Origin of the sequence: Sphingomonas faeni (assembly GCF_040407565.1) — a bacterium.
Lineage (GTDB): Bacteria > Pseudomonadota > Alphaproteobacteria > Sphingomonadales > Sphingomonadaceae > Sphingomonas > Sphingomonas faeni_F.
Genome location: NZ_JAPZPR010000003.1, coordinates 57672 through 288357, shown reverse-complemented (window position 1 = coordinate 288357; position 230686 = coordinate 57672). Strand labels below are relative to the sequence as shown.

Here is a 230686-nt window from a genome sequence, read left to right as displayed (position 1 = left end):
ACCGATCTCGCCGAGGTCCACAGCGTGCTCGAAAAGATCGAGGGGCAGCTGACCATCACGCTGCAGATCGACGAGGGCGATCATGCGGATGCAGCTGCGCTGCTGCCGACGCTCGAACGCAAGGCAGGTCGCATTCTCGCGAACGGCTGGCCGACCGGTGTCGAGGTCGCGCCGGCGATGGTCCACGGCGGCCCCTTCCCGGCGACGTCCGACCCACGCACGACCTCGGTCGGCACCGCGGCGATCGAGCGCTTCCTGCGCCCGGTCTGCTATCAGGACCTGCCCGATGCGCTGCTGCCGAAGGCAGTCAAGCACGGCAACCCGCTCGTCCTGCCGCGCACCGAGGGCTGATGCGTCCGGGAGTTGCTTGACGGCAACTCCCTCTTCCTTGTTCTCCCGCGAAGGCGGGAGCCCAGTCTGTATCCCCGCCTTCGCGGGGAAACATGCTTGAGGTCGAAGGTTACCCGTCGCCACGATAATCCTCCCCCGCCAGGGGGAGGTGGCGCCAACGGCGACGGAGGGGGAGGACACGGAGCGGCGGGTGCCCCTACCTCCCCCTTCGTCTGGCAAGAGCCAGCCACCTCCCCCTGGCGGGGGAGGATCGTTCGCCCCTCCCCCAATCATTGACTTGCGCGCGCCGCATACCCACTAGTCCGGCATGACAACGCCTGACTCGTCGCGCACCATTTCCCTGCCCGCAGACCTCGGCAGCTACATCGACGAATTGACCGACGGAGGGTATGGCGACGCCGCCGCGATCGTCCGTACCGCGCTTGAGCAGATGCGCGACCGAAACGCCTCCCAGAAGCCAACCGAAACCCTGATCGGTGGCGGCGAATGCGGTATGCTCGTCCGCCAGCGCGACTGGTCCGCGACGTCGCTCGGCCCGGTCGACACATGGCCGGCCGAACTGCGCGTGACGCTCGCCAACGTCCTCAATTCGCCGGTCGCCAAGGTCCTGATGTGGGGCCCCGATCACGTCATGCTGTATAACGACAGCTACCGTGCAGTCGCCGGCGACCGTCATCCCGCCGCGCTCGGCAGCCCGGTCGCGACCGCGTTTCCCGAGGTCTGGGACTGGAACCGCACCGTCCTCGAGGCCGGCTCGCGCGGCGAGACGATCGCCTACCGTGACCAGCCGATCCTGTTCCAGCGCCCCGACGGTCCCGAGATGCTGACGCTCGATCTGTTCTACACGCCGGTCTATTGCGCGGGCGGCAGCGTCGGCGGCGTCCTCTGCACGATGGTCGACAATAGTGGCCGCGTCGAAGCCGAGCACCGGCTCGCGGCCAGCGAAGCCGAATTGCGTCGCGTCACGGACGCCGTGCCGATGCTGATCTCGTACGTCGACCGCGACCATGTCTATCGCCTCGCCAATGCGCAGTACGAGGAGTGGCTCGGCGTCGCGCCCGAGGCGATGATCGGCAAGCCCGTTCGGGACGTGCTCGGCGATACGGTCTATCAGGATCGCCGCCCGTCGTTCGATCGTGCGCTGGCGGGCGAAAGCTTCATCGCCCAGACCGTCTTTCCGCACCGCGACGGGCGACCGCGCCGCGCCGAATTCCGGTATGTTCCGCACACCGCCCCGGACGGTTCGATCCCTGGCATCTATGTGCTCGGCATCGACGTCGAGGAGCGCGCCGAACGCGAGGCCGAACTCGGCATCAGCAACGGCCGCTTCCGTACCGCGATGGACGCGGTCCACGGCGTGCTCTGGACCAACAGCCCGGACGGCCGGATGATCGGCGAACAGCCCGGCTGGGCGACGCTCACCGGCCAGTCGATCGACGCATACCAGAATTTCGGCTGGGCCGACGCGATCCACCCCGACGACGTCGCCTCGACGATCAAGGCATGGACCGCCGCCGTCGTCAGCAAGTCGATGTTCGTGTTCGAACATCGCGTCCGGCGACATTGCGGCACATGGCGCACCTTCGCCGTGCGCAGCCTACCGATCCTCGATGCGGTCGGGGAGATCGTCGAATGGGTCGGCGTCCACACCGACATCACCCACCAGCGGGCCGCCGAGGCCGCGTTGCGCGAGCAGGCGGAGGCACTCGCCCGCCAGGTCCGCCACCGCGAGCGCGCCGAGGATCAACTCCGCCAGCTCAACGAGACGCTTGAGGCACGCGTCATCCGCGAAATCGATGAGCGTCGCCAGGCCGAAGCCAAGCTCGCCCAGTCGCAGAAGATGGAGACCGTCGGCAAGCTCACCGGCGGCGTCGCGCATGATTTCAACAATCTGCTGCAGGTCGTCTCGGGCAATCTCCAGCTGCTCGGCAAAAATCTCGCCGGCAACGCGCGTGCTGAGCGCTGGGTCGAGAATGCGATGGCCGGCGTGTCGCGCGGGTCGAAGCTGGCGGCGCAGTTGCTCGCGTTCGGCCGTCGCCAGGCGCTCGAGCCCAAGGTCGTCAACGTCACGCGGTTCGTGCGCGGGATGGACGATATGCTGCGCCGCGCGATCGGCGAAGGCATCGAGATCGAGACGGTGGTCGGCGGTGGCCTGTGGAACACCTTCATCGATCCCGCGCAGATCGAGAACGCGCTACTCAACCTCGCGATCAACGCGCGCGACGCGATGGAGGGCCAGGGCAAGCTGACGATCGAGCTCGGCAACGCGCATCTCGACGACGCCTATGCGCTCGGTCACGATGAGGTCCAGGCGGGCCAGTACGTCATGCTCGCCGTGTCCGACACCGGCAGCGGCATGAGCCCCGAGATTATCGAAAAGGTGTTCGAGCCGTTCTTCTCGACCAAGAGCGAGGGCAAGGGTTCAGGTCTGGGCCTGTCGATGGTCTACGGCTTCGTAAAACAGTCCGGCGGCCATGTGAAGATCTATTCCGAGGTCGGCGAAGGCACCACGATCAAGCTGTACTTGCCGCGTGCCATGGAAGCCGAGGACGTCGAAGTCGTCGCGGACGCCAGCCCGATTTCCGGTGGTACCGAGACCGTGCTGGTGGTCGAGGACGACGACGAGGTCCGCGGCACCGTCGTCGAGCTGCTGACGGATCTCGGCTATAGCGTGTTGAAGGCGGTCGACGCGGCCAGCGCGCTCAACGTGGTCGAGAGCGGCGTGCCGATCGATATCCTGTTCACCGATGTCGTGATGCCCGGCACGCTGAAAAGCCCCGAGCTCGCGCGGAAGGCGAAGGAACGCCTGCCCGATCTCGCGGTACTGTTCACCTCGGGCTATACCGAGAACTCGATCGTCCACGGGGGCAAGCTTGACGCGGGGATCGACCTGTTGTCGAAGCCGTACACACGCGAGGCGCTCGCGCGGAAATTCCGCCAGGTGCTCGCCAATCGCCAGCGTCCGGTCGGTACTGAAAAGCTCGCGCGCGACGCCAGGATCGAGGCCGATCGCCGCCTCGACACCCCCGCCCGCCGTACCGTGCTACTGGTTGAGGACGATGCGCTGATCCGTGCCAACACCGCCGAGATGCTCCAGGGCAGCGGCTTCGTCGTGGTCGACGCGGCGAGCGCGGAGGACGCGATGACCGCGCTCCAGACCGTGCCGATCGACGCGCTGGTGACCGACGTGAACCTGCCCGGCGTGTCCGGGCCGAACTTTGCACGGACCGCGCGGGCGTTGCGCCCGGGCGTCGGCATCGTCTTCGCGACCGGGGATACCGCATCGGTCGCGGACGAAACCGACGCGATCATGCTGGAGAAGCCGTACGGGCTCGACGCACTGGCCGCGGCTGTGCTGGCGTCGTTGGGCGATACGGCATCGGCGGATCAACTCACGGCACCGGCCGCTGCCGCCCCCGTGAGGGAAGCGGACTGACGCCCGCTCTCCTCACCGGTAGTAAAGCGGACGTCGAACACTCCTCGTCATTCCCGCGAAGGCGGGAACCCATGCTGGCAGGCCCCGCGATATAATCGCTAACGTTCGAGCATATGGGTCCTCGCCTCCGCGAGGATGACGAAGGTAAATGACCGGTGCTCACCAGCCCTCCCGGTGTAATCTTCTTCACAAAACGACATTCCGATTATCCACCCGACAGACACCAACACCCGCTGGCGCGCCGCAATTCGCGCAGAAATCCTGTCAACAACCCTACACGACGATCAACGCAGCAGTGAAGGATCGCCCGTGACCTACCAGACCCACATCGCCCAGTTGACCAACCTGATCGCCGACCAGAACGGCACGTGGGACGCGATCTCGCCTGAATCAGTCGCGCGGATGCGGCTCCAGAACCGGTTCACTACCGGCCTCGACATCGCGCGCTACACTGCAGCGATCATGCGCAAGGACATTGCCGCCTATGACGCGGACCCGGCGCACTACACGCAGTCGCTCGGCTGCTGGCACGGGTTCATCGCGCAGCAGAAGATGATCAGCGTCAAGAAGCATTTCGGCACCACCGACCGCCGGTATCTGTACCTCTCGGGCTGGATGGTCGCCGCGATGCGGAGCGAATTCGGTCCGCTGCCCGACCAGTCGATGCACGAGAAGACCAGCGTCCCCGCGCTGATCGAGGAACTCTACACTTTCCTCCGCCAGGCCGACGCGCGCGAGCTCGGCATGATGTTCCGCGAGGTCGACGCCGCGCGGGCCGCTGGCAATGCGATCGAGGAACAGCGCTTGCTTAACGCCATCGAGAACCACCAGACGCACGTCGTCCCGATCATCGCCGATATCGATGCCGGCTTCGGCAACGCGGAGGCGACATACCTGTTGGCGCGGAAGATGATCGAGGCGGGCGCCTGCGCGCTCCAGATCGAGAACCAGGTCAGCGACGAGAAGCAGTGCGGCCACCAGGACGGCAAGGTCACCGTGCCGCACGAGGACTTCCTCGCGAAGGTCCGCGCGTGCCGCTACGCGTTCCTCGAACTCGGCGTCGAGGACGGCATCATCGTCACGCGGACCGACTCGCTCGGCGCCGGCCTCACCAAGCAGATCGCGGTCAGCAAGGAGTCGGGTGATCTCGGCGACCAGTATAACTCGTACCTCGATTGCGATGAGATCGACCCGGCGACGGCGCAGAACGGCGACGTCATCCTCAACCGCGACGGCAAGCTGCTCCGCCCGAAGCGTCTGCCCTCGAACCTCTTCCAGTTCCGCGCCGGCTCGGGCGAAGATCGCTGCGTGATGGACTGCATCGCGTCGCTACAGAACGGCGCGGACCTGCTCTGGATCGAGACGGAGAAGCCGCATATCGAACAGATCGCAGGCATGGTCGACCGGATCCGCGCAGTCGTGCCGAACGCCAAGCTCGTCTACAACAACTCCCCGAGCTTTAACTGGACGCTGAACTTCCGCCAGCAGGTGTTCGACGCTTGGTCCGCTGAGAGCAAGGACGTCTCGGCCTACGATCGCGCCCGCCTGATGAGCGTCGATTACGACGGCACGGCGCTTGCCGACGAAGCCGACGAGCGGATCCGCACCTTCCAGGCGGATTCGGCCAAGCGCGCGGGCATCTTCCACCACCTGATCACGCTGCCGACCTATCACACGGCCGCGCTCTCGACGGACAATCTCGCCAAGGAGTATTTCGGCGATGCCGGCATGCTCGGCTATGTGAAGGGTGTCCAACGCAAGGAGATCCGCGAGGGCATCGCCTGCGTGAAGCACCAGAACATGTCCGGCTCGGATCTGGGCGACGATCACAAGGAGTATTTCGCGGGCGAGGCGGCGCTGAAGGCGGGCGGCGCACACAACACGATGAACCAGTTCGCGGCGTGATGCAGCAGGCGGAGCGCAAGCTCCGCCGCGCCGGCATCATGCCCGGCCGGCGGGGCCAAAAGCCCCGTCCGACGACGCGGCTTAGCCGCGGCGCGCCTCCAGCCCCTCCGTCACACCGACTAATCAGGCAACGATCATCTTCTAACAGATGACGACCTTCCCCCCTCCCTGAAAGGGAGGGGCTTTAGACCAGAGAAAGCGTCTGGAAACCCGCCCCCTCCCCCGCTACGCACGCCGCCATGGACACCGATATCGCCATCGCCCGCAGCGCCGCGCTGCGCCCCATCGCCACCATCGCGGACGGCCTCGGCATCCCCGACGCGGCGATCGAGCCCTACGGCCGCTACAAGGCGAAGATCGCGCTAGACTGGCTCGAAACCCGTAAATCAGCCGCGAAAGGCCGCCTGATCCTCGTCACCGCGATCAACCCGACCCCGGCAGGCGAAGGCAAGACCACCACCTCGATCGGCCTCGCCGACGCGCTCCGCCACACCGGCCGCAAAGCCGTGCTCGCATTGCGCGAACCGTCGCTCGGGCCGTGCTTCGGCACCAAGGGCGGCGCGACTGGCGGCGGCCGTGCGCAGGTCGCGCCGATGGAGGACATCAACCTCCACTTCACCGGCGATTTCCACGCCATCACCGCCGCGCACAACCTGCTGGCCGCGATGATCGACAACCACATCCACTGGGGCAACGCGCTTCAGATCGACATCCGTCGCGTAGTCTGGCGCCGCGTCCTCGACATGAACGACCGTGCGCTGCGCGACATCGTCCAATCGATCGGCGGCGTCGCCAACGGCTACCCGCGCGAGTCTGGCTTCGACATCACCGTCGCGTCCGAAGTGATGGCGATCCTGTGCCTAGCCGATGACCTCGCCGACATGGAACGCCGGCTCGGCGATATCGTCGTTGCCTACACGCGCGACCGGACGCCCATTACCGCGCGCGACCTAAAGGCCGACGGCGCGATGGCGGTGCTGCTGGCAGAGGCGATCAAGCCCAACCTCGTCCAGTCGCTCGAAGGCACGCCCGCGTTCCTTCACGGCGGCCCGTTCGCCAACATCGCGCACGGCTGCAACTCCGTGATCGCGACACGCGCCGCGCTGTGGCTGGGCGATTACGTCGTCACGGAAGCCGGCTTCGGTGCTGATCTCGGTGCGGAAAAGTTCTTCAACATCAAGTGCCGTCAGGCAGGGCTCGCCCCCGACGCGGTCGTGATCGTCGCGACCGCGCGCGCGCTGAAGATGAATGGCGGCATCGCGAAGGCCGACCTTGCGCAGGAGAATGTCGACGCGGTCCGCAAGGGTGCGGTCAACCTCGTCCGCCACATCGAGAACATCCGCCAGTTCGGCGTCCCCGCGATCGTCGCGATCAACCATTTCTACACCGACAGCGATGCCGAGATCGCCGCCATTCAGGAGGCCGCCGCACAGCACGGCTCGCGCGCGATCCTGTGCCGGCATTGGGCCGAGGGTGGCGCGGGCGCGGTGGAACTGGCCGACACGGTCGCCGAAATCTGCGAGACGCATGGCGGTGGGTTCGCGCCGATCTATGGCGACGAACTGTCGCTGTTCGACAAGATCGATACGGTCGCGCGGCGGATCTATCGTGCGGAGCATGCGGTCGCGGAGCCGAGCGTGTTCGCGCAACTCAAGCGTTGGGAGGATGCGGGGTACGGGCATCTGCCCGTGTGCCTCGCCAAGACGCAGTATAGTTTCTCGACCGACCCCGCTCTGTTGGGCGCGCCCACCGGCCACATCGTGCCAGTCCGCGAAGTCCGTCTCGCGGCGGGAGCGGGGTTCGTCGTCGCGATCTGCGGGGAGATCATGACGATGCCGGGCCTGCCCCGCGTGCCGGCGGCAGAGGCGATCCACCTGAACGACGAAGGGCTGATCGAGGGACTGTTCTGAGAGCAGGTTGGACGCTCGCCCACGCTCGTCATCCTGACGAAAGTCAGGACCCAGAGCCACGATGGGCGGCATCTGGTATCCTGGGTCCTGACTTTCGTCAGGATGACGAGCGGGGGTGTATCAGTCTTGCGTGAGGGCAAGCCCGTCCGCACGCGCCACCACCGATAGCCCGATATAATCGGCCACCGTCGGATGCGACGTCTTAACCCCCTGCGAGTGCGTGGCGGTGATGACCAGCACATCCGCCCCCGCCGCTTCACCCGCTGCGATCCCAGCGGCGGCGTCCTCGAACACCAGGCAATCGCCAGCGGCCACGCCGAGCCGTTCGGCGGCGACCAGAAAGCAGTCCGGTGCGGGTTTGCCGTTTGGGATGTCATCGGCTGCGATCATGGTGGCAGGCATCGGCAAGCCGGCAGCCTTCAACCGCACTTCGGCCAATGCGCGCGGCGCCGAGGTGACGATCGTCCAGCGTTCGGGCGGCAGGCTGGCCAGGAACGCGGCTGCGCCGGCGATCGGTTCGATGTCGCCAACGTCCAGCATCTCGGCCGCGGTGATCGCGGCCGCTTCGGCGACCGGATCGACGCCGGGCAGGTTCAGCCGTCGGACCGTCTCGACCGACTGCACGCCGTGGATCGTCGGCACGAACGTCGCAGCGTCGAGGCCATGTGCGATCGCCCATTTGGTCCAGGTGCGCTCGGCCGACGCGATCGAGGTGAGGATCGTGCCGTCCATGTCGAACAGGAAGGCGGCGTAGCTTCGGGTTGGGAGGGTCATGCGGCTGCTCGTGGGGGAGGTTGGCGGGTTGGGCAAGGATGTTTGGTTCGGCTCTCTGCACCACCCCGGCGAAGGCCGGGGCCCAATTGGCATGTCCGAGGTAACGGCGCGCCGCCCTTAATCAGAATCGTCCCCCTCTTGGGCCCCGGCCTTCGCCGGAGTGGTCGTGGGTAGCGGTGCAGCCTCAACCAAACACCCAAAGAAAAGGCCGCTCCGGTTTCCCGAAGCGGCCTGTATTCCTACACTAAGCTAAAGCTTAGATGTCGTCGCCGAGTGCGCCCTTGACGCTGCCCTTGACGTTCTGCGCGGTGCCCTTGGCCTGCTGCGCTTCGCCTTCGGCTACCAGCTTCTCGTTGTCGGTCGCCTTGCCGACGGCTTCCTTGACGTTGCCTGCAACCTTGTTGCCTGCTGCTGCGACCTTGTCGGTGAACTCGCCCATCAGAGCCTCCACTTGCTTTGCAGACCCGCCAACCGGGCCGCTTGAACTTGCTAAGGTATAACGGCCGTCTTTACCGTGGGTTCCGTGACGTTTGCGTCATGACCTGCTTTGCGATCAGGCGGGTCAGATCAGCCCCGCCAGCGGACTCGACGGATCGGCATAGCGACGCTGCCCCATCCGCCCGGCACGGTAGGCGAGCCGCCCCGATTCGACCGCGGCCTTCATCGCCGCCGCCATCATCAGCGGGTCCTTCGCCTCGGCGATCGCGGTGTTCATCAGTACGCCGTCGCAGCCAAGCTCCATCGCCACCGCCGCATCGGACGCGGTGCCGACGCCGGCGTCGACCAGCACGGGCACCCCTGCCCCCTCGACGATCAGCCGGATCGTCACGCGGTTCTGGATGCCGAGGCCTGAGCCGATCGGCGCGCCCAGCGGCATGATCGCGACCGCGCCGGCGTTCTCCAGCCGCTTGGTGGCGATCGGATCGTCGACGCAATAGACCATCGGCTTGAAGCCCTCGTTAGCGAGAATCTCGGTCGCGCGCAGCGTCTCGACCATGTCCGGATAGAGCGTCTTCGCCTCGCCGAGGACTTCGAGCTTCACCAGCTCCCAGCCGCCCGCTTCACGCGCCAGCCGGAGCGTGCGAATCGCCGATTCGGCATCGAAGCAGCCCGCGGTGTTGGGGAGGTAGGTGATCTTCTTCGGGTCGATGAAGTCGGTCAGCATTGGCGCGTTGCGGTCCGACACGTTGACGCGGCGGACGGCGACCGTGACGATCTCCGCACCCGATGCCTCGACCGCTGCGGCGTTCTGCGCGAAGTCCTTGTACTTGCCGGTGCCGACGATCAGCCGTGACTTGAAGGTCTGGCCTGCGACGGTCCAGCTGTCCTCATGGTCGCCACCGCCGACGAAATGGACGATCTCGAGATCGTCGCCGTCCTCGACCATCACGTCCGCCAAGGTCGAGCGCGGCACGACTTCCATGTTGCGCTCGACCGCGATCTTCTCGGGCACGAGGCCCAGTTCGGTCGCGAGGCCAGCGAGCGAGAGCCCGGCGGAGACGCGCTTGTGTTCGCCGTTGACGGTGATCGAGACGGTGCCATCGGAATGGGGCATGCAAAACTTTCCGTTCGTTTCGAGCGAAGTCAAAAACCACCCGTCCGCTGCTTGTCTCATGTCTCGACTTCGCTCGACACGAACGGGTAAGGGTGGGACGACGCATATAGGGGGTCGTTTGCAGCCCCCGCAACCAGGAGCTGCCCTTGCCAGATACCGTCACTGCGACAGTGTTCGTCCTGAACGGCCCCAACCTCAATTTGCTGGGAACGCGCGAGCCGGAAATCTATGGCGACGAGACGCTCGACGATATCGCCGGGATGCTGGAGGACCGCGCCCGCGAGCTCGACCTGGAGATCGACATGCGCCAGTCGAATCACGAGGGTCACCTCGTCGACTGGATCCAGGAGGCGCAGGCGCGCGGTGCCAAGGCCGTGATCCTCAACGCGGGTGCGTTCACGCATACCTCGGTCGCGGTGCACGATGCGATCAAGGGCGTGAAGACGCCGGTGATCGAAGTGCATCTTTCCAATCCCCATACGCGTGAATTGTTCAGGCATGTGAGCCTGGTCGGTCAGGCGGCGAAGGGCACGATCGCGGGTTTCGGCGCGCTTTCGTATCTGCTCGCGCTTGAAGCCGTCGCACGGTTCTGACAGGAGGCCCCGCCATGAACGATACAACCGAAAACACCGGTGCGATGCAGGTCGATGTGACCCTGGTGCGCCAGCTCGCCGAACTGCTCGACACCACGCAGCTGACCGAGATCGAAGTCGAGGACGGCTCACGCCGGATCCGCGTTGCACGAAAGGCTGCGCAGGCAGCACCCGTCGCACACTACGCGCAGGCGCCCGCCCCGGCCCCCGTCTCGGCACCGCTGTCGATCCCGCAGGCCGAGGTCGGCGCGTCCGCTCCCGCGATCAGCGCTAGCGCGGTCAAGTCGCCGATGGTCGGCACCGTCTATCTCGCCGCCAACCCCGAGGCGAAGCCGTTCTCCACGGTCGGCCAGAAGGTCAATGCTGGCGACACGCTGCTGATCATCGAGGCGATGAAGGTTATGAACACGATCGTCGCGCCATCGGCCGGCACCGTGACCGCGATCCTGGTCGAGAACGGCCAGCCGGTCGAGTTCGACCAGCCGCTGGTCGTGGTGGAATAATGCCGCAAATCAAGAAGCTGCTCATTGCGAATCGCGGCGAGATCGCGCTGCGGATCCACCGTGCCTGCCATGAGATGGGCATCAAGACGGTGGCCGTGCACTCGACCGCCGACGCCGACGCGATGCACGTCCGGCTCGCGGACGAGGCGATCTGCATCGGACCGCCGTCTGCCGCGGACAGCTATCTGAATATCCCGAACATCATCTCGGCGGCCGAGATCTCGGGCGCGGACGCGATCCATCCCGGCTACGGCTTCCTCAGCGAGAACGCGCAGTTCGCCGAGATCGTCGAGCTGCACAACATCCTGTTCGTCGGGCCCAAGCCCGAGCACATCCGCACGATGGGCGACAAGGTCCAGGCGAAGCGCACCGCGGGCGCACTCGGGCTGCCGCTCGTCCCCGGTTCGGACGGCGCGATCAGCGACATCGCCGAGGCCAAGCGGATCGCCGAGTCGATCGGCTACCCGGTGATCATCAAGGCGGCGTCCGGCGGCGGTGGTCGTGGGATGAAGGTCGTCAACGACCCCGACGATCTCGAAACGCAGATGCAGCAGGCCGGCAGCGAGGCGAAGGCCGCGTTCGGCGACGCCACCGTCTACATGGAAAAATACCTCGGCAATCCGCGGCATATCGAATTCCAGATCTTCGGCGACGGTGAGGGTAACGCGATCCACCTGGGCGAGCGCGACTGCTCGCTCCAGCGTCGCCACCAGAAGGTGCTCGAGGAAGCGCCCTCGCCGATCATCACCGCCGAAGAGCGCGAGCGGATGGGCGGGATCGTCGCCAAGGCGATGGCCGACATGGGCTATCGCGGCGCGGGGACGATCGAGTTCCTGTGGGAAGCGGGCGAATTCTACTTCATCGAGATGAACACCCGGCTCCAGGTCGAGCATCCGGTGACCGAGATGATCACCGGGCTGGACCTGGTGCGCGAGCAGATCCGCGTGGCCGAAGGTCATCCGCTGACGCTCCGCCAGGAAGACGTCCAGTTCCGCGGTCATGCGATCGAGTGCCGCATCAACGCCGAGGACCCGCGCACGTTCGCGCCGTCGCCGGGGCTGGTGAAGGTGTATCACGCGCCGGGCGGGATGCATGTGCGCGTCGATAGCGGGCTGTATGCGGGCTATCGCGTGCCGCCTTACTACGACTCGATGATCGCAAAACTGATCGTCTACGGGACGACTCGGCAGGGTGCGCTGCGCCGGTTGCGGCGTGCGCTCGAGGAGATGGTGATCGAGGGCGTCACGACGACGATCCCGCTGCACCGTGCGCTGCTCGACGATCCTGAGTTCCAAGAGGGCGCGTACACGATCAAGTGGCTGGAAGAGTGGTTGGCCAAGCAGGGGGCGTGAACGCCTGACTCCACCCCTCCCTGAAAGGGAGGGGCCGGGGGTGGGTCGGCTCGGGGCGGGCCGGACGTTCCCTCGCAACCGACCCACCCCCTACCCCTCCCTTCCAGGGAGGGGAGTTTTAACGGAGCATTCGTGAAGGCGACGATCTACCACAACCCGCGCTGCTCGAAGTCCCGCGAGGCTCTCGTCCTGCTGCAAGAGGCAGGGGCGGATGTCACGATCGTCGAATATCTGAAGACCCCACTCTCCCGCTCAGAACTCGTCCGCCTCTACGACCGCGCCGGCATGACGCCGCGCCAAGGCCTGCGCATGGCCGAGGACGGCGCCAAGGCGGTCAAGCATGGCGACGCCGAGGCGATCCTCGATGCGATGATGATCGATCCGCTGCTGATCGAGCGCCCGCTGGTCGAGACCGATAAGGGCGTCCGGCTCGGCCGCCCGATCGCGCGGCTGCACGACATCCTGTGATCGGCTCCCCTGCCCTTGGATTGCGCACGCACCGCCCAGGTGCCGCAATTTCGGGCAGTGAAATCAACGATATTCCGCGGTTGCCCGAGGGCGCTGGGGCTGGCACGCTTGGTGCAAGGCGCCCTTCAGGGCGGACGGCTCGCTCGCAAGGGCGAGGGTTTCAACGACAATCGGGGGCGTACCTGTGAAAAAGATCGAAGCCATCATCAAGCCGTTCAAGCTGGATGAGGTGAAGGAAGCGCTGCACGAGATCGGCGTGAGCGGCATCACCGTGACCGAGGCCAAGGGGTTCGGCCGGCAGAAGGGCCATACCGAACTGTACCGCGGCGCGGAATATGTCGTCGACTTCCTGCCCAAGGTGAAGCTCGAGGTCGTCGTCGAAGACGGGCTCGCGCAACGCGTCGTCGAGGCGATCGCCGCGGCCGCACAGACCGGCCGGATCGGCGACGGCAAGATCTTCGTCATCCCGGTAGAGAGCGCGCTCCGCATTCGCACCGGCGAGCGCGACGACGACGCAATCTAGTTCCAGACCACGCATATTGCGTTGACGACGAGTGACGACATCGTCATTTGACGCGACGCAACATTGTGTGGAAATTCTGTTTCATACCGCAATTAGATTCCCCGCATGATGCGGCGGAAGTCTCAAAAACGAAGGGCAAGCATCATGGCGAATTCGGCCTCCGACGTTCTCAATATGATCAAGGACCAGGAGATCGAGTGGGTCGATCTGCGGTTCACCGATCCCAAGGGCAAGTGGCAGCATCTGACGATGGTCGCGAGCCTGATCGGCGAAGACGAGCTGACCGACGGCCTGATGTTCGACGGCTCGTCGATCGAGGGCTGGAAGGCGATCAACGAGAGCGACATGACGCTCAAGCCCGATCTCGACGCGGTCTATGTCGATCCGTTCTCGGCGACGCCCATGATGATCCTGATCTGCGACATCAGCGATCCGTCGACCGGCGAGCTGTACGCGCGCGATCCGCGCTCGACCGCCAAGCGCGCCGAGGCGTATCTGCTGACCACCGGCGTCGGCGACACCGTGTATGTCGGCCCCGAAGCCGAATTCTTCATGTTCGACGACGTCCGTTTCGAGAACAGCTATTCGACCAGCTATTACAAGATCGACGACATCGAGCTGCCGGGCAATTCGGGTCGCGAATATGAGGGCGGCAACCTCGGTCACCGTCCGCGCGCCAAGGGCGGTTACTTCCCGGTCGCGCCGGTCGACAGCGCCGTCGACATCCGCGGCGAGATGGTCTCGACGATGATCGAGATGGGCCTGCCCTGCGACAAGCATCACCACGAAGTCGCGGCCGCGCAGCATGAGCTGGGCCTGACGTTCGGCACGCTGACGCAGACCGCGGATCGCATGCAGATCTACAAGTACGTCGTCCACCAGGTCGCGCATGCGTACGGCAAGACGGCGACGTTCATGCCGAAGCCGATCAAGGAGGACAACGGTTCGGGGATGCATACGCATTTCTCGATCTGGGAAGGCAAGACCCCGCTGTTCGCCGGCAACGGCTATGCGGGTCTGAGCGACATGTGCCTGTATTTCATCGGTGGCATCATCAAGCATGCCAAGGCCGTCAACGCGTTCACCAACCCGTCGACCAACAGCTACAAGCGCCTCGTCCCTGGCTACGAAGCGCCGGTGTTGCTCGCGTATTCGGCACGCAACCGCTCGGCATCGTGCCGCATTCCGTACGGCACCGGCCCCAAGGCGAAGCGCGTCGAAGTGCGTTTCCCGGACGCGCTGGCCAATCCGTATCTCGCCTATGCGGCGCTGATGATGGCCGGCATGGACGGCATCCTCAACAAGATCCATCCGGGCGAGGCGATGGACAAGAACCTGTACGACCTGCCGCCGGCAGAGCTCGCCCAGGTCCCGACCGTCGCCGGTTCGCTCCGCGAGGCGCTCGAATGCCTGCTCGCCGATCACGACTTCCTGCTGAAGGGCGACGTGTTCTCGAAGGACCAGATCGAGAGCTATGTCGAGATCAAGTACGCCGAGGTTGCGCGTTGGGAGATGACGCCTAGCCCGGTCGAGTATGACATGTACTACAGCGGATAAGGCGCGACCACGCTCGCGCCATTCCGCGCAGCGGATATCCGCTGTCGGCCGGCGTCGTGTAGCGACGACCGACGGCGTGGCTTTGCCACGTCGCTGAATTGGAGAGGGCGCGCGGAGCAATCCGGGCGCCCTTTTTCTGTCAGGCCAAACGAACCCTCTTCCCGGCGCGTTCAATGGGAGGAGAGATCAGGCCGGCGCCCCCTTCCGTCATTCCCGCGGAGGCGGGAACCCATACTGGCTGACGGCGCGATCGAAGCGCGAGCGGTCGAGTTTATGGATCCCCGCCTGCGCGGGGATGACGACGGGGTCGGGGATGACGAAAAGGTATGGCGCAGGGTGCCCGCCCCAAGATTGTTTCCCCGCGAAGGCGGGGATCCAGACTGGGCTCCCGCCTTCGCGGGAGAACAAGAAGGGGTAGCCTTAGTTAACTTCGCGCGTTCGGTTCGATTGATCGACCGCTAGAGCCACCCATATCTCCTCCGAGACGCCCCGCCCCCAAAACCCAAGGAACACCCGTGACCGAAGACAGCGGCAACAGCGCCGGACGCGCGATCCCCAGCGGCCGTCTTGCCCGCCTTGGCGTCTTCGGTAAACTCGCGGGCGGTGTCGCCGGCGGAGTCGTCGCCGAAGGCGCGCGCCGCCTCGCCAACGGAGAACGCCCGAAGATCGGCGACCTCCTCCTCACCCCCGCCAACGCCACCCGCGTCGCAGACCAGCTCTCCCACCTCCGCGGCGCCGCGATGAAACTGGGGCAGATGATCTCGATGGACGCGGGCGACATGCTCCCGCCCGAACTCGCGACCATCCTCGCCCGCCTGCGTAACAACGCGAACCACATGCCGCCGCAGCAGCTCGACCGCGTGCTCGCCGCCGAATGGGGCAAGGACTGGCGCCGCCGGTTCGCGCATTTCCAGGCGCACCCGGTCGCCGCCGCCTCGATCGGCCAGGTCCACCGCGCGCGCCTGCCAGACGGCACCGAACTGGCGATCAAGGTCCAGTATCCTGGCGTGAAGGAGAGCATCGACGCCGACGTCGACAACGTCGCGACGCTACTGCGGGTGTCGGGCATGCTCCCCAAGTCGCTCGACATCGCGCCGTTGCTCGACGAGGCGAAGAAGCAGCTGCACGAGGAAGCCGATTACCTCCGCGAGGCGCAGATGCTCGCGCGCTACGGCGAATTGCTCGCCGACCAGCCGCAGTTCGTTGTGCCCAAGCTCTATGCCGAGCTCACGACGCCACGCGTTCTCGCGATGAGCTTCGTCACCGGCGTGCCCGTCGAAACGCTGGAGACCGCGCCGCAGGACGTCCGCGACCGGGTGATGCACGACCTGATCTCGCTGGTGCTCCGTGAACTGTTCGATTGGCGGCTGATGCAGACCGATCCGAACTTCGCCAACTACCGCTGGCAGCCCGAGACGGAAAAGCTCGTCCTGCTCGATTTTGGTGCTGCCCGCCCCCTCCCCGCCGAAACCGGCGAAGGCTATCGCCGCCTGCTCACCGCGGCACTCGCCGGCGACCGTGACGCGGTGCGCGAGGCCGCTATCGCCGCCGGTTTCCTCGGCGAGGCGGCCGTGCTCCAGCACCGCGCGCTCGTCGACCGCATGATCGACGTGATCCTCGCCGAGCTCGCCAAGCCCGGCCCGTTCGACTTCGGCGACCGCGCGTTCGTCGGCGTGCTGCGCGAACAGGGCACCGAGATCGCGCGCGACCGCGATACCTGGCACCTGCCCCCGATCGACACGCTGTTCGTCCAGCGCAAGATCAGCGGCACCGCGCTGCTCGCCGCTCGGTTGAAGGCACGCGTCGATATCCGCGCTATGATCGAGGAGGCCTTTGGCGAGCTCACCGCGTGATACCCGGTCAACGGTCCGCCCCATCATTAAACCAACATTAAAATCACCGGTCACGGGATTCTTAAATCCGTAACGAGCGCGCCACGTGCGCCGCTTATCGCCCCCCTTGAAGGCAAAGGTGCCTGAAAAGGGAAATCTCGATGTTGAATGCAGCAAGCCTGCGCGTGCGGTTGCTCGCCGGCGCCGCGCTGACCCTGGCGATCGCGTCGCCAGTCCTGGCATACGCTGATCCGGTGGCCGCGAAGTCGCCGGATGCCGTCGCCGCCACAACGCCTGCCGACCCCGCCCCTGTCGATCCCGCCCCTGTCGATCCCGCAGCCGCTGCGCCCGTCGCCGATCCTGCAGACCAGACCGGGCTTGGCGAGATCGTCGTCACCGCGACCAAGCGCGAGACCAATCTCCAGAAGACCCCGATCGCGATCAACGTGCTCAGCAGCCAGGCGCTGACCGATCGTCACGTCCAGAGCCTGTACGATCTCGCCGACGGCGCCGTGCCGAGCTTGCGCGTCGCGACGTTCGAGGCGCGCCAGTCCGCGCTGACGATCGGTATTCGCGGCATCGTGCCGCTCGACGCCAACCAGCCTGCCCGCGAGCAGGGCGTCGGCATCTATATCGATGGCGTTTACCTCGGCCGCCAGCACGGTCTGAACGCGGCGCTGTTCGACGTCGACCGGATCGAAGTCCTGAAGGGCCCGCAGGGGACATTGTTCGGCCGCAACACCGAGGGCGGCGCGCTGAGCATCGTCACGAAGGGCCCGAGCGGCAAATGGGGCGGCAGCGCCACCGCGGGCATTGCCAATTATGGCGGCTATAACGGCGCGCTGCGGCTCGACCTGCCCGAAGTCTATGGCGTGTCGCTCAAGCTGGACGGCGTCGTCCAGTATCAGGGTGCGACCACCAAGAACCCGCTCGCCGGACAGACCGGCTGGAATTACTTCGATCGCCGCGGCTTCAAGGCGACCGCCCGCGTTCACCCGGTTTCGGGCATGACCGCCGATTTCAGCTATGACAACGGTTACGACTCGAACAGCCCATTCTACAGCCAGCTGCTCAACGTGAACCCCAATGGGTGCGCGGCCGGCACACAGGCCGCGTCGCCGAACTGCAAGCTGCCAGGCACCAACTTCACCAATATCGGCTTTACCGGCACGCAGACCGCGATCCGTCCGGTGCCGAGCCAGGTCGTCGTCAACGGCCGCAGCCGGATGAAGGTCGCCGACATCGGCGTGCCGCAGCAGCCGAGCATCGACAAGACCCACGGGTTCACCTCGAACATCCGCTGGGATGTCGCGCCCGAAGTCGAACTCCGCTCGATCACCGCATGGCGCGGCGTGAACGCGACGCAGTGGGACAATAGCGGCGGCTATCACCGCGTGCCCGTGGTCGCGCCGAACTGCACCGGCAGCGCGTGCAACTTCAGCCGCTACAGCCTCGCCGATCTTCACCAGAACCAGTTCAGCCAGGAATTCCAGGCGGTCGGCACGGTCGGCCAGTTCGACTACGTCGCCGGTCTCTATTATTTCAACGAACACATCAGCGACGATGCCGCCACCCCGAACTCGGTCGCGTTCGTATCGAACGGTACGGCGCTGACCGGTGTCACCGTCCTCGACCCCTGCATCGGGTCGGGCGGGTTCGGCTCGCAAGTCGGCTGCCGCTCGATCGACCGCGCATCGGAAGTCTTCTCGAAGAGCTATGCCGGTTACGGCCAAGTCACCTGGAACGCGACCGACGCGATCCACCTGACTGCCGGGGGCCGCTACACGCGTGACGAGAAGCAGGGTGTGCTGCACTTCTCGCGTAATCTGAACTACGACACCGCCACCGCCGCACAGCTGACCGCAGCGGGCTACAAGCCGCTCGACGCCAGCTGGAACCGGTTCAATCCGATGGCGACGCTCGCCTACGACGCCAGCGACTCGCTCCATCTCTATGCGAAATACGCGACCGGCTACCGTGCCGGCGGTGCCAGCTCGCGCACCGCCAACTACCAGACCTTCAACCCCGAGGACGTGAAGTCGTACGAGATCGGTGCAAAGACCGATTTCTGGGATCACCGTGCGCGCCTGAACCTCGCTGGCTACATCATGGATCGCAAGAACAGCCAGGTCGACATCAGCTCGATCCAGACCACTGCGACCGGCAGCTTCAACAACCTCGTCACGATCAATGCCCCCGGCATCACCAAGATCCGCGGGATCGAGGCAGATCTGACGGTGCAGCCGGTCACCGGCCTGACGCTGACCGCGGGTTATGCGTACACCTACACGAAGATCCCGCCCGTGCTGATCGCGTCGACCGGCGTGTACCAGAACTTCTACATCGTCTTCACGCCGCGTAACGCCGCCAACGGATCGATCGACTACACGATGCCGCTCGGCGACATGGACCTGAAGTTCCACATCGACGGCAACTATTCGCAGGCGACGCAGACCTTCGATCAGTTCGCGACCAAGAACGATCCGGCGTTCATCGCCAACGCCCGCATCGCGCTGGCCAACATCGCGGTCAGCGACACCAACAAGGTGACGATCTCCGCGTGGGTCCGCAACATGTTCGACAAGCAGTACGTGTTCCGCCGCGATCCGTCGAACAGCCTGCCGGCCGCACCGACATCGGGCACCTCGACGACGGGCAGCATCAACAACATCCTCGGCGATTACGGCAATTTCAACGCGCCGCGGACGTACGGCATGGAGGCATCGGTCAAGTTCTGATCGACGTCCAGGTCCGAGGCACCGAACCCGAGCAGGCCCATCGCCTGTTCGGGTTTTGGCGTTTCAGCCAGCCGGCAAGGTGACCACGACGCGCAGGCCGGGCGCGGCGTCTTCCAGCGAGATTGCGCCACGGTGAAGACGGGCGATCGCGGCGACCAGTGGCAGCCCCAGGCCGTGACCCGCGTCATGACGGCTGGCGTCCAGCCGGCCGAACCGCCGCAGTGCCAGCGCGCGGCGGTCAATCGGAATACCCGGGCCGTTGTCGCTGACGGTCAGAATGGCCGTGGCGGCGGTCGCCGTGACTTCGATCGCGATCCGCGCGCCGGCCGGCGTATGCCGGATCGCATTCTCGAGCAGGTTCACGAGCATCTGGCCGAGGAGGTGCCGGTCGCCGACGACGCGGATCGATCGGGACGCATCGACCTCCAGTATCCGCCCGCTGTCGGCGACGACCGGTTGCATCATCGTGGCGATCTCGTCGGCCACGGCGGCCAGGTCGAGGGGTGCGAACGCGGCGCGCCGATCGCCACCCTCGACCTCGGCGATCCGCAGCATCGCCGCGAACATGTCGAGCAACTCGTCGCTCATCGCGATCGCGGTTGCCAGGTCATCGCGCTGCGCTTCGGTTTCGGCTTGTCGCTGCACGAGCGCGAGATGGCTTCGCAAGCGGGCCAGCGGCGTGCGGAGATCGTGCGCGATGTCGTTGGAGACGTTGCTGATGCTCGCCATCAACTCCGAGATCCGATCGAGCATGCGGTTGAACGCGCGCGCCTGTTGCGCGAACTCGCCGCCCGAGCCGTCGACGGGCACGCGGCGCGCCATGTCGCCATCGATGATCGCGTCGACCGTCCGTCGCGTCTCGCCGATCCGCCGCCCGATCGTGACGACGAAATATACGAGACCGCCGACGACGATCAGCAGGATCGACCCGAACCCGATCAGGTAGATGCGGACCCGCGCCGCGCCGTAATCGTCGAACGGCTCGGTCTCTGCGACCGTGGTCAGCGTCATCCCGCCGCCGACGTCGCGGACGAGCGCCCGTCCCGCGGACAGGCCGGCGATCCGGTCGTCCGCCTCGATCGTTGAGAACCCGAGCGGCAGGCGACGGGGCAGCACGATGTTGCCGCCAAGGCTCCGACCCTGCGCATTAAGCAACAGGAAGCCGATATCGCCGGTGTCGCGCTGCCGGGTCGCCGCATCGATCCGACGAAAGATATCCGCGGGTCGTCGATCCCCGCGCGCGCCGCCGACCTCATGGTTGACCGTCAGGATACGACGATCGACCAGCCGTTCGATCGTCCGCAGCGTCGCCGAATAGATGGCGATTCCGGTGCCGAGCGTCGCGACCAGAAACACCAGCAGGAACGCGGCGGTCAGCGCGCGCAGCGAGCGAAACCGCATCACCCGCGCAACGTGTAGCCGACGCCGCGTACCGTCAGGATCGGGTCCTCGCCACCGGCTGCGGTCAGCTTGACGCGCAGGTGGCGGACATAGACGTCGACGATGTTGGTGGTCGGGGCGAAGTCGTACCCCCAGACTCGCTCGACCAGCATCGCCCGGGTCAGCACCGCATCGGCATTGGCGACGAACTCGGCGAGCAATTTGAACTCGAGCTTGCCGAGATCGAGCGCGATGCCGTCGCGCCACGCGCGGAACTTGGTCGGGCTGACGACGATATCGCCGGCGTGGATCGTGTCACCGGCGCTACCGGTCCAGCCGCGCCCGCGCATCAAGGCGAGCAGGCGTGCGTTCAGTTCGACCGCCGCGACCGGCTTGACCACATAGTCGTCCGCGCCGGCCTCCAGCCCCTCGACCTTCTCGACCGAGCGGCCGAGCGCGCTGAGCATGATGAACGGCATCGTGATATTCGCGCCCCGCAACCGTTCCAGCACGGAGATGCCGTCGATCTTCGGCAGCATCCGGTCGAGGATCACCGCGTCGAACGCCTGGCTGTCCACCGCGGCGAGCGCGTCTCGGCCATCGGCGGCGATCGCCACCTCGTGATCGAACCCGCGCAGTTCCTCCGCCATCGCCTGCGCGAACACGGCATCGTCCTCGACCAGCAGAATGTTCAGGCTCATCACGGTCTCACTCGGGCAAGCATCTGTCCTATCGTGGATCGTCGCGCGTACAAGCGTCTTGCGGGCTCAGGCGGAGGCCACAACGCCGTCCGTCGCCTAGCGAAAGCGTCGTATTGGTTCACGCGAAGGCGCGAAGGCGCGAAGAGATGAGAAGAATGGGTTCACGCGGAGACGCGGAGACGCGGAGAGTTCTCCGGGACCAACGGCCCCCTATCAGCGCCGCAAGATGATGAACGAGACGGCCATACCGCCCGCAACACCTCCGCGTCTCCGCGTCTCCGCGCGAATAAATCTTCTTCGCGCCTTCGCGCCTTCGCGTGAACACACCTTCTGGCACACAGTTACGGTAGCAGGATCGTGCTCCCCGAAGTCTCACCCGCCTCGATTGCGCGATGGGCGGCGGCAGCTTCCTCAAGCGGAAAGGTCCGACCGATCTCCGGCGTGATCGCGCCGTTGTCGAGCATCGCGAACAGCCGGGCGATGCCGGCCTGCCTTTCCTCTGGCGTGACGTAATAATCGAACAGCGTCGGCCGCGTTACGAACAGCGAGCCTTTCCGCGCGAGGACGCCGATGTTGACACCATCGACCACCCCGCCAGCATTGCCGTAGCTGACGATCAGGCCACGCTTGGCCGCGCTATCCAGCGACGCGTCCCACGTCGCGCGACCGACACCGTCGAGAACAACCGGCACGCCCTTGCCGTCCGTGATCTCGCGGACTCGCGCGGCGATGTCCTCGGACTTGTGTAGGATGACGTGATCGGCCCCGGCTTTCCGCGTCCGCGCCGCCTTGTCCTCGCTGCCGACGCTGGCAATGACGGTCGCGCCGATCGCCTTAAGCCAGCCGACCAGGATGTGGCCGACTCCGCCCGCGGCCGCGTGGACGAGGACGGTCTGGCCTGCCTGCACCTCGGCGCAGCGCTCGACTAGGAACTCGGCGGTGCAGCCCTTGAGCAGGATCGCCGCGGCGGTCTGGTCGTCGAGTGTGTCGGACAGTTTGAACAGCTGGCTCGCGGACACGTTGCGCTCGGTCGCGTAGGCGCCGCGCGACGGGCCGAAGGTACCGACGCGGTCGCCAGGCGCGAAATCGGTGACGCCCTCGCCGACCGCCATCACCACGCCCGCAGCCTCGCTGCCGAGCCCCGAGGGTAGGTCGATCGGGTACACGCCGCTGCGGTGGTAGGTGTCGATATAGTTCAGCCCGACCGCGGTGTTGCGCATCCACACCTCGCCCTTGCCCGGCGGGGGCAGTTCGACGTCGTGCCACTGGATGACATCGGGACCGCCGGTCTTCTCGATGAATGCCACTCTCGCCATGCCGGCCTCCTGATGAATCTCCCGGTCACCCTACGGCATGCGTTTCGGGTTGCAACCGATCTCCGGCGAGCCCATTCCTGCGCAAGACAAGATGCGGAGAGGCACGATGAAAAGCTATTTGCAGCAGTATATCGACGGCGCGTGGGTCGAGAGCGAGGGCGGCACCGTCTATCAGGTGATCGACCCGTCGACCGAGCAGCCGTGCACCGAGATCACGCTGGGCACCGCCGCCGACGTCGACAAGGCCGTGGCAGCGGCCCGCTCGGCGTTCGAGAGCTGGAGCCAGACCAGCGTCCAGGAGCGCCTCGATGTGCTCGGCCGGATCATGACCGAATACAAGGCGCGGATGCCCGATCTGGCGAAGGCGATGTCGCAGGAGATGGGCGCACCGATGGCGCTCGCCTCGATGGCGCAGGCGCCGACCGGGCTCGCGCATTTCTCCGCGACCGCGAAGGCGCTGGCGGCGTTCGAATTCTCCGAAACGATCGGCAAGGCGACCGTCGTGCACGAGCCGCTCGGCGTCGTCGCGATGATCACCCCGTGGAACTGGCCGCTGAACCAGATCTGCGCGAAGGTCGCGCCTGCGCTGGCCGCGGGCGACACGATGATCCTGAAGCCGTCCGAGGAAGCGCCCTCGTGCGCGGTCATCCTTGCGGAGATCATGCACGCGGCGGGCGTTCCGGCGGGCGTGTTCAACCTTGTCAATGGTGACGGTCCAGGCGTCGGCGCAGCATTGTGCGCGCACCGCGACGTCGACATGGTGAGCTTCACCGGCTCGACGCGGGCCGGCATCGCCGTGGCGCTGGCCGCAGCACCGACCGTGAAGCGCGTGCATCAGGAGCTTGGCGGCAAGGCTGCAAACCTCGTGCTCAAAGGCTCCGACCTCGCGACCGTCCTGCCGCCGACTGTCGCGGGTGTGCTCGCCAATTCCGGCCAGAGCTGCATCGCGCCGACCCGGCTGCTGGTGCATGCGAGCCAGGTCGCCGAGGCGACGGCGATCGTGAAGTCGATGATGGAGCAGACCAAGGTCGGCGACCCCGCCGAGATGGGCCAGCACATCGGCCCGGTCGTCAACAAGGCGCAGTTCGACAAGATCCAGGGGCTGATCCAGTCGGCGATCGACGAAGGCGCGACGCTGGTGACGGGCGGTGTCGGGCGTCCGGACGGGCGCAATGCGGGGTATTACATCCAGCCGACGCTGTTCACCGACGTGCGTCCGGACATGCGGATCGCGCAGGAGGAAACGTTCGGCCCTGTTGCGACGATCACGTCGTACGCGGATCAGGACGAAGGCATCCGCATCGCCAACGCGACCGAATACGGGCTGTCGGCGACGATCTCGGGCGATCCGGCGGCGGCGGCGAAGGTCGCACCCAGGTTGCGCGCGGGGCTGGTGACGATCAACTCGTGGAGCCCGGACATCGGCGCGCCGTTCGGGGGGTACAAGCAGTCGGGCAATGGTCGCGAGAACGGGCGGTACGGGCTGACCGACTTCATGGAGGTGAAGACGATCACCGGCCTTCCCGGTGACACGCGTCAAGGAAAGCCGGCCGAAGCGGGCGCTTAAGGTTTACGCCAGATCCTTAGGGGGGCTCATCAGTCAAGAACTCCTCCCCGTCAGGATGACGGACGGGGTGACGGGTGAGCCAACCTAGTCAAGGTTCGGCCGCAACCAACGTTCGGCGGTCTTGAGGTCCGCGCCACGTCGTGCGGCGTAATCCTCGAGCTGGTCGCGACCGACGCGAGCCACACCGAAATACTCCGCTTGCGGGTGGCCAAAATAGAAGCCCGAGACGGCCGCGGTCGGGAACATCGCGAAGCTCTCGGTGAGTTCCAGCCCGGTCGCGGTCTCGGCGTCGAGCAGGTCGAACAGGATCGGCTTGAGGCTGTGATCCGGGCACGCGGGATACCCCGGCGCCGGGCGGATGCCGCGATACTGCTCCTTGATCATCGCTTCGTTGGTGAGTTGCTCGTCGGGCGCATAGCCCCAGAGATCGGTGCGGACATGCTTGTGCAACCGCTCGGCGAAGGCTTCGGCAAAGCGGTCGGCGAGCGCCTTCAGCAGGATGTCGTTATAGTCGTCGTTGTCCGCCTTGAAGCGGGCGATGTGATCGTCGATCCCGTGGATACCGACCGCGAAGCCGCCGAACCAGTCGTCCTGCGTGTCGACGAAATCGGCGAGGCACATGTTCGCGCGGCCTTCGCGCTTGGCGATCTGCTGGCGGAGCATCGGGAGCCTTATTTCTTCTTCTACTCCCTTCCCGCTTGCGGGAAGGGTCGGGGAAGGGCCTTCTTGTGCGGCACGCCCCTCCCCTGACCCCTCCCGCAAGCGGGAGGGGGAAAGAACCACATCATCACCGTCTCGGCGCGCGGGCCACAGCCCCGCTACCCCGCGCGGGGTCAGCCACTTCTCCGCGACGATCGTGTCGAGCATCGCCTGCGCATCCGCGTACAGCGAGCTCGCGCTCTCGCCGACCACTTCATCCGTCAGGATCGCCGGGAAATTCCCCGCCAGCTCCCACGCGCGGAAGAACGGCGTCCAGTCGATATAGTCGCGCAGGTCCGACAGGTCCCAGTCCGCGAACACATGCACGCCCGGCTTTACCGGTGCAGGCGGCTTCATCGCGAAGTCGGCCACGAACCCGCGCGCGCGCGCTGTCTCCAGCGGCAAAAGCTCGCTCTGCCCCTTGTTCGCGCGCGAGATCCGCACCGCCTCATACTCGTCGGCAGTCTTCGTCACGAACTCGTCGCGGATCGTGTCCGACACCAGCGTCGACGCCACACCCACCGCGCGGCTCGCATCGAGCACATGCACCACCGGCCCGTCATACGCCGGAGCGATCCTGAGCGCGGTATGCACCTTCGACGTCGTCGCGCCGCCGATCAGCAGCGGCATCGTCATCCCAGCGCGCTTCATCTCCTCGGCAACCGTCACCATCTCGTCGAGGCTCGGCGTGATCAGCCCCGAGAGCCCGATCATGTCCGCATCGTTCTCGTTCGCCGATTCGAGGATCTTCGACCACGGCACCATCACGCCGAGATCGACCACGTCGAAGCCGTTGCACTGGAGCACGACGCCGACGATGTTCTTGCCGATATCGTGCACGTCGCCCTTGACGGTCGCCATGACGATCTTGCCCTTGCCGCGCGCACCGGGCTCCTTCATCGCCTCGATATACGGCAGCAGATGCGCGACCGCCTTCTTCATCACGCGCGCCGACTTCACGACCTGCGGCAGGAACATCTTGCCCGATCCGAACAGGTCGCCGACGACGTTCATGCCGTCCATCAGCGGCCCTTCGATGACCTCGATCGGGCGCCCGCCATTGCCGGCGATGATCAGCCGCGCTTCCTCGGTATCCTCGACGACATGCAGGTCGATGCCCTTGACCAGCGCATATTCGAGCCGCTTGTTGACGCCCAGCGAGCGCCATTCCGCCGCCGCCTTCTCCGCAACCACGTCGGTGCCGCGATAGCGTTCGGCGAGCGCGACCAGCCGGTCGCCAGCCTCGGGATCGGTGTTGAGCACGACGTCCTCGACCGCCTGGCGCAGCTCGGGATCGATGTCATCATAGATGTCGAGCTGGCCGGCGTTGACGATCGCCATGTCCATGCCCGCGGGGATCGCGTAATACAGGAACACGCTGTGCATCGCGCGGCGCACCGGTTCGTTGCCGCGAAACGAGAAGCTAAAGTTCGAGAGCCCGCCCGAGATATGGACGTGCGGGCAGCGTGCCTTGATCTCCTTGCACGCCTCGATGAAGTCGACGCCGTAGTTGTTGTGCTCCTCGATCCCCGTCGCGACCGCGAACACGTTGGGATCGAAGATGATGTCCTCGGGCGGAAAGCCGATCCCGACGAGCAGCTTGTACGCGCGCTCGCAGATCTCGACCTTGCGGTCCTTGGTGTCCGCCTGCCCGACCTCGTCGAACGCCATCACGACGACGGCCGCACCGTACGCCATGCACTTGCGCGCCTGCGCCAGGAACTGCTCCTCGCCCTCCTTCATGCTGATCGAATTGACGATCGGCTTGCCGCTGACGCACTTCAGCCCGGCCTCGATCACGCTCCATTTCGAGCTGTCGACCATGAACGGAATGCGCGCGATGTCGGGCTCGGCGGCGATCAGCTTCAGGAACGTCGTCATCGCGTGATGCGCGTCGAGCAGCCCCTCGTCCATGTTGACGTCGAGCACCTGCGCGCCGCTCTCGACCTGCTGGCGCGCGACCTCGACCGCGGCGGGGTAGTCGCCGGCCATGATCAGCTTCTTGAAGCGCGCCGATCCGGTGACGTTGGTGCGCTCGCCGATGTTGACGAAAGAGGTGGAGGAGGAGGTGGTCATGATCTTCTTTCCTCCCCTCCCGCTTGCGGGAGGGGTCGGGGGAGGGAAGTGCCGCAAGCGAGGTGGTCGGGTTGGGCCAGCGCCTCCCCTAACCCCTCCCGCAAGCGGAAGGGGAACTAAGCCGCCATCGTGAATGGTTCGAGGCCGGCGAGCTTGGTGCGCACTTCTGGGCTCGCCACGACCCGCGGCTCGAGCCCGCGCACACCGTCGGCCATCGCCTTAATATGCGCCGGGGTCGACCCGCAGCAGCCGCCGAGCACGTTGACCTGCTTGGCCACCGCCCACTCGCCGACCAGCCCGGCCGTTGTCGCCGGCTGCTCATCATATTCGCCGAGTTCGTTGGGGAGGCCGGCATTCGGGTAGATCATGATCAGCGTGTCCGCGATCGCCGACAACGTCTTCACATGCGGCCGCAGCTGCTCCGCGCCGAACGAGCAGTTGAGCCCGATCGTGATCGGCTTGGCGTGGCGCACCGCATGCCAGAACGCCTCGACCGTATGCCCCGACAGGTTGCGCCCGCTGAGGTCGGTCAACGTCATCGACATCATGATCGGCACGTCGCGCCCGAGCGCATCGCCCGCCTCGATCGCCGCCATGATCCCGGCCTTGGCGTTGAGCGTGTCGAACACCGTCTCGATCAGGATGAAGTCGACGCCGACCCCCTCGCCGCCTTCGAGCAGCGCGTCGATCTGCTCGCGGTACACGCTCTTGAGGTAATCGAAGTCGATCTCGCGGAAGCCCGGATCGTTGACGTCGGGCGACAGCGACAGCGTCTTGTTGGTCGGCCCGATCGCGCCGGCGACGAAGCGCGGACGGCCGTCCTTGGCCTCGTATTCGGTGGCGAGCGCGCGGGCGATCCGCGCGGACTCGACGTTGATCTCGCGCACAAGATGCTCGGCGCCATAATCGGCCTGCGAGATCACGTTGGCGCTGAACGTGTTGGTCGAGACGATGTCCGACCCTGCCTCCAGATATTCGCGTGTGATCGTCTCGGGGACTTCCGGCCGCGTGATCGCCAGGATGTCGTTGTTGCCCTTCTGGTCGTGCGACAACCCCAGCAACCCCGCATAGGCAGCCTCGTCGAGCTTCCAGTTCTGGATCTCGGTACCGAACGCGCCGTCGGTGATCAGGATACGCTTGGCGGCTTCCGCGTTGAAACGTTCACGTGGTGTCATCGTCAATCTCCTCCCCTCCCGCTGGCGGGAGGGGTCGGGGGAGGGAAGTGCCGCAAACGAGACGGTCGGATCGGGCCAGCCCCTCCCCTAACCCCTCCCGCAGGCGGGAGGGGAATTATGCCGCGGCGACCTTTGTCGCAGGCTTCGCACGCACACCGAGCATGTGGCAGATCGCGTAGGCCAGCTCCGCGCGGTTGAGCGTGTAGAAGTGGAAATCCTTCACGCCGCCCGCATAGAGCCGCCGGCACATCTCGGCCGCGATCGTCGCCGCCACGAGCTGCCGTGCCGAAGGGTGATCGTCGAGCCCCTCGAACAGCCGGTCCATCCACGCAGGGATCTCCGCGCCGCAAAGCCCCGCGAATTTCCGCGTCTGCGCCACGTTCGACACCGGCAGGATACCCGGTAGGATCTGCGCGGTGATCCCGGCCGCCGCGACCCGGTCGCGAAACCGGAAATATGCCTCGGGCGAGAAGAAGAACTGCGTGATCGCGCGGGTGGCGCCGGCATCGATCTTGCGCTTGAGATTGTCGATATCGGCGTCGTGGCCGCCCGACTCCGGATGGCATTCCGGATACGCCGCGACCGATATCTCGAACGGATGCAGCTTCCGCAAACCCGCGACCAGGGCCGCCGCGTTCTCATAACCGCCAGGATGCGCCTGATACGGCTGGCCCAGCGTCGGCATGTCGCCGCGTAGCGCGACGATGTGCCGCACGCCCGCCGCCCAATATTCCTCGGCGACCTGGTCGATCTCCGCCTTGGTCGCCTCGACGCAGGTCAGGTGCGCGGCGGCGTTCATCGACGTCTCGCGCTGGATCCGCGCCACCGTCGCGTGCGTCCGCTCGCGCGTGGACCCACCCGCGCCGTACGTCACCGAAACGAAGTCCGGCTGGAGAGGCTCCAGCGTGCGGATCGCTTCCCAGAGCTGCGCATCCATCTTCTCGCTCTTCGGCGGGAAGAACTCGAAGCTGATGCCGACATCGCCCGCGAGATCCGCGAACAGCGGTTCTTCGAGCGCGCGGCGCGCTTCGGCCAGTTGGGGGATCGAAATGTTCGTCATGCCGCCTTCACCTCACGCAAGCTCGCGCCGATCTTCCGGCCGAGCCATAATTTCACCGTCAACTCGCCGCCTTCGAGCGTCTCGACCCGCGCCGTCTGCAAGCCCGCCGTCTCGAACCACGCCGCCATCTGCTCGTCCGCAAACCCGAGCCGCGTATGCGCATCGCGCACCCGCAATTCCTCACGGTCGTGGCTGGCGAAGTCAGCGATCAGCAATCGTCCGCCCGGCGCGAGTACCCGCGCCGCCTCACTCACCGCAGCCCCCGGCTGCTGCGCGAAGTGCAACACGTGATGCAGGATCGCGACGTCCGCAGCAGCATCCGCCATCGGCAGCGCATACAGGTCCGCCTGGCGCAGTTCGGCATGCGTCATATCGTGCAGCTTGGCGCGTGCGAGCCGCAGCATCTCCGAACTGCGATCGATCCCGAGAGCGACCGTCGCGCGCCCGCCGAACAGTTCGAGCATCCGCCCGGTGCCCGTACCGATATCGATAAGCGTGCCGACCGGCGCATCGCCAAGCACCGCCGCCATAGCCGCCTCGACCTCGCTGTCGGCGACGTGCAGCGACCGGATCGCGTCCCATTCGTCGGCATGCCCCTCGAACCACGCCGCGGCACTCGCCGCCCGGTCCGCACGCACCGCCGCAAGCCGTGCCGCATCCGCGACCGCCCAATGGTCCGGCTCGGCCTTCGCCCACACGTCGAGTGCGCCCGCAACCGGTTCGACCACGTCCGGAGACCCGAGCGCAACGAACACCCAGCTGCCTTCCTTGCGACGTTCGGCAAGCCCGGCATCGCACAGGATCTTCACATGGCGCGAAACGCGTGGCTGGCTCTGGCCGAGCACCTGCGCGAGCTCGCCGACCGACAGCTCCATCCGCCGCAACAGCGCGAGGATCCGCAACCGGGTCGCGTCCGCCAGAGCACGGAAGATTTCGAGCGCCATCGTCATGCGAGGACATATAAAGAATTCTTTATATGAGGTCAACGCAGGCGTGCGCGTCCTTGATATTGGCATATGTGCCCGCGACTTATCGCATCGCGCGAGATCGTGACGGATCGGAAACGCTTTGTCCGCGTTCGATTGCGCTATGGGCTGGGCATTCCTCGGTCCACAAGACGACATCCACGGGAGTAGATACCTATGAAGAAGTTCCTGATCCCCGCCCTGACGCTTACCGCCGGTCTCGCCGCCTGCAGCAACAACGCGCAGGACCAGACCGCACAGGCTGCCAATGCGATCGCCGCCGATGCCAGCGCAACCACTGCCAACGCCGTCGACGACGTCAGTGCCGCCAGCGATCGCGCGCTGGGCTCGGCTGAGAACTCGCTCGACCGCGCCGGTGCGCATCTCGACAACGCTGCCGATCATGCCGACGAAAAGGCAGACCACGCCGGCGACAAGATCGAGAACAGCGCGCACCGCGCCGGCGCCGCGATCAGCAACAGTGCGGATCGCGCCGCAGACGCCACCGGCAACGCGCTCACCCGCGCCGGCAATGCGATCAAGGACTAACCCTTGACCACACGCCCCCACCTCTGCGCAGTCATGGCGAAAACTCTGGTGGGGGCGTTTCTTGGTGCGGCGACCCTCGCCGCGTGTTCGCCATCGAGTGAACCCGGCGCGGTCACCGCCGACGAAGCGCACCAGTTGAACGAAGCCGCCGCGATGCTCGATGCGAACAGCGTCGACCTGAACGCAGTCGCCGCCGATCTTGACGAGACTGAAATCCCCTCGAATCAAAGCGACCAGACCCGATGACCCTCCGCCGCCTCGGCTCGACCGATCTGAAGATCGCCCCGCTCGTCCTCGGCGGCAACGTGTTCGGCTGGACCGCCGACCGCACCGCCAGCTTCGCCGTGCTCGATGCGTTCGTCGCGGGCGGCGGCACGATGATCGACACCGCCGACGTCTATTCGGCCTGGGTCGACGGCCATCAGGGCGGCGAATCCGAGAGCATGATCGGCGAATGGTTGAAGGCGAGCGGCAAGCGCGACGACGTGCTGATCGCGACCAAGGTCGGCATGCTCCCCGGCGAAGGCGGCCAGAAGCTAGCCCCCGCGCGCATCGCCGCCGCTGCCGAAGCCTCGCTGAAGCGCCTCGGTACCGATCGCATCGATCTGTATTACGCGCACCAGGACGACGACTCGCAGACGCAGGACGCGGCCCTCGAGGCGTTCGGCAAGCTGGTCGATGCGGGGAAAGTCCGCGTGATCGGCGCCTCGAACTTCCACGCCGGGCGGCTGAAGTCCGCGGTCGAGGCTGCGAAGACATCGGACTTGCCGCGCTATCATGTGCTCCAGCCCGAATATAATCTCGTCAGCCGCACCAAGTTCGAGGGCGAATTGCAGGATTACTGCGTCACCGAGAACATCGGCGTGCTGCCCTATTACGGCCTCGCCTCGGGTTTCCTCACCGGCAAGTACCGGGCGAAGGACGATCTGAACCAGAGCGTTCGCGGTGGTCGGATGGGCGAATTGCTCGAAGGTACCGGCAAAGCGGTTCTCGACGCGATGGACTCGGTGGTCGAAGCTACCGGCGCGACCCACGCACAGGTTGCGCTGGCGTGGCTGATCGCGCAGCCGGGCGTGACGGCGCCGATCGCGAGCGCCACGAGCGTGAAGCAGGTCGAAGACCTGCTGCCGGCAATGACGCTGGAGTTGAGCAAGGATCAGATCGACGCACTGACGACAGCCGGCGCCTGACCCTTAATCCTCCCCCGCCAGGGGGAGGTGGCTGGCACTTGCCAGACGGAGGGGGCGGCACGCGCGAACCTCTGTTCCGCTGCCTCCCCCTCCGTCACCTTCGGCGACACCTCCCCCTGGCGGGGGAGGATCGAGAGGGCGCCCCCCTCAGTCGCCTGCAAACGTCAGTGCAGACGTCTTGCGCTCGCGCTCGTTGATCAGAAGCGCCCGCCCAGCCGGCGCGACCGACCGCTGCGGGCAATCGTTGCGGAAACAGGCGCGACAGCCGAGCCCGATCGGCATCGCCCTGCCCGCCAGGTCAAAGCCACTCGCCGCCGCCAGCACACCCGCCTGCGCTGCCGCGACGCCGAGACCGATCGCGAACTCGGCGTGCACCGCGCCGAAGCGGCTGCCCTGCGGCGTCACGGTGCGCGCCATCGTCAGCCAGCGCGCTCCGTCCTCCAATTCGACCAGCTGCACCATCAGGCTGCCCGGCCGGTCGAAGGCATGATGCAACCGCCACAGCGGACAGCGCCCGTCGGCTTCGACCAGCGCCGCGCCGCTGGCGCCGGGATAGCGCTTCGACGCCTGCCCTGCGCGGTCGATCCGGATCATGAAGAACGGCAGGCCGCGCGCGCCGACCCGTTGCAACGTCGTCAGCCGGTGCGCCACCTGTTCGAAGCCCGCGCCGAACCGGCGTTGCAACAGCTCGATGTCGTACCCCGTCGTCTCGCACCCACGGAGGAACCGCGCATAGGGCATCATCAACGCGGCGGCGAAATACCCGAGCAGGTGGCGGCGATAGAGCCGCTCCGCGGCGCGATCGGTGAACGCGGCGCCTTTCGCCAGCGCATCGATCTCCGCCTTCGCCTCGATCTGGCCGAGCTGGAACGCGACCGCGAATGTTCGGGAGGCCGGGTCGAGCATCTCGCTCAACTGCAACTGGCGCGCGTGCAGGTCGAGGCGGCGGAGCGTATCGGGCAGCACGTCGGCGGGCAGCACGCGGATCGTCAGGCCGTGCTTAGCACGCAGCCGCTCGGCGATCGCGCCATAGAGATCGCCTGCGCCGAGCCGCAATTCGTCGGCCAGTGCTTCGGCCACGGCATCGAGATCAGCGAAGTGATTGCGCCAACGCTCGATCTCGCGACGGACGAGCGTGACCGGATCGTCGCCCGCCTCGACCACCGCGCCGCCGCCGATCCGATCGAACACGCGGGCGAACGCCGCCGCGCCGCCGGGCGCACTGGCGAGCCATTCCTCAACTTCGTTGCGGTCGATCTCTAGGTCGGCGAACATCGGGTCGGCCAGCCGTCGCCGGATCGCATCCGCACCGCCACCCGGTTCGCCCGCCGCGAGCGAACGCGGATCGAAATCGAAGCTCTCGGCGAGCTTGATCAGCAGCGTCGCGGAGATCGGCCTCTGGTTACGCTCGACGAGGTTGAGATAGCTCGGGCTGATCGCAAGCATGTCGGCCATCGCCGCCTGCGTCAGCCCCGCCCCGCGCCGCAACCGACGGATCGCGTGCCCCGCGAGCAATTTCCTTTCCGCCATCGCAAACCCTCCTGTCACGATATTTACAGAACGACACGGGTTGCACAAGCTGGGCGGACACCGCGACGTTGCGGCGGCGCGGGACCGTCTTCCAACTCGCCGGCCTCGAACGCTATTGCTTGTGCATCGCATCTCTCGACACACGCTCGGTGTAAAGAGAGAGACAAGACGATCATCGAAGGAGGCAAGCCATGCAGACGACCACCGAACAACCCCGCGCCCGCGCCGTCTTCTCGACCAACGATTTCGCGCTGATGAAGGAAGTGCTCGGCGAGATGATCAGCAAGACCTCGATCGACGACGAGCGGCTGACGCGGATGAGTGCGCTGTACCACCGCCTCGGTCGGCTCGGCTAACCCCGTTCAAGAGTTTCCTGGGGAGGAAAGGATCCCGCCGATGGTTCGTCCATCGGCGGGTATTCCTGTGTCTGCTGATCCTCCCCCGCTAGGGGGAGGTGGCGCCGTAGGCGACGGAGGGGGAGGTTAGAGGTCACCTATGTCGCGTGTCCTCCCCCTCCGTCTGGCAATGGCCAGCCACCTCCCCCTGGCGGGGGAGGATCGGAAAGTCTTTCGCCATCCCATTGCGAAGGCCGCCCTTTCCAACCCCGCCCCCTCGTGTAGGACGGCGATATGGCCAAGACACTGACCGCTCGCATCAAGGACGACATCGTCCTCTACGGCGCCCTCGCCGCCAATCTCGGGATCGGCGTGGCGAAATTCGTCGCCGCCGGGATGACCGGATCGTCGTCGATGCTGACCGAGGGCTTCCACTCGGTGGTCGACAGCGGCAACCAGGTGTTGCTGCTCTACGGTCAGAAAAAGGCCAAGCGCCCCGCCGACGAGGCGCACCCGTTCGGCTATGGCCGCGAACTGTATTTCTGGGCGTTCGTCGTCGCGATCCTGATCTTCGCGATCGGCGCGGGCGTCTCGATCTTCGAGGGCTGGCGGCACATCCAGGAGCCAGAGCCGCTCACCAGCCCGACAATCAACTATGTCGTGCTGGCGATCTCGTTCGCGCTCGAGGGCAGCAGCTGGACGATCGCGGTGCGTGAGTTTTCCAAGGCCAAGGGCGACATGGGCTGGTGGGACGCGATCCACCGGTCGAAGGATCCGGCGGGGTTCATCGTCCTGTTCGAGGATTCGGCGGCGCTGGCCGGGCTGGTCATCGCCGCGATCGGTGTGTGGGCGAGCCATGCGTTCAACGACCCGCGAATCGACGGCGTCGCCTCGATCGCGATCGGCGTGATCCTCGCGCTCGTGGCCGTCCTGCTCGCGCGCGAGTCGAAGGGACTGCTGATCGGCGAGCGTGCCGACCCCGCGGTGATCGCGACGATCCGCAAGATCGTCGCGGCGCACCCCGCGATAGTCTCGGTCAACCACGTCCGCACGATCCACACCGCGCCCGAAAGCATCTTCGCGGCGATCAGCGCGGACTTCGACGATTCGATCACGATGGGCGCCGGCGAGACGATGATCGAGGCGATGGAAACGGAACTGCGCGCGGCGGTGCCGACCCTGTCGTCGATCTATATCCGGCCTGAAAAGCGCGAGAACGCGACCCTCACTGCTACTGCGTCAACGCCCTGAACCCGCCGGAGGGTTAACCCAGATTACGTCTATCCCACTGGTAAGGCTCGACATTCTCGAATAATGACGCGGCATGAGAGCCGTGTTCCGCTTGTTCGCCCTGTTGTCGATGTGCCTTGGTTTCGCGATCCCCGCCCAAGCCGCCGTCACCATCACCTTTTGGAGTCATGAGCTGGGCAACAGCTTCCCGCATGCCTTCTTCACGTTGCGCGGCGTACCCGACTCAGGCGGCGCCCCTGTCGACGCGAACTTCGGTTTCACCGCGAAGACGGTGTCGCCGGCGCTGTTGATGGGGCCGGTCGCGGGCAAGCTCGACATCGCCAAGCCGACCTATATCGCGGGCAGCGACGCGCAATTCTCGGTTGTCATGACCGACGCGCAATATAATGCCGTGCTGAAACTGGTCGACGCCTGGAGCGAGGGCAAGCCGGGCAGCATCTACCGCCTCGGCGACCATAATTGCGTCCACTTCGTCAAGGAAGCCGCACGGCTGGTCGGCCTGTCCGACCTGGACCAGCCCAAACTCATGAAGAAACCGCGGTCGTACCTGAAGGCCGTTCTCGCGGGGAACGCCGGGCACGTGATCCCGGTCGGGCTGCACGGCAAGGCCTATCTCGCCAGCCTGCCGCCGATCCAGTCGGTGCCGATGAGAGCCAACATCACGACCGCATCCCAGCCGCGCCGCTAGGCCGCCGGCACCAGCTCGACCACGTCGAGCACCGATTCGAACCGCGGGAACGGCAGCACCACCCGCCAGCGCCTGGGCCCGATCCGCTCGATCAGCCCCGCCATGTCGCGATTCGCATCGTGGCCGTAGCGCATCGGTCGCATCTCATCGCCGAACTCCATTGTCCCAAGGAACACCGCGCGCGAGTTGGTATCCGCGAAGATCGTCCCGACCGGGCGCTGCGATCCGTCGAGCTTGACGAGGCTGACCACAGAGTCGCCGTCACCGCCGCCGATCCGGCAGGCGAACCAGCCGGTCGTGGCAAAGGTCGGCCCGACCCCGCCGCGCGCGCCGAGCTTGAACGTGCGGCAGCGATACGCGCCGGCAGGCGGCAGCGGATCGACCAGCGCTCGATCGGGATCGAACAGCAACGGCTCGCGCGCGAGTTCCCGCGGATCGACCTGCGCCAACGCGTCTACCCAAGCGCCCCGCCACCCGCGTAGGCGCCCGCGGTCCGCTTCCGTCGCGACGCGGCGCCAGTCCGTCCGGCCGCTCTCGCGATCTGCATTCTTCCGATTCGGCGCAGGATCGCCACCCGGTGTCTTGACGCCGTCGGCATGCGACCCACAGGCAGCGACCATCACGCACGCGGCAGTTCCGAACCAAGCCCGCATCGTCCCGTGCCCCTTCTTCTTGCGCCAAGTTACGCACGTATCACGTTGAACGAAGATGCTTTTTTTGGCGAGTGGGACGGCATCGCTCATGCCGCGGTCCAGCCGCCATCCATCGAAAGGTTCGCGCCGGTGATCGCGTTGGCCTCGTCGCGACACAGATACAGCGCGAACGCGGCGACCTGTTCGGGGGTGACGAACGCCTTGGTCGGCTGCGCGGCCAGCAGGACGTCGTTCATCACCTGCTCCCGGGTAAGCCCCCGTGCCGCCATCGTGTCGGGAATCTGGTTCTCGACCAGCGGCGTCCAGACATAGCCGGGGGAAATGCAATTGACGGTGATGCCGTCGGTCGCCGTCTCCAGCGCGATCGTCTTGGTCAGCCCGGCGATCGCGTGCTTGGCCATCACGTATGCCGACTTGTTGGGGCTCGCGACCAGCGAGTGCGCGGACGCGGTCGAGATGATCCGGCCCCAACCCTTCGCCCGCATCAGCGGTACGGCGGCGCGCATCATATGCCACGCCGACGACAGGTTGATCGCGATGATCGCGTCGAATTTGTCGATCGGAAAGTCTGCGATCCCCGCAACGTGCTGGATACCGGCATTGTTTACCACGATATCGACGCTGCCGGTCTCGGCCGCCGTGCGCGCGACCATCGTGGCGATCTGATCGGGCTGGGTCATGTCGGCCGGATCGTACAGCGCCGCGGCGCCACTGGTCTGCGCCAGGGCCGCGCGCTCGCGCTCGATGTCGGCCAGGTCGCCGAAGCCGTTGAGGACGACCGCCGCGCCTTCGGCCGCGAACGCCTTGGCATAGGCGAGCCCGATGCCCGACGTCGATCCGGTAATGACCGCGGTCTTGCCCTTGAGGAACATGCGCACTCCTACTCTCTTGCGTTGGTCGTGTCTTTGCGTCCGACCGATACGACGGCCTTGCAACCCTAGCGCCACCTTGCGCATTTCGTTCCCAAGCAGAAACGAAAAGGGGCATATCATGCGGCTCGACGACTTCGATCCGAACATCAACGTCGAGGACCAGCGCGGCTCGGGCGGCGGTGGTGGCGGCTTTGGCGGTGGCGGCGGCCTGCTCATGGGGCTGTTGCCGATGATCGGCAGCCGCTTCGGCTGTGGCGGTATCGTCGTAGTGCTGATCCTGATGGCGGTGTTCGGTGGCATGGGTGGGCTCGGCGGGCTGCTCGGTGGCGGGCAAACCTCCGCCCCGACCACGCAGAACGGCGCGCCGCGGGCCGGTACAGACACGACCTCGAGCTGTACCCTGACCCCAGAGAGCAAGGCGGCGTGCAACGCCTTCAGCTCGGCCGACAACACCTGGGAAGCGATCTTCGCCAAGAACGGCCAGAAGTTCGAAGCACCCAAGCTCGTGTTCTTCGACGGCAACGGCCGATCGGGCTGCGGCGCGGCGCAGTCGGCGATGGGGCCGTTCTATTGCCCGACCGACCAGGGCATCTATCTCGACACGAGCTTTTTCAACGAGCTTTCGACCCGCTTCAAGGCGCAGGGCGACTTCGCGCAGGATTACGTGATCGCGCACGAATTCGGCCATCACATCCAGAAGCTGCTCGGCACCAATGCGCAGGTCCAGCAGGCGCAGCGCCAAGCAAGCGAGACCGAGGGCAATGCGCTGTCGGTGCGGCTCGAACTGCAGGCGGATTGCTATGCGGGCGTATGGGCGGCGGCGAACCGGTCACGGCTCGAGGACGGCGATATCCAGGAAGGCATGACCGCGGCGCAGGCGATCGGCGACGACACGCTGCAAAAGGAAACGCAGGGCCGCGTCGTCCCGGACAGCTTCACGCACGGCACGTCGGCGCAGCGCCAGTCCTGGTTGAAGCGTGGTCTCGACAGCGGCGATCCGGCGCAGTGCGACACCTTCTCGGGCACGATCTGAGCGAACTCACTGATCCCCCCCCGCCAGGGGGAGGTGGCTGGCACTCGCCAGACAGAGGGGGAGGTAAGAGCAGCGGTCGTTGCGTGTTCCTCCCCCTCCGTCACCTGCGGTGCCACCTCCCCCTGGCGGGAGAGGGCTCAACGTCGGCCGCGCCGTCCGACCCGACCGTCACACCCTTCCAGAACGCATACCGTCCCTCGATCTCCGCCGCCGCGGACTTCGGCTCCGGATAATACCAGACCGCATCGACGTTGCGTTTCCCGTCGACGACCAGCGTCTTGTAGCTGGCCACACCCTTCCACGGGCAGTTCGACTGCGTCGCGCTATCCTCCAGCAAGGCCGGATCGACGCTGTCCGCGGGAAAATAATGATTGCCCTCGACGACGACGGTATCGTCGGACCGGGCAATCTCGTGGCCATTCCAAGTTGCTACAGGCATGCAAATCTCCTTCAGACGCTCCCCAGCCCCGCCGCCTCATACCGCTCGGGCCTGAACCCGACCAGCAGCGTCTCGCCGGTATCCAGCACCGGTCGCTTGATCACGGACGGTTGCGCCAGCATCAGCGTTACGGCCTTGTCGGCATCGAGATCGGTGCGCTCGGCCTCGGGCAGCTTGCGGAACGTCGTGCCGGCGCGGTTCAGCAGCACCTCCCAGCCGACGCGACCGATCCAGTCGTGCAGATGCGCGGCATCGATCCCCGCCGTCTTGTAGTCGTGAAACGCATAGGCGACGTCGCGCTCGTCCAGCCACGTCCGCGCCTTCTTGATCGTGTCGCAATTCCTGATCCCGAACATCGTGCTCGTCAAAATGGCCTCCCGCGTGATGACCTGTCCGTTTGCGGCCTTAGCCGCGCGCAACGGGAACCGCGAGAGTGGCGATCCGCCGGTATGAAGAGGGCGTTCAGCGCCCCCTGCCTTCCATCCAACGCACCGAGTATTATTTACTTGACATATATCCGATTAAGATATTAGTTAGTCGCGTCCTGCATATATGGGTGTCGCATGAGCGAAATTGAATTCCTCCAAGCCTATGATCCTTCGGCGTATGAACGACCGTCGGTTGCGGTCGACCTCGTGCTGATGAGCGTGATCGATGCGGCGCCCGCCGCCCTGCTGGTGCGGCGCGAGGATCATCCGCATCTTGGGCGATGGGCGCTGCCCGGCGGCTTCGTCGCGATCGACGAGAGCCTTGACGACGCCGCGCACCGGCTGCTCGGGGACAAGGCGCGGATGGGGCATGCGTATATCGAGCAACTCTACACGTTCGGCGCAATCGATCGCGATCCCCGTACCCGGATCATCAGCGTCGCGTATTTCGCGTTGCTGCCACAGGCGGAGTTCGCGACAGCCTTGAAGGCCGCGCCGGACCTCACGCTGGCGGAGCTCGTCGTGCCGTGGAGCGGCGAACGCGGCGGTCCGGTGGAAGCGTGTTCGGCCGATGGCGAAACACTGCCGCTGGCGTTCGACCACGCCGACATGCTCGGGCTCGCGATGCTGCGGCTGCGCGGCAAGCTCGATTATTCCACCGTGGCGTTCGCGCTGCTGCCCGAGCGCTTCACCTTGCGCGCGCTTCAGGACGTGCACGAGGCCATCCTGGGCACGAAGCTCAACAAGCCGGCCTTTCGCCGCCGGATGCTTGACCGCGGCTGGCTCGAACCGACCGGCGAGCGCGAGAGCGGCGCCTCGTTCCGCCCCGCCGAACTCTATCGCCACCGCACCCGCGGCTGACCAAACAGCAGAAGGAGAACGATCATGGCATCGATCAAGAACATCGGCTTCATCGCACAATTGCGCAGCGACGCCAGCAACCACGTCATCCGCTATCGCAGCGGCAAGGTGCGGCAGAGCGGGCGCGGGCTGGTCTTCTGGTTTCGCCCCGAAACCGCCAGCATCGCCGAGCTGCCGATGGACGACCGCGAGATGGCGCTGTTCGTCAAAGGCCGCAGCCAGGATTTCCAGACGGTCGCGGTTCAGGGCACGCTGACCTGGCACGTCATCGATCCCGAGCTGCTCGCCGCCCGCGTCGACTTCAGCCTCGGCCTCGTCACCGGCGCCTACAAGAGCGAGCCGATCCAACGGATCGAGACGCGGCTTGCCGGCCTCGTCAACCAGGCGGCGCTGCAATATCTGGCGCTGGCGCCGGTGCGCGCGCTGCTCGATGGCGGGCCGGAGCCGCTGCGCCACCAGCTCGAGACGATCCTGGCGGGCGATCCCGCGCTCGCCGAGATCGGCATCGCGGTGACGACGATCCGCCTTACCAATCTCGCACCGTCGAGCGAACTGGAGCGCGCACTCCAGACGCCGACCTTCGAGGGGTTGCAGCAAAAGGCCGACCAGGCGACCTTCGAGCGGCGCGCGCTGGCGGTGGAGAAGGAGCGCGCGATCGCCGAGAACGAGCTCGCCAACAAGACCGAACTCGCCCGCCGCGAGATGCTGCTGATCACGCAGGAGGCGGAGAATGCCCGGAACCGCGCCACCGGTCTTGCAGAGGCGCAGCAGATCGAAGCCGCCGCCGAGGCGGAGCGGATCCGCACGGTCGAGAGCGCCAAGGCCGAGACCGAGCAGGCGCGGATGACGATCTATCGCGACCTGCCGCCGTCGGTGATGATGGGCCTGGCGGCGCGCGAGCTGGCGGGCAAGCTCGACACGATCGAGCATCTCAACATCACGCCCGACCTGCTGGCCACCGTGCTCGGCGAGTTCCGCCGCGATACGCCCGCGCTGCCGAGAGGCTGATCGGATGTCGAGCAATGCCCCACGCGCGGTATTCGTTACCCGCGAGACCGATTACGAGCTGCTGCTCGCGCGCCATGCCACGCGCGGGCAGGCCAAGTTCTTCCTGGAAACGCGCGGGCAGGACATCGTGGTGCTGGAGGATCGCCACCGCCAGTTGCATGCCACGCTGCGTGCCGGGCGCGCCGTCGTACCAGGCGATTGGCGGCAGGCCGAGGTGAAGCGCGCCGACCTCGACCGGTTCCTGTTCGGGCCCGAGGACGTGATCGTCGTCGTCGGCCAGGACGGGCTCGTCGCCAACGTCGCCAAATATCTCGACGGCCAGCCGGTGCTCGGGCTCAACCCCGCGCCCGACCTGTACGACGGCGTGCTGGTGCGCGTGCCGCTCGCCCGTCTCGCCGGGCTGCTGCCGGCGAGCGTCGCGGGCGCCGCGCCGGCCGAGCGGCGGACGATGGTCGAGGCGCGGCTCGACAGCGGCGAGCGCCTGCTCGCGCTCAACGAGGTGTTCGTCGGCCATCACAGTCACCAGTCCGCGCGCTATCGCATCGCCTGCGACGACCGTGCCGAGGACCATTCGTCGAGCGGGCTGATCGTCGCGTCGGGCACCGGCGCGACCGGCTGGGCGCGGTCGATCATGGAGGCGACGCACTACGCGCTGCCGCTCGATCCGCAGGAGCGCGCGGTCGCGTTCTTCGTGCGCGAGCCGTTCCCCAGCATCGCCACCGGCACGAGCCTGCGCGCCGGCAAGCTCGCGGCCACGCCGCTCGCGGTGACGTCGCGGATGAACGACGGCGGCGTGATCTTCGCCGACGGCATCGAACAGGATTTCCTCGCCTTCGACTGGGGCCGAAACGTCACGCTCGGCCCCGCCGCGCAGACGCTCCACCTCGTTACCGGTTGAGCTACATTACCCGCTGACAGATCGGGATCAGCGATAGCGCTCCAGCCACATCGTCCGGACGATCGTCTCGTGCAGCAGGCATGACCGCTGTTCGAGTTCGGAGGCCTGGCCGCCGCCCGCATCGTCCCACGCGCGCTGGCAGGTCGCGTCGCGCGCCGGAATCCATTTGCGCTGGCTGGCGCGCAGGGCGGATCGGCGCGCCGCGGGCAACCTTGTCATGACCATGCGGTACGCCTGGTTCAGTTTCGCGTCCTGCTTGTCGAGTTCGACGTCGGCGCAGGCGAACATCGCCGGCATGTTGCCTCCCGATGCATCGCCGCACTGGTCGTAGGTTCGGCTCAGGCGCTTCTCCTGCGCCGGGGTCCAGCCTTGTGCCGAGGCACCCATCGGCAGTGCGAACAAAAAGGCCGTGAACATCAGGCTTGCCGTCTTCATGACTGGTCTCCCATCCGTCGGTTGATGCGTCGTCGCTGGCAAGCAACGCCGAGAGGATCGTGGCTGCGGCGGGCGGCTCGTAGAGCCCGGCGATCCACACGCCGACCGGATAGGCAACGCGCAATAAAGCCGGACGCTGGCACCATGACCTCCCCTGTATCTGTGACGGAGGCTAGAAACCGCCATATTACGGGACGGTGAACGACATTTCTCTCGTCCTGCCAGGCTTGTGGGTCGATGCGATCATGTCCGAGCAGTCCACGTGCTATTCGGTATAAGGCGCTTGCGGGCATGGAGAATGGTTGACGCATCCAAGCGGCAAGCCGGTGGCGCGACCGGCGCTTGGCGTTTATCGGTGCGGGATGACGCATCCATTCTACGCCATCCATCGTCACGGGTTGATCCGGGTTGCCGCCGCGACTCCGCGGGCATCGGTGGGGGATACCAGCGCCAATGCGGCCGCGGCGATCGCGCTGGCGCACGAGGCGGATGCCAAGGGCGTCGACCTAGTGGTGTTCCCGGAACTGAACCTCAGCTCCTACGCGATCGACGATCTGCACCTGCAGACCGCGCAGCAGCGCGCGACGCTGGCGGCGATCGCGACTGTGGTAGCGGCCAGCACGGAACTGCGCCCGGTGTTGCTGGTCGGCGCGGCGCTGGTGCGAAACGGACGGCTTTACAACTGCGCGTTGGCGATCGCTCGGGGCAAGATCCTCGGTGTCGTGCCAAAGACGTTCCTGCCCAACTATCGCGAATTCTACGAGAAGCGCTGGTTCGCGAGCGGCGCCGGCCTGACCGGGCTGACGATCGACCTCGGCGGCGAGGAGGTGCCGTTCGGGACCGACCTGATCTTCGGTGCGGACGACCTGCCCGGTTTCGTCTTCCACGCCGAGATCTGCGAGGATTACTGGGCGCCTACCCCGCCCTCGACCGCTGGCGCGCTGGCCGGCGCGTTGATCTGCTGCAACCTGTCCGCGTCGAACATCGTCATCGGCAAGGCACGCGAGCGGGCGATGCTGGCGGCGTCGCAGTCGGCACGCGCGGTCTGCGCGTACGTCTATTCCGCCGCGGGGCCCGGCGAGAGCACGACCGAAGTCGCGTGGGACGGCCAAGGGCTGATCCACGAACTCGGCGAGCAGATCGCGGAGTCGAAGCGGTTCTCGACCGAGCCGGAACTGGTGATCGCCGACATCGACTGCGAGCGCATTGCCCAGGAGCGCCTGCGCAACGGCACGTTCAACGACGCGGTGGTGTTCGCGGGCAATCCTGAGACACGCTTCCGCAGGGTCGCGTTCGATCATGTCGCGATTTGTGAAGCCGAAATCGACGTTCAAGCCAACGATCCTCCCCCTGGCGGGGGAGGATCGGACAGTCTGCAACGCGCGATCCGCCGGTTCCCGTTCGTGCCCAACGACCCGGCGCGACGCGACGACGATTGCTACGAGGCATTCAACATCCAGGTCGAGGCGCTGTCGAAGCGCCTCGTCGCCGCGCACGCCGAGACGATCGTAATCGGCGTATCGGGCGGGCTCGACTCGACGCACGCATTGATCGTCGCGGCGAAGGCGATGGACCGCCTCGGCCGTCCCCGCAGCGCGATCCTTGGCTTCACCATGCCCGGCTTCGCGACCGGCGAAGGCACCAAGGCGAACGCGTGGGCGCTGATGCGCGCGCTCGGCATCACCGCCGAGGAGATCGACATCCGCCCCGCCGCCACACGCATGTTGGAGGATATCGGCCACCCCTTCAGCGATGGCGAACCGGTCTACGACATCACCTTCGAGAACGTGCAGGCAGGTCTGCGCACCGACTACCTCTTCCGCCTCGCCAACCAGCGCCGCGGGATCGTGCTCGGCACCGGCGATCTCAGCGAGCTGGCGCTTGGCTGGTGCACCTACGGCGTCGGCGACCAGATGAGCCATTATGCCGTCAATAGCGGCGTGCCCAAGACGCTGATCCAGTTCCTGATCCGCTGGTGTATCCGCACCGACCAGTATGACGCGGCGACCGACGCGATCCTCTCGACCATCCTCGCGCAGGAGATTTCGCCCGAGCTCGTGCCGGCGGATGCGGACGGCGCGTTGCAGAGCACCGAGTCGATGATCGGCCCGTATGCGCTGAACGACTTTTTCGCGCACTACGTGATCCGTCACGGCTTAGCCCCCTCGAAGATCGCATTCCTTGCCTGGCATGCGTGGCGCGATTCAAGCGTCGGCGCATGGCCGGAGGATCTGCCCGCCGATGCGCGCGTCGCCTACGACCTGCCGACGATCCGCCATTGGCTGGAGAAATTCCTGTTCCGCTTCTTCACGACCAGCCAGTTCAAACGGTCGGCGATGCCCAACGGGCCGAAGGTCTCGGCGGGCGGCGCGCTGTCGCCGCGCGGGGATTGGCGGGCGCCGTCGGACGGGATCGCGACGACCTGGATCGAAGAATTGCGGTCAAGCGTTCCATAGGGTTAGCCGCGCTACCTTGCATAAACCGCCCGCGCGGCGCATTATGAAAATCCTATGACAGTGGCTCCACCGGATGGATCGCGCGATCGCCGGATCGAGATCCCATCTAACCTTTGGCTGATTCACCCGGCGGGTCGCGCATTGCTTCCGCTTGCGCTGGCGCGTGGGATTTCCGCCAATTCGGTGTCGGTGTCTGGGCTTTGCCTCGGTGGAGCAGCCGCGCTCGCCTATACCCAATGGGGTAATTGGGCGCTGGCGCTGGTCGGTCTCGTGCTGTCGATCGGCTGGCTGGTCGCCGACGGACTCGACGGCATGGTCGCGCGCGCGACCAAGACCGCGAGCCCGCTTGGCCGGATGCTCGACGGGCTGTGCGATCACGGCGTGTTCGCGCTGATCTACGTCTCGCTCGCGCTGACGATCGACACGCCCGAGGGCTGGATCCTCGCCTTTGCCGCCGGTGGCGCGCATGCGGTGCAGTCGAACATGTACGAAGGCGAGCGTTCGCGCTTCCATCGTCGCATCAGGGGCGTGGCGCTCGAAGCCCCCCCCGTGCCGACCGGCAACGCGCTCGTCCGCTTCTACGACGGGGTCGCGAGCAGCATCGATCGGATCGCGATGCCGTTCGAACGCACGCTCGGCCAGGCGAGCGATCCGGTCGCACTCGGCGCCAGTTATGGAGCACGCGCCGTCGCGCCATTGCGTTTCATGGCCTTGCTTACCGCGAATGTGCGAGTATGGGCGATCTTCGTCGCCTGCTTCGCGGGCAACCCACGCATCTTCTGGTGGTTCGAGATCGTCCCTCTGACGCTCGTCGCCATCGTCGGGCTCGTCTGGCACCGTCGTGTCGAGCGGGCTTTCGTCCATAGCACAACGCCGCGACCAAAGACCGCGTCGCGCATGCATCTTTCGTAAGGAACAGGGTTAGTAATGAACAGCATTCGGATCGCCGTGGTCGGCATCGGCAACTGCGCGAGCTCGCTCGTGCAAGGTCTCGAGCATTATCGCGAGGGCGCCAACGACCAGGTCGGCCTGATGCATTTCGACATGGGCGGCTACAAGCCGAGCGACATCAAGGTCGTCGCGGCCTGGGACGTTGATCGTCGGAAAGTCGGCAAGGACGTCGCCGAGGCGATCTTCGCCAAGCCGAACTGCACCGCGGTGTTCGCACCCAACGTCGGCAACACCGGCACGATCGTGAAGATGGGCAAGAAGCTGGACGGCGTCGCCGACCACATGGCCGACTTCAAGGACGACCGTACGTTCCTCGTCTCCGACGCCGCCGAGCCGACGCGTGAAGAGGTCATCGCCGAACTGAAGGCATCGGGCGCCGACGTGCTGATGAACTACCTGCCGGTCGGTTCGCAGGAAGCGACCGAATTCTACGCCGAATGCGCGATCGAGGCTGGCGTGGCGTTCGTCAACAACATCCCCGTCTTCATCGCATCGAACCCGGTCTGGGCGAAGAAGTTCGAAGACGCCGGCGTCGCGATTATCGGCGACGACATCAAGGCGCAGCTCGGCGCGACGATCGTCCACCGCGTGCTGACCGACCTGTTCGCCAAGCGCGGCGTGAAGCTGGATCGTACGTACCAGCTCAACACTGGCGGCAACACCGACTTCCTCAACATGTCGAACCATCGCCGTCTTGAGTCGAAGAAGATCTCGAAGACCGAAGCGGTCCAGTCGGTCGCGGCCGAGCGCATGGACGACGACAACGTCCATATCGGTCCGTCCGATTATGTGCCTTGGCAGAACGACAACAAGGTCTGCTTCCTGCGCATGGAAGGCCAGCTGTTCGGCGGCGTGCCGATGAACATCGAGCTGCGTCTCTCGGTCGAGGACAGCCCCAACTCAGCAGGCGTCGCGATCGACATGATCCGCTGTGCCAAGATCGCCAAGGATCGCGGCATCGCCGGCGTGATCGATCCCGCCTCGGCGTATTTCTGCAAGCACCCGCGCACGCAGATGACCGACGATCTTGCGCAGATCGAAGTCGAGCGGTTCATCAAGGCCGCCTGACATGATCGAGACACCCCGGATTAAAACGGCGATCATCCTCGCCGCCGGGGAAGGCAGCCGCCTTCGCACCTCCGCCCCGTACAAGCCGCTCTGCGCGGTCGCGGGGCGGCCGTTGATCGCACACGCGCTTGAGGGGCTGGCCGAGGCTGGTTTCATGCGGGCGATCGTGACGGTGAGTTACGGACGTGAGGCGATCGAAGCGTATCTCGGTAGCCGTCGCTGGCCGCTGAAGGTCGAGACGGTTCTTGCGGACCACCGCGAACCCAACGGCGTTTCGGTACTGGCAGCGCGCGATGCGCTGGCGGGCAGCGACGCGATCCTCGCGATGTGCGACCACCTCGTCAGCCCCGAACTCTACGCGCGCATGGCGAAGGCCGGCGCTGGCGGCGGTCTGCGCCTCGGCATCGACCGACGGCTCGGTCATGACTGGGTCGACCCCGAGGACGTCACCTGCGTCGCCACCGAAGGCGACCGCATCGTCGCGATCGGCAAGGGCCTCGAACCGCACGACTGCTACGACACCGGCGTCTTCGCGATCGGCCCTGCGCTGTCGGACGCGTTGGCCACGCTAGCCAGCCCTTCGCTTACCGAGGGCGTACGCCTGCTGGCCGCGCAAGGTCTCGCCCGGATCGTCGATTGCAGCGACATCGACTGGATCGACGTCGACGACGCCCCCGCGCTGGCGAAAGCCGAAGCATGGATGGCGACTAAAGCCGACGCGGTCGCGGCCTAGCTTTTTTCGCGATCCTCCCCCGCCAGGGGGAGGTGGCGCCGAAGGTGACGGAGGGGGAGGATACGCAACGTCCGCTGCACGTTCCTCCCCCTCCGTCTCGCTACGCGATCCACCTCCCCCTGGCGGGGGAGGATCGCATTCCCACTATCGGCAAACCTACTCCGCTTCCTCAACCCTCGGATCGGGCACGTCCAGCGTCGCGCATGTCCCGACCGCCGCATTCTCGATCGTCACCGCCCCACGCAACTGCCGCGCGAGGCTGCCGATCATCCGCATCCCGAGGCTTTTCCGCGACGCGGTCTTCAGGTCGAAGTCCGCTGGCAACCCGCCGCCCTCGTCCGACACCGTCAGCACGATCCGCCCGTCCGCGCTCCGCACCGTGACCCAAATCACGCCGCCATCGTCGCCATACGCATATTTGATCGCGTTGGTGACCAGCTCGGTAACCAGCAAGCCCATCGGAATCGCGACGTCCGCGCTGATCAGGATCGCCTCGATATCGCATTCGATCCGGTGGTTGTGCGACTGCTCGCCCAGCCCTGTCGCAATCCCGCAAACCAGATCGTTGAGCGCGACGATCCCCACCTGATCGCCCCGCCACAACTGGTCGTGCGTCTGCGCGATCGCCGTGATCCGTGCCTGCGCATCGCCGAGCAGCCGCCGGATCCGCGGATCGTCGTCCTCCTGCATCTGGAGGTTGAGCATCGCCGACACCAAAGCGAGGCTGTTCTTCACCCGGTGGCTGGCCTCGCGCGTGAGCAACTCCTGATGCTCCATCGCCTCGCTCAGCCGCTGCTCCGCCTGCTGCCGCTCGATCGCCACGCCGATAAGGTTGGCAAACCCCTGCATAAACGCGAAGTCGGCTGGCTCGAACTTGCCTTCGTCCGGGCTGTCGACCTCGAGCACGCCGAAGCGCTTGCCCGATGTCTCCACCAATACGTTGATCGCACGCCGGATGTTGTGGCGCGCCATGAATTCGGGCGTACGGAAGCGCTGCTCGTTCTCGAGATGGTTCGAGATCACCGGCTGCCCTGTCTCCAGGGCAAACCCCGCGGGCGAGCCAAGGTCGGTCCGCATCTCGGTCGACCCGACCACGCCCACCTCCCAGCCGATGCCGGCGCGCACCAGCAGCGTATCCTGCTCGGGGCGATATTCGAGGAACTTGCAGTATTTCGAGCGCATCCCCTCGCCGCACAGCTCGGTCGCGCGCTGCAACATCGGCTGCAAGTCCCGCGCGCGCAGAGCCTCGATCCCGAAATCGGCCAGGATCGATTGCTGACGCAGGCGATACTCAAGCTCGCCCGCACCGGCAGGCGCGTCACCGCCCGGGGAAGTTTCGATGACTGCCACGCATACTCCGTTCGTCGATACCAAGCGCCTCTCCTACCGACCTTCGCGAAAGGATCAACATGGCGCTCGCATGACGGCCGTTGGGTGCGACGATCGGCCGTGATACAAGGTGGGCGTGAACGTCCATGCGCCCATCCTGCATCGCGACCCCGTTCCGCTGACGGTCGATGATTTCGTCCTGCTAAAGCGGGCGGGCAGCTTTACCGGCTATGGCAAAGTCGAGCTTCTCGACGGTGAATTGTCGGGCGTCCGACTTCAGGATGACGATGAGCCGGAATATGACGGGTCAGAGCCGGTCAGGCTCGACGGTCACGCATATCGGCTGCTCGCAGACGCGGGATCTTTGCAAAATCATGGCAAAACGGAGCTGCTCGATGGCGCGATCTACGCGATGAGTCCGCAATATCGTCCGCACGGCTTCGTGAAGGACGAGATCGCCTATCGATTGCGACGCGCCTTGGAAGCGCTGGGATCGTCGCTCGACGTGGCGACCGAGCAATCCGCGGCGCTGTCTTCGTTCGACGAGCCGCAGCCGGATATCATGCTGACTCGCGAACCGCGTGGAGAGGGCCCAATACCGGGCGCGTCGATCGCTCTGATCTGCGAGGTATCGGCGAACACGCTGGCGTTCGACCTCCGCGAGAAAGCACGTATTTATGCGCAGGCCAGCATTCCGGAATATTGGGTGGCCGATGTCGGGGCGAAGCTGGTCCACCAGATGTGGATGCCTGTCGGTGATCGCTTTACCCAGTCGCGCGATGTTTCGTTCGACGCGGGGATGAAGTCGACCACAATACCAGGGCTGATGATACTCACGGCCGCGCTTTGATTATCGCATCGCTTGCCTGACGAAGGGTTCGGCACGCGATCGATCGAGCAACGCCAACGTGCCGCCCTGAAAGTCCGGATCATACGTGACCTCGGACCGAGCCCATTCGGGTGGATGCACGGCCGCCAGCGACGCGGCGTCGGGCTGCTCTATCTCGGCTAGCTCGAGCCCGGCGAGCGCCCCTTCGAACGAATCGATGCCGAACTCGGCCGACCCGCTCGAAACCGCATGCCGCCGCTTGCGGAGCCAGTGCCCCGGCAACGCCGCGAACAGCGCGTATTCCTCCGGCGTCAGATACGTCGTCACCAGCGGCCGCGCGAGCGGATCGGGGACGTCGTATTTCTTCGACAGCTTGAGCACCACACGCCCGCCGACGCTGTCGGTCATTCGCCGCAGCCGACACCGGGTGTCCGTGATGTAGAGATCCTCGATCAGGATCGACCGGCAACCGTCCAGCGATGGCCGCTTCAGAGGATCGACGAGGAACCGCCGCTCACGCTCGACATGCGAGTATTTGTGAGCCGCCAGTTCCTCGTCGAGGCCTCTCAGCACGCCATGATCAGCGCGTCAGCTTCTTGTAGGACAGCGCGGTCGGACGATCCGCCGCATCGCCCAGACGGCGGCGCTTGTCCTCTTCGTAGGATTCGAAATTGCCTTCGAACCATTCGACATGGCTGTTGCCCTCGAACGCCAGGATGTGCGTGGCGAGACGATCGAGGAAGAAGCGGTCATGGCTGATCACCACCGCGCACCCGGCGAAGTTCTCGATCGCTTCCTCGAGCGCGCCCAGGGTCTCGACATCGAGATCGTTGGTCGGTTCGTCGAGTAGCAGCACGTTGCCGCCGCGCTTCAACATCTTGGCGATGTTGACGCGGTTGCGCTCGCCGCCCGACAGCTTGCCGACGTTCTTCTGCTGGTCCTGGCCCTTGAAGTTGAACGCCCCGACATAGGCGCGCGTCGACTGGTCGAACCCGTTGACCTTCATCGAATCGAGACCGTCGGAAATCTCCTCCCAGACGTTCTTCTTGTCGTCGAGATGGTCGCGGCTCTGGTCGACATAGCCGAGCCGCACGGTCGATCCCTTGTCGATCGTGCCGCTGTCCGGTGTCTCCTGCCCGGTGATCAGCTTGAACAGCGTCGACTTGCCGGCGCCGTTGGGACCGATGACGCCGACGATGCCGCCCGCGGGCAGCGTGAACGAGAGGTTCTCGAACAACAGCTTGTCGCCGTAAGCCTTGGAGACGTTGTCGAGCTCGATGACCTTGCCGCCGAGACGCTCGGGCACCTGGATGACGATCTGCGCCTTGCCCGGCGAGCGGTTCTCCTGTGCGGAGACGAGGCGTTCGAAGTTGGCGATACGCGCCTTGGACTTGGTCTGCCGCGCCTTGGCACCTTGGCGAATCCATTCGAGCTCGTTCTTGATCGCGGTCTGACGACCGGATTCCTCGCGATCCTCCTGCTCGAGACGCTTGGCCTTCTTCTCGAGATAGGTGGAGTAATTGCCCTCGTACGGGAAATACTTGCCACGATCGAGCTCCAGGACCCAGCCAACGACGTTATCGAGGAAATAGCGGTCATGGGTGATCATCAGCACCGCGCCGGCATAATCCTTCAGGTGGTTCTCCAGCCACTGGACGCTTTCGGCGTCGAGATGGTTGGTGGGCTCGTCGAGCAGCAGGATCCCCGGCTTCTGGATCAGCAGGCGGGTCAGCGCGACGCGGCGCTTCTCACCACCCGACAGCTTGTCGACCGGCCAGTCGCCCGGCGGGCAACGCAGCGCCTCCATCGCGACCTCGAGCTGGTTGTCGAGCGTCCAGCCGTCGATCGCGTCGATCTTTTCCTGGAGCGTGCCCATCTCTTCGAGCAGCGCGTCGAAATCGGTGTCGTCCTGGGGATCGCCCATCTCCGCGGAGATCGCGTTGAAGCGGTCGACCATGTCCGCAACGCCGCGCGCGCCGTCCTTGACGTTCTCCAGCACGGTCTTCGAGGCGTCGAGCTGCGGCTCCTGCTCCAGATAGCCGACCGTGACGTTCTCGCCCGGCCATGCCTCGCCGGTATAGTCCTTGTCGATGCCGGCCATGATCTTGATCAGCGTCGACTTGCCCGCACCGTTGGGGCCGACGATGCCGATCTTGGCGCCATGATAGAATTGCAGGTTGATGTTCGACAGCACCGGCTTGGGCGCGCCGGGGAAGGTCTTCGTCATGTCCTTCATGACATAGGCGTATTGGCCGGCCACGGGGGTCTCCGTTCGGGTGTTCGTGAGGGCGGGATTGATCTGCGCATGTAAGGGCAGGCGCGAAGGTTGGCAACGCGCGCGCTCCGACCTAACGGTGGGTCGACACCAAGGGGAATAGCCGATGACGCGTATCGCACCATTTCTGGCGGCCTGTGCCGTCATCACCGCCGTTCCCGTCGTGGCGCAGCGTACCGCCGCCCCGGCGACCGCAGTCGACGCAAAGGTCGCCGCGCTGCGCGACAAGGCGCTGACCGACGACACCGCGTACAAGATCGTCGAGGGGATCACGACCGAGGTCGGCCCGCGGATGACGGGAACCGAGGCGGCGCCTCGGGCGCGCGCCTGGTCGGTCGCCAAGCTGAAGGCGCTGGGGTTCAAGAACGTGCGGGTCGAGCCATACCAGCTGCCGGTCTGGTCGCGCGGCACGGAGAGTGGTGAGCTGATCGCACCCTATGCGCAGACGCTGCATCTGGTCGGCCTCGGCAATTCGGGCGCGACACCGCCGGGCGGGCTGACCCTGCCAATCGTGTATTTCCCGACGTATAACGACTTGGCGCTCGCCGCCGACGGCAGCCTGAAAGGCAAGATCGCCTTCGTGTCGAACGCGATGCAGCCGACCCAGGACGGATCGAGCTATGGATCGCAAGGCACCGCGCGCTTCGTCGGACCGAACGTCGCCGCAAAGAAGGGTGCCGCGGCGATCGTGATCCGGTCGATCGGCACCGATCACGGCCGCGGGCCGCACGCGGGCAACACCAATTTCGACGCGGGCGTGACGCCGATCCCCGCCGCCGCGCTGTCGGTCGCGGACGCTGAGCATGTCGAGCGGCTCGTGAAGCTCGGCAAGCCCGTGACGCTGAAACTGGTGCTCGAAGACAAGCAGGTCGGCATGCGCGAATCGGGCAACGTCGTCGCCGAAGTCCCCGGCACCGACCCCAAGGCGGGGATCGTCCTGGTCGGCGGCCATCTGGACAGCTGGGATCTCGGCACCGGCGCGATCGATGACGGCGCGGGCATCGCGATCACCGCGGCGGCTGCCAAGATCGTCATGGACGGCGGCCAGCGCCCACGCCGCACCATCCGCGTCGTCTGGTTCGGCGACGAGGAGAGCGGCGGCTTTGGCGGAGCCGCCTACGCCAAGGCGCATGCCGGCGAACGTCACGCGACCGCCGCCGAATCGGATTTCGGCGCCGATCGCGTCTGGCGGTTCGAGAGCAGCCTGCCCGACGCCGCCAAGCCCATCGAGGATCGCCTGGCCGTCGCGCTCGCCCCGCTCGGGATCGTTCGCGGCGCCGATGCCCCCCATGGCGGCACCGATGTCGGTCCGGTGATCGCCACCGGGATCGCCGGAATCGATCTCAACCAGTCGGGCCTGCGCTACTTCGACTACCACCACACGCCCGAAGACACGCTGGATCTGATCGACCCCGAACAGCTCCGTCAGAACGTCGCGGCCTGGACGACGGTGATTGCGACACTGGCCAATGCGCCCGAGGAAATCGGGTCAATCGTGCCCCAGAAGTGACGAATTGCATGAACCAATCTGTCATCGTTCTGCCGCAAACCTTGCGGACAGATGAATTTAGCGGATTGACCGCCCGCCGGGGGCCGCTATTTGACGTGACTTCGCGACGGCAATCGGGTCGGCCGCGAGTGAAACTATGCTTGGGAGCATTCGAATGAAGAAGATCGTTCTGATCGCTGCTGCCGCCGGCCTGATGTCCGTCGCAGCCTGCAGCAAGTCGCCAGAAGCCGCCGCCGTTGAGAACAACGCGGACATGCTGGCTGACAACATGGAAATGCAGGCTGACAACATGGACGCGATGGCGGACAACACCTCGAACGCAGTCGCTACCGACGTGCTCGAGAACGCTGCCGACAACATGAACGCAGCTGCCGACAACGTCCGTGACGCTGCCGACGAGAAGACCGACAACATGAACTAATATTCCATCGGGCGTTCGCGCCGGATAGGATTTAGTGTCGGAAAGGGCGTTCCTTCGGGAGCGCCCTTTTTCTTTGTGCCTTTTGCTTTCGAAATGCTTGCGCTAACGCAGGCGCCGGTGGGGCCTGTAGCTCAACGGTTAGAGCTGGCCGCTCATAACGGCTAGGTTGCGGGTTCGATTCCTGCCGGGCCCACCAATTTTCGTGTACGCACGGAACCGCGACCTAGTAGGTACGCAGGTGATCCGCCCGTCAACGGCGCGGACGGTAGAGGGCGCTCATGATTGATGCAGTGATAGTGCGTGCCGGGGACAGCGTCGCGACGATGTTGCGCGACGGATATGCCGGCGACGTCATCGCGATGGATGGCACGCACGTCACGCTGACGCAGGACGTCCCGCGCGGCCACAAGGTCGCACTGGACCACATCCCCGCCGGGTCGGCCGTAACCAAATACGGCTATTCGATCGGCCGGACGACGCGCGCCGTTGCCGGCGGCGATCGCGTCCATAGCGACAACCTGTCGACCGGCCTTGCCGGCACGCTCGACTATCGATTCGATCCGGACCCGACCCGAACGGCCGACGACGCCACCGCGGCGACGACGCCGACCTTCAAGGGTTTCGTCCGCGGCGACGGGCGGGTCGGAACGCGTAACGAGATCTGGATCCTACCGACCGTCGGTTGCGTCGCGCGCACCGCCGAACGGATCGCCGCAAAGGCTGGCGCTCGGCTGACCGGCAGGATCGACGGCGTCCACGCATTCGGCCACCCCCATGGCTGTTCGCAGCTCGGCCACGATCTCGACGGCACGCGCCAGATTCTCGCCAGCCTCGCCTGCCATCCGAACGCGGGCGGCGTGCTGATCGTTGGGCTCGGCTGCGAGGAGAATCAGGTCAAGGCGCTGATCGAAGCGATCCCGGCCTGGCGACAGCCGATGATCCGCACGCTGACGGCGCAGTTGAGCGCCGACGAGGTCGAGGAAGGCATCGCGCTCGTCGAGGAACTGGCGGAGCTAGCCGCTTGCGACCGGCAGGATGTCGGGATCGAGCGGCTGGTGCTGGGGGTCAAATGCGGCGGGTCGGACGGACTGTCCGGACTGACCGCGAACCCGCTGGTCGGCCGGATGAGCGACACCGTGGTCGGCGCGGGAGGGCGCGTGGTGTTCACCGAAATTCCCGAGATCTTCGGCGCCGAACAGACGCTGATGAACCGCGCCGCGGACCGAACCGTGTTCGAGGCGATCGTCGGCGTGGTGAACGGGTTCAAGCAATATTTCATCGATCACGGCGAGCCGGTGTCGGAGAACCCCTCCCCCGGCAACGTCGCGGGCGGGATCACGACGCTGGAGGAAAAGTCGCTCGGTGCGGTACAGAAGGCGGGCCGATCGCCGATCGTCGACGTCATTCCCTATGCCGCTCGCGCACGGATGGACGGGCTGACGCTGCTCGAGGCGCCCGGCAACGATGCGGTGTCGTCGACCGCGCTGGCCGCGGCGGGGGCGACGGTGATCCTGTTCACCACCGGACGCGGTACGCCGCTCGGCTTTCCAGTGCCGACGATCAAGATCGCTTCGAACACCGACCTGGCGCAGCGCAAGCCCGGCTGGATCGATTTCGATGCGGGACAGGTGCTCGATCAGGGCTTTGCGGTCGCCGAATCCGCCCTGCTCGACCGGATCTGCGCGATCGCGTCGGGCGAGGAGACCGCTGCCGAGCGCAACGGCGAGCGCGAGATCGCCATCTGGAAAAATGGGGTGACGCTTTGACACGCCTGAACGACGCGACGCTCGATCGGCTGCCCGCCGGCATTCCCAGCCCGCGCGGCCGGCCACGGCCCGGCATCGGTATCGTCCATTTCGGCCCCGGTGCGTTCCACCGTGCGCATCAGGCCGCCTATATCGATTCGCTGCTCGCAGACGATCCGCGCTGGGGAATCGCTGCCGTCTCGATGCGCAGCAAGGCCACGGTCGCCGCACTTGCCGAGCAGGACGGGCTCTACACGCTGGCCATCCGCGACACGGAGTCGTCGGATCGGGTGATCGGCGCACATCGGCGCTTCCTCGGCCCCGATGATGCTGCGGAGACGCATGCGCTACTGCGCGATCCTGCGGTTCGACTGGTGACCTCGACGGTCACGGAAAAGGGCTATTGTCTTGGTAGCGACGGGGTCCTCGACATGGCGCATGCCGATATTGTCGCCGATCTCGCGGCCTCGAACGCGGCGGATGCCACGCCGCGCAGCCTGATCGGCTGGCTCGTCAGCGGGCTTGCCGCGCGCCGGGACGCAGGGACCGCACCGTTCGTGCCGATGCCGTGCGACAATCTGGCCGCCAACGGCGCCAAGCTCCACGCCGCGCTCGTTGCCTTCGCGCGCGCGCGCGACGCGGGGCTTGGCGACTGGATCGCGGGCGAAGTCCGCGTGCCCTCGACGATGGTGGATTCGATCACCCCGGCTTCGGACGCGGCGCTCTATGCAGACGTCGCGGCAACGCTCGGCGTCGAAGACCGCGCCGCCGTCCAGCGCGAATCGTTCGCGCAGTGGGTGATCGAGGATATCTGCGTGCCGCTCGGTCCCGATCTGGCCGCGGCCGGCGCGACCGTCACCAGCGATGTCGGCAGTTACGAAAAGGCCAAGCTGCGCATCCTCAACGGCGCGCATTCGACGCTCGCCTATATCGGCCTGCTGCGCGGTTCGGCGAGCGTGGCGGACGCGATGCGCGACCCGGCGCTGGCACAATTTGTCGATGCGATGATCCGCGACGATATCATGCCGATGCTGCCGCGCTTCGCCGGGTTCGATCTCGACGCCTATCGCGCCGCGGTGCTGCAGCGGTTCCGCAATCCCGTCATCCTCCACCGGCTCGACCAGATCGCGGGCGACGGGTCGCAGAAACTGCCCTACCGGCTCGGCGACACGCTGATCGCCAACCGGCGTGCCGGCCGGATGCCGACCGGTGTCGTGACCGCGTTCGGTGCCTGGGTAGCGTTCGTCATCCAGCGGTCACGCGCCGGCATACCGATCGTCGACCCCGCCGGCACGGCGCTGAGCGCGGCAGCGCGCGAGGGAACCCCGTCCGAGGTGGTCGCGAAGCTGATCGCCGCGGGGTTGGGCGTTCCCCCGGAAATCCGTGCGGATCCCGAAGCGTCCGCGGCGGTGGCGGTGGCAGCCGAGCGTATCGTAGGCGGCGATTGGGCGATGCTGTGACAGCCGAGGGCCGGTAAAATCTCGGGCCGATATTGTGCGATCGGCTGCATCACGCTAGCCGCCGGCGCGATGTCGATCATGCCCACACCGCCGCGCAAGTCGTTGAACTGGCTCAACCCCGTCACCGGGTTGCGAATTCTCAAACGCGGCGACGTGCCGATCACCCGCGTGCAGATCTACGGCCAGCGGTGCAGCGGCACCAATCTCGTCACGCGGGCGATCGAGGCGAACCTGCCGTCGGTGACGATTACCGAGGCGTTCGGGTTCAAGCACTGGTTCGTGCCGCCGCAGACGCTGTTCGTGAAGGATACGCTGGTGCTGGTCGTCGCGCGCGACGCGTTCGACTGGGCGCGCAGCCTGCATCGCCAGCCCTGGCACGCGCACCCCGATCTCAAGGCCAAGCCGTTCGACGCGTTCATTCGCAGCGACTGGCACAGCTATTGGGACGATCATTTCGGGCATATCGAACCCGGGCATCCGATGCACGGCGACGAGATGCTGCACGAGCGCGATCCCGAAACCGGCGCGCGCTTTGCCAACTGCATCGCCAAGCGCACCGCCAAGCTGCGGCACTGGTCGTCGCTGACCGATCGCGCGCACAATGTGGCGCTGCTCGGCTACGACGCGTTCGCGCGCGATCCGGCTGCGTTTATCGCGGCGCTCGCCCACGCGACCGGGATTGAGAGCCGCGCCCCGTTCGTGCCCATCACCAGCTACAAGGGCCAGGGCCATGCGCCCTATGTACCGACCCCCTACCCGCCGCTTGCAGCCGACGACGCCGACCACATCGCAGCGTGGCTCGATCCCGACGTCGAGGCGGCGTTCGGATTGCCGGCGCGATACGGGCATGCGCACTGATCCCCGATACTGATCGACGTCCATCGCGTTTCGAGCGCGCGCGCGGTAGTAGGATCGGTATGTCCAAGCCGATCACCTTCTTCATCCATCATCAGGGCCGCGGCCACGCCAATCGGGCGATGGCGATCATCCGCGAGCTTCCCGCCGAGCGCGCGGTAACCATCCTCACCGCTAAACCGTCTTTGTTCGACGGGTTCGAGCGGCCGATCACGATCGCCGCCCTGCCCGACATGATCGGGGCGCCGGTGCCGACTCCCGGACTATTCGCGCAGGCGACTCCCGAGGTGATGCACTGCGTCCCGCTCGGCGTGGCGAAGACGCGGGCGACGATGCGGACGATCGTCGACCATCTCGACGACGTCGATCCGGCGCTGTTCGTGGTCGACGTCTCCGCCGAGATCGCGTTGCTCGCGCGGATCGCCAGCGTCCCCGCGATCAGCATCCGGATGCACGGCGACCGGCTCGATCCCGGCCATCTGGGAGCGTATCAAGCCAGTGTAGGCTTGCTCGCCCCGTTTGGAGAGGCACTCGAACAGGACGATACGCCAGACTGGGTGCGCGCGAGGACGTGCTATGCCGGCGGCCTCTGCACCACACTGGATCCGATCCTCTCGAAGGCGGACGCCCGCGCGAAACTGGGGCTCGATCCGGACCAGGAGATCATCGTCGTGCTCACCGGCGGCGGTGGCGCGGGCACCCCCTATGCGCCGCTGACGATGGCCGCGCGGGCGGTGCCGGACGCACTGTGGCTGGTACTCGGGCCGGTCCACCGCGAGGGTCACGAAACCGATTTCGGCAATCTCGTCGAACTCGGCTGGGTGCCGGGGGTGACCGATCATATCGCCGCCGCCGACGTCGTCATCGCCTCGGCGGGGGACAACACGGTGCACGAGATCGCCCGCGTCGGGCGGCCCTACGTCTGCGCCCCCGAGTGGCGGTATTTCGGCGAGCAGACGCGCAAGGCCGAACGGCTGGCGGAACTCGGCGCCGCGGTCGCGCTGCCGGCATGGCCCGGCGCGCTGGCACCTTGGCGCGGGATCCTCGATGCGGCCAAGGCGCTCGGCCCGGCGGCACTTGCCGACCTGTACGACGACGACGCGGCCAAGGTAGCGGCCGACTATCTTGAGGGGCTGGCGACCTCGCTGTGGGCGCCGGCGCTCAGCTGAAGAGCGTTTCGGGCGGCATCCGCGAGCCGGCGATGTCGTCGACGGTCGGATGCCGCAACACGGTGATCGCAGCATCGTCCCACGCGATCAGCCCGCGGTCCGCGAACTGTCCGAGCCAATAGTCCATGCACCACCGCCCCCAGGCCTGGCGGAACAGCCGGGCGTTGCGGAGGATCGCGTCGAAATGCTGATAGGGCGGCGTGTGAACGATGTGATGCTGGTGATAGGCCCGTGCGCCGCCGACCCACCACATCGCTACGTCTGCACGCTCCAGCCGCGCGGCGAAGTCGGTTTCCTCTGCGCCATAGCCGACATAGCGTTCGTCCATGCCCCCTGCCCGCGCCCAGTCCTTGGCGGCGATCGCGAACGACAGTCCCCAGAGTTCGCCGTGGGTCGGTGTCGGCCGAATTTCGTCTAGTGCGATCGGCGGCTTGGCGGGATGCCGGACGCCGATCCGGTCGAGCCGGTCGAAGTCGACGCCGCCGTCGAGCGCACCCTCGGGCAGATACAGCACATCGCCCAGCCGGATACCGCCCGGCCATTCCGCGGTTTCCGCATAGCGTTCGACCAATGTGGGGGACGGTATGCAATCCACGTCGAGGAAGATCAGTTGATCGCCGGTCGCTTCGTGCGCCGCGCGGTTACGCGCCGCCGCCAGCGGCATGGCATCGCCCTCGACGAATACCGCGCGGATGGGGAAGTTGGTCTCGGGCAAATCTAGGTGCGGTTCCGCCTGCATATAGGCGATGACGAGTTCGTCGGGTTTGCGAGTGGCCGCGTTCAATCCCGCGATCAGGTTCACCAGATGCGCGCGGCGCCCGCGCACCAGGGTCAGAACGCTGACGGTGTTCGCGACGCTCACGAGGCCCGCTTGATCCCGTCGTTAGCCGCACGGAAATAGCTGACGCCTTCGATCACGCCGCGTGCATGATGCCCGACAGTGACATAGCCATGCGCAAGATCGGGACGCGTGCCGAGCCCATCCGAATAATTGCCGACGATGATCGCGTGGCGCGCCGAACGCAGCATCTCGATATCGTTGCCGCTGTCCCCGGCGACGATCACCTGTCGTGGATCGAGCCCGAGCCGGCGGCGGACATGCTCGACCGCGGTGCCTTTCGAGGCCGCGTGCGGCAGGATATCGAGATAGCGGCCATGGCTCTGGATGATCGAGCAGCTGTGGCCGTGCTCCGCCAGCAACGCACGGACGCGTTCCGCCGCCGCCATGTCGCCGTCGGCGAAATAGCTGAGCTTAAAACGGCGCTGCTCCAACGGGCTTTGCGGGGTCAGTCCGGCATATCGCCCGATCAACTCGGCGACCGCCTCGCGGTCCCAGCCGGCGGCGATGATTCCGTCCCATTCGGTATCGCGGTCGTACACCGCGCCGCGCATCGCCCGGTAATAGATTTCGGAGCCGACCGAGGTGATCAGGATTTCCGGCTGCGGCGCGTCATGCTGGCCGAGTACCGCCATCGCGCTATGGAAGCTCCGGCCAGTGGCGATGGCGAAGGCGACGTCGGACTGCGCCTCGTGCCACGCCGCGAAATCCTCGACCCCGTCCGCGCAACCGATCAGCGTCCCGTCGATATCCGACACCAGCAACAGATCGGGTTTGCGCTCGACCGGGGCGCGTGCGGCGATAACCTCGCCGAGCAGTCCGGCATAAAGCTGTACGTGGCGATCCCAGTCATAGGCGCGGATCGCAACCGACCCGGCAGCCGAATACCGCGACCACAAGGCGTCGTCCGACAGGATCTTTACGATCGCATCGGTGATCGCCGAGCCAGAGCGCGGATCGACGAGGATGCCGTTGCCGCACGTCTCGACGATATCGTTGGGTCCACCACTGTCGGTGGCGACCACCGGCAAGCCGCTGGCCGCGGCCTCGAGCAGGGTAAGCCCGAACGGTTCGTTGAGCGCTGGGTTGACGAAGATGCCGCGCCGGTTGCGCGCATGGGCATAGATTGCGGCAACGTCGTCGGGCCGGTGGTGCTTGGGATAGGCCACTTTCCCGTACAGGTCGTATCGATCGATCAGGAGCAGTAGTTCGGCAAGATTATCGCGGATTTCGGGTTCGAGCGTCGCGATATCGTCGCGCGTACCGGCAAGGATCACGAGGTTTGCCGCCGCCTGCAGTGCCGGCGACTGGCCATAGGCATGGACCAGGGCGGCGAGGTTCTTCTTGGTCACCGGCCGTGCGATCGCCAGGATGACGGGCTTGGCCGGGTCGACCAGGAACCGGTTTATCAGCGCGTCGACGCGCGGGTCGCTTCGGCAATCGGCGAACTGCTTGAGATCGCTGCCGGGCGCGAAGACGCGGATCCGGCCGGGATCATAGGCGGCGTAGTCGGCATATTGCACCTCGGCCTCGTCGCGCGACGACGCGATGATCGCGGCGGCACCGGCGATCGCTTCCTCTTCGATCGCGATCCGGCGATCGAGCCCCGCGGTCTCGGCGCAATCGCGATCGAAGGCAGCACGCTTCACGCGCCCCAGCGAATGCGCGGTGAAGACATAGGGGATGCCGGTACGGGCGGACACGCGGGCGGCAATCAGGCCGGCGTCGGCGTAGTGCGCGTGCATCACGTCGGGTGCTCGGTCGAGCGTGGCGATATGCGCGACCAACGCTTCGACGAGGCTGTCATGCTCGGTCCAGAGGTCTTCCTTGACGAGATAGGCGTCGGAGTCCGTCAGCAGGCGGACGATCCGCGTAGTGCCATCGATCGTTTCGATGGGTTCGGCATAGCATTCCGCATAGACCGCGTGGTGGAATGCGCGCGTCACGATCTCCATCCGATCGATGGCGGCGTGACGGCCGCTGGCTGCGACCAGATCGAGCAGATACCGGATATGCCCCCCGGTATCGGCGGTAATTCCGTATTCGACATCAGTGCCGCGCAGGCATCCCTGTAACGCGATATGTAATACGAACACCCTTCCCCCGTTCATCCGTGATTCATCGAAGGAACCGCCCGAGGGGTTGCCGAGTTCCGGCAAAATGCTCAATAAAACTCCGACATTAACGTACGTTATGACGTTCCCCGCGGACAGGTTCGGGGCGATATGAGGATCGCCCTGCTCACCTGGGCGTATCCCCCTGAAAAGAGCGGACTTACCCGCGCAGCCCGAGAAATTGCGCAATCGCTGGCCGATACGGGACACGATGTCACCGTCTTCACGATGGATCGCCGCGAGACCAGCCGCGACGGCCGGGTCTCCGTGATCGGGTGCGGCCTGCGCGAAGGATCGCTCGCCGACCGTATCCGCAAGCTGGCGGCGATCGGTCATCTCGTCGCGCCGCTCGCTTTCCGCCGCGCGGTGATCCGCGAACATCGGCGCGATCCGTTCGATATCGTCGAAGCGACCAACTGGTATGCCCCCGGTCTCGCCATCGCGCTTGCCGGCCCCGCGCCGCTGGTGACGCGCAACTCCACCCCGGCGGCGACGTCGGCGGCCACGGCCACCGGCGCGCGCGACCGGTTCGATCGGCGCGCGGCGATGCTGGCCGAGCAGCTGGCGGCACGGTGCAGCAAGGCGCTGATCTCGAACACGCAGATCCACGGCGAAAAGATCGCCGCGCTGTACGGCGTCGCGCCGCCTGCGGCGGACAGTCGGCACGCGGTGATCGGCCTCAGCCTGCCGCCCGAAATCGTCGCACGTGGTCAGGCCGCCGCCTATCCGACGGGTGATCCGGTCGAACTGCTGTTCGTCGGCCGCGACGAGCACCGTAAGGGGTTCGACGCGCTGATCATGGCGTTGAAGATCCTTTCGCGCCGGGCCGATGCCGGGATGCGCGATTTCCGCCTGACGATCGTCGGTGTCCATGCCGACGATGTGAAGGCCCTGCCCTCCTCCGCCCGCGCGCGGCTGCGCTGCCATCACCGGGTCGACGAGGCGATGTTGCACGACCTGATGGAGGCGGCGCACGTCATCGTCGCGCCGTCCCGTTACGAAAGCTTCGGGCTGGTCTATCAGGAAGCGATGATGTTCGGCCGCCCAGTGGTCGCCTGCGCGGAGGATCCGAGCGCGCGACTGTTCATCGGCGAGAGCGGGGCCGGATTACTGGCCAAGACCTGCACCGGCGACGACCTGGCCACGCAGGTCCAGCGGCTGATCGAGGACCCGACGCTCCGCGCGCAATTCGCTGCGGCAAGCAGGCGGGCATCGGGCATGTTCACGCGTGAGACGCTCGCGACCCAGACGCTCGCTGTCTATCGCACCGCGACGGGATCGAACGGTGCGAGCAACAACGCCTCGTCCTCCACGCGACCTGCGCCGGTCGACATGGCCTCGTAAATCCGGGTTCGCTCGCGGACTCGCTTGCCGTCGAGGCGGTGGACCAGCGCACCGGCCAGCGCGAGCGAGCTTTCGACGAACGGCACGACCGGGCGCTCATGCACGCGTCCGGCAAAGCGGATGTCGTCGCGATTGAGCCGGTACTGGATATCCGGGTAGGAGGCCGACTGGACCCCGTCGACCATGTTTCGGCGTGGCAACCCAAGCGAGCGCAAGCCGTCGCGATCCGCCGCTGCGACCAGCCAGCCGATCGCCTGCAGCAACGCGGGATCGGGCAGTTCATCGGTATCGATCTGCAGAACCCAGCGCGTGCCCATCATGGCCTGGAGTCGATTGCGCTGGCCGGCGAAATCACCGTCGAGCGGGTGGTGGGCGATCTCGACCCACGGTATCCGCCCAGCCAGGTCGCTCGCATCGTCCACCGTGCCGTCGAGCAGCACGACGATCCGCGTGAAGACTTCGCGCAGGTCTGTCGTAAGTGACACGATCGCCTCTGCATCGGCAGGACGCGCCATGATGCCCAATCCGACCGCGTGCGGTTTGGGAACGGCGGGCAAGGAGCGCGCGCGCGCGGGACGGTAATCGTGCGGGAAACGGACTTCGCCTGGACCGACCGCGATCGGTTCCACCTCGTAGCCGAACCGCCACGCCGCGTTACGCAGACCCGCTGGATCGATAATCCACCCCGCTGCCGGGTCGCGTTCGAGATCGACGAGACCGGTTTCGAGCCGCGCGACGATCCGCTCGGCAACAGCGTCGACATCGGCGACGTCGCGAACCATCAGGCGACAATGGCTGCACTCCGCCCAGGCGTCGCGCCTCAGCCAGTCCCAGTTTCCACAGATCGAACATCGCAGCTGCATCGTCCGGCCAACCCGCCGGGGCGCAGGCGGTTCCCGATTAATAACCCAGCGCGTGCGCCAGCATCAGCAGCAACCAGTACAGCACGCCCGACAACAGCATCGCCACCGGCAGCGTCATGATCCAGGCCAGCGCCATGTTCATCACCGTACGGCGCTGCAACCCGGCGCCATTCGCAACGCTCGCGCCCGCCACACCCGACGACAGGATATGCGTGGTCGACACCGGCATGCCGTATCGCACCGCGAGCAAGATCGTCGCCGCCGCGACCAGTTCGGCCGACGCGCCCATGCCGTAGGTCAAATGCGTCTTGCCAATCCGCTCGCCCACGGTGACGACGATCCGCTTCCACCCGACCATCGTCCCAAGACCAAGCGCCAGCGCGACGGTCACCTTCACCCAAGTCGGGATGTAGCGCGTACCCTGCTCGAGCCCGCTATTGTAGCTCTTGAGCGTCGTGATCTCCTGCGCGGTGAAGCGGCTCTGCGCAGACTTGTCCTCGGCGATCAGCTTGGTCGTATCGAGCACGAGGTACATGTCGTTGCGCAGGTTCGGCGTCGCCGCGGCGGGCACCTTGCCCAGCGACCCATAGCTTTCGATCCGGCTCGACACGTCGTCCGACAATGTCGCCAGCGCACCGTAGATGACCGGGTCGGCGACATGCTTGCTCTTCAGTGCCTTGGTGACCTGCGCGCGCGAAGTCGCGACGTCGGCGGGTGCGCCGTCGGCATGCGCGCGGTACGCGGCCGATGCAGCCTGCGCCGACTGCACGAATGCGGGCATCGCGCTCTCGGGCATAGTCCGGTTCAGCGCATAGGCGGTCGGCGCGCAACCGATCAGGATGAGCATGATCAGGCCCATGCCCTTTTGACCGTCATTGCTGCCATGCGCGAAACTGACCGCGGTGCAGGTGCCGATCAGCAATGCCCGGATGCCGCGCGGTGGCGGCGTCTGGCCCTCGGGCGCCTCGTATAGCTTCTTGTCGCGCAGGAAGCGCTTCATCACGAGCAGCAGCAAGAGCGCGCCGACGAAGCCGACGATCGGGCTAAATGCGAGCGCAGAGAGAACCTTCCAGACCTGCACCATGTCGACGCCCGACGTTCCGTCCGCGCCGCCGCCGTTGATGAGCTGGTTGGCGAGCCCGACGCCGAGGATCGAACCGATTAGCGCATGGCTCGACGAATTGGGCAGCCCGACCGCCCAGGTCGCGAGGTTCCACAGGATCGCAGCAAGCAACAGCGCGAAGATCATCGCAAACCCGCCGACGCTGCCGACGTTAAGGATCAGATCGACCGGCAGCAGCGTGACGATCGAATACGCCACCGCACCCGACGACAGCATCACCCCGAGGAAGTTGAAGAATCCCGACCAGACGACCGCGAGCGGCGCGGGCATCGAATGCGTGTAGATGACCGTGGCGACCGCGTTGGCGGTGTCGTGGAACCCGTTCACGAATTCGAACCCGAGCGCGATCAACAGCGCGAGCGCAAGGAACGCGAACGCTCCGCCCGCTAGGCTCTCGCCGACCTGCGCTGTGTCGAAGGCGATGCTGAACCCGGCATAGGCAAGGCCGCCGATCAGCACGGCGAGGAAGATCCACCGCCCCGCGGGGTGCAGCGAATGATCGAGCTTGGGACCAGCGTGCGGCGCCGGCGCCGCGGCGCTCGAATCAGCCGTCAGCGCGTCGGGTGCAAATGTGGAGGTTGCCATGATAATGTGCAGTCGACCCTAACGATGACAATCTTATGACAGATGTAAATCAAGCGGCGATGAAGCCTGATTTGGAACGCGCTCTCTGAAGTCCTCCCCCGCCAGGGGGGGGGTGGCTGGCGCTTGCCAGACGGAGGGGGAGGAAAGGCATAACCGCTGTTCCGTGTCCTCCCCCTCCGTCGCCTTCGGCGCCACCTCCCCCTTGCGGGGGAGGATTTTTAGGGACCGACGTCCTGGAACTTAAGTACGGTAGCTCACCGAACAGTATCGATGCTGGCAAGCTGCGTGCCATCGCGCCCGAATATCTTGGCCATCTGCAAGTCCGCATCGGCGGTCATTTCCTTGCGGCACTGTTGCGCGTCGGCGAGCGCCGCGAGGCCGGCACCGTGCGACTGGCAAGCGCTCGTGATCGCCGAATGTAGCCGGCGCTGGAACGCGGTGCGCCCGACGTCGCTGGTCAGGTCGAGCCCGGCGCGCGACACGCGCACCGATACCGGCTCGCGCCCGGAACTCGCGGAAGCACCCGTGGAAAACAGGCAAGCGCCGACGATCGCCGCCGAAGCGACGTTGATGAAAAGCTTCATGATGATGTTCCTCAAATCGTCCTGCGGTCCGCAAGGCTATGCCCGCGGGCGACGGCGCCAGCGCGTCGGGACACCTTTCTGGGTGCGGCATCTCCGACCACGAACCACGTCGCTGCGCATCCCCTAGGCGCGCTTCGTGACGTCTGCGCGACGGTTCGGCGACGTTTCAAAGGTTGCTCCATCGGCCCCCGTTCCCTACCTGTTCACCGGTGAACCAGATCGCCCAAACGTCCGCGCCGCACGCCGAGCCTCCCTATCTCCGCGGCCTCAATCCGCCGCAGCGCGAGGCGGTGCTGACCACCGACGGCCCGGTGCTGATCATCGCCGGCGCCGGCACCGGCAAGACCGCGGCGCTGACCGCACGGCTCGCGCATTTGATCTTCACCAAGAAGGCGTGGCCGTCGGAGATCCTCAGCGTCACCTTCACCAACAAGGCCGCGCGCGAGATGCGCGAGCGGGTCGGTCGGCTGGTCGGCGACGCGGTAGAGGGCATGCCGTGGCTCGGCACCTTCCACGCGATCGCTGCGAAGATGCTGCGACGTCATGCCGAACTGGTCGGGCTGCAATCGAACTTCACCATCCTCGATACCGACGACCAGTTGCGGTTGTTGAAGCAGCTGATCCTCGCCGCGGACATCGACGAGAAGCGCTTCCCGACGCGCAGCCTCGCCGGGCTGATCGACCAGTGGAAGAACAAGGGTCTCGTCCCCGCCGATATCGATGCGGGCGAGTCTGAGCGTTACGCCAACGGCCGCGGCGGTGAGTTGTACCAGCAATACCAGGCGCGGCTGATCGCGCTGAACGCCTGCGATTTCGGCGACCTGCTGCTCCACATGCTCGTCATCCTGAAGACGCATCGCGACGTGCTGGCGCAGTATCAGCAGCGCTTCAAATACATCATGGTCGACGAGTATCAGGACACCAATTCGTCGCAATATCTCTGGCTACGGCTGCTCGCACAGGAGCGCAAGAACATCGCCTGCGTCGGCGACGACGACCAGTCGATCTATTCATGGCGCGGCGCGCAGGTCGAGAACATCCTGAAGTTCGAACGCGACTTTCCGGGCGCGAAGGTCATCCGCCTCGAACAGAATTACCGCAGCACGCCGCACATCCTCGGCGCGGCGTCGGGCGTGATCGCCAACAATGGCGGGCGGCTCGGCAAGCAGCTGTGGACCGAGCGCGATGTCGGCGAGAAGGTCAAGGTCATCGGCGTCTGGGATGGCCCGGAGGAAGCGCGCCGCGTCGGCGAGGAGATCGACATCGTCCGTCGCTCGGGCAAGAGCCTCGACGAAGTGGCGATCCTGGTCCGCGCGCAGCACCAGACGCGCGAGTTCGAGGATCGCTTCATCGCGATCGGCATGCCGTACAAGATCGTCGGCGGCTTCCGCTTCTACGAACGCGCCGAGATCCGCGACGCGCTGGCGTACCTCCGCGTCGTCAACCAGCCGGCCGACGACCTCGCCTTCGAACGCATCGTCAACGTCCCCAAACGCGGCCTCGGCGACAAGGCGGTCGCGCGCATCCATCAGCTCGCCCGCGCCACCGGCACACCGCTGACCACCGCCGCCGCGCGCATCCTCGACACCGACGAACTGACCGGCGCGGCGAAGAAGTCGCTCGGGCGGCTGGTCGGCGACATCGCCCGCTGGCGCGACATGGCGACCAGCCTGCCGCACGCCGAACTCGCGCGGCAGTTGCTCGACGAGAGCGGCTACACCGCGATGTACCAGGCCGAGAAGTCGGTCGAGGCCACCGGTCGCTTGGAGAACCTCAGCGAGCTCGTCCGCGCGATGGAGGAATACGACTCGCTCGGCGCGTTCCTCGAACACGTGTCGCTCGTAATGGACAATGAGGGCGGCGCGCAGGACCCACAGGTCACGATCATGACGATCCACGCCGCCAAGGGCCTCGAATACGACACGGTATTCCTGGTCGGCTGGGAGGAAGGCCTGTTCCCGTCGCAGCGCTCGCTCGACGAAGGCGGCGTGAAGAGCCTCGAAGAGGAACGCCGCCTCGCTTATGTCGCGATCACGCGCGCACGCCGGCTTGCGGTCATCATCCACGCCGCCAACCGCCGCATCTATGGCCAGTGGAACTCGTCGATCCCCTCACGCTTCGTCGCCGAACTTCCGCCTGAGCATATCGACACGGAAACGACGATGTCCGGCGGGGCGAGCCTCTGGCAGGCCAACTGGTCCGACCGCGCCGATCCGTTCGCCGACGTCGCCCGCGGCACCGGCCGCGGCCCCGGCTGGCAGCGCGCATCGGGAAGCGCCGCCGGCACGGGCAGCACCTTCTCCGTCAAACCCGCGCGCGTCGTCGAAAGCCGGTCGAGCGCGATCAGCCTCGGCAACAAGGGCCGCGACGATCTCTCGCTAGGCCTGCGCGTCTTCCACCAGAAGTTCGGCTACGGCACGATCGCGGAGATCGAGGGCAACAAGCTCGAGATCGACTTCGAACAGTCGGGCCGCAAGCGCGTCATGGACAGCTTCGTCACGCTCACGCCGTAACGCCGGACCTAAAAAAAGGGGCTCGCCATCGCTGACGAGCCTCCAGTTCGGGGAGGGACGGTGAAATCAGAACCGGACGGTCGCGCCGATCGCAAGGTTGCGGCCGAGCGGGTCGTAGCGCGCGGGGATCGTGTTGCTGCGCGCCAGGCTGATGTCGTACGAATTGGCGAGGATCGGCGGGGTCTTGTCGAGCAGGTTGTTCGCGATGAACCGCAGCGAGAAGTTCCTGGCGACCGCGAAGGTCAGTGCCAGATCGAAATAGCTCACCGGCGCGATCCGGTAGAACGTCGTCCGCGCGCGGTCCGGTGTGCCGCCGATCGCCGGATCGCCCGAATTGTCGGCGCTGGTCAGCGATCCGACATAGCGCCAGTTGAACGACGTGCTGAACACTCCGTCACCCGTCGTGTAGGTCGTACGCAGGCCGTGCGACCATTTCGGCAGCAACTGGCTGCACCCGTTGCCGTAATAGCCGGCGCAATTGCGCTTGGCGAGCAGTGGCGAATCCTGGCTGCCGGCAAAGGTCGTCAGCGAGCCGTTGAAGTTCCAGTCGAGCTTGCCCGCACCACCGAGCCCAAGCGTGTATTGCGCCTGGAAATCGATCCCGCGCGAGATCGACTTGTAATAGTTCGTGGTGCCCTGGCGGATGAAACCGCTGGTCGGGTTGCTGGCCGCCGGTGCGTAGAGGATGCCGGTTCCCGGCTGGCGGACGATGCCCGAGCAGAAGAACGGATCGCCGTTCGAGCGCTGGCAGCCATCGGTGTAATAGGTATAATCGTTGTATCCCAACGAGTTGTCTATCTTGATCTGATAGCGATCGACCGAGAAGACGAGGCCGCGGATGAATCGGGGCTTCACGACCAGACCGTAGGTGAGCGTGTACGCGGTCTCGGGATCGGCGGTGAAGCCACCCGAGCGGACCGTGCACTGGTTGCCGTCGCCCTGCGCGCAGAGCAAGGTCGGGCTTCCGTACAGCGCGTCGGACAGGCCTGTCGCACGGCAGACGTCGCGCGAGGCGACCGGCGTGCCATAAGTGATCTTGCCGTCCGCACCGGTCGTGACCGTCGGCGCACAGAAATCATTCTGCGAGCCGCCCTGCAGGCCATAGCTAATGTTCTTCGCCTGGCCGATCTCGATCACGGTCGGCGCGCGTTGCGCCTTGTTGTACGATCCACGGAACGTCAGGTCGCTCACCGGAGCGTAGATACCCTCGATCTTCCACGTGTTGAACGTGCTCGGGTTGCTGCTGTATTTGGAGACGCGGTAGCCGCCGTTCGCCTGCAACAGGTGCGCGAACGGCCGATCCTCGATGAGCGGCGCCTGGACTTCGATGTTCGATTCCCAGACGTGCTGCGAGATATCGAGATCGCTGCCGCCGTTGAGGTCGCGATAGGCGGCATCGGCGGTCGAGGTATAGTTGTCGTTGCGGTATTCCGCACCGAGCGCGATCGCCACGCCCTGGTTGGCGAGTGGCGAGGTGATGCCGTATTTGCCGAGATCGCCAGTGACCGAGATCAGCCCGTCCCACAGCGTGCCGACCCCCTTGGTCTTGCCGCCGGGTGTCGTGAACAGCCAGTCGACGAGCGGCTGGCCCGGCGTGTTTGCGGTGAAGGCGTTGAACGGAACGCACCCGGCGGCACCACTCGCGCAGGTCGGTACGCCGTTCACGTTGACGATGTTGAGCGACTGGTTGACGCGGTCGTAGTTCGGCAGGACGCCGGGCTTCACGACCTGCTGGTTGCGCGCGTAGACGCCGCCGACATCCCAGGTCCACGCATCGCCGACCTTGCCGCGGAACCCGCCGGTCGCGCGCACGCCGCTGTTGATATAGACGTCTGGAACGTCCGCGACGTCGTTAAAGCGATAGCGTAGTTCGAGCGGCGCGTTCGTGGCCGTGCCAGCGGCAGCGCCGCAGATCGCGGTCGCCTGCGAGCCCGACAGATACGGGTTGTTGCAATTCACCTGGTAGGGCTGATCGCCGTAGACGGTGTAGCTGTAGATCCGCGCGGGATAGACGTTGACGGACTTGTCGCGGAACCAGATGCCCGATCCATAGACCTCGATATCCGGCGTGATGTCGGCGCTGACGAAGCCGCCGGCGTTCCAGCGCTCGGACGCGCGCTGATAGGAATAGCCGTCATATGGGTTGGCCGCGTTGCCTGCGCCCGCGCCGTAGGGCACGAAATTGCGCGAGCCGTTGGGATTGTTGACGTAGGCGGCGCCGTTGTTCGCGCCCGAGCGCGGCGAGATATAGCCGCTGCGCGAATAGGTCGACAGCGTGCACGACAACGGACCGTCCTTGCCGGTCTGGACCAGTTGGCAGGCGGAGCTGGAGCGCGCGTCGTACGGCACGATATCGGTGTGCCGATAATTCACGAAGCCGGACACGCGCAGCGCACCGTCGAACAGCTTCTTGCCGGCGGTCACCGTGATGTCGGCCCGGCCGCCGTCATTGGCCAATCCGCGCGGGCTGCCGAAGCTGTTCGCGCGCGCCAGCGGCGAGACGATCGTGTCCTTGTTGTCGTGGTTGTAGAAATTGTAATTGCCGTCGATCTGGAGCCCTTCGAAATCCTTCTTCAGGATGAAGTTCACCACGCCCGCGACCGCGTCCGAGCCATAGACCGACGACGCGCCGCCGGTCAGCACGTCGACCCGTTCGAGCAGCGATGGCGGGATGATACCCGCATCCTGCCCGTTCTGCGTGCCGAGCCGCTTGCCGTCGATGAGCGTTAGAGTCCGCTCGAACCCGAGGCTGCGCAGCTTGATGCGCTGGCGCCCGTCCGAATCCTGATAGGTCTGCTGCGAATCCGGTGAGATCTGCGGAAGCCGGTTCAGCACGTCCTCGATATTGGTCGGCGCCTGCGCGCGAATATCCTGCGAGGTGATCGATGTGATCGGCGCGGCCGAGGTCATGTTCGGACGCTGGATGCGCGATCCGGTGACCACGATCGATGCGTCCGACTGGCTGTCGCGATCGACCGCTGCGGTCGCGGTGGTCGCGTCGGCCTGCACCTTGGCCTGGTCGGGCGTGGTCGCTTCGGCCTGTGTCGGCGTCGCAGCACTGGCAGGCATATCCTGCGCCGCCGCGGGGACCGCACCCGCGATGAGCGCACCGAACAAAGCGATCTGCGACACCGAAATATTGAAGTTCATGGCGACCCCTGTTCCCCGTCGACGCAATGACGCCTGATCGGATGCGGCGATGCTCCTTCAGTTGCGGCATGCCGTCAATACCCGAACAATACCTCTAGAGACCATTTTGTATGATATGTTGCATTTTGACGTCACCACTGGCGAACCGCGAAACCCTGCGATACGCTTGCGCAAGGATCGATCAATCGAGGAAACGATGGTGACCACACGACGCGCAGTGCTCGCAGGCCTCGGAGCGACCGGCACCATGACGCTGGCCGGGAGCGTCGCGGCGGCCGAAGCCGTGCGGTCGGGGCCTGGCGCTGGCGCAGTCGTCCTTTCGACTTGGGATTTCGGTGCCGCCGCCAATGCCGCGGCGTTTGCGCGACTGAGGGCTGGCGGGACGCTGATCGACGCGGTCGAGGCCGGCGCGATGGTACCGGAAGCGGACCCGACCAATCACAGCGTCGGCTATTCGGGCTATCCCGACCGCGACGGGCATGTGACGCTCGATGCCGTCATCATGGACGATGCCGGCGGCGTCGGTGCGGTCGCTGCGCTGGAGAACACGATGCACGCGATCTCGGTCGCGCGGCGGGTAATGGAGCGAACGCCGCACACGTTCTTGGTCGGCGAAGGCGCGACCCGCTTCGCGCGCGACCAGGGCTTTACGCAACAGTCGCTGCTGACGCCCGAGTCCGAGAAAGCCTGGCGGGAATGGCTCAAGACCGCCAACTACAAACCGGAGGCCAATAGCGAAAACCGGATCACGCGCACGCCGGGCGGCGCGCTGGATCACGATACGATCGGGTTGCTCGCGCGCACTGCCGATGGTCGCATGGCCGGGGCGTGCACCACGTCGGGCATGGCGTTCAAGATGCGCGGCCGGGTTGGCGATTCGCCGCAGGTCGGGTCGGGGCTGTACGTCGAGGCGGGCGTTGGCGGTGCAACCTCGACCGGTCTCGGCGAAGAGGTGACGCGCGTGGCGGGGTCTGCGCGCGTGGTTGCCTCGATGCGCGGCGGTGCGACACCACAACGGGCATGCGAAGAAGTCGTCCGCCACATCGCCCGCCTCCGCGGCGATGCGATCCGCGGGGTACAGGTCGGTTTCCTGGCGCTTGATCCCAATGGCAATGTCGGGGCGTTCTGCCTGCTGCCTGGCTTCACCTATGCGGTGACCAACGCGGCCGGCAAGACGATGGTCCTGAAGGCCGCGTCCTTGTTCAAGGCATGACCAGCGCGTGAAGGCGCGGTCGCGCCGGCAATACCAATCCTATCGCGACAAGACCGATCAGTCTGGTTCGTCCCGCTGATCGTCGAGGGAGAAGAGCCGTGTCATCGACAGCCATTTCTCGCCGGTCGGTTCGATCGGCTGCTGGTAGCGATCCATCTCCGCTTCCCATGCCGCCACCCGATGCTGAACGGCAGGATCGGCCGGTCGGGGAAAATCGTCCTCGACGTCCGCGATCATCACCAGCCGATCGGCGACGTGCCAGATCTCCATGTCGCGATAGCCACGGTCGCGAATGTCGCGGACGATCTCGGGCCACACCGCGCCGGGGGCATGTCGATCGCGGTAGGCGGCGATCAACGCTTCGTCATCGACCAGGTCGAGTGCGCTGACGATCCGGTATGCCATGCTCGTGTCCTTTCCGACCTCTCCTGGTCTTCGCGGAGCCTCGTCCGAGCCTGTCGCGGCACCCGGCTACCGCCCCATCATATCGCAGCCCTTCACAAAAGCCACTTTGACTAATAAAACTAACTGAAATCACAACGACGCGCAGGAGATGGAATGAGACTGTCGGGCAAGACCGCGGTGGTGACCGCCGCGGCGCAGGGCATCGGCCGCGCAACCGCTGAACGCTTCCGAGACGAAGGCGCGCGCGTCTTCGCGCTCGACCGTGACGGCGACGCGCTGAAGGCGATCGAAGGCGTCGAACATCACGTCGTCGACCTGCTCGACGCCAGCGCGATCGCCGCGTTACCGGGCGTGATCGGCGACATCGACATTCTCGCGAACGTCGCCGGCTTCGTTGCGGCAGGCGACATCCTGCAAGGCAGCGACGACGACTGGATGCTATCGTTCGACCTCAACGTCCACGCGATGCACCGCATGACCCGCGCGTTCCTGCCCGGCATGCTGACGCGCGGCGGTGGTGCGATCGTCAACATGAGCAGCATCGCGTCGAGCGTGAAGGGCATCCCCAACCGCTACGCCTACGGCGCATCGAAGGCGGCGGTGGTCGGGCTGACCAAGGCCGTGGCGGCCGATTTCGTCGGCCGCGGGATCCGCTGCAACTGCGTGTGCCCGGGCACGATCGAGACCCCGTCCTTGCGCGAACGCATCGTCTCGCAAGCAGGGACTCAGGGCATTTCGGTCAGCGAAGCGGACGCCGCGTTCGTCGCGCGCCAGCCGATGGGCCGGCTGGGCCGCGCCGAAGAGATCGCCGCGCTGTTCCTGTATCTCGCCAGCGACGAATCGAGCTTCACCACCGGCGCGGTCCACGTGATCGACGGCGGCTGGGTCAACTAAAGGAATTCCGGATGAAATTATTGCGTTACGGCCCGCGCGGCCAGGAAAAGCCCGGCATCCTCGATCAGGACGGCGCGATCCGCGCGCTGCCCGCGGACCTCGGCGATCTCGCCGGTGACCTGCTGTCGCCCGAGGGGCTCGCGAAGATCGCCGCGCTCGACGTATCGACCTTGCCCAGGGTCGACGGCGCGCCACGGATCGGGCCGTGCGTCACGCGGACCGGCAAGTTCATCTGCATCGGCCTGAACTATTCGGACCACGCCGCAGAGAGCAACATGGCCCTCCCCACCGAGCCGGTCGTGTTCGGCAAGTGGACCAGCGCGATCCAGGGCCCGAACGACGACGTCGAGATCCCGCGCGGCTCGGAGAAGACCGACTGGGAGGTCGAACTCGGCGTCGTCATCGGTACGCCCGGCCGCCACATCGCCAAGGAAGACGCGCTGTCGCACGTGGCCGGCTATTGCGTCGTCCACGACGTGTCCGAGCGCGCGTTCCAGCTCGAGCGTGGCGGTACGTGGGACAAGGGCAAGGGCTGCGATACGTTCGGCCCGATCGGTCCCTGGCTCGTCACCGCGGACGAGGTCGGCGATCCCCAAAAGCTGGGCCTGTGGCTCGAAGTAGACGGCCATCGCTATCAGGACGGCACGACTGCCAACATGATCTTCGACGTCGCGACGATCGTGTCCTACCTCAGCGACTTCTGCACGCTCGAAGCCGGCGACATCATCTCGACCGGCACCCCCGCAGGCGTCGGTCTCGGCCAGAAGCCGTCGGTCTATCTGCGTGCGGGTCAGACGGTGCGGCTCGGCATCGATGGGCTCGGCGAGCAGACTCAGACGATGGTCGCCGCCGCGTGACAACCATCACCGGCCTACGAACGATCGACCTTCGTTTCCCGACCAGCGCGGGGCTCGACGGGTCGGACGCGATGAACCCCGATCCGGACTACTCGGCTGCCTATGTCGTGCTGGACACGGATACGGACGGGCTCGAAGGCCACGGCCTGACCTTCACGATCGGCCGCGGCAACGACATTTGCGTCGCCGCGATAGAGGCGATGCGGCATCTCGTGATCGGGCTCGACCTCGACTGGATCATCGAGAATCCAGGGCGCATGTGGCGGCACCTGACCGGCGACAGCCAGTTGCGCTGGATCGGCCCCGACAAGGGCGCGATCCATCTCGCGACCGGCGCGGTGGTGAACGCGATCTGGGACCTTTGGGCGAAGGCGGTCGGCAAGCCGGTCTGGCGCCTCGTCGCGGAGATGACCCCGGAGGAACTGGTCCGGACGATCGACTTCCGGTACCTGACCGACGCGATCACGCCGGAAGACGCGCTCACGCTGCTGACGAACCGCGCTGCGGGCAAGGCCGAGCGGATCGCCGATCTCGAGGCGACCGGTTTCCCCTGCTACACGACGTCGGCGGGGTGGCTCGGCTATCCCGACGAGAAGCTGCGCCGGCTCGCGCAGGAAGCTGTCGACGCCGGGTTCGACTATATCAAGCTGAAGGTCGGTCGCGATCTCGAGGACGATATCCGTCGCCTCACGATCGCGCGCGAAGTGCTCGGGCCCGACCGCAAGCTGATGATCGACGCGAACCAGGTGTGGGACGTGCCGCAGGCGATCGAATGGGTCAACGCGCTCGCCTTCGCCAAACCGTGGTTCATCGAGGAGCCGACCAGCCCCGACGATATCCTCGGCCACCAGGCGATCCGCAACGCGATCGGCGAGGTGAAGGTCGCGACCGGCGAGATGTGCCAGAACCGGATCATGTTCAAACAGTTCATGGCGGCGGGCGCGATCGACGTCGTGCAGATCGACAGCTGCCGTCTGGGCGGCGTCAACGAGGTGCTGGCGGTGCTGTTGCTCGCGGCCCGGTACGACCTGCCGGTGTGTCCGCATGCGGGCGGGGTCGGGCTGTGCGAATATGTCCAGCATCTGTCGATGATCGACTATCTCTGCTTCTCCGGGACCAAGGAGGGGCGCGTGATCGAGTATGTCGACCATCTCCACGAGCATTTCGTCGACCCCTGCGTGATCCGCGACGCGGCCTACATGCCGCCGACGCTGCCGGGCTATTCGATCGAGATGAAGCCGCAGTCGCTGATCGACTATCGGTTCGCCGGATGAAGCTCGGGCTCGACGGCAAGGTCGTGATCGTCACGGGTGGCGGGGCCGGGATCGGCCTCGCCATCTCGCGCGAACTGGCCGAGGAAGGCGCGATCCCCGTGATCGTGTCGCGGAACGCGCCGGAGGACTTCGCGGCCGAGCATCTGTTCGTCGCGACCGAATTGTCCGACGACGCTGCGTGCGCGGCGGCGGTCGAAGCGGCGGTCGCACATTATGGCCGGCTCGACGGGCTGGTGAACAACGCCGGCGCCAACGACAATATCGGGCTCGGCCGGACGCCGGCGGAGTTTCGCGCATCGCTCGATCAGAACCTCGTCCATTATTTCGCGATGGCGCATCACGCGGTGCCGCATCTGCGCAAGACCGGCGGCGCGATCGTCAACATCTCGTCGAAGACCGCGGTTACCGGGCAAGGCGACACCAGCGCCTACGCCGCCGCCAAGGGGGCGCAACTCGCGCTGACCCGCGAATGGGCGGTGGCGCTGCGTGGCGACGGGATCCGCGTCAACGCGGTGATCCCCGCCGAGGTGATGACGCCGCTCTACCAGCGCTGGATCGACAGTTTCGACGATCCGCAGGCAAAGCTCGACGGCATCGTATCGCGCATCCCGCTAGGCACCCGCATGACAGAGGATCGCGAGATCGCAGACACGGTGGTGTTCCTGCTCTCCGACCGGGCAAGCCACACGACCGGCCAGTGGCTCTACGTCGATGGCGGCTATACCCATCTCGATCGCGCGATAGACTGACGAACGAAAACATAATTAGGAGTGGATCAATGCGCGGAACGACCGCCGACAGGAAATATGTGCCGGCGATCGTGCTGACGGTCGCGCTGTTCTTCCTCTGGGGGATGGCGAACAACCTCAACGACATCCTGATCGCGCAGTTCAAGAAGGCGTTCACGCTCACCGACTTCCAGACCAGCTTCGTCCAGCAGGCCTTCTACATGGGCTATTTCCTGCTCGCGGTGCCGGCCGCGCTGGTGACGCGCGCGAAGGGCTACAAGACCGCGATCGTCACCGGGCTCGTGCTGTATGCGGCGGGGGCGCTGCTGTTCTATCCGGCCGCGCATTACGGGGAGTATCTGTATTTCCTCGCCGCGCTGTTCGTGATCGCGTGCGGGCTGGCATTCCTGGAGACGTCGGCGAACCCGCTGATGACCGAACTCGGCGACCCGACGACCGCGGCCAAGCGGCTCAACTGGGCTCAGGCCGCGAACCCGGTCGGTACCGTCGCGGGCGTGCTGATCGGCAAGTATTTCATCCTCTCGGCGATCGTCCATGACGAGAGCGCCGTCGCGGCGATGAGCCCGGCGGCGCGCGAGGCCTTCTATCGCAGCGAAGTCGTCGCGGTGCAGACGCCCTATCTCGTGATCGGCCTGGTCGTGCTGCTGTTCGCGGTCGCCGCCGCCGTGATCCGCTTTCCCGAGCACCGCGCGGAAGAAACCGTCGGTGCCCCCTCGCGGTTCGTCGACGTTTTCCGCCACCCGCGGCTGATCTTCGCGACGGTGACACAGTTCTTCTACGTCGGCGCGCAGGTCGGGATGTGGAGCTATACGATCCGCTATGCGCAAGCGAACGTCCCCGGCATGGCCGAGCACGATGCCGCGGACTACCTGTTCGCCAGCCTCGTACTGTTCGGGATCGGCCGCTTCGCCGGCACCGCACTGATGGGCAAGATCGCGCCCCCTCGCCTACTCGCGATCTTCGCGATGGTCAGTGCGGTGCTCGCCGCCGTCGCGGGTCTCGTCGGTGGGCAGGTCGGGTTGTACGCGCTGGTGCTCGCCAGCCTGTTCATGTCGATCCAGTTCCCGACGATCTTCGCGCTCGGCATGGACGGACTCGGCCCGCTCCGTCGCGCGGGCGCTTCGCTGATCATCATGGCGATCATCGGCGGCGCGGTGCTGACCGGGCTGATGGGGCATATCTCCGACTTCGCCGGGATCGACACCGCGATGCTGGTGCCGGCGGTGTGCTTCCTGGTGGTGCTGGCGTTCGCGGTGAAGGCCGGGCGGACGCTGTCGGGTGAAAAGCTACAGCCGACGATCCACTAAGCTCTATATCGAGGCACTGGGGAGCTCGCAGGACCTCCCGATGTTGCCACCACCCCGGCGAAGGCCGGGGCCCAGTTGGGGGACGGAGGTAACTAGGGACCGTCCTACGTTATGACGACCTTTCCAACTGGGCCCCGGCCTTCGCCGGGGTGGTTAACTTAAGCAGCGTGCGTGAGCGTGAAGCGAATTTTAGGAAGTTTCCCCTCAAACCAGAATACTCCGGTCGATCTCCGCAATCGACCGCACCCCCGTCAGCGCCATCGCCACCCGCATCTCCCGCTCGATCAGCGTCAGCAACTGGGTCACGCCCGCCTCGCCCCGCGCCGCCAGCGCATACAGCCACGACCGGCCGAGCAACACGCCATCCGCCCCCAGCGCCAGCATCCGCACCACGTCGAGCCCCGACCGCACGCCCGAATCGGCCAGCACGGTAAGCTGCCCCTTCACCGCCTCCGCGATCGCCGGCAGCGCCGCTGCGCTCGACAACACGCCGTCGAGCTGCCGGCCGCCATGGTTCGACACGACGATCCCGTCCGCACCGATCGCCGCCGCCTCGCGCGCGTCATCCGGGTCGAGGATGCCCTTGATGATCAGCGGCCCATCCCAGCCTTCGCGGATCCACTCCAGGTCCTTCCACGCGATCGACGGATCGAAATTGCTGCCGAGCCAGCCCATATAGTCGTTCAGCCCGCTCGCCTTGCCCAGCACCGGCTCCAGATTACCCAGTTGGTGCGGCCGGCCGTGCAGCCCGACGTCCCACGCCCAGCCTGGACGCCCCATCGCCTGCAACATCCGGCGCAGCGGCGCGCGCGGCCCCGACATTCCCGAATGCTGATCGCGGTAGCGCGCGCCCGGGACCGGCATGTCGACCGTGAACACCAGCGCCTTCGCACCTTTAGCCTTCGCCGTGGCGAGCAGATCGCGCATGAACGCGCGGTCGCGAATAACGTAAAGCTGGAACCAGGTCGGCCCGGTCGGTGCCGCCTTCACCACCTCGCCGAGCGAACAGAGCGACACCGTCGACAGGCAGAACGGCACCCCCGCGGCATGCGCAGCCCGCGCCGCCTGAGTCTCGCCGCGGCGATGGTACATGCCTGCGATCCCGACCGGTCCAAGCCCGACCGGCAGCGCCTGATGCTGGCCGAACAGCGTCGTCGACAGATCGATATCGGACACGTCGCGCAACACGCGCTGGCGCAGCGCGATCCCCGACAGGTCGCTGACGTTACGCGCGAGCGTCGCCTCCGCATAGGAGCCGCCATCCGCATAGTCGAACAGGAACCGCGGCAGTCGCTTGCGCGCGGCCTCGCGAAAATCGAGCGTCGAGGCGATCGTCATGCGGAAGCTCCCATATTATGCGCATCCATCCCGAATCGCGACGTTCGAGCCTCTAGCAAGGCCGGGGACCTGCCAGCAACGGTCAGATCGGAATGAGCGATGGAACGGCGCGGTGGTTGCGGCTTAAGAGTATGGTCCATGACGACAGCTTCCGCCGCGGCCCCGACCGCGCCATCCCCTCCCTCGAGTACCAACCCCGGCGGACAACGCGTCTATTCGGCGCCCGCGCTCGAAAAGGCGATCGACATCGTCGAATTGCTCGCCACCGAGCCCGGCGGCCTGACGATCACCGAGATCGCGAACCGGCTGTCGCGATCGATCAGCGAGCTCTTCCGCGTGATCGTCGTGCTCGATCGCCGGGGATGGCTGCACAAGGATGCGGCGAGCGATCGGTACCGGGTGACCTACAAGCTGCTCGAAACCGCGCACCGCGCGACCCCCGCGCAGGCGCTGACCCTCGTCGCCGCGCCGCCGATGCAGGCTTTGTCGGCGGTCGCGATGCAATCCTGTCATCTCGTCGTGCTGAGCGATACGCACGGACTGATCGTGCATCGGCAGGAAAGCCCCGGGCCGACCGGGTTCGCGGTCCGCCTCGGCACCAGTATCGCGCTGGCGACGAACTGCTCTGGCCACGTCCTGCTCGCGTTCCTGGCCGATAGCGCGCGATCGGCGATCCTCGACACGGTCATCGCGCCGGCGACTGACACCGCGACACGCATCGACTTCGACGCACATCTCGCCGCAATCCGCGAACGCGGCCATGAATCGATCCAGAGCACGCGGATGGCGGGCGTCTCCGACATGAGCTGCCCGATCTTCGGGTATGACGGGCAGGTCGTGGCGGCACTCACGATCCCGTTCCTCGAGGTGATCGACGAGACTCCGCACATCTCGGCGGACGAAGCACTGGCGGCATTGAAGCATACCGCCGGCCAGATCTCGGAGGCGCTGGGCTGGCACGGTTCGCCCGCCCGCGAGGCCCTGAAAGCGGGACGATCGTAGCCGCGGCGGACAGCTGAACCCAATTTCGAGACTGACGGACTTGCGCGCTAAGCTCGCTGATTGCCGATCGGTCTAGTTTGCGTGTCGTGATATGGAGCGGGTGAAGGGAATCGAACCCTCGTCACTTGCTTGGGAAGCAAAAGCTCTACCATTGAGCTACACCCGCATGGCCTTGAGATTACCGCGTAATGTCAGGCATCGGCGGTTGCTGTGCAGCACGCCGATGGTAGGCCTCTATCCGCTGCCCGTGGCCGACGCAAGAGTCTGGCCGGCGCAACCGTCCCTTTTGCCGCTGCGCATTCCTGTTATGGTGCAAACATGGACGAACTGACGCTCAGCGTGGTCGGCATCGACTTTCCCAATGCGGACCGAAGCCGGAGCAACCGGCGGATGGAACTGCTGCTCTGCGCGCCAGGCGACCCGGTCGACCTCCGCCGCGAGCCGAAGAACCCGCACGACGCCAATGCGGTGGCGGTGTTCAGTGCGCGCGGCGTGCAGGTCGGCTATCTCTCCGCCGAGCGCGCGCCGCTGATCGGCCGCCGGTTGCAGCAGGAAGAGCATGTCGCGATCTTCCAGGCTCTGGTCGGCAGCCTTGGCTATGTCCGCATCCGGTTCGGCGGCGGCGCGCCGACCTTACCGGACCCGGTGGAGGGAGAATTGGAAATCCGGTCCCGCGGCCGCGCTGCACCGTTCGATCCGGACGCGTTCTATCCCGATCCCGAAGGCCCAGAATGGGGCGCCTAAACGCCTGATCCTCCCCCGCCAGGGGGAGGTGGCCGGCGCTTGCCGGACGGAGGGGGCGGACACACACCAGAGGTCGTCGCCCCCTCCCCCTCCGTCGCTACGCGCCACCTCCCCCTTGCGGGGAAGGATACTCGAATAGCCTTAGATCCCCTGCGCAGTTACCGCACGCCCGGTGGCTTCGAGATCACGAGTCAGGTCCGCCAGGCAGCGATCGACCAGCGCCTCGTCCGAGCTCCGCACCACGAAGTTCGCACCCGTCCTACCATCGCGGAAAAACGGATAGCTGCCGATCGCGACGCCCTCGTGCGTCTTCTCGGCATCGCGCAGGATGTCCGCGACCTCACTCTCGGCCACCCAGCAACCGATCGTCTTCGACACCACCGGACGCCCGCCTTCCAGCGTCCCCGTCAACGCGTCGAGCATCCCCGCGGTGATGTGCGGGACGCCCGCCATGATGAAGATGTTGCCGATCCGGATCCCCGGCGCGCCCGACACCTTGTTGTCGATCAGGTCCGCCCCGACCGGTACCCGCGCCATCCGCGCCCGCGCTTCGGTCAGCCCGCCGCGCGTCGCATAATACGCCTCCAGCACCGCCATCGCGCGCGGATGATGCTCGACCGCGACGCCCAGCGCCTCGGCGATCGCGTCCACCGTGATGTCGTCGTGAGTCGGCCCGATCCCGCCGGTCGTGAACAGGTAATCGTTACGCGCGCGCAGGATGTTGACCGCCTCGACGATCGCCTCGGTCTTGTCGGCGACCACGCGCACTTCGGCGAGGCGGATGCCCTGCACGTTGAGCCAGGCCGCGATCTGCGCGACGTTCTTGTCCTGCGTTCGGCCCGACAGGATCTCGTCGCCGATGATCGTCAGCGCGGCCGTCCAGATGCGTTCCTCTGTCATGCCCCTCGCATAGCCTCGCAAAACCGCGCCCGCCACGCTATATCGCGCGGCATGACCGAATATGTAACCGTCACCTCGGACCAGCCCGACGCGCGCACCGGCGCCATCAAGCTCCACGGCCCCGCCGCGTTCGAAGGCATGATGAAGGCGGGTCGCCTCGCTGCCGAGACACTCGACATGATCGTTCCGCACATGGTGCCGGGCGTCACCACCGCCGAGATCGACCGGCTGATCTACGACTTCATCGTCGCTGGCGGCGGCGTCCCCGCGACGCTCGGCTATCGCGGCTACACGCACAGCGTCTGTATCTCGATCAACCATGTCGTCTGCCACGGCATCCCGAGCGAGAAGACGCTGAAATCGGGCGATATCGTCAACGTCGACGTGACGCCCCTGCTCGACGGCTGGCACGGCGACACCAGCCGGATGTACCTGATCGGCGACGTGCCGATCAAGGCACGCCGCCTCGTCGAAGTCACCTACGAATGCCTGATGATCGGCATCGAGCACGCCAAGCCCGGCAACCGCATGGGCGACGTCGCCAACGCGATCCAACGCCACGCCGAAAAGCATCGCTACGGGGTGGTCCGCGATTTCTGCGGCCACGGCGTCGGCCGCCTGTTCCACGACGCCCCCGAAGTCGTCCATGTCGGCAAGCCCGGCACCGGCCCCGAGCTGCGCCCCGGCATGATCTTCACGATCGAGCCGATGATCAACATCGGCCGCCCCGACGTGAAGCTGCTCGACGACGGCTGGACGGCAGTCACGCGCGATCGCTCGCTATCCGCGCAGTTCGAACATTCGATCGGGATCACCGAAACCGGCTGCGAAATCTTCACGCTCAGCCCCAAGGGCTACACTCAGCCGCCTTACGTTTGAATCATTAGGGCTGGTCGGAGATCAGCCCATATAGCCGATCAAACCGGAAACGCCTGCCCCCGCCTGTGCCCCGACATTCAAACCGGCAAATACGACTGCACCGTTGGCATCACTGATCGCGCGAGACGTCAGAAACGACAAAGCCGGATTGCTGATGCCCATACCTAGCATGACCGGGTTGATGCCGAACATCATTGCCGTGCCCGCTGCGCCGCCGATCAAACCAAATCCTCCTTCGGCGAATACCACTGCGCCTCGAATATCTGGGGCAGTGAGTTCACGGCGCCCGAGTTTGGCGGATTTAACCACAAGACCGCCGCTCCTGAAATCCTTGGTGGACGCAGCCCCGGCAATGCCTTTTCCACGAATTGCCAGTTTTGGCACTTTGGGAATTTTAACGCCGAAAGACAGTCCAGCACCCAATCCACCAAAACCGAAACGCTGAATACTGCCACTCGGATCAGTCAGATAAATCGCCCCGCCGGACACGGCGACAAAAGCGATACCGACGGATCCGGTCGCTCCAGTCTTGTATTCCCACGCGCTCGGCTCAAAAAAAATCTGTCAGCCCTTTCGGTTTGTCAGCACTGCAATCACCCCGAAAAGGGTAAAAAAACCGCCGAGAAGGCACAAGAATATTGGAAAGAAATATAGCGCACCAAAACGATCGAGCGACCGCGATATCTTGGGATTGGCTTCATCATATAGCACCCGAACCTTGTCCCCGACCGCATAGCCCCCAATCCAGCCTCCTTGCGGATAGCTAATGGCCGTTCCGTCTCGTGTTACGAAGGCAATTTCCGGGTGGCTGCCACCAGCGTTCAATTTAACGACCCGCCCGTCGGCGGCCACGCTGCCACGAACGAAGCGCGCCGTACTGACCGTCGTGATGATCGCGACGCCCAGCAGCAACAGGCCGACGACCAGAAAGAAGATGCCTTTTACCTTTTCCATGCGTTTTTCTATCACGCCCTTTTTGAACGGCAATCGTCAAGTCAAACGGCCGATGCAGAGCGACCGCCGTTCATTCGATCTCGCTCGCGAGGGAACATCCGCTGGCAACGCCGCGCTACCCCCGCTAAAGCCCGCCCCATGACCGAGATCACACCGCAGATCGTCGCCGACCACGGCCTGTCCCCCGAAGAATATGAGCGCGTCCTGCGCGCCATCGGCCGCGAGCCGAACATGGTCGAGCTCGGCATCTTCTCGGTTATGTGGTCCGAGCATTGCAGCTACAAATCCAGCAAGATCCACCTGATGAAGCTGCCCACCAAGGGCCCCCGCGTCATCTGCGGCCCGGGTGAGAATGCCGGCGTGGTCGATATCGGCGACAACCAGGCGGCGATCTTCAAGATGGAGAGCCACAACCATCCGTCCTACATCGAGCCCTACCAGGGCGCTGCGACCGGCGTCGGTGGCATCCTGCGCGACGTCTTCACGATGGGCGCGCGGCCGATCGCCAACCTCAACGCGCTACGCTTCGGCCGCCCCGATCACCCCAAGATGCGCCACCTGATCTCGGGCGTCGTCCACGGCATCGGCGGCTACGGCAATTGCGTCGGCGTCCCGACCGTCGGCGGCGAAGTGAACTTCCACAGCGCGTATGACGGCAACATCCTCGTCAACGCGATGACCGTCGGGATCGCCGATCAAGACAAGATCTTCTACTCGGCAGCCAGCGGTATCGGCAATCCGATCGTCTACGTCGGCAGCAAGACCGGCCGCGACGGCATCCACGGCGCGACGATGGCGTCGGCCGATTTCGGCGAGGATTCGGACGCCAAGCGCCCCACCGTCCAGGTCGGCGATCCGTTCACCGAGAAGCTGCTGATCGAAGCCTGCCTCGAACTGATGGCGACCGACGTGATCGTCGCGATCCAGGACATGGGCGCTGCGGGCCTCACGTCTTCGGCCGTGGAAATGGCGTCGAAGGGCGGCGTCGGCATCGAGCTGACGATGGACGACGTGCCGCAGCGCGAGACCGGCATGACGCCGTACGAGATGATGCTCTCGGAATCGCAGGAGCGCATGCTGATGGTTCTTAAGCCCGGCCGCGAAGCTGAGGCCGAGGCGATCTTCAAGAAATGGGAGCTCGATTTCGCGGTGATCGGCCGCGTCACCGACACCGGCCGCATGGTGCTGAATTTCAAGGGCGAGATTGTCTGCGACATCCCGCTCGGGCCGCTCGCCGACGAAGCGCCGCTCTACGACCGCCCGCACGTTCCGACGCCGAAGCCCGCGCCGCTCGCCAACGCGCCGCACAGCAGCGACATCGCCGCCGACCTGCTGACGCTGATGGGCTCGCCGGACGTTGCCTCGCGCCGCTGGATCTGGGAGCAGTACGATCACATGGTCGGCGCCGACACGGTGCAGCGCCCCGGTGGCGACGCCGCAGTCGTCCGCGTCCACGGCACGCAGAAGGCGCTGGCGATGACCACCGACTGCACGCCGCGTTACTGTTTCGCTGACCCGGTCGAGGGCGGCAAGCAGGCGGTCGCCGAAGCCTGGCGCAACCTGACCGCGGTCGGCGCGCTGCCGCTCGCCGTGACCAACTGCCTCAATTTCGCCAACCCCCAGCGTCCCGAGATCATGGGGCAAATCGTGGGCTGCCTCGAAGGGATGAGCGATGCCTGCATCGCGCTCGACTTCCCGATCGTCTCGGGCAACGTCTCGCTTTACAATGAATCGAAGGCAACCGGCGGCGGCTCGGCGATCCTGCCGACCCCGGCGATCGGCGCGATCGGCTTGCTCGCCGACTGGCAAAAGAATGCGACGATCGCGTTCAAGGGCTCGGGAGACATCATCCTCGCGGTCGGCACGCGGGGCGGCCATCTCGGCCAGTCGCTATGGCTGCGCGAATGCCACGGCCGCGAACAGCTCGACGCCGGCCCGCCGCCACCCGTCGACCTCGCCGCCGAGCGCCGCGTCGGCGACCTGATCCGCGAAGCGATCGCGCTGGGCCAGCTGACCGCGGTGCATGACGTCTCCGACGGCGGCATTGCGGTGACGCTCGCCGAGATGGCACTGGCCGGCGGGATCGGCGCGATGATCGATCGGAAACAGCCATTCGACTGCGCGCGCTCCTTCTTCGCCGAAGACCAAGGCGTCTACATCGTGACGGTCGACGACCATTCGCTGCTCGACTTCCTCGGCGCGGCACACGCCGCCGACGTCGAAGCCGAGCCGCTCGGCCGCACCGGCGGCAAGCGCCTGATCTTCGAACGCCCCGACCGCGACGACGTCATCGCGCTGGATACGCTCCGCACGGCGCACGAGGGGTTTTTCCCGAAGCTGATGGGGGTGGATGCCGCACTGGCTTAAGGCAACGCGGCGGCGGGCAAGCTGAAACGCAGTCCGCTGCTGCCTGCCACTGCCTGCCACTCCCTGCCACCACGAGCGCCACCCCGGCGAAGGCCGGGGCCCAGTTGGGAAGGCCGAGGTAACGGAGCACGGCGCTCATCATCGCCGTTCCCCAACTGGGCCCCGGCCTCCGCCGGGGTAGCAACACTGAAAAGCCACCGCGCTTCCACCATGTTTCCCCGCGAAGGCGGGGACCCAGTCTGGGCTCCCGCCTTCGCGGGAGAACAACAAGCCAAGAATGTCGTCCGATCGAGCTAAAGCAGAGCTCGCCGACCTCCCCCTCTCCGTCATTCCAGCGAAAGCTAGGATCTTCCGCATCTGGCCACAGCGCCCGCCAACAGGCGATACCCAAGCTTCCGCTAGGGTAACGGGAGAGGCGGAGCGGCTCGGAGAACGACAGGCGAGGTGAGGCGAGGCATCGCGCAGAAACGCCTGGCGGCGCAGTTCACCGACCGGATAGCGGATCCACCAAAACGACACGCCGCGCTACCCCAAGATACCCGTCAAACCGCCCTGTCCTACACCACCCCAATATGCCAGCGTCGAACCATGACCGAAGCATTACAATCCTACCGCGCTACCAAGACGCCGAGCCCGAACCCGAACGTCGATCGAGCACTGCTGAGGTCCGTCCGACCCACCCAGCACCAACCACTCTTACAGTGCAGCCAAACGCGACCACGTCATGGCTCAACCCCTATAACGCCCCGCAAAATGCTGCACCAGCGTCTGCACCTCGTGCACTTCCGGCATTCCGCATGACCCCCGCCCCCACCAGGATCGCCACGCTAGACCTCATCCGAGGCGTCGCCGTCATGGGCATCCTGGCCGCCAACATTGCCGCGTTCGGCTTCCCCGAATTCGCCTACATGACCCCCGCTTCGATGGGCTGGCCGAGCACGCCCGACCTGATCGCCTGGACCACCACCTTCATCGTCATAGACGGCAAGATGCGCGGGCTGTTCTCGTTACTGTTCGGCGCGTCGATGCTGCTGGTCATCGACCGTGCGGAGGCGAGCGGCGAAGACCCGGCGACCGTCCACCTGCGCCGCATGGCGTGGCTGTTCGTGTTCGGCATCGCGCATCTGTACCTGCTGTGGTGGGGCGACATCCTCGCGCACTACGCGCTGGTCGGCGCGCTCGCGTACATGTTCGCCCGGTTGCCGGTCCGCTGGCTGATCGGCGTCGGGCTCGCCTGCATCGCGCTCCAGACGGTCGAGCTGACGACGCTCGTCGCCTACGCGTTCGACCTTCACGCCGCCGCGCACCGGCCCGGCGCAACGGCGCGGATCATCGCCAACTGGCAATCGCTGGCGGATCAGTTCGGCCAGCCCTCCCCCGCCGGTGTCGAGCGCGAACTGGCCATCGGGCGCGGCGGATGGAGCGATATGGTCGCGTGGCGCTGGCGACACGCGGTCGGGCCTATCACGTCGCTGACCGCCACCGGCCCGGAAACGCTCGGCTTCATGCTGCTCGGCATGGCCGGGTTGCGATCCGGCTTCCTGACCGGCGAATGGTCCCGGAAGCGCTATGCCGTCGTAGCCGCCGCCGGCATCACGATCGGCTGGGCCGCCTACGCCGCCATCGCGACCTTCGACATCGCCCACGGGTTCGACGCACGGTACGTCGCCCTGTCGTGGTTGACGCTTGCCACCCCGCTGAGGCCGCTCACGATCATTGGCTATGCGGCCGCGATCATCCTGCTCGCACGACCCGGCGGCTGGCTGACGACTCGCGTCTCCGCGGCGGGTCGGATGGCGTTCTCCAACTATCTCGGCACGACGCTGATCTGCACCACCATCTTCTACGGCTACGGCTTCGGACTGTACGGCGACCTCTCCCGCGCCCAGCTATACCTCGTCGTCGTGCCGATCTGGTTGCTGATGCTCGCCTGGTCGAAGCCGTGGCTCGACCGCTTCCGCTACGGTCCGCTCGAATGGCTATGGCGCAGCCTCTCCCGCTTCGCGTGGCAGCCGATGCGCGGTTCGGCGTTCACGGCCAACCGATGACGCTATTTGCGAATAAGACGCAAAACAGCTTGCGAGTGGTTCGCATTATCCGTATCCCATGCTTACAGCTAGGGAGTTCCCATGGTCGTCTGCGTTTGCAATGCCATACGAGAATCCGACGTTCGCAACTGCGCACGCGGCGGTTGCACTACACCGTGCCAGGCCTTTCGTTCGATGGGTCGGAAACCGAAATGCGGCCAGTGCACGTCGATAGCGCGAGCTATTATCGACGAGGAACGCGCCGCTGCATAAGCGTCGCAACAGCTAAGAAAGCCCGGAAAACCGCCATTTTTGGGGGTTGTGCTAATCTGTGTCAGCCCGCTACATGCTCCTCAGAGGTGACGGAGATATGGCCATGCGCGGCGACCCACAAGTAATCGAATTCCTGAACGAGGCGCTCAAGAACGAGCTGACCGCGGTCAACCAATATTGGCTCCATTACCGGATGCTCGAGCATTGGGGCGTCTACAAGCTCGCCCAGTATGAGCGGATGGAATCGATCGACGAGATGAAGCACGCCGACTGGCTGTCGGAGCGCATCCTGTTCCTCGATGGCCTGCCGAACTTCCAGCTGCTTGGCCGCCTCCGCATCGGCGAGACCGTCGAGGAGGTCCTGAAGTCGGATCTGGCACTCGAAGTCGAGGCTACCGTCCAGCTCAAGGGCGCGATCTCGTACTGCGAAGAGGTCAAGGATTACATCAGCCGCGATCTGTTCGCGCGCATCCTCGCCAGCGAGGAAGAGCATGTCGACACGCTCGAGCGCCAGTTCGAGATGATCGCGCGGATGGGTATCCACAACTATATCCAGCTTAACTCGATCTCGGAACATGATTCGCCAAAGGCTGGCGCGGCTCCGTATCTGAAGGGCTGAACTGCAGGCGATGCCGGTGATCCGGTGTCGCCTGCCTTACGGAGACGCTCGATCCTCCCCCGCCAGGGGGAGGTGGCGCCGAAGGTGACGGAGGGGGAGGACGCGCAACAGCGGCGATCCCTTACCGCCCCCTCCATCAGGCTGATGCCTGCCACCTACCCCCGGCGGGGGAGGATCGAGTCTTCCTAGTCTTCGCCGAACCCGGTCGGGACGGCACGACGCCCAAACCCGCCCGCAACGGGCTTCCGCGCGACGAGCGGATTGGCTTCCCGTTCCAGCAACGTGAGCGTCTCTTCGAACAGCGGCCGCAGCTGGACGATATGCTCCAGCGCCTCCTCCGGCGTATCCTGCATTTCCACGCAGTCCCGTGCGATCGACTCGATCGCCTCGGCGCGGTCGGCCAACGGTTCCGCGCCGAACTGCCGCGCCTCGCCCTTCAGCGTGTGTGCGGGGATTACCATCGCCGCCGCATTGCGTGCGCGCATTGCCGCTTCGATCGCCGCGACCGACTTCACGCCGTCCTCGCGAAAATACCCGAGGATACGGCCAAATCCCGCGCCAAGATCGCTCCGCGCCTGCGCGAATGCCGGCCAGTCGATCAGGGTGCTTCCTTCGAACGACACTTTCGCCTTCTCCCATTGGGCAAACAGCGCCGTGAAGGTCAGACCTGACCAATACACCGTTTGGGTAAACACAGTGTTGTCATACTAAAGACAAGTTACGACGAAGGACGGTGAATTTTGATCCAAAACGATCTTCATTTCCGCGCCAGACGCCGCGGCGACGGCCGCCAACTCGGTCGGAGCTTGCGGATCATCCGCCAGTATCTCGACGATCGTCGCACCATCTCGAAGCGCGCGTGCGAGCCGCACCGCAGGCCAGGGGCAGCGCATGCCCCTGGCATCGATACGGACGACGCCGGGCACTGCCTAGTGGCCGCCGCCGCCCTTGCCGTCGTCGTACGGATTCTTAGGTGCGCGGAACATCAGCCGCACCGGGACCGCGCCGAAGCCCAGATCCTTGCGCATTGAATTGACCAGATACCGCTCATAGCTTGCCGGCAGTTGATCGACGCGCGTGCCGAAGATGACGAAGCTCGGCGGACGTGTTTTGACCTGCGTGACGTAGCGCATCTTGATCCGCTTGCCGCCCGGCGCCGGCGGTGGCGTCGCCTCGATCGCGCGCTCGAACCAGCGGTTGAGCTCGCCGGTGCCGACGCGCTTCGACCATGCGTCGCGCGTGTCGAAACAGGCTTGTAGCAACTGGTCGATGCCCTTGCCGGTCGCGCCGGACACGGTCATCACGGTGACGCCCTTGACCTGGGACAGGCCGTCTTCGAGCGCACGCTTGACGCCATTGAACAGCGACGACGCGCTCTCGGCGATGTCCCATTTGTTGAGCGCGATGACGAGTGCACGCCCCTCCTGCAGCACCTTGTCGGCAATGCGGAGATCCTGCGCCTCAAGGCCCAGCGTGGCATCGAGCAGCAGCACGACGACCTCGGCGAAGTCGACCGCGTGGAGCGCGTCCTCGACCGACATCTTCTCGAGCTTGTCCTGCACCTTGGCCCGCTTGCGCATGCCGGCGGTGTCGATCAGCCGGACTTTCCGCGCTTCGCCACCGGTCGGGTGCCAATCGTAGTCGACGCTGATCGAATCGCGCGTGATGCCGGCTTCGGGGCCGGTGATCATGCGGTCTTCGCCGAGGATGCGGTTGACGAGCGTCGACTTGCCCGCGTTCGGACGACCGACGATCGCGAGCTTCAGCGGGCCTTCGTATTCGTTGTCGGGCTGTTCCTCGGGGGGTTCTTCCTTGCCTTCGAGCAAGGGCAGCAGGCCTTCGAACAGGTCGCCCATGCCTTCGCCGTGCTCGGCCGACAGTTGGACCGGGTCGCCGAAACCTAGTGCGAGCGATTCGAGGATGCCGTCTTCGCCGGCGCGGCCTTCGGCCTTGTTGGCAACGAGAAGGACGGGGACATCGGCGGTGCGGAGCCAGCGCGCGATTTCTTCGTCCAAGGGCACGATCCCGGCGCGGGCGTCGAACAGGAACAGCGCGACGTCGGCCTGCTCGACAGCCGCCTCGGTCTGCTGGCGCATCCGGCCGGGCAGCGTCTGCGCGTCGTGGTCTTCGTAACCCGCGGTATCGATGATGCGGAATTCGAGGCCGATCAGCGACGCATCGCCTTCGCGGCGGTCGCGCGTGACGCCGGGCCGGTCATCGACCAGCGCGAGCTTCTTGCCGACGAGGCGGTTGAACAGGGTCGACTTGCCGACATTGGGGCGGCCGACGATTGCGACCACGGGGAGTTTGGACATGGCAGGGCCCTTAGCGCGGGAACGCGCTGGCGTCACCTACGCTGGGTCGACATTAGAATCTTACGATCCTCCCCCGCCAGGGGGAGGTGTCACCGCAGGTGACGGAGGGGGAGGATACGGAACGTCGGTCGGCGCATACCTCCCCCTTCGTCTGGCGAGTGCCAGCCACCTCCCCCTGGCGGGGGAGGATTTCGCGCACCCGCGTTCGGGTCACCGGTACGCGGTGACCTTGCCCTTCTGGTCGAGCGTGTAGAGCGTCGAGTTGGCGACGATCGGCGGCAGCGAGAACGGCGTCTTCGTCTCGATCGTCGAGCTTACCGTGCCATCGCTCGGCGAGACGAAATTGATCTCACCGCGTGAGTTCGTCAGCACGAGGCGGTTGCCCGCCAGGATCGGCCCGAACCACGTGACCGCGTTGCTGCGCTTCTTCTCGTTCTGGAACCGCTTCAACTGCGCGATCCAGCGCGCCTTGCCGTTCGAACGCGACAGGCAGACGAGCTTGGCGTCGTCGGTGACCACGAACAGCCATTCGCCCGCGATCCACGGCGTCGAGATGCCCGCAAAATTCTGCTCCCACAGACGCTGGCCCGTCGACAGTTCGAGCGCGACCATGCGGCCGCCCTGCCCGACCGCATAGACGCGGCCGCCATCGATCACCGGTGCGGCGTCGATGTCGGACAGGCTCGACACCGAGGTGGTGACCGATGTCCGCGACAACGCGTCCTGCCAGAGGATGCGGCCGTTCTCGTAGCGATACGCGCTGAGTTCGCCGCTCGAGAAGCCGGCGACGACGGTGCCCTGACTGACCGCGGGGGCCGCGACGCCGAACACGCCCTGCGTTTCGAGCGTACCCGACTGGACCCACTGGACCTTGCCGTCGGTCTGGTTGAGCGAGAAGACCTGATTGTCCTGCGTCAGGACATAGACGGCGCCATTGGCGACGGTCGGCGAGCCCCGCAGCGGCGCGCCCGGCTTGGCACGCCACAGGATCTTTCCGTCCGCGGCACTCATCGCGACCACATCGCCGACGCCGTCGGTGGCGTACAGCTTGCCATCGTCATAGCTGACACCGCCGCCGAAACGCGCGGCACGGTTGATCTTGCCCTCGGTAATCCCCGCGCTCCACAGCGCCGCACCGGTATCGGCGGCAAACGCGTGGATCGTCGCGGTGACGTCGGTTACGAAGAGCTTCCCGTCGGCGACGACCGGGGCCGCACCGAGGCGCTCGCGGTTCGATCCGCCGTCGATCCCGGACTGCCAGAGGCGCTTGGGCTGGTCCGCGAGCGCAAGCTGGCCCATCGACTTGGCGGGGTTGCCGCCGGGCTGTGCCCACGCGTCGTTGACCGCGGGCGCGGGCAGCAGGACCTGGACGTCGGCGATCGTCTTGTCGGTCTCGACCTCGTTCTCGGACACGAGGATCGACACGCGGTCACCAACCGTCGGCGTCTTCTTGACGCCACCCTTGAATATCCCACAACCGCTGAGCGCCATCAGCGCGGCGACGGCGACCGTCACCCGATATGTCTTCATCATTGCGCCTTGGTATCCTCGTTTGATGCAGTCGGGATGTTCGCGCCCGTCGTCGCGACGGCATCCACACCCAGTACGCCCGCCATCTGAACCGCGCGTTGACGGATCGTTTCGGGCACGCCGCTGTCGCGGGCGATCTGGCCGAAGAGCGTTCCGGCCTGCTGCCGCTGGTTCATGCGGACATAGGCGATCGCGACCATCTCGCCGGCGCTGCCGAACCATGCCCCGCCGGGAACGGCGAGCGGACGGAGGCGCTCGACGACGACCTGCGGCTTGAGCGTATCGTATTCGGCCGAGGTCTGGCGGACCAGCGCGAGATCGCGGAACGGTTTCGCCAGCGACGTATCCGCGGCAATCGCGCCCAACCTCGCGGCGGCACCCTTCAGATCGTCCTTCTGAAGCAGGATGTCGGCCTGCGTGAACATCGCCAGCGCCCGGTACCCGTCGCGGTTCGACTTGGCGAGTTCGGCCAGCGGCTTCGACGCGGCAACGGCGTTGTTCGCACCGAGCGAGTCGTACGCGGCCTGAAGCTGTTCGCCCTCGACGCCGGCAGCCTCGGCATTGTGATGCTGCCAGTAGAGGAAACCGGCGAGTGCCGCGAGCGCGGCGACGACGCCGATCGCGACCCAGACGCCCCAGTTCGTCCAGAACCCGGCGAGTTTGTCACGACGGAGTTCTTCGTCGACCTCGCGCAGAAATGCTTCATCGGTTTTCGGCGGGAGGGCCAAGGACAGCTCCGGAATAAGTGAGGGGGTGAACGGCGCGGACCTTAGCCGCGCCGGGACCGAAACGGAAGCGGGTCAATCCTTGGGCGCGTAGACCTGCTCCGGCCCCGGAAATACGCGGGTTCGGACGTCCTCGGCATAGGTCTGCGCCGCGGACGAGATAGTATCGGCGATATCCGCGAACCGCTTCACGAACTTTGCGGTGCGATCGAACAGTCCGAGCATATCCTCTGCGACCAGCACCTGTCCGTCGCACTGCGCCGATGCACCGATACCGATCGTCGGGCACGCGATACTGTTGGTGATCTCTATCGCGATCGGTTCGACCACGCCTTCGATCACGAGCGCGAACGCCCCAGCCTCGGCGATGTCGACGGCATCGGTGACGATCTTGGCGGCTTCCTCGGGCGTGCGACCGCGCGCGCCGTAGCCGCCGAGCACGTTCACGGCTTGCGGGGTCAACCCGACATGACCCATCACCGGGATGCCGCGTTCGGTCAGGAACTTGACGGTCGGCGCCATCGCGGTGCCGCCTTCGAGCTTCACCGCCGCCGCGCCGGTCTGTTTCAGCAGATACGCAGCGCTCTCGAACGCCTTTTCGGGCGATGCCTCATAGCTGCCGAACGGCATGTCGATCACCACGACGGCGTGGTAGCTGCCGCGCACGACGGCGGCGCCATGTGCAGCCATCATCTCGAGCGTCACCGGCACGGTCGACGGCAGGCCGTATATGACCTGCCCCAGGCTGTCGCCGACCAGCAGCAAGTCGCAATGCGGATCGAGCAACTGCGCGTTGCGCACGGTGTAGGCGGTCAGCATGACGAGCGGCGTCTTGCCCTTCTGGCGGCGGATCGCTGGGATCGTCAGGCGCTTGAGCGGGGCCGGCATGGGATTGGCGCGACTCGTCGCGGTGTCGAGGGTGTAAGTCGTGGACATGGCGGCACTAGTAGCGTGCGGCTCGGCGCTCGCCCAGTGTCGTACGTGTCATACTGCCCACCCCTTCAGCCGGGCATGACCGACCAGCCAGAGGGTGAAGGCCGCGACCGCGATGATGACGAAGGGCAAGCCCAGCGTCTCGCTAGCGCCCTTGTGCGCGACGATGTCGGTCGAGGCGAACAGCCAGCCGAACTGTGCGATCGTCGCCACCAGCGAGGCGATCAGGAACGGACGCGCGTTGGCGCGCCGCATGAACAACAGCACCGCACCGACGAGGCCGGTCAGCACCGCGATGGCAAACAGCGGATCGTACCAGTTGGGCAACGCGGCATAGAGCGCGCGATCATAGGCGGTCGCATGGCCCATCGCGTCGGCCCCGAGCCGGAACTGTTGCAGGCACATGAAACAGCCGACGAGCCCCCAAAGCACGAGGACACCGGTCGTCAATCGAAACCACAAGGGTCCCTGTCGCACGAAGAACATACCGCCGCCCCTGTCTATTTCAGGGCACCAGACTGCGCCCCGCCGCAGCTGGACGCAATAGGCTGCCAATTGGCGGCAAGATGTCGTTGTTTCGGAACCGGAGAGACATCGGGAGCTTCCGACTGCGATGTCTCTCCGGGCCGTGATTACCGTGTAGTCCGTTCAATCTGAACGCCCCGTGACGAACAGGGCCGCCGATCAGAACGAGCGCGAGACGGTCAGGCCATAGGTGCGGGGATCGCCGGGCTGGCCGACGACCAGACCGGTGCTGCCGGACTGGAGCGCGAGCACTTCGTAATATTTCTCGTCGAACGCGTTGCGCAGCCAGCCGAACACGTTCCAGCTGTCCTTCGCCTTGAATCCCAGGCGGAAGTTGCTGATCGCATAGCCGTTGATATCGGTGTAGAGCGAGCGCGATGGGTTCGACGAGAAGGTCGAGCGGTAGCTGCCGTCATAGCCGAGATACACCTGGCCATCGAGCCCGCCGATCGTGGCTGGCAGGTCGTATTCCGCACCGTACGAGAACGCCCATTTCGACACGCCAGGCAGGCGCTGGCCGGAGATGTCGCAGTTCTGCGGGCTGATCCCGCCGGGGGTACCGGGCGCGCTCGGCGTCTGGCCGGTGGTCGCGGTGGTGCCCCCCGACAGTTCGGGCGGGCACGGCGCATCGACGAACTTGACGTATTTCGCGTCGGTATAGGCACCGTTGGCGTAGACATTGAAGCGGTCGGTCGGACGAAAGGCCGAATCGAACTCGAGCCCGCGGGTGCGGACCTTGCCCGCGTTGGCGAGATAGCCGCGGAGCACGCCGAGCTGGCCGTTGGTGACGGTCGCCTGATAGTCGGAGATCTCGGTCCAGAACCCGGCGATGTTAAGGGTCACGCGGCGATCGAGAAGCTGCGTCTTGAGGCCGAGTTCGTAATGGTTGACCTTTTCCGGCTTGACCGTCGCGGCGGACAGGATCGGGGTGTTGCTGCCATCGAGCGGCAGGCCCGAGAGGTTGATACCGCCCGATTTGTAGCTGCGCGCGTATGTCGCGTAGGCGTGAATGTCGGACGTGACCGTGTAGGCGGCGGTGATGTCGCCCGACAGGTTCCAGTTGTCGAACTTCGGCTGATAGCTCTGCGGGGCCAGCACGCCGCGCTGATCCGCAGTCAGCGCGGTACCCGTGCCGTTGGTCACCAGCGAGACATAGTCGCCCTTCTTCTTGTCGTAGTTGAGCCGAAGGCCAGGCGAAATCTGGAACCGGTCGCTGACGTTCCAGGTCAGCTTGCCGAACAGCGCCGCGCTGGTGTTGGTGAAGCCGATCGTGTTGCGCGAAGTCAGCCCGTTCAAGGCCGCCGGGTTGCAGGCCGCAGTCGTCGCTGTCGCGCACCCGGTGGCGCCGGGTAGCACGCTGGCGCCCGGATTGAGCAGGAAGCGGCTCGCCGCCGGTCCCTGGACCTGCAGGCCCTGCGTATCGATCGTCTGGTAGAAATAGAATGCGCCGAGCACGTAATCGAGCGTGTGCTTGCCGTTCGAGGCGATCCGCAGCTCCTGGCTGTACTGCGTCTGCTGCGACGGGTTGGCGGACACGGTGGTGATCGGCAGGCCGATGAAATCGCGATCGTTCGATGGATCCCAGTGCCAGAACCGCCACGCGCTGACCGAGGTGATCGTCGCCGCGCCCAGATCCAGATTGCCGAGCAGCGATACCCCGCCCAGTTCCTGCTTCGCACGCAACGGCGTATCGATGTCGGTCACCCGATCGAACGCGTTGGTCGACGGCAAGACATAGCCCTGCGCGGCAGCAAGTGCGGCATATTGGCGGTTGAGCGGGCGCTGCGTTGCGCCGGTACGCGCGTAATATTGCACGCAGCAATTCGGATTCTGCTGGCCGTAATCGCCCGACAAGGCCAGATCGAGCGTGTCGGTCGGCTTCCAGTAGAGCTGCCCGCGGACGCTCTTGTTGTCCTGCGCGTTGAGGTTCTTGCCGGTAACGACGTTGCGGATCGTGCCGTCGCGCTCGGTTACTGCCGCCGACAGACGGATTGCGAGCTTGTCAGGGATCAGCGGGCCGGACACCGAGGCCTTGGCTTGAATGAATTGATAATTGCCGGTGGTGAGCTCGATCCGCGCCTCGGGCGTGAAGCTGGGTTTCCGCGTCGTGATGTTGATCGCGCCGGCGGTGGTGTTCTTGCCGTAGAGCGTGCCCTGGGGCCCGCGCAGGACCTCGATCCGCTCGGTGTCGGTGAAGTCGAACGTCGCAGACGCGATACGGCTGTAATAGACCTGGTCGACATAGATGCCGACGCCCTGTTCGATCCCGTCATTGGTCAGGCCGAACGGCGCGCCGAGCCCGCGGATGTTGGCGGCGGAATTGCGCGGGTTGGTGGAATAGAATTGCAGCGTCGGCTGAAGCTGCGTGAGACGGCTGACATTGTACGCGCCGGTTTCCGCCAGCGCGGTGCCGCCGATCACGGACATCGCGATGGGGACGGTTTGGATGGTTTCGGCACGGCGTCGCGCGGTGACGACGATATCGCCGCCGCCGCCCTGTTGCTGGTTGCCCAGGCGACCGGCAGACTGGTCGCCAGCGGGCGCCTGCGGAACGGTCGACTGGTCGGACGGCGTTGGTACGGTAGCGACCTGACCGGCCAGCAGCAGCGCAAGCGTAAGCGACATGAATTTTTCCCCTGAACCTCAGCGCGCAAAGTCTAGTAATTCGGGGGATGTTCAATGCGGGCTTGTCTTGGGGGGTGGAAAGCCGGGCTTCGCGGCGCGGCTTACAGGGGATGCCGGTGCCGTAACCGCGGACGCTGCGTCACCCCGGGCGTTTTCCAGGGACCACGGTTCCGCGGACTTACGGCCCTCAAGTGCGGCGCCGTGGATGCCGGAATGAGCCTGGCATCACGAAGGGCTCTGGCGAATTGCCAGCTACCGTCGCTCGATCTGATCCTCCCCCGCCAGGGGGAGGTGGCACCGAAGGTGACGGAGGGGGAGGACCACGAAACAGAGGTTTCCCTTGCCTCCCCCTCCGTCTGGCAAGCGCCAGCCACCTCCCCCTGGCGGGGGAGGATTCGAGTCAGACCAGGCGGCTCTGCTTGACCGCGGCTTCGATGAAGCTGGCGAAAAGCGGATGCGGGTCGAAGGGTTTGGACTTCAATTCCGGATGGAACTGAACGCCGACGAACCAGGGGTGGTCGGGACGTTCGACGATCTCCGGCAGCGTGCCGTCCGGGGACATGCCAGAGAACACGAGGCCACCCTGCTCCAAGGCTTCCTTGTACCCGGTGTTGACCTCGTAGCGGTGACGATGGCGCTCAGAGATCTCGGTGCCGCCGTAGATCGAGGCCACCACGCTGTTGCCGGTGAGCTTGGCATCATACGCGCCGAGCCGCATCGTGCCGCCCATGTCGCCTTCCGCCGCGCGCGTTTCGAGGCCTTCGCGGCCCATCCATTCGGTGATCATGCCGACCACAGGCTCGTCGGTCGGGCCGAACTCGGTCGACGACGCATTGGGGATCCCCGCGAGATCGCGCGCGCCCTCGACGCAAGCCATCTGCATGCCGAAGCAGATCCCGAAATACGGAATCTTCCGCTCGCGCGCGAACTTCACGGACGCAATCTTGCCCTCAGCGCCGCGCTCACCGAACGCGCCGGGGACGAGGATCGCGTCGCACGGCTCGAGTTGTCCGGCGATGTCGCTCTCGGCGTTCTCGAACAGCTCGGCGTCGATCCAGCGAACGTTGACCTTGACGCGATTCGCGATGCCGCCGTGGACCAAGGCTTCGTTGAGCGACTTGTATGCATCCTGGAGCCCGACATATTTGCCGACCACGCCGATCGTGACTTCTCCCTGCGGGTTGGTCAGCCGGTCCATGATCTCGGTCCAGCGCGACAGGTCGGGCGCCTCGGCGGGTTCGATCCCGAACGCGCGGAGCACTTCGATGTCGAGGCCTTCGCCGTGATACTGGAGTGGCACCGCGTAGATGCTCTTCGCGTCGAGCGCGGGGATGACCGCGCTGGCGGGGACGTTGCAGAACAACGCGATCTTGGCGCGCTCCGACGGCGGCAGCGGGTGCTCGCAGCGGCAGACGAGCACGTCGGGCTGCACGCCGAGCGCGGCGAGTTCGCGAACCGAATGCTGCGTCGGCTTGGTCTTCAGTTCGCCGGCGGCGGCGATGTACGGCACCAGCGTGACGTGGATGCTGATCGCGTTGCCGCGGCCTTCCTCGTTCTTGAGTTGGCGAATCGCCTCGATGAACGGCAGCGATTCGATATCGCCGACGGTGCCGCCGATCTCGCAGAGCACGAAGTCGATATCGTCGGTTTCGGCCCGCGCGAATGCCTTGATCGCGTCGGTGACGTGCGGAATGACCTGCACGGTCGCGCCGAGATAATCGCCGCGACGTTCACGCGTGATGATCTGCTGATAGATGCGGCCCGAGGTGACGTTGTCCGACTGGCGCGAGGGAACGCCGGTGAAGCGCTCGTAATGGCCGAGATCGAGGTCGGTCTCGGCTCCGTCGTCGGTGACGTAGACCTCGCCGTGCTGATACGGCGACATCGTGCCGGGATCGACGTTCAGATACGGATCGAACTTCCGAATCCTGACGGTATACCCGCGTGCCTGGAGGAGGGCGGCAAGCGATGCCGCCATGAGACCTTTACCGAGCGACGAGACCACGCCCCCGGTGATGAAAATGTACCGAGCCATGGGAAGAGTCTCGTAGCGTGTGTTGGGGACGAACGACAAGAGCCCCGCGGATCACGCAGGGGCCTTTTATCGGCGAATGGAGTGTTTAGCGGGCGAGTGGGACCGCGGAATTATCGGCCGGCGTGGTGGTCCCGGCGGGGACACCCGCGTTTTCAGCGCCACCGGCGAACGGCGCCGCATCACCCTTGGGCTGCGCGGTCGGAACGGCCGTCGCCGCTGCCGGGGTGCGGGCGAGCGACGTGTCGATCGTGGTCGTCCGGTGATTCGCCGCGAGGACCGCGAGCAAGATCGAGAACAGCACGAACATCGTCGCGAGAACGCCGGTCGCGCGGGTCAGGAAATCGGCCGCGCCGCGTGCCGACATCAGGCCCGACGGACTGCCGCCCATACCCAGACCGCCGCCTTCCGAGCGCTGCATGAGGATCACCGTGACGAGGGCGGCCGCGATGATCGCGTGGATGACGAGCAGAAAGGCGAACATTGCGCGGAAAACCCCGGAACTTTTGCGAAGGCGCGCACATAGGCGACGTCGCGGTTTCGATCAACCGGGCGATCGACCGCGGCGCTGCCTCCGCATATCGCAAGCCAATCGCAAAACTACGGAAACATGACGTCCGGGCGGCGTTGTGAACCCGTAATGACGCTCATGACTGGGTATCGTGCATATAAATTCAGATGGCGGATCAACGCTGTGGCATCAATGGCAGCCAATACCTTATCGACCTGGATGACCGCTCTGGTGGATTATGTCCGCTCGGGTGAACCCGATCTGACCAATCGTCAGATGGCGCTTCTTCTGCTCGTTTATCTGAAACCGGGGCCACATACGGTGCGCGGCCTGGCCCGTGCGCTCAACGTATCGAAGCCGGTCGTCACGCGCGCCTTGAACAGATTGGGTGCCCTCGGCTATCTGCGCCGGCAACGCGACGATAGCGACAAGCGCAACATCTTCGTCGCGCGCACGACCGAAGGGGCAGATTTTCTTGAAGAGTTCGGGCAATTCATCGGCGACGGCCCCGCCCCTGCTGGTTCCAACGGGCGCGCAGCCGCTCACGCTTGAGCCGTTCGACGACCAGGCCCGCACGAGCTTTTCGCTGACGGGCCGCTCGGTCGACCTCGACCCGCGCACCCACGCGGTCCGCCGCGATATCGCCGACATTCGCCTCGCCGAATACGTATTCGCTCCACACTATGCCGTGCCGATGATACGGCCCGTCGCGCGCACAGCTTTGTTGCGCAGCGGACGAGACGAAGCGAGCGATACGATGGTTGACCTCAAGCCCGGCGACAGTTTCGAAGTGCTGGAAATCGCGGGCGTTTCCGCGTGGGGCGTTGCGCGTCCGAGCGGGCTGGTCGGCTATGTCGAAGCCGCTGCGCTCGACCTTTCGACGACGGACGCGGCATGACGACGGTCTTCATCGATGGGGCTGTCGGAACCACCGGGCTCGAGATCCGCGAACGGCTCGCCGGGCGGACCGACATCACGCTGGCGCTGCTGCCTGGGGATCGTCGCAAGGATCCGGCGGCACGGCGCGAGGCGCTGAACGATGCCGATTTCGTCATCCTCTGCCTGCCGGACGACGCATCGCGCGAAGCCGTCACGCTGATCGACAATGCGCGCACCCGCGTCATCGACGCATCGAGCGCACACCGGGTCGCCACTGGCTGGACCTACGGCTTCCCCGAGTTGCCGGGCCAGGCCGAGAAGATCTCGACCGCGATGCGCGTGTCGAACCCCGGCTGCTATCCCACCGGTTTCCTCGCGCTCGTCGCGCCTCTGGTCGCGGCCGGTCTCATCCCCGCCGACCTCCCGCTGAGCGTCAATGCGACCTCGGGTTACTCCGGTGGCGGCAAGGCGATGATCGCAGCGTTCGAGAATGGCGAGCCGGCGACGGCCTTCCGCGCCTACGCGCTAGGCCTCGCGCACAAGCATATCGCCGAGATGACGCAGCATGCAGGCCTAACGCACGCGCCTATCTTCGCGCCTGCGGTAGCAAACACGTATCGCGGCATGGTCGTCGAAGTGCCGTTGCACCTCCACGCCCTGCCCGGCCGCCCCACGCTCGCGGCGATCGAAGACGTGTTGCGCGCCGCATTCGATGGCTCAAAGCTCGTCTCGGTTGCCCCCGGCGATATCGGCTCGGTCGATATCGAGGAGAATGCAGGGACCGATCGGCTGACGCTGCGGGTCTGCGGCAACGATGCGGTCGGCCACGCACGACTGGTCGCGACGCTCGACAATCTGGGCAAGGGTGCCGGCGGTGCCGCGGTCCAGAACCTCAACATCATGGCCGGGGTCGATCCCGTAGCCGGCCTCGTTTTCTAGGACCGGCGTTTTCCGCCCGGTTCATCGCCACATCCAGGAGCTTCCATGCACCGTAATCCCGTAGCCAAGCTGCTCCTGTTCGGCGCGACCGGCGATCTCGCACAGCGCATGCTGCTGCCGTCGCTCTATGGCCTGCACGCCGATGGTCTGCTGCCCGAGGAACTGACGATCACCGGCGCCGCGCGTCACGAGCATGACGACAAGGATTACCGCAAGTTCGCCAAGAAGGCGCTCGACGAGTTCCTGCCCGAGGATCGGAAGGACGAAGGCGCGATCGGGACGTTCCTCGACCGGATCTTCTATCAGCCGACCGACCTGTCGGACCCTGCGAGCTTCCAGCCGCTGGCGGACAAGATCGGCGATATCTCCGGCGGTCTGGCGATCTACCTGTCGACCGCGCCGTCGCTGTTCGAATCGGCGATCGAGGGGCTGCACAAGGTCGGGCTTGCTGGCGAGACAGTCCGCGTCGGCCTCGAGAAGCCGCTCGGTTACGACCTGGAGACGAGCCGCGAGATCAACGATGCGGTGGCGAAGGCTTTCCCCGAGGACCGGACCTACCGGATCGATCATTATCTCGGCAAGGAAACCGTCCAGAACATCCTCGCGCTGCGCTTCGGCAACTCGTTCTTCGAGCCGGTGTGGAATGCGCAGGGGATCGACAACGTCCAGATCACGATCTCCGAGACGGTCGGGCTGGAAGAGCGGGCAGGCTATTACGAGACCGCGGGTGCGTTGCGCGACATGGTCGCCAACCACATGCTCCAGCTGCTCGCGCTGATCGCCATGGAGCCGCCTGCGCGCTTCGAGGGCACCGACGTCCGCGACGAGAAGTCGAAGGTTTTCCGCTCGTTGCGACTGATCAAGCCCGAGGAAGTGCCGCACGTTACCGTCACCGGCCAGTACGGCGAAGGCGCGGTAAAGGGGAAGTTCGTCAAGAGCTACTCCGACGAACTCGGTCAGCCTTCGACGACCGAGACGTTCGTCGCGATCAAGGCGCATGTCGACAACTGGCGCTGGCAGGGCGTGCCGTTCTACCTGCGCACCGGCAAGCGCATGGCGACGCGTCGCAGCGAGATCGCGATCCAGTTCAAGGCGGTGCCGCATTCGATGTTCGCCGGGCGTGGCGGGTTGCTCCAGCCTAACATGCTGATCATCCGCCTTCAGCCGGAGGAGTATATTCAGCTGCTGGTGATGGCGAAGGAGCCGGGTCTCGACCGCGAGGGCGTCCGCCTGCGCGAAGTGCCGCTGAACCTCAGCATGGATGCCGAGTTCGCAGGGTCGCGTCGGCGGATCGCGTATGAGCGGCTGCTGCTCGACCTGATCGAGGGCGACCAGACGCTGTTCGTGCGGCGTGACGAGGTCGAGGCGCAGTGGACCTGGATCGACGCGATCCGCGAGGGCTGGAAGGCCAACGCGATGAAGCCCAAGAGCTATGCCTCGGGTAGCTGGGGTCCGTCGGCGGCGATCGCGCTGACCGAGCGCGACGGCGTGACCTGGCAGGACGACTGAGTTTCAGAGGGGGAATAATATCCCCTGCCCGTTCGCCCTGAGCGAAGTCGAAGGGTCCGCCCGTTTGGGGTAATGTCCTTCGACTTCGCTCAGGACGAACGGAAAAGTTTTCAAGGAAAGATCGAATGACCGAAATCGAATGGTGGGAATATGACGACGCGGGCGAGCTCGCCAACGCGGTCGCAGGCGATATCCAGTTCGTCATCGAGAGCGCACTCGACGCGCGCGGGTCGGCGGTGATCGCGCTGGCGGGCGGCAAGACGCCGTTCGCCGCGTATGAGAAGCTCGCCCAGGCAAAGCTCGACTGGAAGAAGGTCACGATCATTCCCGGCGACGAACGGATCGTGAAGCTCGGCGATCCGCTGTCGAACGTCACTGCGCTGGCGAAGATCTTCCTCCCCAAGGGCGCGCGCGTGAAGCCGATCGTTCCCGAGGCGATGTCGGACTACAAGGCTGCCGGGCGCTCGGCGGATGCGCTGATGCAGGACCTGCACTGGCCGCTCGACTTCTGCCTGCTCGGCATGGGCGGCGACGGACATACCGCGTCGATCTTCCCCGGCCCCGATTACGACGAGGCGCTGAGCGGTCCGAAGGAACGCCGCGCGCTCGGCGTGATGCCCGATCCGCTGCCGCCCGAGGCTCCGCTGGCGCGCGTCACGCTCTCGGCGGCGGCGATCGCTTCGTCGAAGGCGCTGATGATCATGATCACCGGCGACGCGAAGAAGAAGGTCCTCGAGCAGGCGATCGAACAGGGGCCGTCGTCGTCCTATCCGATCGGCCGCGTGCTGGCTGAGGTCGAGCTGCCGGTCGACGTGCACTGGGCACCGTGACGATGCTGAACGCCGTCGTCTCCGCGGTTACCGACCGGATCATCGAGCGGTCTCGCGAGAGCCGCGCCGCCTATCTCGCGCTGATCGAACGCGAGGCCGCAGCGCAGGTCCGACGTCCCGGTCTTGGCTGCGCGAACCTCGCGCACGCCTATGCCGGGACCGAAGAAGACCGCGACGCGATGAAGGCCGATGCCGGCATGAACATCGGCATCGTCACCGCATATAACGACATGCTGTCGGCCCACGCGGTCTATTATCGCTACCCGGAACTGATGAAGATCTGGGCGCGCGAAGCGGGGGCGACGGCGCAGGTCGCGGGCGGCGTGCCGGCGATGTGTGACGGCGTGACGCAGGGCTATCCAGGCATGGAGCTGTCGCTGTTCAGCCGCGATACGATCGCGCTGAGCACCGCGATTGCCTTGTCGCACGGCACCTTCGAAGGTGCGGCTTTGCTCGGCATCTGCGACAAGATCGTCCCTGGGCTGCTGATGGGCGCGCTGCGCTTTGGGCATCTGCCGATGGTGCTGATCCCCGGCGGTCCGATGCCGACCGGCTTGCCCAACAAGGCGAAGGCGGCGGTCCGCGAGAAATTCGCCGAGGGGCTGGTCGGGCGTGACGAGCTGCTCGAAGCCGAGATCGGCGCCTATCATTCGAAGGGCACGTGCACCTTCTACGGCACCGCGAACACCAACCAGATGATGATGGAGGTGATGGGCCTCCACATGCCGGGTGCGGCGTTCGTCAATCCGGGCACCAAGCTGCGCCAGGAACTGACGCGGGCGGCGGTGCACCGGCTGGCGAAGATCGGCGCGCGCGGCGATTCGTACCGGCCGCTCGGGCATTGCGTCGACGAGAAGGCGATCGTGAACGCCGCGGTCGGCCTGCTCGCGACGGGGGGCTCGACCAACCATCTGCTCCATGTGCCGGCGATTGCTCGCGCGGCGGGGATCATCATCGACTGGGAGGATTTCGACCGCCTCTCCTGCGCGGTGCCGCTGATCGCGCGGGTGTATCCCAACGGCTCGGCCGACGTGAACGCGTTCGAGGCTGCCGGGGGCATGCCCTATGTGATCCGCGAGTTGCTCGGCGAAGGGTTGTTGCACGGCGACATCATGACGATCGGTGGCGACGACCTGTCGGCCTATGCGAAGACCGCGGTCGTCGAGGGCGACACGCTCGGCTGGCGCGATACGCCTGATAGCGGCGACGAGACGATCCTGCGTCCTGCGACGGCGCCGTTCTCGCCGGATGGCGGGATGCGGATCCTCGCGGGCAATATCGGCCGTGCGTGCATCAAGGTGTCGGCGGTCGAGCGCGAACGCTGGATCGTCGAGGCGCCTGCGATGGTGTTCGACGACCAGCTCGACGTGATCGAGGCGTTCAAGCGGGGCGAGCTGGAGAAGGACGTCGTTGTCGTCGTCCGCTTCCAAGGGCCGCGCGCGAACGGGATGCCGGAGCTGCACAAGCTGACGCCACCGTTGGGCGTTTTGCAGAATCGTGGGTTCAAGGTGGCTCTGGTCACCGACGGGCGGATGTCGGGGGCAAGTGGCAAGGTGCCGTGCGCGATCCATTGCTCGCCCGAGGCGCTGCTCGACGGCGCGATCGGGTTGATCCGCGATGGCGACATGATCCGGGTGGACGCTGTGAATGGCACGCTCGAGGCACTGGTCGATGCCGACGTGTGGGCAACGCGCGAGATGGTCGCGGTACCGCCGCCAGTGAGCGGCATGGGTCGCGAGCTGTTCGGGATGTTCCGCGGGCTGGCCGACGAGGCCGAGAAGGGTGCGTCGGCGATGCTGGCGGGCGCTGGGCTTTAGAACGTCACACACGCCGCCGTCACCTCGGCCACACCCCGTCATCCCGGCGAAAGCCGGGACCTCGCACCACGGGGACGGACTATGCGGCCTGAGATCCCAGCTTTCGCTGGGATGACGGGGGGACAATAATAATAGACGGAGGATGACATGGAAATCGTAGCGGCAGATATCGGCGGGACGCATGCGCGCTTCGCGATCGCCGAGGTCGAGAATGGCCGCGTCGTGTCGCTCGGTGAGCCGGCGACGCTGAAGACTGCGGACCACGCGTCGCTGCAGACCGCGTATCAGGCGTTCGAGGCAGGGCTCGGCCGCCCCCTCCCCCGTGCACTGGCGATCGCGGTCGCGTCGCCGGTCGCCAACGACGTCATCCGGCTGACCAACAACCCGTGGATCATCCGCAAGTCGCTGATCACCGAGCGTCTGAAGGCCGACCAGTGGGTGGTCGTCAACGATTTCGGCGCGGTCGGTCATGCCGTCGCGCAGGTGCCGAGCAGCGATTTCATCCATCTCTGCGGGCCCGATACGCCGCTGCCCTCCGAGGGCATCACGACGATCTGTGGCCCCGGCACCGGGCTCGGCGTCGCGCAGCTGCTGCGGCGAAGGAACGGCTACCAGGTCCTGGAGACCGAGGGTGGCCACATGGACTTCGCCCCGCTCGATGGGATCGAGGATGCGTTGCTGAGCCGCCTGCGCAAGACGTTCACGCGCGTCTCCGCCGAGCGCGTCGTTGCCGGCCCCGGCATCGTCGCGATCTACGAGACGCTTGCCGCGCTGGAGGGCCGCGCGGTTCCCAGCCATGACGACAAGACGATCTGGACCGAGGCGATCGACGGCACCGATTCGATCGCGCTGGCCGCGCTCGACCGGTTCTGCCTCGCGCTCGGTGCGGTCGCGGGCGATCTGGCGCTCGCACAGGGCGCCAAGGCGGTCGTGATCGCGGGCGGTCTCGGCTTCCGGATCAAGGATCGCCTGATCCGCTCGGGCTTCGACCAGCGCTTCGTCGCCAAGGGCCGCTTCCAGGGCATGATGGCGGCGATGCCCGTCAAGCTCATCACCCATCCCCAGCCCGGCCTGTTCGGCGCCGCGGCCGCCTTCGCACAGGAACACACCCAATGACCGCCAACTCGACCGTCACCATCGCAGACATCATGCAGACCAGCGCCGTCATCCCGGTGCTGGTGATCGAGGATGCGGCGCTCGCACGTCCGCTCGCCGAGGCGCTGGTCGCAGGTGGCTTGCGCGTGCTCGAGGTGACGTTGCGCACCGGCGCCGCGCTCGAGGCGATCGCCGAGATGAAGAAGGTGCCGGGCGCGATCGTCGGCGCGGGTACCGTCGTCAACACCCAGCAGTTCGCGCGGGTCCGGGACGCTGGCGCGGAATTCATCGTCTCGCCGGGGCTGACCGAACGCCTTGCCACGCCGATCATCGAGAGCGGCGTTCCGTTCCTGCCGGGGATCGCCAACGCGGCGGACATCATGACCGGGCTCGACCTGGGGCTGACGCACTTCAAGTTCTTTCCGGCCGAAGCGAATGGCGGGTTGAAGGCGCTCAAGGCTCTGGCCGCGCCGTTCTATCAGTGCAGCTTCTGCCCGACCGGCGGCATCACCGAGGCGAGCGCGCCCGACTGGCTGGCGTTCAAGCCGGTGCTCTGCGTCGGCGGGAGCTGGGTGACCGGCGGGACGATGGCCGAGATCGAGATCAAGGCACGCGCGGCCAACGCGTTGCGGGGGTAAATCCTCCCCGGTACGGGGAGGGGGACCGCGACGCGTAGCGGCGGGGTGGAGGGGGAGCGCCAAGAGCGTACCGCCTGCCGTAGTCGCCGCTGCTGGTACGCTCGCGGTAAGCCCCCTCCACCATCCTGCGGATGGTCCCCCTCCCCGTTCCGGGGAGGATTACATCTCGCCGCGGGCTTTGCGGATCGCGTACCATTTCTTCACGTTGGCGTTGTGTTCGGCCAGCGTGTTCGCGAACACGTGGCCGCCGGTCCCATCCGCGACGAAATACAGCGCCTGGGTCTGCGCCGGGTCGAGCACTGCGTCGATCGAGGCGCGGCCGGGATTGGCGATCGGGCCGACCGGCAGGCCGGCTTCGGCATAGGTGTTGTAGCCGTTCTTCGCATGCAGTTCCGACCGCAGGATGCGTCGGCCCAGCGGGCGGCCCTTGGTAATCGGGTAGATCACGGTAGGGTCGGCCTGGAGCGGCATGCCGCCCCGCAGGCGGTTGCCGTACACCGCGGCGACGGTGCGGCGTTCGGACGGCTTGCCGGTTTCCTTCTCGACGATCGAGGCGAGGATGATCGCCTGTTCGGGCGTCGTCACCGCGATGCCGGGCTGGCGCGCAGCCCAGGCGGTGGCGAGGTAGGTCTTCATCGCCGCCTGCATCCGCATGACGACCGAGGCGCGGGTGTCGCCGGCCTGGAAGGCGTAGCTGTCGGGGAGGATCGAGCCTTCCGCCGGAACCGGCACGGTGCCGGTCAGGCCGTCGGCTTTCATCAGCGCGTCGTGGACGAGGACCGAGGGGTAGCCTTCGGGGACGACGACGAGGCGCTGGACGACCTTGCCGCCTTGCATCAGCTTGAGAATGTCGGACTGGCTGGTGTGTGGCGCGATGCGGTATTCACCGGCCTTGATCGGGTCGCCCGAGCCGAACACGCGTGCATACAAACGGAAGCGGCGGGCCGAGGGGATCGCGCCGGCCTTTTCGAGTTCGCTGGCAGCACCGGCCAGCGTGCTGCCTTCTCCGATCTGCACGGTCAGCGTGCGGGGCGCTGGACCGGCGCCGCCCCAGCCCTGGACGACGAGGAACAGCGCTACGACTGCCGCCAAGCCGATGATCAATCCGAGACAACCGACCTTACGCATTGGTACTCCTTGGATCCCCGCGAAGGCGGGGACCCAGTCTGGGCCCCGCCTTGGGCCCCATCGAAGTATTACTTCGATGGGTTACCCTTCGCGGGGGAACAGGATTACTGGACCTTCGTCATCACCAGCGACGCATTCGTTCCGCCGAAGCCGAACGAGTTGTTCAGCACCGCGCGGACTTCACGCTTCTTGGCCACGTGCGGGACGAGATCGACCCCCACGCAGCTGTCGCTCGGATTGTCGAGGTTCAGCGTCGGCGGGACGATCTGGTCGCGCAGCGCGAGGATGCAGAAGATGCTCTCGACCGCACCGGCACCACCAAGCAGATGGCCGATCGCCGACTTGGTCGACGACATCGACAGACCCGAGATCGCATCGCCGAACAGGCGACGCACCGCGCCCAGCTCAAGCTCGTCGCCAAGCGGAGTCGAGGTGCCGTGCGCGTTGATGTAGTCGATGTCCTCGAGCGCGAGGCCCGACTTCCGAATCGCCATCTGCATCGAGCGGAACGCGCCGTCGCCTTCCGGATGCGGCGCGGTCACATGGTACGCGTCGCCCGACAGACCGTAGCCGATCACCTCGGCATACATCTTCGCGCCGCGTGCCTTCGCGTGCTCATACTCCTCGAGCACCAGCACACCTGCGCCCTCGCCCATCACGAAGCCGTCGCGGTCCTTGTCGTACGGACGCGAGGCCTTCTCGGGCGAGTCGTTGAAGTTGGTCGACAGCGCGCGGGCCTGTGCGAACCCGGCGATGCCGAGCGGGCAGACGGTACCCTCCGCGCCGCCCGCGAGCATCACGTCGGCGTCGTCCATCGCGATCATCCGCGCTGCATCGCCAATCGCGTGCGCGCCGGTCGAGCAGGCGGTGACGACCGCGTGATTCGGACCGCGCAGGCCGTATTTGATCGAGACCTGACCTGAGATCAGGTTGATCAGACGACCATGGACGAAGTGCGGCGAGACACGGCGCGGGCCCTTGGTGTGGAGCACGATCGATTCGCTCTCGATACCCGGCAGGCCGCCGATGCCCGAGCCGATCGAGACGCCGGCACGCCAGCTCTCTTCAAGCGTCATTTCGGTCAGCCCGGCGTCTTCCAGAGCCTGGCCAGCGGCGTCGATGCCGTAGATGATGAACGGATCGACCTGGCGCTGGACCTTGTGATCCACCCGCTTGCCGGGGTCGAAGCCATATTCGTGGTCGGCCGGTTTCACCTCGCAAGCGATGCGGCACACCTGATCCGACGCGTCGAAGCGCGTGATCGGGCCCGCACCTGATTTGCCGGCGAGGATATTCGCCCAGGCCGTTTCAACATCCGCCCCAAGGGGGGTGACCAGGCCTAGCCCGGTTACGACGACACGCCGCATGGCTTCAAACTCCGTCTGCTCTCAAAACGAAACGGCTCCCCGCCCTCTTTGCCCAAGGACGGGGAGCCGCTCAAATCACACCCTTCAGGGCAGGTCCAAAGGTTTGAACCCTAGACCCTGATCAGGCCTTGTGCTCGTCGATATAGGTGATCGCGTCCTTGACGGTCGCGATCTTCTCGGCGGCATCATCGGGGATCTCGACACCGAATTCTTCCTCGAACGCCATGACGAGTTCGACGATGTCGAGGCTGTCTGCGCCCAGGTCGTCGATGAAGCTCGCGTCCTCGGTCACCTTGTCGGCTTCGACGCCGAGATGCTCGACGACGATCTTCTTCACGCGGTCAGCTGTCTCGCTCATGGTAGTTCCCTCTTCAAATCTGGGGGTTTTCGGTATTTCCTGAACGCACCTAGAACGCGGCAGTTCAGCGCGCAAGTTCAGATCATCGCCATCCCGCCGTTCACGTGCACGGTTTGTCCCGTGACGTAGCCGGCTTCACGGCTAGCGAGGTACACGATCGCCGCGCCGATGTCTGCGCCTTCGCCGAGGCGACCGGCCGGAATCTTCGCGGTGAGCGCGGTCTTCTGCGCGTCGGGCAGCGCGTCGGTCATCGGCGAGGTGATGAAACCGGGCGCGACGCAGTTGACGGTGATGCCGCGGCTGGCGAGTTCCTGCGCCATCGATTTCGACATGCCGATCAGGCCGGCCTTCGACGCGGCGTAGTTGGCCTGACCGGGATTGCCGGTGACGCCGACGATCGACGTGACCGAGATCATCCGGCCGAAGCGTGCCTTCATCATCGGCTTGGCGGCGGCGCGCATGAGGCGGAACGCGGCTTCGAGATTGACGCGGATGACGCTGTCCCACTCGTCGTCCTTCATCCGCATCGCGAGATTGTCGCGGGTGACGCCGGCGTTGTTGACAAGGATGTCGAGCTTGCCGAGCTTTTCCACGGCCTGGGGAACGAGCGCATCCACCGCGGCGCCATCGGACAGGTTGCAGGGGAGCGCGACGTGGTCACCACCGAGGCTGGCGCGGAAGGCTTCGAGCTTGTCGGCGTTGGAGCCGGATACGGCTAGGCGCGCGCCTTGGGCGGCGAGTGCCTTGGCGATCTCGGACCCGATCCCGCCGGATGCCCCGGTGACGAGAGCGGTCATGCCTGTGAGGTCGAACATTTTGGTCTCCATCAGATTTTGTTCACGCGAAGGCGCGATGGCGCGAAGGGGGTGTAGCCGTTGACGATCCGACGGAGCCCCTCCTTCAGCGTCTCGCCTCCGAAGTTGATCAGCAGCCCCAATGGCTGTTTGGTTAGTCGCAGATAAGTCAGCAGTTGCTTTGCGTGAGCGGCATTCAGCTGCTCGACCGATTTAATTTCGACGAGCAACCGATTGCCGACAATGAGATCGATGCGGAACGCAGCGTCGAAGTGCAGTCCCTCGAAATCGATCGATACTGATCGCTGCCGCTCGACCTCATATCCCAGGCTGGCGAGCTTGCTCGCCAACACAGTCTCGTAGACGCTTTCAAGCAATCCGGGCCCAAGCTTCCGGTGAAGGCGAAGCGACACATCAATGACGTCGGAAGCGGCAGCCTCAAGATCCATCATCTTCGCGCCTTTGCGCCTTCGCGTGAATCACATCTTCTTCACGAATTCCTCAATGTCGTCCATCGTGATGACGCTCGTAGTTTCGGCGTCGGGGGCGATGCGCTTGACCATCGGGCTGAGCACCTTGCCACCGAATTCGACGAAATGTTCGACGCCCGCCGCATGCATAGCCAACACCGATTCGCGCCATCGGACCATGCCGGTGACCTGCTGGACCAACAGGTGACGGATTGCGCCTGGGTCGGCGACTGCGGTGGCATCTACGTTGGCGAAGACGGGAACGAGGGGCGCGCGGAGGTCGGCATCCAGGAGGGCAGCTTCCATCGCTTCGGCGGCGGGTTGCATCAACGGGCAGTGGAAAGGCGCGGAGACGGGCAACAATACCGCGCGCTTGGCGCCGAGGTCCTTGGCCAGCGCGATCGCCTTTTCGATGGCGAGGCGGTGGCCGGAGATGACGACCTGCGACGGGTCGTTGTCGTTGGCGACGGTGCAGATCATCTCGGGGCCGCCCTCCGCGAGGATCGCGTCGACCGCGGCGCCGGCGATGACCTGCGCCTTTTCGAGGTCGGTGCCGAGCAATGCGGCCATTGCCCCCTCGCCTACCGGTACCGCCGCCTGCATGGCGCGGCCGCGAAGCTTCAACAGGCGCGCGGTGGTCGACAGGTCGAGCGCACCGGCTGCGCACAAGGCGGTATATTCGCCTAGGCTATGGCCGGCGACATAGTCCGCCTTGTCGGCGAGGCGGATGCCGCCTTCCTTCTCGGCGACGCGCAAGGTGGCGATCGCGTTCGCCATGATCGCGGGCTGGGCGTTCTCGGTGAGGAGCAGGTCGTCCGCCGGACCTTCGCTCATCAGGCGGAACAGGTGCTGGCCGAGCGCCTCGTTGACTTCGGCGAAGACCTCGCGGGCGGTGGCACTGGCGTCGGCGAGCGCCTTGCCCATGCCGACAGACTGGCTCCCCTGGCCGGGGAAGATGAACGCGCGCATGGCCTCTCCTCTGTGTTGGGTCTTCGTTTGAGCGCGGGGCCTATAAAGGTGCGCGTCGAGTTGCAACCTGAACGAACCTTGCGGCCTTGCGACAATATGCGACCATTTCGCCGGCCTTGCGACAATCGCCTGCGACAATCGGCTCCCAGATTATGGAGGACGCCGCAGCAACGGCGCCGTGTTTCAAACGGGAGATTATCATGAAGACGTTCATCCTCAGCGCACTTGCCGCTACCCTCGTCGCCAGCCCACTGCTCGCCGCAGCGCCTGCCGAAGCGCAGCAGCGTCGCGAAGTCACCACCGTGCGCCACAACGATAACAACGGCCGCACCGTCGTCACCAAGCGCACTGTCGTCCGCACGCCGCAGTATCGCAACTGGCGCACCGGCCAGCGCTTCGATCGTCGCCAGGCTCAGAACTACCGGGTGATCACGACGTACCGCAACTATCGCCTCGCACCCCCGCCCCGCGCGCATCAGTGGGTCCGCTCGGGTCGCGACGCGATCCTGATCGACGGTCGCGGCAATGTGGTCCAGGTTCGTGGCGGCGCGTTCCGGTAAACGGGCCGGTAAACCTGAACACCTTGCCTTTTCCCGATAAACGGGTAAGGCCCTCTGCAACCGGGGTGAGAGATTCGCGTCTCTCGCCCCTGTTTGCATTCTAGACGCCGTTTTCTAAGACGACAGCCGGAGGGGTGCACGCATGGGGCGTGTATCAGCGATCGGCCAAGACGAAGGACAAGACATGGCTCTTTACGAGCACGTGTTCCTTGCGCGCCAGGATCTGGCACAAGCGCAGGTGGACGCACTGGCGGAAATCGCCACCAAGATCGTGAACGACAACGAAGGTCGGGTCGTAAAGACCGAGAACTGGGGCCTGCGTTCGCTGGCGTACAAGATCGCCAAGAACCGCAAGGCGCACTATGTCATGCTCGAGATCGATGCCCCGGGCAGCGTGATCGCAGAGCTGGAGCGCCAGACCCAGATCAACGAAGACATCATCCGTTACATGACGGTCAAGGTCGACACCCTCGAAGAGGGCCCGACCGTGATGATGCGCAAGCAGGATCGTGACCGCGAGCGTCGTGGCGACCGTGAAGGTGGCCGTGAGGGCCGTCCCGATCGTGGCGATCGTCCGGACCGTGGTCCCCGTCGTGACCGCGAAGAGGGAGCTGAATAATCATGGCACGTCCATTCTTCCGCCGCCGCAAGAGCTGCCCGTTCTCCGCCAAAGACGCTCCCCGGATCGACTATAAGGACGTCCGGTTGCTGCAGGGCTTCGTGTCCGAGCGTGGCAAGATCGTCCCGTCGCGTATCACTTCGGTGGCCGCAAAGAAGCAGCGCGAACTGGCCCAGGCCATCAAGCGCGCGCGTCATCTGGGCTTGCTGCCCTACATCGTTAAGTAAGGACACGCCCACATGGACGTCATTCTGCTTGAGCGCGTCGAAAAGCTTGGTGCTATCGGCGACGTGGTGAAGGTCAAGGACGGTTACGCACGTAACTTCCTGCTTCCCAACAAGAAGGCGCTTCGTTCGAACGAAGCCAACCGCAAGGTGTTCGAGTCGAACCGTGCGAAGATCGAATCGGACAACGCATCGCGTCGCAGCGATGCCGAGACCGAAGCGAAGACCTTCAACGACGCGACCGTGACCCTGATCCGTCAGGCGTCGAACACCGGTCAGCTCTACGGTTCGGTGGCGGTTCGCGATCTGGTCGATGCGCTGGTGGCCGACGGTCACAAGGTCGGCAAGTCGGCGATCGTGCTCGACAAGCCGATCAAGGCGATCGGTGTCTACACCGTCAAGGTCTCGCTGCACCCCGAGGTGTCGGTGGCCGTCAAGGTCAACGTCGCCCGCTCGCCTGAAGAGGCCGAGATGCAGGCTTCGGGCGTCGACGTGATGTCGTCGATGTTCGAGCGCGACGAGGCTGGCTTCGTCGAGGATTACGATCCGAACGCAGAGCCCGGCGCGACCGCCGAAGCTCCTCGCGACCAGGAGGAAGAGGCGCAGGGTTGATCCCTTCGCTTCTCTTCTAGCCGATACTAAAAGGCCTGCCCGGAGCGATCCGGGCGGGCCTTTTCTGTTGTGCTTTTGCGACGGGTGTCAGGGGCAGGTTACGCAGGCGCCGATCATGGCTGCGAAGGGGATCAGGGCGCAGAGGATGGGGACTAGGTGTTTCATGACCGGGTGACTCTTGGGGGTGTTATCCGGTTAATGCGCAGGGTCGGGAAAGGTTGCCGAGAGGTGAACGAATTTTGTACCGATCGGTTTCCGGTGTGAAGTTTTAACGCCATCGACCGCCCATTACCTGCTTCCCCGCCACCCCGGACCTGTTTTGAGGTCCACGGTTCCGCAATCTCTCAAGCCACTGAGCTCGCGGAACGGTGGATGCTGGAACGAGCCCGGCATAACGGAATGGTGCAGTACCTCCGCCCCCAACCGTTCCCCCGCGAACGCGGGGGTCCAGGATAATAGAACGCAGCACTGCTTGATCCTGGGCTCCCGCTTTCGCGAGAGAACATTAAGTGGTGGCGTCTTCTGGCTTCTCGATCAGCGCGGGCCCCTCGCCTAGCGCCAGCGCGTCTACCGAAGACACGTCTTCGAGATCGCGTGCGCCGGTCTCGATGTTGAGATCCCGGAACTTGCGCCCCGTCACCATCAGGCGGCCGTTGAACGAGTTGGTGAAGCCGTTGAAGTTCTTCACCGCGCTGTTGAGGCCGACGCCGACCTTCCGCAGGTCGTCCGCGACCTTGGCAAGGCGATCGTGCATCTCTTTGCCGAGTTCGCCGATCTTCCGTGCTTCGTTAGCGAGCTTTTCTTGCCGCCAGACTGCTGCGACGGTGCGCGCAATCGCGATCAGGTTGGTGGGCGTTGCCAGCAGCACGCGCTTCTCGAACGCGAAATCCCAGAGCGTCGGGTCGTGTTCGAGCGCGGCGGAGAGGAAGTGTTCGCCGGGGACGAACATGATGACGTAGTCGGGCGTATCGGCAAACTGGCTCCAATAGGCCTTGTTGCCGAGGCCGTTGACGTGGGCGCGCATCGACGCCGCGTGGGCAGCGAGGCCGATCAGGCGCTCGGCGTCGTCGACCGCGCCGAAGGCGTCCTGGTACGCGTTGAGCGAAACCTTCGCGTCGATCACCAAAGCGCGGCCGCCGGGGACGCGGATGATTGCGTCGGGGCGGAGGCGGGCGCCGTCGTCGCCTACCGCGACCGAGACCTCGGTCTGGAAGTCGGTGTGCTCGCTGAGCCCGCAGGTTTCGAGGACGTTCTTCAGCTGCTGCTCGCCCCAGCGGCCGCGCGACTTGGGGGCGTTGCGGAGAGAGTTGACGAGTTTGGCGGCTTCGGTCGAGACCTTTTCCTGGCCGAGGCGCATCTGTTCGATTTGCCCCTTGAGGTCGCCGAATGCGTCGCGGCGCTCGGCCTCGACCTTCGCGACGCCTTCTTCATAGCGTTGCAGGCGGTCGCTGACGGGTTGGAGCATCGACTTCAGGTTGAGGCCGGCGGACTCTTCCGACTGGCGGAAGCGGGCGTCGGCGCGTTCGAGGAAAGTCTTCTGCGCGTCGCTGAGCAACTTGTTGGCGACGTCGCCGAACTGCGCGGCCATGACGTCCTTGGCTTCGCGGAGTTCCAGCAGACGTGCTTCGAAGGCCTCGCCCTGCGCCTTGAGCGTGGCGATTTCGGTGCGGGCGGCGTCGCGGTCGGTGCGGATCGTTGCGAGGTCGAGGCGCATGCGATCGGTGTCGGTGGCGCGCTCGGCGTTCTGCGCGCGGAGCGTGGCGAGATCCTGCATCGCAGCGTTGCGTTCGCGTTCGACGGCGTCGCGCGCGGTGCGGATGAGGTCGGCGTCTGCGACCTTGGTCTGCGCGACGGCGAGTTCGCTGGCTAGGGTGGCGGCTCGGCGGGAGGCCAGGAGCCAGCCGAGGAGGATGCCGGCGGCTAGCGCGAGGACGGCGATGATGGCGAACTCAGCCATTTTGCACCCGCGAATTTAGCTGGAAGTGCACAAAGTGCAGACGCTGGCGCAGCATTTTCTCAGGGGACAATGTGCGCACCGGCGAGCGGGTTTGGGCGGGGGATGGAGACGTCATGGGTGGAACATACGTCGAACGATTGATGTAGGACAATCGGAATATGTTGTTCTCCCGCGGAAGCGGGAGTCCAGGGTTACAAGCGGTAGCGCTCGTGGTCCTGGGCCCCCGCCTTCGCGGGGGAACTATGGGGCGGGTGGCAACTCCGATAGTCGGCACCCTCTCAAATACTACCACCCCGGCGGAGGCCGGGGCCCAATTGGAAAGGTTTCAATAACGAGGGACTGCGCTCAGTTGGCGACGTTCCCCAATTGGGCCCCGGCCTTCGCCGGGGTGGTTGCGTGTTGGGCGAGTAAGCCGCGCTCTCAGGGACGCACTCTCAGCACAGAGAGCACGGACACCCCCCGCCCCTCACCCCAGCTTGCGCTGCTTCGCCAACTTCTTCAGCACCATATCGCGCTTCAATCGGCTGATGTGGTCGATGAACAGCACCCCGTCGAGATGGTCGATCTCGTGCTGCATGCAGGTCGACAGCAGCCCGTCGAGGTCTTCTTCGAACGCCGCGCCGGTCTCGTCGAGCCACTTCACGCGGCACCGCGCCGGGCGCGCGACTTCGGCATACTGCTCCGGGATCGAGAGGCAGCCCTCGTTGTAGGTGGAGACTTCGTCGCTGACCGACAGGATCTCGGCGTTGATGTACGCCTTGGGGTTCTTGATCGGCTTGTCGTCCTCGTCCTTCTCCTCCTGGAGATCGATGACGAGGACGCGCTGCTGGACGCCGACCTGGGTCGCGGCGAGGCCGATGCCGTTGAAGTCGTACATCGTCTCGATCATGTCGGCGACGAGCGTGCGGGTGGAGTCGTCGACCGTCTCCACCGGCTCGGCGACGAGGCGCAGGCGGGGATCGGGGACTTCGAGAACGGTCATGACGGTCATCCTGCGCAGCTAGGTTCCGCGCGTTGAACCGTCAAGCCATTGGCCGCCTTGCCCTTAACGCCTGCGCCAGCGTGCCCTCGTCGAGATAGTCGAGTTCGCCGCCGACCGGCAGGCCATGTGCGAGCTGAGTGACGCGGACGGGGAAGCGTTCGATGCGCTCAGCGATGTAGTGCGCGGTGGTCTGGCCTTCGAGCGTGGCGTTCATCGCGAGGACGACTTCGTCGATGCCGCCGGCTTCGATACGGCGGACGAGGCTGTCGATGCTGAGGTCCTCGGGGCGGATGCCTTCGAGCGCGGACAGCCGACCGCCAAGAACGTGGAAGCGGCCGGGGAACAGGCGCGAGCGGTCGAGCGCCCAAAGGTCGGCGACTTCCTCGACGACGCACAGCGAGCGCTGGTCGCGGCGCGGGTCGGCGCAGATCGCGCAGGGGTTGGTGGTGTCGACGTTGCCGCAGGTGCTGCAGTTCTCCAGCCGCTCGTCGACGGCGGTCAGCGCCTCGCGTAACGGCCCCAGCGCCGCATCGCGCTTCTTGAGCAGATGCAGCACGGCGCGACGTGCGGACCGGGGGCCGAGGCCGGGGAGCCGGGCCAGCGCCTGCGTCAGCGCCTCGATCTCGGGGGATGCCATAGGGAACAGATAGGGGGTTGCGCGGCTCCCCGCCAGCGTGTTCGAGAGGGGCATGCGGATCATCTTCATGGGAACGCCGGACTTCGCGGTGCCGGTGCTGGAGGCTCTCGTCGCGGCGGGGCATGAATTGGTGGCGGCGTATTGCCAGCCTGCCCGGCCAGGGGGGCGGCGCGGGCGCGAGCTGGTGCCGTCGCCGGTACAGGTCCGGGCGGAGGCGCTGGGGATCGAGGTGCGGACGCCGGTGTCGTTCAAGGCGTCTCTGCCGGAGGGGCTGGAAGCTCGCGAGGCGTTTGCGGCCTTGGACGCGGATGTTGCGGTGGTCGCGGCCTATGGTCTTATTCTGCCGCGCGCCGTGCTGGAGGCGCCTCGGTTCGGGTGCCTAAACGTGCATGGATCGCTGTTGCCGCGGTGGCGCGGGGCGGCGCCGGTGCAGCGGGCTATCCTCGCGGGCGATGCCGAGACGGGTGTCGGGATCATGCAGATGGAGGCGGGTCTGGATACCGGCCCGGTCCGGCTCGAGGGGCGGACGCCGATCGTCGGCAAGACCGCGGGGGACCTGACGTCCGAGCTGTCGGCGATGGGGGCCCGGTTGATGGTCGAGGTGCTGGGCGATCTGGACGCCTACCCTGCCCGGCCGCAGCCCAAGGAAGGCGTTACCTACGCCGCCAAGATCGACAAGGCGGAGGCGCGGATCGATTTCGAGCGGTCGGCGGTCGAGGTCGAGCGACTGGTGCGGGCGATGAACCCGGCGCCGGGGGCGTGGTTCGAGCATGCGGGCGAGCGGGTGAAGGTGCTCGCGGCGGACGTGCTGCCGTTCTCGTTTCTTGGATGCGAGGGGCTGACGGTCAACGCCGAGCTGACGATCGGGTGTGGCGACGGGGCGATCCGGCCGACCTTGGTGCAGCGGGCGGGGCGCGGCGTCACCTCGGCCACGGAATTGCTGCGTGGGTTTGCGATTCCGTCGGGGACGCAGCTTTGACGCGGTTCGCGTTGACGGTGGAGTTCGATGGCCGCCCGTTCATGGGCTGGCAGCGGCAGAAGCATGGACCGAGCGTGCAGGCGGCGCTGGAGGCGGCCGTGCTCAAGATGACCGGCGAAACCGCATCGGTGCAGGCGGCGGGGCGGACCGATGCGGGCGTGCACGGGATGGCGATGCGCGCGCATGTCGATATCGCGAAACCGCTCGCGGCGTTTCGGTTGATGGAGGGGCTGAATGCGCTGGTGAAGCCCGCGCCGGTGTCCGTACTGGCGTGCGAGGTGGTCGACGACGATTGGCATGCGCGGTTTTCGTGCGTCGGGCGGTCGTACGAGTACCGGATCGTCAACCGGCGCTCGCCGCTGACGTTCGAGGCGGGGCTGGCCTGGCAGGTGCCGCAGTTGCTTGATGCCGGAGCGATGGCGGAGGCGGCGGGGGCGCTGGTCGGGCGGCATGACTTCACGACGTTTCGGTCGGCGCATTGCCAGGCGGATAGTCCGGTGCGGACTTTGGACCGGCTCGAGGTGGTGCGCGAAGGGGAGCGGTTGTTTGTCTATGCGGCGGCGCGATCGTTCCTGCATCATCAGGTGCGGTCGATGGTCGGGTGTCTGGCGCTGGTCGGGATGGGCCGTTGGGCGGTTGGCGATGTTGCGGCCGCGCTTGAGGCGAAGGATCGCGCGATGCTGGGGCTGAATGCGCCGCCCGATGGGTTGTTCTTCGTGAGTGCCGTTTACCCCTGACAAGCCTGTTCCCCCGCGAAGGCGGGGGTCCAGTCTGGGCCCCCGCCTTCGCGGGGGAACAAATTTCCTCGGTTACCGAACGAACTTGGCAGCCAACTCGACGTGCGTCGACCAGCGGAACTGGCCGACGGGCTGGACCCAGTCGATCCGCCAGCCGGCGTCGCACAACTCCTTGGCATCCCGCGCGAAGCTGGTCGGGTTGCACGAGACATAGGCGATCACCGGCGTCTTGCACTCCGCCAGCGCGGTCGCCTGCTCGCGCGCGCCAGAGCGGGGCGGATCGATCACCACCGCATCGAAGCGATCGAGTTCGGCCACCGTCATCGGCCGGCGGTAAAGATCGCGGTGCTCTGGGTACACCGGACGTTGCGTGCGGTGAGCGGCGGACTTCAGCGAGCCGAGCGCATCTCGCGCGCCTTCGGCCGCGTAAACCTTGGCGGGGATCGCGAGTGTGAAGGTGCCGAGGCCGGCGAACAGGTCGGCGACCGTCCCGGGCTTGCCGATCGCCTCCAGGACGGCGGCGGTGAGTGCGGCCTCGCCGTCGGGCGTGGCCTGGAGGAACGACGCGGGCGGGAGCGGCACGGGGACGCCGCCGAGCGTGATCGTGACCGCGTCGGGCTCCCAGCGCGTCTCGGGTCCGAGACCGTCGTCGAACGCCACGCGGGCGATCTTGTGGTCTTCGCAGAATTTGGTCAGCGCTTCGGCGGCGGGGAGGCCTTCGGGGGCGAACCCGGTGATCAGGATGTCGGCGCCCTGGTCGGCGAGCGTCAGGTGGATGTCGGCGCGGCGGCGGAAGTTGAGGCGCTTGAGCAGCTGACGGAGCGGCTGGACGAGCGCGAACAGGCGCGGATCGAGGATCCAGCATTCCTTGATGTCGACGATCGTGTGCGCCTTCTCCGCAGTGAAGCCGAGCGTGATCTTGCCGCCCTTGGCCTCGGCGTGGAGCGTCGCGCGGCGGCGACTTCGCTCGGGCGAGATGTGGGGGGTGCGGATCGGCGCGGACAGGTCCTGGCCGTCGAGCGCGGAGGCGATGCGGTCGGTGACGAACTCGGCATAGGCCTGATCGTCGAGATGCTGGAGCTGGCACCCACCGCAGGTCGGAAAATGCACGCAGGGGGGAGTCTGGTGGTGCGGGCCGGGGATCACGGTGCCGTCGGCGGCGAGCGTGTCGCCGGGCGCCGAGAAGGCGGCGTGGCGTCCGTCGGCGGTCATGCCGTCGCCGCGCGCCGCGACGCGGACGATGGTATCGATCTTCGTTTCAGAGGTCATAGCGATGCTCTGGCGGACCGGAGCGCTTCCGCCAAGTCGTCGGCGATGAATGCGGGCCCCAATCGGCGGGCAGCGTCACCGTGGAGCCACACTCCGGCGCAGGCAGCGTCGAGCGGATCGATCTTTGCGGCGAGCATCGCGCCGATCGCCCCGGCAAGGACGTCGCCGGTGCCGGCGGTGGACAGCCAGTCACTGGCGCCCTGCCCAATGCGGACGCGGCCATCGGGCGCGGCGATAACGGTGTCGGCGCCCTTGAAGACGACGATGGCGTTGGCGCGGGTGGCGGCGTCGCGGGCTCGGGTGATCTTGTCCGCCTCGGATTTGCCGAAGAGCGCGTCGAACTCGCCAGCGTGCGGCGTGAGGATGACGGGGACGTCCAACGTCTTGATCCGGTCGGGGTCCAGCAGGCGGAGGGCGTCGCCGTCGATAATCAGCGGGTGGCCTGCGTTTAGCGCCGCTTCGAGGCGAGCCTTGGCGGTATCGTCGCGACCGAGGCCGGGACCGATCACGAGTGCGCCGATACGGTCGTTGGCCAGCGCATGATCGGAGAACGGTGCGCGGACGAGCGCATGCGGGGGGCCTTGGCTTTCGCCGAGCAGGGTCACGTAGCCGGCGCCGGCGCGCATCGCGGCCAGGGCTGCAAGATCGGAAGCGCCGGACATGGTGCCAGCGATGATCGCGACCATTCCTCGGGTGTATTTGTGCGAGTCGGGGCCGGGGGATGGGAGCGACGGGACCTTGAGGACTTCGGCTTGGCTGGCAGTGGGAACGCCGATGTCGAGCAGGCGAAGCTCGCCGCAATAGCGCGCGGCGGGTTGGAGGAGGTGCGCGGGTTTTACAGCGCCGAGCGCAAGGGTGAGGTTGAAGACGGGCGGCGTGATGAGCGCCTCGCCTGTGTCGGTGGCAAGGCCACTGGGCAAATCGACAGCGATGCTGAGTTGAGCGGCGTTCGCGAGGGAGTGTAGACACTCGACCACAGACCGTTCCCCCGCGGACGCGGGGGCCCAGGATAGGCCGCTAGGTGAGCCCTCGGGATTTAGCTGCGCCCCCGCGTCCGCGGGGGAACGGTTGGGTGTCGGTGTTGTACTGGCGTCGAGCGGTCGCGTCAGGCCGGTGCCGAACAACGCGTCTACGAGGATCGGCGCGGGTTTTGCCATCGCCAGCGTTTCGACCGGGCCTAGCCACCCTGCCCTCGCCGACTTCGCCGCATCCGTCTTGGGCTCCGACAACGCCGCGACGCGAACTGGCACACCCAGTTTCGCCAGCAGGCGGGCCGCGACATAGCCATCGCCGCCGTTGTTGCCGGGGCCGCAGAGGATCAGGACTTCGTTCGCGCCCGCCAACCGGCGGACGGCGCCCGCGATGGCCGTGCCGGCGCGCTCCATCAGCGCATCCACCGAGACGCCGGTGGTGATCAGCGCATTTTCCGCTGCGCGCATTTCGGCGGCTGTGAGGACCGGCTGGCCTTCGATGCCGATCATGACGGCTTCGTCGCGCCCTTGACGGTCGCCGGGAGGCGATAGCGGTTGCCGCCCAGCGCGACCTCGATGCCGCCCCCACCCAAGATCGTGACCTTCGCCACCTCGGCGCCGTCCGCCGCGATCACGCCGCGGCCGTCCTGCGTTACCAGCAACCGACGGAAGGCTCCGTCTGGATGGCGGATCGTTAGGATCAGGCCATCCTTGCCTTGCGCCTGTTCGATCGTGCAGGTCGACGCGAACGCGGCTTCACCCTGCGCACAGGCGATACGGCTGTCCCCGGCAGTTTCGGTGCGCTGCTGCGCCTCGACCTGTTCGCTACTCGGCTGCCCTCGCCCACACGCTGAGAGCGGGAGCGAGAGAAGCGCGGCAACCGCCAGTATTCGTTTAGATATCCGCGTAGACATGGGTTTCGGCTGCGGCTCCAGGGTGCGTGACGGCACCCTTGTACGCGGGGCCGACGGTCTTCGCATAGCGCCACAATGCACCCGACCCGTAATCGTTGGTGCGCGGCACCCACGCGGCGCGCCGCTCCGCCATCACGTCCTCGGGAACGTCGAGGTCGATCGTGCCGGCCTCGGCGTCGATGTGGATGATGTCGCCGTTCTCGACCAGCGCGATCGGGCCGCCGTCCGCTGCTTCGGGCCCGACATGGCCGATGCAGAAGCCGCGCGTGCCGCCCGAGAAGCGCCCGTCGGTGATCAGCGCGACGCTCTCGCCCATACCGAGGCCGTAGAGTGCGGCGGTGGTCGACAGCATCTCACGCATGCCGGGGCCGCCCTTGGGGCCTTCGTAGCGGATGACGATGACTTCGCCTTCGTTGATCTGGCGGTTCTCGACCGCGGCGAAGGTATCCTCCTCGCAATTGAACACGCGCGCCGGCCCCGAGAACTGGAGCCGGTGCATGCCAGCGACCTTCACGATCGCGCCGTCGGGCGCGAGGCTGCCGCGCAATCCGACGACGCCGCCGGTCGGCGTCAGTGGGGTCTTGATGTCGTAGATGACCTTCTGGTCGGGGTTCCACGTCACCTGGTCGATGTTTTCGCCGAGCGTCTTGCCGGTCACCGTCATGCAACTGCCGTCGAGGAACCCGCCCGCGAGCATCGTCTTCATCAGCATGTAGACGCCGCCCGCCTCGTACATGTCCTTGGCTACGTACTTACCACCGGGTTTGAGGTCCGCGATGTACGGCGTTGTCTTGAAGATCTCGGCGACGTCGAACAGGTCGAATTCGATCCCGGCTTCTGACGCCATCGCGGGGAGATGCAGCGCGGCGTTGGTCGAGCCGCCAGTCGCCGCGACGACGCGTGCGGCGTTGATGAACGCCTCACGCGTGCAGATGTCGCGGGGACGGATTTTGTCGGCGAGGCACTCCATGACCTGCGCACCGGCCGCCACGGCAATCTGTTCGCGCGTGGTGTAAGGTGCGGGCACCATGTTGCTGTTCGGGATCGACAAACCGATCGCCTCGGCGACGCAGGCCATCGTGTTCGCGGTGTACTGGCCACCGCATGCGCCGTGGCCGGGGCACGCGACCTTCTCGATCGCGTGGACTTCGGAGAGCGGGCACGCGCCGGCAGCGTATTTGCCGACGATCTCGAACACGTCGACGACGGTGACGTCGCGATCCTGATAGCGACCGGGCAGGATCGAGCCGCCATAGACGAACACGCTCGGGATATTAAGGCGGAGCATCGCCATCATCATCCCGGGGAGCGACTTGTCGCAGCCGGCGAACCCGACCAGCGCGTCATAGCAATGGCCACGGACCGAGAGCTCGACCGAGTCGGCGATGACTTCGCGGCTCACCAGCGAGGCCTTCATGCCCTGATGACCCATCGCGATGCCGTCGGTGACGGTGATCGTGTTGAACCGGCGCGGCATGCCGCCGCCCTGGATGACGCCGGCCTGCGCGGCATCCGCCTGCGCGTCGAGCGTGGTGTTGCAGGGCGCGGAGTTGTTGCCAGCGGACGCGAGCGCGACGAACGGACGCGCGATCTGCTCCTCGTCTAGGCCCATCGCGTAGTAATAGCTGCGGTGCGGGGCGCGCTCCGGGCCGACGGAGACGTGGCGGCTCGGTAGGCGCGATTTATCGAATGTGCGGGTCATGGCGAACGCCTATGTCGCGGGAGGGGGTATTTGCGCAAGAGAGTTGCGTCGTTTTTTGGAGGAGAGCCTAGCTCCCTCCTGCGTCATCCCCGTGGAGGCGGGGATCCAGATCGGCAGCCGTTGAGGATTTTCACACCGGGGTCTGCCAATATGGGTTCCCGCCTTCGCGGGAATGACGGGGTGTAGTGGAACTGCTCCCCTCCCTGGAAGGGAGGGGTTGGGGGTGGGTCGGCCTGTTGGTTGACGTTGACCCGCCCAAGCGGCCTACCCACCCCCGCCCCCTCCCTTTCAGGGAGGGGGGCAGAAGTGTAGCGTTTAGCGCTCGATCAGTTAGTATCAGAGGCCTTCGAGGGCCTTCGCGACGCCGTCCATCGTGAAGGGCTTCTGCAACCGCGGACGGTCGCGGAATTCCGGGGCCACGCCATCATCGCCACCGCCGGTGGCGAAGACGAACGGGACGCCCTTGGCCGCCAATGCCTCGGCGACCGCGGTGCTTTTCTCGCCGCCACGCAGGTTCACGTCGAGGATCGCGCCATCGACGCCGCCCTCTTCGATCCGCTTGAGCGCGTCTGCGACCGTGTCGACGGAGCCCGCCACACCCTTGTCCAGCACTTCGAGAAAATCCTCGAGCATCATGGCGATCAACGGTTCGTCTTCGACGATCAGAATCTGCTGGGAAGCGGTCATGTCATGCGCATAGTCGGGATTGTTACGACTTGCCAACATCTTGTTCGGGTCAGCCCGGTTTAGGCTCGGCGCGTCGCCAGCACGTCTCGTGCCGCTTCGGCCAGTTCCTGGACCGAGAAGGGTTTCGGCAGGAACGCAACGTTGTCGAGGTCGATCGACTTGCGCAACTGCTCCTCGGCATAGCCCGACATGAACAGGATCGGCAGGTCGGGAAATTTCTCGCGCGCATGGCGGACCATCGTCGGGCCGTCCATCTGCGGCATGACGACGTCGCTGATGAGCAGGTCGGGCCGGCCGTGTTTCTCCAGCACTTCCAACGCGATCTCGCCGTTTTCTGCGGTCAAAACTGTGTATCCCTGCCGCGTGAGCGCGCGCTCGGCGACGGCGCGGACCATGTCCTCGTCCTCGACCAGCAGGATCGTGCCGGTGCCCCACAGGTCGACCGGCTTCGGCGTCGGCTTGATCACCACCGGACGAGTCGCGGCGGGGGCCGAATGGACCGGCAAGTACATCGAGAAGGTCGCACCCTGCCCTGGCTTGCTGTCGGCGAAGATGTAGCCGCCGGACTGCTTGACGATGCCGTAGACCGTCGAGAGGCCGAGCCCGGTGCCCTTGCCGAATTCCTTGGTGGTAAAGAACGGCTCGAAGATCTTGGGGAGTACGTCGGGCGGGATGCCGGTGCCGGTGTCCTGGACGATCAGCGCGGTATAGTCGGCGACGGGCAGGATGTCGGATGCCATCTCGCGCACTTCGGACGCGGGAACGGCGCGCGTGGTGATCGTCAGCACGCCGCCGCCGCGCGCGTTCGCCGAGACGATCGCGTCGCGCGCGTTGACCGCGAGGTTGACGACGACCTGCTCGAGCTGGCCGGGATCGGCGCGGACGGGCCCCAGATTGCGGCCGTGCGTCATGTCGAGGCGGACGTTCTCGCCCATCAGGCGCTTGAGCAGGTTGGAGACTTCGGAGACGACGTCGGGGAGCTGGAGGATCTGCGGGCGGAGAGTCTGCTGGCGCGAGAAGGCGAGCAGTTGACGGGTCAGGCTGGCGGCGCGGTTCGAGTTGGTGCGAACCTGCTGGATATCGTCGTAATCGCTGTCGCCGGGCGAATGGCGCATCAGCATCAGGTCGCAGTGGCCGATGATCGCGGTCAGGATGTTGTTGAAATCATGCGCGACGCCGCCGGCGAGTTGGCCGACCGCCTGCATCTTGGTGGCCTGCGCGACCTCGCGCTTGAGGCGGCTTTCCTCGCTGTTGTCCTTGAGGCTGAGCAGCACGGCCGCGTCGCCGAGCCCGCGCGCGCCGGCGATGGTGAGCGCGACCGGCTCGTCCGGGTGATCCTTGAGGCGGACGGCCATGTCGGCGGAGTGCGTCGCGCCGTTCGCGAACTTGCGGATCGCATCGGCGACCGCGGCCTTGTCCTCGCGGACGACGAGGTCGCCTGGATAGAGCGGTGGCGCGACCGCATTGACGCCCGCCGCGCGCAGGAACGAGTCGTTCATCTGCAGGAAGCGACCGTCGCGGTCGACCAGCGCCATGCCGAACGGCATCATGCTGACGAGGCTGCGGACGTGCGCGGAGGCGCTGGCGCCGAGCGCGGGGGCGTTCTCCTCCTCGTCGAGCAGTGCGACCAGCACGGGCGCGTCCTCGCCGTCGAGGAACGGGATCTGGAGGACGCGGAGCGGCGTGCCTTCGAGGCCTTCGCGTTCGAACCGGACGAGACCGCGGCTGTCGGTGATGAGGAACCGGGCAAAGTCGCGGCCTGCTATCGTATCGTATTCGTCGCCGCACGCCCTCGCGCGGAGGACACGGTTGGCGGTGCGGACGCGGCCGTCGGGCGAGAGCAACGCGGCCATGATGCCGCTGCCGCCGAGCCGGTCTCCGGTCGGGCCGGTCAACAGCGCGGCAAGCGTCTCGGCGAGGTCGTGTTCCTGCGCGGTGACGAAGCGCCAGACGAGCATGTCGGCGTCGTCACCGGCGCGCGCGATCTGCGCGGACAGACAGACGTTGCGGGCGTTGAGACGGTCGACCTGCGCGGTGCCGTCGCGCCAGGCGGAGCGGCCGGCGTCGGCGAGCGCTGCGTTGCCGGCTTCGTCGAGCGGCAGGCCGGGGGGCGTCGGGAAGCCTTCGAACAGCGCTTCGTAGGCGTCGTTGGCGCAGACGAGGCGCCCGGCGCGGTCGGTGATCGCGAGCGCGTCGGTGCCGGCTTCGGCGACGGTGCGCGTGAGGTCCCAGTCGACCGGGCGCGGCGCGTCCCGGGCGACGGGGTTGAGCAGGCGCCACGCGATCAGCGCGCCGACGACGATGATCGCCGCGGCGAAGAATCCGGCGGCGGCGATCCAGCTGCCGACGAGCAACAACACGATCGCGGCGGCGGCGACGCCAGAGGCTATGGCGACGAATGCTGCGTTGCGGGCGGGGGTGGGTAAAGCGAGCGATGCCATCGCGGGGAGTCATCCGCTGTTGCGGGGTTAGGCGTCAAGCTGGTTGCGGTGGTGTTGGGGGGTTACTCGTATTGCAGGCGACGTTCCCAAAAGGGAATCGCCACCCCGGCGTAGGCCGGGGCCCAGTTGGAAAGGTGGTAATAAAGATGCACGGACCGTCGTCAGCAACGTCCCCCAACTGGGCCCCGGCCTTCGCCGGGGTGGTTGTTGTGGCTAGGGTAAGGTTGATCCTGCTCCCCTCCCTGGAAGGGAGGGGTTGGGGGTGGGTCGGCCTGTTGGCGGACGCTGTGCTCTCCAAGCGGCCTACCCACCCCCTGCCCCTCCCTTTCAGGGAGGGGGGACCGTTGGGGATTGGGCGGGCTTGGGCGCTTTCCTATGCAGGAAACGTATTAGGTTTTGCTCCCCCGCTATCGCAAGGGAGCCAGCCCTTACCAGATCCGAACGCGCTGCTCCGGCGTCAAATACAGCTTCTGCCCGGGCGTCGGCTTGTATGCCGCATACCAGGGGTCGAGGTTGCGCACGACCCACGCACGCTGCTGCGACGGCGAGTGTGGATCGGTCAGCAAGCGGTTGCGAAGGTTGGCTTCCCGGTAGTTGCGGCGCCAGACCTGCGCCCAGCCAAGGTAGAAGCGCTGATCGCCGGTGTACCCGTCGAGGACGGGCGCGGTCTTGCCGCCGAGTGCCGTGTGGTACGCATCGTACGCCACCGTCAGACCCGCGAGATCGGCGATGTTCTCACCCATCGTCAGCTGGCCCTTCACGTGCATGCCGGGCAGCGGTTCGTACGCGTCATATTGCGCGCCGAGCTTGCCGGTGAGCGCCTTGAAGCCGGCGATGTCCTTCGGCGTCCACCAGTCGGTGAGCTGGCCCTTCGCATCGTATTTCGAGCCCTGGTCGTCGAAATGATGGCTTAACTCATGGCCGATCACCGCGCCGATGCCACCGTAATTGACCGCATCGTCGGCCTTCGGATCGAAGAACGGCGGTTGCAGGATCGCGGCCGGGAAGACGATCTCGACCATGCCGAAATTGGCGTAGGCGTTCACCGTCATCGGCGTCATGCCCCATTCCCAGCGCTGCAACGGCTTGCCGAGCTTGGCGATATTGTCCTGGTGCTGCCATTCGTTCGCGCGCCACTCGTTGCCGAACGCATCGCCCGAGGTGATCGTCAGCCCCGAGAAATCCTTCCACTGGCTCGGATAGCCGATCTTGGGGGTGAACGCGGCGAGCTTGGCGTGCGCCTTGACCTTGGTCTCGGGCGCCATCCATTCGAGCTTGTCGATCCGGCGGCCCATCGCGGCGAGCACGTTCTTGACGAGCTTGTCGGCTGCGGCCTTGGTCTCGGGCGGGAAATACTGCGCGACGTAGAGCTTGCTGACCTCGTCATCGAGCGCGCCGGAGGTGAACTGCACGCCACGCTTCCAGCGGGCTTCCTGCTCGGGGGTGCCGCCGAGGACGGTGCCGTAGAACGCGAACTGCTCCGCGTCGAACGCCTTGGGGAGGACGTCGGCATAGCCGTCGAGCGAGCGCAGGATCAGCTGGTCCTTGAGCACGCCGATCGGCGCGGTCGAGACGAGCTTGGCGATGCCGGTGATCGCCGAGGGCTGCGCGACGATGACGGTCGGAACGGGCGTGCCGATACCTTTGAAATACGCGGCAAAATCGAAGCCGGGGGCGCGCTTGGCGAGATCGGCGACGGTCATCTTGTTGTAGGTTTTGGTGGCGTCGCGGCTGTCGACGCGGGTCCAGCTGACCTTGGCGATCTCGGTTTCGAACGCGAGCAAGGCGGTGGCGCGGGCTTCGGCGTTGGGTTCGCCGGCGAGCGTGAGCATCTTGACGATGTGCGCGCGGTAGGCGTTGCGCGCCTCGACGAGCTTGGCGTCGGTGCTGAGGTAATAGTCGCGGTCGGGGAGGCCGAGGCCGGACTGGCCGAGCGAAAGCGCGTATTGCTCGGGCAGCTTGTCGTCCTGACCGACACCGCCGCCGAACGGGCCACCTATGCCGGCGCGATCGGCTTCGGCGAGGAGGGCGGGATAGCCCGCGCGGTCGTTCAGCGCGGCGATCTTGGACAGCCAGGGCTTGATCGGGGCGAGGCCCTTGCCTTCGATCGTGCCGGTGTCGAGATAGGTGGCGTAGGCGCGGCCGATCTTCGAGTTGGGGTCCTTCGCGGCGGTGTCGAGGATGCCGCGGGTGCGCGTCTCGGACAGGTCGGAGAGGAGGTTGAACGAGCCGTAGTTCGACTTGTCGGCGGGGATCGGGGTGGTCTTGGACCAGTTGCCGTTGGCGAAGGTGTAGAAATCGTCGCCGGGCTGGACGGTCTTGTCCATGCCCTTCTCGTCGAAGCCGAACGTCCCGTATTGCGCGCCGGTGGAAGCGGCGGTTGGCGGGCTCGGCTCAGCCGTTTGCGAGATGGCGGCGGTGACGCCGGTGATGGCGGTTGCGGCGAGCAGGCCGGCGACGATGAAGGACTTCATGGGGTTCTCCTAATCTCGTCATCCTGACGAAAGTCAGGATCCAGAGTTGCAGGCGGATGCGTGCGTGGCTCTAGATCCTGGGTCGAGCCCAGGATGACGGGGCTCTTTGGGACGGGGCTCTATCGGGCGGGTCGGCTAAGCCGATCGTTTACCAGATACGGACGCGGTTGGCGGGGGCGAGGTAGCTCTTCTCGCCGGGCTTCGCGCCGAACGCCGCGTACCAGGGGTCGAGGTTGCGGACCGTCAGGACGCGCTGGTGGCCCGGCGAATGCGGGTCGGACAACAGCGCCTGCTGGAGCGCGGCGTCGCGGAACTTGGTGCGCCAGACGCCCGCCCAGCCGTAGTAGAAGCGCTGGTCGCCGGTCGTGCCGTCGATGATCGGCGCCTGCTTGCCGCCGAGCGACTTGTGGTACGCGTCGTAGGCGACCGTCAGGCCCGCCAAGTCGGCGATGTTCTCACCGAGCGTCAGGCCGCCCTGGATGTGCTGGCCGGGGAGCGGTTCGTACGCGTCATACTGCTTCACGAGCGCATCGGTGAAGACCTTGAAGCGCGCGACATCCTGCGGCGTCCACCAGTCGGTGAGCTTGCCGTTGAGGTCGTATTTGCGGCCCTGGTCGTCGAAGTGGTGGCTGATCTCGTGACCGATCACCGCGCCGATACCGCCGTAATTGACCGCCGGGTCCGCCTTCGGATCGAAGAACGGCGGCTGCAGGATCGCGGCCGGGAAGACGACCTCGTTCATCGTCGGGTTGGCGTACGCGTTGATCGTCATCGGCGTCATGAACCACTCAGCCCGATCGATCGGCTGGCCGAGCTTCTTCAGGTCACGATCATATTCGAACGCGTTGGCGCGCGACACGTTACCGACGAGATCGCCGCGCTGGATCTGGAGCGCCGAGTAATCGCGCCACTTGTCCGGATAGCCGATCTTCGGGGTGAAGGCGGCAAGCTTGGCAAGCGCCTTGGTCTTGGTCTCGGGCGCCATCCATTCGAGATTCCGGAGACGCTCGCCCATCGCCGCGATGACGTTCTTGACGAGGTCGTCAGCCGCAGCCTTCGACGCGGGCGGAAAATACTTGGCCACGTACTGCTGGCCGATCGCCTCGCCCATCGCGCCAGACACGGTCGAGACGCCGCGCTTCCAGCGGACCTGCTGCTCGGGCGTGCCGGACAGCGTGGTGCCGTAGAACGCGAAGTTGGTCTTGTCGAAATCGCTCGACAGATACGGCGCGTAGGCGCGCAGCACCTTGAGCATCGCATAGTCCTGCAGGACGTTGATCGGCGTGTCGGCGAAGACCTTCGCCTCGCCCGTCACTGCGCTCGGCTGTGCGACGAGATAGAACGGACGGCCGGTGACGCCCATCGCGGTCATGTACTGCGCCCAGGGGAAGCCGGGCGCCTTCGCGGCGAAGTCGGCGGCGGTCCATTTGTTGTAGGTCTTGTCGGCGTCACGGCTCTCGATCCGCGTCCAGTGCGCGGTCGCGAGGCCCTTCTCCATGTTGAAGACGGCGGCAGCGCGAGCGGCGGCGTTGGGCTCGCCGGCTAGCGTCAGCATCCGCGTCAGATACGCCTGGTACGCGGTGCGGATGGTCGCGAGCTTCGCGTCGTCCTTGAGGTAATAGTCGCGGTCGGGGAGGCCGATGCCGCTCTGGCCGAGGCTGACGACATAGGTGGTCGGATCCTTGTCGTCCTGCTGCACGCCGACGCCGACGAGGCCACCGACGCCCATGCGCTGGAGCTTGGCGATCTCGGTGACGAGCGCGGTCTTGTCCCTGGTCGCCTTGAGCGCGGCGAGCATCGGCTTGACGGGCGTGGCGCCCTTCGCGTTGACCGCGGCCTCGTCCATGAAGCTCGAGTAGAAATCACCGACCTTGTCGCCGGGCGTCTTGGCAGAGACGTCGAGGATCGTGCGGGTGCGTTCGAGCGACAGGTCCTGGAGGACGTGGAACATGCCGTAGGACGAGCGATCGGCGGGGATCGGCGTGGTCTTCACCCAGCCGCCGTTCGCGTAATCGAAGAAGTCGGTGCCCGGCGTCACGCTGGTATCGCGGCCGGCCATGTCGAAACCGAAATCGCCGATCTGCGGCTTGTTGGCGTCCTTGGCGGCGACGGGACCCTTGGCAGCCTTGGCGAGGGTCGGCGACGGGGCACTGGTTTGGGCGAAAGCCGATGCGGCGGACGCGAGCAGGATCACGGTAACAATCGACTTACGCATCAAGAACCTCGGAAAAGATCTTCAGGATGCGGTGTGTTCTACGCCGATAGGACGGTCCGTCAATTCCAACCGGTGTCAAATGTTACGAAACATGACCGACACGATTGTCGTGGCGGTGCCGCCACTTGCGCGCGATCCACAACCGCCAGCCGAGCGCACTGAGCGCATACCCGCCGACCGAACACACGATTGTGATGACCAGCAGGCCGAGCGCGGTGGCGGGTCCCGCCTGCATCAGCCACGGGATCCATTCGGTACGCGCCGCCGCATCCGCAACGGGCTGACCGGGGACATGCGCGTCGAGCCGGAGCAGCGACGACCCGATCCAATAAGCCGCGATCCAGAGCGGCGGCGTGGTCAGCGGGTTGGTGATAAAAGTGGTCAGCGCTGCGGTCGGCACGTTGGCGCGGAACGGCAATGCGAAGATCGCGGCGACCGGCGTCTGCGCGACCGGGATCAGGATGCCCGCGACCATCCCGAGCGCGACACCGCGCGGAACCGACCGGCGGGTGAAGCGCCACAGTTCGGGCGCGAGCACGCGGTGCGCCACCGGACGGAGAAGACGGTTCCGCTCCATCGATTCGCGGGTCGGCAAATTGCGATGCGACCACGCCGCGAGACGCCCGAATATGCTCAAGACGATAGGGTCATCGACACCGGCGCCACGTCGGTTATCCGCGATCCCGCATGATCCGACCCTGCTCGCGCTTCCAGTCCTGTTCCTTCACCGAATCGCGCTTGTCGTGGTTCTGCTTGCCCTTGGCGAGCGCCAGTTCGATCTTCGCGCGACCCTTCGAATTGAAGTAGATCATCAGCGGCACGAGCGTCATGCCCTGGCGCGCGACCGCGCCGAACATCTTGTTGATCTCGCGCTCGTGGAGCAGCAACTTACGAGGCCGCTTGGGTTCGTGGTTGAAGCGGTTGCCGTGGCTGAATTCGGGGATGTTCGAATTGACCAGGACGACGGTCTTGCCCTTCACCTCGGCATAGGCCTCGGCGATCGATCCCTCGCCGCCGCGCAGCGCCTTCACCTCGGTGCCGGTGAGCGCGATGCCCGCCTCGAACACCTGCTCGATGTAATAGTCGTACCGCGCGCGCCGGTTCTCGGCGACGATCTTGGTCTTCTCGAAGGTCGGGGGTTTGGGACGTGCCATGGGACGCGCGATGTAGGAGGTCGCGAGGCTTAGGGGAAGCGGTGGGGTGCTATTCGCGCAAACAAACGCCGTTCTCCTGCGAACGCAGGAGTCCAGGGTTACACGCGGCGGTCTTCGTGATCCTGGGCTCCTGCTTTCGCAGGAGAACACGCAGGGGGTTCAGGCCAGACCGGCGTGCGCCAAGGCGGCATCGACCGCAGCGCGCGAGGCCTCACCGGCGGGGGTCATCGGCAGGCGGAGCGTCTCCGGGAAGCCAGCCCGCACCTTCGTCATCGCGTACTTCACCGGACCCGGCGAGGCATCGGTGAACAGCGCCTCGTGCAACGGATAAAGCTTATCCTGATACGCCAGAGCCTTGACGAAATCGCCCGACTGGCACGCCGCCTGGAACTCGGCACAGAGCTTCGGCGCGACGTTGGCGCTCACCGAGATGCAGCCGGTGCCGCCCATGACGTTGAACGCCAACGCGAGGTCGTCATTACCCGACAGCTGGCAGAAATCCGGTCCGCACGACGCGCGGTGCTGCGAGACACGCGCGAGGACGCCGCTGGCATCCTTCACCCCGACGAACACGTCCGGGAACGCCGCGACGATCCGCGCCAGCGTCGCCGGCTGGATATCCGTCACCGTCCGAGCGGGGACGTTGTAGAGGATGATCGGCAGCGGGGTCGACGTCGCCAGCGCCTCGAAATGGCGGAAGATTCCCTCCTGCCCCGGCCGGTTGTAATAGGGCGGGACCATCAACGCTGCATCTGCACCAGCCTCTTTCGCGGCTCGCAGGTTGGCCGAGGCGACGCGCGTATCGTTCGAGCCCGCACCCGCGATCACGGGCACGCGACCCTTCGCCTGGTCGACGCAGACGCGGACCACATGGAAATGCTCGTCGTACGACAAGGTCGCCGCCTCGCCGGTCGTTCCGCATGCGACCAGCCCCGACGAGCCCTCGGCGATCTGCCACTCGACGAAGTCGCGATAGGCGGGTTCGTCGAAGCTGCCGTCGGCGGCAAACGGCGTGACGAGCGCCGGAATAGATCCTGAAAACATGCGGTGGCCTGCGGTCCTGTTGCGCCGGATGTCTTGCAAAATCCGGATTTCGTTCAGGACAGATACGGGTTCGGGGCGTATGCTGTCCACATGGTAGCATCGATGTTTAAAACGAGCCTTCTCCTTGCAGTCGTGGCGGGGACGGCTGTGTCGTCCGGCGTGCTGGGCCAGGGCGGCGAGCAGACGCTGGATCGCTACAGCACGCAATTGGCCAATATGGGCCCCAATGCGCAGCCAATGGCAACCGACGGCGCGATCGCCTCGACCATCGCGCAGTGGCGCGCGTTGCAGCAGACCGATGCGCTGCCGTTCGACAGCTATGCGGGCTTCCTGATGGCGCATCCGGGCTGGCCTAACGAGACGGCCAACCGGCGTGCGGCGGAGCGCAAGGCGGCGACCGGGTCGCCGACGAGCGTCATCGCGTTTTTCCGTCGTTATCCACCGCAGTCCGCGTCGGGCGGAGTGGCGTATGCGCGGGCTTTGCAGGCGACGGGCGCGCGGGATCAGGCGTATGCAGCGGTGCGGACGGCGTGGCGGAGCAGCGGCCTGACGCCGACCGACGAGGCGATGGTGGTGTCGGGCTTTCCGGGCGCGCTGACGCCGGACGATCAGGATGCCCGGATGGATGCGCTGTTGTGGGCGGGCCAGACCGGCGCGGCGCAGCGGCAACTGGTGTGGACGAGCGCGGCACGGCGGCCGATCTTCGAGGCGCGGCTGGCGTTCCGGACGAATGCACCGAACGCTTCGGACATCTCGGCCTCGACGCAGACCTTGTATGCGAACGACGCGGGCTATGTCGCGGACCGGGCGCAATGGTTGCGCAATTCGGGCGCCAGCCCTTCCGCGCGGGCGTGGCTGGCGCGGCCTCGGTCGTTGGTGACGCGGCCGGGGAATGCCGCCGAGTGGTACGAAGTGCTCGTCACCAATGCGAACGGCGCGGCGAACGACGGGCAGTATCAGGTCGCTTACGACATCGCGCGGCAGATCGACGATGCGTATCCGTATGGCGCGGACATCGCAGCGAAATCCTATGCCGAGCGCGACGAATATACCAACCTCGCCTGGCTCGGTGGACGGGTGGCGATGAAGCAGCTCGGGCGGCCGGCGGACGCGATGACGCTGTTCGATCGGTACGCGCGGGGATCGCGCTCGCCGCAGGTGCGGTCGAAGGGGTATTACTGGGCGGGGCGTGCGGCGGAGGCGGCTGGCTTGGCGCCTCAGGCGGCTGCGTTCTACGGACAGGCGGCCGGGTACCGCGATCAATATTACGGGCAGCTCGCCAACGAGCGGACCGGGCGCGCGCTGGTCGCGCCGCCGTCGGTTGCGTCGATCATCGTCGATCCGGCGACGCGCGCGGCGTTCGATCGGCGCGAGACGGTGCGTGCAGTGAAATTCCTCGGGCAGATCGGCGACTGGCAGGACCAGACCGCGTTCGTCCGCCAGATCGCGGCGGATGCGACGACCGATACCGATCACCTGCTCGCCGCCGAACTGTCGAAGAGCATCAACCGGCCGGACCTGGGCGTGATGGTCGGGCGGAGTGCGCTGGCGAACGGGCTCAGCGATTATTCCGCGGTGGGCTTCCCGATGGTGTCAGTGCCGGCGGGATATGAGGACAACTGGACGATCATCCACGCGATCTCGCGGCAGGAGAGCCAGTTCGATCGCGCCGCGGTATCGCATGCCGGCGCTCGTGGCTTGATGCAGTTGATGCCGGCGACCGCGCGCGAGCAGTCCGGGAAGATCGGGCTGGCCTACAACCAGGCGGCGCTGACCACCGATCCGAACATGTCGATCATGCTTGGCTCAAGCTATTTCCAGCGCGTGTATGCCAATTACGGCAGTTATCCGCTGGCGGTGGCGGCGTATAATGCCGGCGGCGGCAACGTGAACAAATGGCTCCGCGCGAACGGCGATCCGCGGACCGGGGCTGTGGACATGGTCGATTGGGTCGAGGCGATCCCGTACCAGGAGACGCGCAACTACGTGCAGCGCGTGCTGGAGAATGCAGTGGTGTACGACCTGCTGAACCCCGCGCGGGCGAAGAGCCGGGGGGCGGCGCGGTTGTCGTGGTATCTGGGGAAGAACCGGCCGGGTTGAGGTTCGCTACCTTATAAGATTGTTCTCCCGCGAAGGCGGGAGCCCAGACTGGGCTCCCGCCTTCGCGGGAGAACATGGTAGGCAAGCGCATGGATCGCCCCAACTACATCACTCCCGCCGGCTACACGATTCTTCGCGAGGAATATGAGCATTTGCTCGCTGGCGAACGGCCGAAGCTGGTCGAAGTTATCTCCTGGGCCGCAGGTAACGGCGACCGGTCCGAGAACGGCGACTATATCTACGGCCGCAAGCGCCTGCGCGAGATCGACCGGCGGCTCGGCTGGCTGTCGAAGCGGATGAAGGCGGCCAAGGTCGTCGACCCCGCCGCGCAGGAAGACCGCTCGCGCGTCTGGTTCGGCGCCTGCGTGACGGTCGCGGACGAGGATGACGTCGAGCGGGTCCTGACCTTGGTAGGCGACGACGAGACCGACGCGAGCAACGGGCGGATCGGCTGGAACTCGCCGTTCGCGCGCGCCTTGCGCGGCGCTGCGATCGGCGACGTCCGGCGCGTGGACCTGCCCGCGGGCGAGCGCGAATATGAGGTGATGGCGATCGCCTACCCCTGACGTCGCGAGCCCCTTCCGCTCGAACGATCCGTTTCGATTTACGCGAATTGACCTCAGCCCGCCTCCGTGTGACGTTTCGCCAACGCAACGACACCAAGGAATCCGCATGCCGATACCCGCCACTTGGTCCGCCCGCCTGCTCAGCGTTATGCGCATCGTCGTCGCGCTGGTATTCTTCAGCCACGGCATCTCGAAACTCTTCGGCCTGCCGCCGTTTCCGATGCCGATGAACCCGCTGCTGACGGTCGCCGGCGTGCTCGAAGTCGTTGGCGGCGGTCTGCTGATCGTCGGCCTGTTCACGCGGCCGGTCGCGTTCGTGCTGTCGGGCATGTCCGCAGTCGCGTATTTCATGGCGCACATGCCGAAGGGTCCCTTCCCGATCGCCAATGGCGGCGAGGCGGCGGTGCTCTACTGCTTCGTGTTCCTGTACCTCGCCGCAGCCGGTGGCGGCGCGTGGAGCGTGGACGCGGCGCGCGTGCGGGGCTAACCTTGCGCGCATGATCGATACCACAACGCGCAACGTCGCCCTTCTGATCGACGCGGACAATGCGTCCGCGGCGACCCTCGACCCGGTGCTGACCGTCCTTGCCGAGCTCGGCACGGTCAACGTCCGACGGGTCTATGGCAACTGGTCGAAACCCGCGCTGAAGGCGTGGAGCGACATGTCGATCAAGCACGGCATCGAGCCGCAGCAGCAGTTCGACCTGACCAAGGGCAAGAACGCGACCGACATGAAGATGACGATCGACGCGATGGACCTGCTGTTCCGCGGGCGCATCGACGGGTTTGGCATCATGTCGTCGGACAGCGATTTCATGCCGCTCGCGACGCGCATCCGTCAGGACGGCATCCCGGTGTATGGCTTTGGGACGAGCCGCACGCCGGAGGGGTTCCGTCAGGCCTGCACGCGGTTCATCGACGTCGGCGCGTTGAACGAGACGTCGCAGGCTATGCCCGCGCCAGTGCCTGCTCCGGTGGCTGGCGAGAAGCCCGCTACGCCGGCGCCGGTCGCTCGGCCGAAGACCGCGCAGCCGATCGACGAGCAGGTGATCAAGCTGCTGATCGACGCCTATAATGCGGTGAAGCGCGACGAGAAGGGCTATGCGAGCGTCGCCGAACTGGGGCAGCTTGCGGGGAACCGGTCGAGCTTCGATGCGCGGAATTACGGGTTCAACCGGTTGTCGGACCTGATCGAGACGATCCCGAACTTCCAGCATGAGCGCCGCGAAGGTGGGCGCTCGTTCGTCAAGCGGCTGCGGTAGGCCCTTCAAGCCTGACTTAAGGGTGCACCACCCCGGCGGAGGCCGGGGCCCAGTTGGGCAACGCTGCTAACCGAGCTCCGCTATTCGTTGCTGCAACCTTTCCAACTGGGCCCCGGCCTGCGCCGGGGAGGTCGCTTTTCTATGGAAACCGCGGGCTCGAGCCTCACCCCGTCGGCTGCAACCGCCCGCCCGGCTCGCTCATGCCGTGCGCCTGTTCCTCACCCTCGTCGGGCACCACCAGCGCACCTTTCCGCCAATTCCCGTAGCGATAGTACCACGCCGCGATCGCCAGCGTCGTCAGCGATCCTAGCGGAAAACTCCACCACAGCGAATCCGCGCCGAGCCACGGCTTCGCCAGCAGCGCAAAGCCGATCCGCACCGGATACAGCGCGACGATCAGCGCGATCAACGGCGCGATCACCGCGCCGTTCGCGCGGACGGTCGAGAACAGCACCATCGTCATGCCGAACAGGATGAAATTCCAGCTCGCGATCAACTGGATATGCCGCGCGATCGGCAGCGCGGGGCTGGCTGCGCCGATGAACAGCGTCATCACCGATCGGTCGAACAGGATGACCACCCCGACCATCGCCCCGGTCAGCGCGACGTTGAAGAGCAGGCCGTACTTCGTGATGTCGCCGACGCGGTCCCAGCGTCCCGCGCCGATATTCTGTGCCGCCATCGAACTGACCGCCGCACCGATCGCCAGCGCGGGCATCTGGATATAGGTCCACAGTTGCTGCGAGACCGCATAGGCCGCCGCGGTATCGACGCCGAGCCGGTTGACGAGCCCGACCATCGCGAGGCCGGCGGTGGACATGACGAGCATCTGCGCGCCCATCGGCAGGCCTTTCCGCACGATCGTGCCGGTCAGTGCGCGCTCGGGGATCAGGTAGCGGAGTTCGTTGCCGCGTAGCCGCAATGGCAGGTCGCGCTTGTAGATATAGATGATCAGCCCAAGCAACGAGACGTGGCTCGCGACCAACGTTGCCATCGCCGAGCCGGCGATCCCCATCTGCGGGAACGGTCCGATGCCGGCGATCAACAGCGGGTTGAGCCCGCTGTCGAGGATCGCGCTGAGCAGCATGAACCAGAGCGGCGTCATCGAATCGCCGGTCCCGCGCAACCCCATCATCAGCAGCACCATCATCATCGACGCGGGCAGCCCGAGAAAGATCACGCGCAGATAGGCGAGCGCGAGCGGCATCGCGTCGCCGGGGGTGGCGAGCAGGTGCAGGATCTCTGGCGCGAACACCCAGCCGAGCGCGGCGATCACGATCGCGCCGCCGAGGACCAGACCGACCGCCGAGCCGAACGCCCGGCGCGCGCCTTCGAGGTCGTGGCGACCGAAGCTCTGGCCGACCAGGATCGTCGCCGCCATGCCGAACCCGAACACCGCGCCGAAAGTGAGGAACATGATGATGTTGGCGTTCGACGTCGCGGCGAGAGCGCCCTCGCCGAGATAGCGCCCGACCCAGATCGCGTTGATCGAGCCGTTGAGCGACTGGAGGATGTTCGAGCCGAGTGTTGGGAGGGCGAACGCTAGGAGCGTGCGGCCTATGTGGCCGGTGGTAAGATCGCGCTGGCCGGGTTTGCCGCGGGGGCGATCGGGCTTTCCGCTGGAGGGGTCGCGGGGAACGGCGGTGGCTTCGACGTCGGATGGAAGGTCGCTCACACAGTCTCTCCGTCAGGCCGAACTCGGTCAGGCATCCACCGGCGGACGGTCAGGCGCGCTGTCATAATCGACTGCCTAGCCGGGGTGTGAACTCCGGAACAAGCCGGTAGGTCCCGTAAGCCGAACGAAGCGCGCTATGTTTCCCCGCGAAGGCGGGGACCCAGTCTGGGCTCCCGCCTTCGCGGGAGAACAAGATGGCAGGGACATACCCCACGCAGTAGAGCCGCCCCTCCCGAACCGTCACCCCCAGCGAAAGCTGGGGTATCCCGGTTGTTGGTCGGCCGGTGTGGTTACTCACCGGGATACCCCAGCTTTCGCTGGGGTGACGGGTTTGGTTTGTGTGAGACGGCGGTGCGGCACACATTCCCCTCCCGCTTGCGGGAGGGGTCAGGGGAGGGCTCGACGTACGTACTGGCGTCCGGTTTTGAGGCACGCCCCTCCCCCAACCCCTCCCGCATGCGGGAGGGGAGCAGGTTAGCCCAGCCGGCCCAGCGCCGCCTGCAACCGAGCAGCTTCGGCAGCCTTGTCGGCATGATCCGCCTTCGCCTTCTCCACCGCTTCGGGCTTGGCGCGTTCGACGAAGCTCGCATTGCCCAAGCGCCCCGACAGCGCGTCGCGCTCCTTCTCCGCCGCCGCGATCGCCTTGGTCAGGCGGGCGCGTTCGGAGTCGAGGTCGATGACGCCTTCGAGCGGCAGAACGAACGTTGCTTCGTCGACCACGACCTGCGCCGCGCCGCCGGTGGCTTCGCCGTCGGCGTGCGTGACGCGAGCGAGACGCGCGAGCGCAGGCGCCTGGCGTTCCAACCGCGCCAAGGTCGTCGCGTTCGCATCACGGACGTGGAGTGGCAGGCGCGCGCCCGGCGGGACGTTCAGTTCGTTGCGCGCTGTGCGGATCTCCTGAACCAGGCGGATCAGCCAGTCGACTTCCTTGCTCGCCTCGGGATCGAGTGAGCGCGCGTCCGCCATCGGCCACTGCGCGACGATCAGGTCGTGATCGCGCGGGTGGGCGGGGTCGGCCATCGCGTGCCACAGTTCCTCGGTGATGAACGGCATGAACGGGTGGAGCAGGACCAGAATCTGGTCGAGCACCCAGCCGGCGACCGCCTTCGATTCGTCATCGATGACACCGCGCTCGTCGCCGACCATCTGCGGCTTGATGAGTTCGAGATACCAGTCGCAGAAGCGGCTCCACGCGAACTGGTAGATCGCGTTGGCGGCGCCGTCGAAGCGGTAGTCGGCGAGCGCGAGATCGACCGTCTGCACGGTCGCGATCGTCTCGGCGATGATCCACTTGTTGACGGCGAGGTCCGCGCGCGGCGCCTCCAGCGTCGTGCTGGCCACGATGCCGTTGGCCTGCGCGAACCGCGCCGCGTTCCACAGCTTGGTGGCGAAGTTGCGATAGCCCTCGACGCGCTTCTGATCCATCTTGATGTCGCGGCCCTGGCTCTCCATCGCCGCCATGAAGAAGCGCAGCGCGTCGGCGCCGTACTGGTCGATCAGCCCGAGCGGGTTGACGACGTTGCCCTTCGACTTCGACATCTTCGCGCCGTCCGCCGCGCGGACGAGGCCGTGGAGGTAGAGCGTGCGGAACGGCACGTCCTTCATGAAGTGCAGCCCCTGCATCATCATCCGCGCGTTCCAGAAGAACAGGATGTCGAAGCCGGAAATGAGCACGTCGTTCGGGTAGCGGCCGTTAAGTTGGCCGTGGCGGTGTGCCCCCTCCCCGTTCGTGCTGAGCGAAGTCGAAGCACCGGTCGCGGGGGCAGCGCTTGTGGCTTGCCCTTCGACTTCGCTCAGGGCGAACGGGGGTTGGGTGCCGTCCCAGCCGAGCGTAGCGAAGGGCCAGAGCGCGGACGAGAACCAGGTGTCGAGGACGTCGCTATCCTGCGACAAAACAATATTATTCTCGGTTTGATCTGAAAGCAGATCATCACTGAATATGATTTTTCTATCAGTGCCGTAGAATTCCCGCGCTTGCTGCAAAATTTCAGCTTGGTCGACACCCACGAACGCGTGCGGATTGTCGTAACCTACCTTGTAGGCATCGTGCGTTGTACCAGTCGACACGACCGGCCGTTGAGCCAGCGCTCCTAACTCGTTTTTGCTTGGTCCAAACCAAGCCGGAATCCGATGCCCCCACCACAATTGCCGCGACACACACCAAGGCTGGATGTTCTCCATCCAGTTGAAGAACGTCTTCTCCCACGTCTTCGGGACGATATCGATCGCGCCGGTCCGCACCGCTTCGATCGCCGGCTGCGCGAGCGTCTTCGCGTCGACATACCATTGGTCGGTCAGCCATGGCTCGATCACCACCCCCGAGCGGTCGCCATAGGGCGTCTGGATCGTGCGCGGCTCGGCGTCATGCTCTTCGCCGTCCTTGTCGACATGCGCGATCAGGAAGCCTTCGTCCTTGAGACGCGCGACCACGGTCTTCCGCGCCTCAGCGGTCGTCAACCCGAGCAGCTCGGCCGGGATCAGCCCGTCCGAAACCTGCACGACGCGCGCCTTGGCATCGAGCATGTTGAGCATCGACCCGGCGGCCATCCCTGCCCGCTTGCCGACCTCGAAATCGTTGAAGTCGTGCCCTGGCGTGATCTTCACCGCGCCCGAGCCGAGCTCAGGATCGGCATGGTCGTCGGCGATGATCGGGATCAGACGTCCGGTGATCGGCAGCTTCACCTGCTTGCCGATCAGATGCGTGTAGCGCTCGTCCGAGGCATTCACCGCAACCGCCATATCGGCGAGCATCGTCTCGGGCCGCGTGGTCGCGACCTCGATGAACCCCGATCCATCCGCGAGCGGATAGCGCAAATGCCAGAAGCTGCCCTTGATCTCGCGCGTCTCGACCTCGAGGTCGCTGATCGCGGTGCCGAGGCCCGGATCCCAGTTCACCAGGCGCTTGTCGCGGTAGAGGAGCCCCTGCTTGTGCAGGTCGACGAACACCTTCAGGACGGCCTTCGAGAAGCCCTCGTCCATCGTGAAGCGCTCGTTCGCCCAGTCCATCGAGCAGCCTAGCCGGCGGAGCTGCTGCGTGATCTCGCCCCCGCTCTCCTGCTTCCAGTCCCAAACCTTGGCGACGAACTCCTCGCGCGAGAAATCGTTGCGCTTCTGCGGCGGGCTTAGCGCGCCCATCTGCCGCTCGACCACCATCTGCGTCGCGATGCCAGCGTGATCGGTGCCGACCACCCACAGCGCATCCTTGCCCTTCAGACGGGCGTGGCGCGTGAGGATGTCCTGCAGCGTGTTGTCGAGCGCGTGGCCGATGTGCAGCGAGCCCGTCACGTTGGGCGGCGGGTTGACGATCGTCCAGGGCTCGGCGTTCGGACGGTCGGGGCGGAACTGGCCGCTCGCCTCCCAATGCGCATACCAGCGCGATTCGATGGAGGCCGGGTCGAAGGTTTTGGGAAGCTCGCTCATGCGCCGAGCCTTAGCGAGCGTGTCGGGGCTAGGCCAGCCTTTGGCGCGCGTGAGGTTTCGTGGAATGTGCGTAACGGAGCGCCAACCGGCCTACCCACCCCCAGCCCCTCCCTTCCAGGGGGGGGAGCAGGTTGCGTTAGGGCTGCTGGTTCATGATCTTGGCGATCTCGCGCGAGACCATGTCCTCGACCATGTTGGGAAGGTTCGCATCGACCCACTCGCGCAGGATCGGGCGGAGCATCTCGCGGACCAGCCCTTCGAGCGTGCCGTCATTGCCCGTCTCGGGTTTCAACATCATCCGCGTCAACGCTTCGAGCGGCGCGCGCGTTGCAGCCGCGGTCTGGCGCGAGACGATCGGCTCTGCGGCGGGCTCCGCAGACGGCTGCGGCTTGGCGGCGGGCTGCCGGGGTTCGGGCGCCGCGTCGATCGAAGACAGGACCGGGGATTTTGGCGTGCGCGGGGTACGGTCGGCCATCGGCATGGGATCGCTCAGTTCGAGAATTTCGTCGTCATCCGACTCGTCGTCGAGATACGCAGGATCGGTATCGACGCCATGACGATCGACCGGGGCCTGCATCGTCCGCGACGGGCGACGTGGCCGTCCGGGCGTGTCGCCTTCCTCGGCGATGATGCGTTTGATCGACGAGAGGATTTCCTCCATCGACGGCTCGCCGTTCACGTCCCCCATCCGGACCATCCCAAACCCCGTAGCCACGCGCGCCCCTATTGGCGGCTCGGCGCGTCCTTACCTGTGGTTAGAGCGGGGTTCCTGTCAACCGGCGTATCGAGCAACGGATCGGCTTGCGGCGCGACGGTCGCATCCTGCGCCGGCGATTGCGCGGTGCGGGTCGCGACCGGTACGGGCTCGCCGTCGCCGCCAAAGTCCCAGATCTTGTGATGCACGCGGTTGTAGTTCGCGACCGGATCGTAGAGCACGCCGCCGTCGAGCCCCAGATCGCGCGCCTCGGCCTGGCCCATCGCCGCAAGCAGCGCGAAACCCGCGACATAGGCATCGCGGCGCGCGGTGACGAGCGTCACCTGGCTGTTGAGCAATTCCTGCTCGGCGTTGAGGATGTCGAGGATGGTGCGCGTGCCGACGCTGTTCTCGGCACGGACGCCCTCGAGGCTCAGCTTGTTCGCGTTGACCGCGGTTTCGGACGACTGGATCACCTGTTCCGACGAGCGCCAGACGGCATAGGCGGAGCGTGCCTGCGCGATCACGTTGCGTTCGGTGGCGGTGACGTTCTCGATCGCGCGGCTCTGAAAAGCCTCGGCCTGGCGAACCTGCGCGGCAGGGCGCCCGCCCTGGAACAGCGGCAACGTCAGCGAGAGCCCGGCCTGCACCGTCTTGTTCACGTTGGGGAACGAAAGAGCGCTGCCGTCGGCATTCGACGCGGAACCGAGATAGTTGGTGTAGCTGGCGCCGCCAACCGCGCTGATCTGCGGCAGGCGGCTCGCGCGGGCGACGCCGACATCGTAGCGGGTCGCGTCACGCTCCTTGGCAGCGGCGATCAGCACTGGATTGTTGTCGATCGCGACGGTCACCGCCGATGCGGGGCTGTCGGGCAGATGCGGCAATGTCGGTGGCGTATCGAGCGTACCCGCGGGCGTGCCGACGAACCGAATATAGTTTTCACGGCTCGAAATCAGCTGTGCCTGCGCGGACTGGAGCTGCGCGCGGGCCAGCGCGAGCCGCGCTTCGGACTGGGCGACATCGGTGCGGGTCAGGTCGCCGACCTGGAACCGGTCGCGACTGGCCTGGAGATTGACGTCGAGAACGCGGACGTTCTGCGTGTTCAGCCCGACGATCGCCTCGTCGCGGATCACATCCATATAGGCCGCGACGACGTTGGTGAAGAGATCCGCCTCGGTACCGCGCAACGTCGCACGGCCGGCCTCGACACGGGTCTTGGCAGCCGCGACCGAATTGCGGACTTGGCCGCCCTGATAGAGCGGCACGGACACGTTGGCGCGCGCCACTGCCTGCCGCGGCAAGGCGGTAAAGCTATTCGCCGCGGTCACCACGAACTCGGTGTAATCGCCGGTCGCGTTGACCGATGGCAGCCCGGCAGCCCGCGCGATCGGCACGTTCTCGTCGGTGGCGCGCAACGTCGCACGCTGGCCGGTGAGCGTCGGGTTGGTGTTGTACGCCTTGGCCAGCGCCTCGCGCAGCGTTTCGGCACTCGCTGGTGCAGCGATGTAAATCAGCGCAACACCCACGAGCAGGCGGCGGAAGTGGGCGGTGCGCGACATCATGGGGCTCAGAACCTGAAGGGTTTGGGGGTTTCGAAACCCGGCAGGACGACGCATTCGACATCGACGAACGCCACCAGCGCGAACCCGCCCTCTGTCTTGCGCCCAGATGCCAGCCGGGTGAGGCCATGTTCGGCGATACCGGCGGCCACGCGGCCATCGGGGCGGACCTGCGCGATCAGCGCTTCGGGTACCGATTCAACCGCTCCGTCGATGATCAGCACGTCATAGGGCGCGCCGGCCGCATGGCCCGCCTGCAACGGCGCATCGACGATCTCGACGTTGCGGGTGCCCGCCAGCGCGCTGCGCGCCTTGGCCAGCAGGGCCGGGTCGCTTTCGACCGCAACGACCGAGCCGACGATGCCGGCCAGCACCGCCGCGGTGTATCCGGTCGCGCTGCCGATCAGCAGCACGCGGTCGGTCTCGGTGAGATACGCCTCGGTCAGCAGGCGACCGGTCGCCATCGGCAGGTTCGCGTACCGGCCGCCGCCAAGCGGGATCGTCGCATCGCGGTAGGCAAGGTCGCGAACATCCGCGGGCAGGAAGTCTTCGCGCGGCACCCGCGCCATCGCTGCGACGACGCGCTGGTCGTTGACCGCGTTCGTGCGCAACTGGCTCGCGACCATCGCATGGCGCATGGTGGCGAATGCGGATGCTGATCCGTCCACAAAGTCGCGATCGGCATCGCGGTGCGTGGCATCAAGCGTGGCGGTATCGAGATTCATCATCGTCATGGCCCATATAATCGCACAACTGTTTTAGTCGCGCAATACACTTGTTTGCATCGACCTCGCGCGCGCTGATATCGCGCGACCGCGCCGACGCCAAGCGCGGGTTGATCGGAATTCGCCGCCATCTGCGCCGCAATCTAGATGGGAAAGACGCCCCGCCCGCCCGTGTGACACCGAAATGCCGCGGGCGGGACGTCGAGGGTGCACGCGGAATCGCCGGCAACGCCTCTGATACCGGCCCTAGCAAGAAATCGGCGAACCGTCGCCCGAAATGACCCGGCGCTGTGCCTTGACCAGATTCGGGGCGAGGTTCGGGGCGAGGTTCGGGGCCAGATTAGACGCCGGAGTCGGCAGCGGTGCGTCCTCCGCGTCGAGCACCGGGGCGGGCGTATCACCGTCGCGCGCCGGCGCCGTTTCGATGTCGTGGAGGACCTGCGTCGGCGATCCCAGCACGGCATCGCGTGCGCGCAGGCTCGCGTCGAGAAACGGTTTGGCCAGTGCCATGAAGCGGCGCGGCGTCATGCCCAGGAACGTCCCCGAATCGCGCAGGAAATGCGACGCGTCGAAATAGCTGTCGTCGATCGAGGCGTAATCGCTTTGCTCTCCAGCCGCCATCAACCGCAGGAACGACCGCAGGAACCGCGCGCGCATCAGCAGCATCTTGGGCGGAAATCCGAAATGCCGGACCGACAGTCGTCGCAGCCCGTGCGTCGGCATATCGAGGCGGCGTGCCGCATAGCCGATGTCGGTCGGTCCGTCGGTCGCCAGAATGGCCATCAGCTGCCGGATCCGCGGCGCATCGGCATGGGGCGGACCAAGCCGCTCGAGCAGCAGCGCGTCGAGGATCGGCGCGATCGCCGCGTCGTGCTCGGCCGCTTGCAACGCCGACACGAGCCGGCGCGTGAAACTTTGGCCCATCACGTCCTCGAGCGGCACGATCCGGTTGCGGAAGTCACCGGCGGAGCGCCGGAACAGACGCGTCCAGCCGAGCGCGCTGATCCCGAACCCGATCATCACGCCACCCCGCGTCGTCGCTCTGAGCGCGTGGCTGGTCGGGCCGAATAGCGCCGCGACCGGCAGCGGATCATAAGTGCGACGGCCGATCGACACCGCGATCGGCCCGGCATCGATCGCGATCCGGACGTTGGCGGTGGCCGGCAGGAACCAGTCGACTTGACCCGCGCCGTCCGCGCCCGCCGCCCCCGGCCCTTCCGACCGATAGACGTGATAGCCGGTGATATAATCGGCCAGTGCCGCCGCCGGGCGATCGTAGCGGATCGCCATGCCCTCGGGCATCGCGAACACCGCCTCGTCCACCCCCGCCGTGTTCGTCCCGCCTGCAACCCCGTCCGTTTTCAACCGCCCGCCCCCAAGCCGCCATCGCGTATCCCTCGTGCCTTAGGCAAAGAACCGACGGCGCGCGAGTCTTGCATGACCGGCCGTCGCGCCGTCGCGCTGCACGCCGCCGACTTGGCCGACCCGACCGACCCGGCCGACCCGACCGACGGCGTCTCGAACCGCATGGCCGGTGATTATTCGGCCATCTGTACCAATCCCGGTTGACCCCGCCCGAAAAACGAAGCATTTGCGCCGCCTTCACGCAATCGGGGCCCGATGGCGGAGTGGTGACGTAGAGGACTGCAAATCCTCGCACCCGGGTTCGATTCCCGGTCGGGCCTCCAGTTGCTGACCAAACCCTGTGTACTGCAGTCACCTGGGCACCGACCGGCCGCGTCCGTGTACTCTAGAGGCTTCGCCCCTTGGAATGTCCGAGTTTGAGAGGAAAGCGGACGGTCCTAAACGGCTAATTCGCTTCCCGCGTTGGCTTCGAGAATTGATGCTCATTGAAGATTTCGACGGTCGCCCATTCCGGCCCTTCATTCCAAACCGAGACCCAGGCTTCAGGATGAATGTCGATGGAGTGCGGATGTCCATCTTCAAGGATCACAACGGCTTCGCCTCGGACAGGAACCTCGTATTGATCGCAAACTGGCTCAATGAAGATTGTAAGCCGCGTCGACAAATAGTTGCGGATTGGCAGTCGCATTGATTGGCCCCATTCGCTGGATGGCATACCGTGCCGCACGACGGCCATGTCCGCAAATGGGCGATAGCGGAATGTCCGAGTTGGAAGGATAGCCGACGTCAGTCGCTGACCGGCTGAACCTCGGCATGCGCAATCCCGACGCGCCTCAGGAGAGCGAGCGCCCGCTCGGAAACTACCAGTCGCAAGTCGCCCGCCATGCCGAAGTCGTCGACCTCGGGCTTACCTGCGACGACCATCCACCAAAAGCGTGGCAGCGCCTTGTCATCGCAAAGGTCCGTGAACAGGTCGGATCGGGTCACCTCGACATCAGTGAAGCTCGCACCAGAAAGGAGAGCATCGTCAATCTGTTGGCGAGCGGCGTCGGTGACGATGAAGCAGGGTGTCGTTTCGAGAAGAGCGTCGCCTAGCCAGCCGTCAAACTGATAGTTTAGCCGTGTCACGACCAGCCTACCGTCCTCACGGTGAAGCTCGGAGTGCGGGCCTATGCCGCCTGCGACCTCCGGTTCAAGATAGAAGAACATCGAACCTCCCCCGCAGCATCTACTGAATTTCCGCGGTGACTGCTATTGCGCGATTGCGGCAATGAATAGCGTTCGAAACCGGTTCGACACCATACGCGGGATGCGCGTGGATCTCCGCAGTGTTATGACACGGCTACCACTGTGACGTGTTCCGATATAGACCTTGGCCATGGCCCGGTCTGCTGGCTACCCCCGCGCGATCCATACGCGTTTTCGACTCCGCCATTTGCGCTGAGTAACTGCCGGCCGCCGCACCGCAGACAGTCCGCGCTTTCGAAAACTGCGCAGAGGCCATCCGCGGCGATCGGGCACCCGCCTGCACCATGCGAACAAACGCCGTCGTCGGCCAGCCTAGGAGAAAGCGTGCCACGCGCGGATGGCGGCGCGCACGATGCCCCAGCACAGGAACGGCACCATCGGCCAGATCGGCATCGTCGGACGCTTCGCGATCAGCTTGATCGCCAAGGCCACGCATCCGCCGATCGCGGTCCAGAACAGAATCGGCATCACGACGACGCGGAAGATCAATTGCTCCATCCGCCCCTCATACCGTGCCCGAGAGCCGACCGCCCCGATAATCCGCACATGTCCATTAATCCGCAAATGTCCATGCCGGCGCCCAGGTGGCGAACAGCGCGGCCGAGCGCCAGCAGCCGATGCCCATCTCGCCTAGCCAGGATGGCACAGTCCAGTCGTCATCGGTCCGGACCGCAGCGACGCGCCGTATCTGCGTCTTCGACCCTCCATCGAGCGCATCAAAACAGCCAGTAATAAAACCCGACGCATGCGCCCGCGATCAGGAGCCAAATCCAGTGCCGGCCCTTTTCGGGATCGGCGTTTGGGCCGGGGTCGGGTACGCGATCGTTCCATTCGCTCGACATGACTTGTCCTCCCCCCCGCCTTGGCCTCCGCCCTGCCGCAACTGCGAGGAGCCATGAACCCGATACCCGAGCCATCCGGCACCTCGCAGCGACTTCACGAATATCGGCTAGGCTTTCTTCAGCTGCTTGACCGCATGATCCGCAGCCCTGGCGGTCAGCGCCATGAAGGTGAGCGACGGATTCACGCACGAGATCGACGCCATCTGCGCGCCATCGGTGACGTACAGGTTGGACGCGGCATGCGCCTGGCTCCAGGCGTTCAGGACCGAACTGCGCGGATCGCGACCCATGCGAGCGCCGCCCATCTCGTGGATCGCATCGCCGGGGACGTGTTCCTTTTCGGAGCTTGTCACGTTGGTGAGGCCGGCACCCTTCAGCATCGCCTCGCCCTGCGTCCGAGCATCCGCCATCATCCGCAACTCGTTCTCGCGGAAGCGGACGTCGAACCGCACGAGCGGCACGCCGTAGCGATCGACCTTGCTGGCGTGGAGCGAGATGCGGTTATCCGCATAGGGCAGGCATTCGCCGAACGCGCCCATGCTGAACCGCCACGGGGCGTATTTGCGCATGCCGTGCTTCATCGATGCGCCGAACCCGACGGGCGCGGCGGGGTTGCGGTAGGCGCTGCCCTGATAGCCATAGCCGCGCTTGAAGCCGACACCGTCGTCGCCGCCGATGTTGCGGAACCGCGGGACATACACCCCGCCCGGACGACGGCCGAACTCGATGAACTCCTCCATGCCGGCGATGTCGCCCTCGATCCCGACGCGGAAGATGTGATCCATCACGTAGCGCCCGAGCGTACCGCTGTCGTCGAAGTGGCTCCGCTCGCTGCCGGGTGCGCGCGAGTTCATCAGGATCTGCGTCGACGCGATCGCCGAGGCGCACAGGAAGATCAGATCGGCCTCGACCCGCTCCGCCTGCCCGGTCTTCGCATCGATGTAGCGCACCGCCGTCACGCGCTTGCCGGACGCGTCGTAGTCGAGGCTGGTGACGACGGCATCCGATTGCAGCGTCAGCCGGCCGGTTGCGCGCGCCGCCGGCAACGTCACCGCCTGGGTCGAGAAATAGGCGCCGAACGAGCAGCCATTGCCGCACTGGTTGCGGAACTGGCACTTCGTGCGGTTCTGATCCGGCTTGTCCTCGGTCATGTTCGACAGCCGCGTGTTGATCAGCTTGCGGCCGGGGAACTTGGCCTCGAGGCTCTGCTTGAGCCATTTCTCCGCCACGTTCATCGGCATCGGCGGCTGGAATTCGCTGTCGGGCAGATAGGGCAGGTTCTCGCGCGAGCCCGACACGCCGATATATTTCTCGACATAGCTGTACCACGGCGCGACGTCGTCATAGCGGATCGGCCAGTCGCCATCGATGCCGTCGCGCTTGTTTGCCTCGAAATCGGCGGGGCTCCAGCGGAAGCACCAGCGGCCCCAGATCAGCGACTTGCCGCCAACCGCGCCCGGCCGGATCCAGTAGAACTTGCTGCCCTCGTCATAGGCGTAAGGGTTCAGCCGGTCGTCGTTGTGGAACTCGCGGTTGCTGGGCTGGACATAGCCATGCTTGCCGATGAAGTAGTCGCTTTCCATCAACGCCTTGGGCATGATGTTGCGCGCCGGCACCTCGTAGGCGGGCTTGCCGTCATAGGTGTAGCCCTCGCCGTGCTCGACCATCTTGCCACGGTCCAGCATCAGGACGCGAAGGCCCTTTTCGGTGAGTTCCTTCGCGGCGAAGCCTCCGCTTACGCCCGATCCGATGACGATCGCGTCGAACCTGTTGGTCGCAGCCATGATTGTTTCTCCCTGTCGAACTCAGAAACGCAGCGCGCGCAACGTCCGGAAGCTGGTGGTGATGTCGGGCAGATACGGCGCGGGCGCCTCGTCGTTCTCGACGTAGAAATGCTGCACGCCGGCGCTGCCCTTCGCCTTGAAGAGCGCGGCGAAGTCGATCGTGCCCTGCCCGACCGCGGTCATGCTGCGATCCGCGCGCATATCCTTGACGTGATAGGCATAAAGCCGCTGCGACAGCCGATCGATCAGCGTCTTGGGATCCTCGCCGGCATGCGCGGCCCAGTAGAGGTCGAGCTCGAGCTTCACCAGCGCAGGATCGGTTTCCTTCAACAGCCGGTCGTACAGGCTGACACCACCCGGCTTGGTGGTGAATTCGAAATCATGGTTGTGATAGGCAAAGCCCAGCCCTACTTTTTTCAGGTCCGCAGCGATGCGGTTGAAATTGGGTAGCGCCGCCTGCCACGCCTGTTCGGTGCGATGCTCGGCGGTCATGTAGGGCAGCACGACCGTCGTCGCGCCAAGCGTCTTGGCCATCGTCACAGACTGGTCGAACCGCTGGAGCAGTGCCTCGTAGCTGATGTGCGCCGAGGGCGCCTTGAGGCCGAGCCGGTCCATCGTCTTGCGCAGCATCGCATGGTCCATGCCGTCATAGCCGCCACCGCCGAACTCGACCTCGCGGTAGCCGATCCGGGCGACCGACTCGAGCGTGCCGACCGGGTTCTTCTGGAAGAGCTCGCGGACCGTGTAGAGTTGCAGGCCGATCGCCTTCAGCTGCGCGGCCGAGGCTGGCGCCCCTCCCACGACCGCAAGCGCGGCGACGGCCCCCGTGCCGACAAGCAGGTTTCTGCGGGTGAGGATCATGCGGAATACACCTTGTTGACCTGAGAATAGGGGAATTGACCGTTATATTCGCCCGGCACCGGCAGGTATTCGCGCTCCTGCGTCATGCCGATTTCGGACGTGTAGTAGCCGGTGACGACGAGCTGCCGGAACGCCTCGAAGAAGACGCCGCCAGAGGGGATCTGGTCGTTCATCGCGAGCGTGAGCAGTGCGTCGTGCTGCGCCGCGGTCGCCTTTGCGCCTGCGACCTTATAGTCCTTGAGACTGCGCGCCTCGATCGCGTCGAGTCCTGCGAGGATCGGCACACGATCGGCGGGCGCGGCCCAGTCGGCCAGCAGTTTCTCGATATAGGCCGGGACCCCCGCAGCGATCGCGCCCGGCGTATCGGTAGTAGGCAGGACGCGTTCGCTGAGCGCGGTCATCAACGCGCGCTGCGGGGCTGTGAAGACCGCGACGCTCGGTGGCCCCTCGCTGATGACCGGGATGCCGGCCGCGGCACCTGCTGTTGCCGCGACGCCGGCCGCGCGGGCGATCGGCGCATACAAGGCCGTGCCGAACATCGCGACGACACCGGCCAGTGCTGTTCTGCGGTCGATCATTTACCGTCCTTTCCAAGATCCTGCGCGATCGCCGCCTCTGTGAGCGGACGGACCCAGATGTTGCGGAACGACACCGGCGAATCGTGATCCTGGAGCTGGATCGGCGCGGCATCGGCGTGCGCGGTGTAACTGGCGACCTTGCGCCAGATCGTCGTGCCGAGCATCGCCTGATGGTTCTGGACGAGCACGCCGTTCAGCAACGCGGTGACATAGGCCGGGCGGAGCAGGCTGCCGTCGGCCGCGAAGCGCGGGCGTTCGAACACGATGTCGTAGGTCTGCCATTCGCCGGGGCGCCGCGCGGCGTTCACCAGCGGTGGCTTCCAGCCATAGACCGCGCCGACGGTGCCATCGGCATAGGTCGGGTTCTGGTAGCCGTCGAGAATCTGCAGTTCGTAGCGCTGCATGAACCAGATGCCGCTGTTGCCGCGATCCTGCGAGGTCTTGGTCGGCGGGTTGGGCGAGCGGAATTCGAGATGCATCTGCACGTCGCCGAAGCTCTGCTTCGAGACGAGATTGTTCTCGCCACCGCTCTTCGCACGCGAGGGGATCGTCAGGACGCCCTTGTCGATCGGCCACGCGATACGATCGGGCTTCCAGGCATCGAGCGAGCGTCCGTCGAACAGCACGACCGCGTCGGCGGGCGGACCGCCGGCGGTGGCAGCGGGCGCAACGACCACCGACGCGGGTCGGTCGGAATCATGAACGTGCCATTTCCCGCCGGGCAGCATCGGCGTGTCCTTGAAGCCGGGCTTCTCCTGCGCCGCGACCGGCACGCTCATCGCCGCTACGACGACGCCAGCCATCACAAATTTTTTCATGCTTACCCCTCTCATGCCGCGTCGATCGCGCGATAGGCGGCGATCAGGCGGTCCTCGCCTGCGCGTCCGGTGACCGAATTGCCGTGTTCCATCCCGATCACGCCGGTGTAGCGTTGCGCCTTCAGCCATTTCACGATCGAGCTGTAGTTGATCTCGCCGGTCGACGGCTCGTTGCGGCCCGGATTGTCGCCGAACTGGATATAGCCGATCTCGCTCCAGCAGGTTGCCAGCGTGGGGATCAGGTTCCCCGACTGGATCTGCTCGTGATACAGGTCGGCAAGGACTTTCACCGCCGGGCTGTTGGCCCCGCGCGCAACCGCATAGCCCTGCGAGATCGTCTGCATGTACACGCCGGGATGGTTGGTCCGCGTGTTGAGCGGCTCCATCACCATCGCCGCACCCGATGGCGCGACGATATCGCCGGCGCGGCGCATCGCGTCGATCACGCGCGCGGTCTGAATATCGACCGGGACCTTGGGGTCCATGAACCCGGTGACCACGGTCATCCGCTTTGCATTCAGCCGCTTGGCCACGTCGACCGAGGCGCGGATGTCGGCGAGGAACGCCTCGCGCTCGGCGCCGTCGTTCGCGCCAAGCAACGGCCGCGACTTTGCCCATTTGGGCATGCTGGCGACGAACACGCCCATCGTCATGCCGCGCTGCGCGAGCGCCTTGGCCATGCTCTCCTGCTGCGCGACCGGGCGGGCGGCGGCCTCGTTATCCTCCCAGGCGGTGAAACCCTGGTCGGCCGCGTAGGCGATCTGCTCGAGCAGACCGCCGCGGCTGGGAAAACTGCCCTCATGCGGCGCATAGGCGAGCGAGAAACGCGCCGCGTTCGTGCCTGATCGGCGCTGACCGACGGCCAGCGCCGGCACCAGCGAAGCGGCGGCCCCCGCAGCCAGCAGCGTTCGGCGCGAAAGCGTCATGCGCGGCACGCCCTCACTTCGCACCCTCTGCTTTGAGGTACGCGATGATCGCGGCGCGCTTGGCCGCATCCGGCGTGGAGATCGGCATCCGCGTACCCGGCACCTTCTTCGACGGCGCGGCGAGATACTCGTCGAGCGTCTTGTCGTCCCAGCGCAGCTTCGACGCCTTCAACGCGGACGAATAGTTGAAACCGGGCGCCGCGGCGGCGGCGCGTCCGGTCACCCCGTACAGGTTCGGGCCGACCCCGTTCCGGCCGCCCTTGGTGACGGTATGGCAGGCCTTGCACGCGCCGAACGCTGGCGGCGGCGCGGTCTGTGCGGTGATCGGCGCGCAGATTACGGCCAGCGCTACTGCGGAGATGCTACCCATGCCGAGGCACATGAAACGCTTCATTTCTTCTCTCCCGAATCGATCATTGTCCATTTCCGGTCCGACGCAGCGTTGGCGATGACCGCCTCGATGAACCGCATCGTCCGCAGTCCATCGGTCACACCCGGATACCAGCGTTCGTCACCATCCCCGCGGGCTGCCGAGGCGAACGCGCGGTAGAGGTTGGCGAACGCCTCGATATATCCCTCAGGATGACCCGCCGGTGTACGCACCAGGATGGCGGTGGCGTCGAGCATGCCGGGGCCACCTGTCCGCACGATCTCGGCCGGTCGGTCGAGCCAGCGCAGCGTCAGCGTGTTCGGCTCCATCTGCGCCCATTCCAGCCCGCCACGCTCGCCGTAAATCCGCAGCTTGAGCCCGTTCTCCTCGCCCGCCGCGACCTGGCTCGCCTTGAGCACGCCGCGCGCACCATTCTCGAACCGCAGCAGCGCGCTGACGTCGTCGTCGAGCCGGCGGCCCGCGACGTGCGTCGTGAGATCGGCCGACACCGCGTCGACGCGCAAGCCCGACACATGCTCGGCAAGCTGGAAGGCGTGCGTGCCGATATCGCCAAGGCATCCGCCAAGCCCGGCGCGCGCGGGATCGGTGCGCCACTCGGCCTGCTTGTTGCCGTCCGTGTCGATCGGCAGGCTCAGCCAGCCCTGCAGATATTCGACCTGCACCAACCGGATCGCCCCCAGGTCGCCGCGCGCGATCCGAGCCCGCGCCTCTTCGATCAGCGGGTAGCCGCTGTAGGTGAACGCCAGCGCGAACTGCCGACCGCTGGCCTTGGCGGCGGCGGCGATAGCCTCCGCCTCGACGACGCTCATCGCCATCGGCTTTTCGCAGAACACGTGGAAGCCGGCGTCGAGCGCGGCGATCGCCATCGGGGCGTGCAGGTAGTTTGGGGTAACGACTGCCAGCGCGTCGATCCGTTCGTCCGCGGGCAACGTGCGTTCGTGCGCGATCATCGCGTCGAGCGACGGATAGACGCGCTGCGCATCCAGTCCGAGCAGATCCCCGGTCCGCGTGTTGCGCCCGGCATCGGTGCTGAACGCGCCCGCGACCAGATCCCAGTCGCCGTCGAGCGCCGCCGCCATGCGGTGGACAGCGCCGATAAACGCCCCCTCCCCGCCACCGGCCATGCCCAGACGAAGCCGACTCACGCCTGCTCCTCCGACAGTCCGAGCAGGTTGCGGATCGCAGCCCTGTCGATGCCGCTGGCGGCGAAATCGTCGAACGGGCGCTCGGTCAGCCGGATCATGTGATCGCGGATGAACGGCGCACCTTCACGCGCCCCGTCGTCCGATCGCTTGAGCGCGCACTCCCATTCGAGCACTGCCCAGCCGTCATAGCCATATTGCGCGAGTCTGCTGAAGATGCCGGAGAAATCGACCTGCCCATCGCCGAGCGAGCGAAAGCGCCCTGCCCGGTCGACCCAGTTCTCATACCCGCCATACACGCCGGTTCGCCCGGTCGGATTGAACTCGGCATCCTTGACGTGGAAGCACGAGATCCGCTCGTGATAGCGGTCGATGAAGTCGAGATAGTCGAGCTGCTGCAACACGAAATGCGACGGATCGAACAGCAGGCGCGCACGCGGATGGTTGTCGACCGCGGCAAGAAAGCGTTCCCACGTCGCGCCGTCATGGAGATCCTCGCCCGGATGCACCTCGAACGCGCAATCGACACCCGCCTCTTCGAACACGTCGAGGATCGGCGTCCAGCGGCGCGCGAGTTCGGCAAACGCCTCCTCGATCAACCCGGCGGGGCGTTGCGGCCAGGGATACACGTACGGCCATGCCAGCGCGCCCGAGAAGGTCGCATGCGCAGACAGCCCGAGATTGGCGCTGGCCCTCGCCGCGAGCTTGACCTGCTCGACCGCCCAGAGCTGGCGCTCGGCGGGCTTGCCGTGAACCTCAGGCGGCGCGAAGCCGTCGAACAGCGTGTCGTACGCCGGGTGCACCGCGACGAGCTGGCCTTGCAGATGCGTCGACAGTTCGGTGACTTCGATGCCGTGCTCGGCGAGCGTCCCGCGAAGGTCGTCGCAATAGGTCTTGCTCTCCGCGGCGAGCTTCAGGTCGATCAACTGCGCGTTGCACGGGATCTGGACGCCGACATAGCCGAGGCCAGCCGCCCATTCCGCCAGCCCGTCGAGCGTATCGAACGGGGCCTCGTCACCGAGGAACTGCGCGAGGAATATCCCGGGGCCCTTCATGCCGGTCATGCTGCGATCTTCCTGGTGTCGTCGCGAAACGTGAACTGGAACAGCAGCGCGATCACCGCGGCGGCGATCGCGGGATACCACCACATATGCTGCCAGTCGGCGATGGTCGGCGCAGCGGGCAGCTGCGCATACAGCAACGCACCGATCTGCGAGCCGAGCAGCATCCCGACGCCGTAGGTGAACAGCGTCAGCATGCCCTGCGCCTGCGCGTTGACGCCCTTCGGCGTGGCGATCGTACCGGTATAGATCGCGCCCGCGACGAAGAAGAAATCGTAGCACACGCCGTGCAGCGCGACGCCGAGATAGACTGCCCAGATCGACGAACCGCCGTCGCCGATCGCGAACAAGGCGTAGCGCAACGCCCATGCCGCCATGCCGACCAGCAGCAGCGGCTTCACGCCGAACCGACGGTACAGCCACGGCATCGAGAACATGAAGACGAGTTCGGACATCTGCCCGATCGCCAGCGTGCCGCCGACGTTGCTGATTCCGGTCGCGCCGACATAGGGCGAGGCATAGGCATAATACATGGCGAGCGGGATCGAGATCAGCGTCGCGCAAGTCATGAAGATCAGGAACGAGCGCTGCTTGAGCAACCCGAACGCCTCGACGCAGAACACCTGGCGGAGCACGCTCTCGTCGCGCGGCGCATCCGCCGTCACGTTCGGCAGCGTAAAGCTGTAGAGGCCCAGCGCGATCGACACGACCGCAGCGACGCGGAAGATCTCGGGGCTCGCCGACAACCCTGCCCAGCCGATGATCAACCCTGCCGTGATCCAGCCGAGCGTGCCGAACGCGCGGACGAACGGGAATTTGTCGGTGCGCTCGCCAAAGCTCTTCAGCGCGATCGTGTTCGCAAGGCCGACCGTCGGCATGTAGAGGATCATGTAGCACAGCAGCAGCCAGACGAAGGTCCCGCCCTTCTCCGGTGTCACCAGCGACGGCAGCACGAACAACAGCACGCCGCCGATCAGGTGCAGGATCACCATCAGCATCCGCGGAGCGACGTAGCGCGCCGCCGCCATGCCGAGCAGGAACGAGCCGACGATCGATGCGATCGGTCCGACCGAGAACGCGTTGCCGATGAGGTTGCCGATGCCGACCGTCTGCATGACGAGACCGAGAGTCACCGTCCAGGCGCCCCAGACGAAGAACTGCATGAACATCATCGCGCTAAGGCGACCCGTCAGCATGCCGCCCGCCGAGCCCGTCATTCCGGGGTTCGATCCATCGTCTGCAAGCGCCATCCGTCACCTCTCCGATCGCAGTTGCCCTGCGTGTCTTGATCCAAGGCTACGGAGCCCGCGCCGCGATGTAAAGGATTACATTCGATCGCTATCGACACCGCGGCCGACGCGATCCATGACGGTCCGATGCCGACGATCATCGAAGTCGCAGCGATGGCGGGCGTCTCTACCGCAACGGTATCGCGCGTGCTCAGCCGCCCCGAACAAGTCTCCGAAGAGACGCGACGACGCGTGCTCGAGATCGTCCACACCTCGGGCTACGCGCCCAACGTCGCCGCCCGGAGCCTGCGGACGCTGAGGGCCGCCAAGATCCTGCTGACCGTGCCCGACATCTCCAACGCGTTCTTCGCCAGCGTCATCCGCGGTGCCGAGGAAGCGGCGCGCGATGCCGGCTATTCGGTAGTGGTCGGCGACACGCGCCATGACCCGGCCGTCGAGGATCAATATGCGGACATGCTGTCGCGCCGCGAAGTGGACGGGCTGATCTTCCTCGGCCACCGCCTGCCCGCCCGTCTCGCGGCGCTGCTGGCGCGCAAGGGCGCCGCCGCGCCGATCGTCAATGGCTGCGAATACAGCCCCGAGATCGGTGTCCCCAGCGTCCATATCGACAATGCCGCGGCGAGCGCCGACGCGATCGAGCATCTGATCGCGCTCGGTCACCGCGCGATCGGTGTCATCACCGGCCCCGAGATCAGCCCGATCAGCCGCGATCGCCTCGCCGGGGCGATCGCCGCGGCGGAACGTCATGGCCTGGGCGATCGCCTGCTCGTGCGGATCGGCGACTACGCGGCCGAATCGGCGTTCGAACGCACCGCGGACCTGCTGACGCGGAACGTGACCGCGATCTTCTGCTTCAGCGACGAGATGGCGATGGGCGCGCTCAGCGCGATCGGCGACGCCGGCCTGTCCTGTCCGGGCGACATCTCGGTAATGGGCTTCGACGACCTGCCGCTGGCGCGCTATTTCCAGCCCGCGCTGACCACGATCGCCCAACCCAAGGGGTTGATCGGCCGCCGCGCGGTCGAACTGCTCGTCGATATCCTGCGCGGCGTCGAAAGCCCGTCGCAGCAGGTGACCTTGCAGCACGAACTCGTCGTACGGCGCAGCACCGCCCCCCCCGCCGAGTGACGTTCGACGAGGCCGCCGACCCCGTCGGACGGCCATCATTTCTGGGCCCTGAACTCCGTCGCGCGGGTCGCATGCGCTTCGGCGGTCAGCACCAGTTCGGCCGCGAGCAGCGCGCCGTCCTGGTCCTGCGCCACGGACGTGCGCTCGACGATATCGGTGATGAACTGCGGTCCGAACGGCAACGGCACCTTCGAGCAATCGAGGTAGCGCATGCCCTTGCGATCGGCGATGAACAGGTGGTTGCCGCCCGGCCGCCCGGCGATATCGACGTATTTGCGCAGTTCGATATAGCCCTCGGTGCCGAGGATGAAGAGGCGGCCGTCGCCCCAGGTCGACAGGCCGTCGGGCGTGAACCAGTCGACCCGGACATAGCCCGTGCCGCCGTCGCCCTGCAGCATCATGTCGCCGAAATCCTCGAACTTGGGATGCTGGGGATTGCCGAAATTCCCGGTTTGCGACGCCAGCACCTTCGCGCGCTTGCTGCCGGTCAGATAGACGAACTGGTCCGCCTGATGGCTGCCGACATCGGTGAGGATGCCGCCGTTGCGCGCCGGGTCCCAGAACCAGTCCGGACGGCTGGGAGCGGACAGGCGGTGCGGGGCCAGGTTGATCGTCTGGATCACGCGACCGATCGCGCCGTCATGCACCAGCTGCCCGGCCATGACCGCGGCGGGCACCTCCAGTCGCTCGGAATACATGATCGCGAACTTGCGACCGGTTTCCTTGATCGTACGACGCACCTCGGCGAGCTGCTGCAGCGTCGTCACCGCCGCCTTGTCGCTCAGATAGTCCTTGCCCGCGCGCATCACCCGGATGCCGAGCGGTGCACGGAGGGCAGGAATGGCGGCGCTGCACACCAGCTTGATCGCACGATTGTCGAGGATCTCGTCGACCGAGCGCGCGAGCGGCACGTCGCCGTAACGCTTGCGGAACATCGCGATCTGCTTGGGGTCGGTGGCGTAGAAGGTCGTCAGCACACCGCCACCGCGCACGACCGCGTCGGTGATGCCGAAGATGTGGTTGTGATCCATCCCGATCACCGCGAACGGGACGCGGTATTTCGCGTCCGGGGCGGCGCGTGCCGGCGCGCCCTCGGTCGGCGCATCGCCACGCGTGGCGGATTGCGCGAACGCATCGGCGGCGATGCCGGCGGCAAGGCCTGCGGACAGCCCGAGAAGTGCGCGTCTGTTGGTATCGGTCACGACTATTTCCCCCTCAAATTGCGACCAGAGACGTCGGCCAGGTCAGTGCGGTACCGCGATCCATCGCCTGTTCGCCGAGCAGCGACGCGACGCTGGCGTTATAGGCCTGCGCCAACAGGCCGGGCAGCGGCTTGCCCGCGCGGACGGCTTCGCCGAACCCCTCGAACTGGAGCAGCGTCTCGTCATATTCGCCCCAGCCGAGCGACTCGCCCGGCGTCGTGACGGGCAACTCGGGGAACCACGTCGCGCCACCGATCGGCACGGTGCGCTTATGCCCGCGCGCCACGTCCTTCTGCATCCGCTGGAGCGCGAGCACCTTGGCCGGTATCTCCTGGTAGATCCGCCCGAGCTCGGGCTCGATCGTGCCCTTGCTGCCCTGGATCTGCTCTTCGCAGCCATAGCGCGCGTTGTTCAGCAGCGAGGTGTAGATCAGTTTGCGACCGCCCGCATATTCGTAGATCAGCGCGACATGGTCGTAGACCTCGCGACCGTCTTTCCAGAAGCAGAGGCTGCCCGAGCCCATCACGCGGGTCGGCACGGCATCGAGGAACCAGTTGCCGACCTGGAGCTGATGCGTCGCCAGTTCGGTCATCAATCCAGCCGAACTGTCGCGGTACAGGCGCCAGTTGATCTGCCGGTCGGTAGCGTCGGCCGGCACCGGCCGGCGCCAGCTGTTGTTGCGGTGCCAGCTGGCGCGGATCTGCGTGATCGACCCGATCTCGCCCGCTTTCGTCCGGCGCAGCGCATTGAGATAGGTCGGGTGGAACATCCGCTGGTGGCCGATCTGCAGCACCTTGCGGCTGTCCTGCGCGCGCTTCACCATCGCGCCGCAATCGGCGATCGTCCGCCCCATCGCCTTTTCGCACCACACGTGCAGGCCCGCGTCGAACGCGTCGAAGCTGTGCCGCGCATGCCGATCGAGCGGTGTCGCGATCACCACCGCGTCCAGCCCGCCAGCGTCCAGCATCGCGCGGTGATCGGCGAAGGTACGGGTCGTCGCACCGACATACGGACGCGCCTTCTCCAGATGCGGCGCATAATTGTCGCAGATCGCGGCCACCATGCAGTTGCGCGTCTTGGCGATGTTCTGGATCAGCGTACGACCTCGGTCTCCGGTGCCGATCACGCCGATCCGGATCCGGTCGGTCTTCGACGGCGCCGCGCCGGCCGCGGATACCGCCCAGGGCGCCGCCGCCGCCATTCCCGCGCTGGCCGTCGCGACCAGCACGCGATCGAGGAACGATCGCCGGCTCAGCTCGAAATCCGTATCGGTCATCACGCATACATCCTGGTTGATCGGGCGGGCGATGCCGCGTCCTCGGATAGATCGAACAGGAAACGGGTTTTCGCCCCGCCCTGCAACAATCGCTTGGCATGGTCGTCGTCGGCGACCAGCAGCGCGGTACTCATCGCCTCGGCGCGCGCCCCGAGGCGGTCGACCGCCACCGTACAGCGCGCCGCAGTGACCAACGTCCCGTCGGCTGGCCGGATCATCGCCGCGCGGTCGGGCGCATGGACCCCTGCCCCCACGGTCGACGATATCGACAGCGACTCGTCGGTGAGGTCGAGCTCCAGCAGCGTCTCGCCGGGGCGCAGCGGATGCGGGATCGCGAACGGCCAGCCGCCACCCAGCGGATGCTCGCCGACCACCGCGAGCGAACTCTCGCCGGCCGACAGGCACGCCGACCGGACACCGGCCGCACGCAACGCCGCGCAGGCGCGGTCGAGCGCGAAGCCCTTGCCGAACCCGCCGAAATCGAGCGCCAGGGGCCGCATCGCGGTGATCCGCGCGGCGGTCCGGTCGAACACGAGATCGCCCCACCCTGCCCCGGCGAACCGACGATCGGCCGCCGGATCGAACAGCCCCTCCGTCAGCGCATGGACCGCGTCGATCTCGACCAGCGCCGCGAACAGCACCGGGTCGTCGATCGCTGCGCTGCCGCCCGCCATCAGCGCCTCGTTGAGCGCGGTCGTCGCCGAGGGACGGTGGATCGTCAACGCGTCGTCGACCGCCTCGATCGCACGCCGAGCGGCCGACAGCGCGTCGTCGTCGCCGCTGCCGAACCGGTGGAGTTCGACGCGCGTGCCCATCGCCAGGAAGCGCTCGACGTCTGCCGCGATCGCCATCGGTCTCAGGCCTTGACCTCCCAGCCGGGTTCGTAGGCGACCGACCACAGCTTCATCGCCTCCGCGCCCGCCGGCTTGCCGGTCTTCGGATCGATCGTCAGTTCGCTGTTCGTGCGATAGGCGATGTTGCCCAGGTGACAGAGCGTGGTGCTGATATGCCCCTCGGCGATCGGCGAGGCGAGCGCGCTGGCGCGGCCGCGGATCACGTCGACCAGATTGCCGGCATGATAGACATCGAGGATCCCCTCGCCGACCGTGCCGGTGGTTTCGGAGGTGGCGGCGGCCATGACCTTGCGCAGCGACTTGCCCGCCAGATCGTACAGTTCGAAGCCGTTGCGATCGACCACCGCCGATCCCTTGGTACCGAGCAGCAACACGCCGCGGCCCCGCCCGTAGGTCAGCATCGAATTGCAGCTCTGACCGTTCCAGCGGATCGCGCGATCATTGTCGTAGAGCAGGTCGAGGCCGAGCGAATCGTACATTTCCCAATCATCGCCGCGGTGGAAATGCTTCGCGCCCTGCGCGATCACGGTCTTGGGATAGGTCAGCCCCATCAGCCAGCGCGCGACGTCGAGTTCGTGCATCGCGTTGTTGCAGAGCTCGCCGGTGCCGTATTTCCAGAACCAGTGCCAGTTGTAGGGCACCAGGTTCGACCGATACGGGCCGCGCGGGCGTGGCCCCTGCCACATATCCCAGTTCAGATTGGCGGGCGGCGTCGCGACGTGCCCGTTGCCGATCGAGCCGCGATTGTTCGCATACCAGGTCTGCGCCTCGTACACGTCGCCGAGCTCGCCGGCCTGGACCAGTGCCAGCAACTGCTTCGTCTCCGGGCTGGACCGCTGCTGGTTGCCGACCTGCAGCTGGCGGCCGGTCCGCTTCTGCGCCGCGATCATCGCCTCGCCTTCCGCCGGCGCGATGCCGATCGGCTTCTCGCAATAGACGTGGTGGCCGGTGTTCATCGCATCGATCGCGAGCTTGGCATGCCAGTGATCCGGCGTCGCCACGGTGACGATGTCGATCGCCTTGTTGTCGAACATGCGGCGGTAATCGCCCTCGGTCGTCGGTGCCGGATTGCCGCGCGCGGTGAACTGCGCCGCGCGCTTGGCCAGCACGTCGGAATCGACATCGCAGAAATGCGTGATCGCGACGTTGGGCAGTTTGGTGAAGGCGCCCATGTGCGCCTGCCCGCGCCCGTTCACGCCGACGATCCCGACGCGAATACGGTCGTTCGCGCCCTTGATCTGCGCATAGCTGCGCGCGCTCATCGCCACGCCCAGCGCGGCGCCGGCACCCGTCATCATCGTACGGCGGTCTAGCATCGTCCCATCCCCCTCAGAGTTCGCGCAGCTTGATCGACCGGAAGTCGACGCGGTTGCCGTGATCCTGCAACAGGATCGGCCCCTGCTGCGCTTCGCCGAACTTCGGCCATTTCGCATATTTGCTCTGCGCGACCAGCGCGCGGAAGGCGGGCGATCCGCGCTCGTATTCGACGACCTTGAAGCCGTTCAGCCAATGCTCGACATGCCGACCGCGGACGACCAGCACCGCGCGGTTCCATTCGCCCGGCGGGTTGACGCGCTTGCCGGGGCTGTCGGGATCGGAGAGGTTGCGGGCGGTGATCAGGTCGTAGAGCGAGCCGATCGTGCGGTTGCCGTCGCGGCCCATCTTCGCATCGGGATGGCGCGCATCGTCGAGCAGCTGATATTCCAGCCCGATCGCCGATCCTTCGCCTTTGAGCAGCGTCGAATCGACGAAATACTTGATCCCGCTGTTCGCACCCGGCGTCAGCCGGAAATCGACCGAGAGCTCGAAATTCCGGTAGTCGCGCGTCGTGACGATATCGCCGCCATTGGTCGACTCGGCACCCCCCGCGCCCTCGACGGTCAGCAGGCCATCGGCGAGCGACCAGCCCTTCTTGGGAAACGCCGGTCCCTTGGCGCTACGCCAGCCCTTCGTCGTCTTGCCGTCCCACAGCAAGGTCCAGCCTTCGCGCTGCTCGCCCGCCGACAGCCGGTTGGGCAGCCAGCCCTGCTGATCGATCCGGGTCGCGGGCAACGCGAAGCGCGCGGCGCCGTCGGTGATCATCCGCACGTTGCGGAACCGTGCTTCGGGATGCCGCGCAGCCTCGGCGTCGGGAATGGCGTGGACCTGGAAGGCGATGAAGCCGAGCGCATCCATGTCGTCGACGACGTCGGCGGCCGGCACCCCGTTGATCCATGTCCGCAACCGCGTGCCGATCGCCTCGACGCGGTAGTGATTCCAGTCGCCCGAGCGGAAGGTCTGGCGGGCGGCCTCGTTGCGGCCGAGCGTATAGAGCCACTGGCGACGCTGCTCGTCGTACAGCCCTGCGCTCCAGCGCCGCGACGACGGATCGATCTCGGCCTGATAGCCGAAGACGACGCCGTTGCGATAATCGGGCCGGCTCTGGCCGCGGATCATGACGCCGGAATTCAGCGCAGGATCGGTCTTGGCATCGAATTCGAGGATGAAGTCGCCATACTGCGCGTCGGAGACCAGCCAGCTATTGGTCTTCCCCGGCTCGGCGCGGCCGACGAGCTCGCCATTTTCGACCCCGTAGGTCGCGTTGCCGCCGGTCGCGTGAAAGCCGGCAAGACCTGCCCGCGGCGTCACGTCGCGCCACGGCGCCTTCTGTTGCGCCTCGGCCTTGGGCTTCCCTTGCGTCGCTGCCGGCACCGACGACAAGGTCGCAAGCGGTGCCGCGATCAAAGCCAGAATTGCGAGCTTTCGAGCCAAAGCGCTTCCCCTTTTTATCTTTTCTGCAAGACCGGGGCGGACATCGTCCCACCGGACGAAGCCCGGTCTTCTCGCATCGTTTGCCGTCGGCTTGTCGCGCCGGTTCGGCCTCTCCTGTCCAAGGCAGTAGATTGTGGTCGGGCCACATGCAATAGGATTGTAAGACATTTTAATCGGATGGTAACGCGGACTGGACTTAGGTCCACCTTGACGATTGCGCGCGCAACGCAAAGGACGATCCGGCACACGGGGATTTCGGGCGGCCGTTCGGCAAGGGCCCTTGATACAAGCGAGGACGGCGATGAGCGTGGTTGAAGGCGGCGGCAAACTCTACCGAAAAATCGTGCAGGCGATCATCGCCGACATCGCCGGCGGCGCGTTTCCGGTCGGCTCGCGGCTCCCCGCCGAACGCGACCTGACCGAACGCTTCCAGGTCAGCCGCCCGACCGTCCGCGAAGCCATGATCGCACTGGAAATGAAGGGTCTTGTCGAGGCGCGAAAAGGCTCTGGCGTGTTCGTGCTCGCCTCGTCCACCGTCGATGAGGACAAGGAACTCGATATCGGCGCCTTCGAGATCATCGAAGCGCGCCGGCTGCTCGAAGGCGAGGTCGCGGCGGTCGCGGCGACCGAGATCGACGAGGCGCACCTGCTTGAATTGCGGGAGCTTTTGACCGTGATGTCGAAGGAAGATACCGCCGCCGCCGAGGCGGCCGATCGTCGTTTTCACATCGTGATCGCCGAGGCCACCGGCAATGCGGTGATCATTTCCGCGGTCACCGACTTCTGGGACATGCGCTTCCGCTCGCCGCTCGCGCGCGAGGTCCTGTCGAAGGCCGGCAGCCTCGGCACGCAGAATCGCATGGACGAGCATGGACGGATCCTGAGCGCACTGGAAGCCAGGTCGCCGATCGATGCCCGCAACGCGATGCGCGATCATCTGTCGCGGGTCATCGATCACCTGCTCGAGGTGACCGAAACCGAAGCCGTCGAACGCGTCCGCGCCGAAGCCAGCCAGCGCCGCCGCGCCCTTGCCCGCCGCTCGGTCTGATTCGCACGAGGCCGGGATTGCCGGAGTTCGTTTGAGATTTGGCGCTCGGCGAGGTTGAGGCTCTCGGGGGGCGAACCTTACCAAAGCCGCACGGAACCGTGCTTCGCGCGGGAGTTGTCCGACCAATATCCCGCTATTGTCATGGCGATTTCTACCTGCTACCTGACGGTTCAAGCTAACAGATTATAAGTTGGCGCAAGGACATTCAGGCGGCGGGCAACCCGTACGCCTATGCCTAAAGGGAGCGGGGATATGAGCTGCAAAAGCTTCGACAAGCGTCGACTGTTAATCTCGACCAGTCTCGTCAGTCTGTTGATCGCGACGCCGGCCTTCGGTCAGCAATTGACCACATCGGCAGCGGCGCCTGCGACGGGCCCGATGGCCCCGCACGACCAGCCAGCCACGTCTGAGACGCCCACCTCCCAGCCCAGCACCGGCCAGCCCAGCACCGCCCAGACCGACACGGCGCCCAGTCAGGCGGATCCCCAGGAAGCCGACATCGTCGTCACCGGGTTCCGCGCCGCGCTCACCAACGCGCTGAACCAGAAGCGCCGCGAGACCGCCGCGATCGACAGCATCGTCGCCGAGGACATCGGCAAGTTTCCCGACTCCAACCTCGCCGAGTCGATGCAGCGCATCCCCGGCGTCGCATTGTCGCGCGGCGATGGCGGCGAAGGCCGCAACATCTCGGTCCGCGGGCTCGGCGCGCAGTTCACGCGCGTCCGCATCAACGGCATGGAAGGCGTCAGCCAAGTCAGCGGCACCGATATTCGCGGCGGCGTCGCAACCGGCCGCTCGTTCGATTTCGTGACCTTCCCGACCGAGATCTTCTCGGCATTGTCGGTCCGCAAGACGCAGTCCGCCGACGTCGAGGAGGGCTCGCTCGGCGCGACCGTCGATCTGCGCGCACCCAAGCCTTTCGACCAGAAGAAGGATTTCGTCTTTTCCGCCACCGCGCGCGGGATCTACAACGATATCAGCAAGAAGGCCGATCCGCGCCTGTCCGCGCTGGTCTCGAAGAAGCTCGGCGACACGTTCGGCGTGCTCGGCAGCGTCGCCTATTCGAAGCGGCATATCGAGGAATACGCGTATTCCGCCGCCGATGTCGTGCCGAGCACCCTCTACGGCCAGGCACAGCCGGCCGGCACCGCCAACGCCGGCGTCATCTTCCCGTTCTGCACCCCGATCGGCTATAGCTACAAGGGCGCCCCGACCACCAGCCCGGTCGGCGGCTACACCCAGCCGAACGGCGTGCCGATCGGATCGGACGCCAACAATTGCAGCACCGGCAACCCGCGTACCAGCACGCAGGCCGCCTATGACTATGTCATGAGCCGCACCGGCGTGAACGGCCGCCCCGGCGGCGGCGTGTTCCTACCACGCTTGCCGCGACCCGCAAAAAGCCGGCAGGAGCAGGAGCGGCTCGCCGGCACGCTGTCTCTGCAGTGGAAGCCCACCGACCGGACCGACATCTCGATCGACGGCCTGTATTCGCGCTTCAAGGTCGACCGCCTCGACACCTATTTCGATGCGCGCTCGTTCGGTCGCGCGATCTCGAACAACGGCCAGCCGCTGACGTCGGTCCGCGATATCGAGGTCGATAGCAACGGGTCGCTGGTCCACGGCCTGTTCGACGGCGTCGATCTGCGCTCCGAGATGCAGAACGAAAAGTTCACCTCGACGTATCGCCAGGTGAACCTCAACTTCGACCACCGCTTTTCCGATACCGTCCGGATCTTCGGCCTCGCCGGCATCAACCAGTCGAAACTGGACGTCGATCGCCTGCAGGTCGCGATCGATTCGAACGACAGCCGCAATTTCGCGATCGATTTCCGCGACAATCCCGACATTCCGAAGATCGACTACGGGATCGACACCACCAATGCCGCGCTGTTCCAGTACGGGCCGCCGCTGGCCAATGGCGACCAGCGTGGCCAGTTGTCGAACTTCATCCGCCGCAACACGATCACCAGCAAGACGTTCGATCTGAACGGCGAATGGGAAGCCGCGCCTGACTTCACGATCCAGGTCGGCGGCCAGTATCGCACCAACAAATACACCGCGCGCGAACGCCAGCTCGCCACCAACACGCCACTCGCCCTGCCGGCAGGCGTGAGCTTGGCAAGCCTTACGACCACGACGACAGGGATCGGCAAGAACCTCGACGGCCAATTGCAGGATTTCGTCTCGGTCGATCCAGACAAGTTCCGCGACGCAGTCAACCTCTCGAGTTACGCCTATTGCAGCATCGAGTGCGCCAAGGGCACGTTCGGCGGCGTCTACGAGAAATATGGCTCTGGCTATGCGATGGTGAAGTTCAACACCGCGAACAGCCTCCCCTTCGCGCTGCGCGGCGATGCCGGCGTGCGCTACATCCATACCAAGCTGGACACCTATGGCCCGATCACGTCGGCGGCGCCGGCCGGGGCGCTGTATCCATCGCGCTTCGTGATCTCGCAGGTCAACCGCAGCTATGAGGATTGGCTGCCGTCGGTGAACCTTGCGCTGGACATCACGCCCGATCTCATCGCCCGTGCGTCCGTCGCCCGCGTGATGTCGCGTCCGGCGTACGGGCAGCTCATCCCGGCGGGCTCCGCAAATCTGGTCATTCAGACGGCATCGTTCAGCAATCCGTTCCTCGAGCCGATCCGCGCCAACACCTTCGACGCGGCGCTCGAATGGTATTTCGCACCCGGCTCGCTGGTTTCGGTCGCGTATTTCTACAAGAACATCGAGAGCTACATCCAGACCACCAGCCAGCAGGTTGCGTTCCAGGATATCGGCCTGCCGCTGACCCTGCTCAACGGTACGCAGCTGCGGCCGAGCGACATCTTCACCGTCCAGCGCAGCAACAACACGCCGGGCGGCCCGCTTCGCGGCTTCGAGGTCAACGTCCAGCTGCCGTTCCGCTTCCTGCCTGGCGCGCTTAGCAACTTCGGCGTCCTCGGAAACTTCACGCGCGTCCGGTCGAACATCAACTACGTGATCTCGCCGACGCTCTCGCGGACTGCGCCGTTGGTCGGCCTGTCACCCGAAACCGCAAGCGGCACGCTGTATTACGAGGACAAGAAGTTCAGCATCCGCTCGACGGTAAACTACCGCGCTGCGTTCCTGACCGCCGTGCCGAGCGGCTCGGTGGACGCGGACTCGACTTCGAACGCAAGCTCGATCTTCGTCGATGCGTCCGCCTCGTACAACATCAACGACAGCATCAAACTGATCGCCGAAGTGTCGAACATCACCAACGAGTCCAACCGCCTGACCGTCGACACGGTGCGCGAGGATCCGCTGTACACCTCCTATTTCGGTCGTACCTACGCGCTGGCAGTCAACTTCCAGTTCTAGGTCGCGGTCACGATGTCCCCTGGTCGGCGTGGTTACCCTCATGGCCGCCGCCGACCGCAGTCTGAGGGCGCCGAGCGACTCCGTACGGCGCCCTCCTTTTTTCCAGATTCGGTCCGCCACGGGCTATCGATAGTTCGACGTCTCCGGCTGAAAACCCACGGAAAACTAGTATTTTCTTGAATTGGCCTTACCATTTTTTGCAGCTGGCCTATCATATCAACGGTCGCTAGATAGCCAATTGGCCGGCCCGAACGGGCAACGACCGATGTGGCGTGAAAGGGTGCTGACGCATGATGATGACTGAGACGATGCGCTGGTTCGGACCCTCGGATCCGGTCAGCCTGCGCGATATCCGGCAGGCCGGCGCCACCGGCATCGTCACCGCGCTGCACGACATCCCCAATGGCGAGATCTGGCCGCAGGCGACGATCGCGGCGCGCAAGGACATGATCGAGGCCGCCGGGCTAACCTGGGCGGTGGTCGAAAGCCTTCCGGTCCATGACGCGATCAAGACGCGCGGCGCGGACTGGGACCAGCTGATCGCCAACTACCGCGAAAGCCTGGCCAATCTCGCGGCCTGCGGCATCACCACGATCACCTATAATTTCATGCCGGTGATCGACTGGACCCGGACCGACCTCGCGTGGGAAATGCCCGACGGCGCGCTCGCGTTGCGGTTCGAGATCGAGGCCGCCGCGGTGTTCGACCTGCATATTTTGCGCCGCGACGGGGCCGACCGCGATTATTCGCCGGCGCTGGTCGCACGCGCGGCGCGCCGGTTCGAGGGGATGACCGCGGAGGATCGCACGCGCCTGGAGCGCAACATCATCGCCGGACTGCCGGGCAGCGAAGAGACCTTCACCGTCGACCGGTTCCGCGAGGCGCTGACGCACTATGACGGCATCGATGCCGATACGCTGCGCGCGAACCATGTCGCGTTCCTCGAGGCGGTCTGTCCGTTGGCGGACGATTTGGGCGTGCACCTCGTCGTCCATCCCGACGACCCGCCATTCGCGCTGTTCGGCCTGCCGCGCGTGGTCAGCACCGAGGCGGACATGACGGCGTTGTTCAACCGCGTCCCCAATCGCTCCAACGGCCTGTGTTTTTGCGCCGGCTCGCTCGGCGCGCGTGCCGACAACGACCTGCCCGGCATGATCGAGCGGTTCGGCACGCGGATCGGCTTTCTCCATCTCCGCTCGGTTCAGCGCGAACCGGACGGCGCGTTCCACGAGGCGGCGCACCTTGCCGGCGACGCCGGCATGGTGTCGCTCGTCGCGGCGATCCACGATCTGCAGATGCGCGAAGGACGGTCGATTCCGATGCGGCCCGATCACGGTCACCAGATGCTCGACGACCTGACCAAGCGGACACTGCCCGGTTATTCGCTGCTGGGCCGGATGCGTGGCCTTGCGGAGCTTCGCGGTCTGGAACGCGGGATCGCGCATGCGGCCGGTCTCGCTCGCCGATCCGCGGCGACCTGAACGATGACCCGCCCGCTCCTCCTCTCTCCCGATCGCCTGTTCTCGAGCGACCCCGACCAGCGATCGATCGCCCGCGCTCTCTATGCCGAGATCGCCACGCTGCCGATCGTGTCGCCGCATGGCCATACCGATCCGCGCTGGTTCGCGACCAACGCACCGTGGACCGATGCCACGAGCCTGTTGCTCGCGCCCGACCATTATCTCTACCGCATGCTCTACAGCCAGGGCATCGACCTCGACCGGCTCGGTGTCCCCTCGCGGGACGGCACCCCAAACACCGATCCGCGCGAAGCCTGGCGGACGCTCGCCAGCCATTACCACCTGTTTCGCGGCACGCCGTCGCAGCGGTGGCTCGATCACGTGTTCGCCGAGGTGTTCGGGTTCGACGTCGCGTTCGACGCGTCGACCAGCGACCTGTTCTTCGATCGGATCGCCGAGCTGCTCGCCGGCGACGCGTTCCGCCCGCGCGCGCTGTTCGAACGGTTCGGGATCGAATTTCTCGCGACGACCGAGGGCGCGGACGATCCGCTCGAGGCGCATCATGCGATCCGCGCGTCGGGATGGCAGGGTCGCGTCGTGACGACCTATCGGCCCGACGGCGTCATCGACGTCGAGCACGAGGCATTCCGCCCGACGATGGAGCGGTTCGCCGCGCTGACCGGAGAGGACGTCTGGACATGGTCCGGCTATCTGGCCGCACACCGCGCACGCCGCGCCGCGTTCCGCGCGGCCGGTGCGACCGCGACCGACCACGGCCACCCCACCGCCCGCACCGCCGATCTCGATCCCGGCGCTGCGGCAGCACTGTTCGAACGCGTGATCGCGCCGAACCCGACACCGGCCGATGCCGAACTCTTCCGCGCACAGATGCTCACCGAGATGGCACGGATGTCGATCGACGACGGCATGGTCATGCAGATCCATCCGGGCAGCGTCCGCAACCACAATGCGCGGCTGTTCGGCACGCACGGGCGCGATCGCGGGGCGGATATTCCGGGGCGGGCGGACTTCGTCAACGGCTTGCGGCCGATGCTCGATCGCGTCGGCAACGACCCGAACCTGACGATCATCCTCTTCACGCTCGACGAATCGACCTACGCGCGCGAACTCGCGCCGCTCGCCGGCCATTATCCGTGCCTGCGGCTCGGGCCGGCATGGTGGTTCCATGATTCGCCCGAAGGCATGCGGCGCTTCCGCGAGATGACCACCGAAACCGCCGGCTTCTACAACACCGTCGGGTTCAACGACGATACGCGCGCGTTCCTCTCGATACCTGCACGGCATGATGTCGCACGCCGGGTCGATTGCGCCTTCCTCGCACGGCTGGTCGCCGAGCACCGCCTTGCGGATTGGGAAGCGGCAGAGCTGGCGCACGAACTGACCGTCGGACTGGTGCGTCGGGCCTATCGACTTTGACGTCGTCCGGCTTGCGACCGGCATCGGCGGAGATCGGCACACGATAACAAGCGGGCACACCGCAGGGAGAGGTAGCGTGGACGGTTCAAGAGAAGCGACGGGCCCTATACCGATCAGCCATGCGCCAGTAAGCCCTCCCGCGATCCGGGCTGGCGGCAATGTCCGCTGGGTCATCTGCGCGCTGCTGTTCTTCGCCACGACGATCAATTACATCGATCGGCAGGTCATCGGCATCCTCAAGCCGACCCTCCAGAGCGAACTCGGCTGGACCGAGATCGACTATGGCATGATCGTCTTCTGGTTTCAGGCCGCCTACGCGATCGGCCTACTCGCCTGCGGACCGGTGATCGACCGGGTCGGATCGAAGCTCGGCTATACCGCGGCGATCACGCTGTGGAGTTTCGCCGCGCTGTTCCACGCGCTGGTCCGCAGCCCGAGCGGGTTCGCCAACGCGCGGTTCGCGCTCGGCCTCGGCGAGGCGGCCAATTTCCCGGCCGCGATCAAATCGGTCGCCGAATGGTTTCCCAAGAAGGAGCGCGCGCTCGCCGCGGGTATCCTCAATGCCGGCGCCAATGTCGGCGCGATCGCGACGCCGATCGTCGTCCCCGTCATCGCGATCAACTATGGCTGGCAGGCCGCATTCATCGTCACCGGCATGCTCGGCTTCATCTGGCTTGCTGCCTGGCTCGCCTTCTACCGCGCGCCGGAGCGCCACCCCCGCCTCTCGGCGCAGGAACTCGCCTATATCAGGGCGGACCAGGACGACGAGGTCGGCGCCGCGCCGATACCCTGGCGCAAGCTGTTCGGGCACCGGGGCACCTGGGCGTTCGTCACCGCCAAATTCCTGACCGACCCGGTCTGGTACCTGTTCCTGTTCTGGCTGCCGGACTTCTTCGCCAAGCGGCACGGCCTCGACCTCAAGACGTTCGGCCCGCCGCTGATCGCGGTGTATCTGCTGGCCGACATCGGCAGTATCGGCGGGGGCTGGCTGTCGTCGGCGCTGATCAAGCGCGGGTTCGGGGTGAATGCCGGCCGCAAGCTCGCGCTGCTCGCCTCTGCGATCCTGGTGCTGCCGATCATGTTCGCCAGCACCGTCTCCAGCCTGACCGCCGCCGTCGCGATCATCGGCCTGGCCGCCGCCGCGCATCAGGGCTGGTCGTCCAACCTCTACACGATGGTGTCCGACACCTTCCCCAAAAGCTCTGTCGCGTCCGTCATGGGCATTGGCGGCGCGGCCGGTGCGATCGGCGGGATGATCATGGCGCGCTATGTCGGGCAGGTGCTCGAGACGATCGGCAGCTATACGCCGGTGTTCGTCTGGGCGGGCGGCGCCTATCTGGTCGCACTGCTGATCGTGCATCTCCTCGTGCCGAACCTGGACCGCGTCGCGGCACTGCGGTCGGACGACGCCGGGTCTCGGTAAGGCGGTGGCAGCCGTGGCAGCGGGCGGATCGTATGCGAAGTCCGTCTGATACAGCGCGTGCGCCAACGCGCTGTAGCCACGCCAAACTTTGCCGGACCGACGGCTTCACGCGAGTACGCTATCGATCGTGAAACGTAAGAAACATGACAAATTTGTTAGATTGATAGTGACTCGCAACAGCGATTAATCTAGGGACCCGCCGACAAACGGGGGTTCAGTATGAGTTTATGGAGCATTTTGCTGTCGAGCGCAGCGCTGGTTGGGTCACCGGCATCCGCCGCTGCGCCAGCCACGTCTGCTGACGTCGCAGCCCGGCCCGACGTGGTTGAAGACCCGGACGACGCACAGAAGGCCGACGAAATCCTGGTGGTCGGCAAGAGCTACGGCCGCGCGGTCGGCAAGACCGTAACGCCGCTGAAGGACACGCCCAACACCATCACCGTGATCGATCGCGAACAGATCGAGGCGCAGAACCTGTTCACGCTGGAGGACGCGCTAACCGCGACCAACGGCATCACCGTCAACGGCGTCGGCAGCGAGGATCCGTCGTTCTTCTCGCGCGGGTTCGCGATCACCAACTACCTCATCGACGGCGTGCCGACGTTCGCGTTCAACTTCCCTTCGGCCGTGCCCGACCTGTTCTTCTACGACCGGCTCGAAGTAATGCGCGGCCCCGCGGGCCTGTTCAGCGGCTCGGGCAATCCGGCCGGCAGCATCAACATGGTGCGCAAACGCCCGCTCGACGCGTTCAAGCTGCAGGCGAGCGCGGGCTACGGCACCTATGACAATGCCCGGTTCGAACTCGACGTCTCGACGCCGATCGGCTCGAAGGCAGGTTTACGCGTCGGCGCGATGGCGCAGGACCAGGACCAGTTCTTCGATACCGCGCACCGCAACCGGGTCGGTGCCTTCGCGGTCGGTTCACTCGAGATCGGCGATCGCACGACGCTGACCGTCGGCGGCAATTACGATCGCTTCCGCCCGGCGGTCCAGTCGGGGCTGCCCGGCATCATCGGCGGCCTCGACGGCAGCGACGGGCAGTTGCTCGACGTCAAGCGCTCGACCTATCTCGGCGCCGACTGGAACCGGTTCAATGCCGAGACCTGGACAGGGTTCGCCGAGATCACGCACAAGATCAGCGATCGCTGGACGCTACGTGCGACCGGACTGTTCACCGACGTCGATCGCGTCGACATCTACAGCTATATCGGCAGCCAGCCGGTCACCGCGACCAACGGCTCGACCAGCCACATTGCCTATCGCGGCGACAGCAAGCAGCAGACGCGCTCGTTCGACTTCAACGGCATCGGCAGCTTCCCGCTGTTCGGGCGCGACCAGACACTGATCCTCGGTACCGATTACCAGGCGAGTTCCGGCACGTCCTACGCGACCCGACTGTCCAACTATGCGCGGATCGACGTGTACAACCCGGTGTCGCCGTTCGAGCCTCCGTTGAACCCGTATGGTGCCTCGCCCTATTATCCGGTGCAGGGCAGTGGCGCGACCTGCCCCAATACCAGCACCGCGATCGTCCCGGCGCCGGCGAATTGCGTGCTGCAGGTTTACGGCGGCACCGCGACCGACGTCGAGCAATACGGCCTTTACGGGCAGATGCGGCTCAGCCCGGTCGCAGGCCTCACGCTGATCGGCGGCGGTCGCATGACCTGGTGGGAGACCACGTCGACGACGCTGCTGACGCCGAACGGCGTCCTGCCACCGCCGACCCATTACGGCATCGACAACCGCTTCACCCCCTATGCCGGCATCGTCTGGGACGTGACGGGCGACCTGAACGTCTATGCGAGCTACGCCGACAGTTTCACGCCGCAGGCGGCCTCCGTCGGCCGCTCGCGCCCCGATGGCGAGCAGGTCAGGCCGCTGATCGGCGCGCAATATGAGGCGGGAACCAAGCTTTCCCTCATGAACGATCGTTTGCTGCTGTCCGCCGCCGCGTATCAGATCACGCAGACCAACCGGCTGTTCAACGACCCCGACATCGCGACGATCGTGCTGCAGACCGGCAAGGTCCGCGCTCGCGGTATCGAGGCCGAGGCGTCGGGCGAGATCCTGCCGGGCTGGCGGATCAACGGCGGCTACACCTACACGAAGACGAGGTATCTGGAGGACCAGACGACGTCGAACGAAGGCCTGCCGCTGGTGCCGATCGTGCCGAAGCACATGATCAAGGCGTTCACCAACTATGCGCCGGTCGATGGCGCGCTGGCGGGCGCAAGCCTGGGTGGCAGCCTGACGTGGTTCAGCGGCACCTATGGCGGTGTCGCGGCGGGGGTGAACGCCAACGGCTCGTTCCGTCCGTCGACGATCGTGCGGCAGGGCGGGTATGCGGTCGTCGACCTGCGCGCCGGCTACAAGCTCAACGAGCAGGTCGGCGTGTCGGTCAACGTCGCCAACGTGCTCGACAAGAGCTATTACGCGCGGATCGCCGCGACCGGTCGCGGCAATTATTATGGTAGCCCGCGCACCGTATTCGCAACGCTCAGGTACAGCTTCGAATGAGCGCGGGCCGATGAGTGCGGGTGACGCACATGCTCGCGCACGCTGGGCGCGGCGCGGCGATATCGGCCTGCGCGTCGTCGCCGCGGTGCCGCTCGGCTATGCGACCGCCAGCCTGTGGGCGATGGCGATCGCCCGGCTGCTGCCCGGCGACCGTGCCGAGGCGAGCGTCACCGCCTCTCTGATCGCGCTCGCGCTGTGCGCGATCGCGGCGATGTGGGCGTTCGCCGCGCGGAGCGGCTGGCGGGCGCTGTGGACGCTGCTCGTCGCGGCCGGCGTCGCCGCTGCGATTACGTGGATCTCGATCGACGCAACGGGGCGGTTATGAGCAAGGGTTTCCGGCAATCGCAGGCGTTCCTGCACACTTGGTCCGGGCTGCTGCTCGGCTGGATCCTGTTCCTGGTGTTCGTCGCTGGGACGATCGCGTTCTGGCGCGAGGGGCTCAACCGCTGGATGCGCCCCGAACTCGCGCGGATCGCGCAACCGATGCGCGTGCTGGCAGGATCGCAGGCTTTCCTCGCGAAGAAGGCGCCCGACGCCAAGAGCTGGTTCATCCCGGTGGTCGACGAACGCGCGCCCGGCGCGCAACTCTTCTGGGTGCCGCAACCCAAGCCCGGCGAGGGGCGCGGCCGGCGCGGCGGCGGCGGACGGCGCGGGCGCGGCGACACGCAGGCACTGATCGGTGCTGACGGCCAGGTCGCGCAGGCTCGCGAGACGCGCGGCGGCGAGTTCTTCTACCGGTTCCATTTCGATCTCCAGTACATGCCGGTGATCTGGGCGCGGTGGCTGGTCGGCTTCGCGACGATGATGATGCTGGTCGCGATCCTCAGCGGAATCGTCACGCACAAGAAGATCTTCAAGGATTTCTTCACGCTGCGCCGCGCGAAGGGCCAGCGCTCCTGGCTCGACGGGCATAACGCGACCGCGGTACTGGCGCTGCCGTTCCACCTGATGATCACCTATACCGGGCTGGTCACGCTGATGGCGCTGCTGATGCCGTGGGCTGTCGTCGCCAATTACACCGACGAGCGCGCCGTATCGGCGGCATTGTTCCCCACTGCGGCGGACATCGAGCGCACCGGGCGCCCCGCCCCGCTGGTCGACCTGCGCCGCATCGCCGCCGATGCCGAACGCCGGCTGGGTGCACCGGCCAGCTTCATCGACGTGAGCAATCCCGGCGATGCCGCCGCCCGCGTATCGATCAGCCAGAGCGCGTCGTCGATGTTGTCGGCGCGCACGCCGCGGCTGACCTATGACGGCGTTTCCGGGCGGCTCGTCTGGCAATCGCCCGCGCCCGGTGCCGCCGCCGAAACCGCGGGCGCGATGATCGGCCTGCATGCCGGGCGGTTCGCTGGCTATGGCGGGCGCTGGCTGTATTTCGTGTGCGGGATCGCCGGCACGCTGATGGTCGCAAGCGGCCTGGTGCTGTGGACCGTCAAGCGCCGCGAGAAACTGCCCGACCCCGCCCGGCCGCATTTTGGCTTCCGGCTGGTCGAGCGGCTGAACGTCGCGGTGATCGGCGGTTTCCCGCTGGGCGTCGCGTGCCTGCTCTGGGCCAATCGCCTGCTGCCGGTCACGCTTGGCGGTCGCGCGGGATGGGAGGTGCACTGCCTGTTCATAGCCTGGGGCGGGTCCGCGCTGGCCGCGTTCGTCCTCAAGCCGGCAAAGGTCTGGCCTCTGCTGTTCGGCGCGACCGGCGTGCTGCTGACCGCTTTGCCGGTGTACGATATCGTCGCCACAGACCGCGGGCTGTTCGCGGCGCTGGCGAGCGGCGACGGGATGATCGCCGGGATCGACGTGACGATCGGGCTGTTCGGCATCGCCTTCCTCCTGCTCGCCCGCCGCGTCGCGCGCCATCGTCCGGCGGCGAAGCGCGTCCGCAAGACGCGGGTCCCCGCCCCCGCGCAGGCCACCGCGATATTGGAGCCAGCCGAATGAGCGTCGTCACCCTCGTGCTGGCGATCATCGCCTTCACGCTGCTCGGCCTCGCCACCGACGCGCATCATCGCCGCCGCTTCGGCCACACGCCAGCCCAGGCAAGGCGCAAGCGGCTGCGGACCGGCGGTTGGATCGCGCTGTTCGCCAGTACAGTGCCGGCGATCCTCGCACGCGGCTGGATCTTCGGACCGATCCTGTGGGCGGCGGCGATCATGGCCAGTGCCGGCATCGCCTTCCTCGCGCTCAACCTCGTCCCCGCCAAGGCCGATCCGCGGCCAGTGCGCCCCTCCGTCTAAGGACCTTGCCGATGCGTTTTCCGATCCTCGCCGCGATCGTCTCCTGCCTGCCCGTCGCCGCGCAGGCGCATGAGATCTGGATCGAGCGCGACGGCGACGGCCCAGCGCGCATCTATCTAGGCGAACCGGGCGAGCCGATCCTGCCCGGCGGCGACCCGGAATTCGCCAAGCTGAAGGCGCCGCGCATACTGGCACAGCCCAACGCCGCGATGACCCGCCGCGCCGGTTTCCTCGAAGCGACAGTCCCGGCCGGCGACGTCCGCGCCTGGGACGATTCGGTGTTCGCGCCGTGGGGCGAGGACGGCGAGAAGGAAGGCGTCGTCTATTACGCGCGCGCCGGACGCGCCGAGACGCAGGCCAGGCTGCCGTTCGAACTGGCCCCCGTCACCGCAGGCGGATCGCGGTTCGTCCTGACCTACGAGGGCAAACCGTTAGCCAACGCCCCGGTCACGCTGTTCGCGCCCGATCGCTCGAAGACCGAACTGACCACCGACGCCGCCGGCAACCTGGATACCGGCACGGCCAAGCCCGGTCGACATCTCCTGGTCGCCAGCAAGAAGGAGGTCGGCGCCGCGTCGCTGCCGGGCGGCACCGTCCAGACGCTGTACCGGATCACGACGACATCCTACGTCGCCCGGTGAGTGCGCCACTCCAGTTCGGCTGATCGTCGACGCCATTGGCGGTGCATTAAGGTTGCAGCTCTTTAGTCTGCCACCGTCGATCGCGCCGGCAGCTGAACGGTAGGTGCCCGGATAGAAACGGAACGGTCCCGCCAAGCCGCACACTCATGTCCACCTTGCGGCTTTGGCGCCGAAAGCGCACCAACGGCGTCCGAACACAGGAGAGAGCGATGTCCGTAAAAGTTGTTGCGCTGGTCAGCGTCAAGCTAGGTCACGACGATGCCTTCGTCGATGCCGCCAAGATCTGCGTGGCGGCGTCGCGCGCCGAACCCGGCGTCCTTCATTATGAGTTGTGGCGCGAGACCGACGGCGAACGCCGGTTCGTGTTCAACGAACTGTACGTCGACGACGCCGCGGTCCAGCAGCACATGGCATCCGACCATTTCAAGGCGTTCGGGCTTGCCGCGCGCGATCTCGCCGCCGCCCGCCCTACTATCATCGTGACCCACGCGATCGACGTCGCGTAAACAAGCCGGCGACGCGCGCACCAACGACGCGCGTCGCCGTCTCTGAGCCTGCCACTAAAAAAGACGCCGTACTTCTTGCAACAAGACCGTATTAACCAAGTATCCACGTAGCGTATCCGAAGCAATACGGATGCATTCGCTGATCATCATCCGGTACGGACCTTGTCTGTTCGACAATATCCAAATCGAGCCAAACACATATTGTCCGTCGTATCGACTCGTTCCATGATCCATCCAACGATCAAGAGTCGGATACGAGTGCTTCACAAGTCGTGATTCAATAGAGATTTCCAGTTCATCCTGGAGAACTCGAATTGCCGCTGCGTGATGCGCCCTGAACCGCTCAGTTGAAGCTTCCACAAATCAGCGCGCTGCTACGTGCGACTGACTGCGGCGACCTGTGTTCGGTGCATATCCTTCACGATCGCCTCACCCGACCGGACAATCCGGCAATCTAGGAGAAGGTGTCATGACTGGTACTGCACAGAACTATCTCGGCGGGTCCGTCCAACAACGTCACGGCGGCGGTGCCCCCGTTGGCGGCGTCGGGTGCGCGATCCTGACCGGCACGCTCGTCTGTACGATCGGCGCGGATGCGGTGATCGCCGGACTCGGTGCCGGGTTGGGCGCGGCCGCGGGCAACGCCCCGGGCTGCAAGGACGTGATGTGGACCGCAGGCTGCACCTTTGGTGGCCAGCAGGCTGCGGCGGCAGTGGACTGCGGCAACGTGCTCACCACGCTGGCGTGCACGCTCGGTGCACAGGCATCGCCGAAGGCCGCCGGCTACGGCGCCGATTGCGGGAACGTGCTCACGACGCTCGCCTGCACGCTCGAAGCGCAGGCGCCGGCTGCCGACGGCGCGATGTGCATCACGATGGTCACAGCACGGCCGACCTGGTGTTCCCCGCAGCACGGCGGCGCGGTCGGCGACGCGGACTGCAAGCATGTCATGTGGACGGCAGGCTGCACCTTCACCGGCCAGCAGAAGGGCGCGGATGACTGCGTTCAGGTGATGCAGACGACGTTCTGCACGATCGGCGCGGCCCAACCGGGCAAGGCAGTCGCCGGCGCGGCCGATTGCGGCAACGTGCTGACGACGCTGGCGTGCACGCTCGCCGCGGAGCAGGCGGGGGATCTCGGCGCCGAACCGGATTGCAAGCACGTCATGTGGACGGCGGGCTGCACCTTCCAGGCAGCGGCGTTGACGGCCGATTGCGGGCATGTGCTCACGACACTGGCCTGTACGCTGCTCGCTGTGCCTGATGCGGACGCGCCGGTGGCGGATTGCAAGCACGTCATGTGGACGGCCGGCTGCACCTTTGCAGGCCAACCACAGGCGGCCGAGCACGCGCTCGACTGCAAGCACGTGATGTGGACCGCCGGCTGTACCTTCTGACCAACCGTTACGGGGGGCCGCCGATCCGATGGGTCGGCGGTTCCTCGCGCTTCTCCTCCGATACGGCAGGCCGCATGGATCCGATCGTCACCCGCAATCTCGTCCGCTATCTCACCGGCAAGAGGCTGATCGACCGCGCCGGCATCGTCGACGGCGGCATGGTGCTGACGATGAGCCGCAGCCGCAACCGGTTCGTCATGCTCAAGCAACGCGGCGGGCCGTCCTATTTCATCAAGCAGGCGATCGAGACGGAGCCCGGCACGCGCGAAACGATCGCGCGCGAGGCTGAGGTCTATCGCGGCGCGTTCGGCGACGACCGCCTACGCCCGCTCCGCGATCTGTTGCCCGAGTTCCGGCTGTACGACGCCGAGCAGGGCATTCTCATCAGCGACCTCGTCCCGAGCAGCGAAACGCTGACCGCGGTCCACAAGCGGCTCGGCACCTGCCCGGTCGATCTGGCGGCACGGCTTGGCGCGGCGCTGGCGACCTATCACGCGATCCGGTTCGTCGAAGGCGCCCCGCAGGCCGCGTTGTTTCCGCAACAACCGCCCTGGATCCTCAAGCTCCATGATGAAGCAGACCTGAGCGGCATGCGACGCAGCCCCGCCGCCTCCGAACTGGTCGATATCCTGCTCGCCGCACCGGGTGCAGGCGCGTTGCTGCGGACGCTGCGCGAAGGATGGAGACGCGACACGTTGATCCATACCGACATGCGGTGGGAGAATTGCCTGCTGGCCCCCAAGAGCGAACCACTCGCCACGCGCAGGCTGTACGTGATCGACTGGGAACTGGCCGATATCGGCGATGCCGCCTGGGACGTCGGCAGCATGCTGCAATCCTATCTCGCCTTCTGGATCGCATCGATGCCGGCAGGTTCGGACCCCGCCGCACTGTTCGCCGGCGCGACGGTGCCGCTCGACGATGTCAGGCTGGCGACTGCGGCCTTCTGGTCGGCCTATATCGACGCCAGCGATGCGTATCAGGGCGAGCCGCACGCCTTCCTCGCGCGCTGCATCGGCATGATGGCGGCACGGATGATGGTGACCGCGTTCGAGCGCAGCGCATGGAGCCAGGTGACCGACCCCACCGCGATCCTGCTCGCACAGACCGCGCTCAACATCCTCGCCGATCCCGATCCCGTCGCGGCCGAACTGCTCGGTATCCTCGACCCGGCCCCGCGCACGCAGGCCCAGGCGGCATGATCGAGGCCGCCGCCACGCTTGCGCCGTTCGTCGCCGCGCTCGGCCTGCGCGAGGATGGGGCGATCCTGCTCGACGACCGCCCCGTCGGCCGGGTCACCGGCACGATCACCGACGAGGCGCTCGCCGCGGCACTGATGCCGATCGTCTACGAGCATGCGTATGCGCGGTCCTATCCGGCGCCCGAACCGATCGACGCCGGCGAGCACGGTGGGTCCGGCGACGTGACGGCGCTGCTCGAACACGCCAATGCGGGCCGATCGCGCATCGAACATGGCTGGGTGTTCAGCGGCAGCGAGGCGAACGGCAGCGTCCTCGCGACGCGACACAACCGGACGCGCCGGTTCGCGCCGGGGCAATTCCTCGCCGTCGACGGCGTGCTGCCGTTGCGCAAGGGCGGTGCGCTCGTCGTGCAGATCCCCGGCGGTTCGGCGACCGCACAGTCGGGCTTCTATTACGCGTTCGGCCGCGCCTTTCGCGACGTCAACGATCTCGGGCCGGTGGTGCGGTTCTACTGGAACGTCGTACCGGGCGGCGCGGTCGGGATGATGACCGCGCTGACGGCTTTGCTCGACCGCTACGCCATCCCGTTCGAATTCAAGATCGTCGTCCGCAGCGCCGATTTCGCGCGCCGCGACAACGCGGTGCTCTATGTCGCGCAGGATCTTTTCCCAGCGGTATCAACGGTGCTGATGGCTGACTACCCCGCCTTTGCCGGCTTTCTCGACGATACGGTGCCGCTGTTCGCGCGGCGCCTAGCACCCGGCCTCGGCTTCGCGGAGGATCCGGGACATCGCGAAAGCTTCGGCATGGCGCGTAGCCGGCTGGTCGCACAGGCGCTGGTAGCGGCACGGCGCGACGCGGGCTTTGCGCCGGCGTTGTTCGCGGACGCGCTCACCGCTGCGATCGCTACCGCCGGGCTCGACGCCGAGGCACTCTGGCTCAATCCGGGGTCCCACAATTTGTACCACGTCCCTCCGGCGCAGGCGGTTCATTGACCATGCGATCCCTCTACCTCGAAACCGCGTTCGACATCGGCGCCAAGCTCGCGCGCGATGCGGTGTGGGACGGAGCGCGCTGCAATTGGTTCGGGCCGCTGCACGAAGATTTCACGGGAACGCAGGAACTTGGCTGCGGCACGCTCGGGCCGACGCTGTACGACGGCACCGCCGGGATCGGCCTATTCCTCGCCCGCCTGCACAAGGCGACCGGCGACCCGCTCGCCGCACGGACCGCCGCCGGAGCGATCGCGCATGCCCTCGACCGCGCCGCCGATATTCCCGATGCGCTACACCGCGGCGTCTACACCGGCTTTCTCGGCATCGGCTATGCGGCGATCGAGGCCGGCGCCGCTCTCGAGCGTGACGACTTGCATGCTCAAGGTCTGGCGATGGTCCACCGCGCGGTCGCGTTGTCGCCCGACGGACGGCTGGCGATCGACGTGATGTCGGGCAATGCGGGCATCATCCCCGTCCTGCTCGCACTCGGCGCGGCGCACGACGATGCAGAACTCACCGACGCCGCGATCGTCGCAGGCGAACGGCTGCTCGACGCCGCCGAGCCCAGCGAGCGCGGCCTGTCGTGGAATGCGATGGGCGAGATGGCCGAGCTGGTCGACCTGTCGGGGCTGTCCGACGATCTGGTCGCCGACTTCAGGACGCAGCGCCGGCCGAACCTCACCGGATTGTCGCACGGCGCCGGCGGCGTCGGCTGGGCGCTGCTCGAGCTCGCCGCAGCCACCGGCGACGACCGGTTCGCGGCGGCCGGCCGCGCCGCCTTCGCCTATGAGGACAGCTGGTTCGACGCGGCAGCCGATCAATGGCCCGACTTGCGCAGCCATGATCCGGGCACCCCGCTCGGCGCCGCGCCCGCGGCATGGTGCCACGGCGCGGTGGGGATCGGCCTCGCCCGAATTCGCGCCTTCGCGCTCACGGGCGACGCAGGCATGCGAACGGCGATCGAATCGGCATTGCGCATCTCCGCCCGCTCGGTGATCGGTCAGCTCGCGCGACGCAGCGGCAATTATTCGCTCTGTCACGGCGCGGCGGGGGATGCGGAAATCTTTCTCGCCTGGGCGCAGGCCAGCGGCGACGCACAGGCGCGCGCGCTCGTCGACGAAATCGCGCGCCATGGGATCGAGCGCTATGCAGGCGCCGGCCGGCCCTGGCCGTCGGGTACGCCGGGCGCCGGTGAATCGCCCAGCCTGATGCTGGGACTGGCGGGCACAGGGCATTTCTACCTGCGCGCCCACGATCCGGACGCCATTCCGTCGGCATTGCTCATCGCACCGCCGAGTACGGTATCCCACGCGCGACGCGTATCGGACCCTGTCCCAAGGCTGGCGGCATAGGACGGACGCCGGCTTGCCAGGCTCATGGAAATCGCAGCGTATGGCGTGACCGCGGCACCCAATCGACGCTACCCGATCGCCCGTTCGCGCGTTATCCCGAGCGATGACCGATACCCCCGCCAGCCCCGCGATACCCGCGGCCACGCTCGTCGTGTTTCGCCACACCGCGGCCGGACCGCCGGAACTGCTGATGGTCGAGCGTGCCAAGGCGATGGCGTTCGCAGCCGGCGCGCTCGTCTTTCCGGGCGGGCGGATCGATCCAGGCGATCACACATTGGCCACCCGGCTCGGCCGAGTCCGCGGCGGCGATAACGATGATGGTGACCACGACGCGGCACGGATCGCAGCGATCCGCGAAACGATCGAGGAAGTCGGCTTGCCGATCGGCCTGTCGCCGCCGCCGTCGCCAACCGCTTTGGAGACGTTGCGCGCGGCGCTCCATGCCGGAACCGCGTTCAGCGACGCGCTGGCAGTGGCGGAGGTCGAACTCGATCTCCTTGCTCTCGAGTATTTCGCGCGCTGGCGGCCGGCGCATGCGCATGCCCGGATTTTCGACACGCGCTTCTACCTCGCGCGCCTGCCCGGCGACGCCCCCGCCCCGCGCGTCGATGCGACCGAGAATGTCCGGCTGTTCTGGGCGACTGCCGCCGACGTGCTGGCGGAGGCTGATGCCGGCCGCGCGACGATCATCTTTCCGACGCGCCGCAACCTCGAGCGGTTGGCACAACATCGCGATTACGACGCGGCCGTCGCCGATGCCCGAACACATCCGGTCCGGATCGTGACGCCGTGGACCGAAACGCGGAACGGCGTCGAGCATCTCTGCATACCCGACGATCTCGGCTATCCCGTTACGGCCGAGCGCTTGACGGACGCCGTGCGGGGCTGATGCGCGCGTTACGCCGGACGCTCGGATGGCTCGTCGGACTCGCGATCCTGATCGTGCTGGGTATGATGCTCTGGGCGACGATCCGCGGGCGACCGCAGGACCTGCCCTGGACCCCGCTCGATCTCGGCCAGCCGATCGGACTGTTCACCGGCCGCAAGTTGACCACGCTCACCAGCGACTTTCCGCGATGTCGGGCGCTGCTGGATCGGGCCGGCGTGCGCTACACGGTCCTCCCGCCGCGACTGGGCGACGGCCGATGCGGCTATGCCGATGGCGTCCGACTGGCGAACGACGGCGCACGACGGATCGCCTATACGCCGCGGAACCTCGCCATCGCCTGTCCGGTCGCGGCGGCGCTGTCGGTGTGGGAATGGTCGATCGTCCAGCCCGCCGCACAAAAGCATTTCGGGACGCGCGTCGCCAGCATCGACCATTTCGGCAGCTATAGTTGTCGCCGGATCTACGGGCGCGGCGCAGGAAACTGGAGCGAGCATTCGACCGCCGATGCCGTCGATATCGCCGGCTTCCGTTTGGCTGACGGCACGCGCATCACCGTCGCGCGCGATTGGAAAGGCGACGCCGCGAAAGCCGCGTTCCTGCGCGAGGTTCGCGACGGTGCGTGTCGGCTGTTCGCGACGACGTTGTCCCCCGACTACAACGCCGCGCATGCCGACCATCTTCATCTCGACCAGGCCGACCGCGGCGCGCCCGGGTGGCGCGCGTGCCGCTAGGTCAGTTCGCCAGCGTCGTCCCCGAATCGACCTTCTCGACCCAGTAGGGGAAGAATGCCGGTTGTCGGTTCGACCAGCCCGATGCGGTCGCCGCGGCTTCGCTGATCGACTGGAGCAGTTTGCGCCGCAGCTCCGGATGGAGATGCGGAAGCGCCGCGGCGGCGCAGAATGCCGAGGGCAGCCATGGCCGCACTTCCGCGCCGATCAAGCGCTCGTAAAGGAAGCGCAATGCCGAAAAGCTGGTCAGTCGCCCTTGTCCCAGATCGAACGCGACGAGCGTCATCAACGGGGCCAGGAACGGCTCGATGGCGTCGAGGCCGCTGTCGTCCGGGACCATCGCGCGCAAATCGGGAAGCGAATTGTACAGCCGCGCCTGCGCCCGGATGCTGGCCGCCTCGACGACGTCGCGCGACCAACGCTCGGTCGCATCGTCGCGGTCGAGCCCGACATCCAGCGAGCGCCGGATGTAGCGCTGCGTCGCGCTTGGAAAAGCCGCGAATTCCTTCATCTCGGCGAGGGTCATCGACCCCTGTGCCGGTTTCATTCTGGAAGCCATGTCGTCACCCCGCTCTCGTCAAGGAACCGGCAGACTATGCGCTCGGATGGTCAACAACGACCCTATCGCGCGTCATCTTTCCGTAACACCAAGCGACCATGAAAGCTGTTGCGCTGCAACAAGGCTGCGACGAACCGAACGAAACTACGCGATTTGATCGTCTTGCGAAGCGTTTGGGCAACAAAAAAGCGCCGGCCGTTGCCGACCGACGCCCGTTCGTCGAGCAGATGCGAGGGTTACGCCTGCTTTTCGCGCAGCGCCCGCTCGGCATCCTCGTCATAGCCCGACGACTTCGCCGGCTCGCTGCCCGACCCCGGCTGCGTCGCGGAGATCGGATCGCTGCCGTCCATCGACTCGTCGAGACCGTTGTCGAGCCGTGCGTCGGCGCTGTCCGGGTTCTTTTGCAGCCGCTTGGCGATCGACTTGTCCTGGCCCGCTTCCTGGCGCGGATCGCGACCCGAGCTCTTGCCCTCGGCATCCTTGTCGTCGGGCGCTACGGACAGGCTATCCAGCGCGCTCTTGTCTATGTCGGTCATTGCGACGTCCCTTTTTTATCTTGGCGATGACCAACGGTCGAAGCGGCGGAGCGTTCCTGCCCAGGCCCACAACCGTCATCCTGACGAAAGTCAGGACCCAGGGTAACGGGGGAAGCGCTTGTGGCTCTGGGTCCTGACTTCGTCAGGATGACGGAGAGTCGAGCGGCGTGACCTTGACCGTCTGCTCCCACAGATACGCCTGCCCAAACACGGTCATGAACGCGATATCCGTCGCATCACGCCCGACGCAGACCCGCGCGATATCGCTGCAGGTCGCCATCTTGGTCGCATCGATCAGGCGCCAGTCCCCCGCCAGCCACAGCTCCGCCACCGCATGGAAATCGGGCGGATCGACCCCCGGCGCATAGGCCGACACGCACCGCGCCGGGATTCCCCCCGCCCGCGCGAGCGACACCAGCAGATGCGAATAATCCCGACACACCCCCGAGCGCGACGCGAACGTATCGAGCGCGGTCGTTTCCCCGCTGCTCGATCCGCACCGATAGTCGAGCGACTGGTACACCCACTCGGTCAGCGCCGCCGCCAGCGGACCACCTTCCAGCCCGCCGAACTCGCGCGCGACGAAGCCCTCGAACCGGTCCGACGGACAATAGCGGCTCGGCATCAGATACGGCGTCAGTTCGCCATCGAGCATCCGCGGCGGCGTCGCCGGATACAGTTCGAGCTGCACCCGCTCGCGCTTGACCGCAACGATCGCCTTATACTCGGCCGTGAACCGCCCATGCCCGCGCGACCAGCAGCGCTGCCCAATCCCGTCCTCGCCGCGCACCGCCCGGATCGGACTGTCGGACCACAGGGTCAGCGATTCGGACTCGATTTTCTGGTCGGCCATCGCCGCCGCCTCGATCTGGAGGAGCACGTCGGCGTCCCCGGTGATCCCGTAATCCAGACGCACGTCGATCGAGAGCCGCATGGCGCGTCCCATTCCTGTCCCGAGGCCAAAAGAAAAGGGCCCGGCGGTGTCCCGCCGAGCCCTGCGTTCGTCACACCCTTAGCGGGAGTTAGTTGCGGCTGCTACCAAACAGACGCAGCACGAACATGAACATGTTGATGAAGTCGAGGTACAGGCTCAGCGCCGACATGATGACGACCTTGCCGACCATGTCCGTGCCGGCGACCTGCGCATACAGGCTCTTGGTACGCTGCGTGTCGTAGGCGGTGAGGCCCGCGAACAGCAGCACGCCGACGCCGCTGATGACCAGTTGCATGACGCCCGACTGCAGGAACATGTTGATCAGGCTCGCGACCAGCAGGCCGACGACGCCGATGATCAGGAATGTCCCGAACGCCGACAGGTCGCGCTTGGTGGTGTAGCCGTACAGGCTGAGACCAGCGAAACCAGCTGCGGTCGCAAAGAACGCACCTGCGATCGACGTGCCGCTATAGACCAGGAAGATCGTCGACATCGACAGGCCCATCAGCACGGCAAAGCCCCAGAAGAGCATCTGCATCGTGCCGGTCGACATCTTGTTCTGGCCATAGCTCATGCCGAACACGATCGCGAGCGGCGAGAACATGATAACGTACTTCAACATGCCGCCGCTCATGAACACCCGTGCGGCAGGCGACTCCGCGCCGCCCCATGCGAACAGCATCGCGACGATGCCCGTCAGCAGGACAGCCGAGCCCATGTAGTTATACACGGACAGCATGTACGACCGGAGACCAGCGTCATAGGCCTCGGTACGCTGGCCCGTGGCCGTCGTTCCGAACGGCGCGGCGCGGGGCCGGGGGTCAGACCAATTAGCCATTGTGAAATCAGCTCCTTTGTCCGGCATGGTGCCGGTTACGGTGAATATCGTCTTTTACAGGACGCTTTTCAAGCAGAGTGGTTGCATCGGCATGGTGGTTCGCGGTTAACCTGCCGCAATCCATGATCCGCCTTTTCGTCGCCCTCCGCCCGCCGCCCGCTATCCGTCAGAGCTTGCTCGACATAATGGAGGGCGTCCCGTCCGCACGCTGGCAGGACGAGGAACAGTTGCACGTGACGCTCCGCTTCATCGGCGAGGTCGAACGACCGGTCGCGGAGGACGTCGCCGTCGCTTTGAGCCAGATCGTCGCGCCAGCACCACGAGTGTCGCTCACCGGAGTCGGCCGCTTCGAGAAGCGCGGGCGGACCGATACGCTCTGGGCCGGCGTGACGCCGCACGAGGCGCTTGCCGCGCTCCACCGCAAGGTCGACCAGGCATGCGTTCGCGCCGGCCTCCCGCCCGAACACCGCGCCTATCTCCCGCACATCACCGTCGCGCGGCTGGCGCGATCGGCCGGTGTCGGGTTCGCCATCGAAGACTGGCTCGCGACGCATGCCGCGCTGTCGAGCGCGCCCTTCCCGCTACCCCATCTCATACTGTACCAGAGCCATCTCGGCCGCGACGGCGCGACGTACGAACCGGTCGCACGCTGGGCGCTTGGAACCTGACGCGCGGCGGAGGGTTCGCCAGAGTATTAACAGGGAGAGACATTATGCGGATTGCAACACTGGCACTGCTCGGCGCGGCAACGATCGGGCTGACCGCCTGCGAGAAGACCGGCATGGAGACCGGCGCACCTGTATCCGGCGGCCAGCGCGCCACCGCGACGCTCCAGACCGCGACCGGCACCGACGTCGGCCGCGCCACCGCCACCGAAGTCGCGGGCGGCCTCCGCTTCACGCTCGACGCCAAGGCGATGCCCCCCGGCACGCACGGCGCGCACATCCACATGGTCGGCCGCTGCGACGCGCCGGACTTCACGACCGCGGGCGGGCACTGGAACCCGACCAACATGAAGCACGGCAGCATGAACCCGCAGGGCCCGCACGAAGGCGACCTGCCCAACCTCGTGATCGGTACCGATGGCCGCGGCACGATCGGCATCACCATCCCCGGCGCGACGATGGCGGGCCTGATGGACACCGACGGCTCGGCGTTCGTGGTGCACGCGGGTCCCGACGACCTGATGACCGATCCGTCCGGCAACAGCGGTGGACGGATCGCCTGCGGGGTGTTCCAGGCGGGGTAAGCTGCGGACGGAGCCTTGAACGAGCGCCAGCGGGCGCTCGTTCAAGCATCGCACCCGTCCCCCCTCGCCGTCATGCCGGGCTCGTTCCGGCATCTACGGTCCCGCAAACTCGAAAGCCGTGAGCTCCCGGAACAGTGGACCTCGGACCAAGTCTGGGGTGACGGCATGAGTACGCATCCCGCCCCCCCTGCCCCCCTGTCCCCGTTCGTGCTGAGTAGAGACCGAGTAGCTTCGAAGAAGCGTATCGAGGGCTCGTATCGAAACAGAGGTCCAGAGTGCCAACCTCTCCTTCGATACGCCATCGCCATCCGATGCTCACGCAGCTACTCCACGGCTACACAGGACGAACAACAAAAGAGTGGCTCCAGCGACGAACCTCGAACCGCTCGATCCTCCCCGCCAGGGGGAGGCGGCTGGCACTTGCCAGACGGAGGGGGAGGAGAGGGAAACCTCTGTTCCGTGCCTTCCCCCTCCGTCACCTGCGGCGACACCTCCCCCTAGCGGCGGAGGAAATTCAAAACCCATCCCCAGCCGCCCGCGCTCTGCCCCCGTTCGCCCTGAGCGAAGTCGAAGGGCATGCCCCAAGCGTAGGTGCTTCGACTTCGCTCAGCACGAACGGAAGAGGGTAGCCGGGATAGGCTCAATGGGGGCGCTCACACCGCCTCCCCAGCCGCCCTTGCCCGCTCCTCCCGCGTAGCCTCGGCCCCTGGCGCCAGCCGGTACGCCGCCACCGCACAAACCAACGTGATCGGCGTCACCACCAGCAACGACAGCATCCCGATCGACAAGCTCCCGGTCAGCGTCGACACCCGCCCCGCCATGTACGGCCCCAGCGCCAGCCCGATCAGCGTCGTCCCGATGAAGAACGTCGCCGTCGCCGTCCCCCGCATCCGCGGCAACACCATGTCCTGCGTCGTCGCCGCCGCCGCGCCGAGCGCACACGATGCGGTCAACTGCGCCAGGAATATCCCGGTATAGAACGCGGTCGGCGACGATGCGGTGAAGGCAAGGATCAGGAACGGTACCGGCACCACCGCGCCGAAGATCACCACCCACAATCGCCCCGCCGGATTGCGCTGCCGCAACCGGTCCGACACCACGCCGCCGATCGTCAGCCCCAGAAAACCCGCGGTCGCGCCGAGGCTGCCGATCATGAACCCCGCCGACGCCGGCGTCGCACCCAGCTCGCGCAACGCATAGGGCGCCGCCCAGAAACTCGCGGCATAGCTCAGGAACGCGTTCAGCCCGTAAGCTACCACCGTGCACAGGAACGCCGGCGTACCGACGATCAGCGCAAAGGTCGGCGGATCGCGCCGCTTCAGCGCCGACGCCCACGAGAACACCGCATACACGCCGATCCCGATCGCCACCCATTGCGGCCAGGGCTCGCCCGCAGCGACCAGCCCCGACACCGCCGCGACCACCACCGCGAGCGCAACAAGGTTATATCCGAGCGCCCGCGCCCCTCCCATCGCCGCACCGATCAAGGTCAGCGGCGGCACGATCGTTACCAGCTCGGCCCCGAACGCGCGGAACGGCGCCGGATGCTTTTCCGGCTCGGGCAAACCCTCGACCAGCCCACGGATCGGCTCCTTCAACGTCGCGATCCACACCGCCAGCAACAGCCCCGGCACGCCGACCGCCATGAACGCCGCCTGCCAGCCGACCAGCCCGAGCGGTCCGCCGCCAGGATAAGCCTTGTTCCAACCCTGCACGATCAGGCCGCCGATAAACAACGAACAGCCGCCGCCCACGTACAGCCCCGCGGAATAGATCGACAAAGCGGTGGCGCGCAGCCGCTTGGGAAAATAATCGGAGATGATCGAATACGCCGACGGACTCGCCGTCGCCTCGCCGATCCCGACGCCGATCCGCGCGGCGGCAAGATGCCCGCCGGTCTTCGAAAATCCCGACAGCGCGGTCATCACCGACCACAGCGACAGGCCGATCGTCATCAGTCTGACGCGGTGCCAATTGTCCGCCAGCCGCCCGAGCGGAATGCCGAACAGCGAATAGAACACGCCGAAAGCGGTGCCATACAGGAACCCGAGATCCTGGTCCTTGAGCCCCAGGTCGCGCTTGATATCCTCCGCCAGGATCGAGATGATCTGCCGGTCGACGAAATTCAGCACATAGACGAGGAACAGGATCGACAGCACGTACCAGGCGTAGCGCGACGCGCCTTTTTCCGGCTCGCCCACGATGGTTTCGGCACCCGCCATGATCCCTCCTCGTTATAGTTTTCGAGGCATGGGTATCAGAGCCGCGGGACGAGAAACAGCGCTTTCAGCGGTATCGGGTACGCCGTCATTGGAACACGGCGCCCCGGTGGGGTCGGGCGATCCCGACGCGGCGCGTTCAGTGCTTGCCGATACGCCCGCTTCGCAACGCGCCCTGCTCGAGCCGCTGCAACAACGTCTCGATCGTCGGTGGCACGCTCGGCTCGGCCGGTGCGCGTGCCGGTCGGGAGATCGGCGTAGGCGCACTCGGCTCGGGCGTGATCTCGCGCGCAGCATCGACGACGCGCGCGGGCGGTGGCGGGGCGGACGGTGGCGGGGCGGGCGGTGGCGGCGCAGGCGGTGGCGCGGGCGCAGTCACGAACGTATCCGGCTCGGCCGTCGGCGACGCCTCGATCACCGGCGCGGCGATCGTCGCCTGCACCAGCGGCGATACCGGGCGCACCGGCGCCATCGGCACCGGCAGGATCGCCTTCGGATCGAACGCAGCAAGCGGCAGATCGAGATCGACCGGAATCGCCCGTTCGTCGCGCGTCGCCGTGCCGACGCCCACTTCCATCATCGGCGTGCCCAGATCGGCTGCCGACATCGGCTTGCGCGGCGGCGCATCGGGATGCGCGTCGGCGCGGCGGATCACCGGGACGCCGTCCTCGCGCGGCGCCCGCCTCGCGAGCAGTCCGCCAGGTCCGAACAGCAGAAACAGCGACGACCACAGCACCGCTGCGACCAGCACCCCGCCGCCCAGCGCGAGCAGCACGCGCGCCGTCGAGCCCAGCGGCGGCGCGGCGGCCGGCACCAGTGCGGCCACCCCGGTGGTCCAGACCAGGGTTTCCAGCGCGTCGGTCGACAGCAACAGGACCGTGACGGCGGTGATCAAGCCACCCGCCACCGCGCCATACAGCGGCAACGCGCGCATCAGAGTTTGGCGGACAAAGGCGACCATCAGTTTTCCCGTGCTGCGGCCGCGATCAGCCGCTGGTAGACCGGTTCATACCGCAGAATGTTTGACGACCAGTTACGCTCATCCTGCACGAAAGCGCGCCCGCGTGCACGCCGTTCGTCCCAGCCGGAGCGATCCGCGAACATCGTCGCCAGCGCAGCCGCGATCGCCGGCGGATCGTCGGGCGGAAACAGCGTCCCGGTATCGCCGTCGCGGATCAGTTCGCGGTGCCCGCCGACATCCGACGCAGCCACCAGCCGCCCCTGCGCCATCGCCTCGAGCGGTTTGAGCGGCGTGACGAGATCGGTCAGCCGCATGCGCTTGCGTGGATAGGCCAGGATGTCGACCAGCCCGTAATAGCGCTCGACCTCGGTATGCGGCACGCGGCCGATGAAGCGGATCGCGTCGGCGACCGGCGATGCCGCGGCGTGTGCCCGAAGCGCGGCCTCCATCGGCCCGCCGCCGACCATCAACAGCCGTGCGCGCGGCCGCGCCGCGACGAGCGCGGGCATCGCCGCGATCAGGTCGTCGAGCCCTTCGTAATCGTAGAAACTGCCGATGAACCCGACGACGTCGGTCCCGTCGAGACCCAAGTCCGCGGCAAGCGCGTCGTCACGCGGCGGCGCGGTGCCGAACAGGTCGAGATCGACGCCGTTGGGCGACACCATGATCTTGTCCGCATCGATTCCCCGCGCGATCAGATCGCCGCGCAATCCCTCGCAGATCACCGCGACACCGTCCGCGCGCCCGACCGCGAAGGTCTCGAGCATCCGCGTTGCACGATAGCGCAACGATCCCTCCGTGCCCGTCTTGTTGCCGACCGCGGCATCCTCCCAGAACGCGCGGATCTCATAAACCAACGGCAGTTTGCGCTTCCGCGAGACGATCAGCGCGGCGAGCGCATCGATAACGGGCGAATGCGCATGGAGGATATCGGGCTTGAAGGCATCGACCGCCGCCTCGATCCGCCGTGCGAACGTCGCGATCCCGGCGAGTTCGCCGATCGGTCCCGACCGCATGGCGCCCGCGGTGCGGTAGAAGGTCAGCCCGTCGACCGTCTCGACCGAAGCCTGCGCGGCGCCATGCCGCTGCCCGGTAACGGCGGCGACGGTCCAGCCGAGCGCCTCCTGTGCCTTCAGGATGGCACGGGTGCGGAAAGTGTAGCCGCTCTGCAACGGCAGGCCGTGATCGAGGATATGGAGAATGCGCATCGTGCTATCCGCTTGCCACGTCATCGCTTAACGGCGCGTCAACCGGCTGTAACTACAGACCGTTGGCGAAGGGAGGCCGAACCAATGATCGACAATCTCGCGCTCGGCCTCAGCCACGGGCTGATGATGCTCGCCGCATTCCTGCTGCTCCGCCGGCCGGACCTCGATCGAGAGGCCAGCCCGCACGACCATCTCCCCCGGGACAAGTCCGGCAAGAAGCGCCCCCCCCGTGCGTGATCTTGCGTTCATCGCCTTCCTCGTCGCGTTCTTCGGGATGGGATTCAAGCGGCCGTTCCTGCTGGTGCTGGTCTATGTCTACATCGACATCGTCTCGCCGCAGCGGCTGACCTATCTGCTGCTGAACACCGTGCCGATCTCGCTGATCGCGGTCGCGCTCGCGGTCGGCGGCTGGATGGTGGCGGACGACAAGCGCGATACGCGGGTCGGCGCGCGCCAGGTCCTGATCGTGCTGCTGCTGCTCTATTGCTGGGCGACGACGATGGGCGCCGAATTCGCCGTCGAGGCCCAGGAGAAATGGGACTGGGTGTGGAAGGCGCTGATCTTCGCGGCCTTCCTGCCGCTGACGCTGCGCACCCGCCTGCGGATCGAATCGCTGCTGCTGTTCATGATCCTGTCGGCCTCGTCGATCATCATCGTCGGCGGGATCAAGACGCTTGCGAGCGGCGGTGGCGGCTATGGGCAGCTGAACCTCATGGTCGACAATAATTCGGGATTGTACGAAGGCAGCACGATCAGCGCGGTCGCGGTGGCGATCATCCCTATCATCTTCTGGTTCATGCACCACGGCACGATCTTCAAACCCGACTGGCGGGTGAAGGGATTCTGCCTGGCGCTGGTGTTCGCCTGCCTGCTGATCCCGGTCGGCACCTCGACCCGTACCGGACTCCTGTGCATCGGCCTGCTCGCGTTGCTGTCGATCCGCAACGTGAAGCGCAAGGTCGCGTATCTGGCGATGCTGGGCGTGCTGGGCGTAGCGGCGATCCCTTTCCTGCCGTCGACGTTCACCGACCGGATGAACACCATCAAGACCTATGACGCCGACGAGTCCGCATCGACGCGGTTGGCGGTGTGGAAATGGACGATCGACTACGCCAAGACGCATCCGTTCGGCGGCGGCTTCGAGGCGTATCGCGGCAACCATATCCGCTACGACCTGAAGAGCGTCGCAGGCGCAGGTGCAGGGGCTGCGGCGGCCCCGCGGGTAGAGATCGACAAGGCGCGTGCGTATCACAGCGCCTATTTCGAAATGCTCGGCGAACAAGGCTATTTCGGGCTCGCGCTTTGGCTCGCGATCAACCTGATCGGCGTCGTCCGCATGGAGACGTTGCGCCGCCGCTACCGCCATGCGGAGGGGGAGTTTGCATGGGCAAGCCCCCTCGCCGCGGCGTTGCAGAGCGGCCATCTCGTGTATCTGCTCGGCGCGGCGTTTATTGCGATCGCGTTCCAGCCGTTCATCTACATGCTGATCGGCGCGCAGATCGGGCTGGACACCTATCTGTCGCGCAAGCGCAGCGAACAGGCGTTCCGCTCGATGCGACGCGAAGTGCCGTCGCCAGCGTGATCGACCGGGCGCCCGGCGACGAACTGCGCGCACTGACCGGGGTCCGGGGACTCGCCGCATGGTTCGTCGTCCTCTACCACCTTCGGCTATCGATCGGCGGACTGCCATCGGTGCTGCAGGCCATCTTGGCCAAGGGCTACCTCGCGGTCGACTTCTTCTTCCTGCTGTCGGGGTTCGTGATCTGGCTGACATGGAACGCGCGCATCCGGGTCGGCGGCATCGCGAGCGTGTCCCGGTTCCTGCAGAAGCGCATCGCTAGGATCTGGCCGCTGCATCTCGTCGTGCTTGGCGGTGCCGTCGCGCTCGCGCTGGTGTTGCGCGCGACCGGTCGCAGCGACCCGCAATTCGTCTTCCCCGAACTGCCGCTGCATATCCTGCTGCTCCAGAACTGGGGCTTCACGCAACACCTCAGCTGGAACGACCCGGCCTGGTCGATCAGCGCGGAACTGGCCGCGTACCTGCTGTTTCCGCTGTTGGTTATGGTTGTCGACTGGCGCCGTCTGCACACCCTTTTACTGATAGCGATCGCAGCGGCCACGTTGCTCGTCCTGCATCTGGCGATGGCCGCGCCAACGCTCGGCACGGACATCCCGCGCTACGGGCTTCTGCGGTGTTTGACCGAATTCACCACCGGTGGCATCGTCTGCGCGCTGTGGATGCGCTGGCGGGGCACTGGGGTTTCTCCGTACGTGGCCTTGGCTGTCGTGGCGCTGACGGCGCTTTGGGCCATGGGAACGCCCGAAACGCTGATCGTCCCCGCGCTCTTCGCTGCCACCCTGCTGCTGTTGGCGTTAACGGCAGGCCGAGCGCACAATCCGTTCGAAACGCGTATGACGCATTACCTCGGCGAGATCAGCTACGCGACGTATCTCAGCCATTTCATCCTGTGGAAGGCGTTCAAGCTGGCGTTCGTGAGCAACGCGACCGCCGTCTCGCCAGCTATGATCGCGCTCTACCTCGGCTTGGTCCTGCTAGCTTCGATGGCTCTCTACCATCTGATAGAACGCCCGGCCCAACGCTGGCTCAACAGGCTCCCCTCCCGCATGCGGAAGGGGTCGGGGGAGGGGCGGCCATAAAGGTCGACACCCACTCCCCCCCTACCCCCCCCGCAGGCGGGGGGAGAACAGGTCAGTCGACCGGCTCGTCAGCCAGTTCCTCTTCCAGCGCCGCGATGATCGCCTTGTTGAACGCGGGGATATCGTCGGGCTTGCGGCTGGTAATCAAATTGCCGTCCACGACAACCTCCTCGTCCACCACATCCGCGCCCGCATTCTCCAGGTCCGTGCGGATCGACGGGAAGCTCGTTACGCGGCGACCGTCGATCACGTCCGCCTCGGCCAGCAGCCACGGCGCATGGCAGATCGCGGCGATGATCTTCCCGTCTTCCATGAACTCGGTGATGATCTCGATCGCGCGCTCCTGCTGGCGCATCGTGTCCGGGTTGGCGACGCCGCCCGGCAGCACCAGCGCGTCGTAATCGTCGGTATCGACCTCGTCGAGCGTCAGGTCGGGCGTCGCCGTTTCGGCCTTGTTGATGTCGCCCTTCATGCCCTGGATCGGGTCGGTCTTGATCGACGCGAGCGTTACTTTCGCGCCCGCCGCCTCCAGCGCTTTGCGCGGTTCGAACAGTTCGACGGTCTCGAAACCATCGGCAGCGAGCATCAATACGCGAGCTTGGGAAAGATCGGCCATGTCATGTCTCCAGTGAAATCCCGTGCCCCCTCAACACCGCGCCGCGCCCGTCGTTCCGGAACGATGCGCGTTCCCGAACATTTCCAAAGACAGCCAGAATTATACCGCCCCAAGGGACCACCGCATTGCCCATCAAGATCGTGTATTCCGACGACTCCAAGCCCGGCATCACCCGCAAGAAGATGCGGAACGGCTGGGGCTATTGGGATGCCAAGGGCGAACGCATCACCGACCGCGACGAGATCGACCGGCTGAACGCGGTTGGCCTGCCCCCCGCCTACCGCGACGCCTGGTTTTGCCCCAAGCCCAACGGCCATATCCAGGCGGTCGGCTGGGACGAGAAGGGGCGCAAGCAATATCGTTATCACCTCGGTTTCCGCGAGGCGCAGGAGGCGGCAAAGTACGAACGCTGCGCCGATTTCGGCCACGCGCTCCCCAAGATTCGCAAGGCGGTCGAAGCTGATCTCCGCAAGCGCTCGCTGACCCGTGAACGCGCGGTCGCCGCGGTCATCCGCCTGCTCGACGGCGGCCACATCCGCATCGGCAACGAAGCCTATGCCGAAGCGAACGAGAGCTTTGGCGCCACCACGCTGCGCAAGCGCCACGGCGAGGTGAAGGGGTCGACGCTGAAGCTCCAGTACAAGGGCAAGTCCGGCAAGATGCGGACGCTCAGGATCACCGACCGCTCGCTCAGCAGCTTCGTCAAGAAATGCCAAGACCTCGACGAACAGCATCTGTTCGCATGGCTCGACGATGCCGGCATCGCGCACCCGGTCACCTCGACCGACGTCAACTGCTACATCCGCGACGTCACCGGCACCGATTTCACCGCCAAGAATTTCCGTACCTGGGCCGCCAGCGTCGCCGCGTTCGAGGCACTCGCGTCGGCCGAGCGCGACCTCAGCCTCAAGACGATGCTCGAACCCGTTGTAGCCCGCCTCGGCAACACCCACGCGATCGCACGAAAAAGCTACGTCCACCCGTCGCTGATCGCGCTGGTCAAAACTGGCCAATCAACTTTCCGCAAGGCGCTCCGCCTCCCCCGCGCCAAGCGTTACATGAGCCGCGAGGAATGTGGCCTGATCACCTTCCTCGAAGCCGGCACGCCCGCCGTTGCAACCATCGCAAAAGCGGCCTGACGAGTATCTCCATGACCAATACCACTGCCGCCGCCAAGCAACCGATCTTCGACGCGGGCGACGTCGGCGACCAGGCGCAGGGCTTCGTCACCGCCAGCGTCGCCTGGGTCCAGGCCTATTGGCTCCAGATCCTGATCGCCTTCGGGATCGGCGCGGTCATCGTCATCGTCCTCCACACCGCGCGCCGCTTCGGCAGCAAGCTCTGCGAACGCCCGCGCGCGCTCAACGGCTGGGGCATCGTCGTCGGCAAGGCGATCGCCCGCACCGGCAATTTCTTCATCGTCATGCTGGCCGCCAAGCTGGTCGACGGATACTCCGCCGCCCCCGGCGAAGTCGCGACGACGATCAACTTCCTCTTCACCGTCGCCGCGGTGTTCCAGGCCGCTGTCTGGGTCCGCGAGATCATCCTCGGCGCGATCGAGCACCGCACCCAGTCCGAACATTATTCGGGTGAAGCCCTACTTTCGGCGATGGGCCTGATCCGCCTGCTCGTCACGTTCGTGGTGTTCGCAGTCGCACTGGTGGTGGTGCTCGACAATCTTGGCGTCAACGTCACCGGCCTCGTCGCGGGCCTCGGCGTCGGCGGCATCGCGATCGGCCTCGCCGCGCAGGGCATCTTCGCCGACCTGTTCGCCGCGCTCGCGATCATCTTCGACCGCCCATTCCGCCGCGGTGACTCGATTAGCTACGACACCGCTTCGGGCAGCGTCGAGGCGATCGGCCTCAAATCGACGCGCATCCGCGGCATCGACGGCGAGGAGCGCGTGATTTCGAACAAGAACCTCCTCAACAAGGAGATCCTCAACAACACGCAGCGCAACCACCGCCGTGCGAAGTTCGTCATCGGCGTCACCTATTCGACGCCCCCGGAAGTCTGCTCGCGCATCCCCACGATGCTCAAGGAGATCGTCGAAGCCAACGACAAGATCTTCACCCGCGCCGGCTTCACCGGCTTCGGCGCGTCGAGCCTCGATTTCGAGGTCCAGTTCGACAGCAAGGGCCCCGATTACGCGAGCTTCTACGATGGTCGCACCGCAGTCGGCATCGCGATCCTGAAGCGCTTCAACGACGAAAAGATCGAGATCGCCTTCCCAACTCAGGTGAATATGATGGCCGCCCCGGATGGCTCGGTCGTGATGCCGTATCCCGAAGGCAGACCAGCACGCACCGAGGTTTAGAATATCGGGTTCGCACCCGCACCTTAGCAATTACGGGTTTTTCTACTTTTAGGTTGGCCGAGGCTTGCAGGAGCCTTGCCGACGCGCTTAGAGACGCACCAGCGCTCAGTGCCAACCAGAAGGGGAATGCCGTGGCGACGATCACCACCACCGAGATGCAGGGCCGCGTCGGCACCGAAACGGTGTCCGACTGGGTCGAGGTCACGCAGGCCATGATCGACAAGTTCGCCGACGCGACCGGCGACCACCAGTTCATTCACATCGATCCCGCACGCGCGGCGCAGACTCCCTTTGGCGGCACGATCGCGCACGGCTTCCTGACGCTGTCGCTGATGCCGCTGCTGTCGTCGAAAGTCCCCGACGCGCCGACCATCGAGGGTGCCAAGATGGGCGTCAATTACGGCGGTAACTCCGTCCGTTTCCTCACGCCCGTCCGCTCGGGCTCGAAGGTACGCGGGCGGTTCAAGCTGCTCTCGTTCGACGAAAAGCGCCCCGGCCAGTGGCAGCAGACCAACGCCTTCTCCGTCGAGATCGAAGGCCAGGAAAAGCCCGCGCTGATCGCCGAATGGATCAGCCAGGTCTTCGTCTAAACTAATTCCCCTCCCGCTTGCGGGAGGGGTCAGGGCAGGGTCCGAGATAGCCGCGATTGCGCCGGCCGCTTGGGCCACCCCCTCCCCCAACCCCTCCCGCAAGCGGGAAGGCAGCAGATAAGGATAACATCATGCGTTCAGCCGTCATCGTCTCCACCGCCCGCACCCCGATCGGCCGCGCCTATCGCGGCGGCTTCAACAACACCCCGGCCCCCACGCTCGCCTCGCATTCGATCAAGGCCGCGGTCGAGCGTGCCGGGATCGACAGCGCGGAAGTCGACGACGTTGTCTTCGGTTGTGCGCTCCAGCAGGGTCACCAGGCCGGCAACATCGCCCGCACGTCGCTGCTGCGTGCCGGCCTCCCCGTCACCGTCTCGGGCATGTCGGTCGACCGCCAATGCGCCTCCGGCCTGATGGCGATCGCCACCGCCGCCAAGCAGATCATCACCGACAACATGGACATCACGATCGGCGGCGGCGTCGAGAGCATCAGCCTCGTCCAGACCCCGCAGATGCGCGTGGCCCCCGATCCCCAGCTGATCGCGATGCACAAGGACGTCTACATGCCGATGCTGCAGACCGCCGAGGTCGTCGCCAAGCGCTACGGCATCAGCCGCGATGCGATGGACGCCTACGCGCTCCAGTCGCAGCAGCGCACCGCCGCAGCGCAGGCCGCCGGCTATTTCGACGCCGAAATCGTGCCAGTCGATGCCAACATGGCCATCGTCAACAAGGAGACGAAGGAAGCCACGTACAAGGACGTGACGATTACCAAGGACGAGGGCAACCGCGCCGACACCACGCTGGAAGGGCTCCAGTCGCTCAAGCCAGTCATGGGTCCCGACTTCACCATCACCGCGGGCAACGCATCGCAGCTGTCGGACGGCTCGTCGTCGTCGGTGTTGATGGAAGAGAAGATCGCCTCGCAGCGCGGTCTCCAGCCGCTCGGTCGCTATGTCGGCATGGCAGTCGGCGGCACCGAACCCGACGAGATGGGCATCGGCCCGGTCGTGGCGATCCCCAAGCTGCTCAAGCGCTTCGGCCTCAAGATGGACGATATCGGTCTGTGGGAGCTGAACGAGGCGTTCGCGGTGCAGGTCCTGTACTGCCGCGACAACCTTGGCATCCCCGACGAGCTGCTCAACGTCAGCGGCGGCGCGATCTCGATCGGCCACCCCTACGGCATGACCGGCGCCCGCGCGACCGGCCACGCGCTGATCGAAGGCAAGCGTCGCGGTGCGAAGTATGTTGTCGTCACGATGTGCGTCGGCGGCGGCATGGGCGCAGCCGGGTTGTTCGAAGTGCTGTGACCTTGAAATCCACGCCGGTGTAGCGCATGTACTGTACCGGCGTTGCATACACCGCCTTTCTTGTCTGAGCCTCGGTCGTGCTAGCGGCCGGGGCTCAATACGTTTGGGACTCGACTGCTAGATCGAGCCCCTCCCGTGCACCTAGCCTTTGCGTGACACTTCGATGATCTTCACGACTAATGTCGCGAAGGCGAAGAGCATGCCGAGGATGAGGCACAGATCGGCAAGCTGCATACACCTTACCTTTCTTGGTTCGGCAGCAGAACTACTGCCATCGCTATCATGGCGCCCTCCACACGCTTTCACCAAGCGGCATCGCGTAACGGTACGCGCAACCAACCTCCGCCCCGCCCGTTCTCAGTGGCAATCCAAGCCAAGAGGAGAATGACGATGGCCGACAAGGATACCCCGCAGGAAGTCGCAGCGAAGTTCATCGAGAAGCTGAAGGCCAGCCCGTTCGTGATGATCGGCCTGCATGACGGCCAGCATTCCGAGCCGATGACCGCGCAGATCGACGACGATCAGCCCAACACGCTGTTTTTCTTCGCCGGCCGCGACAACCGCATCGCCAAGGGCGGCGCGGCGATGGCGCAGTTCGTCGGCAAGGGCCATGATTTCTTCACCTGCATGGCGGGCGACGTCTCGACGTCGAACGACCGCGCCCAGATCGACAAGCTCTGGAACAATCAGGTCGAGGCCTGGTTTCCGGGCGGCAAGGAAGATCCCAACCTGACGCTTCTGCGCTTCGACATCGACAGCGCCGAGCTTTGGGAAACCGATATCTCAGTCGGCGGCCGCCTCAAGATGCTGTTCGGCGGCACGATCCGTTCGGACGAGTCGAGCAGCCACGCGGTGGTGAACTCGATCGCCTGAGCCAGCTATGGGCAGCCCGTACTGGGCTGCCCATTTTCTTACCCGTTCGCGGTGATGAACTCTTCCACTACCGGCGCGATCTTCTCCCGCCAGCGCGTACCGTTGAAGATGCCGTAATGGCCAGCACCTTCCGCCATGAGGTAACGCTTCTTCTCGTCGGGTAGCGCAGTCGCCAGCGTCAGCGCCGCCTTCGTCTGCCCCAACCCCGAGATGTCGTCGCGCTCACCCTCGACCGCGAGCAGGCCAATGTCGGTGATCGCGGCCGGATCTACCAGCCGACCACGATGCGTCATGATCCCCCGCGGCAGCGCATGGTTCTGGAACACGACGTCGATCGTCTGGAGATAGAATTCCGCGGTCATGTCGCAGACCGAGCGGTATTCCTCGTAGAAATCCTGGCTCTGCGACGCGCTCTCGCCATCGCCCTGAACGAGATGCTTATACATTTCCCAATGCGAGACCATGTGGTTGCCCAGATTCATCGACATGAACCCGGCAAGCTGCAGGAATCCCGGATACACCTTCCGCCCCGCACCCGGATAATTGCCCGGCACGGTCGCGATGACGTTCTGCTCGAACCATGCATGCGGCCGCTCGGTCGCCAGCGTGTTCACCGCGGTCGGCGCCTCGCGCGTATCGACCGGACCGCCCATCATCGTCAGCGTCTTGGGACGGCACGGGTTCTTGTCCGCACTCATCAGCGCGACGGCGGCGTAGCAGGGGACCGAGGGTTGGCAGACGGCCAGCATGTGCGTGCCCCCCTGCCCTTCGTTCGGACCGATCTGCTCGAGGAATGCGATCAGATAATCGATATAGTCGTCGAGATCGAACCGCCCCGCCGACACCGGCACGCTGCGCGCATCGCGCCAGTCGGTGATATAGACGTCGGCGAACGGCAGCATCCGCTCTACCGTACCGCGCAGCAGAGTCGCGTAATGCCCCGACATCGGCGCCACGATCAGCAGCTTCGGACCGCCGTCGACGCCATCACGCACGAAGCGCTTCAGCTGCCCGAAATCCTTCCGCAACACGATCTCCTCGCGCACCGCGACCTCGCGGCCGTCGATCGTCGTCGTGTCGAGCCCGAACGCCGGCTTCCCCCGCGTTGCATTCGCGTGTGCGAACACTTCGAGCGCCGATGCGACCACCGTGCCGCCGCCCAAATAGGCGAACGGGTTTGCCGGATTGTTGAGCATATCCGCGCCGAAGCTCGCCATCTTGCTGGCGCCGGCCATCATCGAACGCTGGAATTCATAGGCATCGTAGAGCATGCGGTATCCTCTCGCCTCATCGGGCTTTGCACGGTGGTAACGCAATTTTGCCGCAGTGCAACGCGCGATCGATCGACACTCGGCTCCGCGCGACGGGATCGGCGCTCTTCAGAACGCGCGGTTCTCGTTGAGCGCCACCCCCGCCACTGCTAGGTCGCGCGCATGGCCAAGCCGATACCCGAAGAAAAGACGTCCCGCCGGATCGGCGATCTCGCGATGGTGTGGCGCCACGCCGCCAACTATCCCCACCAGATCGCGTTCGCCTGCTTGGCCCTGCTGACAACGTCGGCGGCGACGATCGGCATCCCATACGGGTTCAAGCGCGTAATCGATCGCGGCTTCGGCCCGGGCGAAAGCGGGTCTGTCGGCGCTTCGTTCCATTACCTGCTGATGATCGTCGTAGTCCTCGCACTCGCGACCGCGGTCCGCTTCTATTACGTTTCGTGGCTTGGCGAGCGCGTCGTCGCGGACATCCGCACCAACGTCCAGCGCCACCTGCTCCGCCTGACACCGCGCTTCTTCGAGGAGAACCGCCCGTCCGAGATCGCCTCGCGCCTCACTTCGGATACCGCGCTGATCGAACAGGTAGTCGGCAGCACGGTCTCGATCGCGCTGCGCAACACCTTCACCGGGATTGGCGGGCTGATCTACCTGTTCGCGATCTCCCCGAAACTCGCGGGCATGCTGATGATCGGCATCCCGCTGATCATCCTGCCGATCGCGCTGCTCGGCAAACGCGTCCGCAATTACTCGCGCACCTCGCAGGACCGGGTCGCTGACGTCGGTTCGATCGCCACCGAGACGCTCGGCGCGATGAAGGTCGTGCAGGCGTTCGGGCAGGAAGACCGCGAGGCAATCCGCTTCTCAGACGCAGTCAGCGCGACCTTCGCAGCCGCTCGAGCACGGATCATGCTCCGCGCCGTGATGACAGCAATCGTGATCGGCCTCGTCTTCGGATCGATCACATTGGTCCTGTGGGAAGGCGCGATCGACGTCGCCGCCGGCCGCATCAGCGGTGGCGCGATCGCCGCGTTCGTCCTGACCGGAGGGATCGTCGCGGGCGCGTTCGGCGCGCTGACCGAAGTGTACGGCGACCTGCTGCGCGGCGCCGGTGCGGCCGGGCGCCTGTCCGAACTCTTGCGCGAAAAGCCCGAGATCGCCGCGCCCGCCAACCCGGTCGCGCTGCCGCAGCCACCGCGTGGCGCGCTCGCGTTCGAGGGGGTGCAGTTCCACTACCCGACGCGCCGCGACGTCGCCGCGCTCAACGGCTTCTCGCTCGACGTGAAGCCGGGCGAGACGGTCGCGGTCGTCGGTCCCTCCGGTGCGGGCAAGACAACCTTGTTCCAACTGGTCCAGCGCTTCTACGACCCCGACGCCGGCCGCGTGACGCTCGACGGCATCGACCTGCGCGACGCCGACCCGGCGGAAGTCCGCGCCCGCATCGCGATGGTCCCGCAGGAGACGATCATCTTCGGCGCCTCGGCCCGCGACAATCTCCGCTACGGCGACTGGTCCGCGACCGACAACCAGCTCTGGGCCGCCGCCGAAGCCGCCAACGCCGCCGAGTTCCTGCGCAAGCTGCCCGAGGGCTTGGACACGTTCCTCGGCGAAGGCGGCGCACGGTTGTCCGGCGGCCAGCGCCAGCGCGTGACGATCGCCCGCGCCCTGCTCCGCGATGCGCCGATCCTGCTGCTCGACGAAGCGACGAGCGCGCTCGATGCCGAGAGCGAGCGGCTGGTGCAGGAAGCGCTCGAACGACTGATGGCGAACCGTACCACGCTGGTCATCGCGCACCGCCTCGCCACCGTGCGCGCGGCGGAGCGGATCATCGTGATGAACGACGGGCAGATCGTCGAGGAAGGGTCGCACGGTTCGCTGATGACCAACAGCGGTCTCTACGCGCGGCTGGCGAGCCTGCAGTTCAACGAGGCGGCTTAGGCGCGATCGCCGACAAGGCGTTTAGGTCGCGACAGTCCACAAGCGCTCCGTTTCCCCGGGACTAGGTAGGTAATCTTACCCGACCAGCAAGCACCTCCCCGGCGGAGGCCGGGGTCCAGTTGGGAAACGTCGATGACGACGGCTGCGCGCCGTTACCGCGGCCTCACCACCTGGGCCCCGGCCTTCGCCGGGGAGGTGCACGCGTTTGAGAACGAGCGGCGTCCTAGCCCTTCTGGCCCTTCGCCTTCTTCGGCTTCGGCACAGGCAGTTCCGCAGTCGATATCCGGACGAGGTCCGTCAGCCAGTCCGCATCGTCCCACCGATCGGCGTCGACCAGCAGGCACGGCTTCGCGCCGGGATAGGGCGGCGCTTCGTCGATTGTTCCCGCAAACGCGCGCCCGCCTGGGGTCGGCTTCACGAACAACTGGTCGTCACAGATCAAGCCGACCATTTTGCCATCGCAATAGAGCCCGTATTCGCCGAACATCGGCTTTGCGGAGACGTCGCCGGCGCCAGCGAGCTGGTCGACGATGAACGCCACGGTTTTCGGATCGGATGCCATGTGCCAACAGTCGCAGATCGACGCCTACTTGGCGAGGCATCCTCCGTGCGAGCGTTTCGCTTGCGATAGCACAGCCCCGCGCGCAAACTTGGCGGCAAAAGAGGAGACGGACATGCGTGACTTTGACATCGTCATCTATGGCGCGACCGGGTTCACCGGGCGGCTCGTCGCCGAATATATCGTCCAGACATATCCTACCGGCGTTCGGTGGGCGATGGCGGGGCGCTCGCTGTCGAAGCTGCAAGAGGTCCGCGACCTCATCGGCGCGCCAGCCGATACAGCGCTGATCACCGCGGACTCCGATGACCCAGCCAGCCTGCGCGTGATGGCCGAACGCGCCACCGTCGTCGTTTCCACGGTGGGTCCGTATCAGCTGTACGGCTCGAACCTCGTTGCCGCCTGCGCTCCGACCGGCACCGGCTATGTCGACCTGTGCGGTGAGCCGGCATGGATGCGCCACATGATCGACGCGCACGAGGGCGAGGCGACGCGGACCGGCGCGCGGATCGTCTTCTCGTGCGGGTTCGACTCGATCCCGTTCGATCTCGGCGTACTGACATTGCAGGAAGCGGCGAAGGCCAGATACGGCGTCCCTGCGCCTCGCGTCAAAGGTCGCGTGCGGAAAATGCAGGGGACGTTCTCCGGCGGCACCGCGGCGAGCCTCAAGGCGACGCTTGCCGCCGCCGCGCGCGATCCCGGTATCGTCAAGCTGCTGACCAGTCCCTTCGCGCTGACCCCCGGCTTCCACGGGCCGCATCAACCGACCGGGCTGCTCCCCGAATACGACACGACCATCTCCGCGTGGGTCGCGCCGTTCGTGATGGCGCCGATCAACACCAAGAACGTTCACCGCACCAATTTCCTGCTCGGCGAGGCCTATGGTGCGGACTTCGTCTACGACGAGATGATGGTCGCCGGATTGGGCGATCTCGGCAAGGTCGCGGCGGAAGCGATCGCCAGGTTCAATCCGTTCTCGGGCGAAAAGGGGCCCAAACCCGGCGAAGGCCCGTCGAAGGAGGAGCGCGATGCCGGCCATTACGACCTATTCTTCGCGGGCATCATGCCCGACGGCGAGCGGATCGACGTAGTCGTCACCGGTGACCGCGATCCCGGCTATGGCTCGACCAGCAAGATGATCGCCGAAGCGGCATTATGCTTGGTGCAGGACGTGCAGGGCGATGGCGGGATCTGGACGCCGGGGGCTTTAATGGGTGCGAAACTGCGCGACCGGCTCGTGGCGAAGGCGGGCCTTACCTTCACCGCAGGCTGATCAGCCGCGGAAGAACAGAGTCGCGGTCCCTGCGATGGTCACCGAAAGCAGGATCGCGATCGGCACCAGGAACCGGTTGCGACGCTCGGCAGCGGCATGATGTGCGGCAAGGTCGAAATAGAAGCGGCCGGGGGCGGTTTGTCGGACGATGCCCTCGCGGCGTAACTTTTCGAAGGTAGCACGCTCGCGTGGACCGCGTGGCACGAACCCGATCACGTCGTCCGGACCGATTGCGTGGCGTGCCAGGAACAACGGCGCGATCGTTCCGCGAATCCGGTGGGGGCGCGTTTCCATCGTCGGATCGGCCGGCGCACGGCGCGTGTCGGGCATAAGCCTATTCGGCAAGCGCAAAGACCGTGGCCGCCGCAGCCGCGCTCGCGACCACTCCCGACGTAGCAATCGCCGCGGCTCGCCGACGCACCGCCCCGCGAAACGCTCCAAGCTTGCGGGCATCGAGGTGATAGCGCCCCGCGCCGTTGCCGACGATCGCACCATAGGCGCATAGCCGCCGGAACGTCCGCGCATCCTTCGCAACGTATAAAATCGCACGATCGGGCGAGGTCGCCGCCGCAGCGACGAAATCGTTGACGATCCGCCGTCGCGATCGCCCTAGCCCAAGTCCCCACATGCCCATCTCCCCGGCGAACGCGTCGCATAGCGCGGGGGGCTTGCGCAAATCCTAACGCCGCTTGCCCTGGTGACGGATGTTCGCCGGGCGCCCGCGCCGCTTGATCTCGCGCACCGGTTTGCGACCATCGCGCGGGGGGCGAGCGGCCCCCTTGCCCTCGGGCATCTCGAACCGCAGCGCACCTGACACCGGGTTCGCCTCCGCCAGCCGCAGTTCGAGCGTCTGACCCTGCGCGAAGACGTCGCCGCTATGCTTGCCGGTCAGCGTCCGCGCGCCTTCGTCAAAGCGGAAATATTCGCCGCCCAGATCGCGCACCGGCATCAGGCCATCGCCGCCGATCCCCTCGACCGTTGCGAAGAAGCCGAAATTGGTGACGCCGGTGATCCGCACGTCCATCACCTGGCCGACACGCTCGGACAGGAACGCCGCGACGTAGCGGTCGGTCGTGTCGCGCTCGGCCTCCATCGCGCGGCGTTCCAGCCGGCTGATGATCTCGCCGACCGACTCCATGTTGTCCGCATCGTCCGCCGGCAACCCGCCCTCGCCGAGCCCGTACGCCGAGACGAGCGAGCGGTGGACGAGCAGATCGGCATAGCGTCGGATCGGCGAGGTGAAATGCGCGTAACTGCCGAGGCTGAGCCCGAAATGCCCGTGATTGCCGGGCGCGTAATAAGCCTGGGTCTGGGTGCGGAGAATCTGCTCCATCACCTGCGGACGGAAATCCGCATCGCCGATCCGCTCGATGATATGGTTGAACGTCGCCGGGCGGACGACCTGCCCCAGTGCGAACGGCACGTCGAACGTCTCGAGATAATCCTTCAGCGCCGCCAGCTTCTCGCGGCTTGGCGGTTCGTGGATGCGGTACATGACCGGCGCCTTCTTCGCCTCCAGCGCCTTGGCGGCAGCGACGTTGGCGGCGATCATGTAATCCTCGATCAGCCGGTGCGCGTCGAGCCGTTCGCGCGGGGAGACGGACATGATCCGCCCCTGCTCGTCGAGCACGACACGGCGTTCAGGCAGGTCGAGATCGAGCGGCGCGCGGGCGTCTCGCGCCTTCGCGAGGGCGTGCCAACAGGCCCATAGGGGCTGCAGCACCGCCAGCATCTCCCCCCTCTCGTCTACGGGAGCGGAGGAAGCGTCAATGATCGCCTGCGCCTCTTCATACGCCAGGTTCGCCGCGATCCGCACCACCGCCCGCGTAAACCGCCAGGACTTCAGCGAACCGTCCTTGCCGATCCGCAAATGGCACGCGAGCGCCGCCCGGTCCGCGCCTTCCTTCAGCGAACACACTTCCGCCGACAGGATCTCGGGCAGCATCGGCACCACGCGGTCGGGAAAATACACCGAGTTCCCCCGCCGCCGCGCCTCGCGGTCGACTTCGGATTTCGGCCGCACGTAGAAGCTGACGTCGGCGATCGCGACGATCGCCTTCCACCCGCCGGCGTTGGAGGGGTCATCGTCTGCCTCCGCCCAGACCGCATCGTCGTGATCGCGTGCGTCCTCGGGATCGATCGCGACGATCGGCAGATCGCGGAGATCTTCGCGGCCCTCCCCGAGCGGCAGTTTCGACACGCGCTCCGCCTCGTCCAGCGCCTCCTGCGAGAACACGTCCGGAATGCCGAGCTTGTGGATGGCGATCAGCGAAAAACTCCGCGCCGCGAACGGATCGCCCAGCTTCGACACGACGCGCGCGGCGATCTTCGGCGGCTTGCCCGCGAGTTCCGCCAGCACGAGATCGCCCGGCGCCGCACCGCCAGCATCCGCGACAGCGAACTCCCGGCGCTCGCGCTTGTCGACACCGGTCAGCCACAGCCGCCCCGCCTCCTCGCGCAACACGCCCAGCACCTGCTCGGACGCGGGCGCGAGCACCTTCATCGGATGCGCGATCCAGCCGTTCCCAGCCTCCTCGGTCCGTGCGAGGATACGCTCGCCGACGCCCAGCGCGCCGCGTTTCCGCTCGCGCACACGCAGGCGTGGCGGCGGGATGCCTTCCGCCTCCCAACGCTCAGGCACCGCCCAGACGTTGCCGCCGTCGTCGACGTCCGCGATCCGCAGCACCGTCACCTTCGGGATACCGCCCATCTTGTGAAATGCGCGACCGGGGGCGCTGTCGATCAGCCCCTCGTCGGCCATGTCCTTCAACAGTGCTTTCAGCCCGATCTTGTCCTGCGCGCTGAGTCCGAAGCCCTTGGCGATCTCGCGTTTGCCCGCGGGCACGTCGGAGGTGGCGATGAAGTCGAGGATCTGCTCGCGCGTCGGAAGACCGGCTTTTGGTTTGTACATCGCATAGAGATAGTCGGTAGGCCCGCCATTACCAAACGGCTATGCTGCGGGATATGATGCAAAGTTATGACCTTCTGATCGTCGGCGGCGGGATCAACGGCGCCGCGATCGCCCGCGAGGCGGCGCTGAACGGCCTCTCCGTGCTCCTCGTCGAAAAAGGCGACCTCGCCGGCGCGACCTCGTCCGCCTCGACCAAACTCATCCATGGCGGTCTGCGCTACCTCGAATATTACGACTTCAAGCTGGTCGCCGAGGCGCTGCGCGAACGCGAACGCCTGGTGAAGGCCGCACCGCACATCATCCGGCCACTGCGCTTCGTGCTGCCGCACGAGAATGCGGTGCGACCATGGTGGATGGTCCGGGCCGGGCTGTATCTCTACGACTGGCTCGGTGGACGCATGACGCTGAAGCGGTCGCGGGGACTCCGCGCGAGCGACACCGCCTACACCGCGCCGTTGAAGGGCGGCGCGCGCGGGTTCGTCTATTCCGACGCATTCGTCGACGATTCGCGACTGACCGTGCTCAACGCGATCGACGCGCACGACAACGGCGCCGAGATCGCCGTTCGCACCGAGCTGACCAGCGCCCGGCGCGACGGCAAACTCTGGCGCGCGACGCTCTCCGACGGCCGCGACATCACGGCGCGCGCACTCGTCAACGCTGCCGGCCCCTGGGTTGCAGAACTGCTCGCCCGCCTCGGCATCAACGCCAGCGCGGGTGTCCGGCTGGTCAAGGGCAGCCACATCGTCGTGCCGAAACTCTACGACGGCACCCACGCCTATATCCTGCAACTCGCCGACCGCCGGATCGTCTTCGCGATTCCGTATCAGGGCCAGACCGAGATCGGCACCACCGACATCCCCGTCGATCGCCCCGAGGACGCGGTGATCGACGCCGGCGAGATCGCGTATCTGTGCGATGCCGCCAACCAGCATTTCAAACGCCAGATCACCCCCGCCGACGTCACCTCGACCTGGTCCGGCGTGCGCCCGCTGTACGACGACGGTGCCAGCGAAGCGAAGGCGGTCACCCGCGATTACGTGCTGGAACTCGATACGCAGGGTGACGCGGGTGCCGCGCCGTTGCTGTCGGTGTTCGGCGGCAAGATCACCACCGCGCGCCACCTCGCCGAAGAAGCGCTGGAGAAGATCGCCCCTCCGTTGGGCATCACCATGCGCCAGATGACGCGATCGCGCGCTTTGCCCGGCGGCGATATCCCCGATTTTGCGAAATACCTGGTCCAGGTACGCGAGCGCTGGCCGTTTCTAGGCGATGCACGCAGCGAGCGCATGGCACGCGCCTACGGGACGCTGCTCGGCGACCTGCTGGCCGACGTCGCGGACGAGGCTGCGTTGGGCGAGATATTCGCCGATGATCTCACGGAAGTGGAAGCGCGCTGGATGTACAGCCGCGAATGGGCGCGAGCACCCGCCGACGTGCTCGACCGACGAAGCAAAATCGGGCTGCACATGGCCGACGTGGAACGGGAGCGGTTCGAAGCCTGGTGGAACGCGCGGTTTCCGCAGGTGGCCTGACGCCGCACGCCCGCGGCATGATCGACGGCACCATCATCGATCCGAGAGGCGGGGCCGAAGCCTCGAATGCCTCTCGGATCTGATCGCTCGAATCAGCTGGCGACGAAGCAGGTTTCTCCGGCCACGATCCGAGAGGCGGGGCCGAAGCCTCGAATGCCTCTCGGATCTGATCGCTCGAATCAGCTGGCGACGAAGCAGGTTTCTCCGGCCACGCGCAGCCGACCGCAGATATCGGCGGCCTGGTTGGCGCTGCCAGCATTCACTCGCAACCGGTACAGCGTACGCCCACCCGACGCGACCGGCTGGACCGATTTGCCAAGCGCGGCGACATAAGCGAACCGCTTCGAGATGGTCGTCCACGCCGCATTGGCGGAGGCCTCGCTGGGATAAGCGCCGAGCTGGACCAACGATCCACCGCCGGGCGTTTGCGCGGCCGCCGATCGCGACGCCTGGATCGGCGCGGTCGCGACCAGACGGCCGCCCGACGCAGGCACCTGCGCAACCGCATTGCGGCCGGTCGCTTCGGTCGTCTTGACCGCCGCCGCGCGCTTGCCGGCGATCGGTGCTTCGGGCACGCCGCGCAGATCGATCGCGCCGTTGCCGGACTTGCCGGCGCTTGTCGCGACCGCCGCGTCGCCTTCGCCGTTGACCTTGAGACCACCGGGTTCGTCCGGCTTGACCTTGTAGTCGCCTTCCTGCGCGGCAATCAGTTGGCCGTCACCCGCTGGGGCGCGCTGTTGCAACTTGTAGATGCCGAAGATGATCGCCGCGAGCACCGCCAGACCGAGCACGACGAGCGCGATCACGCGGCCGATACCGACGCTTTCGGTGTCGTCGGGCTCGACCGTTTCAAGCCAGGGTAGCCGGTCTTCCTCGCGCAGATCCATGTCGTCGGCCATCACTTCATCTCCGAAACCGCTTCGACCCCCATGATAGCAAGGCCATTATGAATAATCTGCCCAATCGCGGACGCGAGGAAGAGCCGCGCCGCGGTCGCCTGCGGATCCTCGACCACCAGGAAACGACGATCGGGCCGGTCGTTGCCGACGTTCCATAGCGCATGGAATGCAGCTGCCAAGTCGTAGAGATAAAAGGCAATTCTGTGGGGCTCGCGTGCCGTCGAGGCGATCTCGACCAGCCGTGGAAATTGCGCCGCAAGCTGCACGAGCGCCAGTTCGTCCGTATCAAGCCGGGACAAATCGGCAGAGATCGGCGTAATTCCCGCCTCTTCCGCGCGCCGATGCAGCGATGCGATTCGCGCGTGCGCATATTGGACATAAAAGACCGGGTTGTCCTTCGACGCCTCGACCACCTTGGCGAAGTCGAAATCCATCTGCGCGTCAGACCGCCGCGTCAGCATCGTGAAGCGGACGACGTCCTTGCCGACCTCGCGCACCACATCGGCGAGCGTGACGAAATTGCCCGACCGCTTCGACATCTTGACCGGCTCGCCGTTGCGCAGCAGCCGGACCATCTGGACGAGCTTCACGTCGAACCGCGTCTTGCCGCCGGTCAGCGCCGCCACCGCTGCTATGATCCGCTTGACCGTGCCGCCATGATCCGCGCCCCAGATGTCGATCAACTGGTCGGCACTCTGGCTCTTCTGGAAGTGATAGGCGAGATCGGCGCCGAAATAGGTCCACGACCCGTTCGACTTCTTGATCGGGCGATCCTGGTCGTCGCCGAACTGCGAGGAGCGGAACAGCGGCAGCTCGACCGGCTCCCAATCGTCGGGCGTCTCGCCCTTCGGTGCTTCGAGCACGCCGTCATAAACGAGATCGCGCGAGCGCAATTCCGCCTCGGCTGCTTCGGGTTTCTTCGCGGCCTGGAGCTCGGCTTCCGACGCAAACACCTCGTGCTCGATCCCGAGCAGCGCGAGATCGGCGCGGATCATCACCATCATCGCGGCGACCGCCTGCGTGCGGAAGATGGCGAGCCATTCGCTCTCGGGCGCGCCGACATAGCGGTCGCCGAATTCCTTCGCGAGTGACTGCCCGACGGGGACGAGATAGTCGCCGGGGTACAGGCCCTCGGGAATCTCGATCGTCTCGCCGAGCGCCTCGCGGTAGCGAAGGTGGACCGAGCGCGCGAGCACATCGACCTGGCCGCCGGCATCGTTGACGTAATATTCGCGGATTACCTTGTGACCGGCGAATTCGAGCAGGCTGGCGAGTGCATCGCCGACGACTGCACCGCGGCAATGGCCCATGTGCATCGGGCCGGTCGGATTGGCCGAGACATACTCGATGTTGACCGTGATCCCGTCGCCCTGCTTCGAGCGGCCGTAGTCGGCGCCAGCCTCGGGAATCGCAGCCAGTTCGGCGCGCCAGGCGTCGTCGGTCAGCTTCATGTTGATGAAGCCGGGGCCCGCGACGCTCGCCGAGGCGACGTCCTCGAGCTTCGACAGTTCGACGACTAGCGCATCGGCGAGGACGCGCGGATTGGTCTTGGCGGGCTTTGCGAGCACCATCGCGGCGTTGGTCGCAAGATCGCCGTGGCTGGTGTCGCGCGGCGGCTCGACCGTGACGTTCTTGCGGTCGAGCCCAGCCGGCAGCGTGCCCGCCGCGGTCAGCGTGTCGAGCGCCGCATCGATATGCGCGGCGAAACGGGTGTAGAGCGTCATGGCAGTCCCGGTACGTCAAGGAAACGCGCGCTCTAGACCATCGCGGCGCAGCGCTCAATTTTAATCCCGTGGGAGGGATGTTCGATAGCGTCCGCCCGGCCTCAACCGCCACATGCGCATGCTATGACTGTTCCCCCGCGGACGCGGGGGCCCAGCTAAACCACATCCACCGCCCGAGATCCTGGGCCCCCGCGTTCGCGAGGGAACAGAAGGGGATTGACGGTGAGGTCCCGTTTTAAACCCGAACCAACCGTCCGATCGCCACGTTTTTCGCGCTCGCCGGGAACAGCGCCGCCATCGCGCGCGCCGGCTCGACACCAAAATGCGACGACACCGCGCCGCCGATGAACGCGTCGAGTTGCATCGTCGGCTTGAGGTCGCGCGCCTCGTACAGCGCGGCAGGCGACAATCCCGGCCAGTCGGAAACCACCCTGCCCCCCTTTACCGCGCCGCCGAACAGCATCGCCGCGGTGCCCGTCCCGTGGTCGGTGCCGCCGGTACCGTTCACCGCGACCGTCCGTCCGAACTCGGTCGCGACCAGCACCATCGTGTCCGCCCATAACGGCCCAAGTCCGGTCTGCAGCGCCGCGATCATGCCATCGAGTCCCTTCAACTGCGCAGCAAGCCGCCCGCGCTGGCCGGTGTGCGTATCCCATCCGCCGGTTTCGATCATCGCGATCCGCGCGCCGTCGTCGGGCTTGAGCAACCGCGCGGCCAGCGCACCCGTCGCCGCAGCACTGCGACCATCGTTCTGCGCCAGATCACTGGTCAGCGCACGCGTCGACATCGCCTCGCTCCACAGCGCGTGCAGTTGCTGGTCGCCTTGATACAGCATCGCCACGCGTTGCAGCAGGTCGTCCGACGCATCGGGCAGGTTCGACGGCGCGTAGGACGACACCTCGCGCCGGCCACGCAACGCCATCGGCACGGTCGCCGCTACCGCGATCGCGCGTGCCTGATCCGCGGGCAACAGCGTGAGCAGCCGGTTCAGCCAGCCGTCGCGCACTTGGTAGGCACTGACGCCACCCGTCTCGAGCACGTTCTGGCCGTCGAAATGCGAACGATCGCGGTAGGGCGACGCAATCGCATGCGCGAACAGGGCCTGGCCCTGTTTATACAGACCCGCACTCGCGACCATCGCCGGATGCAGCGCGAACATCGCATCCAGCTTCGTCCCGGTCGCGAAGTCTGCCGCGAGATCGCCGCGCAACCCCGCGAACGCCGGATCGCCGATCGCACCGATCACGCCCAGGCCGTCCGCCGCGCCGCGCTGGATGACGAACACGAACCGCTTGGCGGTCGCGGCACGGGCAAAGGCGATGCGCGGCGCAAATGCGGATGCGAGCACGCCCAACGTGGCGGTCGAGAGGAAGGAACGACGGTCGAGCATGACTATCTCCGCATCGATTCAGGAGCGACGAGCAGCAGTGCAAGCGCCTGCGCCGGGCTTTCCGCGCGCGCAAGACCTTGCGCGGTGGCAGGGCTGAGCGCGGCAGGGAACAACGTCGGGGCTAGCGCGCGCGCATCGACCGGCCCGGCACGCGACGCAAACCGCTCCGCCGCCTCGACCCGGCGCAGGATCGCATCGGGCCCGGCCCAGGCCGCGGCGATATCGTCGTAGCCGACCGGCTGCCCCGGCTTCCACACCGGCTGGCCGAGCTGGTTCATCAATCCGACGACGGCACCGCGCTGGACCGTCGCCGTGCCCAGCGCGCGCAACGTCGAGACGTACCATTCCCAGGGCGACTTGAACTTCACCGGCGCCGCCACCCAAGCTTCGGGCGATGCGATCAGCGCACGGTATACCGTCGGCAGGTCGCCCCCCGATTTCAGGAACGCCGCCTGCAGCCGCGCGACCATCGCCGGTGGCGGCGTATCGCCCGCGAAATGCCGCGCGAGCTTGGTGGCGATATGCGCCGCCGTGGCGGGATGGACGGCGAGATCGGCCAGCACCGCCTGCGCCTGCGCCTCGCCGGCCGCAGGATAGGTCTTGCGCAGGATCACGCGATCGCCCGGTTCGTGAACGTCGGCCAGGAACAGGAATGCCCCCGGAGCGGCGGATGCCTCGTCCTGCACGCGCGCACCGAGCCCGCGACCGATACCGGCGACGGTCCAGCCGGTCATCGCGCGTGCGAACTCGGTGACGTCGGCCTGCGTATACCCGCTGCGAACGCCGAGCGTATGCAATTCCATGATCTCGCGTGCGAGGTTCTCGTTCAGCCCGCCGCGACGCTTGCCACGACGCGCGCTGCGCAGACCGACGACGCTCCCCGGACCGATCGAGACGGCCTGATCGAGATACAGCAGCATCGCGGGGTGGCGCTCGACCGCGTTCAGCATGTCGGCGAAGCTGCCCAGCACGTGGGGGCGGATCGCCTCGAACTCCATCGGTCCGGCCAGCCCGGTCACCTCGAGCTTTTCGGTCGACACCGCGAAGTGGTTCGCCCAGAAATGGACGAGCCGCTCGACGAACGGCGTGTCGGTGGTGAGCGCCGCGATGGTTCGCGCGGTGACCGCGTCGCCGTACGCGGCACCGCTTTTCACCCCCGCCGCGCGCCGTGCCTCGCGCCGCGCGCTGTCACCCGGATTTCCGTCCATCGACGCTGCCGCCGGCGGGAGGGTCGCAGCGCCGGACTCAGGGGCCGGCGGCGGGGTCGTCATCCCCGGTGCGGCCATCGTAGCCGGTGGAGCGGGACGCGGCTTTCGGGGGCCGAACTCGACGCCGATCGCCTTCTGCCTCGCGTAGAATTCCGCCAGGTCGCTTGCGACCGCGCCCGTCGATGGCGCACCTGCGATCACAGCGGGGCGCACTGTGAAACGATCGAGCTGCGCGAGCAGCCAGCGGGTCGGATCACCGGCGATGGCATCGCCGGGCCGGGCCCCTAGGCCAAAGCGATTGAGCGTGATACTGGCAGTCGGCACGTCACTCTCCTTCGACCCGGATATGCGCGCAGCATGTCGCAGAAGTATGTCTGCCCCCGGCGTTCGGCGCGGCCGGACCTCGTCTCGTCGTTGCGTACCGCGCAATCGCGACGGATCGGTTTGCAATTGCCACTCATGCTGCACTGCAATATTTCTCGATTCGAGAGTTGGTACACACCCTGAGCCGGCTCAACGCACACCGCGGGAGACACGATCATGCGTAACACCATCAAGATCATCGCAGCAGCAGCCGCCGCCCTCACCTCGACGATCGGCATGGCCAGCGAAGCCAAGCAGAGCTTCGTCCACGAGGGCAGCACGTACGTCTATACCTCCACCCAGGACCATGGCCGCCAGGTCATCGACGGCCATCGCTATCCGTCGGGCCAGAAGTTCCACCTGATCGTCCGCGGCGACCGCGTATCGGGTGTTTCGGGCGGCGTCCCGGTCGCGTTCAAGACCGCAGAAGCCAATGGCGCTGCCGGTGGGATCGCTTCGGTTACGCGCTGAGCTAATTAGCTTTCGGAAATTGCAGCGGCGGTCGGACTTCGGTCCGGCCGCCGTTTTGCGTTGTGAAGAAATCCTCCCCCGCCAGGGGGAGGTGGCGCCGACGGTGACGGAGGGGGACGAAGCACAACAGCGGTTTCGCGTCCTCCCCCTCCGTCTGGCAAGTGCCAGCCACCTCCCCCTGGCGGGGGAGGATCAATCGCTCAGAACCCTTCGGGCAGGTCGATCGGGCCGACCAGGTCGCGGTACCGTGACACGGCGTACCGGTCCGTCATGCCGGCGATGAAATCGGCGATATGCCGACTGCGGTCGGGATCCTCGGTGGGCAAGCGCTCGCGCCATTCCTCGGGGATCGTCGCCGGATCGTCGCGATAGACCGCGAACAGCCCCGACACGATCCCGTGCGCCGCGTCCGCCGCCGCCAATTGCCGCGGATGATGATAAAGATTGGCGTACATGAAGCGCTTCAGGTCGCGCTCCGCCTCGCGCATCTCAGGCGAGAAGCCGACCAGGCACTGCCCCGCATCGCGGACGTCGTCGACGCTCGTCACGCCACTCGCCGCGATCCGACGACGCGTCTCGGCGATCAGGTCGTTGACCATCGTGCCGATCTGCGTGCGGACGAGCTCCCCGACCAGTCGCTTCGGTGCGATGTCGGGAAAGCGGCGGCGCACGTCGTCCCAGCCGCGCGCAACCAGCGGCACCGCGAGCATCTGGTCGAGCGTCAGCAATCCTGCGCGAAGGCCGTCGTCGATGTCGTGATTGTCGTACGCGATATCGTCGGCGATCGCCGCGACCTGCGCCTCCAGCGACGAGAAACTGGTGAGCGCGAGCGGGTATTCGGCATCGGCAGCGGCCAGCGCCCAGCCCGGATGCTGCACCGGCCCGTTATGCTTGGCCAGCCCTTCGAGCGTTTCCCACGTCAGGTTCAACCCGTTCCACAGGGGATAAGGCCGCTCGATCGTCATCAGCGTGCGCAGCGTATGACCGTTATGGTCGAACCCGCCCTGCCCGCCGTCTTCGACAGACGGCATCAGCGCCGCCTTCAGCGCATCCTCGCCGGCGTGGCCGAACGGCGGATGGCCGATGTCGTGCGCGAGACACAGCGCCTCGGTCAGATCCTCGTTCAGCGCCAGCGTCCGCGCGATCGTCCGGCCGATCTGCGCGACCTCCAGGCTGTGCGTCAGGCGAACGCGGAAATGATCGCCATCGGGGGCCATGAACACCTGCGTCTTGTGGCGCAGGCGGCGGAAGCTGATTGAGTGGATGATCCGGTCGCGGTCGCGCTGGAACGCATCGCGCGGGCCACGGACGGACCCGTTCTGTTCCTCGTGAAGCCGTCCTTTGCTGCGCGCCGGGTCCGAAGCCCAGGGCGCGCGGTAGCTCACTTGGCCGGCAACTTCGTGATGATTTCGCCCGGATCGCTGATGAAGGTGAACGTCGGGACGCCTTCCTTGGCGAGCTGATTGACGAAGGTCCGCGCTTCCGATTCGGTCTTGAACGGACCGGCGAGCACGCGGTTGGTCGCCTTCCACGGCGCGGTCCAGCCACCGCGGCTGCCGAACACGGTCGGCGCCTTGGCCTTCGCCTTCTTCCACGCCTTGGGCAGATCGCCCTCGGTCGCGCCTGTCGACACCTGCACCCAGGTCCGCGCGGGATTCGCGCGGGCGATCCGCTTTTCCTCGGCGGCAGCCTTGTCGGCGGCAAGCTTCTCGGCGGCGGCGGCCTTCTTCTCGGCTAGCGCCTTCTTGTCGGCGATGGCCTTTTTCGCGGCGGTCTTCTTGTCGAGGGCGGCCTTCTTGTCGGCGGCAAGCTTGTCCGCTGCGATCTGAGCCGCACCGAGTTTTTCGGCCGCGATCTTCTTGGCCGCCGCGTCACGCTCGGTCTTCGCCTTCGCCTCGGCCAGCACGCGCTCGGCATCGTCGGACATTGACACCGCGGCCTGCGTCACCACCGGTGCCGGTGCGGGATGCATCGGCGCGACATCAAGCTCGGACGCCGGGATCGACAGCCCAGCTACGATCCGCGCGAGGATCGAATCCTCGCTCCCCGCCACGGCACGCGGCGGCAGTGCCGCGGCAACCTCGACGGGGGCCGACCTTTCGGCGGAGAAGCCGGGGGTCGGCAGCGGCGCGGCGCTGGCCTGCTGGACAGGAACGGTCTGGACCGGCGGTTGCTGGACCGACGCTTGCTGGACCGGCTGGGATTGCGCTGACGCCAATAGGGTCGGCGCCGACTGCACGGAGTTAGCCGCAACCCCCGGCGCAACCGAAGACGACACCGCGGCGGCGGCGAGCGAGTTGGCCACCCGCGTGTTGCTTTCGGACTGGATCCTGACGGGTACCGCCGCCGTCTGCGCGACACTCGTGGCCGGCAACGTCGTCACGGGCAACGTCTTCACGGGAGCCGGCTCGACCCGCGCGACTGCGATCGGCGCTTGGGGCTGGGAGACGACGGATGCGGTGGTAGTGCGCGCCGTTTCAGGCAACACAGTTGTTCGGGTTGCGGTCTGAGCGACGACCGTCGGCGCGACATAGGTCGGCTGCGGCGTGGTACCCCGAGCTACCGTCGACGGCGCGGGCGAGACCAGCACCACTCGCGGCGACGACGTCGCCAGCTGCATCGGCGCGACGGTGTTCGTCGCCGGTGCCGCCGTGGTCGGGACTACCCGCGTGGTCGCGGCCATTTCGACCCTACCCGGCTTGGCACGCCGATCGCGCTTGGTCTTCGCGGTGCTCGCGACGACGACTGGTCTCGGGACCGCGGCCATCATCACCGGCGCGGTCGGATCGGCCGCGAGCACGCCCAGGGGCGGCGTCATCCGCGCATCCGCCAGGCGCTGGGGCGTGGCATGGACTTCGCCGAAATGTACCGCAAAGGCGCGGTCGCTTGCCGGCAAGGTCGGAAGACGCTGGAAGAAGGGTTGCAGGCCCTGTGCGGTCCCGCGCGGCATCATCACGGTCGCGATCTTCTCCGCGCCCGCCACATCACCGTTCATCGCGAGGATGAATGCACGCGCACGCCATGCGCCCCGGTCGCTCTTCGTCAGCAGCGGACCGAGTTGCTGCACCGCCAGCTCCGTCTTGCCCGAAATCCCGAGCGACAGCGCGTAGCGCCGTAAAGTTTCGTCGTCCGGCGCATCGCGCAACGCGACGCGGTAATCGCGTTGCGCGCGGTCCTGCTGCCCGATCAGATCATAGGCGAGGGCGCGGTCGGCGGCGAACTTGCGCGGGTCGAGGCCCAGGCTCTCAGCCTGCGCATAATAGCGCAACGCCTCGCCCGGCCGCTCCGAGCGAACCAGGATCGACCCCATCCCCGCCTTGATCCGGCCGTCGCGGGGATCCACCTTCTCGGCGCGCGCGAACAATGCCGCGGCCCCGCTGAGATCGCCCAATCCCATCGAAAGGTCGCCGGCGCGGATCAGAGTATCGACGTCACGCGGATTGCTCGCAAGCTTGCGCATCTCGTCGCCGAGCCGGTCCGCGTCGGTCGTGCCAGGGATCGCCTGGACGATCGCCTGCGCGGACGCGGTACACGGCATCGCGGCCAGCACCAGCGCGAGCGCGGCAGTCAGAAGATGGTGGGGCGAACGGGTCATTAGAACCATATGTCTAGACGCTAGCCAAACCGAACCGGCAATGTCTGCCGAACCCGAGCGCGGCGAAGTGGCCCGTGACGGCGACGAATGAAGCGCCGAGGAGCGGACAAGGGGCGAACGCTTCGATCTGCGGCTTCGGTATCCAGGATCTTGGAGCAGCGCCCGTTCCCAAACGCCACCTCTCCTGCGATCGGCGGGGTCCATCTCGGCGACGCTGTAACGAGGGAAGCCGCCTAGTTACATCAACCGCCCTAACTTGGCCCGGGTCTTCGCCGGGGTGGCAAGCTGCTACAGATCGCTACTCCTGCCAACCGATCTCCTTGCGCCGCTATCCCGCCAACGCGAGAGAACGGCGCCCGGTCTTACTGGTTGTTCTGGCGATGCAGGAAGCGCGGGATGTCGAGCGGATCCTGCGGGGTGGACTCGCCATCTTCCTTGGCCGCACCACGCGCTGCGTTCGACATGCGCTCGAACAACGTCCCGCCCAGCTTTACGCGGGGAGCGGGCGGCACGGCCTCGGCCGCAGCCTCGGCGCCCGGCGCAAGCCAGCGACGACGCGCGCCACCTTCGTCGGCGGCCGGCGTCGGCACCGGCGCAGCGCCCGCGATCGGCGGACGCGCGGGTGCGGCAGAAGCCGCCGGCCGTGCGATCGGACCACGACCATAGGCCTCGTCAGCATAGCTCCGCGGCGCGGGTGCCGCTTGCGATGCCTGGTAGGCCGGCGCGGCAGGCGGCGGCGGAGCGGGCTGCGGAGCCTGCGGCACGATCGTCTCCGCACCGAGAACGAGTTCCTCGTCGTGCGATGGATCGACTTCCGACGATGCGGTCAGGTCGAGCGGTTCTTCCTCAGCCGAAACTGTTGACGGCACAGGTGCAACTGCTGCTGAAGCAGGCTCGCTCGGACGGAACGAGGTGTTCTCGTCGGTCTTGCGCGATCCGAAGCTGAACGAGCGGGTCGGCTCGGGCGCGACTTCCGGCGGACGCGCATCGGCATCGATCCCGGTCGCGACGACCGAGACGCGGATCTTGCCTTCGAGCTCCTGGTTGAATGCCGAACCCCAGATGATGTTCGCATCGGGATCGACCAGGTCGCGGATGTGATTCGCGGCTTCGTCGACTTCGAGCAGGCGCATGTCGTCGCCGCCGGTGATCGAGATGATGACGCCCTTCGCGCCGCGCATGCTGACGCCTTCGAGCAGCGGGTTCGAGATCGCCTTCTGCGCAGCCTCGAGCGCGCGGTTGTCGCCGCTAGCCTCGCCGGTGCCCATCATCGCCTTGCCCATCTCCTGCATCACCGAGCGGACGTCGGCGAAATCGAGGTTGATGAGGCCCGGCATCACCATCAGGTCGGTGATGCTGCGGACGCCCTGCTGGAGCACCTCGTCCGCCATCGTGAACGCTTCCTTGAAGGTCGTGTTCGCGTTGGCGATGAGGAACAGATTCTGGTTCGGGATGACGATCAGCGTGTCGACATACTTCTGCAGCTCGTCGATGCCGCCCTCGGCCGACTTGGCGCGACGGTTGCCCTCGAACGCGAACGGCTTGGTCACGACGCCGACCGTGAGGATGCCCATGTCGCGCGCCGCCTTGGCGATGACCGGCGCTGCGCCCGTACCCGTACCGCCGCCCATGCCGGCGGTGATGAAGCACATGTGCGCGCCTTCGAGCATCTTGGCGAGCTGGTCGATCGTTTCTTCGGCGGCGGCACGGCCGATCTCGGGACGCGAGCCGGCGCCGAGACCCTGCGTGATCTTGGTGCCGAGCTGGATCCGCTGCGGTGCGGTCGACTGCTTCAACGCCTGCGCGTCGGTGTTCGCCACGAGGAAGTCGACGCCCTGGACGTCGGCCCGCATCATGTTGGCGATCGCGTTGCCGCCCGCGCCGCCGACGCCGATCACCGCGATGCGGGGGGCCAGATCGTCCACTTCGGGACTAAGGAATTCGATGCTCATCGCCGTTCTCCGCACAACCCGGTAGATACGCTACGGCCGGGCCCCTGATTAATCTGTGTGCACCAACGTCACGGCCTGTTCCAGCCGAAATAACGCCAGCGCCCTCGAAACTCTTAATAATTCGCGCGTGCCGCCTGAATCAACTTGCGCATCATGCCCATACCCTTTGGCCGATGCACCGTCGTCCGCTGCGGCGCGAGCCCGCGAAGGTCGATCGGGTTGGTCGCCGCGTAGAAGGCCAATCCCGCTAGCGTCGCGAACGCCGGTCCGCCATGCGCTTCCGGCAGCGCGGTCAGGCCACGCGGTCGACCGATCCGCACCGACCGCCCGAGCGCCTGTTGCGCATAGTCGGCGATGCCCTTCAGCTCGGCACCACCACCGGTCAGCACGACCTGACGCCCGACCGGCCCTTCGAACTTCAGCTTGGTGAGCGCGTTGCGCACTTCACCCATCTGATGCTCGAGCCGCTGGCGGATCACGCCGATCAGCTGCGCCTTGGTGATCTGAGCCCCCTCGCCCGCGCCGTCCTCCGCGGAGATCGGCATGACCGGGATCATGTCGTGATTATCGCGCGGGCTGGCGTTGGCCGAGCCATGGAAGCACTTCATCCGCTCCGCATTCTGGCGCCGCGTGCCGAACGCGCTGGCGATGTCGTCCGTAATGTCCTGCGCGCCGATCGGGATCGAGGTCAAACCGACCAGCATGCCGCCGGCGAACAGCGACACGTTGGTGATCCCCGCCCCCATCTCGACCAGCGCGACGCCAAGCTCGCGCTCCTCGTCGCTGAGACAGGCAAGCCCGGTGGCGACCGGCGAGGCGATGATCGACTTCACCTCGAGATGCGCCGACCGGACGCAGAGATCGAGGTTGCGCACCGGCGAACCGTCCGCCGCGACGACATGGATGTGCACCCCGAGCCGATCGGCATGCAGCCCGAGCGGCGTCTTGACCCCCGTCAGCCCGTCGAGCGTATAGAGCGCCGGCTGCGCGTGCAGCACCATGCGGCCCTGCGGATCGATCGAGTTGCGCCCGGCGGCGAGCAACGCATCGATATCCTGCTGCTCGACGCGGTGGCCGCCAAGCTCGAACTCGACCTCGGCGACATCGGACACGAGTCCGCCGGCCGAGAAGCCGACCCAGACATTCTCGATGTTGATCCCGGCGATCCGCTCGGCCTGCTCGACCGCCTCGCGCACCGCCGCCTCGGTCGTCGCCATGTCGGCGATATAGCCGCGCTTGACGCCCCGGCTCTCGCGCTGGCCGGTGCCGAGCACGATCAGCTCGCCCCCGTCCCCCTTCTGCGCGATCATCGCCGAAACCTTCGACGACCCGATATCAAGCGCCGTGATCAGCCCTTCCGGTGCCACCTTCGCCATGTCATCCCTCCCCGCCCGTTACGTTCGCGCCCGCCGTTTGCGACGGGATAGTCGTATTTTCGCCCGTTTCCGGCGCACTAGCCGGTGCCGGCACGTCGACGCTGTGCGCCAGGCTTGCGCCCGGCTTGCGCGCGACCAGCTTGGTCGGATCGCGCATGTCGAACCGGATCCAGCCGCGCCCCAGCAGCGGCCGCGCCCCATCCAGCTCGGCGAACTTCACCAGCGCACGCGGCGCACCGTCTTCGGGCAGCGCCAACGTCTCGCCGCTCTCGAACGTGAGGTCCCAGCGCCGATTGCCGACCCAGGTCGCCGCCTTCACGCGCGGTTTCAGCGCCGGTGCGGCGGCGAGCAGAATCTGGTACGAGGCCTCCTGCCGATCCGCACCCGGCCCGATCACCAGTGGCAAATTCGGGATCGCATCCGGCTGCACCGGCTCCAGCAGCACGCCCGAAGAATCGATCAGCGTCAACTGCCCATTGTCCTGCCACACGGCGGCCGGCGTCCGCTCGACGATATCGACCAGCATCGTGTTCGGCAGCCGCCGCGAGACGTGCGCGTCCGCGATCCAGCCGTAGCGCAGGAGCTTCTGCCGCACCGCCTCCAGGTCGACCGACAGCATCGACGTCTGGTTCTGCTTGTCCTCCAGCGCGACCGCATAGACCGACATCCGGTCCATCCGCTTGAGACCCGTCACCTCGATCTGCTCAACCTTGAAGCCCGCGCGCCCGGCACCCTCGGCCACCGCCGCGCCGATCATCCCCGGAATGCCGACCCACGTCGCCGCCGCGATCGCCACCGCGCCGCCCGCGCCGAGGATCGACCACGTCGCGATCTTCTTCAGCGTGTCCTCGCTGACCGGGAGCATCCCGACCAGCCGGTCCATCACCGACACCTTCTTGACCGCGACCTTACGCCGCGGGGCGGGCCGCTTGGGCGGCGGACCGCGCTTGATCGTGCGGCTCATGGAGAAGGATGGTCCGCGATCGCCTCGTCGACGATCGCCTGCACTAGTTCGGCATAGCTCATGCCGATATGCCGCGCCTGTTCGGGGACGAGGCTCAGCGGCGTCATCCCCGGCTGCGTATTCACCTCGAGCAGGAACAGCCCGTCGACGCCGCGCTCGTCATCCCAGCGGAAGTCCGACCGCGACGCGCCCTTGCAGCCGAGCAACCGATGCGCTTCGAGCGCGAGGCTCTTGCAGGCATCGGTAATCTCGTCGGGGATCTCCGCCGGGCAGACGTGGACCGTCATCCCGTCGGTGTATTTCGCGTCGTAATCATACCAGCCGCTCTTGGGCTTCAACTCGGTCACGCCGAGCGCCTTGCCGCCGAGCACCGCCGTCGTCAGCTCGCGCCCTCGGATGTAAGGCTCGGCAAGGAGTTCCTCGAACTCGCCCCACGGGCCCACGCTGTCGCGCGCGATCGGATTGCCGTAATTGCCGCTGTCGGTGACGATCGCCACCCCGACCGAGGAACCTTCGTTGACCGGCTTCAAAACATAAGGCCGAGCCATCGGATCGCCCTCGAACAGGTCCGCCGACTTGACGATCCGCCCACCCGGCATCGGCACGCCCGCCGGGACGAGCAGCAGCTTGGTCAGCACCTTGTCGATCGCGATCACCGACGTAGCGAGCCCCGAATGCGTGTAGCGCAACCCCATCAGGTCGAGCAGTCCCTGCACAGAACCGTCCTCGCCAGGCGTCCCATGCAAAGCGTTGAACACAAGATCGGGCTGAGCCTCTGCCAGCCGAGCGGCAACATCCCGCCCCATATCGATCCGCGTGACCCGGTGGCCGAGCGACTCCAGCGCGTCCGCACAGCCATTGCCCGACATCAGCGAAACCTCACGCTCCGCCGACCAGCCGCCCATGAGGACTGCGATGTGAAGTGGACCCGTCATGCCTCCCCTCCCGCATGCGGGAGGGGACCGAGGGGTGGGCGCCCGCCATCACCGGCCGCATCGCTGGTGGAAAGCGCGGGCGCAGCACTGCTGGGCTGCCCCTCACCCCGACCCTCTCCCCGCAGGGGAGAGGGAGCAGCGATGCCAACCCGCTGGATTTCCCACTCCAACGTCACCCCCGAATGCGCCCTCACTCTATCCCGTACCTCTTCACCCAGCGCCTCAATCTCCGCGCTCGACGCGGCCCCGAGGTTCAGCAGGAAATTGCAATGCTTCTCGCTGACCTGCGCATCGCCGCGAGTCAGCCCCCGACACC

The 230686-nt window shown here is 66.1% G+C and carries 206 protein-coding genes, 3 tRNA genes and 1 pseudogene (2 of these 210 only partly in view); 102 read left to right on the top strand and 108 right to left on the bottom strand.

What is annotated here, in order from left to right; translation table 11 throughout:
• The 4 genes from O6Y00_RS08075 to O6Y00_RS08060 all read left to right on the top strand — a co-directional run.
• Positions 1-351 carry the final stretch of an aldehyde dehydrogenase (NADP(+)) gene (locus tag O6Y00_RS08075; protein ID WP_353442071.1) on the top strand. It extends 1203 nt beyond the left edge of the window, so 351 of the gene's 1554 nt are visible here — the last part of the coding sequence; its start codon lies off the left edge, out of view; its stop codon occupies positions 349-351.
• Positions 352-658: 307 nt separating this feature from the next.
• Positions 659-3787 carry a PAS domain-containing protein gene (locus tag O6Y00_RS08070; protein WP_353442069.1) on the top strand — a complete coding sequence of 1043 codons (3129 nt, stop codon included), beginning with the start codon at positions 659-661 and terminating at the stop codon, positions 3785-3787.
• 309 nt (positions 3788-4096) lie between these two features.
• Positions 4097-5692 carry an isocitrate lyase gene (locus tag O6Y00_RS08065; RefSeq protein ID WP_353442068.1) on the top strand — a complete coding sequence of 532 codons (1596 nt, stop codon included), beginning with the start codon at positions 4097-4099 and terminating at the stop codon, positions 5690-5692.
• 239 nt (positions 5693-5931) lie between these two features.
• Positions 5932-7602: a formate--tetrahydrofolate ligase gene (locus tag O6Y00_RS08060; protein ID WP_353442067.1), complete on the top strand. Its 1671-nt coding sequence runs from the start codon at positions 5932-5934 to the stop codon at positions 7600-7602.
• Between the two features lie 120 nt (positions 7603-7722).
• On the opposite strand, the gene O6Y00_RS08055 is transcribed toward O6Y00_RS08060, so the two are convergent.
• The 3 genes from O6Y00_RS08055 to thiS all read right to left on the bottom strand — a co-directional run bounded on the left by O6Y00_RS08055 (position 7723) and on the right by thiS (position 9931).
• A complete protein-coding gene (locus O6Y00_RS08055; protein WP_353442066.1) occupies positions 7723-8376 on the bottom strand; it encodes an HAD-IA family hydrolase in 654 nt (217 codons plus the stop codon).
• A gap of 256 nt (positions 8377-8632) precedes the next feature.
• Positions 8633-8815 (bottom strand): CsbD family protein, encoded by a 183-nt coding sequence (locus O6Y00_RS08050; protein ID WP_056050734.1) that lies wholly within the window; start codon positions 8813-8815, stop codon positions 8633-8635.
• Positions 8816-8938: 123 nt separating this feature from the next.
• Positions 8939-9931, bottom strand: a complete 993-nt coding sequence (thiS, locus tag O6Y00_RS08045) for a sulfur carrier protein ThiS (RefSeq protein ID WP_082441445.1) — start codon at positions 9929-9931, stop codon at positions 8939-8941.
• Positions 9932-10077: 146 nt separating this feature from the next.
• On the opposite strand from thiS, the gene aroQ reads away from it, so the two are divergent.
• The 8 genes from aroQ (at position 10078) to O6Y00_RS08005 (ending at position 19497) form a co-directional block, all read left to right on the top strand.
• Entirely contained in the window at positions 10078-10524 is a 447-nt protein-coding gene (gene aroQ / locus O6Y00_RS08040) for a type II 3-dehydroquinate dehydratase (RefSeq protein ID WP_435368599.1), read from the top strand.
• A 14-nt stretch (positions 10525-10538) separates the two neighbouring features.
• Positions 10539-11027, top strand: coding sequence for an acetyl-CoA carboxylase biotin carboxyl carrier protein (gene accB / locus O6Y00_RS08035; protein WP_056050738.1), 489 nt, complete (start codon positions 10539-10541; stop codon positions 11025-11027).
• Positions 11027-12379 (top strand): acetyl-CoA carboxylase biotin carboxylase subunit, encoded by a 1353-nt coding sequence (gene accC / locus O6Y00_RS08030; protein ID WP_056062974.1) that lies wholly within the window; start codon positions 11027-11029, stop codon positions 12377-12379. The genes accB and accC overlap by 1 nt, the downstream gene beginning before the upstream one ends.
• 132 nt (positions 12380-12511) lie before the next feature.
• Positions 12512-12847 carry an arsenate reductase family protein gene (locus tag O6Y00_RS08025; RefSeq protein ID WP_353442065.1) on the top strand — a complete coding sequence of 112 codons (336 nt, stop codon included), beginning with the start codon at positions 12512-12514 and terminating at the stop codon, positions 12845-12847.
• Positions 12848-13031: 184 nt separating this feature from the next.
• A complete protein-coding gene (locus O6Y00_RS08020; RefSeq protein WP_055875939.1) occupies positions 13032-13370 on the top strand; it encodes a P-II family nitrogen regulator in 339 nt (112 codons plus the stop codon).
• 144 nt (positions 13371-13514) lie between these two features.
• Complete coding sequence (glnA, locus tag O6Y00_RS08015; protein ID WP_056062965.1) at positions 13515-14927, top strand: type I glutamate--ammonia ligase; 1413 nt, start codon at positions 13515-13517, stop codon at positions 14925-14927.
• 515 nt (positions 14928-15442) lie between these two features.
• Positions 15443-16780: an ABC1 kinase family protein gene (locus tag O6Y00_RS08010; RefSeq protein ID WP_353442064.1), complete on the top strand. Its 1338-nt coding sequence runs from the start codon at positions 15443-15445 to the stop codon at positions 16778-16780.
• Positions 16781-16920: 140 nt separating this feature from the next.
• The gene (locus O6Y00_RS08005) at positions 16921-19497 is read left to right on the top strand and encodes a TonB-dependent receptor (protein ID WP_353442063.1); all 2577 of its coding nucleotides are present in this window, start codon (positions 16921-16923) and stop codon (positions 19495-19497) included.
• Between the two features lie 63 nt (positions 19498-19560).
• Here the strand turns inward: O6Y00_RS08005 and O6Y00_RS08000 are convergent, their stop codons facing one another.
• The 3 genes from O6Y00_RS08000 to O6Y00_RS07990 form a co-directional block, all read right to left on the bottom strand.
• Positions 19561-20898, bottom strand: coding sequence for a sensor histidine kinase (locus tag O6Y00_RS08000; RefSeq protein ID WP_353442062.1), 1338 nt, complete (start codon positions 20896-20898; stop codon positions 19561-19563).
• Complete coding sequence (locus tag O6Y00_RS07995) at positions 20898-21578, bottom strand: response regulator transcription factor (protein ID WP_353442061.1); 681 nt, start codon at positions 21576-21578, stop codon at positions 20898-20900. The genes O6Y00_RS08000 and O6Y00_RS07995 overlap by 1 nt, the downstream gene beginning before the upstream one ends.
• A 341-nt stretch (positions 21579-21919) precedes the next feature.
• Positions 21920-22894, bottom strand: a complete 975-nt coding sequence (locus O6Y00_RS07990; protein ID WP_353442060.1) for a quinone oxidoreductase family protein — start codon at positions 22892-22894, stop codon at positions 21920-21922.
• A 106-nt stretch (positions 22895-23000) separates the two neighbouring features.
• Here O6Y00_RS07990 and O6Y00_RS07985 point away from each other — a divergent pair, with 106 nt between their 5' ends.
• Entirely contained in the window at positions 23001-24461 is a 1461-nt protein-coding gene (locus tag O6Y00_RS07985) for an aldehyde dehydrogenase family protein (RefSeq protein ID WP_353442059.1), read from the top strand.
• Positions 24462-24545: 84 nt separating this feature from the next.
• On the opposite strand, the gene metH is transcribed toward O6Y00_RS07985, so the two are convergent.
• The 4 genes from metH to O6Y00_RS07965 all read right to left on the bottom strand — a co-directional run bounded on the left by metH (position 24546) and on the right by O6Y00_RS07965 (position 30421).
• Positions 24546-27236, bottom strand: coding sequence for a methionine synthase (metH, locus tag O6Y00_RS07980; RefSeq protein ID WP_353442058.1), 2691 nt, complete (start codon positions 27234-27236; stop codon positions 24546-24548).
• 116 nt (positions 27237-27352) lie between these two features.
• On the bottom strand, positions 27353-28411 hold the full coding sequence (locus O6Y00_RS07975; RefSeq protein ID WP_353442057.1) for a homocysteine S-methyltransferase family protein: 1059 nt from the start codon (positions 28409-28411) through the stop codon (positions 27353-27355).
• Positions 28412-28526: 115 nt separating this feature from the next.
• Positions 28527-29471 carry a methylenetetrahydrofolate reductase gene (gene metF, locus O6Y00_RS07970; protein WP_353442056.1) on the bottom strand — a complete coding sequence of 315 codons (945 nt, stop codon included), beginning with the start codon at positions 29469-29471 and terminating at the stop codon, positions 28527-28529.
• Positions 29468-30421, bottom strand: a complete 954-nt coding sequence (locus tag O6Y00_RS07965) for an ArsR/SmtB family transcription factor (protein ID WP_353442055.1) — start codon at positions 30419-30421, stop codon at positions 29468-29470. Before O6Y00_RS07965 ends, metF begins: the two co-directional genes overlap by 4 nt.
• Positions 30422-30613: 192 nt before the next feature.
• Here O6Y00_RS07965 and O6Y00_RS07960 point away from each other — a divergent pair, with 192 nt between their 5' ends.
• From O6Y00_RS07960 to O6Y00_RS07950, 3 genes are read left to right on the top strand one after another with little or no spacing between them, the layout of a single operon-like run.
• Entirely contained in the window at positions 30614-30985 is a 372-nt protein-coding gene (locus tag O6Y00_RS07960; RefSeq protein ID WP_353442054.1) for a hypothetical protein, read from the top strand.
• Positions 30986-31018: 33 nt separating this feature from the next.
• Positions 31019-31231, top strand: coding sequence for a hypothetical protein (locus tag O6Y00_RS07955; RefSeq protein WP_353442053.1), 213 nt, complete (start codon positions 31019-31021; stop codon positions 31229-31231).
• Positions 31228-32175 (top strand): aldo/keto reductase, encoded by a 948-nt coding sequence (locus O6Y00_RS07950; RefSeq protein WP_353442052.1) that lies wholly within the window; start codon positions 31228-31230, stop codon positions 32173-32175. The genes O6Y00_RS07955 and O6Y00_RS07950 overlap by 4 nt, the downstream gene beginning before the upstream one ends.
• Positions 32176-32322: 147 nt before the next feature.
• Here O6Y00_RS07950 and O6Y00_RS07945 read toward each other — a convergent pair whose 3' ends face one another.
• Positions 32323-33705, bottom strand: coding sequence for a helix-turn-helix domain-containing protein (locus tag O6Y00_RS07945; RefSeq protein WP_353442051.1), 1383 nt, complete (start codon positions 33703-33705; stop codon positions 32323-32325).
• Between the two features lie 191 nt (positions 33706-33896).
• On the opposite strand from O6Y00_RS07945, the gene O6Y00_RS07940 reads away from it, so the two are divergent.
• The 3 genes from O6Y00_RS07940 (at position 33897) to O6Y00_RS07930 (ending at position 35979) form a co-directional block, all read left to right on the top strand.
• Complete coding sequence (locus O6Y00_RS07940) at positions 33897-34061, top strand: hypothetical protein (RefSeq protein ID WP_164913371.1); 165 nt, start codon at positions 33897-33899, stop codon at positions 34059-34061.
• Between the two features lie 273 nt (positions 34062-34334).
• Positions 34335-35291 (top strand): cation diffusion facilitator family transporter, encoded by a 957-nt coding sequence (locus O6Y00_RS07935; protein ID WP_353442050.1) that lies wholly within the window; start codon positions 34335-34337, stop codon positions 35289-35291.
• An 82-nt stretch (positions 35292-35373) separates the two neighbouring features.
• Complete coding sequence (locus tag O6Y00_RS07930) at positions 35374-35979, top strand: hypothetical protein (protein ID WP_353442049.1); 606 nt, start codon at positions 35374-35376, stop codon at positions 35977-35979.
• On the opposite strand, the gene O6Y00_RS07925 is transcribed toward O6Y00_RS07930, so the two are convergent.
• Together O6Y00_RS07925 and O6Y00_RS07920 are read right to left on the bottom strand one after the other, a co-directional pair.
• The gene (locus O6Y00_RS07925; RefSeq protein WP_353442048.1) at positions 35976-36722 is read right to left on the bottom strand and encodes a DUF4893 domain-containing protein; all 747 of its coding nucleotides are present in this window, start codon (positions 36720-36722) and stop codon (positions 35976-35978) included. The two genes, O6Y00_RS07930 and O6Y00_RS07925, sit on opposite strands and share 4 nt — an antisense overlap.
• Positions 36719-37504: a 3-hydroxybutyrate dehydrogenase gene (locus O6Y00_RS07920; protein WP_353442047.1), complete on the bottom strand. Its 786-nt coding sequence runs from the start codon at positions 37502-37504 to the stop codon at positions 36719-36721. Before O6Y00_RS07920 ends, O6Y00_RS07925 begins: the two co-directional genes overlap by 4 nt.
• 118 nt (positions 37505-37622) lie before the next feature.
• On the opposite strand from O6Y00_RS07920, the gene ypfJ reads away from it, so the two are divergent.
• Positions 37623-38537, top strand: coding sequence for a KPN_02809 family neutral zinc metallopeptidase (ypfJ, locus tag O6Y00_RS07915; protein WP_353442045.1), 915 nt, complete (start codon positions 37623-37625; stop codon positions 38535-38537).
• Positions 38538-38637: 100 nt separating this feature from the next.
• On the opposite strand, the gene O6Y00_RS07910 is transcribed toward ypfJ, so the two are convergent.
• Positions 38638-38976, bottom strand: a complete 339-nt coding sequence (locus tag O6Y00_RS07910; protein WP_353442044.1) for a DUF427 domain-containing protein — start codon at positions 38974-38976, stop codon at positions 38638-38640.
• Positions 38977-38987: 11 nt separating this feature from the next.
• Positions 38988-39344, bottom strand: a complete 357-nt coding sequence (locus O6Y00_RS07905; protein ID WP_353442043.1) for an ArsC family reductase — start codon at positions 39342-39344, stop codon at positions 38988-38990.
• Between the two features lie 195 nt (positions 39345-39539).
• Here O6Y00_RS07905 and O6Y00_RS07900 point away from each other — a divergent pair, with 195 nt between their 5' ends.
• From O6Y00_RS07900 to O6Y00_RS07890, 3 genes are read left to right on the top strand one after another with little or no spacing between them, the layout of a single operon-like run.
• Positions 39540-40265: an NUDIX hydrolase gene (locus O6Y00_RS07900; RefSeq protein WP_353442041.1), complete on the top strand. Its 726-nt coding sequence runs from the start codon at positions 39540-39542 to the stop codon at positions 40263-40265.
• 24 nt (positions 40266-40289) lie between these two features.
• A complete protein-coding gene (locus O6Y00_RS07895; protein ID WP_353442040.1) occupies positions 40290-41273 on the top strand; it encodes an SPFH domain-containing protein in 984 nt (327 codons plus the stop codon).
• Positions 41274-41277: 4 nt separating this feature from the next.
• Positions 41278-42171: a hypothetical protein gene (locus O6Y00_RS07890; RefSeq protein WP_353442039.1), complete on the top strand. Its 894-nt coding sequence runs from the start codon at positions 41278-41280 to the stop codon at positions 42169-42171.
• Between the two features lie 27 nt (positions 42172-42198).
• On the opposite strand, the gene O6Y00_RS07885 is transcribed toward O6Y00_RS07890, so the two are convergent.
• On the bottom strand, positions 42199-42606 hold the full coding sequence (locus O6Y00_RS07885; RefSeq protein WP_353442038.1) for a lysozyme inhibitor LprI family protein: 408 nt from the start codon (positions 42604-42606) through the stop codon (positions 42199-42201).
• A gap of 362 nt (positions 42607-42968) precedes the next feature.
• On the opposite strand from O6Y00_RS07885, the gene O6Y00_RS07880 reads away from it, so the two are divergent.
• The 4 genes from O6Y00_RS07880 to O6Y00_RS07865 are packed head-to-tail and all read left to right on the top strand — an operon-like array spanning position 42969 to position 47814.
• Complete coding sequence (locus tag O6Y00_RS07880; protein WP_353442253.1) at positions 42969-45062, top strand: NAD(+) synthase; 2094 nt, start codon at positions 42969-42971, stop codon at positions 45060-45062.
• A gap of 54 nt (positions 45063-45116) precedes the next feature.
• Positions 45117-45974: a CDP-alcohol phosphatidyltransferase family protein gene (locus O6Y00_RS07875; protein ID WP_353442037.1), complete on the top strand. Its 858-nt coding sequence runs from the start codon at positions 45117-45119 to the stop codon at positions 45972-45974.
• 15 nt (positions 45975-45989) lie between these two features.
• Positions 45990-47081 carry an inositol-3-phosphate synthase gene (locus O6Y00_RS07870; protein ID WP_056050788.1) on the top strand — a complete coding sequence of 364 codons (1092 nt, stop codon included), beginning with the start codon at positions 45990-45992 and terminating at the stop codon, positions 47079-47081.
• 1 nt (position 47082) lies between these two features.
• Positions 47083-47814 (top strand): NTP transferase domain-containing protein, encoded by a 732-nt coding sequence (locus O6Y00_RS07865; protein ID WP_353442036.1) that lies wholly within the window; start codon positions 47083-47085, stop codon positions 47812-47814.
• A gap of 156 nt (positions 47815-47970) precedes the next feature.
• On the opposite strand, the gene O6Y00_RS07860 is transcribed toward O6Y00_RS07865, so the two are convergent.
• Positions 47971-49164 (bottom strand): sensor histidine kinase, encoded by a 1194-nt coding sequence (locus tag O6Y00_RS07860; RefSeq protein WP_353442035.1) that lies wholly within the window; start codon positions 49162-49164, stop codon positions 47971-47973.
• Positions 49165-49279: 115 nt separating this feature from the next.
• Between O6Y00_RS07860 and O6Y00_RS07855 the strand changes: the two genes are divergently transcribed.
• Complete coding sequence (locus O6Y00_RS07855) at positions 49280-49993, top strand: Uma2 family endonuclease (RefSeq protein WP_353442034.1); 714 nt, start codon at positions 49280-49282, stop codon at positions 49991-49993.
• Here the strand turns inward: O6Y00_RS07855 and O6Y00_RS07850 are convergent, their stop codons facing one another.
• Complete coding sequence (locus tag O6Y00_RS07850; protein ID WP_353442033.1) at positions 49994-50545, bottom strand: hypothetical protein; 552 nt, start codon at positions 50543-50545, stop codon at positions 49994-49996.
• A 7-nt stretch (positions 50546-50552) separates the two neighbouring features.
• Positions 50553-52232 (bottom strand): energy-dependent translational throttle protein EttA, encoded by a 1680-nt coding sequence (gene ettA, locus O6Y00_RS07845; protein WP_353442032.1) that lies wholly within the window; start codon positions 52230-52232, stop codon positions 50553-50555.
• A gap of 121 nt (positions 52233-52353) precedes the next feature.
• Between ettA and O6Y00_RS07840 the strand changes: the two genes are divergently transcribed.
• The 7 genes from O6Y00_RS07840 (at position 52354) to O6Y00_RS07810 (ending at position 59407) form a co-directional block, all read left to right on the top strand.
• On the top strand, positions 52354-53757 hold the full coding sequence (locus O6Y00_RS07840; RefSeq protein WP_353442031.1) for a M20/M25/M40 family metallo-hydrolase: 1404 nt from the start codon (positions 52354-52356) through the stop codon (positions 53755-53757).
• A gap of 154 nt (positions 53758-53911) precedes the next feature.
• The gene (locus tag O6Y00_RS07835; protein ID WP_031393308.1) at positions 53912-54178 is read left to right on the top strand and encodes a hypothetical protein; all 267 of its coding nucleotides are present in this window, start codon (positions 53912-53914) and stop codon (positions 54176-54178) included.
• Between the two features lie 120 nt (positions 54179-54298).
• Positions 54299-54374: transfer RNA gene (locus O6Y00_RS07830), tRNA-Ile, on the top strand.
• Between the two features lie 82 nt (positions 54375-54456).
• Positions 54457-55944, top strand: a complete 1488-nt coding sequence (locus O6Y00_RS07825; RefSeq protein ID WP_353442030.1) for a UxaA family hydrolase — start codon at positions 54457-54459, stop codon at positions 55942-55944.
• Positions 55941-57383: a mannitol dehydrogenase family protein gene (locus O6Y00_RS07820; protein WP_353442029.1), complete on the top strand. Its 1443-nt coding sequence runs from the start codon at positions 55941-55943 to the stop codon at positions 57381-57383. The genes O6Y00_RS07825 and O6Y00_RS07820 overlap by 4 nt, the downstream gene beginning before the upstream one ends.
• Positions 57384-57452: 69 nt before the next feature.
• On the top strand, positions 57453-58241 hold the full coding sequence (locus tag O6Y00_RS07815) for a hypothetical protein (RefSeq protein ID WP_353442028.1): 789 nt from the start codon (positions 57453-57455) through the stop codon (positions 58239-58241).
• A gap of 59 nt (positions 58242-58300) precedes the next feature.
• Entirely contained in the window at positions 58301-59407 is a 1107-nt protein-coding gene (locus tag O6Y00_RS07810; protein ID WP_353442027.1) for a glycosyltransferase, read from the top strand.
• Here O6Y00_RS07810 and O6Y00_RS07805 read toward each other — a convergent pair.
• On the bottom strand, positions 59400-60269 hold the full coding sequence (locus O6Y00_RS07805) for a glycosyltransferase family 2 protein (RefSeq protein ID WP_353442026.1): 870 nt from the start codon (positions 60267-60269) through the stop codon (positions 59400-59402). The genes O6Y00_RS07810 and O6Y00_RS07805 overlap by 8 nt on opposite strands.
• Positions 60266-62341 carry an HAD-IIB family hydrolase gene (locus tag O6Y00_RS07800; protein WP_353442025.1) on the bottom strand — a complete coding sequence of 692 codons (2076 nt, stop codon included), beginning with the start codon at positions 62339-62341 and terminating at the stop codon, positions 60266-60268. Before O6Y00_RS07800 ends, O6Y00_RS07805 begins: the two co-directional genes overlap by 4 nt.
• A gap of 129 nt (positions 62342-62470) precedes the next feature.
• Here O6Y00_RS07800 and O6Y00_RS07795 point away from each other — a divergent pair, with 129 nt between their 5' ends.
• Complete coding sequence (locus tag O6Y00_RS07795; RefSeq protein WP_353442024.1) at positions 62471-63703, top strand: glycosyltransferase family 4 protein; 1233 nt, start codon at positions 62471-62473, stop codon at positions 63701-63703.
• On the opposite strand, the gene O6Y00_RS07790 is transcribed toward O6Y00_RS07795, so the two are convergent.
• The 3 genes from O6Y00_RS07790 to O6Y00_RS07780 form a co-directional block, all read right to left on the bottom strand.
• Complete coding sequence (locus tag O6Y00_RS07790) at positions 63619-64485, bottom strand: hypothetical protein (protein WP_353442023.1); 867 nt, start codon at positions 64483-64485, stop codon at positions 63619-63621. The genes O6Y00_RS07795 and O6Y00_RS07790 overlap by 85 nt on opposite strands.
• Before the next feature lie 118 nt (positions 64486-64603).
• Positions 64604-66274, bottom strand: coding sequence for an inorganic phosphate transporter (locus O6Y00_RS07785; RefSeq protein WP_353442022.1), 1671 nt, complete (start codon positions 66272-66274; stop codon positions 64604-64606).
• 254 nt (positions 66275-66528) lie between these two features.
• Positions 66529-66858, bottom strand: coding sequence for a UrcA family protein (locus O6Y00_RS07780; RefSeq protein ID WP_353442021.1), 330 nt, complete (start codon positions 66856-66858; stop codon positions 66529-66531).
• Positions 66859-67076: 218 nt separating this feature from the next.
• Here O6Y00_RS07780 and O6Y00_RS07775 point away from each other — a divergent pair, with 218 nt between their 5' ends.
• Positions 67077-69371, top strand: a complete 2295-nt coding sequence (locus tag O6Y00_RS07775; RefSeq protein ID WP_353442252.1) for an ATP-dependent helicase — start codon at positions 67077-67079, stop codon at positions 69369-69371.
• A 66-nt stretch (positions 69372-69437) separates the two neighbouring features.
• On the opposite strand, the gene O6Y00_RS07770 is transcribed toward O6Y00_RS07775, so the two are convergent.
• Positions 69438-72521 (bottom strand): TonB-dependent receptor domain-containing protein, encoded by a 3084-nt coding sequence (locus O6Y00_RS07770; RefSeq protein WP_353442020.1) that lies wholly within the window; start codon positions 72519-72521, stop codon positions 69438-69440.
• A gap of 199 nt (positions 72522-72720) precedes the next feature.
• Between O6Y00_RS07770 and O6Y00_RS07765 the strand changes: the two genes are divergently transcribed.
• A complete protein-coding gene (locus tag O6Y00_RS07765) occupies positions 72721-73734 on the top strand; it encodes a N(4)-(beta-N-acetylglucosaminyl)-L-asparaginase (protein ID WP_435368598.1) in 1014 nt (337 codons plus the stop codon).
• Between the two features lie 57 nt (positions 73735-73791).
• Here O6Y00_RS07765 and O6Y00_RS07760 read toward each other — a convergent pair whose 3' ends face one another.
• Entirely contained in the window at positions 73792-74139 is a 348-nt protein-coding gene (locus tag O6Y00_RS07760) for an L-rhamnose mutarotase (RefSeq protein WP_353442019.1), read from the bottom strand.
• A gap of 153 nt (positions 74140-74292) precedes the next feature.
• On the opposite strand from O6Y00_RS07760, the gene O6Y00_RS07755 reads away from it, so the two are divergent.
• The 5 genes from O6Y00_RS07755 to fucP are packed head-to-tail and all read left to right on the top strand — an operon-like array spanning position 74293 to position 79220.
• Positions 74293-75033: an SDR family oxidoreductase gene (locus tag O6Y00_RS07755; RefSeq protein WP_353442018.1), complete on the top strand. Its 741-nt coding sequence runs from the start codon at positions 74293-74295 to the stop codon at positions 75031-75033.
• Positions 75034-75044: 11 nt separating this feature from the next.
• The gene (locus tag O6Y00_RS07750) at positions 75045-75890 is read left to right on the top strand and encodes a fumarylacetoacetate hydrolase family protein (protein WP_353442017.1); all 846 of its coding nucleotides are present in this window, start codon (positions 75045-75047) and stop codon (positions 75888-75890) included.
• Positions 75887-77164, top strand: coding sequence for an L-fuconate dehydratase (locus O6Y00_RS07745; protein ID WP_353442016.1), 1278 nt, complete (start codon positions 75887-75889; stop codon positions 77162-77164). Before O6Y00_RS07750 ends, O6Y00_RS07745 begins: the two co-directional genes overlap by 4 nt.
• The gene (locus tag O6Y00_RS07740; protein ID WP_353442015.1) at positions 77161-77913 is read left to right on the top strand and encodes an SDR family oxidoreductase; all 753 of its coding nucleotides are present in this window, start codon (positions 77161-77163) and stop codon (positions 77911-77913) included. Before O6Y00_RS07745 ends, O6Y00_RS07740 begins: the two co-directional genes overlap by 4 nt.
• A gap of 29 nt (positions 77914-77942) precedes the next feature.
• Positions 77943-79220, top strand: coding sequence for an L-fucose:H+ symporter permease (gene fucP / locus O6Y00_RS07735; RefSeq protein ID WP_353442014.1), 1278 nt, complete (start codon positions 77943-77945; stop codon positions 79218-79220).
• A gap of 204 nt (positions 79221-79424) precedes the next feature.
• On the opposite strand, the gene lldD is transcribed toward fucP, so the two are convergent.
• On the bottom strand, positions 79425-80558 hold the full coding sequence (lldD, locus tag O6Y00_RS07730; RefSeq protein ID WP_353442013.1) for an FMN-dependent L-lactate dehydrogenase LldD: 1134 nt from the start codon (positions 80556-80558) through the stop codon (positions 79425-79427).
• A 138-nt stretch (positions 80559-80696) separates the two neighbouring features.
• Between lldD and O6Y00_RS07725 the strand changes: the two genes are divergently transcribed.
• Positions 80697-81560 carry an IclR family transcriptional regulator gene (locus O6Y00_RS07725; RefSeq protein ID WP_353442012.1) on the top strand — a complete coding sequence of 288 codons (864 nt, stop codon included), beginning with the start codon at positions 80697-80699 and terminating at the stop codon, positions 81558-81560.
• A 92-nt stretch (positions 81561-81652) separates the two neighbouring features.
• Here O6Y00_RS07725 and O6Y00_RS07720 read toward each other — a convergent pair.
• A tRNA-Gly gene (locus tag O6Y00_RS07720) sits at positions 81653-81726 on the bottom strand.
• Positions 81727-81878: 152 nt separating this feature from the next.
• On the opposite strand from O6Y00_RS07720, the gene O6Y00_RS07715 reads away from it, so the two are divergent.
• Positions 81879-82304 carry an HIRAN domain-containing protein gene (locus tag O6Y00_RS07715; RefSeq protein WP_353442011.1) on the top strand — a complete coding sequence of 142 codons (426 nt, stop codon included), beginning with the start codon at positions 81879-81881 and terminating at the stop codon, positions 82302-82304.
• A 141-nt stretch (positions 82305-82445) separates the two neighbouring features.
• Here O6Y00_RS07715 and O6Y00_RS07710 read toward each other — a convergent pair whose 3' ends face one another.
• The gene (locus tag O6Y00_RS07710) at positions 82446-83204 is read right to left on the bottom strand and encodes a competence/damage-inducible protein A (protein WP_353442010.1); all 759 of its coding nucleotides are present in this window, start codon (positions 83202-83204) and stop codon (positions 82446-82448) included.
• A gap of 51 nt (positions 83205-83255) precedes the next feature.
• Here O6Y00_RS07710 and map point away from each other — a divergent pair, with 51 nt between their 5' ends.
• Positions 83256-84083, top strand: a complete 828-nt coding sequence (map, locus tag O6Y00_RS07705; protein WP_353442009.1) for a type I methionyl aminopeptidase — start codon at positions 83256-83258, stop codon at positions 84081-84083.
• A 21-nt stretch (positions 84084-84104) separates the two neighbouring features.
• On the opposite strand, the gene O6Y00_RS07700 is transcribed toward map, so the two are convergent.
• Both O6Y00_RS07700 and O6Y00_RS07695 read right to left on the bottom strand, forming a co-directional pair.
• A complete protein-coding gene (locus O6Y00_RS07700; RefSeq protein ID WP_353442008.1) occupies positions 84105-84572 on the bottom strand; it encodes a hypothetical protein in 468 nt (155 codons plus the stop codon).
• 75 nt (positions 84573-84647) lie between these two features.
• Positions 84648-85070, bottom strand: coding sequence for a DUF3592 domain-containing protein (locus O6Y00_RS07695; RefSeq protein ID WP_353442007.1), 423 nt, complete (start codon positions 85068-85070; stop codon positions 84648-84650).
• A 105-nt stretch (positions 85071-85175) separates the two neighbouring features.
• On the opposite strand from O6Y00_RS07695, the gene purL reads away from it, so the two are divergent.
• The 4 genes from purL (at position 85176) to bfr (ending at position 90323) form a co-directional block, all read left to right on the top strand.
• Positions 85176-87404 carry a phosphoribosylformylglycinamidine synthase subunit PurL gene (gene purL, locus O6Y00_RS07690; RefSeq protein ID WP_353442006.1) on the top strand — a complete coding sequence of 743 codons (2229 nt, stop codon included), beginning with the start codon at positions 85176-85178 and terminating at the stop codon, positions 87402-87404.
• A gap of 797 nt (positions 87405-88201) precedes the next feature.
• Entirely contained in the window at positions 88202-89452 is a 1251-nt protein-coding gene (locus O6Y00_RS07685; RefSeq protein ID WP_353442005.1) for a DUF418 domain-containing protein, read from the top strand.
• Between the two features lie 81 nt (positions 89453-89533).
• Positions 89534-89704, top strand: a complete 171-nt coding sequence (locus O6Y00_RS07680; protein ID WP_082441433.1) for a (2Fe-2S)-binding protein — start codon at positions 89534-89536, stop codon at positions 89702-89704.
• A 103-nt stretch (positions 89705-89807) separates the two neighbouring features.
• Positions 89808-90323, top strand: coding sequence for a bacterioferritin (gene bfr / locus O6Y00_RS07675; protein ID WP_056486959.1), 516 nt, complete (start codon positions 89808-89810; stop codon positions 90321-90323).
• A 185-nt stretch (positions 90324-90508) separates the two neighbouring features.
• Here bfr and O6Y00_RS07670 read toward each other — a convergent pair whose 3' ends face one another.
• The 10 genes from O6Y00_RS07670 to secG all read right to left on the bottom strand — a co-directional run bounded on the left by O6Y00_RS07670 (position 90509) and on the right by secG (position 101492).
• Entirely contained in the window at positions 90509-90946 is a 438-nt protein-coding gene (locus tag O6Y00_RS07670) for an Hpt domain-containing protein (protein WP_353442250.1), read from the bottom strand.
• An 84-nt stretch (positions 90947-91030) separates the two neighbouring features.
• A complete protein-coding gene (locus tag O6Y00_RS07665) occupies positions 91031-91249 on the bottom strand; it encodes a sulfurtransferase TusA family protein (protein WP_353442004.1) in 219 nt (72 codons plus the stop codon).
• A 3-nt stretch (positions 91250-91252) separates the two neighbouring features.
• Positions 91253-92638, bottom strand: a complete 1386-nt coding sequence (der, locus tag O6Y00_RS07660) for a ribosome biogenesis GTPase Der (protein ID WP_056062647.1) — start codon at positions 92636-92638, stop codon at positions 91253-91255.
• A gap of 210 nt (positions 92639-92848) precedes the next feature.
• Positions 92849-94171, bottom strand: coding sequence for a PQQ-binding-like beta-propeller repeat protein (locus tag O6Y00_RS07655; RefSeq protein WP_353442003.1), 1323 nt, complete (start codon positions 94169-94171; stop codon positions 92849-92851).
• Positions 94168-94896 (bottom strand): tetratricopeptide repeat protein, encoded by a 729-nt coding sequence (locus tag O6Y00_RS07650; protein WP_353442002.1) that lies wholly within the window; start codon positions 94894-94896, stop codon positions 94168-94170. The genes O6Y00_RS07655 and O6Y00_RS07650 overlap by 4 nt, the downstream gene beginning before the upstream one ends.
• A 72-nt stretch (positions 94897-94968) precedes the next feature.
• Positions 94969-95829: a 3-methyl-2-oxobutanoate hydroxymethyltransferase gene (panB, locus tag O6Y00_RS07645; RefSeq protein ID WP_353442001.1), complete on the bottom strand. Its 861-nt coding sequence runs from the start codon at positions 95827-95829 to the stop codon at positions 94969-94971.
• A gap of 48 nt (positions 95830-95877) precedes the next feature.
• Complete coding sequence (locus O6Y00_RS07640) at positions 95878-96276, bottom strand: hypothetical protein (protein ID WP_353441999.1); 399 nt, start codon at positions 96274-96276, stop codon at positions 95878-95880.
• Positions 96277-96510: 234 nt separating this feature from the next.
• The gene (locus O6Y00_RS07635; protein ID WP_353441998.1) at positions 96511-98976 is read right to left on the bottom strand and encodes a TonB-dependent receptor; all 2466 of its coding nucleotides are present in this window, start codon (positions 98974-98976) and stop codon (positions 96511-96513) included.
• Positions 98977-99376: 400 nt separating this feature from the next.
• Positions 99377-101011 (bottom strand): CTP synthase, encoded by a 1635-nt coding sequence (locus tag O6Y00_RS07630; RefSeq protein ID WP_333921847.1) that lies wholly within the window; start codon positions 101009-101011, stop codon positions 99377-99379.
• Positions 101012-101096: 85 nt separating this feature from the next.
• Positions 101097-101492, bottom strand: a complete 396-nt coding sequence (secG, locus tag O6Y00_RS07625) for a preprotein translocase subunit SecG (protein WP_133030593.1) — start codon at positions 101490-101492, stop codon at positions 101097-101099.
• A 246-nt stretch (positions 101493-101738) separates the two neighbouring features.
• Between secG and O6Y00_RS07620 the strand changes: the two genes are divergently transcribed.
• The 8 genes from O6Y00_RS07620 (at position 101739) to eda (ending at position 109226) form a co-directional block, all read left to right on the top strand.
• On the top strand, positions 101739-102071 hold the full coding sequence (locus O6Y00_RS07620; protein WP_056050858.1) for a MarR family transcriptional regulator: 333 nt from the start codon (positions 101739-101741) through the stop codon (positions 102069-102071).
• A complete protein-coding gene (locus tag O6Y00_RS07615; protein ID WP_353441997.1) occupies positions 101995-102417 on the top strand; it encodes an SH3 domain-containing protein in 423 nt (140 codons plus the stop codon). Before O6Y00_RS07620 ends, O6Y00_RS07615 begins: the two co-directional genes overlap by 77 nt.
• On the top strand, positions 102414-103337 hold the full coding sequence (gene argC / locus O6Y00_RS07610; protein ID WP_353441996.1) for an N-acetyl-gamma-glutamyl-phosphate reductase: 924 nt from the start codon (positions 102414-102416) through the stop codon (positions 103335-103337). The genes O6Y00_RS07615 and argC overlap by 4 nt, the downstream gene beginning before the upstream one ends.
• A gap of 45 nt (positions 103338-103382) precedes the next feature.
• On the top strand, positions 103383-104846 hold the full coding sequence (zwf, locus tag O6Y00_RS07605; RefSeq protein ID WP_353441995.1) for a glucose-6-phosphate dehydrogenase: 1464 nt from the start codon (positions 103383-103385) through the stop codon (positions 104844-104846).
• 125 nt (positions 104847-104971) lie between these two features.
• Positions 104972-105676: a 6-phosphogluconolactonase gene (gene pgl / locus O6Y00_RS07600; protein WP_056062623.1), complete on the top strand. Its 705-nt coding sequence runs from the start codon at positions 104972-104974 to the stop codon at positions 105674-105676.
• A 2-nt stretch (positions 105677-105678) separates the two neighbouring features.
• Positions 105679-107493, top strand: coding sequence for a phosphogluconate dehydratase (gene edd / locus O6Y00_RS07595; RefSeq protein WP_353441994.1), 1815 nt, complete (start codon positions 105679-105681; stop codon positions 107491-107493).
• Positions 107494-107640: 147 nt separating this feature from the next.
• Positions 107641-108609 (top strand): glucokinase, encoded by a 969-nt coding sequence (gene glk / locus O6Y00_RS07590; protein WP_332755289.1) that lies wholly within the window; start codon positions 107641-107643, stop codon positions 108607-108609.
• Complete coding sequence (gene eda, locus O6Y00_RS07585; RefSeq protein ID WP_353441993.1) at positions 108606-109226, top strand: bifunctional 4-hydroxy-2-oxoglutarate aldolase/2-dehydro-3-deoxy-phosphogluconate aldolase; 621 nt, start codon at positions 108606-108608, stop codon at positions 109224-109226. The genes glk and eda overlap by 4 nt, the downstream gene beginning before the upstream one ends.
• A 159-nt stretch (positions 109227-109385) precedes the next feature.
• On the opposite strand, the gene mltG is transcribed toward eda, so the two are convergent.
• The 6 genes from mltG to fabD all read right to left on the bottom strand — a co-directional run bounded on the left by mltG (position 109386) and on the right by fabD (position 114312).
• Entirely contained in the window at positions 109386-110354 is a 969-nt protein-coding gene (gene mltG, locus O6Y00_RS07580; protein WP_353441992.1) for an endolytic transglycosylase MltG, read from the bottom strand.
• A gap of 104 nt (positions 110355-110458) precedes the next feature.
• Positions 110459-111721, bottom strand: a complete 1263-nt coding sequence (gene fabF / locus O6Y00_RS07575; protein WP_353441991.1) for a beta-ketoacyl-ACP synthase II — start codon at positions 111719-111721, stop codon at positions 110459-110461.
• 121 nt (positions 111722-111842) lie between these two features.
• Positions 111843-112079 (bottom strand): acyl carrier protein, encoded by a 237-nt coding sequence (locus O6Y00_RS07570; protein ID WP_031393971.1) that lies wholly within the window; start codon positions 112077-112079, stop codon positions 111843-111845.
• Positions 112080-112156: 77 nt separating this feature from the next.
• A complete protein-coding gene (gene fabG, locus O6Y00_RS07565; RefSeq protein WP_353441990.1) occupies positions 112157-112894 on the bottom strand; it encodes a 3-oxoacyl-[acyl-carrier-protein] reductase in 738 nt (245 codons plus the stop codon).
• 11 nt (positions 112895-112905) lie between these two features.
• Positions 112906-113325, bottom strand: coding sequence for a GxxExxY protein (locus tag O6Y00_RS07560; RefSeq protein WP_353441989.1), 420 nt, complete (start codon positions 113323-113325; stop codon positions 112906-112908).
• Between the two features lie 27 nt (positions 113326-113352).
• Entirely contained in the window at positions 113353-114312 is a 960-nt protein-coding gene (gene fabD / locus O6Y00_RS07555) for an ACP S-malonyltransferase (RefSeq protein WP_353441988.1), read from the bottom strand.
• Between the two features lie 200 nt (positions 114313-114512).
• Here fabD and O6Y00_RS07550 point away from each other — a divergent pair, with 200 nt between their 5' ends.
• The 4 genes from O6Y00_RS07550 (at position 114513) to rplI (ending at position 116327) form a co-directional block, all read left to right on the top strand.
• Positions 114513-114872 carry an RcnB family protein gene (locus tag O6Y00_RS07550; RefSeq protein WP_353441987.1) on the top strand — a complete coding sequence of 120 codons (360 nt, stop codon included), beginning with the start codon at positions 114513-114515 and terminating at the stop codon, positions 114870-114872.
• 184 nt (positions 114873-115056) lie between these two features.
• The gene (rpsF, locus tag O6Y00_RS07545) at positions 115057-115491 is read left to right on the top strand and encodes a 30S ribosomal protein S6 (protein WP_056050884.1); all 435 of its coding nucleotides are present in this window, start codon (positions 115057-115059) and stop codon (positions 115489-115491) included.
• Positions 115492-115493: 2 nt separating this feature from the next.
• Positions 115494-115718, top strand: a complete 225-nt coding sequence (gene rpsR / locus O6Y00_RS07540) for a 30S ribosomal protein S18 (protein WP_031393978.1) — start codon at positions 115494-115496, stop codon at positions 115716-115718.
• A 12-nt stretch (positions 115719-115730) separates the two neighbouring features.
• Complete coding sequence (rplI, locus tag O6Y00_RS07535) at positions 115731-116327, top strand: 50S ribosomal protein L9 (protein ID WP_056050886.1); 597 nt, start codon at positions 115731-115733, stop codon at positions 116325-116327.
• Positions 116328-116832: 505 nt separating this feature from the next.
• Here the strand turns inward: rplI and rmuC are convergent.
• The 3 genes from rmuC to recR form a co-directional block, all read right to left on the bottom strand.
• Entirely contained in the window at positions 116833-118284 is a 1452-nt protein-coding gene (gene rmuC, locus O6Y00_RS07530; protein WP_353441986.1) for a DNA recombination protein RmuC, read from the bottom strand.
• 466 nt (positions 118285-118750) lie between these two features.
• Positions 118751-119275 (bottom strand): peptide deformylase, encoded by a 525-nt coding sequence (gene def, locus O6Y00_RS07525; protein ID WP_353441985.1) that lies wholly within the window; start codon positions 119273-119275, stop codon positions 118751-118753.
• Positions 119276-119306: 31 nt separating this feature from the next.
• On the bottom strand, positions 119307-119903 hold the full coding sequence (recR, locus tag O6Y00_RS07520) for a recombination mediator RecR (protein ID WP_056052820.1): 597 nt from the start codon (positions 119901-119903) through the stop codon (positions 119307-119309).
• A gap of 52 nt (positions 119904-119955) precedes the next feature.
• On the opposite strand from recR, the gene fmt reads away from it, so the two are divergent.
• Positions 119956-120882 (top strand): methionyl-tRNA formyltransferase, encoded by a 927-nt coding sequence (gene fmt / locus O6Y00_RS07515; protein WP_353441984.1) that lies wholly within the window; start codon positions 119956-119958, stop codon positions 120880-120882.
• Entirely contained in the window at positions 120879-121619 is a 741-nt protein-coding gene (gene truA, locus O6Y00_RS07510) for a tRNA pseudouridine(38-40) synthase TruA (RefSeq protein WP_353441983.1), read from the top strand. The genes fmt and truA overlap by 4 nt, the downstream gene beginning before the upstream one ends.
• A gap of 72 nt (positions 121620-121691) precedes the next feature.
• Here the strand turns inward: truA and O6Y00_RS07505 are convergent, their stop codons facing one another.
• The 11 genes from O6Y00_RS07505 to dapA all read right to left on the bottom strand — a co-directional run bounded on the left by O6Y00_RS07505 (position 121692) and on the right by dapA (position 136490).
• Entirely contained in the window at positions 121692-122888 is a 1197-nt protein-coding gene (locus O6Y00_RS07505; protein ID WP_353441982.1) for a class I SAM-dependent RNA methyltransferase, read from the bottom strand.
• The gene (locus tag O6Y00_RS07500) at positions 122885-124369 is read right to left on the bottom strand and encodes an NAD(P)H-hydrate dehydratase (protein WP_353441981.1); all 1485 of its coding nucleotides are present in this window, start codon (positions 124367-124369) and stop codon (positions 122885-122887) included. The genes O6Y00_RS07505 and O6Y00_RS07500 overlap by 4 nt, the downstream gene beginning before the upstream one ends.
• Entirely contained in the window at positions 124366-124773 is a 408-nt protein-coding gene (locus O6Y00_RS07495) for a hypothetical protein (protein WP_353441980.1), read from the bottom strand. Before O6Y00_RS07495 ends, O6Y00_RS07500 begins: the two co-directional genes overlap by 4 nt.
• On the bottom strand, positions 124754-126475 hold the full coding sequence (gene ilvD, locus O6Y00_RS07490) for a dihydroxy-acid dehydratase (protein WP_353441979.1): 1722 nt from the start codon (positions 126473-126475) through the stop codon (positions 124754-124756). The genes O6Y00_RS07495 and ilvD overlap by 20 nt, the downstream gene beginning before the upstream one ends.
• 336 nt (positions 126476-126811) lie before the next feature.
• A complete protein-coding gene (locus tag O6Y00_RS07485; RefSeq protein ID WP_353441978.1) occupies positions 126812-127162 on the bottom strand; it encodes a response regulator in 351 nt (116 codons plus the stop codon).
• A gap of 59 nt (positions 127163-127221) precedes the next feature.
• Complete coding sequence (locus tag O6Y00_RS07480; RefSeq protein ID WP_353441976.1) at positions 127222-129603, bottom strand: hybrid sensor histidine kinase/response regulator; 2382 nt, start codon at positions 129601-129603, stop codon at positions 127222-127224.
• A gap of 428 nt (positions 129604-130031) precedes the next feature.
• Positions 130032-132077, bottom strand: a complete 2046-nt coding sequence (locus O6Y00_RS07475; RefSeq protein ID WP_353441975.1) for a M13 family metallopeptidase — start codon at positions 132075-132077, stop codon at positions 130032-130034.
• A 148-nt stretch (positions 132078-132225) separates the two neighbouring features.
• Positions 132226-134292 (bottom strand): M13 family metallopeptidase, encoded by a 2067-nt coding sequence (locus O6Y00_RS07470; protein WP_353441974.1) that lies wholly within the window; start codon positions 134290-134292, stop codon positions 132226-132228.
• Positions 134293-134374: 82 nt separating this feature from the next.
• Positions 134375-134923, bottom strand: coding sequence for a DUF2062 domain-containing protein (locus tag O6Y00_RS07465; protein WP_414883032.1), 549 nt, complete (start codon positions 134921-134923; stop codon positions 134375-134377).
• A gap of 40 nt (positions 134924-134963) precedes the next feature.
• A complete protein-coding gene (gene smpB, locus O6Y00_RS07460; protein ID WP_132739206.1) occupies positions 134964-135446 on the bottom strand; it encodes an SsrA-binding protein SmpB in 483 nt (160 codons plus the stop codon).
• 159 nt (positions 135447-135605) lie between these two features.
• Entirely contained in the window at positions 135606-136490 is an 885-nt protein-coding gene (gene dapA, locus O6Y00_RS07455) for a 4-hydroxy-tetrahydrodipicolinate synthase (RefSeq protein ID WP_353441973.1), read from the bottom strand.
• Positions 136491-136580: 90 nt separating this feature from the next.
• Here dapA and O6Y00_RS07450 point away from each other — a divergent pair, with 90 nt between their 5' ends.
• From O6Y00_RS07450 to O6Y00_RS07435, 4 genes are all read left to right on the top strand, one after another.
• On the top strand, positions 136581-138590 hold the full coding sequence (locus tag O6Y00_RS07450; RefSeq protein ID WP_353441972.1) for a lytic transglycosylase domain-containing protein: 2010 nt from the start codon (positions 136581-136583) through the stop codon (positions 138588-138590).
• An 89-nt stretch (positions 138591-138679) separates the two neighbouring features.
• Complete coding sequence (gene greB, locus O6Y00_RS07445; RefSeq protein ID WP_093399306.1) at positions 138680-139156, top strand: transcription elongation factor GreB; 477 nt, start codon at positions 138680-138682, stop codon at positions 139154-139156.
• Positions 139157-139262: 106 nt separating this feature from the next.
• A complete protein-coding gene (locus tag O6Y00_RS07440; protein WP_353441971.1) occupies positions 139263-139643 on the top strand; it encodes a DoxX family protein in 381 nt (126 codons plus the stop codon).
• Between the two features lie 10 nt (positions 139644-139653).
• Positions 139654-140418 carry an NYN domain-containing protein gene (locus O6Y00_RS07435; RefSeq protein ID WP_056050921.1) on the top strand — a complete coding sequence of 255 codons (765 nt, stop codon included), beginning with the start codon at positions 139654-139656 and terminating at the stop codon, positions 140416-140418.
• A gap of 163 nt (positions 140419-140581) precedes the next feature.
• Here O6Y00_RS07435 and O6Y00_RS07430 read toward each other — a convergent pair whose 3' ends face one another.
• The 6 genes from O6Y00_RS07430 to O6Y00_RS07405 form a co-directional block, all read right to left on the bottom strand.
• Complete coding sequence (locus O6Y00_RS07430; protein ID WP_435368597.1) at positions 140582-142093, bottom strand: MATE family efflux transporter; 1512 nt, start codon at positions 142091-142093, stop codon at positions 140582-140584.
• A gap of 474 nt (positions 142094-142567) precedes the next feature.
• On the bottom strand, positions 142568-145513 hold the full coding sequence (locus tag O6Y00_RS07425) for a valine--tRNA ligase (protein ID WP_353441970.1): 2946 nt from the start codon (positions 145511-145513) through the stop codon (positions 142568-142570).
• A 136-nt stretch (positions 145514-145649) separates the two neighbouring features.
• Complete coding sequence (locus O6Y00_RS07420) at positions 145650-146228, bottom strand: DUF2497 domain-containing protein (RefSeq protein WP_353441969.1); 579 nt, start codon at positions 146226-146228, stop codon at positions 145650-145652.
• Between the two features lie 8 nt (positions 146229-146236).
• Complete coding sequence (locus tag O6Y00_RS07415) at positions 146237-147769, bottom strand: TolC family outer membrane protein (protein ID WP_435368596.1); 1533 nt, start codon at positions 147767-147769, stop codon at positions 146237-146239.
• Positions 147770-147774: 5 nt separating this feature from the next.
• A complete protein-coding gene (locus O6Y00_RS07410) occupies positions 147775-148404 on the bottom strand; it encodes a protein-L-isoaspartate O-methyltransferase family protein (protein WP_353442247.1) in 630 nt (209 codons plus the stop codon).
• A 333-nt stretch (positions 148405-148737) separates the two neighbouring features.
• On the bottom strand, positions 148738-149856 hold the full coding sequence (locus O6Y00_RS07405; RefSeq protein ID WP_353441968.1) for a helix-turn-helix domain-containing protein: 1119 nt from the start codon (positions 149854-149856) through the stop codon (positions 148738-148740).
• A gap of 72 nt (positions 149857-149928) precedes the next feature.
• On the opposite strand from O6Y00_RS07405, the gene O6Y00_RS07400 reads away from it, so the two are divergent.
• Both O6Y00_RS07400 and O6Y00_RS07395 read left to right on the top strand, forming a co-directional pair.
• Entirely contained in the window at positions 149929-150060 is a 132-nt protein-coding gene (locus O6Y00_RS07400) for a hypothetical protein (protein WP_353441967.1), read from the top strand.
• A gap of 45 nt (positions 150061-150105) precedes the next feature.
• Positions 150106-150179, top strand: a tRNA-Cys gene (locus O6Y00_RS07395).
• 122 nt (positions 150180-150301) lie between these two features.
• Here the strand turns inward: O6Y00_RS07395 and O6Y00_RS07390 are convergent.
• The 12 genes from O6Y00_RS07390 to O6Y00_RS07335 form a co-directional block, all read right to left on the bottom strand.
• A complete protein-coding gene (locus O6Y00_RS07390) occupies positions 150302-150592 on the bottom strand; it encodes a hypothetical protein (protein ID WP_353441966.1) in 291 nt (96 codons plus the stop codon).
• 50 nt (positions 150593-150642) lie between these two features.
• Entirely contained in the window at positions 150643-151065 is a 423-nt protein-coding gene (locus O6Y00_RS07385) for a hypothetical protein (protein ID WP_353441965.1), read from the bottom strand.
• Between the two features lie 351 nt (positions 151066-151416).
• Positions 151417-151602 (bottom strand): hypothetical protein, encoded by a 186-nt coding sequence (locus O6Y00_RS07380; RefSeq protein ID WP_353441964.1) that lies wholly within the window; start codon positions 151600-151602, stop codon positions 151417-151419.
• Between the two features lie 451 nt (positions 151603-152053).
• Entirely contained in the window at positions 152054-153730 is a 1677-nt protein-coding gene (locus tag O6Y00_RS07375; RefSeq protein ID WP_353441962.1) for a GMC family oxidoreductase, read from the bottom strand.
• 21 nt (positions 153731-153751) lie between these two features.
• Complete coding sequence (locus O6Y00_RS07370) at positions 153752-154591, bottom strand: sugar phosphate isomerase/epimerase family protein (protein WP_353441961.1); 840 nt, start codon at positions 154589-154591, stop codon at positions 153752-153754.
• Positions 154588-155169 (bottom strand): gluconate 2-dehydrogenase subunit 3 family protein, encoded by a 582-nt coding sequence (locus O6Y00_RS07365; protein ID WP_353441960.1) that lies wholly within the window; start codon positions 155167-155169, stop codon positions 154588-154590. The genes O6Y00_RS07370 and O6Y00_RS07365 overlap by 4 nt, the downstream gene beginning before the upstream one ends.
• Positions 155166-155972 (bottom strand): 3-keto-disaccharide hydrolase, encoded by an 807-nt coding sequence (locus O6Y00_RS07360; protein ID WP_435368604.1) that lies wholly within the window; start codon positions 155970-155972, stop codon positions 155166-155168. Before O6Y00_RS07360 ends, O6Y00_RS07365 begins: the two co-directional genes overlap by 4 nt.
• 26 nt (positions 155973-155998) lie before the next feature.
• Positions 155999-156913, bottom strand: coding sequence for a hydroxypyruvate isomerase family protein (locus tag O6Y00_RS07355; RefSeq protein ID WP_353441958.1), 915 nt, complete (start codon positions 156911-156913; stop codon positions 155999-156001).
• A gap of 13 nt (positions 156914-156926) precedes the next feature.
• Complete coding sequence (locus O6Y00_RS07350) at positions 156927-157307, bottom strand: c-type cytochrome (RefSeq protein WP_353441957.1); 381 nt, start codon at positions 157305-157307, stop codon at positions 156927-156929.
• Positions 157304-158428, bottom strand: coding sequence for a Gfo/Idh/MocA family protein (locus O6Y00_RS07345; RefSeq protein ID WP_353442246.1), 1125 nt, complete (start codon positions 158426-158428; stop codon positions 157304-157306). The genes O6Y00_RS07350 and O6Y00_RS07345 overlap by 4 nt, the downstream gene beginning before the upstream one ends.
• A 17-nt stretch (positions 158429-158445) precedes the next feature.
• Positions 158446-159510 (bottom strand): sugar phosphate isomerase/epimerase family protein, encoded by a 1065-nt coding sequence (locus tag O6Y00_RS07340; protein ID WP_353441956.1) that lies wholly within the window; start codon positions 159508-159510, stop codon positions 158446-158448.
• The gene (locus O6Y00_RS07335; RefSeq protein WP_353441955.1) at positions 159507-160757 is read right to left on the bottom strand and encodes an MFS transporter; all 1251 of its coding nucleotides are present in this window, start codon (positions 160755-160757) and stop codon (positions 159507-159509) included. Before O6Y00_RS07335 ends, O6Y00_RS07340 begins: the two co-directional genes overlap by 4 nt.
• 126 nt (positions 160758-160883) lie before the next feature.
• Between O6Y00_RS07335 and O6Y00_RS07330 the strand changes: the two genes are divergently transcribed.
• The gene (locus tag O6Y00_RS07330; protein WP_353441954.1) at positions 160884-161885 is read left to right on the top strand and encodes a LacI family DNA-binding transcriptional regulator; all 1002 of its coding nucleotides are present in this window, start codon (positions 160884-160886) and stop codon (positions 161883-161885) included.
• Positions 161886-161920: 35 nt separating this feature from the next.
• Here O6Y00_RS07330 and O6Y00_RS07325 read toward each other — a convergent pair whose 3' ends face one another.
• The 5 genes from O6Y00_RS07325 to O6Y00_RS07305 are packed head-to-tail and all read right to left on the bottom strand — an operon-like array spanning position 161921 to position 167968.
• Positions 161921-163087: a Gfo/Idh/MocA family protein gene (locus O6Y00_RS07325; RefSeq protein ID WP_353441953.1), complete on the bottom strand. Its 1167-nt coding sequence runs from the start codon at positions 163085-163087 to the stop codon at positions 161921-161923.
• A gap of 13 nt (positions 163088-163100) precedes the next feature.
• A complete protein-coding gene (locus O6Y00_RS07320; protein ID WP_353441952.1) occupies positions 163101-164363 on the bottom strand; it encodes a Gfo/Idh/MocA family protein in 1263 nt (420 codons plus the stop codon).
• Positions 164363-165214, bottom strand: a complete 852-nt coding sequence (locus tag O6Y00_RS07315) for an FAD:protein FMN transferase (RefSeq protein ID WP_353441951.1) — start codon at positions 165212-165214, stop codon at positions 164363-164365. The genes O6Y00_RS07320 and O6Y00_RS07315 overlap by 1 nt, the downstream gene beginning before the upstream one ends.
• A gap of 5 nt (positions 165215-165219) precedes the next feature.
• Positions 165220-166533 carry a Gfo/Idh/MocA family protein gene (locus O6Y00_RS07310; RefSeq protein WP_353441950.1) on the bottom strand — a complete coding sequence of 438 codons (1314 nt, stop codon included), beginning with the start codon at positions 166531-166533 and terminating at the stop codon, positions 165220-165222.
• Between the two features lie 13 nt (positions 166534-166546).
• Positions 166547-167968 carry a 3-keto-disaccharide hydrolase gene (locus O6Y00_RS07305; RefSeq protein ID WP_353441949.1) on the bottom strand — a complete coding sequence of 474 codons (1422 nt, stop codon included), beginning with the start codon at positions 167966-167968 and terminating at the stop codon, positions 166547-166549.
• Positions 167969-168269: 301 nt separating this feature from the next.
• On the opposite strand from O6Y00_RS07305, the gene O6Y00_RS07300 reads away from it, so the two are divergent.
• The 17 genes from O6Y00_RS07300 to O6Y00_RS07220 all read left to right on the top strand — a co-directional run bounded on the left by O6Y00_RS07300 (position 168270) and on the right by O6Y00_RS07220 (position 189141).
• On the top strand, positions 168270-169016 hold the full coding sequence (locus O6Y00_RS07300) for a FadR/GntR family transcriptional regulator (protein ID WP_353441948.1): 747 nt from the start codon (positions 168270-168272) through the stop codon (positions 169014-169016).
• Positions 169017-169268: 252 nt separating this feature from the next.
• The gene (locus tag O6Y00_RS07295; RefSeq protein ID WP_353441947.1) at positions 169269-172361 is read left to right on the top strand and encodes a TonB-dependent receptor; all 3093 of its coding nucleotides are present in this window, start codon (positions 169269-169271) and stop codon (positions 172359-172361) included.
• Between the two features lie 290 nt (positions 172362-172651).
• Positions 172652-173842 (top strand): mannonate dehydratase, encoded by a 1191-nt coding sequence (gene uxuA, locus O6Y00_RS07290; RefSeq protein ID WP_353441946.1) that lies wholly within the window; start codon positions 172652-172654, stop codon positions 173840-173842.
• 3 nt (positions 173843-173845) lie between these two features.
• The gene (gene uxaC / locus O6Y00_RS07285; protein WP_353441945.1) at positions 173846-175258 is read left to right on the top strand and encodes a glucuronate isomerase; all 1413 of its coding nucleotides are present in this window, start codon (positions 173846-173848) and stop codon (positions 175256-175258) included.
• A gap of 76 nt (positions 175259-175334) precedes the next feature.
• A complete protein-coding gene (locus O6Y00_RS07280; RefSeq protein ID WP_353441944.1) occupies positions 175335-176681 on the top strand; it encodes an MFS transporter in 1347 nt (448 codons plus the stop codon).
• 219 nt (positions 176682-176900) lie between these two features.
• The gene (locus O6Y00_RS07275) at positions 176901-179198 is read left to right on the top strand and encodes a TonB-dependent siderophore receptor (RefSeq protein WP_353441943.1); all 2298 of its coding nucleotides are present in this window, start codon (positions 176901-176903) and stop codon (positions 179196-179198) included.
• Between the two features lie 10 nt (positions 179199-179208).
• Complete coding sequence (locus tag O6Y00_RS07270; RefSeq protein WP_353441942.1) at positions 179209-179523, top strand: hypothetical protein; 315 nt, start codon at positions 179209-179211, stop codon at positions 179521-179523.
• Positions 179520-181133, top strand: a complete 1614-nt coding sequence (locus O6Y00_RS07265; RefSeq protein WP_353441941.1) for a PepSY-associated TM helix domain-containing protein — start codon at positions 179520-179522, stop codon at positions 181131-181133. The genes O6Y00_RS07270 and O6Y00_RS07265 overlap by 4 nt, the downstream gene beginning before the upstream one ends.
• Positions 181130-181429, top strand: coding sequence for a DUF3325 domain-containing protein (locus O6Y00_RS07260; protein WP_353441940.1), 300 nt, complete (start codon positions 181130-181132; stop codon positions 181427-181429). The genes O6Y00_RS07265 and O6Y00_RS07260 overlap by 4 nt, the downstream gene beginning before the upstream one ends.
• An 11-nt stretch (positions 181430-181440) precedes the next feature.
• Positions 181441-182070, top strand: coding sequence for a DUF4198 domain-containing protein (locus O6Y00_RS07255; protein ID WP_353441939.1), 630 nt, complete (start codon positions 181441-181443; stop codon positions 182068-182070).
• Positions 182071-182279: 209 nt separating this feature from the next.
• Positions 182280-182576: a putative quinol monooxygenase gene (locus O6Y00_RS07250; RefSeq protein ID WP_353441938.1), complete on the top strand. Its 297-nt coding sequence runs from the start codon at positions 182280-182282 to the stop codon at positions 182574-182576.
• Positions 182577-183045: 469 nt separating this feature from the next.
• Positions 183046-183972, top strand: a complete 927-nt coding sequence (locus O6Y00_RS07245; RefSeq protein WP_353441937.1) for a hypothetical protein — start codon at positions 183046-183048, stop codon at positions 183970-183972.
• Between the two features lie 74 nt (positions 183973-184046).
• Positions 184047-185174 (top strand): phosphotransferase family protein, encoded by a 1128-nt coding sequence (locus tag O6Y00_RS07240; protein ID WP_353441936.1) that lies wholly within the window; start codon positions 184047-184049, stop codon positions 185172-185174.
• Positions 185171-186169: a T3SS effector HopA1 family protein gene (locus O6Y00_RS07235; protein ID WP_353441935.1), complete on the top strand. Its 999-nt coding sequence runs from the start codon at positions 185171-185173 to the stop codon at positions 186167-186169. Before O6Y00_RS07240 ends, O6Y00_RS07235 begins: the two co-directional genes overlap by 4 nt.
• Before the next feature lie 2 nt (positions 186170-186171).
• Complete coding sequence (locus O6Y00_RS07230; protein ID WP_353442245.1) at positions 186172-187521, top strand: lanthionine synthetase LanC family protein; 1350 nt, start codon at positions 186172-186174, stop codon at positions 187519-187521.
• Between the two features lie 103 nt (positions 187522-187624).
• Positions 187625-188410, top strand: a complete 786-nt coding sequence (locus tag O6Y00_RS07225; protein ID WP_353441934.1) for an NUDIX hydrolase — start codon at positions 187625-187627, stop codon at positions 188408-188410.
• On the top strand, positions 188410-189141 hold the full coding sequence (locus O6Y00_RS07220) for an extensin-like domain-containing protein (RefSeq protein ID WP_353441933.1): 732 nt from the start codon (positions 188410-188412) through the stop codon (positions 189139-189141). Before O6Y00_RS07225 ends, O6Y00_RS07220 begins: the two co-directional genes overlap by 1 nt.
• A 1-nt stretch (position 189142) precedes the next feature.
• On the opposite strand, the gene O6Y00_RS07215 is transcribed toward O6Y00_RS07220, so the two are convergent.
• The 4 genes from O6Y00_RS07215 to O6Y00_RS07200 form a co-directional block, all read right to left on the bottom strand.
• Positions 189143-189697 carry a hypothetical protein gene (locus tag O6Y00_RS07215; RefSeq protein ID WP_353441932.1) on the bottom strand — a complete coding sequence of 185 codons (555 nt, stop codon included), beginning with the start codon at positions 189695-189697 and terminating at the stop codon, positions 189143-189145.
• A 236-nt stretch (positions 189698-189933) separates the two neighbouring features.
• The gene (locus O6Y00_RS07210) at positions 189934-190233 is read right to left on the bottom strand and encodes a hypothetical protein (protein ID WP_353441931.1); all 300 of its coding nucleotides are present in this window, start codon (positions 190231-190233) and stop codon (positions 189934-189936) included.
• Between the two features lie 142 nt (positions 190234-190375).
• Positions 190376-191167: a transglutaminase-like domain-containing protein gene (locus tag O6Y00_RS07205; RefSeq protein ID WP_353441930.1), complete on the bottom strand. Its 792-nt coding sequence runs from the start codon at positions 191165-191167 to the stop codon at positions 190376-190378.
• An 88-nt stretch (positions 191168-191255) separates the two neighbouring features.
• On the bottom strand, positions 191256-192005 hold the full coding sequence (locus O6Y00_RS07200) for a Bax inhibitor-1/YccA family protein (protein WP_353441929.1): 750 nt from the start codon (positions 192003-192005) through the stop codon (positions 191256-191258).
• Between the two features lie 122 nt (positions 192006-192127).
• Here O6Y00_RS07200 and thpR point away from each other — a divergent pair, with 122 nt between their 5' ends.
• Positions 192128-192673: an RNA 2',3'-cyclic phosphodiesterase gene (gene thpR, locus O6Y00_RS07195; protein ID WP_353441928.1), complete on the top strand. Its 546-nt coding sequence runs from the start codon at positions 192128-192130 to the stop codon at positions 192671-192673.
• Between the two features lie 44 nt (positions 192674-192717).
• Positions 192718-193254: a superoxide dismutase family protein gene (locus O6Y00_RS07190; RefSeq protein ID WP_353441927.1), complete on the top strand. Its 537-nt coding sequence runs from the start codon at positions 192718-192720 to the stop codon at positions 193252-193254.
• A gap of 653 nt (positions 193255-193907) precedes the next feature.
• Here O6Y00_RS07190 and O6Y00_RS07185 read toward each other — a convergent pair.
• The 3 genes from O6Y00_RS07185 to O6Y00_RS07175 form a co-directional block, all read right to left on the bottom strand.
• Positions 193908-195476, bottom strand: coding sequence for a spinster family MFS transporter (locus tag O6Y00_RS07185; RefSeq protein ID WP_353441926.1), 1569 nt, complete (start codon positions 195474-195476; stop codon positions 193908-193910).
• Positions 195477-195612: 136 nt separating this feature from the next.
• Positions 195613-196434 (bottom strand): hypothetical protein, encoded by an 822-nt coding sequence (locus O6Y00_RS07180; protein WP_353441924.1) that lies wholly within the window; start codon positions 196432-196434, stop codon positions 195613-195615.
• Positions 196434-197642: a TIGR04063 family PEP-CTERM/XrtA system glycosyltransferase gene (locus O6Y00_RS07175; RefSeq protein WP_353441923.1), complete on the bottom strand. Its 1209-nt coding sequence runs from the start codon at positions 197640-197642 to the stop codon at positions 196434-196436. The genes O6Y00_RS07180 and O6Y00_RS07175 overlap by 1 nt, the downstream gene beginning before the upstream one ends.
• Positions 197643-197726: 84 nt before the next feature.
• Between O6Y00_RS07175 and O6Y00_RS07170 the strand changes: the two genes are divergently transcribed.
• The 3 genes from O6Y00_RS07170 to O6Y00_RS07160 are packed head-to-tail and all read left to right on the top strand — an operon-like array spanning position 197727 to position 200300.
• The gene (locus O6Y00_RS07170) at positions 197727-197879 is read left to right on the top strand and encodes a hypothetical protein (RefSeq protein WP_353441922.1); all 153 of its coding nucleotides are present in this window, start codon (positions 197727-197729) and stop codon (positions 197877-197879) included.
• Positions 197872-199224 (top strand): putative O-glycosylation ligase, exosortase A system-associated, encoded by a 1353-nt coding sequence (locus O6Y00_RS07165; protein WP_353441921.1) that lies wholly within the window; start codon positions 197872-197874, stop codon positions 199222-199224. The genes O6Y00_RS07170 and O6Y00_RS07165 overlap by 8 nt, the downstream gene beginning before the upstream one ends.
• Positions 199221-200300, top strand: coding sequence for an acyltransferase family protein (locus tag O6Y00_RS07160; RefSeq protein WP_353441920.1), 1080 nt, complete (start codon positions 199221-199223; stop codon positions 200298-200300). The genes O6Y00_RS07165 and O6Y00_RS07160 overlap by 4 nt, the downstream gene beginning before the upstream one ends.
• A 52-nt stretch (positions 200301-200352) precedes the next feature.
• Here the strand turns inward: O6Y00_RS07160 and O6Y00_RS07155 are convergent, their stop codons facing one another.
• Complete coding sequence (locus tag O6Y00_RS07155; RefSeq protein ID WP_107961722.1) at positions 200353-200916, bottom strand: type 1 glutamine amidotransferase domain-containing protein; 564 nt, start codon at positions 200914-200916, stop codon at positions 200353-200355.
• 182 nt (positions 200917-201098) lie between these two features.
• Between O6Y00_RS07155 and O6Y00_RS07150 the strand changes: the two genes are divergently transcribed.
• From O6Y00_RS07150 to O6Y00_RS07130, 5 genes are all read left to right on the top strand, one after another.
• Positions 201099-202055 carry a DNA topoisomerase IB gene (locus O6Y00_RS07150; protein WP_353442244.1) on the top strand — a complete coding sequence of 319 codons (957 nt, stop codon included), beginning with the start codon at positions 201099-201101 and terminating at the stop codon, positions 202053-202055.
• Between the two features lie 11 nt (positions 202056-202066).
• Positions 202067-203233: a mechanosensitive ion channel family protein gene (locus tag O6Y00_RS07145; RefSeq protein ID WP_353441919.1), complete on the top strand. Its 1167-nt coding sequence runs from the start codon at positions 202067-202069 to the stop codon at positions 203231-203233.
• 155 nt (positions 203234-203388) lie between these two features.
• Positions 203389-203823, top strand: coding sequence for a MaoC family dehydratase (locus O6Y00_RS07140; RefSeq protein WP_435368603.1), 435 nt, complete (start codon positions 203389-203391; stop codon positions 203821-203823).
• A 131-nt stretch (positions 203824-203954) separates the two neighbouring features.
• Entirely contained in the window at positions 203955-205133 is a 1179-nt protein-coding gene (locus tag O6Y00_RS07135; protein WP_353441917.1) for an acetyl-CoA C-acyltransferase, read from the top strand.
• 390 nt (positions 205134-205523) lie between these two features.
• Positions 205524-206006, top strand: coding sequence for a pyridoxamine 5'-phosphate oxidase family protein (locus O6Y00_RS07130; RefSeq protein WP_353441916.1), 483 nt, complete (start codon positions 205524-205526; stop codon positions 206004-206006).
• A 38-nt stretch (positions 206007-206044) separates the two neighbouring features.
• Here O6Y00_RS07130 and O6Y00_RS07125 read toward each other — a convergent pair whose 3' ends face one another.
• Positions 206045-207277 (bottom strand): polyhydroxyalkanoate depolymerase, encoded by a 1233-nt coding sequence (locus tag O6Y00_RS07125; protein ID WP_353441915.1) that lies wholly within the window; start codon positions 207275-207277, stop codon positions 206045-206047.
• 162 nt (positions 207278-207439) lie between these two features.
• Between O6Y00_RS07125 and O6Y00_RS07120 the strand changes: the two genes are divergently transcribed.
• Complete coding sequence (locus O6Y00_RS07120; protein WP_353441914.1) at positions 207440-209215, top strand: ABC transporter transmembrane domain-containing protein; 1776 nt, start codon at positions 207440-207442, stop codon at positions 209213-209215.
• Positions 209216-209438: 223 nt separating this feature from the next.
• Here the strand turns inward: O6Y00_RS07120 and O6Y00_RS07115 are convergent, their stop codons facing one another.
• Positions 209439-209777, bottom strand: a complete 339-nt coding sequence (locus tag O6Y00_RS07115) for a TfoX/Sxy family protein (protein ID WP_353441913.1) — start codon at positions 209775-209777, stop codon at positions 209439-209441.
• Positions 209778-209889: 112 nt separating this feature from the next.
• Here O6Y00_RS07115 and O6Y00_RS07110 point away from each other — a divergent pair, with 112 nt between their 5' ends.
• Complete coding sequence (locus tag O6Y00_RS07110; protein WP_353441911.1) at positions 209890-211047, top strand: saccharopine dehydrogenase family protein; 1158 nt, start codon at positions 209890-209892, stop codon at positions 211045-211047.
• Here the strand turns inward: O6Y00_RS07110 and O6Y00_RS07105 are convergent, their stop codons facing one another.
• The 3 genes from O6Y00_RS07105 to rnr are packed head-to-tail and all read right to left on the bottom strand — an operon-like array spanning position 211048 to position 213958.
• Positions 211048-211392, bottom strand: coding sequence for a hypothetical protein (locus tag O6Y00_RS07105; RefSeq protein ID WP_353441910.1), 345 nt, complete (start codon positions 211390-211392; stop codon positions 211048-211050).
• On the bottom strand, positions 211382-211723 hold the full coding sequence (locus tag O6Y00_RS07100; protein ID WP_353441909.1) for a hypothetical protein: 342 nt from the start codon (positions 211721-211723) through the stop codon (positions 211382-211384). Before O6Y00_RS07100 ends, O6Y00_RS07105 begins: the two co-directional genes overlap by 11 nt.
• A gap of 3 nt (positions 211724-211726) precedes the next feature.
• Positions 211727-213958 carry a ribonuclease R gene (gene rnr, locus O6Y00_RS07095; RefSeq protein WP_353441907.1) on the bottom strand — a complete coding sequence of 744 codons (2232 nt, stop codon included), beginning with the start codon at positions 213956-213958 and terminating at the stop codon, positions 211727-211729.
• A gap of 41 nt (positions 213959-213999) precedes the next feature.
• Between rnr and glpD the strand changes: the two genes are divergently transcribed.
• Positions 214000-215493: a glycerol-3-phosphate dehydrogenase gene (gene glpD / locus O6Y00_RS07090; RefSeq protein ID WP_353441906.1), complete on the top strand. Its 1494-nt coding sequence runs from the start codon at positions 214000-214002 to the stop codon at positions 215491-215493.
• A 179-nt stretch (positions 215494-215672) separates the two neighbouring features.
• On the opposite strand, the gene O6Y00_RS07085 is transcribed toward glpD, so the two are convergent.
• The 4 genes from O6Y00_RS07085 to O6Y00_RS07070 all read right to left on the bottom strand — a co-directional run bounded on the left by O6Y00_RS07085 (position 215673) and on the right by O6Y00_RS07070 (position 221038).
• The gene (locus O6Y00_RS07085; RefSeq protein ID WP_353441905.1) at positions 215673-216392 is read right to left on the bottom strand and encodes an SPOR domain-containing protein; all 720 of its coding nucleotides are present in this window, start codon (positions 216390-216392) and stop codon (positions 215673-215675) included.
• Positions 216392-218116: an arginine--tRNA ligase gene (gene argS / locus O6Y00_RS07080; RefSeq protein ID WP_353441904.1), complete on the bottom strand. Its 1725-nt coding sequence runs from the start codon at positions 218114-218116 to the stop codon at positions 216392-216394. The genes O6Y00_RS07085 and argS overlap by 1 nt, the downstream gene beginning before the upstream one ends.
• A gap of 235 nt (positions 218117-218351) precedes the next feature.
• Complete coding sequence (locus O6Y00_RS07075) at positions 218352-219506, bottom strand: DUF1501 domain-containing protein (RefSeq protein ID WP_353441903.1); 1155 nt, start codon at positions 219504-219506, stop codon at positions 218352-218354.
• A 2-nt stretch (positions 219507-219508) separates the two neighbouring features.
• On the bottom strand, positions 219509-221038 hold the full coding sequence (locus O6Y00_RS07070) for a DUF1800 domain-containing protein (RefSeq protein ID WP_353441902.1): 1530 nt from the start codon (positions 221036-221038) through the stop codon (positions 219509-219511).
• 216 nt (positions 221039-221254) lie between these two features.
• Between O6Y00_RS07070 and O6Y00_RS07065 the strand changes: the two genes are divergently transcribed.
• Positions 221255-221548, top strand: coding sequence for a hypothetical protein (locus O6Y00_RS07065; RefSeq protein ID WP_353441901.1), 294 nt, complete (start codon positions 221255-221257; stop codon positions 221546-221548).
• Between the two features lie 200 nt (positions 221549-221748).
• Here the strand turns inward: O6Y00_RS07065 and O6Y00_RS07060 are convergent, their stop codons facing one another.
• The 7 genes and pseudogenes from O6Y00_RS07060 to murB form a co-directional block, all read right to left on the bottom strand.
• Positions 221749-222933, bottom strand: a complete 1185-nt coding sequence (locus tag O6Y00_RS07060) for a deoxyguanosinetriphosphate triphosphohydrolase (RefSeq protein WP_353441900.1) — start codon at positions 222931-222933, stop codon at positions 221749-221751.
• A complete protein-coding gene (locus O6Y00_RS07055; protein ID WP_353441899.1) occupies positions 222930-225143 on the bottom strand; it encodes an SPOR domain-containing protein in 2214 nt (737 codons plus the stop codon). The genes O6Y00_RS07060 and O6Y00_RS07055 overlap by 4 nt, the downstream gene beginning before the upstream one ends.
• Before the next feature lie 362 nt (positions 225144-225505).
• On the bottom strand, positions 225506-227095 hold the full coding sequence (gene ftsZ / locus O6Y00_RS07050; RefSeq protein WP_353441898.1) for a cell division protein FtsZ: 1590 nt from the start codon (positions 227093-227095) through the stop codon (positions 225506-225508).
• 113 nt (positions 227096-227208) lie between these two features.
• Positions 227209-228471, bottom strand: coding sequence for a cell division protein FtsA (gene ftsA, locus O6Y00_RS07045; protein WP_056051322.1), 1263 nt, complete (start codon positions 228469-228471; stop codon positions 227209-227211).
• A 1-nt stretch (position 228472) separates the two neighbouring features.
• Entirely contained in the window at positions 228473-229435 is a 963-nt protein-coding gene (locus tag O6Y00_RS07040) for a cell division protein FtsQ/DivIB (RefSeq protein WP_353441897.1), read from the bottom strand.
• A complete protein-coding gene (locus tag O6Y00_RS07035) occupies positions 229432-230370 on the bottom strand; it encodes a D-alanine--D-alanine ligase (protein WP_353441896.1) in 939 nt (312 codons plus the stop codon). The genes O6Y00_RS07040 and O6Y00_RS07035 overlap by 4 nt, the downstream gene beginning before the upstream one ends.
• A 137-nt stretch (positions 230371-230507) precedes the next feature.
• Positions 230508-230686: pseudogene (gene murB / locus O6Y00_RS07030) on the bottom strand (UDP-N-acetylmuramate dehydrogenase); its annotated part runs 721 nt beyond the window's last position; the annotation flags it as partial.

Coding starts and splice junctions, on each gene's coding strand:
- accB (WP_056050738.1), top strand. CDS start 10,539: ATGAACGATACAACCGAAAACACCGGTGCGATGCAGGTCGATGTGACC.
- O6Y00_RS07245 (WP_353441937.1), top strand. CDS start 183,046: ATGACTGGTACTGCACAGAACTATCTCGGCGGGTCCGTCCAACAACGT.
- O6Y00_RS07215 (WP_353441932.1), bottom strand. CDS start 189,697: ATGGCTTCCAGAATGAAACCGGCACAGGGGTCGATGACCCTCGCCGAG.
- O6Y00_RS07505 (WP_353441982.1), bottom strand. CDS start 122,888: ATGACCTCTGAAACGAAGATCGATACCATCGTCCGCGTCGCGGCGCGC.
- O6Y00_RS07960 (WP_353442054.1), top strand. CDS start 30,614: ATGAAGAAGTTCCTGATCCCCGCCCTGACGCTTACCGCCGGTCTCGCC.
- O6Y00_RS07270 (WP_353441942.1), top strand. CDS start 179,209: ATGAGTGCGGGTGACGCACATGCTCGCGCACGCTGGGCGCGGCGCGGC.
- O6Y00_RS07220 (WP_353441933.1), top strand. CDS start 188,410: ATGCGCGCGTTACGCCGGACGCTCGGATGGCTCGTCGGACTCGCGATC.
- O6Y00_RS07990 (WP_353442060.1), bottom strand. CDS start 22,894: ATGGCGAGAGTGGCATTCATCGAGAAGACCGGCGGTCCCGATGTCATC.
- O6Y00_RS07880 (WP_353442253.1), top strand. CDS start 42,969: ATGACGCATCCATTCTACGCCATCCATCGTCACGGGTTGATCCGGGTT.
- rplI (WP_056050886.1), top strand. CDS start 115,731: ATGGACGTCATTCTGCTTGAGCGCGTCGAAAAGCTTGGTGCTATCGGC.
- O6Y00_RS07390 (WP_353441966.1), bottom strand. CDS start 150,592: ATGGCCGTCGTGCGGCACGGTATGCCATCCAGCGAATGGGGCCAATCA.
- fabF (WP_353441991.1), bottom strand. CDS start 111,721: ATGCGGCGTGTCGTCGTAACCGGGCTAGGCCTGGTCACCCCCCTTGGG.
- O6Y00_RS07415 (WP_435368596.1), bottom strand. CDS start 147,769: ATGATGTCGCGCACCGCCCACTTCCGCCGCCTGCTCGTGGGTGTTGCG.
- uxuA (WP_353441946.1), top strand. CDS start 172,652: ATGATGATGACTGAGACGATGCGCTGGTTCGGACCCTCGGATCCGGTC.
- zwf (WP_353441995.1), top strand. CDS start 103,383: ATGCACCGTAATCCCGTAGCCAAGCTGCTCCTGTTCGGCGCGACCGGC.
- glpD (WP_353441906.1), top strand. CDS start 214,000: ATGCTGCGGGATATGATGCAAAGTTATGACCTTCTGATCGTCGGCGGC.
- O6Y00_RS07120 (WP_353441914.1), top strand. CDS start 207,440: ATGGCCAAGCCGATACCCGAAGAAAAGACGTCCCGCCGGATCGGCGAT.
- O6Y00_RS07145 (WP_353441919.1), top strand. CDS start 202,067: ATGACCAATACCACTGCCGCCGCCAAGCAACCGATCTTCGACGCGGGC.
- panB (WP_353442001.1), bottom strand. CDS start 95,829: ATGTCCACGACTTACACCCTCGACACCGCGACGAGTCGCGCCAATCCC.
- O6Y00_RS07170 (WP_353441922.1), top strand. CDS start 197,727: ATGATCGACAATCTCGCGCTCGGCCTCAGCCACGGGCTGATGATGCTC.
- O6Y00_RS07235 (WP_353441935.1), top strand. CDS start 185,171: ATGATCGAGGCCGCCGCCACGCTTGCGCCGTTCGTCGCCGCGCTCGGC.
- O6Y00_RS07685 (WP_353442005.1), top strand. CDS start 88,202: ATGACCCCCGCCCCCACCAGGATCGCCACGCTAGACCTCATCCGAGGC.
- thpR (WP_353441928.1), top strand. CDS start 192,128: ATGATCCGCCTTTTCGTCGCCCTCCGCCCGCCGCCCGCTATCCGTCAG.
- O6Y00_RS07190 (WP_353441927.1), top strand. CDS start 192,718: ATGCGGATTGCAACACTGGCACTGCTCGGCGCGGCAACGATCGGGCTG.
- accC (WP_056062974.1), top strand. CDS start 11,027: ATGCCGCAAATCAAGAAGCTGCTCATTGCGAATCGCGGCGAGATCGCG.
- O6Y00_RS07900 (WP_353442041.1), top strand. CDS start 39,540: ATGAGCGAAATTGAATTCCTCCAAGCCTATGATCCTTCGGCGTATGAA.
- O6Y00_RS08000 (WP_353442062.1), bottom strand. CDS start 20,898: ATGCGGTTTCGCTCGCTGCGCGCGCTGACCGCCGCGTTCCTGCTGGTG.
- O6Y00_RS08060 (WP_353442067.1), top strand. CDS start 5,932: ATGGACACCGATATCGCCATCGCCCGCAGCGCCGCGCTGCGCCCCATC.
- O6Y00_RS07425 (WP_353441970.1), bottom strand. CDS start 145,513: ATGAGCGAGCTTCCCAAAACCTTCGACCCGGCCTCCATCGAATCGCGC.
- O6Y00_RS07065 (WP_353441901.1), top strand. CDS start 221,255: ATGCGTAACACCATCAAGATCATCGCAGCAGCAGCCGCCGCCCTCACC.
- O6Y00_RS07355 (WP_353441958.1), bottom strand. CDS start 156,913: ATGACGCTTTCGCGCCGAACGCTGCTGGCTGCGGGGGCCGCCGCTTCG.
- map (WP_353442009.1), top strand. CDS start 83,256: ATGACCGAATATGTAACCGTCACCTCGGACCAGCCCGACGCGCGCACC.
- O6Y00_RS07275 (WP_353441943.1), top strand. CDS start 176,901: ATGAGTTTATGGAGCATTTTGCTGTCGAGCGCAGCGCTGGTTGGGTCA.
- O6Y00_RS07740 (WP_353442015.1), top strand. CDS start 77,161: ATGAAGCTCGGGCTCGACGGCAAGGTCGTGATCGTCACGGGTGGCGGG.
- def (WP_353441985.1), bottom strand. CDS start 119,275: ATGACCGTCATGACCGTTCTCGAAGTCCCCGATCCCCGCCTGCGCCTC.
- O6Y00_RS07175 (WP_353441923.1), bottom strand. CDS start 197,642: ATGCGCATTCTCCATATCCTCGATCACGGCCTGCCGTTGCAGAGCGGC.
- eda (WP_353441993.1), top strand. CDS start 108,606: ATGACCGCCAACTCGACCGTCACCATCGCAGACATCATGCAGACCAGC.
- O6Y00_RS07360 (WP_435368604.1), bottom strand. CDS start 155,972: ATGGCTGGCGTCGTCGTAGCGGCGATGAGCGTGCCGGTCGCGGCGCAG.
- O6Y00_RS07370 (WP_353441961.1), bottom strand. CDS start 154,591: ATGATCCTCACCCGCAGAAACCTGCTTGTCGGCACGGGGGCCGTCGCC.
- O6Y00_RS07760 (WP_353442019.1), bottom strand. CDS start 74,139: ATGGCATACCGGATCGTCAGCGCACTCGACCTGGTCGATGACGAAGCG.
- O6Y00_RS07620 (WP_056050858.1), top strand. CDS start 101,739: ATGACCGCTCTGGTGGATTATGTCCGCTCGGGTGAACCCGATCTGACC.
- fabG (WP_353441990.1), bottom strand. CDS start 112,894: ATGTTCGACCTCACAGGCATGACCGCTCTCGTCACCGGGGCATCCGGC.
- O6Y00_RS07345 (WP_353442246.1), bottom strand. CDS start 158,428: ATGGCCGGTGGCGGGGAGGGGGCGTTTATCGGCGCTGTCCACCGCATG.
- glnA (WP_056062965.1), top strand. CDS start 13,515: ATGGCGAATTCGGCCTCCGACGTTCTCAATATGATCAAGGACCAGGAG.
- O6Y00_RS07485 (WP_353441978.1), bottom strand. CDS start 127,162: ATGACCGCTTCCCAGCAGATTCTGATCGTCGAAGACGAACCGTTGATC.
- O6Y00_RS07570 (WP_031393971.1), bottom strand. CDS start 112,079: ATGAGCGAGACAGCTGACCGCGTGAAGAAGATCGTCGTCGAGCATCTC.
- dapA (WP_353441973.1), bottom strand. CDS start 136,490: ATGTTTTCAGGATCTATTCCGGCGCTCGTCACGCCGTTTGCCGCCGAC.
- thiS (WP_082441445.1), bottom strand. CDS start 9,931: ATGCCCCATTCCGATGGCACCGTCTCGATCACCGTCAACGGCGAACAC.
- fabD (WP_353441988.1), bottom strand. CDS start 114,312: ATGCGCGCGTTCATCTTCCCCGGCCAGGGGAGCCAGTCTGTCGGCATG.
- O6Y00_RS07075 (WP_353441903.1), bottom strand. CDS start 219,506: ATGCTCGACCGTCGTTCCTTCCTCTCGACCGCCACGTTGGGCGTGCTC.
- ftsZ (WP_353441898.1), bottom strand. CDS start 227,095: ATGAGCATCGAATTCCTTAGTCCCGAAGTGGACGATCTGGCCCCCCGC.
- O6Y00_RS07440 (WP_353441971.1), top strand. CDS start 139,263: ATGCCGATACCCGCCACTTGGTCCGCCCGCCTGCTCAGCGTTATGCGC.
- O6Y00_RS07910 (WP_353442044.1), bottom strand. CDS start 38,976: ATGCCTGTAGCAACTTGGAATGGCCACGAGATTGCCCGGTCCGACGAT.
- O6Y00_RS07710 (WP_353442010.1), bottom strand. CDS start 83,204: ATGACAGAGGAACGCATCTGGACGGCCGCGCTGACGATCATCGGCGAC.
- bfr (WP_056486959.1), top strand. CDS start 89,808: ATGCGCGGCGACCCACAAGTAATCGAATTCCTGAACGAGGCGCTCAAG.
- ftsA (WP_056051322.1), bottom strand. CDS start 228,471: ATGGCGAAGGTGGCACCGGAAGGGCTGATCACGGCGCTTGATATCGGG.
- argS (WP_353441904.1), bottom strand. CDS start 218,116: ATGACGCTCTACACCCGTTTCGCCGCGCATATCGATGCGGCGCTCGAC.
- O6Y00_RS07780 (WP_353442021.1), bottom strand. CDS start 66,858: ATGAAGCTTTTCATCAACGTCGCTTCGGCGGCGATCGTCGGCGCTTGC.
- O6Y00_RS07945 (WP_353442051.1), bottom strand. CDS start 33,705: ATGGCGGAAAGGAAATTGCTCGCGGGGCACGCGATCCGTCGGTTGCGG.
- O6Y00_RS07630 (WP_333921847.1), bottom strand. CDS start 101,011: ATGGCTCGGTACATTTTCATCACCGGGGGCGTGGTCTCGTCGCTCGGT.
- O6Y00_RS07210 (WP_353441931.1), bottom strand. CDS start 190,233: ATGACCGACATAGACAAGAGCGCGCTGGATAGCCTGTCCGTAGCGCCC.
- O6Y00_RS08005 (WP_353442063.1), top strand. CDS start 16,921: ATGTTGAATGCAGCAAGCCTGCGCGTGCGGTTGCTCGCCGGCGCCGCG.
- O6Y00_RS07495 (WP_353441980.1), bottom strand. CDS start 124,773: ATGTCTACGCGGATATCTAAACGAATACTGGCGGTTGCCGCGCTTCTC.
- O6Y00_RS07085 (WP_353441905.1), bottom strand. CDS start 216,392: ATGGCCGACGACATGGATCTGCGCGAGGAAGACCGGCTACCCTGGCTT.
- O6Y00_RS07450 (WP_353441972.1), top strand. CDS start 136,581: ATGGTAGCATCGATGTTTAAAACGAGCCTTCTCCTTGCAGTCGTGGCG.
- O6Y00_RS07835 (WP_031393308.1), top strand. CDS start 53,912: ATGAAGAAGATCGTTCTGATCGCTGCTGCCGCCGGCCTGATGTCCGTC.
- O6Y00_RS07205 (WP_353441930.1), bottom strand. CDS start 191,167: ATGCGGCTCTCGATCGACGTGCGTCTGGATTACGGGATCACCGGGGAC.
- O6Y00_RS07250 (WP_353441938.1), top strand. CDS start 182,280: ATGTCCGTAAAAGTTGTTGCGCTGGTCAGCGTCAAGCTAGGTCACGAC.
- O6Y00_RS07815 (WP_353442028.1), top strand. CDS start 57,453: ATGTCGATCATGCCCACACCGCCGCGCAAGTCGTTGAACTGGCTCAAC.
- O6Y00_RS07125 (WP_353441915.1), bottom strand. CDS start 207,277: ATGCTCTACGATGCCTATGAATTCCAGCGTTCGATGATGGCCGGCGCC.
- O6Y00_RS07035 (WP_353441896.1), bottom strand. CDS start 230,370: ATGACGGGTCCACTTCACATCGCAGTCCTCATGGGCGGCTGGTCGGCG.
- edd (WP_353441994.1), top strand. CDS start 105,679: ATGCTGAACGCCGTCGTCTCCGCGGTTACCGACCGGATCATCGAGCGG.
- O6Y00_RS07255 (WP_353441939.1), top strand. CDS start 181,441: ATGCGTTTTCCGATCCTCGCCGCGATCGTCTCCTGCCTGCCCGTCGCC.
- O6Y00_RS07865 (WP_353442036.1), top strand. CDS start 47,083: ATGATCGAGACACCCCGGATTAAAACGGCGATCATCCTCGCCGCCGGG.
- O6Y00_RS07320 (WP_353441952.1), bottom strand. CDS start 164,363: ATGACCGATACGGATTTCGAGCTGAGCCGGCGATCGTTCCTCGATCGC.
- O6Y00_RS07180 (WP_353441924.1), bottom strand. CDS start 196,434: ATGGTCGCCTTTGTCCGCCAAACTCTGATGCGCGCGTTGCCGCTGTAT.
- rnr (WP_353441907.1), bottom strand. CDS start 213,958: ATGTACAAACCAAAAGCCGGTCTTCCGACGCGCGAGCAGATCCTCGAC.
- O6Y00_RS07130 (WP_353441916.1), top strand. CDS start 205,524: ATGGCCGACAAGGATACCCCGCAGGAAGTCGCAGCGAAGTTCATCGAG.
- O6Y00_RS07385 (WP_353441965.1), bottom strand. CDS start 151,065: ATGTTCTTCTATCTTGAACCGGAGGTCGCAGGCGGCATAGGCCCGCAC.
- O6Y00_RS07890 (WP_353442039.1), top strand. CDS start 41,278: ATGTCGAGCAATGCCCCACGCGCGGTATTCGTTACCCGCGAGACCGAT.
- O6Y00_RS07940 (WP_164913371.1), top strand. CDS start 33,897: ATGCAGACGACCACCGAACAACCCCGCGCCCGCGCCGTCTTCTCGACC.
- O6Y00_RS07330 (WP_353441954.1), top strand. CDS start 160,884: ATGCCGACGATCATCGAAGTCGCAGCGATGGCGGGCGTCTCTACCGCA.
- rpsF (WP_056050884.1), top strand. CDS start 115,057: ATGGCTCTTTACGAGCACGTGTTCCTTGCGCGCCAGGATCTGGCACAA.
- rmuC (WP_353441986.1), bottom strand. CDS start 118,284: ATGGCTGAGTTCGCCATCATCGCCGTCCTCGCGCTAGCCGCCGGCATC.
- uxaC (WP_353441945.1), top strand. CDS start 173,846: ATGACCCGCCCGCTCCTCCTCTCTCCCGATCGCCTGTTCTCGAGCGAC.
- metH (WP_353442058.1), bottom strand. CDS start 27,236: ATGACCACCTCCTCCTCCACCTCTTTCGTCAACATCGGCGAGCGCACC.
- O6Y00_RS07140 (WP_435368603.1), top strand. CDS start 203,389: ATGCAGGGCCGCGTCGGCACCGAAACGGTGTCCGACTGGGTCGAGGTC.
- O6Y00_RS07655 (WP_353442003.1), bottom strand. CDS start 94,171: ATGATGAAGACATATCGGGTGACGGTCGCCGTCGCCGCGCTGATGGCG.
- O6Y00_RS08070 (WP_353442069.1), top strand. CDS start 659: ATGACAACGCCTGACTCGTCGCGCACCATTTCCCTGCCCGCAGACCTC.
- O6Y00_RS07435 (WP_056050921.1), top strand. CDS start 139,654: ATGATCGATACCACAACGCGCAACGTCGCCCTTCTGATCGACGCGGAC.
- O6Y00_RS07985 (WP_353442059.1), top strand. CDS start 23,001: ATGAAAAGCTATTTGCAGCAGTATATCGACGGCGCGTGGGTCGAGAGC.
- O6Y00_RS07135 (WP_353441917.1), top strand. CDS start 203,955: ATGCGTTCAGCCGTCATCGTCTCCACCGCCCGCACCCCGATCGGCCGC.
- pgl (WP_056062623.1), top strand. CDS start 104,972: ATGACCGAAATCGAATGGTGGGAATATGACGACGCGGGCGAGCTCGCC.
- O6Y00_RS07155 (WP_107961722.1), bottom strand. CDS start 200,916: ATGGCCGATCTTTCCCAAGCTCGCGTATTGATGCTCGCTGCCGATGGT.
- purL (WP_353442006.1), top strand. CDS start 85,176: ATGACCGAGATCACACCGCAGATCGTCGCCGACCACGGCCTGTCCCCC.
- O6Y00_RS07500 (WP_353441981.1), bottom strand. CDS start 124,369: ATGATCGGCATCGAAGGCCAGCCGGTCCTCACAGCCGCCGAAATGCGC.
- O6Y00_RS07110 (WP_353441911.1), top strand. CDS start 209,890: ATGCGTGACTTTGACATCGTCATCTATGGCGCGACCGGGTTCACCGGG.
- O6Y00_RS07150 (WP_353442244.1), top strand. CDS start 201,099: ATGCGGAACGGCTGGGGCTATTGGGATGCCAAGGGCGAACGCATCACC.
- O6Y00_RS07875 (WP_353442037.1), top strand. CDS start 45,117: ATGACAGTGGCTCCACCGGATGGATCGCGCGATCGCCGGATCGAGATC.
- O6Y00_RS07300 (WP_353441948.1), top strand. CDS start 168,270: ATGAGCGTGGTTGAAGGCGGCGGCAAACTCTACCGAAAAATCGTGCAG.
- O6Y00_RS07955 (WP_353442053.1), top strand. CDS start 31,019: ATGGCGAAAACTCTGGTGGGGGCGTTTCTTGGTGCGGCGACCCTCGCC.
- mltG (WP_353441992.1), bottom strand. CDS start 110,354: ATGCGTAAGGTCGGTTGTCTCGGATTGATCATCGGCTTGGCGGCAGTC.
- fmt (WP_353441984.1), top strand. CDS start 119,956: ATGCGGATCATCTTCATGGGAACGCCGGACTTCGCGGTGCCGGTGCTG.
- recR (WP_056052820.1), bottom strand. CDS start 119,903: ATGGCATCCCCCGAGATCGAGGCGCTGACGCAGGCGCTGGCCCGGCTC.
- O6Y00_RS07475 (WP_353441975.1), bottom strand. CDS start 132,077: ATGAAGTCCTTCATCGTCGCCGGCCTGCTCGCCGCAACCGCCATCACC.
- O6Y00_RS07410 (WP_353442247.1), bottom strand. CDS start 148,404: ATGCGCCATGCGATGGTCGCGAGCCAGTTGCGCACGAACGCGGTCAAC.
- O6Y00_RS07260 (WP_353441940.1), top strand. CDS start 181,130: ATGAGCGTCGTCACCCTCGTGCTGGCGATCATCGCCTTCACGCTGCTC.
- O6Y00_RS07895 (WP_353442040.1), top strand. CDS start 40,290: ATGGCATCGATCAAGAACATCGGCTTCATCGCACAATTGCGCAGCGAC.
- O6Y00_RS07200 (WP_353441929.1), bottom strand. CDS start 192,005: ATGGCTAATTGGTCTGACCCCCGGCCCCGCGCCGCGCCGTTCGGAACG.
- O6Y00_RS07680 (WP_082441433.1), top strand. CDS start 89,534: ATGGTCGTCTGCGTTTGCAATGCCATACGAGAATCCGACGTTCGCAAC.
- O6Y00_RS07750 (WP_353442017.1), top strand. CDS start 75,045: ATGAAATTATTGCGTTACGGCCCGCGCGGCCAGGAAAAGCCCGGCATC.
- greB (WP_093399306.1), top strand. CDS start 138,680: ATGGATCGCCCCAACTACATCACTCCCGCCGGCTACACGATTCTTCGC.
- O6Y00_RS07240 (WP_353441936.1), top strand. CDS start 184,047: ATGGATCCGATCGTCACCCGCAATCTCGTCCGCTATCTCACCGGCAAG.
- O6Y00_RS07785 (WP_353442022.1), bottom strand. CDS start 66,274: ATGGCAACCTCCACATTTGCACCCGACGCGCTGACGGCTGATTCGAGC.
- O6Y00_RS07770 (WP_353442020.1), bottom strand. CDS start 72,521: ATGAACTTCAATATTTCGGTGTCGCAGATCGCTTTGTTCGGTGCGCTC.
- ypfJ (WP_353442045.1), top strand. CDS start 37,623: ATGCGGCTCGACGACTTCGATCCGAACATCAACGTCGAGGACCAGCGC.
- lldD (WP_353442013.1), bottom strand. CDS start 80,558: ATGACGATCGCCTCGACGCTCGATTTTCGCGAGGCCGCGCGCAAGCGA.
- O6Y00_RS07055 (WP_353441899.1), bottom strand. CDS start 225,143: ATGACCCGTTCGCCCCACCATCTTCTGACTGCCGCGCTCGCGCTGGTG.
- O6Y00_RS08055 (WP_353442066.1), bottom strand. CDS start 8,376: ATGACCCTCCCAACCCGAAGCTACGCCGCCTTCCTGTTCGACATGGAC.
- glk (WP_332755289.1), top strand. CDS start 107,641: ATGGAAATCGTAGCGGCAGATATCGGCGGGACGCATGCGCGCTTCGCG.
- ilvD (WP_353441979.1), bottom strand. CDS start 126,475: ATGACCCGCACATTCGATAAATCGCGCCTACCGAGCCGCCACGTCTCC.
- O6Y00_RS07470 (WP_353441974.1), bottom strand. CDS start 134,292: ATGCGTAAGTCGATTGTTACCGTGATCCTGCTCGCGTCCGCCGCATCG.
- O6Y00_RS07040 (WP_353441897.1), bottom strand. CDS start 229,435: ATGAGCCGCACGATCAAGCGCGGTCCGCCGCCCAAGCGGCCCGCCCCG.
- der (WP_056062647.1), bottom strand. CDS start 92,638: ATGTCCAAACTCCCCGTGGTCGCAATCGTCGGCCGCCCCAATGTCGGC.
- O6Y00_RS07480 (WP_353441976.1), bottom strand. CDS start 129,603: ATGGCATCGCTCGCTTTACCCACCCCCGCCCGCAACGCAGCATTCGTC.
- smpB (WP_132739206.1), bottom strand. CDS start 135,446: ATGGCACGTCCCAAACCCCCGACCTTCGAGAAGACCAAGATCGTCGCC.
- fucP (WP_353442014.1), top strand. CDS start 77,943: ATGCGCGGAACGACCGCCGACAGGAAATATGTGCCGGCGATCGTGCTG.
- O6Y00_RS07230 (WP_353442245.1), top strand. CDS start 186,172: ATGCGATCCCTCTACCTCGAAACCGCGTTCGACATCGGCGCCAAGCTC.
- O6Y00_RS07870 (WP_056050788.1), top strand. CDS start 45,990: ATGAACAGCATTCGGATCGCCGTGGTCGGCATCGGCAACTGCGCGAGC.
- O6Y00_RS07925 (WP_353442048.1), bottom strand. CDS start 36,722: ATGAGCGATGCCGTCCCACTCGCCAAAAAAAGCATCTTCGTTCAACGT.
- O6Y00_RS07950 (WP_353442052.1), top strand. CDS start 31,228: ATGACCCTCCGCCGCCTCGGCTCGACCGATCTGAAGATCGCCCCGCTC.
- O6Y00_RS07295 (WP_353441947.1), top strand. CDS start 169,269: ATGAGCTGCAAAAGCTTCGACAAGCGTCGACTGTTAATCTCGACCAGT.
- rpsR (WP_031393978.1), top strand. CDS start 115,494: ATGGCACGTCCATTCTTCCGCCGCCGCAAGAGCTGCCCGTTCTCCGCC.
- O6Y00_RS07920 (WP_353442047.1), bottom strand. CDS start 37,504: ATGTTCCTCAAGGGCAAGACCGCGGTCATTACCGGATCGACGTCGGGC.
- O6Y00_RS07115 (WP_353441913.1), bottom strand. CDS start 209,777: ATGGCATCCGATCCGAAAACCGTGGCGTTCATCGTCGACCAGCTCGCT.
- O6Y00_RS07885 (WP_353442038.1), bottom strand. CDS start 42,606: ATGAAGACGGCAAGCCTGATGTTCACGGCCTTTTTGTTCGCACTGCCG.
- O6Y00_RS07795 (WP_353442024.1), top strand. CDS start 62,471: ATGAGGATCGCCCTGCTCACCTGGGCGTATCCCCCTGAAAAGAGCGGA.
- O6Y00_RS07225 (WP_353441934.1), top strand. CDS start 187,625: ATGACCGATACCCCCGCCAGCCCCGCGATACCCGCGGCCACGCTCGTC.
- O6Y00_RS07635 (WP_353441998.1), bottom strand. CDS start 98,976: ATGTCGCTTACGCTTGCGCTGCTGCTGGCCGGTCAGGTCGCTACCGTA.
- O6Y00_RS07790 (WP_353442023.1), bottom strand. CDS start 64,485: ATGGTTCGCGACGTCGCCGATGTCGACGCTGTTGCCGAGCGGATCGTC.
- O6Y00_RS07400 (WP_353441967.1), top strand. CDS start 149,929: ATGACCGGCCGTCGCGCCGTCGCGCTGCACGCCGCCGACTTGGCCGAC.
- O6Y00_RS07755 (WP_353442018.1), top strand. CDS start 74,293: ATGAGACTGTCGGGCAAGACCGCGGTGGTGACCGCCGCGGCGCAGGGC.
- O6Y00_RS07335 (WP_353441955.1), bottom strand. CDS start 160,757: ATGGCGCTTGCAGACGATGGATCGAACCCCGGAATGACGGGCTCGGCG.
- O6Y00_RS07810 (WP_353442027.1), top strand. CDS start 58,301: ATGTCCAAGCCGATCACCTTCTTCATCCATCATCAGGGCCGCGGCCAC.
- O6Y00_RS07340 (WP_353441956.1), bottom strand. CDS start 159,510: ATGACCGGCATGAAGGGCCCCGGGATATTCCTCGCGCAGTTCCTCGGT.
- metF (WP_353442056.1), bottom strand. CDS start 29,471: ATGACGAACATTTCGATCCCCCAACTGGCCGAAGCGCGCCGCGCGCTC.
- O6Y00_RS07715 (WP_353442011.1), top strand. CDS start 81,879: ATGGACGAACTGACGCTCAGCGTGGTCGGCATCGACTTTCCCAATGCG.
- secG (WP_133030593.1), bottom strand. CDS start 101,492: ATGTTCGCCTTTCTGCTCGTCATCCACGCGATCATCGCGGCCGCCCTC.
- O6Y00_RS07365 (WP_353441960.1), bottom strand. CDS start 155,169: ATGATCGACCGCAGAACAGCACTGGCCGGTGTCGTCGCGATGTTCGGC.
- O6Y00_RS07975 (WP_353442057.1), bottom strand. CDS start 28,411: ATGACACCACGTGAACGTTTCAACGCGGAAGCCGCCAAGCGTATCCTG.
- argC (WP_353441996.1), top strand. CDS start 102,414: ATGACGACGGTCTTCATCGATGGGGCTGTCGGAACCACCGGGCTCGAG.
- O6Y00_RS07350 (WP_353441957.1), bottom strand. CDS start 157,307: ATGAAGCGTTTCATGTGCCTCGGCATGGGTAGCATCTCCGCAGTAGCG.
- O6Y00_RS07965 (WP_353442055.1), bottom strand. CDS start 30,421: ATGACGATGGCGCTCGAAATCTTCCGTGCTCTGGCGGACGCGACCCGG.
- O6Y00_RS07995 (WP_353442061.1), bottom strand. CDS start 21,578: ATGAGCCTGAACATTCTGCTGGTCGAGGACGATGCCGTGTTCGCGCAG.
- O6Y00_RS07550 (WP_353441987.1), top strand. CDS start 114,513: ATGAAGACGTTCATCCTCAGCGCACTTGCCGCTACCCTCGTCGCCAGC.
- O6Y00_RS07935 (WP_353442050.1), top strand. CDS start 34,335: ATGGCCAAGACACTGACCGCTCGCATCAAGGACGACATCGTCCTCTAC.
- O6Y00_RS08050 (WP_056050734.1), bottom strand. CDS start 8,815: ATGGGCGAGTTCACCGACAAGGTCGCAGCAGCAGGCAACAAGGTTGCA.
- O6Y00_RS07315 (WP_353441951.1), bottom strand. CDS start 165,214: ATGGCGATCGCGGCAGACGTCGAGCGCTTCCTGGCGATGGGCACGCGC.
- O6Y00_RS07560 (WP_353441989.1), bottom strand. CDS start 113,325: ATGATGGATCTTGAGGCTGCCGCTTCCGACGTCATTGATGTGTCGCTT.
- O6Y00_RS07725 (WP_353442012.1), top strand. CDS start 80,697: ATGACGACAGCTTCCGCCGCGGCCCCGACCGCGCCATCCCCTCCCTCG.
- O6Y00_RS07375 (WP_353441962.1), bottom strand. CDS start 153,730: ATGGCTGCGACCAACAGGTTCGACGCGATCGTCATCGGATCGGGCGTA.
- O6Y00_RS07380 (WP_353441964.1), bottom strand. CDS start 151,602: ATGGAGCAATTGATCTTCCGCGTCGTCGTGATGCCGATTCTGTTCTGG.
- O6Y00_RS07310 (WP_353441950.1), bottom strand. CDS start 166,533: ATGCTAGACCGCCGTACGATGATGACGGGTGCCGGCGCCGCGCTGGGC.
- O6Y00_RS07185 (WP_353441926.1), bottom strand. CDS start 195,476: ATGGCGGGTGCCGAAACCATCGTGGGCGAGCCGGAAAAAGGCGCGTCG.
- O6Y00_RS07265 (WP_353441941.1), top strand. CDS start 179,520: ATGAGCAAGGGTTTCCGGCAATCGCAGGCGTTCCTGCACACTTGGTCC.
- O6Y00_RS07825 (WP_353442030.1), top strand. CDS start 54,457: ATGATTGATGCAGTGATAGTGCGTGCCGGGGACAGCGTCGCGACGATG.
- O6Y00_RS07840 (WP_353442031.1), top strand. CDS start 52,354: ATGACGCGTATCGCACCATTTCTGGCGGCCTGTGCCGTCATCACCGCC.